This is a genomic window from Streptomyces sp. NPDC017936, from assembly GCF_044328485.1.
Lineage (GTDB): Bacteria > Actinomycetota > Actinomycetes > Streptomycetales > Streptomycetaceae > Streptomyces.
Genome location: NZ_JBIRHK010000018.1, coordinates 1 through 200,035 on the forward strand (window position 1 = coordinate 1; position 200,035 = coordinate 200,035).

The 200,035-nt window shown below is 73.0% G+C and carries 211 protein-coding genes and 1 pseudogene; 82 read left to right on the forward strand and 130 right to left on the reverse strand.

Annotated features, from left to right (window positions below; translation table 11 throughout):
* Together ACH4F6_RS31165 and ACH4F6_RS31170 are read left to right on the forward strand one after the other, a co-directional pair.
* A pseudogene (locus ACH4F6_RS31165) lies at positions 1–128 on the forward strand (esterase); the annotation flags it as partial.
* Between the two features lie 39 nt (positions 129–167).
* The gene (locus ACH4F6_RS31170) at positions 168–914 is read left to right on the forward strand and encodes a maleylpyruvate isomerase family mycothiol-dependent enzyme (RefSeq protein ID WP_397963708.1); all 747 of its coding nucleotides are present in this window, start codon (positions 168–170) and stop codon (positions 912–914) included.
* Between the two features lie 60 nt (positions 915–974).
* Here ACH4F6_RS31170 and ACH4F6_RS31175 read toward each other — a convergent pair whose 3' ends face one another.
* Positions 975–1,367 carry a MarR family winged helix-turn-helix transcriptional regulator gene (locus ACH4F6_RS31175; protein ID WP_397963709.1) on the reverse strand — a complete coding sequence of 131 codons (393 nt, stop codon included), beginning with the start codon at positions 1,365–1,367 and terminating at the stop codon, positions 975–977.
* Positions 1,368–1,468: 101 nt separating this feature from the next.
* Here ACH4F6_RS31175 and ACH4F6_RS31180 point away from each other — a divergent pair, with 101 nt between their 5' ends.
* The gene (locus tag ACH4F6_RS31180; protein ID WP_397963710.1) at positions 1,469–1,747 is read left to right on the forward strand and encodes a DUF6332 family protein; all 279 of its coding nucleotides are present in this window, start codon (positions 1,469–1,471) and stop codon (positions 1,745–1,747) included.
* 61 nt (positions 1,748–1,808) lie between these two features.
* On the opposite strand, the gene ACH4F6_RS31185 is transcribed toward ACH4F6_RS31180, so the two are convergent.
* The gene (locus ACH4F6_RS31185; protein ID WP_397963711.1) at positions 1,809–3,425 is read right to left on the reverse strand and encodes an alpha/beta hydrolase; all 1,617 of its coding nucleotides are present in this window, start codon (positions 3,423–3,425) and stop codon (positions 1,809–1,811) included.
* A 329-nt stretch (positions 3,426–3,754) separates the two neighbouring features.
* Entirely contained in the window at positions 3,755–4,468 is a 714-nt protein-coding gene (locus ACH4F6_RS31190; protein ID WP_397963712.1) for a TetR/AcrR family transcriptional regulator, read from the reverse strand.
* 151 nt (positions 4,469–4,619) lie between these two features.
* Here ACH4F6_RS31190 and ACH4F6_RS31195 point away from each other — a divergent pair, with 151 nt between their 5' ends.
* On the forward strand, positions 4,620–5,075 hold the full coding sequence (locus ACH4F6_RS31195; protein WP_397963713.1) for a nitroreductase family deazaflavin-dependent oxidoreductase: 456 nt from the start codon (positions 4,620–4,622) through the stop codon (positions 5,073–5,075).
* An 18-nt stretch (positions 5,076–5,093) separates the two neighbouring features.
* On the opposite strand, the gene ACH4F6_RS31200 is transcribed toward ACH4F6_RS31195, so the two are convergent.
* On the reverse strand, positions 5,094–6,332 hold the full coding sequence (locus ACH4F6_RS31200) for a geranylgeranyl reductase family protein (protein ID WP_397963714.1): 1,239 nt from the start codon (positions 6,330–6,332) through the stop codon (positions 5,094–5,096).
* A 134-nt stretch (positions 6,333–6,466) separates the two neighbouring features.
* Between ACH4F6_RS31200 and ACH4F6_RS31205 the strand changes: the two genes are divergently transcribed.
* Complete coding sequence (locus tag ACH4F6_RS31205; protein WP_397963715.1) at positions 6,467–7,822, forward strand: dipeptidase; 1,356 nt, start codon at positions 6,467–6,469, stop codon at positions 7,820–7,822.
* A 119-nt stretch (positions 7,823–7,941) separates the two neighbouring features.
* Here the strand turns inward: ACH4F6_RS31205 and ACH4F6_RS31210 are convergent, their stop codons facing one another.
* The 4 genes from ACH4F6_RS31210 to ACH4F6_RS31225 form a co-directional block, all read right to left on the reverse strand.
* The gene (locus tag ACH4F6_RS31210; RefSeq protein ID WP_397963716.1) at positions 7,942–8,985 is read right to left on the reverse strand and encodes an NUDIX domain-containing protein; all 1,044 of its coding nucleotides are present in this window, start codon (positions 8,983–8,985) and stop codon (positions 7,942–7,944) included.
* A gap of 140 nt (positions 8,986–9,125) precedes the next feature.
* Complete coding sequence (locus ACH4F6_RS31215) at positions 9,126–9,326, reverse strand: hypothetical protein (RefSeq protein WP_397963717.1); 201 nt, start codon at positions 9,324–9,326, stop codon at positions 9,126–9,128.
* A gap of 41 nt (positions 9,327–9,367) precedes the next feature.
* Positions 9,368–13,666, reverse strand: coding sequence for a TIR domain-containing protein (locus tag ACH4F6_RS31220; protein ID WP_397963718.1), 4,299 nt, complete (start codon positions 13,664–13,666; stop codon positions 9,368–9,370).
* A gap of 447 nt (positions 13,667–14,113) precedes the next feature.
* Positions 14,114–15,070, reverse strand: coding sequence for an ROK family protein (locus ACH4F6_RS31225; protein WP_397963719.1), 957 nt, complete (start codon positions 15,068–15,070; stop codon positions 14,114–14,116).
* A 192-nt stretch (positions 15,071–15,262) separates the two neighbouring features.
* Between ACH4F6_RS31225 and ACH4F6_RS31230 the strand changes: the two genes are divergently transcribed.
* Entirely contained in the window at positions 15,263–16,312 is a 1,050-nt protein-coding gene (locus ACH4F6_RS31230) for a LacI family DNA-binding transcriptional regulator (protein ID WP_397963720.1), read from the forward strand.
* Positions 16,313–16,660: 348 nt separating this feature from the next.
* A complete protein-coding gene (locus tag ACH4F6_RS31235; protein WP_397963721.1) occupies positions 16,661–17,050 on the forward strand; it encodes a VOC family protein in 390 nt (129 codons plus the stop codon).
* 174 nt (positions 17,051–17,224) lie between these two features.
* Here ACH4F6_RS31235 and ACH4F6_RS31240 read toward each other — a convergent pair whose 3' ends face one another.
* Positions 17,225–18,529 (reverse strand): DUF6986 family protein, encoded by a 1,305-nt coding sequence (locus ACH4F6_RS31240; RefSeq protein ID WP_397963722.1) that lies wholly within the window; start codon positions 18,527–18,529, stop codon positions 17,225–17,227.
* A 173-nt stretch (positions 18,530–18,702) separates the two neighbouring features.
* Here ACH4F6_RS31240 and ACH4F6_RS31245 point away from each other — a divergent pair, with 173 nt between their 5' ends.
* Complete coding sequence (locus ACH4F6_RS31245; RefSeq protein ID WP_397963723.1) at positions 18,703–19,638, forward strand: endonuclease/exonuclease/phosphatase family protein; 936 nt, start codon at positions 18,703–18,705, stop codon at positions 19,636–19,638.
* A gap of 71 nt (positions 19,639–19,709) precedes the next feature.
* Here the strand turns inward: ACH4F6_RS31245 and ACH4F6_RS31250 are convergent, their stop codons facing one another.
* The 4 genes from ACH4F6_RS31250 to ACH4F6_RS31265 form a co-directional block, all read right to left on the reverse strand.
* Positions 19,710–20,672, reverse strand: coding sequence for an electron transfer flavoprotein subunit alpha/FixB family protein (locus ACH4F6_RS31250; RefSeq protein WP_397963724.1), 963 nt, complete (start codon positions 20,670–20,672; stop codon positions 19,710–19,712).
* 51 nt (positions 20,673–20,723) lie between these two features.
* Positions 20,724–21,512: an electron transfer flavoprotein subunit beta/FixA family protein gene (locus ACH4F6_RS31255; protein ID WP_397963725.1), complete on the reverse strand. Its 789-nt coding sequence runs from the start codon at positions 21,510–21,512 to the stop codon at positions 20,724–20,726.
* A gap of 216 nt (positions 21,513–21,728) precedes the next feature.
* On the reverse strand, positions 21,729–22,238 hold the full coding sequence (locus ACH4F6_RS31260; RefSeq protein ID WP_397963726.1) for a flavin reductase family protein: 510 nt from the start codon (positions 22,236–22,238) through the stop codon (positions 21,729–21,731).
* Positions 22,239–22,445: 207 nt separating this feature from the next.
* Entirely contained in the window at positions 22,446–22,805 is a 360-nt protein-coding gene (locus tag ACH4F6_RS31265; RefSeq protein WP_397963906.1) for a thioredoxin family protein, read from the reverse strand.
* A 440-nt stretch (positions 22,806–23,245) separates the two neighbouring features.
* Here ACH4F6_RS31265 and ACH4F6_RS31270 point away from each other — a divergent pair, with 440 nt between their 5' ends.
* Entirely contained in the window at positions 23,246–23,974 is a 729-nt protein-coding gene (locus tag ACH4F6_RS31270) for a lysophospholipid acyltransferase family protein (protein ID WP_397963727.1), read from the forward strand.
* Between the two features lie 181 nt (positions 23,975–24,155).
* Here the strand turns inward: ACH4F6_RS31270 and ACH4F6_RS31275 are convergent, their stop codons facing one another.
* The 4 genes from ACH4F6_RS31275 to ACH4F6_RS31290 all read right to left on the reverse strand — a co-directional run bounded on the left by ACH4F6_RS31275 (position 24,156) and on the right by ACH4F6_RS31290 (position 28,092).
* Positions 24,156–24,728, reverse strand: coding sequence for a transglutaminase domain-containing protein (locus ACH4F6_RS31275; RefSeq protein ID WP_397963728.1), 573 nt, complete (start codon positions 24,726–24,728; stop codon positions 24,156–24,158).
* A 111-nt stretch (positions 24,729–24,839) separates the two neighbouring features.
* Positions 24,840–25,910, reverse strand: coding sequence for a threonine aldolase family protein (locus tag ACH4F6_RS31280; RefSeq protein ID WP_397963729.1), 1,071 nt, complete (start codon positions 25,908–25,910; stop codon positions 24,840–24,842).
* Positions 25,907–26,653: an SDR family NAD(P)-dependent oxidoreductase gene (locus ACH4F6_RS31285; RefSeq protein WP_397963907.1), complete on the reverse strand. Its 747-nt coding sequence runs from the start codon at positions 26,651–26,653 to the stop codon at positions 25,907–25,909. Before ACH4F6_RS31285 ends, ACH4F6_RS31280 begins: the two co-directional genes overlap by 4 nt.
* A 41-nt stretch (positions 26,654–26,694) precedes the next feature.
* Positions 26,695–28,092 carry a DUF6421 family protein gene (locus ACH4F6_RS31290; RefSeq protein ID WP_397963730.1) on the reverse strand — a complete coding sequence of 466 codons (1,398 nt, stop codon included), beginning with the start codon at positions 28,090–28,092 and terminating at the stop codon, positions 26,695–26,697.
* Between the two features lie 260 nt (positions 28,093–28,352).
* On the opposite strand from ACH4F6_RS31290, the gene ACH4F6_RS31295 reads away from it, so the two are divergent.
* Entirely contained in the window at positions 28,353–29,072 is a 720-nt protein-coding gene (locus tag ACH4F6_RS31295) for a glycerophosphodiester phosphodiesterase (RefSeq protein ID WP_397963731.1), read from the forward strand.
* 57 nt (positions 29,073–29,129) lie between these two features.
* Here ACH4F6_RS31295 and ACH4F6_RS31300 read toward each other — a convergent pair whose 3' ends face one another.
* A complete protein-coding gene (locus ACH4F6_RS31300; RefSeq protein ID WP_397963732.1) occupies positions 29,130–29,669 on the reverse strand; it encodes a GNAT family N-acetyltransferase in 540 nt (179 codons plus the stop codon).
* Between the two features lie 69 nt (positions 29,670–29,738).
* On the opposite strand from ACH4F6_RS31300, the gene ACH4F6_RS31305 reads away from it, so the two are divergent.
* Positions 29,739–30,131, forward strand: a complete 393-nt coding sequence (locus ACH4F6_RS31305) for a VOC family protein (protein ID WP_397963733.1) — start codon at positions 29,739–29,741, stop codon at positions 30,129–30,131.
* Positions 30,132–30,201: 70 nt separating this feature from the next.
* Positions 30,202–30,966, forward strand: coding sequence for a VOC family protein (locus ACH4F6_RS31310; protein ID WP_397963734.1), 765 nt, complete (start codon positions 30,202–30,204; stop codon positions 30,964–30,966).
* A gap of 83 nt (positions 30,967–31,049) precedes the next feature.
* Here ACH4F6_RS31310 and ACH4F6_RS31315 read toward each other — a convergent pair whose 3' ends face one another.
* A complete protein-coding gene (locus tag ACH4F6_RS31315) occupies positions 31,050–31,640 on the reverse strand; it encodes a MarR family winged helix-turn-helix transcriptional regulator (protein ID WP_397963735.1) in 591 nt (196 codons plus the stop codon).
* Positions 31,637–33,283 carry an FUSC family protein gene (locus ACH4F6_RS31320; protein WP_397963736.1) on the reverse strand — a complete coding sequence of 549 codons (1,647 nt, stop codon included), beginning with the start codon at positions 33,281–33,283 and terminating at the stop codon, positions 31,637–31,639. Before ACH4F6_RS31320 ends, ACH4F6_RS31315 begins: the two co-directional genes overlap by 4 nt.
* A gap of 209 nt (positions 33,284–33,492) precedes the next feature.
* Here ACH4F6_RS31320 and ACH4F6_RS31325 point away from each other — a divergent pair, with 209 nt between their 5' ends.
* Positions 33,493–34,035 carry a DUF5134 domain-containing protein gene (locus ACH4F6_RS31325; protein ID WP_397963737.1) on the forward strand — a complete coding sequence of 181 codons (543 nt, stop codon included), beginning with the start codon at positions 33,493–33,495 and terminating at the stop codon, positions 34,033–34,035.
* A 518-nt stretch (positions 34,036–34,553) separates the two neighbouring features.
* Positions 34,554–35,177 (forward strand): GntR family transcriptional regulator, encoded by a 624-nt coding sequence (locus ACH4F6_RS31330; protein ID WP_397963738.1) that lies wholly within the window; start codon positions 34,554–34,556, stop codon positions 35,175–35,177.
* Between the two features lie 179 nt (positions 35,178–35,356).
* Here ACH4F6_RS31330 and ACH4F6_RS31335 read toward each other — a convergent pair whose 3' ends face one another.
* A complete protein-coding gene (locus ACH4F6_RS31335) occupies positions 35,357–35,587 on the reverse strand; it encodes a hypothetical protein (protein ID WP_397963739.1) in 231 nt (76 codons plus the stop codon).
* Between the two features lie 139 nt (positions 35,588–35,726).
* On the opposite strand from ACH4F6_RS31335, the gene ACH4F6_RS31340 reads away from it, so the two are divergent.
* Both ACH4F6_RS31340 and ACH4F6_RS31345 read left to right on the forward strand, forming a co-directional pair.
* A complete protein-coding gene (locus tag ACH4F6_RS31340; protein ID WP_397963740.1) occupies positions 35,727–35,972 on the forward strand; it encodes a GntR family transcriptional regulator in 246 nt (81 codons plus the stop codon).
* Between the two features lie 33 nt (positions 35,973–36,005).
* Complete coding sequence (locus ACH4F6_RS31345; protein ID WP_397963741.1) at positions 36,006–36,182, forward strand: hypothetical protein; 177 nt, start codon at positions 36,006–36,008, stop codon at positions 36,180–36,182.
* Positions 36,183–36,261: 79 nt separating this feature from the next.
* Here ACH4F6_RS31345 and ACH4F6_RS31350 read toward each other — a convergent pair whose 3' ends face one another.
* The 19 genes from ACH4F6_RS31350 to ACH4F6_RS31440 form a co-directional block, all read right to left on the reverse strand.
* The gene (locus ACH4F6_RS31350) at positions 36,262–36,384 is read right to left on the reverse strand and encodes a hypothetical protein (RefSeq protein WP_397963742.1); all 123 of its coding nucleotides are present in this window, start codon (positions 36,382–36,384) and stop codon (positions 36,262–36,264) included.
* Between the two features lie 20 nt (positions 36,385–36,404).
* Entirely contained in the window at positions 36,405–36,602 is a 198-nt protein-coding gene (locus ACH4F6_RS31355; RefSeq protein WP_397963743.1) for a hypothetical protein, read from the reverse strand.
* A 430-nt stretch (positions 36,603–37,032) separates the two neighbouring features.
* Positions 37,033–37,515 (reverse strand): endonuclease domain-containing protein, encoded by a 483-nt coding sequence (locus ACH4F6_RS31360; protein ID WP_397963744.1) that lies wholly within the window; start codon positions 37,513–37,515, stop codon positions 37,033–37,035.
* The gene (locus ACH4F6_RS31365) at positions 37,512–38,120 is read right to left on the reverse strand and encodes a recombinase family protein (RefSeq protein ID WP_397963745.1); all 609 of its coding nucleotides are present in this window, start codon (positions 38,118–38,120) and stop codon (positions 37,512–37,514) included. Before ACH4F6_RS31365 ends, ACH4F6_RS31360 begins: the two co-directional genes overlap by 4 nt.
* 646 nt (positions 38,121–38,766) lie before the next feature.
* Positions 38,767–38,913, reverse strand: a complete 147-nt coding sequence (locus tag ACH4F6_RS31370; RefSeq protein WP_397963746.1) for a hypothetical protein — start codon at positions 38,911–38,913, stop codon at positions 38,767–38,769.
* A 4-nt stretch (positions 38,914–38,917) separates the two neighbouring features.
* Entirely contained in the window at positions 38,918–39,280 is a 363-nt protein-coding gene (locus ACH4F6_RS31375) for a hypothetical protein (RefSeq protein ID WP_397963747.1), read from the reverse strand.
* Positions 39,277–39,720 carry a hypothetical protein gene (locus tag ACH4F6_RS31380; RefSeq protein WP_397963748.1) on the reverse strand — a complete coding sequence of 148 codons (444 nt, stop codon included), beginning with the start codon at positions 39,718–39,720 and terminating at the stop codon, positions 39,277–39,279. The genes ACH4F6_RS31375 and ACH4F6_RS31380 overlap by 4 nt, the downstream gene beginning before the upstream one ends.
* On the reverse strand, positions 39,721–40,083 hold the full coding sequence (locus ACH4F6_RS31385) for a hypothetical protein (protein ID WP_397963749.1): 363 nt from the start codon (positions 40,081–40,083) through the stop codon (positions 39,721–39,723).
* Between the two features lie 29 nt (positions 40,084–40,112).
* The gene (locus ACH4F6_RS31390) at positions 40,113–41,201 is read right to left on the reverse strand and encodes a hypothetical protein (RefSeq protein ID WP_397963750.1); all 1,089 of its coding nucleotides are present in this window, start codon (positions 41,199–41,201) and stop codon (positions 40,113–40,115) included.
* Positions 41,202–41,255: 54 nt separating this feature from the next.
* Positions 41,256–42,674, reverse strand: coding sequence for a D-glucuronyl C5-epimerase family protein (locus ACH4F6_RS31395; RefSeq protein WP_397963751.1), 1,419 nt, complete (start codon positions 42,672–42,674; stop codon positions 41,256–41,258).
* Between the two features lie 61 nt (positions 42,675–42,735).
* Positions 42,736–43,431 (reverse strand): hypothetical protein, encoded by a 696-nt coding sequence (locus tag ACH4F6_RS31400; protein ID WP_397963752.1) that lies wholly within the window; start codon positions 43,429–43,431, stop codon positions 42,736–42,738.
* Positions 43,431–44,165 carry a hypothetical protein gene (locus ACH4F6_RS31405; RefSeq protein ID WP_397963753.1) on the reverse strand — a complete coding sequence of 245 codons (735 nt, stop codon included), beginning with the start codon at positions 44,163–44,165 and terminating at the stop codon, positions 43,431–43,433. Before ACH4F6_RS31405 ends, ACH4F6_RS31400 begins: the two co-directional genes overlap by 1 nt.
* Entirely contained in the window at positions 44,162–45,253 is a 1,092-nt protein-coding gene (locus tag ACH4F6_RS31410) for a DUF5047 domain-containing protein (RefSeq protein WP_397963754.1), read from the reverse strand. Before ACH4F6_RS31410 ends, ACH4F6_RS31405 begins: the two co-directional genes overlap by 4 nt.
* On the reverse strand, positions 45,253–47,487 hold the full coding sequence (locus ACH4F6_RS31415) for a hypothetical protein (RefSeq protein WP_397963755.1): 2,235 nt from the start codon (positions 47,485–47,487) through the stop codon (positions 45,253–45,255). The genes ACH4F6_RS31410 and ACH4F6_RS31415 overlap by 1 nt, the downstream gene beginning before the upstream one ends.
* Before the next feature lie 3 nt (positions 47,488–47,490).
* Complete coding sequence (locus ACH4F6_RS31420; protein WP_397963756.1) at positions 47,491–51,621, reverse strand: hypothetical protein; 4,131 nt, start codon at positions 51,619–51,621, stop codon at positions 47,491–47,493.
* A gap of 428 nt (positions 51,622–52,049) precedes the next feature.
* Positions 52,050–52,403, reverse strand: coding sequence for a hypothetical protein (locus ACH4F6_RS31425; protein ID WP_397963757.1), 354 nt, complete (start codon positions 52,401–52,403; stop codon positions 52,050–52,052).
* A 91-nt stretch (positions 52,404–52,494) separates the two neighbouring features.
* Positions 52,495–53,082: a phage tail protein gene (locus ACH4F6_RS31430; RefSeq protein WP_397963758.1), complete on the reverse strand. Its 588-nt coding sequence runs from the start codon at positions 53,080–53,082 to the stop codon at positions 52,495–52,497.
* Positions 53,083–53,155: 73 nt separating this feature from the next.
* A complete protein-coding gene (locus ACH4F6_RS31435; protein WP_397963759.1) occupies positions 53,156–53,554 on the reverse strand; it encodes a hypothetical protein in 399 nt (132 codons plus the stop codon).
* On the reverse strand, positions 53,554–53,880 hold the full coding sequence (locus ACH4F6_RS31440) for an HK97 gp10 family phage protein (RefSeq protein ID WP_397963760.1): 327 nt from the start codon (positions 53,878–53,880) through the stop codon (positions 53,554–53,556). Before ACH4F6_RS31440 ends, ACH4F6_RS31435 begins: the two co-directional genes overlap by 1 nt.
* A 29-nt stretch (positions 53,881–53,909) precedes the next feature.
* On the opposite strand from ACH4F6_RS31440, the gene ACH4F6_RS31445 reads away from it, so the two are divergent.
* Complete coding sequence (locus ACH4F6_RS31445) at positions 53,910–54,230, forward strand: DUF4429 domain-containing protein (protein ID WP_397963761.1); 321 nt, start codon at positions 53,910–53,912, stop codon at positions 54,228–54,230.
* On the opposite strand, the gene ACH4F6_RS31450 is transcribed toward ACH4F6_RS31445, so the two are convergent.
* The 30 genes from ACH4F6_RS31450 to ACH4F6_RS31595 form a co-directional block, all read right to left on the reverse strand.
* Positions 54,227–54,589, reverse strand: coding sequence for a hypothetical protein (locus tag ACH4F6_RS31450; protein ID WP_397963762.1), 363 nt, complete (start codon positions 54,587–54,589; stop codon positions 54,227–54,229). The genes ACH4F6_RS31445 and ACH4F6_RS31450 overlap by 4 nt on opposite strands.
* Positions 54,590–55,006, reverse strand: a complete 417-nt coding sequence (locus ACH4F6_RS31455; protein ID WP_397963763.1) for a hypothetical protein — start codon at positions 55,004–55,006, stop codon at positions 54,590–54,592.
* A gap of 9 nt (positions 55,007–55,015) precedes the next feature.
* Positions 55,016–56,047: a glycosyltransferase family 4 protein gene (locus ACH4F6_RS31460; RefSeq protein ID WP_397963764.1), complete on the reverse strand. Its 1,032-nt coding sequence runs from the start codon at positions 56,045–56,047 to the stop codon at positions 55,016–55,018.
* Positions 56,047–57,000, reverse strand: a complete 954-nt coding sequence (locus ACH4F6_RS31465; protein WP_397963765.1) for a phage major capsid protein — start codon at positions 56,998–57,000, stop codon at positions 56,047–56,049. The genes ACH4F6_RS31460 and ACH4F6_RS31465 overlap by 1 nt, the downstream gene beginning before the upstream one ends.
* Before the next feature lie 13 nt (positions 57,001–57,013).
* Complete coding sequence (locus ACH4F6_RS31470; RefSeq protein WP_397963766.1) at positions 57,014–57,604, reverse strand: hypothetical protein; 591 nt, start codon at positions 57,602–57,604, stop codon at positions 57,014–57,016.
* Positions 57,605–57,661: 57 nt separating this feature from the next.
* Positions 57,662–58,444, reverse strand: a complete 783-nt coding sequence (locus ACH4F6_RS31475) for a hypothetical protein (protein WP_397963767.1) — start codon at positions 58,442–58,444, stop codon at positions 57,662–57,664.
* Positions 58,422–59,849, reverse strand: a complete 1,428-nt coding sequence (locus ACH4F6_RS31480; RefSeq protein ID WP_397963768.1) for a phage portal protein — start codon at positions 59,847–59,849, stop codon at positions 58,422–58,424. Before ACH4F6_RS31480 ends, ACH4F6_RS31475 begins: the two co-directional genes overlap by 23 nt.
* A 2-nt stretch (positions 59,850–59,851) precedes the next feature.
* Positions 59,852–61,255 (reverse strand): terminase, encoded by a 1,404-nt coding sequence (locus ACH4F6_RS31485; RefSeq protein ID WP_397963769.1) that lies wholly within the window; start codon positions 61,253–61,255, stop codon positions 59,852–59,854.
* Positions 61,256–61,468: 213 nt separating this feature from the next.
* On the reverse strand, positions 61,469–61,948 hold the full coding sequence (locus ACH4F6_RS31490) for a hypothetical protein (protein WP_397963908.1): 480 nt from the start codon (positions 61,946–61,948) through the stop codon (positions 61,469–61,471).
* 109 nt (positions 61,949–62,057) lie between these two features.
* Positions 62,058–62,261: a hypothetical protein gene (locus ACH4F6_RS31495; RefSeq protein ID WP_397963770.1), complete on the reverse strand. Its 204-nt coding sequence runs from the start codon at positions 62,259–62,261 to the stop codon at positions 62,058–62,060.
* A 27-nt stretch (positions 62,262–62,288) separates the two neighbouring features.
* Positions 62,289–62,525: a hypothetical protein gene (locus ACH4F6_RS31500; RefSeq protein ID WP_397963771.1), complete on the reverse strand. Its 237-nt coding sequence runs from the start codon at positions 62,523–62,525 to the stop codon at positions 62,289–62,291.
* Between the two features lie 6 nt (positions 62,526–62,531).
* A complete protein-coding gene (locus tag ACH4F6_RS31505) occupies positions 62,532–62,735 on the reverse strand; it encodes a hypothetical protein (RefSeq protein ID WP_397963772.1) in 204 nt (67 codons plus the stop codon).
* A 2-nt stretch (positions 62,736–62,737) separates the two neighbouring features.
* The gene (locus tag ACH4F6_RS31510) at positions 62,738–63,031 is read right to left on the reverse strand and encodes an HNH endonuclease (protein WP_397963773.1); all 294 of its coding nucleotides are present in this window, start codon (positions 63,029–63,031) and stop codon (positions 62,738–62,740) included.
* Positions 63,028–63,201, reverse strand: coding sequence for a hypothetical protein (locus tag ACH4F6_RS31515; RefSeq protein ID WP_397963774.1), 174 nt, complete (start codon positions 63,199–63,201; stop codon positions 63,028–63,030). The genes ACH4F6_RS31510 and ACH4F6_RS31515 overlap by 4 nt, the downstream gene beginning before the upstream one ends.
* A 20-nt stretch (positions 63,202–63,221) precedes the next feature.
* The gene (locus ACH4F6_RS31520) at positions 63,222–63,446 is read right to left on the reverse strand and encodes a hypothetical protein (RefSeq protein WP_397963775.1); all 225 of its coding nucleotides are present in this window, start codon (positions 63,444–63,446) and stop codon (positions 63,222–63,224) included.
* On the reverse strand, positions 63,439–63,984 hold the full coding sequence (locus ACH4F6_RS31525) for a class I SAM-dependent methyltransferase (protein WP_397963776.1): 546 nt from the start codon (positions 63,982–63,984) through the stop codon (positions 63,439–63,441). The genes ACH4F6_RS31520 and ACH4F6_RS31525 overlap by 8 nt, the downstream gene beginning before the upstream one ends.
* A gap of 29 nt (positions 63,985–64,013) precedes the next feature.
* Positions 64,014–64,241, reverse strand: a complete 228-nt coding sequence (locus ACH4F6_RS31530; protein WP_397963777.1) for a helix-turn-helix domain-containing protein — start codon at positions 64,239–64,241, stop codon at positions 64,014–64,016.
* A gap of 137 nt (positions 64,242–64,378) precedes the next feature.
* Complete coding sequence (locus ACH4F6_RS31535) at positions 64,379–64,567, reverse strand: hypothetical protein (protein ID WP_397963778.1); 189 nt, start codon at positions 64,565–64,567, stop codon at positions 64,379–64,381.
* An 11-nt stretch (positions 64,568–64,578) separates the two neighbouring features.
* Positions 64,579–65,025, reverse strand: coding sequence for a hypothetical protein (locus ACH4F6_RS31540; protein WP_397963779.1), 447 nt, complete (start codon positions 65,023–65,025; stop codon positions 64,579–64,581).
* 8 nt (positions 65,026–65,033) lie between these two features.
* A complete protein-coding gene (locus ACH4F6_RS31545) occupies positions 65,034–67,061 on the reverse strand; it encodes a hypothetical protein (RefSeq protein WP_397963780.1) in 2,028 nt (675 codons plus the stop codon).
* 88 nt (positions 67,062–67,149) lie between these two features.
* Positions 67,150–67,986, reverse strand: a complete 837-nt coding sequence (locus ACH4F6_RS31550; RefSeq protein WP_397963781.1) for a hypothetical protein — start codon at positions 67,984–67,986, stop codon at positions 67,150–67,152.
* Position 67,987: 1 nt separating this feature from the next.
* Entirely contained in the window at positions 67,988–68,455 is a 468-nt protein-coding gene (locus tag ACH4F6_RS31555; protein WP_397963782.1) for a hypothetical protein, read from the reverse strand.
* Positions 68,456–68,585: 130 nt separating this feature from the next.
* Positions 68,586–68,819, reverse strand: a complete 234-nt coding sequence (locus ACH4F6_RS31560) for a hypothetical protein (protein WP_397963783.1) — start codon at positions 68,817–68,819, stop codon at positions 68,586–68,588.
* A gap of 180 nt (positions 68,820–68,999) precedes the next feature.
* A complete protein-coding gene (locus ACH4F6_RS31565; protein WP_397963784.1) occupies positions 69,000–70,067 on the reverse strand; it encodes a hypothetical protein in 1,068 nt (355 codons plus the stop codon).
* A gap of 70 nt (positions 70,068–70,137) precedes the next feature.
* Positions 70,138–70,323 (reverse strand): hypothetical protein, encoded by a 186-nt coding sequence (locus ACH4F6_RS31570; protein ID WP_397963785.1) that lies wholly within the window; start codon positions 70,321–70,323, stop codon positions 70,138–70,140.
* 15 nt (positions 70,324–70,338) lie between these two features.
* Complete coding sequence (locus tag ACH4F6_RS31575) at positions 70,339–70,545, reverse strand: hypothetical protein (RefSeq protein WP_397963786.1); 207 nt, start codon at positions 70,543–70,545, stop codon at positions 70,339–70,341.
* A 97-nt stretch (positions 70,546–70,642) separates the two neighbouring features.
* Positions 70,643–70,768, reverse strand: coding sequence for a hypothetical protein (locus tag ACH4F6_RS31580; protein WP_397963787.1), 126 nt, complete (start codon positions 70,766–70,768; stop codon positions 70,643–70,645).
* Positions 70,765–70,941, reverse strand: a complete 177-nt coding sequence (locus ACH4F6_RS31585; RefSeq protein ID WP_397963788.1) for a hypothetical protein — start codon at positions 70,939–70,941, stop codon at positions 70,765–70,767. Before ACH4F6_RS31585 ends, ACH4F6_RS31580 begins: the two co-directional genes overlap by 4 nt.
* Positions 70,941–71,165: a hypothetical protein gene (locus ACH4F6_RS31590; protein ID WP_397963916.1), complete on the reverse strand. Its 225-nt coding sequence runs from the start codon at positions 71,163–71,165 to the stop codon at positions 70,941–70,943. The genes ACH4F6_RS31585 and ACH4F6_RS31590 overlap by 1 nt, the downstream gene beginning before the upstream one ends.
* A complete protein-coding gene (locus ACH4F6_RS31595) occupies positions 71,162–71,584 on the reverse strand; it encodes a hypothetical protein (protein ID WP_397963789.1) in 423 nt (140 codons plus the stop codon). Before ACH4F6_RS31595 ends, ACH4F6_RS31590 begins: the two co-directional genes overlap by 4 nt.
* A 267-nt stretch (positions 71,585–71,851) precedes the next feature.
* On the opposite strand from ACH4F6_RS31595, the gene ACH4F6_RS31600 reads away from it, so the two are divergent.
* The 4 genes from ACH4F6_RS31600 to ACH4F6_RS31615 all read left to right on the forward strand — a co-directional run bounded on the left by ACH4F6_RS31600 (position 71,852) and on the right by ACH4F6_RS31615 (position 73,973).
* Positions 71,852–72,097, forward strand: coding sequence for a hypothetical protein (locus ACH4F6_RS31600; protein WP_397963790.1), 246 nt, complete (start codon positions 71,852–71,854; stop codon positions 72,095–72,097).
* Positions 72,098–72,229: 132 nt separating this feature from the next.
* Positions 72,230–72,856, forward strand: a complete 627-nt coding sequence (locus tag ACH4F6_RS31605; RefSeq protein WP_397963791.1) for an NUDIX domain-containing protein — start codon at positions 72,230–72,232, stop codon at positions 72,854–72,856.
* Positions 72,853–73,260 (forward strand): NUDIX hydrolase, encoded by a 408-nt coding sequence (locus tag ACH4F6_RS31610; RefSeq protein ID WP_397963792.1) that lies wholly within the window; start codon positions 72,853–72,855, stop codon positions 73,258–73,260. The genes ACH4F6_RS31605 and ACH4F6_RS31610 overlap by 4 nt, the downstream gene beginning before the upstream one ends.
* Positions 73,257–73,973 carry a GntR family transcriptional regulator gene (locus ACH4F6_RS31615; protein ID WP_397963793.1) on the forward strand — a complete coding sequence of 239 codons (717 nt, stop codon included), beginning with the start codon at positions 73,257–73,259 and terminating at the stop codon, positions 73,971–73,973. The genes ACH4F6_RS31610 and ACH4F6_RS31615 overlap by 4 nt, the downstream gene beginning before the upstream one ends.
* A gap of 63 nt (positions 73,974–74,036) precedes the next feature.
* On the opposite strand, the gene ACH4F6_RS31620 is transcribed toward ACH4F6_RS31615, so the two are convergent.
* The 28 genes from ACH4F6_RS31620 to ACH4F6_RS31755 all read right to left on the reverse strand — a co-directional run bounded on the left by ACH4F6_RS31620 (position 74,037) and on the right by ACH4F6_RS31755 (position 91,082).
* On the reverse strand, positions 74,037–74,567 hold the full coding sequence (locus ACH4F6_RS31620) for a hypothetical protein (protein ID WP_397963794.1): 531 nt from the start codon (positions 74,565–74,567) through the stop codon (positions 74,037–74,039).
* 67 nt (positions 74,568–74,634) lie between these two features.
* Positions 74,635–75,273, reverse strand: coding sequence for a hypothetical protein (locus tag ACH4F6_RS31625; protein ID WP_397963795.1), 639 nt, complete (start codon positions 75,271–75,273; stop codon positions 74,635–74,637).
* A 48-nt stretch (positions 75,274–75,321) separates the two neighbouring features.
* Positions 75,322–75,723 (reverse strand): hypothetical protein, encoded by a 402-nt coding sequence (locus ACH4F6_RS31630; protein WP_397963796.1) that lies wholly within the window; start codon positions 75,721–75,723, stop codon positions 75,322–75,324.
* A complete protein-coding gene (locus tag ACH4F6_RS31635) occupies positions 75,720–76,001 on the reverse strand; it encodes a hypothetical protein (RefSeq protein ID WP_397963797.1) in 282 nt (93 codons plus the stop codon). Before ACH4F6_RS31635 ends, ACH4F6_RS31630 begins: the two co-directional genes overlap by 4 nt.
* Positions 75,998–76,189: a hypothetical protein gene (locus tag ACH4F6_RS31640; protein WP_397963798.1), complete on the reverse strand. Its 192-nt coding sequence runs from the start codon at positions 76,187–76,189 to the stop codon at positions 75,998–76,000. Before ACH4F6_RS31640 ends, ACH4F6_RS31635 begins: the two co-directional genes overlap by 4 nt.
* On the reverse strand, positions 76,186–76,443 hold the full coding sequence (locus ACH4F6_RS31645; protein WP_397963799.1) for a sigma factor-like helix-turn-helix DNA-binding protein: 258 nt from the start codon (positions 76,441–76,443) through the stop codon (positions 76,186–76,188). Before ACH4F6_RS31645 ends, ACH4F6_RS31640 begins: the two co-directional genes overlap by 4 nt.
* The gene (locus tag ACH4F6_RS31650; protein WP_397963800.1) at positions 76,443–76,628 is read right to left on the reverse strand and encodes a hypothetical protein; all 186 of its coding nucleotides are present in this window, start codon (positions 76,626–76,628) and stop codon (positions 76,443–76,445) included. The genes ACH4F6_RS31645 and ACH4F6_RS31650 overlap by 1 nt, the downstream gene beginning before the upstream one ends.
* Positions 76,625–76,948, reverse strand: a complete 324-nt coding sequence (locus ACH4F6_RS31655; protein ID WP_397963801.1) for a hypothetical protein — start codon at positions 76,946–76,948, stop codon at positions 76,625–76,627. The genes ACH4F6_RS31650 and ACH4F6_RS31655 overlap by 4 nt, the downstream gene beginning before the upstream one ends.
* 241 nt (positions 76,949–77,189) lie before the next feature.
* Complete coding sequence (locus tag ACH4F6_RS31660; protein WP_397963802.1) at positions 77,190–77,900, reverse strand: hypothetical protein; 711 nt, start codon at positions 77,898–77,900, stop codon at positions 77,190–77,192.
* A 35-nt stretch (positions 77,901–77,935) separates the two neighbouring features.
* On the reverse strand, positions 77,936–78,121 hold the full coding sequence (locus tag ACH4F6_RS31665; RefSeq protein WP_397963803.1) for a hypothetical protein: 186 nt from the start codon (positions 78,119–78,121) through the stop codon (positions 77,936–77,938).
* 71 nt (positions 78,122–78,192) lie between these two features.
* Positions 78,193–78,966 (reverse strand): DNA-methyltransferase, encoded by a 774-nt coding sequence (locus tag ACH4F6_RS31670; RefSeq protein WP_397963804.1) that lies wholly within the window; start codon positions 78,964–78,966, stop codon positions 78,193–78,195.
* A gap of 249 nt (positions 78,967–79,215) precedes the next feature.
* Complete coding sequence (locus ACH4F6_RS31675; RefSeq protein WP_397963805.1) at positions 79,216–80,538, reverse strand: DnaB-like helicase N-terminal domain-containing protein; 1,323 nt, start codon at positions 80,536–80,538, stop codon at positions 79,216–79,218.
* Positions 80,539–80,805, reverse strand: a complete 267-nt coding sequence (locus ACH4F6_RS31680) for a hypothetical protein (protein ID WP_397963806.1) — start codon at positions 80,803–80,805, stop codon at positions 80,539–80,541. It abuts the gene before it with no gap.
* 691 nt (positions 80,806–81,496) lie between these two features.
* Positions 81,497–83,272 carry a DNA cytosine methyltransferase gene (locus tag ACH4F6_RS31685; protein WP_397963807.1) on the reverse strand — a complete coding sequence of 592 codons (1,776 nt, stop codon included), beginning with the start codon at positions 83,270–83,272 and terminating at the stop codon, positions 81,497–81,499.
* Positions 83,272–84,099, reverse strand: a complete 828-nt coding sequence (locus ACH4F6_RS31690; RefSeq protein ID WP_397963808.1) for a hypothetical protein — start codon at positions 84,097–84,099, stop codon at positions 83,272–83,274. Before ACH4F6_RS31690 ends, ACH4F6_RS31685 begins: the two co-directional genes overlap by 1 nt.
* Positions 84,096–84,290, reverse strand: coding sequence for a hypothetical protein (locus tag ACH4F6_RS31695; protein ID WP_397963809.1), 195 nt, complete (start codon positions 84,288–84,290; stop codon positions 84,096–84,098). The genes ACH4F6_RS31690 and ACH4F6_RS31695 overlap by 4 nt, the downstream gene beginning before the upstream one ends.
* Positions 84,290–85,114, reverse strand: coding sequence for a DNA adenine methylase (locus ACH4F6_RS31700; protein ID WP_397963810.1), 825 nt, complete (start codon positions 85,112–85,114; stop codon positions 84,290–84,292). Before ACH4F6_RS31700 ends, ACH4F6_RS31695 begins: the two co-directional genes overlap by 1 nt.
* Entirely contained in the window at positions 85,114–85,506 is a 393-nt protein-coding gene (locus ACH4F6_RS31705) for a hypothetical protein (protein WP_397963811.1), read from the reverse strand. Before ACH4F6_RS31705 ends, ACH4F6_RS31700 begins: the two co-directional genes overlap by 1 nt.
* 58 nt (positions 85,507–85,564) lie before the next feature.
* Entirely contained in the window at positions 85,565–86,371 is an 807-nt protein-coding gene (locus ACH4F6_RS31710; protein WP_397963812.1) for a hypothetical protein, read from the reverse strand.
* Positions 86,368–87,291: a PD-(D/E)XK nuclease-like domain-containing protein gene (locus ACH4F6_RS31715; protein ID WP_397963813.1), complete on the reverse strand. Its 924-nt coding sequence runs from the start codon at positions 87,289–87,291 to the stop codon at positions 86,368–86,370. The genes ACH4F6_RS31710 and ACH4F6_RS31715 overlap by 4 nt, the downstream gene beginning before the upstream one ends.
* Positions 87,291–87,569, reverse strand: coding sequence for a hypothetical protein (locus tag ACH4F6_RS31720; protein ID WP_397963814.1), 279 nt, complete (start codon positions 87,567–87,569; stop codon positions 87,291–87,293). Before ACH4F6_RS31720 ends, ACH4F6_RS31715 begins: the two co-directional genes overlap by 1 nt.
* A 171-nt stretch (positions 87,570–87,740) precedes the next feature.
* Complete coding sequence (locus tag ACH4F6_RS31725) at positions 87,741–88,157, reverse strand: hypothetical protein (protein ID WP_397963815.1); 417 nt, start codon at positions 88,155–88,157, stop codon at positions 87,741–87,743.
* A complete protein-coding gene (locus ACH4F6_RS31730) occupies positions 88,154–88,339 on the reverse strand; it encodes a hypothetical protein (RefSeq protein ID WP_397963816.1) in 186 nt (61 codons plus the stop codon). Before ACH4F6_RS31730 ends, ACH4F6_RS31725 begins: the two co-directional genes overlap by 4 nt.
* A complete protein-coding gene (locus ACH4F6_RS31735) occupies positions 88,336–89,370 on the reverse strand; it encodes a DUF5131 family protein (protein WP_397963817.1) in 1,035 nt (344 codons plus the stop codon). Before ACH4F6_RS31735 ends, ACH4F6_RS31730 begins: the two co-directional genes overlap by 4 nt.
* Positions 89,367–89,615 carry a hypothetical protein gene (locus ACH4F6_RS31740; RefSeq protein ID WP_397963818.1) on the reverse strand — a complete coding sequence of 83 codons (249 nt, stop codon included), beginning with the start codon at positions 89,613–89,615 and terminating at the stop codon, positions 89,367–89,369. The genes ACH4F6_RS31735 and ACH4F6_RS31740 overlap by 4 nt, the downstream gene beginning before the upstream one ends.
* Positions 89,612–90,460: a hypothetical protein gene (locus ACH4F6_RS31745; RefSeq protein WP_397963819.1), complete on the reverse strand. Its 849-nt coding sequence runs from the start codon at positions 90,458–90,460 to the stop codon at positions 89,612–89,614. The genes ACH4F6_RS31740 and ACH4F6_RS31745 overlap by 4 nt, the downstream gene beginning before the upstream one ends.
* An 85-nt stretch (positions 90,461–90,545) precedes the next feature.
* A complete protein-coding gene (locus tag ACH4F6_RS31750; protein WP_397963820.1) occupies positions 90,546–90,830 on the reverse strand; it encodes a helix-turn-helix domain-containing protein in 285 nt (94 codons plus the stop codon).
* 24 nt (positions 90,831–90,854) lie between these two features.
* Complete coding sequence (locus ACH4F6_RS31755) at positions 90,855–91,082, reverse strand: helix-turn-helix domain-containing protein (protein WP_397963821.1); 228 nt, start codon at positions 91,080–91,082, stop codon at positions 90,855–90,857.
* Positions 91,083–91,282: 200 nt separating this feature from the next.
* Between ACH4F6_RS31755 and ACH4F6_RS31760 the strand changes: the two genes are divergently transcribed.
* From ACH4F6_RS31760 to ACH4F6_RS31785, 6 genes are all read left to right on the forward strand, one after another.
* Positions 91,283–91,693: a hypothetical protein gene (locus ACH4F6_RS31760; RefSeq protein ID WP_397963822.1), complete on the forward strand. Its 411-nt coding sequence runs from the start codon at positions 91,283–91,285 to the stop codon at positions 91,691–91,693.
* 434 nt (positions 91,694–92,127) lie between these two features.
* On the forward strand, positions 92,128–93,450 hold the full coding sequence (locus ACH4F6_RS31765) for an integrase (protein ID WP_397963823.1): 1,323 nt from the start codon (positions 92,128–92,130) through the stop codon (positions 93,448–93,450).
* A 173-nt stretch (positions 93,451–93,623) separates the two neighbouring features.
* Positions 93,624–94,559: a M56 family metallopeptidase gene (locus tag ACH4F6_RS31770; RefSeq protein ID WP_397963824.1), complete on the forward strand. Its 936-nt coding sequence runs from the start codon at positions 93,624–93,626 to the stop codon at positions 94,557–94,559.
* A 65-nt stretch (positions 94,560–94,624) separates the two neighbouring features.
* Positions 94,625–95,296 (forward strand): phosphatase PAP2 family protein, encoded by a 672-nt coding sequence (locus ACH4F6_RS31775; protein WP_397963825.1) that lies wholly within the window; start codon positions 94,625–94,627, stop codon positions 95,294–95,296.
* A gap of 76 nt (positions 95,297–95,372) precedes the next feature.
* Complete coding sequence (locus ACH4F6_RS31780) at positions 95,373–95,807, forward strand: hypothetical protein (protein ID WP_397963826.1); 435 nt, start codon at positions 95,373–95,375, stop codon at positions 95,805–95,807.
* 10 nt (positions 95,808–95,817) lie between these two features.
* Positions 95,818–96,510: an HAD family hydrolase gene (locus ACH4F6_RS31785; protein ID WP_397963827.1), complete on the forward strand. Its 693-nt coding sequence runs from the start codon at positions 95,818–95,820 to the stop codon at positions 96,508–96,510.
* A 32-nt stretch (positions 96,511–96,542) separates the two neighbouring features.
* On the opposite strand, the gene ACH4F6_RS31790 is transcribed toward ACH4F6_RS31785, so the two are convergent.
* The gene (locus ACH4F6_RS31790) at positions 96,543–96,803 is read right to left on the reverse strand and encodes a DUF2630 family protein (RefSeq protein WP_397963828.1); all 261 of its coding nucleotides are present in this window, start codon (positions 96,801–96,803) and stop codon (positions 96,543–96,545) included.
* A gap of 302 nt (positions 96,804–97,105) precedes the next feature.
* Here ACH4F6_RS31790 and ACH4F6_RS31795 point away from each other — a divergent pair, with 302 nt between their 5' ends.
* The gene (locus tag ACH4F6_RS31795; protein WP_397963829.1) at positions 97,106–97,780 is read left to right on the forward strand and encodes a TetR/AcrR family transcriptional regulator; all 675 of its coding nucleotides are present in this window, start codon (positions 97,106–97,108) and stop codon (positions 97,778–97,780) included.
* Here ACH4F6_RS31795 and ACH4F6_RS31800 read toward each other — a convergent pair.
* Positions 97,768–99,270, reverse strand: coding sequence for an LVIVD repeat-containing protein (locus ACH4F6_RS31800; protein WP_397963830.1), 1,503 nt, complete (start codon positions 99,268–99,270; stop codon positions 97,768–97,770). The two genes, ACH4F6_RS31795 and ACH4F6_RS31800, sit on opposite strands and share 13 nt — an antisense overlap.
* 202 nt (positions 99,271–99,472) lie before the next feature.
* On the opposite strand from ACH4F6_RS31800, the gene ACH4F6_RS31805 reads away from it, so the two are divergent.
* The 3 genes from ACH4F6_RS31805 to ACH4F6_RS31815 all read left to right on the forward strand — a co-directional run bounded on the left by ACH4F6_RS31805 (position 99,473) and on the right by ACH4F6_RS31815 (position 103,243).
* Positions 99,473–100,144 (forward strand): DUF305 domain-containing protein, encoded by a 672-nt coding sequence (locus ACH4F6_RS31805; RefSeq protein ID WP_397963831.1) that lies wholly within the window; start codon positions 99,473–99,475, stop codon positions 100,142–100,144.
* Positions 100,145–100,329: 185 nt separating this feature from the next.
* Positions 100,330–101,703 (forward strand): FAD-dependent oxidoreductase, encoded by a 1,374-nt coding sequence (locus ACH4F6_RS31810; RefSeq protein ID WP_397963832.1) that lies wholly within the window; start codon positions 100,330–100,332, stop codon positions 101,701–101,703.
* Positions 101,704–101,854: 151 nt separating this feature from the next.
* Positions 101,855–103,243 (forward strand): nucleobase:cation symporter-2 family protein, encoded by a 1,389-nt coding sequence (locus tag ACH4F6_RS31815; protein WP_397963833.1) that lies wholly within the window; start codon positions 101,855–101,857, stop codon positions 103,241–103,243.
* On the opposite strand, the gene ACH4F6_RS31820 is transcribed toward ACH4F6_RS31815, so the two are convergent.
* Positions 103,163–103,516, reverse strand: coding sequence for an ArsR/SmtB family transcription factor (locus tag ACH4F6_RS31820; protein WP_397963834.1), 354 nt, complete (start codon positions 103,514–103,516; stop codon positions 103,163–103,165). The genes ACH4F6_RS31815 and ACH4F6_RS31820 overlap by 81 nt on opposite strands.
* Positions 103,517–103,652: 136 nt before the next feature.
* On the opposite strand from ACH4F6_RS31820, the gene ACH4F6_RS31825 reads away from it, so the two are divergent.
* The gene (locus tag ACH4F6_RS31825; RefSeq protein ID WP_397963835.1) at positions 103,653–104,732 is read left to right on the forward strand and encodes an NADH:flavin oxidoreductase/NADH oxidase; all 1,080 of its coding nucleotides are present in this window, start codon (positions 103,653–103,655) and stop codon (positions 104,730–104,732) included.
* 46 nt (positions 104,733–104,778) lie between these two features.
* Here the strand turns inward: ACH4F6_RS31825 and ACH4F6_RS31830 are convergent, their stop codons facing one another.
* A complete protein-coding gene (locus ACH4F6_RS31830; RefSeq protein WP_397963836.1) occupies positions 104,779–105,156 on the reverse strand; it encodes a DUF2087 domain-containing protein in 378 nt (125 codons plus the stop codon).
* Between the two features lie 313 nt (positions 105,157–105,469).
* A complete protein-coding gene (locus ACH4F6_RS31835) occupies positions 105,470–106,780 on the reverse strand; it encodes a PHB depolymerase family esterase (RefSeq protein WP_397963837.1) in 1,311 nt (436 codons plus the stop codon).
* A gap of 479 nt (positions 106,781–107,259) precedes the next feature.
* On the opposite strand from ACH4F6_RS31835, the gene ACH4F6_RS31840 reads away from it, so the two are divergent.
* Both ACH4F6_RS31840 and ACH4F6_RS31845 read left to right on the forward strand, forming a co-directional pair.
* On the forward strand, positions 107,260–107,451 hold the full coding sequence (locus ACH4F6_RS31840) for a hypothetical protein (RefSeq protein ID WP_397963917.1): 192 nt from the start codon (positions 107,260–107,262) through the stop codon (positions 107,449–107,451).
* 32 nt (positions 107,452–107,483) lie between these two features.
* Entirely contained in the window at positions 107,484–108,290 is an 807-nt protein-coding gene (locus ACH4F6_RS31845; protein WP_397963909.1) for a pectate lyase, read from the forward strand.
* 135 nt (positions 108,291–108,425) lie between these two features.
* On the opposite strand, the gene ACH4F6_RS31850 is transcribed toward ACH4F6_RS31845, so the two are convergent.
* Complete coding sequence (locus tag ACH4F6_RS31850; RefSeq protein WP_397963838.1) at positions 108,426–109,181, reverse strand: PaaX family transcriptional regulator C-terminal domain-containing protein; 756 nt, start codon at positions 109,179–109,181, stop codon at positions 108,426–108,428.
* Positions 109,182–109,252: 71 nt separating this feature from the next.
* Here ACH4F6_RS31850 and ACH4F6_RS31855 point away from each other — a divergent pair, with 71 nt between their 5' ends.
* On the forward strand, positions 109,253–110,929 hold the full coding sequence (locus tag ACH4F6_RS31855) for an acyl-CoA dehydrogenase family protein (protein WP_397963839.1): 1,677 nt from the start codon (positions 109,253–109,255) through the stop codon (positions 110,927–110,929).
* Positions 110,930–111,143: 214 nt separating this feature from the next.
* On the opposite strand, the gene ACH4F6_RS31860 is transcribed toward ACH4F6_RS31855, so the two are convergent.
* Positions 111,144–111,728 (reverse strand): hypothetical protein, encoded by a 585-nt coding sequence (locus ACH4F6_RS31860; protein ID WP_397963840.1) that lies wholly within the window; start codon positions 111,726–111,728, stop codon positions 111,144–111,146.
* A gap of 323 nt (positions 111,729–112,051) precedes the next feature.
* On the opposite strand from ACH4F6_RS31860, the gene ACH4F6_RS31865 reads away from it, so the two are divergent.
* From ACH4F6_RS31865 to ACH4F6_RS31880, 4 genes are all read left to right on the forward strand, one after another.
* Entirely contained in the window at positions 112,052–113,137 is a 1,086-nt protein-coding gene (locus ACH4F6_RS31865) for a WD40/YVTN/BNR-like repeat-containing protein (protein WP_397963841.1), read from the forward strand.
* 82 nt (positions 113,138–113,219) lie between these two features.
* Positions 113,220–113,897, forward strand: coding sequence for a uracil-DNA glycosylase (locus ACH4F6_RS31870; protein WP_397963842.1), 678 nt, complete (start codon positions 113,220–113,222; stop codon positions 113,895–113,897).
* Complete coding sequence (locus ACH4F6_RS31875; RefSeq protein WP_397963843.1) at positions 113,894–114,886, forward strand: N-acetylglucosamine kinase; 993 nt, start codon at positions 113,894–113,896, stop codon at positions 114,884–114,886. Before ACH4F6_RS31870 ends, ACH4F6_RS31875 begins: the two co-directional genes overlap by 4 nt.
* A 158-nt stretch (positions 114,887–115,044) precedes the next feature.
* Positions 115,045–115,968, forward strand: coding sequence for a sirohydrochlorin chelatase (locus ACH4F6_RS31880; protein ID WP_397963844.1), 924 nt, complete (start codon positions 115,045–115,047; stop codon positions 115,966–115,968).
* Between the two features lie 167 nt (positions 115,969–116,135).
* Here the strand turns inward: ACH4F6_RS31880 and ACH4F6_RS31885 are convergent, their stop codons facing one another.
* The 3 genes from ACH4F6_RS31885 to ACH4F6_RS31895 all read right to left on the reverse strand — a co-directional run bounded on the left by ACH4F6_RS31885 (position 116,136) and on the right by ACH4F6_RS31895 (position 119,789).
* Positions 116,136–117,176, reverse strand: coding sequence for a lactonase family protein (locus ACH4F6_RS31885; RefSeq protein ID WP_397963845.1), 1,041 nt, complete (start codon positions 117,174–117,176; stop codon positions 116,136–116,138).
* 253 nt (positions 117,177–117,429) lie between these two features.
* On the reverse strand, positions 117,430–118,947 hold the full coding sequence (locus ACH4F6_RS31890; RefSeq protein ID WP_397963846.1) for an FUSC family protein: 1,518 nt from the start codon (positions 118,945–118,947) through the stop codon (positions 117,430–117,432).
* 176 nt (positions 118,948–119,123) lie between these two features.
* On the reverse strand, positions 119,124–119,789 hold the full coding sequence (locus ACH4F6_RS31895) for a phosphoribosyltransferase (protein WP_397963847.1): 666 nt from the start codon (positions 119,787–119,789) through the stop codon (positions 119,124–119,126).
* A 253-nt stretch (positions 119,790–120,042) separates the two neighbouring features.
* On the opposite strand from ACH4F6_RS31895, the gene ACH4F6_RS31900 reads away from it, so the two are divergent.
* From ACH4F6_RS31900 to ACH4F6_RS31915, 4 genes are all read left to right on the forward strand, one after another.
* A complete protein-coding gene (locus ACH4F6_RS31900) occupies positions 120,043–120,498 on the forward strand; it encodes an archease (RefSeq protein WP_397963910.1) in 456 nt (151 codons plus the stop codon).
* 82 nt (positions 120,499–120,580) lie between these two features.
* A complete protein-coding gene (locus tag ACH4F6_RS31905) occupies positions 120,581–121,717 on the forward strand; it encodes a CapA family protein (RefSeq protein WP_397963848.1) in 1,137 nt (378 codons plus the stop codon).
* Between the two features lie 101 nt (positions 121,718–121,818).
* Positions 121,819–122,298 carry an Lrp/AsnC family transcriptional regulator gene (locus tag ACH4F6_RS31910; RefSeq protein WP_397963849.1) on the forward strand — a complete coding sequence of 160 codons (480 nt, stop codon included), beginning with the start codon at positions 121,819–121,821 and terminating at the stop codon, positions 122,296–122,298.
* Positions 122,299–122,451: 153 nt separating this feature from the next.
* Positions 122,452–125,238: a beta-L-arabinofuranosidase domain-containing protein gene (locus tag ACH4F6_RS31915; RefSeq protein WP_397963850.1), complete on the forward strand. Its 2,787-nt coding sequence runs from the start codon at positions 122,452–122,454 to the stop codon at positions 125,236–125,238.
* A gap of 21 nt (positions 125,239–125,259) precedes the next feature.
* Here ACH4F6_RS31915 and ACH4F6_RS31920 read toward each other — a convergent pair whose 3' ends face one another.
* Complete coding sequence (locus ACH4F6_RS31920; RefSeq protein ID WP_397963851.1) at positions 125,260–126,081, reverse strand: LysR family substrate-binding domain-containing protein; 822 nt, start codon at positions 126,079–126,081, stop codon at positions 125,260–125,262.
* A gap of 58 nt (positions 126,082–126,139) precedes the next feature.
* On the opposite strand from ACH4F6_RS31920, the gene ACH4F6_RS31925 reads away from it, so the two are divergent.
* Positions 126,140–126,535: a DUF5997 family protein gene (locus tag ACH4F6_RS31925; protein WP_397963852.1), complete on the forward strand. Its 396-nt coding sequence runs from the start codon at positions 126,140–126,142 to the stop codon at positions 126,533–126,535.
* Between the two features lie 6 nt (positions 126,536–126,541).
* On the opposite strand, the gene ACH4F6_RS31930 is transcribed toward ACH4F6_RS31925, so the two are convergent.
* Positions 126,542–127,459 carry an EamA family transporter gene (locus ACH4F6_RS31930; RefSeq protein ID WP_397963853.1) on the reverse strand — a complete coding sequence of 306 codons (918 nt, stop codon included), beginning with the start codon at positions 127,457–127,459 and terminating at the stop codon, positions 126,542–126,544.
* Positions 127,460–127,528: 69 nt separating this feature from the next.
* Between ACH4F6_RS31930 and ACH4F6_RS31935 the strand changes: the two genes are divergently transcribed.
* From ACH4F6_RS31935 to ACH4F6_RS31970, 8 genes are all read left to right on the forward strand, one after another.
* A complete protein-coding gene (locus ACH4F6_RS31935) occupies positions 127,529–128,407 on the forward strand; it encodes a LysR family transcriptional regulator (RefSeq protein WP_397963854.1) in 879 nt (292 codons plus the stop codon).
* Between the two features lie 89 nt (positions 128,408–128,496).
* Positions 128,497–128,886, forward strand: coding sequence for a cold-shock protein (locus ACH4F6_RS31940; RefSeq protein ID WP_397963855.1), 390 nt, complete (start codon positions 128,497–128,499; stop codon positions 128,884–128,886).
* Positions 128,887–129,517: 631 nt separating this feature from the next.
* Positions 129,518–130,372, forward strand: a complete 855-nt coding sequence (locus ACH4F6_RS31945; protein WP_397963856.1) for a DUF4132 domain-containing protein — start codon at positions 129,518–129,520, stop codon at positions 130,370–130,372.
* Positions 130,369–135,393, forward strand: a complete 5,025-nt coding sequence (locus tag ACH4F6_RS31950; protein WP_397963857.1) for a hypothetical protein — start codon at positions 130,369–130,371, stop codon at positions 135,391–135,393. The genes ACH4F6_RS31945 and ACH4F6_RS31950 overlap by 4 nt, the downstream gene beginning before the upstream one ends.
* A 35-nt stretch (positions 135,394–135,428) precedes the next feature.
* Entirely contained in the window at positions 135,429–136,616 is a 1,188-nt protein-coding gene (locus ACH4F6_RS31955; protein ID WP_397963911.1) for an AAA family ATPase, read from the forward strand.
* Between the two features lie 68 nt (positions 136,617–136,684).
* Positions 136,685–140,206 carry a DUF5682 family protein gene (locus ACH4F6_RS31960; protein ID WP_397963912.1) on the forward strand — a complete coding sequence of 1,174 codons (3,522 nt, stop codon included), beginning with the start codon at positions 136,685–136,687 and terminating at the stop codon, positions 140,204–140,206.
* Positions 140,203–142,107, forward strand: coding sequence for a hypothetical protein (locus ACH4F6_RS31965; protein ID WP_397963858.1), 1,905 nt, complete (start codon positions 140,203–140,205; stop codon positions 142,105–142,107). The genes ACH4F6_RS31960 and ACH4F6_RS31965 overlap by 4 nt, the downstream gene beginning before the upstream one ends.
* A gap of 108 nt (positions 142,108–142,215) precedes the next feature.
* A complete protein-coding gene (locus ACH4F6_RS31970) occupies positions 142,216–142,767 on the forward strand; it encodes a DinB family protein (protein ID WP_397963859.1) in 552 nt (183 codons plus the stop codon).
* A gap of 103 nt (positions 142,768–142,870) precedes the next feature.
* Here ACH4F6_RS31970 and ACH4F6_RS31975 read toward each other — a convergent pair whose 3' ends face one another.
* A complete protein-coding gene (locus tag ACH4F6_RS31975; RefSeq protein ID WP_397963860.1) occupies positions 142,871–143,293 on the reverse strand; it encodes a secondary thiamine-phosphate synthase enzyme YjbQ in 423 nt (140 codons plus the stop codon).
* Between the two features lie 263 nt (positions 143,294–143,556).
* Between ACH4F6_RS31975 and ACH4F6_RS31980 the strand changes: the two genes are divergently transcribed.
* Positions 143,557–144,669: an NAD(P)-binding domain-containing protein gene (locus ACH4F6_RS31980; RefSeq protein WP_397963861.1), complete on the forward strand. Its 1,113-nt coding sequence runs from the start codon at positions 143,557–143,559 to the stop codon at positions 144,667–144,669.
* A 37-nt stretch (positions 144,670–144,706) separates the two neighbouring features.
* On the opposite strand, the gene mltG is transcribed toward ACH4F6_RS31980, so the two are convergent.
* Together mltG and ACH4F6_RS31990 are read right to left on the reverse strand one after the other, a co-directional pair.
* Positions 144,707–145,564, reverse strand: a complete 858-nt coding sequence (gene mltG / locus ACH4F6_RS31985; protein WP_397963862.1) for an endolytic transglycosylase MltG — start codon at positions 145,562–145,564, stop codon at positions 144,707–144,709.
* 53 nt (positions 145,565–145,617) lie between these two features.
* A complete protein-coding gene (locus ACH4F6_RS31990) occupies positions 145,618–147,426 on the reverse strand; it encodes an ABC transporter ATP-binding protein (protein WP_397963863.1) in 1,809 nt (602 codons plus the stop codon).
* Between the two features lie 171 nt (positions 147,427–147,597).
* On the opposite strand from ACH4F6_RS31990, the gene ACH4F6_RS31995 reads away from it, so the two are divergent.
* From ACH4F6_RS31995 to ACH4F6_RS32015, 5 genes are all read left to right on the forward strand, one after another.
* Positions 147,598–148,047, forward strand: a complete 450-nt coding sequence (locus ACH4F6_RS31995) for a MarR family winged helix-turn-helix transcriptional regulator (protein WP_397963864.1) — start codon at positions 147,598–147,600, stop codon at positions 148,045–148,047.
* Between the two features lie 495 nt (positions 148,048–148,542).
* On the forward strand, positions 148,543–150,345 hold the full coding sequence (locus ACH4F6_RS32000) for an ABC transporter ATP-binding protein (RefSeq protein ID WP_397963865.1): 1,803 nt from the start codon (positions 148,543–148,545) through the stop codon (positions 150,343–150,345).
* Positions 150,342–152,159, forward strand: coding sequence for an ABC transporter ATP-binding protein (locus tag ACH4F6_RS32005; RefSeq protein ID WP_397963866.1), 1,818 nt, complete (start codon positions 150,342–150,344; stop codon positions 152,157–152,159). The genes ACH4F6_RS32000 and ACH4F6_RS32005 overlap by 4 nt, the downstream gene beginning before the upstream one ends.
* Positions 152,160–152,551: 392 nt before the next feature.
* Positions 152,552–153,031 (forward strand): DUF5709 domain-containing protein, encoded by a 480-nt coding sequence (locus ACH4F6_RS32010; protein WP_397963867.1) that lies wholly within the window; start codon positions 152,552–152,554, stop codon positions 153,029–153,031.
* 49 nt (positions 153,032–153,080) lie between these two features.
* On the forward strand, positions 153,081–153,335 hold the full coding sequence (locus tag ACH4F6_RS32015) for a type B 50S ribosomal protein L31 (protein WP_397963868.1): 255 nt from the start codon (positions 153,081–153,083) through the stop codon (positions 153,333–153,335).
* A gap of 27 nt (positions 153,336–153,362) precedes the next feature.
* Here ACH4F6_RS32015 and ACH4F6_RS32020 read toward each other — a convergent pair whose 3' ends face one another.
* Positions 153,363–154,157 (reverse strand): metal-dependent hydrolase, encoded by a 795-nt coding sequence (locus ACH4F6_RS32020; RefSeq protein ID WP_397963869.1) that lies wholly within the window; start codon positions 154,155–154,157, stop codon positions 153,363–153,365.
* Positions 154,158–154,302: 145 nt separating this feature from the next.
* Here ACH4F6_RS32020 and ACH4F6_RS32025 point away from each other — a divergent pair, with 145 nt between their 5' ends.
* Together ACH4F6_RS32025 and ACH4F6_RS32030 are read left to right on the forward strand one after the other, a co-directional pair.
* A complete protein-coding gene (locus ACH4F6_RS32025) occupies positions 154,303–156,816 on the forward strand; it encodes a DEAD/DEAH box helicase (RefSeq protein WP_397963870.1) in 2,514 nt (837 codons plus the stop codon).
* A 43-nt stretch (positions 156,817–156,859) separates the two neighbouring features.
* A complete protein-coding gene (locus ACH4F6_RS32030) occupies positions 156,860–157,726 on the forward strand; it encodes an acyl-CoA thioesterase (protein ID WP_397963871.1) in 867 nt (288 codons plus the stop codon).
* On the opposite strand, the gene ACH4F6_RS32035 is transcribed toward ACH4F6_RS32030, so the two are convergent.
* Entirely contained in the window at positions 157,663–158,730 is a 1,068-nt protein-coding gene (locus tag ACH4F6_RS32035; RefSeq protein WP_397963872.1) for a DUF6397 family protein, read from the reverse strand. The genes ACH4F6_RS32030 and ACH4F6_RS32035 overlap by 64 nt on opposite strands.
* Positions 158,731–158,856: 126 nt before the next feature.
* Positions 158,857–159,270, reverse strand: a complete 414-nt coding sequence (locus tag ACH4F6_RS32040; RefSeq protein ID WP_397963873.1) for a roadblock/LC7 domain-containing protein — start codon at positions 159,268–159,270, stop codon at positions 158,857–158,859.
* A 104-nt stretch (positions 159,271–159,374) separates the two neighbouring features.
* Here ACH4F6_RS32040 and ACH4F6_RS32045 point away from each other — a divergent pair, with 104 nt between their 5' ends.
* Both ACH4F6_RS32045 and ACH4F6_RS32050 read left to right on the forward strand, forming a co-directional pair.
* Positions 159,375–159,803: a PPOX class F420-dependent oxidoreductase gene (locus tag ACH4F6_RS32045; protein ID WP_397963874.1), complete on the forward strand. Its 429-nt coding sequence runs from the start codon at positions 159,375–159,377 to the stop codon at positions 159,801–159,803.
* A gap of 217 nt (positions 159,804–160,020) precedes the next feature.
* The gene (locus ACH4F6_RS32050) at positions 160,021–160,620 is read left to right on the forward strand and encodes a class I SAM-dependent methyltransferase (RefSeq protein WP_397963875.1); all 600 of its coding nucleotides are present in this window, start codon (positions 160,021–160,023) and stop codon (positions 160,618–160,620) included.
* 4 nt (positions 160,621–160,624) lie between these two features.
* Here the strand turns inward: ACH4F6_RS32050 and ACH4F6_RS32055 are convergent, their stop codons facing one another.
* The gene (locus ACH4F6_RS32055) at positions 160,625–161,383 is read right to left on the reverse strand and encodes an alpha/beta fold hydrolase (RefSeq protein ID WP_397963876.1); all 759 of its coding nucleotides are present in this window, start codon (positions 161,381–161,383) and stop codon (positions 160,625–160,627) included.
* Between the two features lie 121 nt (positions 161,384–161,504).
* Here ACH4F6_RS32055 and ACH4F6_RS32060 point away from each other — a divergent pair, with 121 nt between their 5' ends.
* The 3 genes from ACH4F6_RS32060 to ACH4F6_RS32070 all read left to right on the forward strand — a co-directional run bounded on the left by ACH4F6_RS32060 (position 161,505) and on the right by ACH4F6_RS32070 (position 163,499).
* Positions 161,505–162,029 carry a PadR family transcriptional regulator gene (locus ACH4F6_RS32060; protein ID WP_397963877.1) on the forward strand — a complete coding sequence of 175 codons (525 nt, stop codon included), beginning with the start codon at positions 161,505–161,507 and terminating at the stop codon, positions 162,027–162,029.
* 140 nt (positions 162,030–162,169) lie between these two features.
* On the forward strand, positions 162,170–162,529 hold the full coding sequence (locus ACH4F6_RS32065) for a hypothetical protein (RefSeq protein WP_397963878.1): 360 nt from the start codon (positions 162,170–162,172) through the stop codon (positions 162,527–162,529).
* Between the two features lie 121 nt (positions 162,530–162,650).
* Positions 162,651–163,499, forward strand: a complete 849-nt coding sequence (locus tag ACH4F6_RS32070; RefSeq protein ID WP_397963879.1) for a hypothetical protein — start codon at positions 162,651–162,653, stop codon at positions 163,497–163,499.
* A gap of 57 nt (positions 163,500–163,556) precedes the next feature.
* Here the strand turns inward: ACH4F6_RS32070 and ACH4F6_RS32075 are convergent, their stop codons facing one another.
* Complete coding sequence (locus ACH4F6_RS32075; protein WP_020137233.1) at positions 163,557–163,739, reverse strand: hypothetical protein; 183 nt, start codon at positions 163,737–163,739, stop codon at positions 163,557–163,559.
* Positions 163,740–163,990: 251 nt separating this feature from the next.
* Here ACH4F6_RS32075 and ACH4F6_RS32080 point away from each other — a divergent pair, with 251 nt between their 5' ends.
* Together ACH4F6_RS32080 and ACH4F6_RS32085 are read left to right on the forward strand one after the other, a co-directional pair.
* Complete coding sequence (locus tag ACH4F6_RS32080; RefSeq protein WP_397963913.1) at positions 163,991–166,930, forward strand: DEAD/DEAH box helicase; 2,940 nt, start codon at positions 163,991–163,993, stop codon at positions 166,928–166,930.
* Entirely contained in the window at positions 166,927–168,240 is a 1,314-nt protein-coding gene (locus ACH4F6_RS32085; protein ID WP_397963880.1) for an SWF or SNF family helicase, read from the forward strand. Before ACH4F6_RS32080 ends, ACH4F6_RS32085 begins: the two co-directional genes overlap by 4 nt.
* Before the next feature lie 501 nt (positions 168,241–168,741).
* Here the strand turns inward: ACH4F6_RS32085 and ACH4F6_RS32090 are convergent.
* A complete protein-coding gene (locus ACH4F6_RS32090) occupies positions 168,742–169,029 on the reverse strand; it encodes a hypothetical protein (protein WP_397963881.1) in 288 nt (95 codons plus the stop codon).
* A 479-nt stretch (positions 169,030–169,508) separates the two neighbouring features.
* A complete protein-coding gene (xylA, locus tag ACH4F6_RS32095; protein WP_397963882.1) occupies positions 169,509–170,675 on the reverse strand; it encodes a xylose isomerase in 1,167 nt (388 codons plus the stop codon).
* A gap of 129 nt (positions 170,676–170,804) precedes the next feature.
* Between xylA and xylB the strand changes: the two genes are divergently transcribed.
* From xylB to ACH4F6_RS32120, 5 genes are all read left to right on the forward strand, one after another.
* Entirely contained in the window at positions 170,805–172,250 is a 1,446-nt protein-coding gene (gene xylB / locus ACH4F6_RS32100) for a xylulokinase (RefSeq protein ID WP_397963883.1), read from the forward strand.
* A 14-nt stretch (positions 172,251–172,264) separates the two neighbouring features.
* A complete protein-coding gene (locus ACH4F6_RS32105; protein ID WP_397963884.1) occupies positions 172,265–173,473 on the forward strand; it encodes an ROK family protein in 1,209 nt (402 codons plus the stop codon).
* A gap of 578 nt (positions 173,474–174,051) precedes the next feature.
* The gene (locus ACH4F6_RS32110) at positions 174,052–174,651 is read left to right on the forward strand and encodes an N-acetylmuramoyl-L-alanine amidase (protein WP_397963885.1); all 600 of its coding nucleotides are present in this window, start codon (positions 174,052–174,054) and stop codon (positions 174,649–174,651) included.
* A 116-nt stretch (positions 174,652–174,767) separates the two neighbouring features.
* Positions 174,768–176,036: a GAF domain-containing protein gene (locus tag ACH4F6_RS32115; protein WP_397963886.1), complete on the forward strand. Its 1,269-nt coding sequence runs from the start codon at positions 174,768–174,770 to the stop codon at positions 176,034–176,036.
* A 182-nt stretch (positions 176,037–176,218) separates the two neighbouring features.
* The gene (locus tag ACH4F6_RS32120; RefSeq protein ID WP_397963887.1) at positions 176,219–177,742 is read left to right on the forward strand and encodes an aldehyde dehydrogenase family protein; all 1,524 of its coding nucleotides are present in this window, start codon (positions 176,219–176,221) and stop codon (positions 177,740–177,742) included.
* Between the two features lie 253 nt (positions 177,743–177,995).
* Here the strand turns inward: ACH4F6_RS32120 and ACH4F6_RS32125 are convergent, their stop codons facing one another.
* The 3 genes from ACH4F6_RS32125 to ACH4F6_RS32135 all read right to left on the reverse strand — a co-directional run bounded on the left by ACH4F6_RS32125 (position 177,996) and on the right by ACH4F6_RS32135 (position 180,803).
* Positions 177,996–179,270 carry a sulfite oxidase gene (locus ACH4F6_RS32125; protein ID WP_397963888.1) on the reverse strand — a complete coding sequence of 425 codons (1,275 nt, stop codon included), beginning with the start codon at positions 179,268–179,270 and terminating at the stop codon, positions 177,996–177,998.
* 140 nt (positions 179,271–179,410) lie between these two features.
* On the reverse strand, positions 179,411–179,494 hold the full coding sequence (locus tag ACH4F6_RS32130) for a putative leader peptide (protein WP_397963914.1): 84 nt from the start codon (positions 179,492–179,494) through the stop codon (positions 179,411–179,413).
* 148 nt (positions 179,495–179,642) lie between these two features.
* Positions 179,643–180,803, reverse strand: coding sequence for an MFS transporter (locus tag ACH4F6_RS32135; RefSeq protein ID WP_397963889.1), 1,161 nt, complete (start codon positions 180,801–180,803; stop codon positions 179,643–179,645).
* A 300-nt stretch (positions 180,804–181,103) separates the two neighbouring features.
* Between ACH4F6_RS32135 and ACH4F6_RS32140 the strand changes: the two genes are divergently transcribed.
* The 3 genes from ACH4F6_RS32140 to ACH4F6_RS32150 all read left to right on the forward strand — a co-directional run bounded on the left by ACH4F6_RS32140 (position 181,104) and on the right by ACH4F6_RS32150 (position 184,241).
* Positions 181,104–182,204 (forward strand): LLM class flavin-dependent oxidoreductase, encoded by a 1,101-nt coding sequence (locus ACH4F6_RS32140; RefSeq protein ID WP_397963890.1) that lies wholly within the window; start codon positions 181,104–181,106, stop codon positions 182,202–182,204.
* Complete coding sequence (locus tag ACH4F6_RS32145; RefSeq protein WP_397963891.1) at positions 182,201–183,601, forward strand: NtaA/DmoA family FMN-dependent monooxygenase; 1,401 nt, start codon at positions 182,201–182,203, stop codon at positions 183,599–183,601. The genes ACH4F6_RS32140 and ACH4F6_RS32145 overlap by 4 nt, the downstream gene beginning before the upstream one ends.
* 427 nt (positions 183,602–184,028) lie before the next feature.
* Positions 184,029–184,241, forward strand: a complete 213-nt coding sequence (locus tag ACH4F6_RS32150) for a hypothetical protein (protein WP_397963915.1) — start codon at positions 184,029–184,031, stop codon at positions 184,239–184,241.
* An 88-nt stretch (positions 184,242–184,329) separates the two neighbouring features.
* On the opposite strand, the gene ACH4F6_RS32155 is transcribed toward ACH4F6_RS32150, so the two are convergent.
* The 4 genes from ACH4F6_RS32155 to ACH4F6_RS32170 form a co-directional block, all read right to left on the reverse strand.
* Complete coding sequence (locus ACH4F6_RS32155) at positions 184,330–185,250, reverse strand: hypothetical protein (RefSeq protein ID WP_397963892.1); 921 nt, start codon at positions 185,248–185,250, stop codon at positions 184,330–184,332.
* Positions 185,251–185,588: 338 nt separating this feature from the next.
* Complete coding sequence (locus ACH4F6_RS32160) at positions 185,589–186,077, reverse strand: glutathione peroxidase (RefSeq protein WP_397963893.1); 489 nt, start codon at positions 186,075–186,077, stop codon at positions 185,589–185,591.
* Between the two features lie 36 nt (positions 186,078–186,113).
* Complete coding sequence (locus tag ACH4F6_RS32165) at positions 186,114–187,313, reverse strand: DegT/DnrJ/EryC1/StrS family aminotransferase (protein WP_397963894.1); 1,200 nt, start codon at positions 187,311–187,313, stop codon at positions 186,114–186,116.
* On the reverse strand, positions 187,310–189,016 hold the full coding sequence (locus ACH4F6_RS32170) for a carbamoyltransferase (protein WP_397963895.1): 1,707 nt from the start codon (positions 189,014–189,016) through the stop codon (positions 187,310–187,312). The genes ACH4F6_RS32165 and ACH4F6_RS32170 overlap by 4 nt, the downstream gene beginning before the upstream one ends.
* 271 nt (positions 189,017–189,287) lie before the next feature.
* Between ACH4F6_RS32170 and ACH4F6_RS32175 the strand changes: the two genes are divergently transcribed.
* Positions 189,288–190,406, forward strand: a complete 1,119-nt coding sequence (locus tag ACH4F6_RS32175) for a radical SAM protein (RefSeq protein ID WP_397963896.1) — start codon at positions 189,288–189,290, stop codon at positions 190,404–190,406.
* Between the two features lie 66 nt (positions 190,407–190,472).
* Complete coding sequence (locus ACH4F6_RS32180) at positions 190,473–191,543, forward strand: methyltransferase (protein ID WP_397963897.1); 1,071 nt, start codon at positions 190,473–190,475, stop codon at positions 191,541–191,543.
* Here ACH4F6_RS32180 and ACH4F6_RS32185 read toward each other — a convergent pair whose 3' ends face one another.
* From ACH4F6_RS32185 to ACH4F6_RS32195, 3 genes are read right to left on the reverse strand one after another with little or no spacing between them, the layout of a single operon-like run.
* On the reverse strand, positions 191,544–192,071 hold the full coding sequence (locus ACH4F6_RS32185) for a hypothetical protein (protein WP_397963898.1): 528 nt from the start codon (positions 192,069–192,071) through the stop codon (positions 191,544–191,546).
* Positions 192,071–192,706, reverse strand: coding sequence for a transcriptional regulator (locus tag ACH4F6_RS32190; protein WP_397963899.1), 636 nt, complete (start codon positions 192,704–192,706; stop codon positions 192,071–192,073). Before ACH4F6_RS32190 ends, ACH4F6_RS32185 begins: the two co-directional genes overlap by 1 nt.
* Positions 192,707–192,760: 54 nt before the next feature.
* Positions 192,761–193,786, reverse strand: a complete 1,026-nt coding sequence (locus ACH4F6_RS32195; protein WP_397963900.1) for a PIG-L deacetylase family protein — start codon at positions 193,784–193,786, stop codon at positions 192,761–192,763.
* 495 nt (positions 193,787–194,281) lie between these two features.
* Here ACH4F6_RS32195 and ACH4F6_RS32200 point away from each other — a divergent pair, with 495 nt between their 5' ends.
* The 5 genes from ACH4F6_RS32200 to ACH4F6_RS32220 form a co-directional block, all read left to right on the forward strand.
* Positions 194,282–196,183, forward strand: coding sequence for a KedN5 family methylcobalamin-dependent radical SAM C-methyltransferase (locus tag ACH4F6_RS32200; RefSeq protein WP_397963901.1), 1,902 nt, complete (start codon positions 194,282–194,284; stop codon positions 196,181–196,183).
* A 32-nt stretch (positions 196,184–196,215) separates the two neighbouring features.
* On the forward strand, positions 196,216–196,491 hold the full coding sequence (locus tag ACH4F6_RS32205) for an acyl carrier protein (RefSeq protein WP_397963902.1): 276 nt from the start codon (positions 196,216–196,218) through the stop codon (positions 196,489–196,491).
* Between the two features lie 5 nt (positions 196,492–196,496).
* On the forward strand, positions 196,497–197,453 hold the full coding sequence (locus ACH4F6_RS32210; RefSeq protein WP_397963903.1) for a glycosyltransferase family 2 protein: 957 nt from the start codon (positions 196,497–196,499) through the stop codon (positions 197,451–197,453).
* Complete coding sequence (locus ACH4F6_RS32215) at positions 197,450–199,186, forward strand: beta-ketoacyl synthase N-terminal-like domain-containing protein (RefSeq protein ID WP_397963904.1); 1,737 nt, start codon at positions 197,450–197,452, stop codon at positions 199,184–199,186. The genes ACH4F6_RS32210 and ACH4F6_RS32215 overlap by 4 nt, the downstream gene beginning before the upstream one ends.
* The coding region (locus tag ACH4F6_RS32220; RefSeq protein ID WP_397963905.1) for a B12-binding domain-containing radical SAM protein at positions 199,179–200,035 on the forward strand (857 nt) is incomplete at its 3' end. The genes ACH4F6_RS32215 and ACH4F6_RS32220, both read left to right, overlap by 8 nt.

Genomic DNA, 200,035 nt, shown 5'->3' on the forward strand with positions numbered 1-200,035 from the left:
CCGCCGTGCGCTACCAGGGCGTCATCCACGACTTCGTCATGCTCGACGCCCTGCGCGAGACGCACGCCGCCGAGGCCGCCATCCACCAGGCCGTCAGCGTGCTGCGCACGGCCTTCGCGACCGCCTGACGGCCTCCTGGAGCGCACTTCATCCGGCACAATCACCGCATGGAGACTGCCGAGTTCATCAGTGTTCTCGACCGTGAGGGCCGGTCGCTCGCCGCCGCGGCGACGGCGGCCGGTCCGGACGCCAAGGTCCCGACCTGTCCGGAGTGGCAGGTCCGGGACCTGCTGCGGCACACCGGGATGGTGCACCGCTGGGCCACGTCGTTCATCGCCGAGCGGCGCACCTCGCCCCGTCCCGGGGACGGGCTGCCGGACCTCGACGGCGCCGCGCTGCTGGACTGGTTCCGCGACGGGCACCGCCGGCTCGTCGACACCCTGGCCGCCGCCCCGGCCGACCTGGAGTGCTGGCACTTCCTGCCCGCCCCCTCGCCGCTCGCCTTCTGGGCCAGGCGGCAGGCGCACGAGACGGCCGTGCACCGTGTGGACGCGGAGTCGGCGCGCGGCGCGACACCGCAGGAGAGCGCCGCCTCCTTCTCCCACAACTTCGCGGTGGACGGCATCGACGAGTTGCTGCGCGCCTTCCACGCCCGCGACAAGAGCCGGGTGCGCACCGACACGCCCCGGGTGCTGCGGATCCGGGCGACCGACGCGGACGGCGCCGTGTGGACCGTACGCCTGTCGTCCGAGCCCCCCGTGGCGCGGCGGGACGACGCGGGGGACGCCGACTGCGAGGTGACGGGGACGGCGTCGCAGCTCTATCTGGCGGTGTGGAACCGGCTGCCCTTCCCCGCCGTCACGGGGGACGCCGCGCTCGCCGGCTTGTGGCGCGAGAAGTCCGCCGTGATCTGACCCTGACCCGCGGACCGCACCACCCGCTCCGCCCCCCGCGTCAGGACGCGAGCATCCGCGTCAGTCCGTGAGCATCCTCGTCAGGACCGCGCGCTGCACCGGCAGGACCGCGCCGTGCAGCGTGCGCCCCTTTCCCGTGAGCGCCACGCGGACGCCCCGGCGGTCCTCGGCGCACATCCCGCGCTCGACGAGACCGTCCTTCTCCAGCCGGGCGATCAGGCGTGACAGGGCGCTCTGGCTCAGATGGACCCGCTCGGCGATCTCCTGCACGCGGAAGCCGCACGAGCCGTCCGCGAACGGGTGGCCGGCGAGGACGTCGAGCACCTCGAAGTCGCTGCCGCACAAGCCGTGCCGGTGCAGCGCGCGGTCCAGTTCGCACTGGGTCCGCGCGTGCAGCGCCAGGATGCCCCGCCACTCCTCCACGAGGGCCTGTTCGGCCTTCTTCGCCGCCATGGCCGCACCGTAGCAGAGAGACGCATGCGGACGTCCTCGAAGTGCGGGCGCCCGGCGGGGGGTTGTTGCCCTGCCGGGCGCCCGCCTGTGAGACTCGGGGCATGAGCGGTCACGGGGGACGGCGCACGCAGGCACAACGGGACGCGATCACCGTCGAGATCGGTTACGCGCTCGCCAGCGCGGCCTTCGTCGCGGCGGTGCTCTTCGGGGCGGTCGCCGGGCCGGCGCTGCTGTTCGCGCTCCCGGAGACCGTCGGGACGTCGCTGCTGCGCGCGGGCGGCGTCCTCGCGTCCGTGGTGTTCGCGGTCCGGGTGGTGAGCGTGCTGCTGCGTTTCCGCGCCGAAGGGCCCCGGCCCGGCCGCACCGGCCCCGACTCGTAGGCCGGCACGGCCGGGGAGCCGGCACCGCGTGCGACGCGGTGCCGGCAGCTCCCGCCCTCGCTCACCGCGCCGGCGCCGTCCCGCCTCCGCCGGTGGCGACGCCGCCGCGCGGTGCGCGCGCCGCGAAGGGCGCGGTGTCCGGTTCGCACGACGTCCCCGGTGGCGGGAGGACGCCGTCGAGGACGTAGCGGCCCACGTGGTCGCTGACGCAGCTGCTGGGGTTGGCCAGCGTGGTGTGCCCGTAGCCGTGGTGGGTGAGGAGCCGGGCGTCGGCGAGCGCCCTGGACATCGCCTTCGCGCCCTCGTACGGGGTGGACGGGTCGTAGGTGGTGCCGACCAGCAGCACCGGGTGCGCCGTCGGCCTGTTCCACGGTCCGGCGTACCGGTCGGCGTGCCGCGCCGGCCAGGTCGAGCACGGCTCCGTGGCCCACGTCCAGTAGCGCCCCGCGTCACCGGAGCGGGCGGCGGCGGCCTCCTCGAGCACGTGGTAGGCGCCGGGGTCCCGCGGATTGGGGCTGTCGCCGCAGAGCACGCCGGCGCCCTGCTCCTCGCCCAGGTACGGGACCGGGACCGGGGGCGTCGTGGCGGGCGTGGCGGGCGCCGTCGGGGCGCGCCCCTGCCACAGCTCCTGGAGCCGGCCGGCCAGTTCCGTCCATCCCGGGTGGACGACGTACAGGCTGCTCACCACGTCGGCCACGGTCGCGGCATAGGTCCACGACGCCACCGGACGTTCCCTCAGGCGCCGGGTCAGCCTGTCGAACTTGTCGCGGGTGGCCTGCGGGCTGCCGGCCGAGAAGGCGCAGCGCTCGACGGTGGCGGCCCCGCACAGGGACAGGAACCGCTCCAGGGTCGCGGCCGCCGAGCGGTCCGACCCCATGCGCAGGAAGGTGGTGAGCCGTGCCCGCTGCGATCCGCCGTTCGTCCACGCGGCCGGGTCGACGTTGCTGTCGAGCACCATGGCACGGATCGTGTCCGGGTAGAGGTTGGCGTAGGTGGCGCCGAGGATCGTGCCGTAGGAGATCCCGAGGTAGGTCAGGCGCGGCTCGCCCACCGACCGGCGGAGCAGATCGAGGTCGCGCGCGGTGTCGGCCGTCGAGATGTGGCGCAGGAGCTGCGGGTCGCTCCGCTCGCAGGCCCGGCCCAGCTCCCGGTAGGAGGCGATCCAGTTCTCGCGCTCCCGTGCGCCGACCGGGAACCCGGCCGGACGGCTCGCGCTCGGGGCCCCGGCCTTCTCCGTGTTCTCGGAGCAGTTCACCGCCGTGCTGTTGCCGGTTCCCCGCGGGTCCCAGCTGACGATGTCGAAGCGTTCCCGCACCGCGCGCGGGAACGACTCGTACAGCTGCGGCATCTGGACGGTCCCGGGCCCGCCGGGGCCGCCCGGGTTGAAGAACAGGGTGCCGGCGCGCCGCCCGGGGCCGGTCGCCTTCCGCCTCACCACGGCCAGCCGGAGGGTGCGCCCGCCGGGGCGCGCGTGGTCGAGCGGCACCGTCGCCGTCGCGCAGTCGTACCGCCTGTCCTGGGCGCAGGGTTTCCAGCCGAGCTCGGGGGCGGGCGCCGTGGGGGCGGGACCTCCGCCCGCCGCGGCGAGGGGGGATCCGGTCAGCGCCGTCGAGCAGGCCAGTACCGCGGCGGCGACCGCGGCGCAGCTCTTCCGGCGGCCGGGTATCGGACCAGTCATGGGCATGCGACGTCCTTTCACGGCCGGGCGCCCGGCGCCGCCGGACAGCGGCCGCCGGCACGCATCCGTGACCACGAGACCCCGCCCGGCCGCCACCCGCGAGCCGGCCGCACCCGATCGAGCGGTTCCGCCCGTCCGGACCCGCACGGCCGGCCGACCCGGTCGATCCGGCGTCCCCCGCCCGGTCCGGCACCCCGACCGCCCGGCCCGGCACCCCGGGCGGCGCACACCCGAGCTCGCCGCCGTCCGGCCGTCCCGGTCCGCTCAGGCCCGGTCCGCTCAGGCCCGGTCCGCTCAGGCCCGGTCCGCTCGGGCCCGGTCCGGGTGGATCACTCCGCGGACGCGGCGCCCTGCACCAGCCCCACGCCGTGGGCGAGCCGGGTCACCGCGTGCCGGAAGAACGGCTCGCGCTCCTCCACCACCCGGTGGAACTGCCCGAACACCTCGAAGCCCACCAGCCCGTACAGCTGGGACCAGGCGGCCACCAGCACCGCGACCACCTCCGCGGGCAGGTCGGGCGCGAGGTCGGCCGCCATCCGCTCGGCCTCGGCGCGCAGGTCGGCGGGGAGCGGCGGCGGCACCGGCCGGGCCGGGCCCCGCTGCGCGTCGCGGGCGATGCCGATGAGGAGGACGCCGACGCGGGCGGCCGCCGGAACCGTCGTCGGGGGCGCGCTGTAGCCGGGCACCGGCGAGCCGTAGATCAGGGCGTACTCGTGCGGGTGGGACAGCGCCCAGCCGCGCACCCCCTCGCAGACCGCCACCCAGCGCCGGACCGGGTCGGCGTCCGCGACGGCGGCGTGGGCGGCCTCGGCGCTCTCGCCCAGGGAGTCGTAGGCGTCGATGATGAGCGCGGTGAGGAGGTCGTCGCGGCTCGGGAAGTACCGGTAGAGCGCCGAGGAGACCATGCCCAGCTCGCGCGCCACGGCCCGCAGGGAGAGCTTGGCGGCGCCCTCGGCCGCGAGCTGTCTGCGCGCCTCGTCCTTGATGGCGGCGGTGATCTCGGTCCGGGCGCGGGCGCGGGCCCCTCGGGCGGTGCTGCTCATGACGTCAGTGTCGCACGGGAACAGAGCAGTGCCCACAATCGAGAGCAGGGGAACAAAAAGAGAGCACCGCTCTTGCAAGGGACCACCGATCCGGTGCAGACTTCCGGCACGGCAAGCGAGAGCAGTGCTCACACTTCAGGAGGCAGCAGCCATGTCCACGCACGTCCTCAAGCCCGGCTGGTTCACCGTCAACGTCCTCAACCGTGCCGTGGCCTGGCTGACCCGCCGCGGCCTGAGCGTGTGGGGTTCCCGGGTGCTGGCGGTCCGCGGCCGCAAGAGCGGGCAGTGGCGGACGACGCCGGTGAACCTGCTCACCGTGGACGGGCAGCAGTACCTCGTCGCCCCGCGCGGGCACGTCCAGTGGACGCACAACATGCGCGCGGCCGGCGGCGGCGAACTCCACCTGGGCAGGAAGGTGGACGAGTTCACCGCGGTCGAGGTCGGCGACGACGAGAAGGTGCCGCTGCTGCGCGCCTACCTCAAGCGCTGGAAGGCCGAGGTCGGCGTCTTCTTCAAGGGCGTCGGCCCCGACTCGGCCGACGCCGACCTGCGCCGCATCGCTCCCGACCACCCGGTCTTCCGGGTCACCCTCACCGGCCGGCGGTGATCCGGTCCGTGCGTCCGCTCAGGAGGCGGGACCGGCGCCCTCGCCCGTCCGCCGCCGGTCCATGGCGGTCAGCGCGCGCTGGGCGAGCGGGTGCGTGCGGACGAGCTCGCCGAGCGAGGTCCGGCCGCGGGTGATGTCCGTGAACGCCCGCCAGGCCGGCCGCAGACCGGTGAGGGCCGCGTGGAACAGGCCCGGCCGCCGTTCGAAGAGGGCCAGCATCCGCTTGCCGACGCTCATCTCCACACCGAGTCCGGCCTTGATCGCGAACGCGTAGTTCAGCGCCTGACGGCGGGCGTCCACCGCGTCGTGCGCCTCCGCGATGCGGACCGCCCACTCGCCCGCGAGCCGGCCGGAGCGCAGCGCGAACGAGATGCCCTCCCGGGTCCACGGTTCCAGGAGCCCCGCCGCGTCGCCGCAGACGAGGACCCGCCCGCGCGAGAGCGGGGAGTCGTCGGCGCGGCAGCGGGTCAGGTGGCCGGAGGAGATGCTCGGCTCGAAGCCGGCGAGGCCGAGCCGCCCGACGAAGTCCTCCAGGTACCGCTTGGTGGCGGCGCCTTCCCCGCGCGCCGAGATCACCCCGACCGTGAGCGTGTCGCCCTTGGGGAACACCCAGCCGTAACTGCCCGGCATGGGGCCCCAGTCGATGAGCACCCGCCCCTTCCAGTCCTCGGCGACGGTCTCCGGCACGGGGATCTCCGCCTCCAGGCCGAGGTCCACCTGGTCGAGCTTCACCCCGACGTGCGCCCCTATGCGGCTGGCGCTGCCGTCGGCGCCCACGACCGCCCGCGCGAGCAGGGTCTCACCGCCCTGGAGGACCACCGCGACCGTGCGCCGGTCCGGCACCGCCGAGCCGTGCTGCTCGACGCGCTGCACGGTGACGCCCGTCCGCAGCTCGGCGCCGGCCTTCTGCGCGTGCTCGACGAGCTGCTGGTCGAACTCGGGCCGGTTGATCAGGCCGAACAGCATCTGCCGGGAGCGGCGGGTGCGGGCGAAGCGGCCGTTGTGCGAGAAGGTGACCGCGTGCACCCGGTCCTGGAAGGGCAGCTCGAAACCGGGGGGCAGCGCGTCGCGCGAGGGTCCGATGATGCCGCCGCCGCACGTCTTGTAGCGGGGCAGCTCCGCCTTCTCCAGCAACAGCACGCGCCGCCCCGCGACCGCCGCCGCATAGGCGGCCGAAGCCCCCGCGGGTCCCGCGCCCACCACGACGACGTCCCACACCTGCCGCACGTCGTCCGCCGAAGAGTTCTCGCTGCTCACGATGGTCTACTGCTCCCGATCAAGCCGCCTGCCGCTCCTGTCCTACGCATCCTACGACCGAGATCGCCACAGCCCGCTGTGGGAGGATCGACGGCACTCATCCGTACAACGTCGCACCCACAAGGAGCGTGCCCATGTCGTCGAATCCGGTCGCCGAGACCGTCGCCTCGCTCATGCCCCGGGCGAAGGCGGAGCTCACCGAACTGGTGGCCTTCAAGTCGGTGGCGGACTTCGACCAGTTCCCCCGGAGCGAGAGCGAGGCCGCGGCGAACTGGATCACGGCCGCCCTGCGCGCCGAGGGATTCCAGGACGTGGCCCTGCTCGACACCCCGGACGGGACCCAGTCCGTCTACGGCTGCCTGCCCGGTCCCGCGGGCGCCAGGACCGTCCTGCTCTACGCCCACTACGACGTGCAGCCGCCGCTGGACGAGGCCGGCTGGCTCACCCCGCCCTTCGAGCTGACCGAGCGCGACGGCCGCTGGTACGGGCGCGGCACCGCCGACTGCAAGGGCGGCTTCATCATGCACCTGCTGGCCCTGCGCGCCCTCAAGGCGAACGGCGGGGTCCCGGTCCACGTCAAGGTGATCGTCGAGGGCTCCGAGGAACAGGGCACGGGTGGCCTGGAGCGCTACGCCGAGCAGCACCCCGAGCTGCTCGCCGCCGACACCATCGTGATCGGCGACGCGGGCAACTTCCGCGTCGGCCTGCCCACCGTCACCTCCACCCTGCGCGGCATGACCATGGTCCGGGTGACGATCGACACGCTGGCGGGCAACCTGCACTCCGGCCAGTTCGGCGGCGCCGCCCCGGACGCGCTGGGCGCGCTGATCCGCGTCCTGGACTCGCTGCGCGCCGAGGACGGCTCGACGACCGTCGACGGACTGACCGACGGCTCCCCCTGGGAGGGCCTCCAGTACGACGAGGAGCAGTTCCGCAGCGACGCCAAGGTCCTCGACGGCGTCGAGCTGATCGGCTCCGGCACCGTCGCCGACCGCATCTGGGCGCGCCCGGCGGTCACCGTCCTCGGCATCGACTGCCCGCCGGTGGTCGGCGCCACCCCGTCCGTGCAGGCGAGCGCCCGCGCGCTGATCAGCCTGCGGGTGCCGCCGGGCGTGGACGCGGCCGAGGCGGCGAAGCTGCTCCAGGCCCACCTGGAGGCGCACACGCCGTGGGGCGCGCGGGTGCGGACCGAGCAGATCGGGCAGGGCCAGCCGTTCAGCGCCGACACCACGAGCCCGGCGTACGCGGCGATGGCCGAGGCGATGGCGGTGGCCTACCCCGGCCAGGAGATGAGTTACGCCGGCCAGGGCGGCTCCATCCCGCTGTGCAACACCCTCGCCGCCCTCTACCCGCGTGCGGAGATCCTCCTCATCGGCCTGAGCGAGCCGGAGGCGCAGATCCACGCGGTGAACGAGAGCGTGTCCCCGCAGGAGCTGGAGCGTCTGTCGGTGGCGGAGGCCCTGTTCCTGCGCACCTACGCGGCGAGCTGAGCCGTCGGCTCCGTCGCCGGCGGAGTGCCTCGCCCACCGGGCGGGGCCCTCTCCACGGTCGGCTCCGGCGACCACGCGGCGGAGCCGACAAGGGCGCCGCGCCGCCTCGGCCGCCTGACTCAGCCGACCGGGACGCCCGCCTCCAGGTACAGCGCCGCGCCCCGCTCGCGCGCCCGCAGCGCCCAGCGCAGCCGCTCGTAGCGGACCGGCGGCAGCAGGTCGGCCGCCTCCTCCTCGGTGACGAAGCGCCAGCCGCGCAGTTCGGGTCCGGGCAGCAGCAGCCCCTCGGCCGCCGCGGGGGCGAGCCGGCCGCCGTCGAAGAGGAGGCGCAGACCGCCGTACCGGGGAGGCGCCGGCCGTTCCCAGTCGACGACGAGCAGCCGGGGGACGTCGTCCAGCCGGATGCCGGTCTCCTCCTCGACCTCGCGGATGCCCGCGCGCGCGGGTGCCTCGCCGGGCTCCACGACACCGCCGGGGAACTCCCAGCCGGGCTTGTAGGTCGGATCGACGAGCAGGACCCGGTCCCGCTCGTCGAAGAGCAGCACCCCGGCGGCCAGCGTCTCGGCGGTGGGCTCGGGGGTCTGCACGATGTCACAGGCGGTCACGGCGTCCGTGGCCACGGCGTCGGCGATGCGCACGGCCGTCTCGTACGGGGTGAGGTCACTGGTGTCGACCGGGTGGGCGTCGGCGGTGAGCCAGGCGGCGAGGGCGGCGCGGTACGGCTCGATGTGGTCGTACGACCACTGCCGTACGCGCATCTCGCCGTCGGGGAGGTCGGGCGGGACCTCCCGCCCGGCTATCCGCTCGCGCAGGATCGTTTCCGCCGGGGCGAGGAGCACATGCCGGACGGGGATGCGCCGGGCCGCGAGGCCGCCGAAGATCTCGTCGCGGTACTCCTGGCGCAGCAGGGTCATGGGGACGACGAGCGTGCCGCCGAGCTCGCCGAGCAGCGCGGCCGCGGTGTCGATCACCAGCCGGCGCCAGATCGGCAGGTCCTGGAAGTCGCCGACCTCGGCGAGGCGCTTGGGCGGCAGCAGGTGCGGGAGCGCCGCGCCGACGACCTCGGGGTCGAAGAGCGTGCTGTTCGGAATCAGGTCGATCAGTTCCCGTGCGGTGGTCGTCTTCCCCGCACCGAACGCGCCGTTGATCCAAACGACGGTCACGTGTCCCCCTCTTCTGTTGGCCCCCTGTGGCTTGCCCGCTCCACCCTGCCACGGAAACCACCTCCCGTAGAGGGCGCCCGACGCCGTGGCGCCGGCCCCCTGACGGTGGGGACCGGCGCCACGCTCTCGTGCGGAATCCGTCAGTCCTCCTCGCCGCCCGGGGCGCCCTCCTCGAGGCCGGCCAGGCTGTCGCCGACGAGGGCCGGGTCGACCCGGCTGAGGGTGTCGCCCACGTTCAGCCCGTCGTGGTCCTGGCCGCCGAGGCCGTGCGAGGGGGTGATCGCCGCGACGACGAAGCCGGTGGCGAGGGAGGCGATGGCGAGCATGCTGCGCTTCTTCATGGCCGGTTCAACGCGACGGGGCGGCCACGGGTCACGCCCCCTCAGTACAGCGGCCGGTGGTCCAGCAGTTCCCGCCAGCCGCCGGCGCCGCCCTCGGCCCGCCCGTGCAGATAGTTGCTGCCCCGCATGCTCTCCCGCAGGGAGGCCGGCGTGCCCTCCTCGCGGAAGAGGACGTCCAGCCACGCCGGCTTGGGCTTCAGCTGGGCCGCCGCCGACACCACGGGAGCGCAGAAGGCCGGTTCGCACAGCATCCGGCGCACCCAGCGCTCCTGTGCGGCGGGGGTCAGCCGGGCGCACAGGTCGCCCAGGAAGACCGCCCAGAGCCGGGCGATGTCCCGTTTCCACTTGACGTCCCTCGGCTGGACCCGGTGCAGGGCCTCCACCACGGTCGCGGTGAGCCGGGCCGCCTCGCCGGGGTCCTCGGGCAGCAGCCGCTCCAGGAGGAAACCCAGCGAGCGGAAGATCTCGCTGACCGTGCCGCTGCCCAGCTCGGTCCGCACGTCGTAACCGGCGCGTTCGGCCAGGCACACCACGAACGCCACGCTGCGGTCGGCGCGGTCGAGCTCGCCGAGGTGGGCGTGGGCCTGCGCCAGCAGGATGCGGGCGTTGGACTCGTGGCTGATCACCTGCTCGGTGGCCCGCCTCGGCGGCTCGGCCCGGGCCTCCCGGCCGGCCGTGAGCAGCGGCCGCAGGAGGCGCAGCAGCGCCGCCGGGGCGGCGGCGTCCCACACCCGGCCGGGCACCGTCGCGCCCGCCAGCTCCAGCAGGGCGTTGCGCAGGTCCTGGGCGGCTGCGTCCCGCCAGGCCCGGACGATCTCGTCGACCGTCGGCCAGTCGTCGCAGCCGAGCCGGAGCAGGACCTTCCACAGGATGAAGCCGTGGCGGCGGATGTCCGGCCGGCGGTCGCCGACGAGTTCCCGCCGGTACGCCACGAGCGTGCGCCGGTGCGTCGGCGGAACCGGGTCCGGGGCCGGGCGGGCGCCCTTCTCCTGCGACCGCACGGCCTTGGCCAGGTCGCCCAGCGTCTGGTGGAGCACCTGCGGGTCCGCCGCGGTGCGGGCGTACGCGAGGAGACGGTCGAGCAGCTCCGGGTGGCCGGGCACGGCGTACTGCAACTGGCCGATCATGTTCTCCAGCGCGGCACGTCCCGCCTTGGTGCGGCGCAGCCGCTCCTGGACGTCCCGGTCGTCGACGAGCCTGTCCAGGACCCGCCGCGCCCGGGGGTGGCCGGCGATGGAGGCGGGGATCAGGAACGAGCTGAGGCCCGCGTTGCTCAGCCAGAGCGACTCGGCCGGCGCGTCGGGCAGCAGCGTCAGGAGGACCTCCGCGGGAAGCCTGGCCTCCTGGAGGGCGTTGCGCCACAGCCATCGCTCGTCCTTGCCGCCGGACGGCGCGTTCTCCTCGCACGGCAGGGACCGCAGCGCCAGGGCGCAGCGGCGCCGGGCCTCGACGGTGAGGGCGTTCTCCGTCGCGGGAGGCGCTTCCCGGTCGCCCGCGTCGCCGCGCGGGTCGTGGCGCAGCCGTGCGGCCCGGCCGATGAGCGCCTCCGAGAGGACGCCGTAGCAGACGGCGAGCTGCCGTGCCGGATGCCGGGTGGACAGGACCGTGTCCAGGAACTCGGCCGGGTCCAGGGCCAGCCCGTTCAGGACGGCGGCCGTGTGCATGCGCAGCCTCGTCCGCAGGGCCGGCACGCTCGAGGCGCCCCCCTTGCCCGTGGTGGCCGCCGTGTCCTCGCCGCCCAGCCAGGTGCGCAGCTCCCGCCGGACGTCTTCGGGCCGCGGCGCGCCGCCGAGGGCGAACCGGCCGAACGCCCGCTCGAAGGGGACGGTGTCCTGTTTGTCCGGGCGGATGCCCGCGAACTCCCGCAGGAACTCCGTGACCGCCCGGCGGACGAGACGGGGCGGGAGGTCCCAGTCCGCCATCCGCACCAGCAGGTCGGTCAGGAGCGTCAGGCGCCCCGTGCGGACGGCCGTCCCCCAGAAGCCGGTGGCGAGGTCCACGGCGCGCTCGGGGTCGGCTCCGGCCACGGCGTCCAGGAGACGGAAGGGCAGCCTTTCGTTGTGGTGCAGTTCGTTCGCGGGCAGCGACGTGAGCCAGTCGAAGCAGGCCTGCTCACGGGTGAACGCCTCGACGGCCGCGCGGTCCTGGGTGGCGAGCCGTACGAGCGCCTCGAGCACGCCCTTCCTGACCCGTTTGGCGTCCCGCGCCGACGCCCACAGCAGGGCCAGGTCGTCCAGCGGGCGGCGCAGGTCGTCGTGGGTCACGGACGGCACGAGCCGCAGGAACCGGTCGATCATCGGGGTGTCGGCCCGCAGCAGGGCGTGCGGGGCGCTCTCGCGCACCAGGGGGCCGGGCCGTTTGAGCTTGGCGTAGACGCGCAGGCCCATGCCCAGCAGTGCGGGGTCGTCGGAGGCCAGCCACCGCGCCAGTGCCGCGTCCGCCCGGTCCGTCGAGAAGGTCTCGCCGTCCGCCTCGGGCAGCCGGCCGGCCATCAGCAGCACCTCGCTGGCGACCTCGCCGAAGTAGAGGTCCCCGGGATCGCGGGCCACCCGCCGCATCAGGTCGTCGACGGCCTCGGGCCCGCAGGCGAGCACGCCCCGTGCCGCGGCGTGCTCGAAGAAGGTCTGGTGGAAGAACCAGAGGTACCCGGTCTGTTCACGGACGGACAGCACGCCCCGTGACCGCAGCGCCTCCACGGCCTCCGTGACCTCCGCCGTGCCGCTGCCCGCGGTGTGCCCGGGCGTCCGGGCCAGCTGGTACGCGATGCGGTCCTCGAGGTCGGCCCGCCGCGCGTCCAGCCGGCTGGAGGCGAGGATCAGCCGTGCGGCGGCGCGCGCGTGCGGGGACAGGTCGGGCGCGGCCGGCGTCGTGGACGCCCGCCAGGCCCGCTGGTCGCTCACCACGCGCCGCTGCCAGAACCGGTCGTACAGATGGGGCGTGTCCACGTCCTCGTCGGGTTCGGCGGGGGCGTACAGCTCGAACAGGAGCCGCAGCGCGAAGGGGTTGACGCACACCTCGCGCAGGGCCCGGCCGCGCGAGGCGGCGTTCATGACGCGTTCGACGACCGCGTCCGGGGACGGCGCCTCCCGCAGTCCCTCGTAGAAGCCGCGGGCGTAGCTGCGGACGGCCTCGGGCCACTCGTCGGCGTCGTAGGAGGCCAGGTTCTTCGTCCGGACGCCGACGCCGGCCCGCTCGGCGGAGTGCGTGAGGCGCTGGGCCTCCACCGGGCGGCAGGTCAGGAGCGTGGGCAGGCGCAGGCGGTCCGCCGCGCGCACCACGTCCACGACGAGGGCGCAGGCGTCGTCGCTGTGCATGAGGAGGTCGACGGTGTCGATCAGCAGCACGGTCGACGGGTCCCGCCGCGCCGCCTGTTCGACGCCGCGGAGGACCACTTCGGGAGTGAGCGAGCCCGTCCGGCGGGCCGAGGGGGCGGGCGTCGCCTCGTACAGGCCGGACAGCAGACTGCTCGCACGGATGAACAGGGGCCGTCGGCCCTGCTCGGCGAACCGCGTGTGGACGGCCCAGACGAGACTGGTCTTGCCGTACCCGGCCTCGCCCACCACGGCCGTGCACCCCGGGGACCCGAGGGCCGAGACGATGTCCTGCTCGACGGTGCGCCGGACGTACAGCCCCTCCGACAGCAGCAGTCGACGGCCCAGCGGATGCAGACCGACGATCTCCGCCTCGGCGGCGGAGGCCTGCGAACTCCGCCACAGCTCCGTCAGTTCGGCGGGGTCGCCCTCCGCCCGGCCGGCGGGCGCGGTGTCCGGCGGAGGCGGCACCGGGCGGGGGCCGGACGCGGTGTCCCGCGGGGGGAACACCGGCCGGGGGCCGAGCGCGGGCTCACGTTCGTACGGCTGCTCCAGCAGGTAGCGCAGAAGCTTCTCGGCGCCTTCGCGGGTGATCGGGTCGACCCTGAAGGGCGGTACGGCGGTGCTCAGGAGGTAGCCGGGCAGGTCGTCCCGCGAACCGCCGGGCAGCAGGACCGTGAGGATCCGCTCGTGCCAGTCCCACGGATGGGCGTAGACGTAGTCCTGCAGGTGCCCGGTCTCCCAGGCGACGCCCAGACCGGCCCCGGGCCTCTCGGTTCCCTCGGCCCGCCGCCGGTAGGCGGGCGACGCGATCACGAGGACGTGGTGCGCCGCACGGCTCTCGCCCGACATCCACCGGGCCCAGTTCGGACGGTGCTCGACGGCCACGCGATCGAGCTGCGCGTCCACGTGGTGGGCCCGTAACAGGTGGTACAGCTCCCGCACCCGGTCGGCATGGACGCCGCCGTCGTCCTCGTGCGCGTAGGAGATGAAGACCCGTGGCGCGTCGGGTGATGAGGCACGCGTCATGACGCGGCACCCTACCGTTCGCGGTCGGCCGGCGGGTCCCCGCGGGAGCCGCGGGAGCCGCGGGAGCCGGGGACGGACACGGGCGGGCCGCTGCGGGACGTCGCCGGAGCCCGGACCGGCCGGGGACGGGCCCCGGACCGGCCGGCACCGGGGCCCGGGCCGGCCCGCGGACGCGGACGCGGACGCGTGCCGGAGGCGAGCGCGGCCGGAGGCGGGCACGGCCGGGACGAGCACGGCCGGAGACGGGCACGGCCAGGGGCGGGCGCCTGTACGCGGGCGCGTGCGGGGCCGGAGTCGGGCGCGTGCCCGGAGCCAGGTGCACGGCCGGGTGCGCGCCCTCGGCCGGGTGCGCACCCTGGGCCGAGGGCGCCCGCGCAGACCGGCGCACGCCCGTGGCCGAGTCCGCGACCACGACCACGACCGCCTGAACGTTCCTTCAGCGGACGGTCAGACGCCCGCCGCCGTCACCCCGGGCCGGCGCGCCAGCGCCGCCGCGGCCGCGCCGACCAGCCCCGCGTCCGTGCCCGTCTGCGCGGGCACCACGGTCAGGCGGCGGACGAACGACAGGGTCGCGTAGTCGGCGAGGGAGCGCCGCAGGGGCGTGAGGAGGACGTCGCCCGCCTTGCCGACGCCTCCGCCGATCACCGCGACGTCGATCTCCACGAGGGTCGCGGTGGCGGCGATGCCGGCGGCCAGGGCCTGGGCGGCGCGAGCGAAGGAGGCGACGGCGACCGGGTCGCCCGCGCGGGCCGCGGCGGCCACCGCGGCCGCGGACGCGTCCCCGTCCGGACCGGGCCGCCAGCCGTTCTCCAGGGCGCGGCGGGCGATGTTCGGGCCGCTGGCGATCCGCTCCACGCACCCGCGTGCCCCGCACGGGCACGGGTCGCCGTCGAGGTCCACGCTGATGTGGCCGATGTGACCGGCGTTGCCGGTGGGACCGGGGTGCACCCGCCCGCCGAGGACCAGCCCGCCGCCCACTCCGGTGGAGACCACCATGCACAGGGCGTTGTCATGGCCGCGGGCGGCGCCCTGCCAGTGCTCGGCGGCCGTGATCGCCACGCCGTCGCCGATCAGCTCGACGGGCAGGCCCCCGGTCGCGGCGCGCACCCGTTCGACGAGCGGATAGTCGCGCCAGCCGGGCACGTTCACCGGGCTCACCGTGCCGGCGGAGGCGTCGACCGGTCCCGCGCTGCCGATGCCGACGGCGTGGGCGCGCCCCCACAGCGGTGACTCCGCCAGGTCTCCCAGTACCTCGTCGACGGCCCGCATCACGGTGTCGCCGTCCTCCTGCGCGGGTGTGGGCCGCTGGGCGCGGGCCAGGATCGTGCCGTCGCCGTCCACCAGCGCTCCGGCTATCTTGGTGCCGCCGATGTCCAGCGCGGCCACGAGGTCGGTGTGCGTCACAGTCTCGGTTCTCCCCGTCAACCGGTGAAAAGGGCTGGCCGGTCCAGCGGTGGGGGACGTGGGCCGGAGATTGCGGTCGTCAGTCTCCCCTGCATCTGACAACGTTGTCCAGGGCCTATGCTCGACGCCACATCCTCATACACCCCCGGGGACGCACGCATCCCCGCGGACGACAGGACAGGACACCGCATCGTGCCCGAGACGCCCCGCCGGCCAGTCGGCCTCTCCGGAACCCGCTACGGCAACCGTCCCACGATGAAGGACGTCGCGGCACGGGCGGGCGTCGGCCTGAAGACCGTCTCACGGGTGGTGAACGGCGAGTCGGGGGTCACCCCGGAGACGGAACGGCGGGTCCAGGAGGCCATCGACGCGCTCGGCTTCCGCCGCAACGACAGCGCGCGCGTCCTGCGCAAGGGCCGCACCGCGAGCATCGGCCTGGTCCTGGAGGACCTCGCCGACCCGTTCTACGGTCCGCTCAGCCGGGCGGTGGAGGAGGTGGCCCGGGCCCACGGCGCGCTGCTCATCAACGGTTCCAGCGCCGAGGACCCGGACCGTGAGCAGGAGTTGGCGCTGGCGCTGTGCGCGCGGCGGGTGGACGGCCTGGTGGTGATCCCGGCCGGGGACGACCACCGGTACCTGGAGCCCGAGATCAGGGCGGGGGTGGCCACGGTGTTCGTGGACCGGCCGGCCGGGCGGATCGACGCCGACTGCGTCCTGTCGGACAACTTCGGGGGCGCCCGCGAGGGCGTCGCCCACCTCGTCGCGCACGGGCACCGCCGGATCGGCTTCATCGGCGACATGCCGCGCATCCACACCGCGGCGGAGCGCCTGCGCGGCTACCGGGCGGCGATGGAGGACGCCGGCATACCGGTGGAGGACGCCTGGATGTCCCTGGGCGCCACCGACCCCGGGCGGGTGCGCCGGGCGGCCGAGGAGATGCTGTCCGGACCCGCCCCGGTCACGGCGGTCTTCTCGGGCAACAACCGGGTGACCGTCACCGTCATCCGGGTGCTCGCCGAGCTGGCCCGGCCGGTCGCCCTCGTCGCCTTCGACGACCTGGAGCTCGCCGACCTCCTCCAGCCGGGCGTCACCGTGGTCGCCCAGGACGCGGCGGCCCTCGGGCGCACCGCCGCCGAGCGCCTGTTCCGGCAGCTGGACGGCACCCTGATCGCCCCCGAACGCGTCCAGCTGCCCACCCGGCTCATCACCCGCGGCTCGGGCGAGCTGCCTCCGGCGGGCTGAGCCGCCCGCGGGGAACGCGGCGGACGACCGCGCCCCGGGACGCGCGCGTGCGGCGTCATCCCGCCGATGCGGATACCGGTACGGGTGCCGAGGGCCGAGAACGAGCCGGGATCCGGCCGGCCCGCCTGAGCGCACGCCGCCCCGCTCACCGAACTCCCCCGAGATCCCGCGCAGTCGAGGGGGCTGCGCGAGCGCGGCACCCGACCGTTCCCCCGGCGGGCACCGGTGACGCATTCCGGTCCGGCGCGCCTCCGCGCCCGTTAGGATCATCGGACGGCATCGCGTGTCGGTCACCGGCCGGGTGAGGCATGGAGGTGCCCGTGAGTGCCTTACGGAGGCATTCCGCACATGTCAGTCGAGCTGAATCACACCATCGTCCACTCCCGCGACAACCGGGAGTCCGCCGCGTTCCTCGCCCACGTCCTGGGTCTCGAAGTCGGGGCGGAGTGGGGGCCGTTCGTCCCCGTCGACGTCAGCAACGGAGTCACCCTGGACTTCGCCACCGTCCCGGCGGAGTCGATCGCCATGCAGCACTACGCGTTCCTCGTCTCCGACGAGGAGTTCGACGCGGCCTTCGACCGGATCGAACGGGCCGGGATCACGTACTACGCCGACCCGCACGGCAAGCACCCCGGTGAGATCAATCACCACCACGGCGGCCGTGGGCTGTACTTCATGGATCCGGCGGGGCACGGGATGGAGATCATCACGCGCCCGTACGGCTTCTCCGAGCAGTAGCGGGCGGCAGCCGGCCGCGCGGACCGGCCGACGGCCGGGGCGTCGCCGTCCCGGCCGTCGGCCGTCCAACGCCGGTCCTGAGCACGTCCGTTGCCGTCCGCCCCGGTCGTGACGCCGCCACCGCGGCCCCCCTGCCGCACTCGTGCGCCGCAGGGGGCCGCGTGCCGGTCGCGGCTACCGCGCGGAGGCCGTCGGACCGCCGCGGCGGGGTGCCGCGAAGCCCTCCAGGTCCGCCCGGGACAGACCGGTGGCCGCGGTCACCTCGGCGAGGTCCAGCGCACCGCAGTCCAGACCGCGCAGCAGATGGCCGCCGAGGGCCTTGGCGGTGGCCGGCTCGTCCATCACGTCGCCGCCGGCCCGGCGGGCGTACCGCGCCAGGCGCTCGGCGGCCTGCGCGAACCCCTCGCGGTAGAAGGCGAAGACGGCGGCGTACCGGGTGGGGAGGTGGCCGGGGTGCATGTCCCAGCCCTGGTAGTAGGCACGGGCGAGGGCGCGGCGGACGAGGCCGTAGTGCAGGCGCCAGGCGTCGTGCACCTGCTCGGTGGGGCCGACGGGCAGGACGTTCGTGGAGCCGTCCGAGAGCCGGACTCCGGTGCCGGCCGCCGCGACCTGCATGACCGCCTTGGCGTGGTCGGCGGCCGGGTGGTCGGCGGCCTGGTGGGCGGCGGAGACGCCGAGGCAGGCGCTGTAGTCGAAGGTGCCGTAGTGCAGGCCCGTGGCGCGGCCCCCGGCCGCCTGGATCATGCGGGCGACGGTGGCGGTGCCGTCGGTGGCGAGGACGGCCTGGCTGGTCTCGATCTGGATCTCGAAGCCGAGCCGGCCGGGCGCCAGTCCGCGCGCCTCCTCGAAGGCCTCCAGGAGCCGGACCATCGCGCCGACCTGCTCGGGGTAGGTCACCTTCGGCAGGGTCAGGACCAGGCCGTCCGGCAGACCTCCGGCTTCCATCAGGCCGGTGAGGAAGACGTCCAGGGTGCGGATGCCCCGGTCGCGGACGGCGGCCTCCATGCACTTCGTGCGGATGCCCGTGTACGGGGCCGCCGTTCCCTTCGCGTACGCCTCGGCGATCAGCCGGGCGGCCCGTGCCGCCGTCGCGTCCTCCTCGGCGTCGGGGCGGGAGCCGTAGCCGTCCTCGAAGTCGACCCGCAGGTCCTCCACCGGCTCGCGCTCCAGCTTGGCGCGCACGCGCGTGTACACCGGCTCGGCCAGTTCGTCGGGGAGGCCGAGGACGGCGGCGAAGGACGCGGGGTCCGGCGCGTGCTCGTCGAGGGCGGCCAGGGCCTGCCCGCCCCAGGAGCGGATCGTGCCGGCGGTGAAGGCGTCGCCGGGGACGTAGACGGTGTGGACGGGCTGGCGGGTGCCGGGGTCGCCGGGGTAGCGGCGCTCGAGTTCGGCGTCGACCGGGGCGAGGGAGGCGCTGATCTCCTCGGTGACGGCGCCCGCCAGACTCGTCGCCACGGTCTCCTGTCGGCCCTGCCCCATCCCGCACCCTCCGGCTTTCCGCTGTACGGAATCAGCAATCCGCACAACGAAGCTATCCGTGGATCTTCCGGCCGGTCAACACCCCGTCCGTGCCGTGGTCCCCCGTCCGCCTCCCGGAAACCCTTCCGTCCGCCGGTGCGCGCCTTCATCCTGGATCACGAGGGGAGGGACGGATGACCGACGACGCGGAGATGGCGCGGCGCGCCGGACTGAGGACCGTGGTGGCGGCCGCCCTCGCCGTTCCGCTGCTCGCGACGGTCCGGTCCTCCGGGGCCCACGACGGCCGCCGCCGCGGCGAGGAGCGCGCGGCCCCGGCGCGGCCGGCCCCCGTGCCGCCCCTGGAGGTCATGACGTTCAACCTGCGCTTCCCGAGCACGAAGGAGCCCCACAGCTGGGCGTCCCGCCGCCCGGTGATGCGCGACCTGTTACGGGCGGCGGCACCCCATGTCATCGGCACCCAGGAGGGCCAGCCGCCGCAGCTGCGGGACGTCGAGGCCGACCTCGGACCGCACTACGACTGGATCGGCAGGGGCCGCGGAGGCGGCGACGACGAGTCGATGGCCGTCTTCTACGACACCCGCCGGCTGACGCCGGTCGAGCACGCCCACTTCTGGCTCTCCGACACGCCGGAGGTGCCCGGTTCCAACACCTGGGGCGCGGGCTACCCCCGCATGGTCACCTGGGTCCGCTTCCGCGACGTACGGGCCGGGGGGCGGGAGTTCTGCCTCTTCAACACCCACCTCGACAACGAGAGCGGCTACGCGCGCGTGCGCGCCGCCTCGCTGATCACCGAGCGGCTCGCGACGTTCGACCCCGCCCTGCCGCTGCTGGTGACCGGCGACTTCAACGCCGTGGCCCACCGCGATCCGGTCTACGACACGCTCCTGGCCGCCGGTCTCGTCGACACCTGGGACACGGCACGGCGGCGCGGCACGGGGTACGGGACGTACCACGGGTACAAGGCGCTCGTCCCGGGCGGCGCCCGCATCGACTGGATCCTCGCGACGCCGGGCGTCACGGTCCACCGGACCCGGGTCGACACCTTCTCGCGGAACGGCCGGTACCCGAGCGACCACCTGCCGGTGCTGGCCTCCGTGAGCCCGGGATGAGCCGAGGCCCCCGTGACCTCGGCGGTCACGGGGGCCTCGTACGGTCTCGCGGCGTTCCGCCGGCCGGACGATCAGCCCTTGCGGGTCTTGATCTCCTCGGTGAGCTGCGGGACGACGTCGAACAGGTCGCCGACGACGCCGTAGTCGACCAGGTCGAAGATCGGGGCCTCGGCGTCCTTGTTGACGGCCACGATCGTCTTCGAGGTCTGCATGCCGGCGCGGTGCTGGATCGCACCGGAGATGCCGTTGGCGATGTACAGCTGCGGCGAGACCGACTTGCCGGTCTGGCCGACCTGGTTGGTGTGCGGGTACCAGCCGGCGTCGACGGCGGCACGCGAGGCGCCGACGGCCGCGCCGAGGGAGTCGGCGAGGGCCTCGATGATCGCGAAGTTCTCCGCGCCGTTGACGCCACGGCCGCCGGAGACCACGATCGCGGCCTCGGTCAGCTCGGGGCGGCCCGTCGACTCACGCGGCGTACGGCCGGTGACCTTGGTGCCCGTCGCCAGCTCGCCGAAGGTCACCGACAGGGCCTCGACCGCACCGGCGGCCGGAGCGGCCTCCACCGCGGCCGAGTTCGGCTTGACGGTGATGACCGGGGTGCCCTTGATCACGCGCGACTTGGTGGTGAAGGACGCGGCGAACACCGACTGGGTGGCCACCGGGCCCTCGTCGCCGGCCTCCAGGTCGACGGCGTCGGTGATGATGCCGGAACCGATGCGCAGCGCCAGACGGGCGGCGATCTCCTTGCCCTCCGCGGAGGACGACACCAGCACGGCGGCCGGGGAGACGGCCCCGACGGCGGCCTGGAGCGCGTCCACCTTCGGTACGACCAGGTAGTCGGCGTACTCGGACGCGTCGTGGGTGAGGACCTTCACCGCGCCGTGCTCGGCGAGCGTGGCGGCGGTGTCGCCGGCGCCGGCGCCGAGGGCGACGGCGACCGGCTCGCCGATGCGGCGGGCGAGCGTGAGCAGCTCGAGGGTGGGCTTGCGGACGGCACCGTCCACGTGGTCGACGTAGACGAGGACTTCAGCCATGGGAATGCTCTCCTGCGAAACGAAGTTGAGGGGCGGTCGGCGTGTCGAGCCTTAGATGAACTTCTGGCTCGCGAGGAACTCAGCGAGCTGCTTGCCGCCCTCGCCCTCGTCCTTGACGATCGTGCCGGCGGTGCGCGCCGGACGCTCGGCCGCGGACTCGACCTTGGTCCACGCGCCGTCGAGACCGACCTCCTCGGCCTCGATCTCGAGGTCCTCCAGGTCCCAGGACTCCACCGGCTTCTTCTTGGCGGCCATGATGCCCTTGAAGGACGGGTAGCGCGCCTCGCCGGACTGGTCGGTCACCGACACGACCGCCGGCAGGGAGGCCTCCAGCTGCTCCGAGGCGGTGTCGCCGTCGCGGCGGCCCTTGACCGTGCCGTCCTCGACGGAGACCTCGGACAGCAGGGTGACCTGCGGCACGCCCAGGCGCTCCGCGACCAGGGCCGGGACGACGCCCATGGTGCCGTCGGTGGAGGCCATGCCGGAGATGACCAGGTCGTAGCCGGCCTTCTCGATCGCCTTGGCCAGCACCAGGGAGGTGCCGATGGCGTCGGTGCCGTGCAGGTCGTCGTCCTCGACGTGGATCGCCTTGTCGGCGCCCATGGACAGGGCCTTGCGCAGGGCGTCCTTGGCGTCCTCGGGGCCCACCGTCAGGACGGTGATCTCCACGTCGTCGTCGGAGTTCTCGGAGATCTGCAGCGCCTGCTCGACGGCGTACTCGTCGAGTTCGGAGAGCAGACCGTCCACGTCGTCCCGGTCGACGGTCAGGTCATCGGCGAAGTGCCGGTCGCCAGTGGCGTCGGGCACGTACTTCACAGTGACAACGATCCTCAAGCTCACGCCGGCTCTCCTACTGCATCGTCAGTTCTCGGCTGCCTCTTGCAGGCAGCATAGGCGCCCCAAGCGGCCGATCCCGGTCGGGGCGGCCTGCGCTCCGACCGAAATATTACTCGTCAGTACATCCAGTTCCTGCCCGCTGAGCAAGCGCTTTGAACTGTGACCTCCGCAACGCAGCGTAATCGGAATCCGGCCGTCCCGCAGGGGTGGGGGCCGTGATCAATCACGCAGAGCGGTGAACCGGCCCTGGTGGTAGAGCAGCGGACGGCCCGCACCGGCGGGGTCCCCGGCGACGACCTCGGCCAGCACGAGGCGGTGGTCCCCCGCGGGCACCCGCGCGACGACCCGGCACGCCAGCCAGGCCAGTACGCCGTCGAGGACGGGCACGCCCTCGGGCCCCTCCCGCCACACCGTCGGGGGGCCGAACCGGTCGGCTCCGCTGCGCGCGAAGGTGGCGGCCAGCTCCCGCTGGTGCTCGCCGAGTATGTGCACGCCGACGTGGCCGGCCCGGGAGACCGCCGGCCAGCTCGAGGCGCCCGTGCCGATGCCGAACGACAGCATCGGGGGCTCGGCGGAGACCGAGGTGAGGGAGGTGGCGGTGAAGCCCACCGGGCCCGGCTCGCCGGGCGCTGTGATCACGGCCACGCCCGCCGCGTGCCGGCGGAAGACGGAGCGCAGCAGTTCGGGGGAGGCGAGCCGAGGGGTGCCGAGGCCGGGTGTGGCCGTCATGAGTCGTCCTTCTGCGGAGGGGGGCGTGGCGGTCGGTGGCTGCTCAGCAGCCAGGACAGCGCGCGCTCGCGGTACGGACCAGGTCGACGGGGACCCGCCCGTGGAGAAGGAGTTCCTCAGGCATGCTGTCAGGCTGACGATATAGGGCGTGCGCCGTCAAGTGCGTCCCGGCATCCGGGAGCCGCCTCACCCTCCGGTGACCTGCGTTCACACCGCCTCCCCGAGGGCCGCGACGACGTCGGCCTTGCGCGGCAGGCCGGCGGCGCGGCGCACGACGCGACCGCCGGCGTCGAGGACCAGCACCGTCGGGGTCCTGAGGACGCCGAGCTCGCGGACGAGGTCCAGCCGGGCCTCGGCGTCGATCTCCAGGTGGACGACGCCGGGGACCATGCCGGCCACCTCGCCGAGGATCCGGCGGGTCGCCCGGCAGGGGGCGCAGAAGGCGCTGGAGAACTGCACGAGCGTGGCGCGTTCGCCGAGTTCGCCGCCCAGCCGGCCCGCCTCGAGCCGCTGTCCTTCGTCACGCCCGCGCACGCGCGCCCTCCCGCTCCGCCGCCGGTACGGCACTCGGCGGACGCCCGCCGTCGCGGGCGCCCGCACACCAGAAGTCCGGTCCTCGTCTGCTCAAGCGTTCAGGGGACGGCGAAGATTCCCGCCGCTCCGGAGCCGTTCCGCCACGGGAGGGCCGACGCGCGGCGCGCGCGGACGGCCGGGACGCGCGGCGACCGCGGCCGCCCTCCTCGGCGCCGCCTCCGGACACCGCCCGGGACGCGGGATGTACCGGCTCGTACGGCGGGTGACGGTGCGTACGGAGCAAAGGTGATCTCGCAGGACGAGGTGGACCGCGGGGGTGACGTGACGAGGATCTCGCGGATCGCGGGCACGAGGACTGGCTACCCGGCCGTTCTTCGGGCACGATCTGCGACAAGCCGTAAACCTACGGCTGCGTAACTTTGCCGTCGGGGAGTCCGTTCCCGGGCAGAGAGTAGGAAGGGTTCGCCCCGCCCATGGCAGAGCTTGTCTACCGCCCCGTCGTCGGCCTCGCCCAGACGTTGTTCAAGGTCTGGGACCTCAAGATCGACTGCAAGGGGTCGGAGAACATCCCGCGCTCGGGCGGAGCCGTGCTGGTGAGCAACCACATCAGCTACCTCGACTTCATCTTCAACGGCCTGGCGGCGCTCCCGCAGAAACGTCTCGTGCGCTTCATGGCGAAGGAGTCGGTCTTCCGGCACCGCATCTCCGGTCCGCTGATGCGCGGGATGAAGCACATTCCCGTGGACCGCAAGCAGGGCGAGGCGGCGTACGCGCACGCCCTGGACTCGCTGCGCTCGGGCGAGGTCGTCGGGGTCTTCCCGGAGGCCACGATCTCCGAGTCGTTCACCCTGAAGAGCTTCAAGTCGGGCGCCGCGCGGCTGGCCCAGGAGGCGGGCGTGCCGCTCGTCCCGATGGCCGTGTGGGGCACGCAGCGGCTGTGGACCAAGGGGCACCCGCGCAACTTCAAGCGCAGCCACACCCCCATCACCATCCGGGTCGGCGAGGCGATCGAGGCCTCCCGCGACAAGTACGCGGGCGCCCTCACACGGCAGTTGCGCGAGCGGGTGCAGGAGCTCCTGGAGGCCGCCCAGCGCGCCTACCCGGTGCGCCCCAAGGACGCGAACGACACCTGGTGGATGCCGGCCCACCTGGGCGGCACCGCGCCGACGCCCGAGCAGGTGCGCCGGGCCGAGGCCCGCTGACGTTCCCTCAGGCCGGCCGCGGCGCCGGGTTCCCCCTGGGACCGGTTGCCGCGGCCGCCCGCCCGGCCGACGGCCCCGCGGCAGGCCCTCGCCCACGTCCGCGTCGGCCCCGTGGTCCCCTCCCCCGTCGCGCGCGCCGGGAGCCCGACGACCGCCGGCGGCCGGCTCCGCGCCGGGGCGCTCACAGAGCGGTGGGCAGCGTCTTCCAGAGGTACGGCCGGTCGGGGGCGGCCTTCAGCGCGCCGAGGACCGCCGGGTGCGGCGCGGCGTACAGGACGGGGTGGTCGGATTCGCCGGCCCCGGTGTCGGGGGTGAAGGCCAGCCGTTCGCCGTCCAGGGAGAACCGGGCGTCCACGCCCGGTTTGTTGCCCCGGGGGTCCTGGCGGTGCCAGGCGCCGTGGAAGCGGACGGCGACCAGTCCGTGCACCACGTCGAGCTTCTGATAGCACAGCGCCGTCGGGATGTCCTCCGCCCGCAGCAGCGCGGCCAGCGCGTGGGCCTTGGCGTAGCAGATGCCCGTCCTCGTCTCCAGGACGTCGGAGGCCCGCCAGGTGACGCGCAGGTCCCCGGAGTCCTGCGAGTGGGGAATGGTGTCGCGTACGAACTCGAAGGCCAGGCGCGCATAGGAATACGAGTCCTCCGCGTTCTCGGCGAGACGCGCGGCGGTCTCCCGCACCAGCGGGTGGTCATGGTCGATGACCTCGTCGGCGGCCAAGTAGGCGGAAAGGTCGGGGTTCTCCTGGATCAGCTGCATGCCTGGAGAGCATAGGAACGCGATCACCCGAGAGTCAATGACTTTTCAGGTGACCGCATATCTATGCATCGATTCCGTCGCCCGCGATGCCGTCCGTCAGCGCACCGTCCGTCAGCGCGCCATCTCCTCCTTGAGCGCCGCCACGAAGGCGTCCACGTCGTCCTCGGTCGTGTCGAAGGCGCACATCCAGCGCACCACGCCGGCCGCCTCGTCCCAGAAGTAGAACCGGAACCGCTTCTGCAGCCGCTCGCCCACGTCGTGCGGCAGTCTGGCGAAGACGCCGTTGGCCTGCACCGGGTGGAGGATCTCCACGCCGTGCACCGCCCGGACGCCCTCGGCCAGGCGCTGCGCCATCTCGTTGGCGTGGCGGGCGTTGCGCAGCCACAGGTCCTTGGCGAGCAGGGCCTCCAACTGCACCGAGACGAAGCGCATCTTGGACGCGAGCTGCATGGACAGTTTGCGCAGGTGCTTCATGCGGCGGACGGCGTCCTGGTTGATGACGACGACCGCCTCGCCGAACAGCGCGCCGTTCTTCGTGCCGCCCAGGGAGAGGATGTCGACGCCGACCGCGTTGGTGAACGCCCGCATCGGCACGTCCAGCGAGGCCGCCGCGTTCGCTATCCGGGAGCCGTCGAGGTGGACCTTCATGCCGTGGGCATGGGCGTGCTCGCAGATCGCCCGGATCTCGTCGGGCGTGTAGAGCGTGCCCAGCTCCGTGCTCTGGGTGATCGAGACGACCTGCGGCATCGCGCGGTGCTCGTCCTCCCAGCCCCAGGCCTGCCGGTCGATCAGCTCGGGGGTGAGCTTGCCGTCGGGAGCGGGGACGGTGAGCAGCTTCAGACCGCCCATGCGCTCGGGCGCGCCGCCCTCGTCGACGTTGATGTGGGCGCTCTCGGCGCAGATCACCGCGCCCCACCGGTCGGTGACCGCCTGGAGCGCGACGACGTTGGCGCCGGTTCCGTTGAAGACCGGGAAGGCCTCCGCCGTGGCCCCGAAGTGGCTGCGGACGATCTTCTGGAGGTTCTCGGTGTAGGCGTCCTCGCCGTACGCGACCTGATGGCCGCCGTTGGCCAGGGCCAGGGCGGCCATCACCTCCGGGTGGGCCCCGGCGTAGTTGTCGCTGGCGAAGCCCCGCACCCGCGGGTCGTGGTGGCGACGAGCGTCGGTCTTCGGTGGGTTCACGGCTTCTCGGTGAGCCACAGACGGTGTCCGTTCACTTCTGCGGCGGGCTTGGACCAGACGTCGGCGATGGCCTCGGCCAGGTCCCCGACGTCGGTGAAGCCCGCGAACTTCGCGTTGGGCCGGTCGGCGCGCATCGCCTCGTGCACCAGCGCCTTCACCACCAGGATCGCAGCCGCGGAGCTGGGGCCGCCGGTCCCCCCGGCCTTGCGGAAGTAGTCGGCCAGGGCCAGCGTCCACGCCTCGGCGGCGGCCTTGGCGGCGGCGTAGGCGGCGTTGCCCGCGCTGGGCTTGCCGGCGGCCGCGGCGCTGATCAGGACGTAGCGGCCGCGGTCGCTGCGCTGGAGCGCCTCGTGGAAGGCGAGGGAGGTGTGCTGGACCGTGCGGATGAGCAGCAGTTCCAGGAAGTCCCAGTCGTCGAGGCTGGTCTTGGTGAAGGTCTCGCTGCCCCGCCAGCCGCCGACGAGGTGGACCAGGCCGTCGATCCGGCCGAACTCCTTCTCGGTGCGCATGGCCCACTCCTGGGTGGACTGCAGGTCGAGCAGGTCGACCGGTTCGCCGATGACGGGAGCGCCGCCGGCCGCGTAGCGGGCCGCGTCGACGGCCTCGGCCAGGCGCTCGGGGTCGTTGTCCGCGCCGACGACGGTCGCGCCCGCCTCGGCGAGCCTGAGCAGCGTCGCCCGGCCGGCGGGTCCGCCCGCGCCGGCCACCGCGATCACCGCACCGCTGAGAGCCCCGTTCCCCATGTTCTTCGCCTCCTGAGCAGTGTTCTCGGTACGCAGGTCGCTCACGCGGCGATCCGCTCGGCGCCGTCCGCCGTGATGCCCCGGGTGGAGGCGATCACGTTCTTCAGCTTCCTGGACAGCGCCTCATAGAACATGCTCAGCGGAAACTCGTCCGGAAGCACGTCATCGACGAGCCTGCGCGGCGGCTGGGTCAGGTCCAGGGCGTCGGGGCCCTTGGCCCACTTGGAGCCCGGGTGCGGGGCGAGGTAGGTGGAGACGAGCTCGTAGCCGGCGAACCAGTGGACGAGCTTGGGGCGGTCGATGCCGTCGCGGTACAGCTTCTCGATCTCGGCGCACAGCTCGTTCGTGACCTGCGGGGCGCGCTGCCAGTCGATGAAGAGCTTGTTGTCGGTCCAGCGGACGACGTCGTGCCGGTGCAGGTAGGCGAAGAGGAGCTGGCCGCCGAGGCCGTCGTAGTTGCGCACCCGCTCGCCGGTGACCGGGAAGCGGAACATGCGGTCGAAGAGGACCGCGTACTGCACGTCGCGGGCCTGCGGGACGCCGTCCGCCTCCAGCTTCACGGCCTCCTTGAAGGCGGTGAGGTCGCAGCGCAGCTCCTCGAGGCCGTACATCCAGAACGGCTGGCGCTGCTTGATCATGAACGGGTCGAAGGGCAGGTCGCCGTGGCTGTGGGTGCGGTCGTGGACCATGTCCCACAGCACGAAGGCCTCCTCGCAGCGCTTCTGGTCGTGGACCATGGCGGCGATGTCCTCGGGCAGTTCCAGGCCCAGGATGTCGACGGCGGCCTCGGTGACGCGGCGGAAGCGCGCGGCCTCGCGGTCGCAGAAGATGCCGCCCCAGGAGAAGCGCTCCGGCGCCTCGCGGACGGCGATGGTCTCCGGGAAGAGGACGGCGGAGTTGGTGTCGTACCCGGCCGTGAAGTCCTCGAAGGTGATGCCGCAGAACAGCGGGTTGTCGTAGCGCGTGCGCTCCAGCTCGGCCAGCCAGTCGGGCCAGACCATGCGCAGCACGACCGCCTCGAGGTTGCGGTCCGGGTTGCCGTTCTGCGTGTACATCGGGAAGACGACCAGGTGCTGGAGGCCGTCCGCGCGGTTCGCGGCGGGCTGGAAGGCCAGCAGCGAGTCGAGGAAGTCCGGCACCTCGAAGCCGCCCTCGGCCCAGCGGCGCAGGTCCTCGACCAGGGCGCGGTGGTAGTCGGCGTCGTGCGGGAGCAGCGGGGAGAGCTCCTCGACGGCCCCGGTCACCCGCTGGACGGTCCGCTCGGCTTCGGCGCGCTCGGGAGCGCCCTCGGCCGTGAAGTCGATCGACCCGTCCTTCGACTGCCAGGGGCGGATCCGCTCCACGGCATCCTTGAGCACGGGCCACGCCGGGTGCTCCACCACCCTGGCCACGGGAGGAACCTGCTCCTCCGAACCCACCTGCACAAGAATTTCCGTCATGTCCCATCCTCCGCTGAAGAACCTCGCGTCAGGACACCGTATGCATACGGGGTTTGCTCCAGCAAGAGGATCATCAGGAAATTATCCTGCGCATCCCCATGGTCACCGCGCTTTTTCCTGTCGACCATGCGGCAGGCGGCGGCTTTCGCGAAGCGGTCCGGGGTAGGGGAACCGGCGGTGCACACACGTGTCCATGTCGGCCCGGGGCCACTAGGCTGCGGGCTCCTCCTGCGCCGCCGTCGACGGAAGGGACTCGAGCCTTGAACCTCCTCACCATCGGTCACCGCGGAGTCATGGGCGTCGAGCCCGAGAACACCCTCCGGTCGTTCGTCGCCGCCGAGCACGCCGGTCTCGACGTCGTCGAACTGGACCTGCATCTGAGCAAGGACGGCGCGCTCGTGGTCATGCACGACGCGGACGTGGACCGCACGACCGACGGGAGCGGGCCCGTCGCGGACCACACGCTCGCGGAGCTGCGCGCCCTGGACGCGGGGCGCGGGGAGCGGGTGCCGGTCTTCGAGGAGGTGCTGGAGACCGTGTCGCTGCCGCTGCAGGCCGAGATCAAGGACGTGCAGGCGGCACGGGCGCTCGCCGGGGTGCTGCGCGAGCGGGACCTGGTGGAGCGGGTGGAGGTGTCCTCGTTCCACGACGAGGCCGTCGCCGAGATCGCCCGGCTGGTGCCCGGGGTGCGCACGGCGCTCATCAGCAGCCTCCGCCCCTCCCGGACGAGCTCGGGCGAGGGGACCCCCGTCGGCCTCGACGTCGTGGAGCGGGCGGTGGCCGTCGGCGCCGCGACCGTGTGCCTGAACATCCGGCGGCTCACGCTGGAGACCGTCGAGCACGCCCGCGAGCGCGGCCTGCGGATCATCGGATGGGTGGTCAACACGCCGGACCACCTGCGGCTGGTGCGCGCCCTGGAGCTGGACGGCGTGACCACCGACCACCCCGGGATCAAACGCACCGGCCGCCTCACCGCGTGAGCCGCCCCGGACCCGGTCCGTGCGGGGCCGGGACCGGTCCGGGGACTCGGCCGGCGTCTAGTCCAGGGGCTTGACCAGCAGCTCGAACCGGAGGTCGTCCCGCTGCGGGACGCCGAAGCGCTCGTCGCCGTACGGGAAGGGGGTCATCCGTCCCGTACGGCGGTAGCCGCGGCGCTCGTACCAGGCGATGAGGTCGTCGCGCACCGAGATCACCGTCATGTGCATCTCGCCGACGCCCCAGTCCTCGCGGGCCTCGCGCTCGGCCTGCGCCAGCACCGCCTTGCCCAGGCCGCCGCCCTGCGCGGTCGGGGTGACCGCGAACATGCCGAAGTAGGCGTGGTCGCCGCGGTGTTCGAGCTGGCAGCAGGCGATGATCCGGCCGTCCCGCTCGGCGGTGAGCAGCCGCCCGTGGGGCGACTTGATGACGTCGAGGACGCCTTCGGGGTCGGTCCGCTGCCCCTCCAGGATGTCCGCCTCCGTGGTCCATCCGGCCCGGCTGGACTCCCCCCGGTAGGCCGACTCGACGAGGGCGACGAGCGCGTCCACGTCCTCCTCGGTGGCGTCGCGGAAGGTGAGGTCGGTCGTGGTGGCGTCCATGCGGGGATCTCCGGTCTCCGGCGCGGCTGGGGCACCGCTGAGCCTAACCCTCCCCTACGCTCCGGTTGCATGGTGCATGTACTCAGCGGCCGGATCCTTCTGCGCCCCACCGACCCCGAGCGTTCCCGCGTCTTCTACGGCGAGCAGCTGGGGCTCGCCGTGTACCGCGAGTTCGGCACGGGGACGGAGCGGGGCACCGTCTACTTCCTCGGCGGGGGTTTCCTGGAGGTCTCGGGACGCTCCCCGACGCCGCCGGACCCCGCCGTGCGGCTGTGGATGCAGGTCCCGGACGTCGCGGCGGCCCACGACGAGCTGCGCGCCCGGGGCGTCGGGATCGTCCGGCCGCCCGTGCGGGAGCCGTGGGGGCTGATCGAGATGTGGATCGCGGACCCGGACGGGACCCCGATCGTGCTGGTGGAGGTGCCGGCGGACCATCCGCTGCGGTACCGGCCGGGGATCTGAGCCCAGGGGATGCCGGGGCGCGGGGGCGGGCTTAGCGTGCTGGAGGGGGTGCTCCGGCGGAAGGAACGCCATGAAGCTCGACGCGCTCGTCCCCGGCGGACCCTGCTGGGTCGAGCTGGGGACCGGTGACCCGGCGGCGGCCCAGCGGTTCTACACGGAACTCTTCGGCTGGCGGTGCGAGACCGACCCGCGGCAGGAGGCGGGCGGTTACACCGTGGCGCACCTCGGCGACGCGCCGGTCGCCGCGCTCGGCCCCCTGTACCAGGAGGCGCAGCCCGTCGCCTGGAACGTGTCGTTCGCGGTGTCCGACGCCGACGTCACGGCACGGATGATCGACGAGGCCGGGGGCAAGGTGCTGGTCGGCCCGATGGACGTGTTCGACGCCGGCCGTTTCGTGGTCGCCCTCGACCCGGGCGGCGCCGCCTTCCAGCTGTGGCAGGCGCGGTCCTTCCCGGGCGCCGGGCTGTTCGACGCGCCCGGTTCGCTGGGCTGGGTGGAGCTCATGTCCCGCGATCCCGCGCGGGCGGAGGCCTTCTACACGACGGTGTTCGGCTGGACGGTGGGCACCTCCGAGCACTACACGCGGTGGGGTGTCGGCGGCCTGGACTTCGGCGGCATGGTCACCATGGACGACAAGTTCCCGCCCGAGGTGCCGCCGCACTGGCTGCCGTACTTCGCGGTGGCCGACGTCGACGCCACCGCGGCGACGGCGCGGCAGGCGGACGGCGCCGTCCTGATGGAACCGACCTCGCTGCCGGACGGCCCGCGGATCGCGGTGCTCCGGGACCCGCAGCACGCGGTGTTCGGCGTGTACCGCGCGGCCGACGCGGCCTGAGCCCCGGCGGGCCCGGCCGCGGCGCCCGGCGACCCGGCCGGACCGCGTGGCCGAGTGCGCCGGGACCGGTCCGCGCCCCGGAGTCAGGCCCGCACCGTCCGCATGTGGCCCTCCAGGCGGCTCAGCAGCTCGCCGAGCAGGTCCGCGAGTTCCGTCCGCCGTTCGGTGTCGAGGGCGGAGAGCACGGCGCCCTCGTAGGAGAGCTGTTCGGGCAGGATCCCGTCGACCAGGTCACGGCCCGCGTCGGTGAGGCGGAGGTGCACGACGCGGCGGTCGCGGGTGTCGCCCCGGCGTTCGACGAGGCCGCGTTCCGTCAGCTGCTTGAGGCGCTTGGTGACGGCGGCGCCCGAGGAGAAGGTCTCGCGGGCCAGCTCGCCCGGGGTCAGCTCGTGGCCGGTGCGGCGCAGCGCGCCGAGCAGGTCGAACTCCGGCCGGCTCAGGCCCGCCCGGCGCAGGGGGGCGTCCTCGGCCTGCTGGAGGAGGGCGGCACAGCGGTTGACGCGGCCGATGATCTCCATGGGGGCGGTGTCGAGGTCGGGGTGGACGGTCCGCCACTGCCGCACGACCGCGGCGACGGTGTCGCCCCCGGCCGCCTCCGCCGGCGCTTCGGACCGCCCCCGAGCCGCCCCGTTCCCGCCGCCCCCGCCGACCGGCCGTCCCTGCGTCCCCGTCATGGCCGTACGCCCTCCGTCCTCGCGCTCGTGTCCCGGGCCGGGAGAAGTCCCTGGCGCCGTACCGTCGCGGCGAGCGTACGGTGTCCGGACTGCTCGGCCGCGACGACCCGCTCCTCGGGCAGCGCCCGCTGCCACCACTCGCCGGACGCGGCGTCGGCGGTGGCGCGCAGTTCGACCAGGGCGGCGGCGAGGCCGCGCCGGGCGGCCTCCAGGGCGCCGGGCGCGGGGGACGGCTCGGCCAGCAGGCGCGCGGCGTGCTCGCGGGCGCGCTCGACGGCCGTCAGGGACTGTCCGAGGCGGTCGCCGGCCCGGCGGTTGGTGACGGCGACCGCGGCGGCGAAGCCGACCAGGGCGCCGACCAGGGTGTCCACCACGCGATCGGTGATCAGCTCGCCCGCGTCCTGGTAGTGGGCGAACTCGGTGATGAGCAGGGCCATCGGCGTCACGCACACGCTGCCGAGCCAGTAGTTGCGGCCGATCAGCGCCTCCGCGCCGAAGTTGAGGGCGAGGCAGACGAGCACCAGGGCGGCCTGGTGGAGGTGGGCGAGCGGGACGATCGCGGCGAACGCGAGGACGCCGACGAGGTTGCCGACGACCCGCTGGACGCCGCGGCTCCAGGTGAGGGTGACGTTCGCCTGGTAGAGGGAGGCCGCGGTGACCAGGGCCCAGTAGGGGCGGCCGACGCCGAGCGCGAGGGAGGCGTATCCGGCGAGGGCGCAGCCGAGGGCGGTGCGCACGGCGATCGGGGTGAGCGGCCCGAGCCGGCGCCACAGCGACGGTCCGCCGGCGGCGCGCTCGGCCTCGGCGCCGAGCAGTTCGTCGTCGTCCGCGAGGCCGTCGGGGCGGGGCACCCGACCCGTGCCGCGCAGGGCGCGGGCCAGGGTGCGCAGGTGCGCCGGGTCCGTGTCGGCGGGGGCGGCGAGGGCGACCTCCGCGCGGATGACGAGCCGTTCCAGGGCGCGGGTGGTGTCGCCGCCGCGGGCCGACATCAGCGTCTGCCAGGCGGCGTGCACGGCGGCGGCCGCGGCCGCGCGGGTGCGGGCGTGACCGTCGCCGGCGCCGCGGGTGGCGGCGCACGCGGCGGTCGCGTCCAGGGCCCGGGCGGTGGCCCGGCGTTCGGGGCCGTGCGGGCGCAGCAGTCCCGGCGCCATGCCGACGAGCCAGGACCAGGCGCCCGCGGCGAGGGCCAGCGCCAGGTGGCCGGGGACCTGGGCCGGGGTCTGGGGCGCGAACAGCGCGGCGGAGCTGATGAAGGTGAGGATGACGGGGCCGGGCGGTCCGACGCGGGTGGCGTCGCAGAGCACCTTCTGCGCGGCGGCGAGGAGGGCGCCGACGGTGACGAGGACGGCGGCGTTCGTGGTGAGGGAGGCCGCGAGCAGGGCGACGGCCAGGCCGCCCGTCATGCCGAGCACCACCCAGGCCAGCACCCGGGCGCGGGCGGCGTAGGGGCGGCTGTGGGCGTACAGGGCGCACAGGGAGCCGGCCATCGTGTACATCGCCAGGTCGAGCCGGCCCAGCGCCAGCAGGGTGAGGTTCGGCGGGGCGACGGCGGCGACCACGCTCAGGGCCGGCTTGAACCAGATGTCGGAGGGGCGGCCGAGGCGCAGCACGCCGGCGAGCGGAAGACGGGTCGCACTACTCATACCGGTCAATTTAGCATGTGTTTTACTCGTGAAATAGTTCGGGTGGCCGGGATCACCCCGGCGCCGACGCGTCGCGCGCCCCTCCCCGCGAGCACGCGTCACCTGCCGTGCTCCGCCGAGCGCGCCCTGTGTACCTCCTTGCGCTGGGGTGCGCTCCGCGTGTCCCGGGCATCGCATCCCTCGACCGACCGTCGAGCGGGGAGGTGCGCGTGCACGGACCGGCTTCGCCCGGCTGGCTGCTGGTCGCGCTGTGTGCGGCGACCGGCGCCTACTGCCTGCTGCGGATGCGCAGCGCGGACGAGCAGCAGCGCCGGGCCGCGGGCGGCGAGGCGCTCATGGGCTTCGGGATGGCGGTGATGGCCGTGCCCGCGACGGCGTTCACCGCGCCGCAGTGGGCCTGGCCGGCGTACGCGGCGGTCTTCGGCGCGGCCGCGCTGCGGGCCCTGTGGGCCACCCGGACGAGCGCCCATCACCTGCACCACCTGGTGGGCGCCTCGGCCATGGTCTACATGGCGGTGGTGACGGCCTCGTCGCCGGGCGCCGGACACGGCCACGGCGGCTCCGGCGTCCCGCTGCTGACCGGGGTGCTGCTGCTGTACTTCGCGGCGTACGTGCTCGTCTCCGGCGTCCGGCTGCTGCCGGTCGCCGGCGCGGGAGGGGGCACGGTCGCCTGGAGCGACCGGCCCGAACTGGCGCGGGTGTGCCGGTTGTCGATGGGGATCGGGATGCTGGCGATGCTGTTGACGATGTGACATTCAGCGCTGTGACCTGCGACCTGGTGTTTTGACCTACACAGAGGCGATGTCGACCTAGCTAATCCTTGCGGAAGTTAGCGGGAACTTGCGGCTGATCCCGAAGATCGTCTCCCAGACGTTTCCCATTTCCCAGCTTTGGTGAGTCCTGCAGCCGAGCGGTGCGTAATGGAAAGACCGGAGCCGGAGTCGTCTTGCACACCTTGGGGGTTGTGGATCGACTCCGGCTCCGGCCGCCTGCCCAACGAGCGATCCGCCTCCGAAGCACGCAGAATGGATCACTCGTTCGGGTGGATACCTGACCGAAGCTGTCGGGCACCCGAGCGGACTGCCCACTCACCGTCACGGGGGTACGCGGGAGGCGGCAGCCCTTCGGCATCCCGGGAACCTGAACCCCGCGATACCGAAACCTTCCCTCTGTTCAGTTACCAAGAGCCCATCCGGGGGCTGGATATATCCAGTAGCACCCCGCAGCCCTACCTTCAGACCTCACGTCATGATCGACGCCAGGGGTCTGGATGTCAGAAGCACGCCACCGGCGCATCGCCGCTGACATCCGCCGCCGCATCGCCGCCGGTGAATGGCGGGTGGGCGAGCCTCTCCCCTCGCGTGCCGAGCTAGCTGCCGAACTCGGCGTCCATCCTCAGACCGTGCGCCTCGCCTATGTCCTCCTACGCCAAGCCGGCGTCCTGGAGGGCGAGGAGCGCAGAGCCGTGTATGTAGCGCATCCTCCTGCTATGCGCACTCTTACCGATGCGGACGCTGACTGGCCCCACTCCAGGGAGACCATCGACACTCGCCCGCAGCCGGCCACGGTGGAGCTTGCCGACCGGCTCGGCGTTCCCGCGGGGGTGGTCCTGCAGCACGAGATGGTGGAGTGCCTGGATCCGGGGGGCCGGTCGGCGATGCTGGTGTCGTCGTGGTGGCGGGGCCAGCGTCGTCCGCATGCTTCCTATGCGGCGGAGCTGGGAGTGGTGTCGCTCACCGAGCGCCAGGCGCACGCGGTGGGCCTGCTGGTGGACATGCAGGCGTTCCGTGTGGTGCGCACTCGCTTCGACCGTCAAGGCCGCCCCCTGGAGACTGCTGACCTGATCCTGCCTATGGACCGCTGGCTGATTCGGCTTTCGCCTGCACGCCAGTAAGCACCTACAGGGGCATATGCGCCTGTGGTCCTGACCGATAGTCAAGCGGTAAACCGTCCGTAAGGGAAGTGTGGACCCTGCATTTATTCACGCGGATCCTGTACACCCCGTGTGAATCTGTAACCCACCGTTGAGGTTCTGGCCTGCACTTTTCCTGACAGGCAAGCGGCGGGCCGCTGTCATGCCTCGGAGGCAAGCCGCTCGCAGGCGTCGTCCCCGATCGCCCGGTACGCCCGCCACAGCGCCTCCGCCTCGGCGCAGGTGCGGTCGACGTCCCGGCAGGCGTCGCAGGAGACGGCGTGGTCGGTGTAGGCGGCGTAGGCCTGCTGCAGGGGGCTGAGGCGGGTCGCGGCGGCCAGTATCGGCCGACCGGGTTGGGGCGCGGGCGGTGGGTCTCTACGCTCGTCCATGTCGACGGCTCCTTCGTCGGCTGCTCCCGGGGCTGCATGCGCCGCGGCCTCGGGAGCTCGTGCAATTTCACGGTATACCGCGGTGGACTGCACTGTACTGCGGTCGCAGGGTAGACCTCGGTTACCTACGGTCGACCGTGTGAGCGTGGATCTTGACCGGACTCGGTCCGTCTGGCGGCAGGTAGCGGCGATCGTGGCCGCGCGGATCGCCGACGGCACCTACCCGGCCCGCTCGAAGCTTCCCTCGGTGGTGGAACTCTCGGCCGAGTTTTCGATCGCCTCGTCCACGGTGCAGAAGGTGTACAAGCACCTGCAGGCGGAGGGCCTGGCCCGCGGTGAGGTCGGCATCGGCACCTTCGTCGCCGACGACCCTCCGGTCTCGTAGCCCGTTGTCATAGCCCGCGGCTACGATCTCGGCATGTCCACCACTCCCCCGCCGGCGGTGCCGCGGTCTGCTGAGGCCGTGCAGGAGGAGATCCGTGCGCTGATGGCGGAGACGGGCGGCTGGCTGTGGGGGCCGACCCGGGACCGGTACGAGCGACTGCGGGATGAGTGGGTGGCGGCCGTGCAGGCGGAGGTCGTCGCGGCGGCGTGAAGCAGCCGGCCCCGGTGCATCACGCCGGGGCCGGGCTCAGCAGCAATCCCGACTTGCTCGCTGGGATGGTCGTATCAGGCTACGCCTCGCCACTGACAGTGCCGGGGCGCGTCGTCAGCTGGTGGTCGTCGACGGGGTAGTCGTCGGGGTCGCCGGTCACATCGTCGAAGTCGTCCGGCTCGGGCGGGGTGTCGTCGGTCATCGCGCCAGCATCCCAGACGGTCACGCCTCGCCCGGCCAGGCCGTCAACGTCGTGCCGGTCGCCTCGTCGGTGAGGGTGACGCGGGCGTCGGGCAGGCTGCCGTGCTCGCCGATCCAGCTCACGAACTTCGCCCGGGCGGTCGCCACGGACGCCCACCAGCCGTGCTGTACGGGGCGGCCGGCGGAGGCGAGGAGCAGGTGGTAGCGGCCGGGGTGCATACGGCCAGGCTACGCGCGGACAGCCGCGTGGCCTCCCGTGGGGAGCCGGGAGGTGCGGCGGGCCCTACCGGTTCGCAGCTCCCGGCAGGGCCCATGGGAGGTCCCCACCTGGGGAGTGGCGACCCCTCGCGCCCCACGATGCATCACGAACCAGCCACAGCGATAGATCGCGGCCGGAAATAGTTCCGGCAGCATGCGGGCGCCCGCTCTGCAGTAGCGGGCGCCCGGGGTGGGCCGTCGCGCCACGGTGGCAGCACCGAGACCACGACCACTGAGCACCGGCGTGGCGCGTCAGCGGGGCGGCGGCCGTCACCGCCAGGTGTCCGGGGCATCTCCCCGGGAGCATGCCGCCCACCCCAGGATGACAGAAGGCCCGTCGCGACGGGGGTGCGCGACGGGCCCACAGGCAGTGTGGCACGGGGGTGGGCGGTCAGAGACCGATGTCCTCGGATGCGGCGTCGGTCCACTTGTCGGCCCAGTCGACCGCTTGCGGATGTCGGGCTTCGGCGTAGGCGCCGGTCACCGGGTTCAGGTAGCGGGCGGTGACGCCGAGGATGGTGGCCGGCGGTCGCTCCCTGTAGCGCGCGAAGATCGTGTCCGGCTCCCAATGGGTTCCCTCGGCGGTGTTGCATGAGTGACAGAGCCAGCCACGCACAAGCCCAGTCTCGTGATCGTGGTCGCAAACCAGGTCTCGGACCTTCCCGCAGATTGCGCACCGCCCGTCCTGCCAACGGGCAAGCAGAGCGGCCCCATCGTTGACGACTGCGTCTGCCGCGCACTCCATGTCCCAGAGCACCTGCGCCTGCTCCGGAGTACACCCCAACCGTTCCGCCTGCTCAAGGAATCGCCGCCTGGTGTCGCCTCGGTCGGGCAGTTCGGTGGGCCAGTACCAGCACAGCGGGTTCGCGGTCATGCCGTCGCCCCCTGTCTGTCGTCGTGGGCCCGGAGCGCTTGGGAGATCGCGCCGATGCTCGGGTTCTTCCCCTTGTTCTTGCCCTCGGTGATTCGGAGGTGCGGCTGGATCTGTCGGAGAGTGAAGCCCTTCTCTCGAAGCGCCACGGCCTGAATCACCAGGGGTTCTGTCATCACCGGGCGTCGGCCGCCGACGCGTCCGCGAGCACGAGCCGCGGCGAGGCCGTCCTTCGTCTTCCGCACGATGTCGCGGCGCCGGTCTTCGGCGAGGGCCAGAGCGAGGTCGAGGATCAGAGAGCGTTCCCGATGCTCGCCAGCCGCGATGCCCTCCAGCACCTTGACGGCAATCCCGCGCTCGAAGAGGTCGTTGAGGACGATCAGTCCATCCAGGAGGTTGCGCCCGAGGCGGTCGACTTCCTGGACACAGAGCATGTCGCCGTCGCGGAGGTAGTCGAGGGCGGCGCTGAGGCCGGGGCGCTCTTCGACGGCGAGCTTGCCGGACACCTTCTCTTCGAAGACCTTGAGGCAGATCTGATCGAGCGCATCGTGCTGCCGCTCGGTGTTCTGCTTGTCGGTGCTGACTCGAACGAGGCCGATTAGGGCCATCCACCCTCCCATTGATCATCAAACGCCACCGCGACGTTCCTGAACGCTAGCATGTAGGTGAACTGATTGATGAACAACTCGGCAAGCTATGCAGCGAATTGAGACCTCTCGCGGTTCAGGTTCACGTCCTGACCGATTGATGAACAGCCCCCCAGGGAGAGATGGCCTGGTAGTGGGGCAGAGTCAGTGGAGCAGCTTGACGGCGTCGCTACCTTCGGGGCATGACCACGTACAAGGGCCCAGCCACCCTCCAGCTCATTGACGGCCGCACGTTCGCCGCAGCGGCAGACCTCACTAAGGACACATCTGGCAGCTGGAGCGGGACGTTGAGCTTCGACGGCGACGAGCACTTCCCCGTGCTGGTGAACGTCCGCGAGGGCGCACTGCACATCGACGGGGTCGACGGCAAGTTCGTCCGGCCGGACACCTCGGACTGGGCATCCTCCCCCAGAGGCCCGTTCCAGATGCGGATCCTGGGCAACGGCGAAGCGCCGTTCTGGTCTCGGACACAGCGAAGCGCCCCCTCCCGGAGGAGGGGGCGCTGTCATTCGTCGTCGGGTTGGGGTGGCGGCCAGGTGGGTTCGCGGAACGGCCAGGGCGACAGCCACAGCGGCGGCTCGGGTTCGGTGTCGTCGTCGGCCATGCCTCAGCCCTCCTCGGCCGGCGGGTCGGGCTCGGGTTCGGGCTGCTCGGGGACGACGCCCATGTCGACGAGCGTGCCCATGTCGGCGGCGGCCTCGTCGATCCGCCGTACCGCGGGCCGCTCCGCCGGAAGCTCCGGCACCTCGCTCATCGGATCACACTCCTGTCCGGTTGTACTCGTCGACCAGCGGGTGCGCCGGCTCCGGCTCGATGCCGGCCCGGTGCATCTGCCTGAGCCACCGGTCCGTCGTCCACGCGAACGCCCGCACGACCGCCTCCAGCCTGGACAGACTCCCCCGCAGCTGACCGTTCTCCTCGTCGACCCGCTGCACGGTGGCCTGCAGTACCGCGAACTCCTGGGCTTTGACCTGCGGTGCTGCCTGAATCGTGGCCGCAGCCTCGTTGGCCCTGGCTGTCGCCTGAGCCGCCCGCACCGTTGCGCGGGCTACGAACAGCCCGCCGCCGCCGAGGACGCTGCCAGCGGCGCCGATGACGGCCGCCCACTCGCCGACGTTCATGCGGCCTTGCCTCTCCGGGCAGACCGCGGCACTGGGGGAACCGAGTATTCGGGAACCGTGGCCGCCCACATGATGACCCCCACGTGGGAGGTGAGATACCAGACGGCGACGAAGCCGCCGCGGGAGTAGTCGCCGTTGATGACGGCGGCTGTGTAGGCGATGGCCCACACGGTGGGGGGAATGAGGGCGGCCGTGAAGCCGGCCCAGTCGCGGCCGACCCGGAGGAAGGCGGCGGCGCCGGTAATCAGTCCGCAGGTGATCCACAGCCAGGACCAGTGGCGGAGGCTGCACATGCTGGTGAGCAACTCCAGCCCCTGGTCGCCGGGCGGGTCGACGAGGAAGCTGATGCCCCAGCAGGTCTTTCCGGTGCCGAGGATGAGGAGGAAGACGCCGCGGCGGCCCAGGGCCTTGTACAGCCGCCGGGCCGCACGGCACCACATCTACACCGCCCGGGGCGGCTCGGCGCTGGCGGGCGTGGACGGGGCGGCCGGGGTGACCTGGCCGCGGGTGAGGAGTCCGAGGACGGCCAGGACGACCGCGTTGAGGGCACCGATCTTCTCGGGGGACAGCTCGAGGCCGTAGGCGGCGAGCAGCGCGGCGACGGCGGCGACGAGGCCGGTGAACGCGCTGGGCGCGATGGGCCGGGTGACGGCGGCGGTGGCCGCGGCGAACACGGCGCTGATGACGGCGACGATCGCGCCGGCCTGCTCGGCGGACAGGCCGAACTGGAACGTGACCAGCAGGGACAGAGCTGCGGAGATCACTGCGATGATCAGTGCGGGCTCGCGACCGAAGATTCTCATGGGGTTCTTCCTTCTCTGTCGGGCCGCGGTCAGGCGGTCCAGTAGGGGCCGGAGGCGACGCGGTGGAGGAGCTTGACCGGCTTGCCGTCGGGGGAGATGGCGCGTACCTCGAACCAGAGCTTCTTGCCTGCGGGGACCGGGACGGAGTGGGCGAACTGGTGGCCGCCGCCGCCCCGCTTGTCGATGACGAGGTAGCCGGAGGGGCTGCTGCCGTCGAGGCCGGTGAGGTAGAAGCGGCCCTGCACCTTCGTGTCGGGGCTGGTCGCCACGTCGACGTAGAGGGTGACGGTGATGTCCAGGGCGGGGACGGGTCCGGCGAGGACGGCGCCCTCGTCCTTGAAGGCGAGCGCCGTCCAGTCGCTGTCCAGGTCGACGTCGATTGGGTTGGACTCGTTGAGGGCGCTGGGCATGTCGGTCTCCTGCGCGGGCGTCGGGGCGGGGGTGGTCGGCTGGTCGCTGTCGCCCTTGGCGTGCTGGATGACGCGCGCGAAGTCCATGGAACCGGGGTCGCCGTGGTCGTTCTCGGGGACGTGCTGATGCCCGCACCAACCCTTGAAGGCCTGCCACTCGGCGAAGCTCATGCGGGCCGGGGAGGCGCCGTAGGAGGCGGGGGTGATGCCGGGCCGGCGGGAGTCCTTGCCGTAGGCGAGCCAGTCGCGCACGCAGGTCATGGGCACGCCGTGGTAGTCGTACAGCCAGCGCACCAGCCAGCCGACTTCGGCGAGCGCCCAGTCGGGGGCGGTGGGCCAGTGCAGGTAGTCGACGCCTGCCCGCTTGCCGTCCCAGGTCTTCGCCTTGGAGTCGTCGCAGGTCCCGACGAGTTCGATCTGGAAGGCGTTCGCCGTGTTGGTGGAGACGCCGCCGAGCTTGTTGGCGAGGGCGCGGGCGGACTCGTCGACGTCGTAGTGCTGGTACCACCTGATGCGCTTGGCCGCGATGTCGGGGACGCCGGTCACGGTCGGGGCGATGGAGCCGCCGTTGTACGACGGCAGCGTGCGGCCTTCGGTGGTGTGGATGACGCCGCAGTTGACCTCCATGTCGGAGCCGGAGTAGGAGCCGTCTCCGTAGAAGTACTTCTGTGAGGCGCCCGGGATCTTCTGCGGGCCCTGCTTGGCCATGAGCCCTCCTTGGGGCAAAGGGGCGCCGGCGGAGGGCGCGGCGCGGGCGGGTGGTCAGGCGGTGGCGGGTGCGGCGTCGATGGTGACGGCGGAGGCGGGGACCCAGTAGCCGGTGAGCCCGCCCGCGGTGATCTGGAACATGGGCCGGCCGTTGACGATGGCTCGCCTGTCCGTGGGTGCGTTCGAGGGGTTCGCGAAGCTGACGGTCTTCACACTGGTGACGGTGCCGTCGGCGGCGACCTTGTACGTGTCGACCGGTGTGCTGCCGCCGGGGAAGGTCACGGTGCGCGTCGGCCGGTACAGGGTCGGCAGGTAGATGCCGCGCAGGTACGCCTTCGACCAGGACTCCCCCACCCACCAGCCGGTGTAGGCGCCCGCGCTGATCAGGTAGTAGATGCCGCGGCCCTTGATGCGCCGCCGCATGGATGCGGGCGCGGCCGTGTCGCTGGAGAAGGTGACGGTCTTCTGCTCGATGAGGTCGTCGCCCGCGGCCGTCGACCACGCCCCGGACGCCGCGGTGTCGAACCGGCACAGGGTGTGGCTCCCGGATTCAAACTGGACCGTGCCGCTGACGCCGGCGGCCGGGTAGTCGTCGACGAGCCGGTCTACATAGTCGGCGAAGTCCGGCGAGCCGGTCTGCCAGTTCAGCTGGCGGAAGAGCTCGATGTGGTGCTGGTGGTAGGTGTACGCCTCGATGCGGTGCGTCTGGCAGTAGAAGCTGCACCACTTCGCGTTCCGCAGCAGCGAGAAGAAGGTCGCGATGGTGGTGGCGAACGCGTCGTACAGGTCGGCCGCGGTCTGGCTGCCGGTGGCCGCGTAGTAGTCCCACAGCCCGAACATCGCGTAGATCATGCCGTTGTACGTGTAGTCGCCGGAGTCCGGTGCTGCGCCCGGGTACTCCTGGATCCACCCGTATCCGGCCCGGTCGGTGTTGACGACCCACGGGTAGCCAGACTCGTCGACCTGCAGCGAGGCAAGCGCCCCGTCGGCGGCCTCCATGTACCGGGCCCGATCCTCGTCGCTGACCGCGTCCAGCGCGGCGAGCTGCACGAACAGGCTGATGGCTTCGCCCTGCGCCATCCCGGAGTACCAGGGGGCCGTGTAGTCGATGCCGGAGTGGACGGCGTGGGTGAAGTCGAAGCCGTAGCCGAACCACCATGCCCCGCGCGCCTCGACGTGCTTGGCAATGAGCCGCTCTGCCTGCGCCTTCGCGCGCGCGAGGAAGAGCGCCTTGCGGGCGGGGTCGGTTTCGGTGCGGTAGCTGGCGATGCAGCCGAGGCCGAACTGAATCTGGCCGACGGGGTGGTCGTAGCCGACGGTCCCGCCGTCCGGGTAGTACAGGTACTCGCCGGCGGAGTTGAGGTGGTAGCTGCCGGTGCTCGGAGACACGTTGGCCCAGGCGGTGGGGCGGTCGCGCCAGGGGCGCAGCGCCTCGGGCAGGTCGGCGACGAGCTTGTATCCGGCGCGGTTCATGAAGCCTCCGGGGCATAGGGAAAGCCCCGGCCGGCGGCTCGGGGCGTCAGGTCTGGGGCGGCTACATGCGGTCGAGCCGCAGCCACGAGTGGGTGCGCAGGACCGTGGCCGTCGCGTTGGAGGTGTTCTGTGCCCAGACCAGGGAGAACGTGCCGGGCGTCCCGGACGTGACGACGAGGCCCTTGGGCTCGGCGGCGAGGATCGTGCCTGCGCCGATGGTGCCGATGGCCATGGTGGAGCTGGTGACGTCGGTGAGGGCGCCCCACCTGGGGTAGGCCGCGAAGGCTGCGGCGCTGCTGCTGTCGGGTCCGCCCGGCCACCACGATCCGGTCGTCCCGGCCGGGGCGGTGAAGCCGATTTTGAGGTCGCCGCTGTCGTGCCCGTCGAAGATGAGCAGGCCGGACAGGGTGTAGACCGTGTTCGCCTCGACGGTGAACGTGAGGTGCGGGTCCGCGGTCGCGCTGGTCGTGGACGCCCGGGAGGTGTTGGACGGCTTGTAGGCGAACAGGCGGGAGTTGTACGGGAGCTCCTGCCAGGCCGAGCCGTCGTAGACGTACAGCCGGTTGACGTCCTGCAGCCAGGTGACCATGCCCTCGACCGGTGAGGTGAGGGTGGCGGCCCGGGCGGACGCAGAGGAGAAGCGCAGGATCCCGCGAGGGATGACTCCGTCCGCCAGGTTCTTGACGAGCGCCTCCAGGTTGGGGGCCTCGGTGTTCTGGTACAGGGTGATGCTCTGGCCGTAGGAGTCGGTGGCCATCAGGCGATCCTCCGCATCTGGAGCGTGGACTGGCCGCGCAGAATGGTCGGGGTGGCGGAGCCGCTGTTCTGGGCCCAGGCGAGAGCGAAGGCGCCGGCGGTCGTGATGATGACGGTTCCGACGGGACGGCAGGCCATGATGGTGCCCGCGCCGACCGCGCCCACGGGGATCGTCGACGTGGTGATGTCCGACAGGGCGCCCCAGCGTGGGGTGGAGGCGAGAGCGGCGACGCTGCTGTCCGCGCCGCCCGGCCACCAGGCGCCGGTCGTGCCCGCGGGGGCGATCCACCCGAGCTTGAGGTCGGCGGCCGCGTCGCCGTCGTACATCAGCAGAGCGTCCAGCAGGTATGTGCCCGGGGAGAGGGTCATCGTCAGGTGCGGGTCCGCGGACACGGTTGCCGTCGACGCCCGTGATGTGGAGGACGGCTTGCGGACGGCGACGACCTCCCCGATCGCCACCCCGCCCGTCGAGCCGCGCCCCCATGCCCACCACTGGCCGTTCGACGACTGAGAGATGACGATCAGATCGGCGGGGGCCGGGGAGATGTAGGACTCGTCACGGCGGGCGGTGACGCCGTCCGTGGTGACGATCGTGCCGTCCGCGTTGACCGTAGCGACGACGGCCATCCGCCAGTCCGAGCCGCGCACCGCCGGGGTGTCCGCGCCCGCCTGCATGGCCTGCTCCCGCACCGCCGCCGCGAGCGCCTCACCGATAGGGCGGGTGGAGACGTTCACGTGCCCTCCTTCGCCGAGATGGTCTGGATCGCCATGTCGCCGCCCACGAGGTCGACGGGGAAGGAGTGAACCTGGTGAAGCTCAGCGCTTCCGTCCATGTAGACGACGCGGAGTACGTCCCCGGGTTCGAGCGCGGGATTAGCCAGGGCCGTGAGGCTGGCTGTCGCGTTCGGGGCCTGCGCCGCCCGGAGTTTCAGGGTTGCCGCAGCCGTGCACTGGGCGGTGGTGATGAGCGTCGATGAGGAGTAGAACATGGGCCGGCGGCCGAACGGGCCGTCCCAGTAGGTGGGGCTGCCCGGGTCGCCGTCGACGACCAGCGACGACACCGGGGCCGTGTTCGACTCGGTGTTCTCTCCCCTCGCCAACACCCCGTTGTGGACGCCGTCGGAGTTCATGCCGCGGGCTGCGGAGATGTAGGCGCCGCCGTCGCCGACGGAGACGGTCCAGGCGGGCGGGGTGGTGAGCAGGTCGGGCAGGTCGGAGATGACGAAGGTTCCGTCGGCGTCGCAGTACACCTCTGCGCCGATCGCCGCCGCCAGCTCACGGACGGCTTCCCACGGGTCGCCCTCGACGTCGAAGGTGCGGGTGCCGATCGGCGCGTCGACGACCGTGGCCGCGGTGGTGACGGCGGCGTCGGGGATGCTGCGCTGGATGAGCGCGGTGATCGCGCCGACCGCCGTACCGGCCGACCGCCACGGCGCGGTGAACTTGTCGTCGGCGATCACGCACTCCAGGGACTTGCCCTGGATCGTGACCGGCCCCTCGTCGACGTCGCCCTCAACGGAGTCGATACGGAACACGCCGACCGGGACGAGCTCCTGGTACTCGCCGGCCTGCACGCCTCGGGCGATCCGCAGCCGCGCCCCGTACACGGACAGCTTGTCCGCCGGAGTCCGCGGGATCAGCGCGGGGTCGGCGACCGTGACGGTGCAGGTGCGGCGGCACTGCTGGCTGCGGTCCACCGACACCGACCCGTCGACCACGGACAAGGGTTCCACGCGCCCGTCCGTGAGGAACAGGGCCACCTCGCAGACGGGCGTGTGCGACTCGACGAGGGTGGCGAGGAACCGCGCGGAGACCGGGTACATCAGGCGCGCCTCCTGCCGAACAGGAAATCCTCCCCGGTCGTATACCTGGTGAGGACGTCGAGGCCAGTGGCGTTCTCGGCGAGCACGTCGTAGCCGGTCCGGCCGGCGGACGAGGCGACGCCGACCGTCACCGGCTGCGCGACCTGCGTCAGTGGCAGCGTCCACGTCCGCCACGGATCCGACGCCACCCCGCCGCCGCGCGCCTCGGTGACCTGCCCGACCGACACATACATGTCGTCGACGCCGTGCCCCGGAGCCGCTTGCCACAGCAGGATGCTGCCCGGGTCGAGGAGCCAGTGCAGCGCGGCCCGCTCGTCGTCGGACTGCGTGTAGACGGCGAGGTCGCCCTCCAGGCTGCCGCGCACGTCGGTGAGGACGACCGGCATCGTCGCCCCGCGGACCCGGTGCACGGTCTGGGTGATGGGCCGCTGCCAGTCCGGCGCCTGAGCGATCATCACGCGGACGTTGCGCTGCGGGTTGCCCGGATCCTTCAGCCAGCCGTACTGCACGTCGCCCGCATCCAGGGTGACCGTGCTGCTGACGCGAGTGGAGACGACGATGCCGGACGCGTTGCGGGCCTCCGCGTAGTAGGAGACCGGCTGCCCCAGCGGCGCCTCATGGTCCTCGACGACGAGGACGTCCGTGAGGACCGCCTCGCCCTCGATGAGCCCGTGGACGCCGCGCACCAGCGTGCGGGAGCCGTCCGCGCCGAGACGCCACACCGTGATCGTGCTGTCGACGGGGAGCTCCCGCAGCGTCAGCGTGATGTAGGCGCCGGTGTCGCTCTTGGTGACCTGCGTGATGGGCACGGACTGCCACAAGCTCACCTTGTCGACGCGCAGCACCGACGACGCGGCCGTGGCCGTCAGCGTCCACTCGATCGCCGCCCGGGCCGCACCCGCCGGAGCCGTGCCCTGCGCCGTCAGCAACCACCAGTTCGGCGACGGCACCGCCGCGGCCGAACTCGACGACGCGGACAGGAAGGTGCCGGCAGCGTCGTACCAGCGGAACGTCCGCGTCAGCGTCCAGCCGCCCGACATGATCTTCATCCCGTACTCGGCGGTGAACGCCAAATCCGCTGCGTCCCCGATCGGGAAAATCGCCGACCGGATGACACTGGTCGTCGCGGTCGCCGAGGAGACCGTCATCGCGTAGGAGCCGTCCAGGAAATCGGTGCCCCACGGGGTGAGCCGGGCGATCGTCGCCACCCCGGAAACCACGGTCCACCCGGCCGTGTCCCGCTCGAACGAGGCATCCGCGTAGGGGATGAGGGTGCCTTCGCGGAGCTTCGGGGCGGGCATGATGACCGCCCCGTCCACCCGCCACACCTGGCCCGCCGTGCCCGCGGTGATGCCGGCAGCCAGGACGGCGTAGGCCGTGCCCGCCGGCGCCACATCGGACACCCTCTGCCGGTACACGCCCGTCCCTGGCGCGGCCAGGTTCGCGCGAGTCGCCTGCAGCTGCACGTCCGACGCGCTGTAGAAGCGGAGCTCCACCCAGCACGTCGAAGCGGCCGTCGGCGGGCTGAGGTAGGCGTAGCCGACGTACTCCACGCCCGCCGTCGCCGGCGGCTTCTCCGCCGTCCGCACCGCGGCGTTCCCGGCCGCGGTCACCGTCGCGGCCAGCATGTGCCCGCCGCCCAGGTAGTAGTCCACCGCGAACTGCACCATCGGCGTCTGCCGGGCAATGCTGCAGTTGGCCTCGACCGCCCATCCCGACAGGTCCCGCTCGAGCGACTCCGTGTCGAAGCTGAGGAGGTTGCCCGTCGTCCGCAGCGGCAGGCCGAGGTAGACGTTCTCGAAGTGGCTGATCACTCCGGCCCCGGCCGGCGTCATCGCCGAGACGATGACCCGCGCCGACGCCGCACCCGCCGGCGCCAGATCGGCCACCGCGATCCGATGCCACGTCGACGACGCCGTCAACGTCGTCAGTGACCACGTGATGCTGATCTCCGTGTTCGAAGAGGTCAGCCACTGGATCCCGATCCGCTCCGGGACCGTCGCCCCGGAAGCGTCCGCGAACGCCTCATACTCGATCCCGGCGGTGACCGGGTACGAGGCGACCGTGCGGGCCTGCGCCTCCCCCGCCGCCAGCGACAACAACCGGACCGTGCCGTCCCCGTTCCGGCCACCCGTACTCCGGGAGACCGTACAGTTCAGCTTCGCCGTCCAGCCGCTGATGGTCGGGTCCGCCGACTCCGTCGTCGCCGACAGCATGTTGCCCGGAATCGGCATCGCTCACCTCCTACCCGCGATCTGAGCAGCCAGCGGCCGCAACGTTGCGTCGACGACCTGCGCGGCCTCACCCCGGACCTTGCCGAGGAACTCGCCAGAGTCGAGGTAGAGGTCGCCCTCGAAGCTCGCTGACCCGAACTGGGAGCGCGCGGCCATCGACGTGAGGGCATTGGCCTGCCTGGTGGTGAAGACCGGCTCCGGCCTTCCGGTGCCGTTGTAGGCGAGGTTCAGGCCCGGCTGCAGGTAGCCGCCCGAGTCGTAGGACCCCGGCTTGAAGCCGTACCAGGAGGTGAACAACTTGTCGTTGTAGCCGCGGGCCCTAGAGCCCACGACGACGCCGTCGCCGCCTCTCGACTCCACCTTGGTCTTGCCGAGGGTGCCCGCGGTGTGGCCGACACCAGCGTGGGTGATACCGACGCGGAAGGCGGAGTCGCCGTTCTTGACCCAGCCCGGCGGGGTGCCGCCGTTGAAGGCGTGCGTCGACCAGCGACGGTGCGGCTTCTCGCCCCGAATCACGGACTCGATCGCCGACATGAACCCGGAGCAGTCCCAGCTGGGGGTGCCGTTACCCGCCCACTGGTACGGCAATCCGTTCTGGGTCTTCGCCCAGCGCAGCGCTGCCTGGATCCTCGGGCCCCCGAGGCCGCCGCCCCCCTTCTCGTCGGCCGTCTTCGAGTAGCCGAACAGCGCGTCGATGATCCGGTCAGGAATCCTGCGCAGCATCTTGCCGAAGCCGGTGTCCATGCCAGGGAACGACTTCAGGAGTGGGTCGACGACGTTCTTGACGCCAGCCCGGGCGGACGCCTCGATCGTGTCCTTGAGCCAGCCTGCCGCATCCTTGATCTTGTTCCAGGCCGCGGAGCCGGCGCCGACGGCCGACGACGCAGCGGACTTGATCCAGCCGAAGATGCCGCCGTCAGCGAACCGCTGCACCATGCCGCCACTGGCGTAGCGCAGCGAGCGATCCGTGCTGGTGACGGGATTCCCGCCGAGTGCGGGCGCCAGGGCTGCCTTGATGCCCTGCGCCCCGCGCGACCTGGCGATCGTGTTCATGGTGTTCACGAACCCGGAGCCCACCGCCCGGGTGAACTCGGGCCGCATGATGGCCTCACCGCCGCTGAGTTCCAGGCGGCCGCCCGTCGGCGAGACGAAGCGGTGGACGTCCTTGCCCGGCGTGTAACCAGGCATGATGCCGCCGGAGGCGAATTTGAACGTCTTCAGCTTCGGAGCCCCGAATGCGTCGGCGACCATGTTCCACACGCCGACGATGCCTTTGTTGTAGACGGTGTCGACGATGAACTGGACCGGCTTTCGGGCGATGCCCTGAATCTGATCCCAGGCTGTTTTGATCCCGTCCTTGGCCAGGTTGAACGCCTCGACGGTTTTATCCTTCAGCGTCGTCGCCCAGCCGGGGATCGTCTTCGTGAAGAAGGTGCCGATCGGGTTGAGGACCCACTTCTTCAGCCAGTCCCAAGCAGCCTGGAACCCAGCCTTGATGTTATCCCAGTGCTTGATGATGGCGACCACTGCGAGGCCGATCGGCCCGGTCAGCGCGCCGAGGATCCACGGCCAGTTTCGCTTCACCCACGACAAGACCGCGTTGAAAATGCTCGGGATGGTCTTGGTGAAGAAGTTCGCGAACGGGCCCTTGAACCAATCGACGACCGCCATGACGGACGTCTTGATGACGGCCCACACCCACTGGATCGCGGCCCGGAACCAGTCGACCTTCTTATAGGCGATGATGATCCCGGCCACCAGCGCGGCAATCCCGATGATGAGCAGCGGAATGCCGGACGCCTGGAGGGCTGCGGACCATGCCCACTGGACGATGGTCCAGATCTTCATCGCGACGATGACGCCGTAGATGCCCTGGATGAGCCACGGCGTGGTGTCCGCGATGACCTGGATCGACTGGGCCACAAAGCCCAGCACCTGGAGGAGGGGCCCGGAGATCGGCGACAGCGCTGTCCCGATACTCAGGAACGCACCAGCGATCTTCTCCAGGGTGTCCGCGAGGATCGGCCCCTGCTCGGCCGAGTAGGACAAGAACCTCTCGAACTCGGGCGAACCCTTGAGGTTCTGCCCCCAATTCGCGAACCGGCCCGTGATCCGCTGCAGTCGGCCGGAAATCGAGTCCATGTGCGGCAGGAAGGCGTCAATGACACCGACGATGCCCTTGAACACATTCCCGAATGCGACCCCGAGCCCCTCAATGGCGGGCTTCACTGACCCGGCGAGATCCTTCTTGAACGTCTGCCACCACGGCGACTTGAAGCCCCGCGAAGCCCGGTCCTGCAGCCCCTTGATGGCTGCGGCCGCGTTCACCACGAACGGCGTGAGGCCCGGCAGGGCCCGCCTCATTCCGTCCAGCGCCCGCGTGAAGATCGGCATGACCTGCGGCTGCAGCGACTTCGACCACTCGCCGAACGCGGTCTTCAGATTTGTGTACGCGGTCATCGTCGCCCGGGCCGCCGGGCTGAGCTTCGCCAGCTCCTGCCGGTACTTGGCCTGCGCGATCGCCGCCTGATCCACCCCGCCGGCCGCCGACACCGACGCCGACTGGATTTGCCGCTGCGCGCTCGCCACCGCGTCCGCCGCGTTCTGCTGGGCGACAGCGACGCTTGCGGTCGCCTCGCTGACACGCTGCTGCGCGTCGGCGACCTGCCGGGCCATCTCCACCTGCGTGCGCGCCGCCTCCGCCTGCGCATCCCGCACCGCCTGCTGCCGGTCGGCCACATTGCGCTGCGCCTCGGCCAGCCGCTCCTGCGCGCCCCTGTAGGTGTCCGAGCCTTCGACGCCCGCCTTGTTCGCGGCCGCGGTCTCCGCCTTCAGACGGCTCGTCTCGGTCGTCTGGTCCTTGAGCCGCTGGACGGCCTGGTCGTAGGCGAGGATCGCGCGCTGCTTGTCCAGCTCCGTCGACGTCGCCGACGACAGGACCGCGTCCCGCTCCCGCGTCGCCTCCGTCAGCGACAGCTCGGCGTCCCGCTGGCTCAGGACCGAAGCGGCCAGCCGGCTGTTCAGGTCCTGGAGCTCCTGCGCCGCCGTGCGGCGGGCGTCCGTCAGATCTTCCTGGGCACGCCGGGCCTCCCGCTGAGCGTCCCCGAGGGACCGCTCAGCGTCCTGCACTCGACGAGCCGCCTCAGCGTTGCGCTGCGCAGCCTGGACCGCCGCGTCCGCCGCCGCGCGGCGGGCCTGCGTCACCTGCTGCTGCGCCTGCGCGATCTGCCGCGCACCATTGCGCTGCGCCGTCGCCAGCGACTGCTGAGCGGACTCCATCTGCAAGGCCCGCGAGGCCGCCTGCGAAGCGGCCTGCCCTCCCCGCAGCGTCGCGTCCGTCGCCGCGTCCTGAGCCGCCTTCTGCGCCTGCAGCGTCGACGCGATCCCCTTGAACGCCGGGATCGCCACCAGGCCCACGGCACCGATGCCGGCGGCCGCGGCAACTCCCGCCGCCGCGATGGCGCCCAGGCCTGCGGCCACCACGGGCAGGACAGGGATGATGGCCGGCCCGAATGCAAGGGCCGCCGTGGTCAGCATCTGCATGCCCGACACGGCCGACCGCGTATCCACATCGACGTTCGCAGTGCGGCCGTCCAGCCGAGTCACCTGCGCGTTGAAGGCGGCCAGCTGCGCCGAAGCCGCCGCCGCATCCACCCGCACCGCAACATCGGCGTCCGACGCCGACAGCCGGTCCAGACGAGCCTGCATCTGCGCCATCGCCGCCGCCGCGGTGGCTGTGTCGATGTCGATGCCGATGCGGGCGTCCCGCAGTGCCTGCATCTGTGCACGGATCTGATACAGCTCCCGCTCTGCGTCCGAGGAGTCGGCGCGCAGGCGAATCTCCGGCAAGCTCGCCATCGCGGCCTCAAGCCGGCTCTTGAACGAGCGGGCGAACGTGCTGCCCGTGGCCTGGCCCTGCCGTGCGGCGGGGGCCTGCGCCTGCCGGCCGCCGTTGGTGACGCCCTGCACCACCGCGGAGGCCAGGTGCCGGCTGACATAACGGCCGAGGACGCGCCCCAGCTCATCGCCCACAGAATCTGCGGCAGGCAAGATCTGCTGCTGCAGGCGCTGGCGGATGTTCCGCGCGTTGGGGACGACATCAACCTCGACGGAACCGACAGAGATGGCAGGCACTGGGCTCCCCCTCCCAGCGCCCTACGCGGCGCCTCCTTGCAGCAGTTGGAACAGGCGGTCGGCGCTGCTCTCGGTCAAGCGCGCCTTCCTCGTCGGCGGCTTGGCACCTGGGCGTCGCATCGGCTCAGGCGGATCAGGTCGCTTCGACTTCTCCGTGTTGACCACCCACAGGACCCACTCGACGCGGCGCAGCGCATCCACGGCGGAAGCGAGAAGCAGCTCCTGCTGGGACCAGCGGCCCTTCTCCGGCTCGCCCTTGTCCGCCTGCTCAGCCAGTTGTTCAGGCGTGAGCTGGTTACGCAGAGCCGTCCACGTCGCCGACTCGGGCGGCAGGTGCTCGATGAGGACCCGCAGGCGCCTCCATGACAGGCGGCCACGGTGCGCGTCGAGTAGGTCGACGCCCGGGTAGTACCTGGCCAGATCGGCTTCTACCGCCTCCGCGTGCTGCGTGAGGACCCCGAGGGTCCACTGGATTTCCCCAGGGCCTCACCGGAAGCGCGAGAAACTTCCTCGGCGAACTTGCCGATGCCGTCCGTTGTCGGGTCGAGATCCTCGTAGATCTCGTAGTCATCCTCGTGGAGCACGGTCTCCATGAAGCCGTCGATGTTGCCGCCGTTCAGCGCGCGGATTGCGGACGCCCGCCACTGGTTGGCGGGCAGCACGCGAACGTCCTTGGTGACGCCGTCGAACCCGGCGAGCGGCACGGTGAGGTAGCTGTCCTCCGTGTCGACTTCAGCTTCCTGGCCTCGGGCGGCTTCAATCTGTTCCTTGGTAGCGGCCATGGCGCGGGCCTCCTCAATTGCGTGGCGCGGGCAGGGTGGTGGTGGACGGGCCGGGCCCGCGCCGGCTGGCTATCGCAGCCCGCCCACCAGTTCAGGAGCCGGTGTACTCGGCGGTCGCCGGGAGGCGGTCGAAGTGGTACACGGTGTTGCCGGCGGCGTCCGGGTAGGCGGTGATCGTCCACTCGTAGCCCGCGATCTCGTCCTGCTTGTGCGTGACGTCGCTGCGCTCGGTGATCTCCCCCTCCGGCACGTAGAAGCCGCGCTGGAAGTTGTCGCCGTCCAGGACCACGAACCACCAGGCGCGTCGGTCCGGGGTGGGGCTCGCGGTCTCCGCGAACGTGGTCAGGCCGCCGGCCGGGGTGAGGTCGTCCGCGTCCAGCCGGTACTGCAGGGACTGCACGGTGGTCCGGCCGGTCTCCCACACCGTCAGCCCGAACGTGCGCAGCGAGCTGGTGATGGTGGTGCGGATCGGTGCCGTGTAGCCCCACGGGGTGAAGGACTGAGAGTCCTCCTCGAAGCCCTGGACAAGGCCGTCGTCGCTGATGGCGCCCAGCGGCAACCACGGCGCAACCGGCTGGATCGCCGGATCCCCAGGCGACGCCGTGCCCTTCGGGGCCGTCCAGCCGCCGCCGTTGGCGCCCACCTCGAGAAGGTCCGCGGCGCGGGTGATGTTGACCATGAGAAGTCTCCAGACATGGAAGAGCCCGCGCTCGGGCGGGTGGTGAGGGTCCGGCGCGGGCCCCGCCTCCCGGTCAGGCCGGGTGGCTGTAGATCTCGTAGGTGGCCCCGACGCGGCGCAGGGCCGTGTTCTCGTAGGGACGGGCGGCCGGTGGGCTGATCGTGCCTACCCGGCTGACCACGGCCGCGTCCGTCGCGGAGCCGCGCAGCTCGCCGAGGAGCAGACCGCGGATCGTCGCGGACAGAGCGATCGCGTCGGCCCGGCTGGCGGCGTACACGTCGACGTCGACCAGCGCCCGGTCGAGGCGGATGCCGTCGTCGCCGCCCGCCGGGACGCGCTGCACCTGCACCGTCGGCAGCTCCTCGAGGAGGTTGTTGTCGAGTTCGTCCCGCACGACGACGTCCGGCCCGAGGCGGGGCCGCAGCCACTTCATGACCTCGAGTTCGACGTCGACCGAGCCGACGGCGGTCATCAGCCGCCCCCTGCCGTAGCGGCCCGAAGGGCGATGTGGTGGGCAGGGACGCGCTCGGTGCCGTACTCCACCCAGCGGGCGTAGTAAGCGCCATTGCGGACCGTGGCGGTGGCCCGGTCCCGGCGGCGTCCGCCGCGCTTAGTGCTGGTCACACCCCAGCTGGACTTGTACTGGCCCGGGTGCGGATCCCCCGACCTGCCCACGGGTGACAGGGTGACCGCCAGCGCCTCGATCTCGTGGGCGCGGCGCACCATGTCCGCGCGGATCATCTCCGACCGCAGCAGCTGCCCCACGCCTTTCCGGGACATCTTGAACCGCGCTGCCATACCCTCAACTCCTCAACCTAGGGGAGAACATGGACGTCAAGGGCGTACTCGGCACCATCACCTTCGACGGGGAATGGGTCACCATCACCAAGTCGGCGCCCGGACAGCGGCCCGCACCGGTGCGGATCCGGGCCACCGACATCACCGGCACTCGCTTCAAGCCGGGCAACAGGCTCTTCCACGGCTACGTGCAGTTCGTGCTGCCCGGGAGCACCCCGGCCGCCGAAAGGCGGGGCCTGTTCCTGGGCGGCCGGCCGCCCTACGAGGACCCGCACAGCCTGTCCATCCGGCGCAAGCACAACGACGCCGCGCAGAAGCTGGTTGCCGCTGTCGAGCAGGCCCGCAGCTAGCCCGTCACCCGGTCGGCAGCGAACTGCACCGGCCCGCGAGTGCCGGTGAACGGGCTGCGGCCCCAGTCGCCGGGCTCGCCGGTGATCTCGCAGACGACGCCGCGCACCCGAGCCCGGTCCGTCGTCCGCAGCACGGTGCCCGCCGGGGCGTACACCGTCCAGCCGACGACGACCGTGTCCCGCGCCTGCTGATCTGATCCGCCGACCTGCGGGGACTGCTCGCGGGGTGTGACGACGCAGCCAGGGACGTCGAACGACTGATCGGGACCGGGCAGCGGCTGACCGCGGTCGTCCCGTCCGGGCGACGGGCCGGTGCGCAGGATCCGCACCGTCTCCCCGAACGGGTACGGGGCGGGCACCTACACCCACCCCCAGCCCGGCTCGTATTCCAGCGGCGGCCCGTAGTCGTCGTCGACCGGGTAAGTCGGCGACGGGTCCGCCGTGACCGGCGTCGGATCGACAGTGAAGGCGCCGCCACGGCCGGCCAGCGATTTGAGGGCACTTTTGTCGGACTTCGTCAGGTACAGACCGCCCGAGCCCTGCGGGCGCTGCACCGACATGGGGCCGATCGTCTCGTAGCTGACTTGCTGGGGATTGACGTAGGCCCGGCCCGCCACCGACAGGACCACCGCGGTCGCCTGATCGGGTAGCGGCTTGACGACCGTCTCACACAGAGCCACGGCCTGCGCGATCAGCAGATCAGCCCGGTCCCCGCGGATCTCCGGCAGATCCAAGTACAGGCCCAGGTCCTCGGCCGTCGGGGGAACGAACGCCATGGCAGCCTCCTATCGCAGGGCCTCCACCGCTTCGCACCAGGCGGCCAGATCGGCGGCCGGGTCGAGTTCAGCGCTGCGGGCCTTCGCCCGCTTCGACGCGAGCCGGTACTCCGCAGGCGTGAGCAGCTTGCGCAGCACCGCCTCGTAGCCGTCGACGTCGTTGCGGTCCACGAAGATCCCGGCCTCACCGAGCGACTCGCACAGGCCCGGGGTCGGGTGGGCGATGACGGGGATGCCGCTGGCGAGCGCCTCGACACCGGCGCGCCCCCACGACTCGTAGGACGACGGCATCAGCAGCACCCGCGTGCGGGCGTACACCTTCTGCCGCATGTCGGCGCCGTCGACGTGCTCGACGACCTCGACGTTCGGCAGGTCCGGGAGGATCTGTTCGCCGTAGGCGCCGCGCACCGCGAGGAACTGCTGCTCGGGCATGCGGCGCGCCAGATCCTCAAGGACCCGGCCGCCCTTCTCCGGATTGCAGTTGACCAGCGTGACCGCCCGGCCGGGCTTCGTCGCGTACTCGTCGGCGAAGACCGGCGGACGCACGATCAGGCTCGCGTCCGGGCGGACGGACTTCGGGTACTCGGCGAAGAACAGCTCCGCCTCCCGCTCCATCCACCGGCTGTTGTAGACCGCGAGCGCCGTCCCGCCCGAGGCCATGTCGCGGAAGCTGGGCCGGTGCGTGTTGTGGCAGACCACCACCAGCGGTATGCCGTATCCGCGCGCCAGCGCCGAGGCATGCGGCACGCACTCCAGGTGCGAGATCAGCACATCGGCCTTGCGAACCGCCGTGGGGAAGTCCAGGCGGGCCGCCAGCGGCACCACCTGGATGCCCCGGTACTCGTAGGGCTCCACCGCCTTGCCGTACCGGGACAGCCACACCTGCACGTGGTGCCCGCGCTCCACCAGCGGCCGCAGCATCGACACGAGCATGTGCTCCGCGCCCGCGTTGTGCTCCGGCGGCATGAGGTGGACCCGGGCCACGATGGTCAGCGCGGTGGCCGTCCCGCCCGGCGCGGTCACCGGGACAGCCCCCGCCATCAGCTGCCGCTCGGCGTGCCGGTGAACTTCACGAACGCCTCCGGGTCTCCCAGGACGAAACCGTAGTACGCCTCCGCGAGGAGGAGCACCAGGTTGTTCTGGAACGCCGAGACCGCGTTGCCCTCGTCGTCGATGTACGTCGCCTCGCGGGAGATGCGGACCGTGATGTCCATGCCCACGCCGTAGGCGGTCTGCGACCAGTCGCCGCCGATCGCCCGGAGCCCCGTGTCCACGCTGGTGGACTGACGGCGCAGCTTGCCGGACACGGACTTCGAGTACGCCAGCGGGTTGCCGATCAGCGAACCCGCCATCGCCATGCCGGTCCCCGGCGTCGTCGTCTCCACGAAGATGGGCCGACCGGTCGTGTCCGTGGCGCCCATCAGCTTCGGCTGGAGCCGGTAGTCGGCGACCGTCCCGGTGTAGTCCCAGTCGTCGTCGACGATCTCCTCCATGCCGTCGACGAAGTCCTTCCAGATGCCGCCCGTTCCCTGGGTAGCGGTACCCAGACTCACGGTCTTGTCGGTCTGCGCCAGGTAGTCCGGGAAGGGGCCCGTCGCACCCTTCATCGTCTTCCCGTGGATGGCGGCCATGTCGAAGGCCCGCGCGAACGCCGTCGGCAGGTCACGCTGCAACTGCGACCACAGGCCCGCCGCATTGGAGTCGACAACCTCCATCGCCACCGGGATCAGGACGGCGATCTTCTTGCCGGACATCGTCTTGACGCCGATGCCGCCCGAGCTCAGCGGCTTGCGTCCGGCCTGGTCCACCCAGTCCGCCGTCGGAACGTCCAGGGGCACCGGCACCGCCGTCTGAGCACTCATGCTCAGCGGGACCCGCTTCGCCAGCGCCATGACGGCCGACCCCTCGACGGACTTCTCGAAGATGGGGCCGGTCAGCTGGGGCGGCAGGAAGGTGGAGTTGATGTCACTGAGCTTGATCGGTTCTACAGCCATGGAGGGCTTCCTCTCAGCGGCCCTTCAGGGCCTTGTCCATGAGCCCGGCGAAGATCACGCCGGGGTCGGAAGATGAACGGGCGCCGTTGCCCGAGGAGCCCTGCGTGCGGTCCGGGACCGGCCGCCGCGGGGAGTTGTCGGCCGGCTTGGCCAGGTGCGGCTTGCGCTTGAGCAGGTCCGCGAGACTGTCGCGGATGCTGTCGCTGTCGATCTCGCCGTCGTCACCGACGAAGCCGTCCAGGTCGAGGAAGGCGTGCGCATCGTCCGGATCCGCGAACTCGGCCGCAGCCAAGGCCCGCACCTCCGCGCGCACCGCGCGCTGCTGCACGATCCGGATGCGCTGCTCGGCCTGCGTGAGCTGCTCGGCGAGCCGCTCCTGCTCCGACTTCTGGGCGTCCTCCAGCTCCTTCGCCTTGCGGGCGAGGGGCTCCAGCTCCTTGGCCTTCGTCCGGTAGCCGGCGGACTCCTTGCGCAACTTCTCGATCTCCTTGCGGGCGGTCTCAGGGTCCGCCCACGGGTCCGCCTTCGACTGCTCCGCCTCCGGGGCGGTAGCGGGGTCCTGCGGCTCCTTAACGACCTCGGGGGTCTCCTCGTTCTCGGGCATGGTGAAGTGGCCCTCCAGGGGCTGAATAGGCCGCCACCGGGGCAGCCAGGGGGTTGGTCAGTTCGAGCCCGGCAGCGGGTTGCTGTCGTGCTCGGCCAGCGCCAGACGGAACCGCCGGAGCTGATCGCCGGAGAAGGGCGCCGCGTGCTCGCGGTAGATCCGCTCCCACTCCCGCGCGTGCGGGGACAGCTCGAACCGCTGCCCCCTGAACACCGGGATCACGCCGCAGTGACAGCCGTCGTGCGCCCGGAAATCCGCCGTGGCCTGCTTGTACACCGCGCCGCGCGCGGCCAGCAGCTTGCAGAACGCGCACGCCCCGCGAGCCGCCGAACGCGCCCACGCCGTCGCCTGCCGGTCCTGCCGCACCGCCTCCTGGACAGTGCCGCGGCCCGTATCGGTGACCAGCTTCTGCGCCACCTGCTCGGCCTTCACCTCGGCCGCGGCCAGCCGGACCTCATCCGGCTGCCGCTGCGCGTCCGTGGTCTTCGGGTCCTCAGGGTCACGCGGCCACAGATCCTTCACCGCCCACCGCAGCGACGCCTCCGTCTGCTCCGGCGGAGGCGGATCCGCCACCGGCACCGTGAATACCCCCGGTGCCGCGGCCGCAGCCCGCTGGGCCTCGTAGAAGTCGGCGGCCAGCAGCGCGGAGGTGCGCGAGTACTGGTCGATCACCGCGTTCATGGCGGTGAGCCAGTCCGGCACCGACTCCCGCAGCCGCGACAGCAGGATCAGCCGCCGAAGCCCCCGGACGTCGCGCACCAGCAGCCGCGTCAGGCCGATCTGCGCGGCCCGGAAGCGGGCAGCGTCCTCACCGCCGTCAGAGACCGCCGTCGCCGCCACCGGTCACCTCCGCCGCCGCGGGCAGCTGGCCACTCTGGTCGCCCAGTGCGGCCAGGCGCTCCATCAGCCGCCCGCCGGCAGCCGCTCCGGCCATCCGGGACCGATCCGCGGTGACCCGCCGACGCTGCTCCTCCGTCAGGCCCGCCATCTCCAGCAGGACATCCGACTCCGCAGGGATGATCCCAGCCTGGGCCAGCTTCACCGCGGCGTCCGTCTGCGCGGCGATCGTCGGCGTCGCCGGGTTGCGCCACACGCACTCGATGCGCCGGGCCTTCTCCGGCGGCTCGCCATTGCGGAACCACAGCGCCAACCGCATCGCGTCCCGGTGCGTCGCCGAGAAGCGGCGGATCCTGCGCTCGGCCTTCTTCACCAGCGCGCCCTCGGCCGAGCGGATCGCGTCCGCCGATGCCGGGTTGTCGCTGGTGTAGCCGAGCATGTGAGGCGGCACCGACAACTGCGACGACATGATCCGCGCGTACAGGTCGATGATCTTCGTCTGCCCGGACGGGTCGTGCGCCGCGAACTGACCCACCGTCGGCGCGTTGCCGTCCTCATCCCGCTCCAGGGCCAGCACGCGCCCGATGTACGTCTCCCAGGCGCCCCTCGCATTCCCCTCGGCGTCCTGGAAGGCCGACTCGGCGGCCCCCAGGATGTAGCGCTGCGGCGCCTGGAAGAACTCGGCGCCCACCTCGATGCCCATCAGTCGGCGGCACGCCGCATCGGTGATCGACATGACCTCGGGGGTGATCTCCGACCGGCCGATCCGGTCCGCGGTCCGCTGGCGGTTCGCCATCCGCAGCACCGGCACCATGCCCAAGTTGTGCAGGTCCCGGTCGAAGACCTCCCAGCCGTCGGTGGTCTCAGCGGCGTACACCGTCTGGTCCTGCAGGTACAGGGTGACGATGCGGACGCCGTCCTCGACGGACTCCCGCAGCGCCGCCGTCGCCATCCGCAACCGCGCGTCCCAGAACATGGTCATGTCCAGCGGCGACTCGTAGGTAATGAGCGGCGGGTCGTCCCCCTCGCCCGAGCCGACCGCCACGTACTCCCGGCCGTAAGTGAGCGCGTCGAGGTGCGCGAGGCTCGCCTCGTCATACAGATCGTTCGACTCGGCGACCTCCTCCAGATCCGAGGAATCGGAACCGTCCGCCCAACGGAACGCCTCCAGGTCCAGGCGCTGCTCCAGCGCCTCCACCCCGATCCGCGGCCAGCCGATCACCGTATGCAGGCCCTTGAGCTGCGGCGGGATGCTGATCCCCAGGTCGCGGACGATCTGCTCACCGTTGAAGTAGGCGTCCAGCAGCTCCAGATCGAACCGGTGCGCCAGGAGGTCCGTGCGCAGCGCCGTCAGCAGCTGCAGCTCGTCGTCCGACAGGAACGTCAGCGGCAGTTCAGGGATGGTCATCGTCACCGCAGCACCACCACCCTGCCTGCTCGCGCTGTCTTCTTACGTCCGAGGCCCTTGGCCATCGCGTCCACCCGGCACTGCCAGGCCAGAACCGCCGCGAGCGCCGCGTCGATCTTTCGCGGGGACTCCGGGTGCTCCTTCATGATCTGGATGCCGCTTCGGGATGTCCGGCGGCGCGCGTTCAGCACATGCCGCGTAAGCGCACTCGCCCCATCGTGAGTCAGCTCGCCGTCCACCACGCTCGAGCGGAACTTCTCCAGCGCCCGCACAATCAGCCCCGCGCGGCCGCCGGTCATCCACCATTCGATCGGATGGTTGGCCGACGCCTTCACCTTCAGCCGGCGTCCGTACTTCGCCTCCCAGCCAGCCACGTGCGACTCCCAGAGCGCGGGGTCCGCGTACATGCCGACCACCTTGTAGTCCCGGAAGGCCTCCTCGACGGCCGCCAGAACCTCCACAGTGGGGACCTGCCAGTCCACCCCGAACGGACCGTCCGGCTGTTCCCAGCAACCCAGCAGGAACAGGTGACCGTCCGAGATCCGGCAACCCACCAGGGCGGTCGCATCCGTGACGCTGTGGCTCCGCTTACGGGAACCGTCGAATCCGAGCACAACTTCGTCTCTGCTGGACACCGTCTTGCTTGCATCCAGGGCGCTCGCCCACTCGGGCTGCGAGATCCACGAGTCCGACGCATGCGTGATCTGGTTCAGGTAGAACCGGCGAGCGTCCTGCGGATGCGTCGCCGGATCCCACACCTCGGCAGCGATCCGCTCCAAGTCCACCCAGCCGCCGGCCGCATCCGCCGAGTCGCCGTAGGTGTAGGCCAGGCCCGCCAAGAGCGACTCCCGGTCCGCCATGTCCGTCTCGGGCGGCGCCTCGCGGTGGTCGTACAGCAGGCCGTCGTCCTTCGCCCGGCCCTCGCAGATCCGCTTGTAGTACTCGGCCGACTCCTCGGCGACGCTGCCGTCACCGGGCAGGTACGCGTTCGGGGACTCGATCGAGCTGCCGTTGGTCTTGCCCAGGTTGCGGCGCAGCGTCGCGGCGAGCTTCACCCCGCCGTTGGAAGGCCGCCACTCCTCCGTCTGGTCCAGCACGCAGAACACCGGCCTGTTGCCCTCACGGCTCGTCGCCGCGCTGGTGACGAACTCGATGCGGCCCTTCGGCAAGTTGATGAAGGTGTCCAGCGGTTCGAGACCTGGATACTCATCCACCGCCGGCCCCTCGCGCAGCATCTCCAGCAGCGGCGCCCACGCGTTCCGGGTCTGGTCCTCGGACACCGCGGCCAGCTGCACCCACGGCGTGCGGACCTCTCCCCAGGGCTTCCCTACAGGCTCGCCGTCCGCATCCCAGCCATCCGGGATGACAGGGGCCAGCGCCTCAGCGCAGGCGATGGCGGCGAGCACCGGACTTTTCCCCAGCCCTTCGGCCGCGACAACACCCCGCGCCGGTACCGCCTCCTCCCCGTCCGCGGGTCGATCGCGTAGAAATTGAGGATGAACTGGGCCTGCTCGCGGGTCAGCGTCAGAGGCTCGTACTCTGTGCGGTCCGGGGCCGCGAGCATCTCGCCCATCCAGTCCAGCACCAGCCACCCGAGGGTGGGCATCTCCCCCTGGTAGCTAGGACCCCTCCACGGCATCGCCACCCCCAGGAAGCACCTTCAGATCCGCGTACCGCTTCCGCGATGAGCTCCCAGCCGGCCGCTTGCTGTCCGCCTCGTCGGCCTGGGCGAACTGCATTCGCAGCCTCGCCCGGTCCTCCGGCGTCGCGCCGAACTTCGCCACCCGCAGGCGCAGCTCAGCCGCCGCTGACATCTCACCCGACCACAGCCGGGCGTGGACCACGGCCGTGTCGAGCAGGAAGTCCCAGTCCGTTGACGAGAAGTGCTCCGCCTGCGGCGACGCCTTCCACATCTCCCACCAGTCCAGGGTGCGCTGCGGCCAGGGCACATCGATCATCTCGCCGCCGTCCCGCACCTGAAGGACCGGGAGATCTGGCGCCTCGGCCTGCTCGAAGCGCAGCAGCGTCTGAGGGTTCGGGTCCTTGTTGGCGCGCGCCCGGCGGGCGGGGTCCTTCGGCTGGGGGCCGCGGCCGGCCATGCGGACCACCACCCTTCATGATCCGAAGTCCCCAGACCCGTAGCCACAGACAGCGTGTATACGGCCCCGATCCGAAAAGATCATGATCATGGGGTATCCCCCCAGGTGATCATGAGCAGGCCCGCTCGAAGTCGATCTCTTGCGCAGCCAGGGCGGCGCCGGCGAGCGCCCTGGCGGTCGGGTCGGTCGAGCTGCGGACGATGCATGCGAGCACGTCGGCGAGAAGCTCGTCCTCCAGGCTGTGCTGCACCTCGAAGTCGGGCGCTGCGTCGGCTATGGCCTGCACGCGCTGCCGCACATGGGAGACGTCCACGTCAGCCTCCCTCCGCAGCCGGCTCGCCTACCTGCTGCGCCTACCGACGTTGGCCCTGCTGCCCGTGTACACGCCTGTCGCCCTGCGGTGCAGGAGCTGGCAGTAGCCCTTGGCCCTGGCTCCCATGTACTTGTGCAGCTGGCGGGTGCACCTGGTCCAGTCGCCGGGTGTACCCCATCGGATCTTGGCCGCGCCTGGTCCGCTGGTCCAGTACCTGCGCAGCGTGGCTGCGTTGCCTCGGTTGCTTCGTCCCTTGCTTGCCACAGTGGATCACTCCTCTTGCGGCGCGAGCTCCTGCTCCTCGTCTACCCGCTGGATGCTGGCCCCTTGCCCTGAGGGGATGGCGAGGCAGACGCCGCCCGCGTCGGAGAGGATGGCCCAGCCGGCTTCGAAGCGGAGGCTGAGGGATGGATCTTCGATGAGGACGTCGTCCCGCTTCTGGTCGCGGGGGTGGACGATGAGGTAGCGCGGCATGGTCACCTCAGCCCGGGGTGCTGCTCGGGCGGCCGCCTGCGTCCGGGCCGCGGGTTGGCGCGCTGGGCGGCATTGCCTTCCCTGCTGGACTTCTGGTCGTGGCAGGGGCCGCACACGCCCTGGAGAGCGGCCTCGCTGTGATCGTCAGTCTTGGCCTCGATGTGGTCGCAGAACTTGGACTCGCGCACGCTGCAGAGGACGCAGATGGGGTCGCGGGCGAGGATGCGGGCCCGAATCTTCTCCCAGCCGGACGGCAGTCGGGCCTTGCGGTCCGAGCCCCGCCAGCCGCCGCTCATTCCTCGCCGTCATCCTGGCGGACGATGCTGCGAACGTTTCCAGCAGGGATGTAGGCGACTGCCGATCCGTCTCCGGCCCAGCCGATGTACTGGCCGCCGGAGGGTTCGATGTTGTCGGCGTTGATCGTTTCGGTCTCGCCGTCCATGTAGGTGATCAGGTAGCGGGCCATGGGCGCGGGCCTTCCATGTGTCAGGCGTCTTCGGCTCGGATGGTGACGCTGCGTGCGAAGACGGTGAGAGTGACGGTGACGAGCTCTCCGTCCGTGATGTCGCCGATCTTGATGAGCGAGTCGGCCGGGATGGCGACGGATGTGCCGTTGATGCGGACCGTATTCGGCAGCACCACGTCAGCACCGCCGGTCAGTCCCTTGCGTTGCTCGACGATCTCGATGTCGGCTCCGCGCAGTTCAGCCACGGCGCGACCACCACCACACGCCGAGCGTCCCGCCGCGCATCTTCTCGACGCGGCCGCCGAGTTCGGCGAGGACGGAGTCCATGTCGTCGGCGTCCCAGTGGTGGACGTGCTCCTCGTGCGGGTTGCCGTCGACCTCGCCCTGCGGGGCTTCGACGATGGGCAGGCTGACGAGAATGTTCCAGCAGCCGGCCGCCTCCGCTTTGCGCAGCAGGGCGACTGCGTCCTCGCGGGGCATGTGCTCCAGCACGTCACCGAAGATGACGAGGTCCCGGAAGTACAGGTGCTCGGGCGCTTCACGCGCGTCGAGGTTGTGGACCTCGTCGTACATGTCCTTGCGCTTCGCGGTGTTCTTCAGCCCGTACTTACGGATGTACGGCTTGTGGATCTCGACCGCGGTCCACCACACGCCGTGGTGTACGGGCCGGAACAGCTTCGCGTAGGTCCCTTCGCCGGGGCCGACGTCGCAGACGGTGTCGGGCTGGTGGCGCTTGAACCGTTCGAGGGACCAGTCCTTGCCCTCAGCGATGCTCGTCGGCATGGCGGCCTCCTCCTCGGACGGCGGGACAATCAGGCGGCGCGGGCGCCGGCGGGCAGCGGCGGAGCCTGGCCGGGCGCGAGCAGTTCGCGCGTGTACTCGTCACGGCGGGCCTTCGGCAGGTCCCACACGCAGTACCGGGCTTGCTTGCCGCGGCCGGTCTTGGAGATGCGACCTTCGGAGGCCCACCGCCAGATGGTGCCGACGGGCACGCCCGCGTACCAGGCGGCATCGGCGGCGGTGACGTAGCCGGGAGGCATGTTGCACCTCCCCCCAGGAACACCGAAGGGCCACCGCGCGCGCGATGACCCTGGGGACACTTGTATCAGATTGAACAGAGTTTGCTTCGGTCCTGGTCAGCCTGTCAAGTGGCTGGTGGTGCGGGCGAGTCGTCGGCTCAGCGGTCGAGGCACCGCGTGACGACGGCTCCGCCAACGACGGCGATCGCGATGTACACCGCCAGCCCGATCAGCATGCGGCCGGTGCTCGGGTCTCCGGGCAGGGCGATCAGAGCGAGGGCGATTACGCCGAGGATGAGCGGGGCGAGGATCGTGTAGAGCCAGTACAGGGAGTGGTAGCGCTCCATCGGATTCTCCTTCACTGCGTGTTGTGGGTGCGGGCGATCAGCCCGCGGGTGCTGGTCTGCTGGGTGCGCTGGTCCTGGTAGACGGGCCCGCTGTAGTGGTGGTGATGCTGGTCGGGCGCCGCGTCTTTGGCCCGCTTCAGCACTCGGGCGATGGCGAGGGCGAAGATGGCGGGGGCGCCGAAGACGGTGGCGACGACGGCGGGGTCGGCGTGGCCGGAGGCCCACAGGATGGCGGTGGCGGATCCGCCGAGGGTGGCGGTGAGGACGCTGCCGGACAGCATGAGCGCGCTGGCGTCGGTGGCGCCCTGGCTCATGGGCGGCCGGCCGGGCTGCGGGACCGGCGGGGCGGCGCCGTGGCGCGGCAGGGGGCTGTCGTCGCGGAAGGCGGTGGCGAGAAGCCGGTCGGCGTGCTCCTTGGCGGCGACCTCCTCGCTGGCGGGGATGAGGGGCTCGTTCACGGGTTCTCCTAGGCGGCTGCGTCGAGTTCGGTGGGGTCGGCGGGGGTGTCGGCGTGGTCGGGGTGGGCCCAGATGCCGCGGTCGACGGCGACGGCCAGGCCCTTCGTCTTGAGGCGGGTGAGGGCGTTCTTTACGGCGCTGATGGTCAGCCCGGTCTCCTGCGCGATCGTGATGCGGCCGACGGGACGTCCACGCTCGGCGAGGAAGGCGAGCACCTTGTCGTCGGTGCCGGCGGGGGCTTCGGCTGCGATCGCCGCGGAGGCCTGCGCGATGGGGTCGCTGGACGGGACCACGCGGGCCGGGTCGGCGGGGCCGTCGCTGAAGGCGTCGTCGGGCAGCACTGGGGTTTCGCCGCGCAGGCGGGCCTCAAGCCGGTCGAGACGCTCGTGGTAGGCCTTGCCGCAGACCGCGGCGGCGGACGCTTCGACGGTGGGCGTGACGCCGGTGGTGGCCCAGTGGGCGGGGTCGCGGTCGAAGTAGGCGCGGAACTGGGCCTGCCGGTTGTCGGGGCCTTTGATGTAGCCGAGGCCGGCGGTGGACGTCTTGTCGGGCCAGTACATGGGCAGCTGGCTGGGGTTGACGTCCCAGCCGGGCAGGCCGATGGAGTCGGTGAGGCTGCTGGCGGTGCGGAACATGACCGTGTTGCCGGACTGGGCCTGCTCACGGATGTCGGTGGACTCCGGGGCGTTGCCGAACATGTTGGCCTTGGGGCCCTGGAACACCAGCCGGATCTTGATGCCGCACTTGCGGGCCATCTGGATGATCTCCAGGACCAGGGCGGGCGCGCCCTGCAGGTTCAGGACGCGGTGCGCCTCGTCAATGGTGACGGAGATCAGCGGGTCGGGGTCGCCGACGACGAAGTGGTCCCGGCCGCGCAGCTTGCGGCCCTTGTGGTCGACGAACTCCATCATCGAGTAGCGGGCGGACCGCTCGTACATGACGTTGCGGACGGCGTACAGCATGGCGAGGCCGCCCTGGGCGGTGTCCTCGTACCAGTCGACGGCCTCCCGCCAGCGTGGCAGGGACTGCCCGCCCTGCGGGTCGCACACCCACGAGACGATGCCGTTGTGGCGTTCGGTGCCGAGCAGCATGTCGAGGAAGCGGGACTTGCCGCCGTCGGTGGCGCCGTAGACGACGGTGTGGACCGGCCCGGACGGCTTCCAGAACGCGTAGTGGGCGGGCGCCCCGTCGTAAAAGAGGCCGACGGCGGCCTGCCCGGTCTTGGTGTTGAGGATCTGCGGGCCGGGGTGGTCGGTGGGCTTCTGCAGCGGGTTGCGGTCGAAGACGGCGATGATGGCCCGCTTCGCGGACTGGCCCGTCGCCTTCTCGATCTGCAGCATCTCCTCGGGCAGGTCAAGGGCGCCAGCGATGTCGGCGGCGGCAGCGTGAGCCTTTCGCCAGTTGCCCTTGCGGACGACGATGACGCCCGTCCAGCCGTAGTCGGTGGTGATCACGTTCTTGAGGTCGGAGCCGGGCAGCGGCCCGTCGGCGCAGGCGACCTCGTCCTGCCACAGCTGGATCTGCTCGGCGAGGAGGGGCGCGGGGGCGGCGGTCTTCTTGCCGCGACGCCACCAGTAGATGCCGTGGCCGATACCCCAGGCGGCGACGAGGGCCGGGTAGGGGCTGTGGCCGGGCTGGAGGCCTCCGGTGGCGGCCATGGCGGTGATGAGGCTGCCGCCGGTGGTGACGGCGGACGCGGCAGCGAGGTAGTCGGCGCGGGCGGGGAGCCGCTTGCGCAGCCGCTTCTTGCCGACGCGCATTTCCCAGCGACCCCATGCGGCGGTGGCGGCGGCGCCGGTGACGGTGGCGGCGAGGGCGGTCTTCCATCCGTCGTCGGGTACAGAGAGGGCGCTGCCGGCTATGGCCTGGGCGGCGGTGGCGTAGAGGGGGGCCATGCCGCGGCGGGTGCGGTAGGCGAGGCGCAGCGCGCGCCGGGCGGCCTTGGAGTTGCTGCTGCGGGAGGAGCCGGCCTTGCGCGTCTTCGTCGGACGGTCGTCGGTGCCGTCGGTCTTCTCGACGGTGATGGTCTTCGGCATGGCGGCTGCTACTCCTGCGGGCTGGAAAGTCTGAAGGGGGTGGGCGGCCCCGGCGCGGGTGGCCGGGGCCGCTGGGGTGGGGGTGGGGTCAGACGTCGGCGGTGTAGGCCTGCTTGGAGGCCATGCGCCCGCCGGTGGTGGCGACGGCTTCCTGGATGCCGCCGTGCCGGGTGTGGATGTTGCGGGAGGACTGGGCGGCGATGGCGGCCTTGTCGACCATGGCCTGCTGGAGCTTCTGCGCGGCTTCGAGGGCGGCGGCGCACATGTCGCGCAGGGCGGCGAGCTCCTGGAGGGTGCCGCCGTCGTCGCCGAATTCGAGGCCGGCGGCCTGCTCGATCATGGCTTCGATGGCGGCCATCTCGTCCTGGGCTCGCTGGGCCATGGCGCTGGCCTCTTCGGCGGTGGTGGTCGCTTCGGAGGCGGTGCGGGCGACGGCGGACTTGAGGGTGTTGACGCCGGTGATCTCGGGGATGGTGGCGATGGCCATGAGGACTCCTGTGTTGTGGGTGTGGGTGTCGTTCTTGATCAGGACGAGCTTTCGGGCCTCGGGGTCGGCCTGGGCCGGGATGGCCGGTGCGGCACTCTCCTCGCCGGCGGCGGTCTCGACGTCCGGGGCTGCCGGGGCGGGGGCGGGCTTGGGCTCCTCGACGGCGGCGGGTTCGGCCCGCCGGATCTTCTCGGCGGCCCGCTTCTTCGCCTTGGGCCACTCGCGCTTGAAGCCCTGCGCGAAGGCCTTGGCGAACGTGCCGGCGGCAGTGAGGGCGGTGGCCGCCCACGCCGCGGCCTTCGCGCCGAGACGGCGCCCCTTCTTCTTCGACGCCTTCGCGATGCGCTTCTTGTGCTTCTTCGACACCTCGGAGGTGGCGTTGTCGATGGCGCAGGCGCAGGCGTAGGCGATGGCCAGCAGGAGGATGAGGCCGAGCATGTCAGCCTCCCATCAGCCACATGGCGAGGGATCCGACCTGGGTGGCGATGAAGCCGAGCGTGCTGGCGGCGATCTCGCCGAGCGCCCCGGGGATCATCACGGCCAGGGGCGGGGTGAACGCGGCGAGCAGCAGGGTGCGCGGCTTGACGCCGGTCATGAAGTCGCTGATCAGCCACAGCAGGGATGCGGTGGCGAGCGCGAACATGATGCCGAAGCCGGTCCACTCCCCCGCCAGCGCGTCAACCTTGCCGTCGACGGCAGTGGTGGCCTGGTTGATGAGCCGGCCGACGGGGGTGGAGACGAGGCCGATGGATGCGGTGAGGACGAGCAGGACCTGGATCTGCGGCCCTTTGATCTTGGCGGCGAGCTGGTTGATCCAGGGGAGGCGGTCGGCGACGTACAGGACGCCGGCGGCTCCGAGGCAGGTTCCGCCGGTGGCGGCGGAGATCCCTGCGTCGATGGCGGGCATTTTCGGGGTTCCCCCTTGCGGTTACGGTGGGTTAGTGGTTTCCTCGCGCGCGCGGGCGCGAGCGGGCGCGTTGGGGTCCGCTGGCTCGGGCCGGGACGGCTTGAGCCATCCGTTGAGCCATTACGGACCGTTAGCTGTCGGTGAGGGTTTGGCGGAGCTGGTCGATGAGTTGGGTGGCCCGAGCAGCTGCGTCGGGCCGGCTGTTCTCGGGGAGCTGAGAGATCGCCGACCGAAGCTGGTCCATGGCGACCGCCAGTACCGCGGACGGTCCTCGTGTCTCGGCCTCCTTGCGTCGGTCGCCCAGGAACTGGGCGGACCGCGCCTGTCGCAGGGCCTTACGGGACGGGCGGCGGGCGGTCGCCACGACGTTTCCTCCTTCTGCTGGTCGGGATCTGGGTTCCGGGTCTGCTTGCCGGGTCTGCGATGGTTCCGCTCACCGGGTCACTCACCGGGGTTGAGCTGGGGTTTTGCTTCTTCGACTGCTTCCGGCAGTCTCGGCAGCAGCCGCCCCGGGCGGGATGGCTGCCACCGGGAACACCGGGGGCTATCGGGTGGGGGTACTGGCCTCGCGGGTCTCGATCTCGCCCCAGATGCGGCGCACGCGATGCTCGCCACCCTGGAAGCCGTGCTTACGGAATTCGGACTGCGCCTGCCGGTAGGAGCGAGGCGGGTGCAAGTCGTAGCGCAGCCACCGAAGGACGACTTCGAGCTGCTCGTCGGTGAGCGTCACACCCGGCTGCGGAAGGTCGACCCCAGCGACGGCGGCCAGGTCCTCGAGCGTCATACCGCCCTCGGCGGGCGCCGTCTCATCCCCCTCGACCCTGTCCGTTTCGTCCGGGGTCACGGGGGGTGGTGTCACGGCCGCGATTTCCGCCTTGGCCTGTGTGACACCCGTGACACGCCTAGGTGTCACAGTGGGGCGTGACGCCGTCAGCGCCAGGTCGCGGCCGGCGAACGCCATCGCGGCCACGCCGTGCTTCTTCTCGGACTCGGCGAGGCGCCCCTCGGCCTTCGCGCGGGCTTCGTTGATCTGCGCCTGGGCCTTGGTGAGCACCTCGGCCCGGGCGGTCTGTCGCTCCATCTCGGCGAGGTGCCCGGCGGTCTCCGTGAGCACGTCGGTGGCGGCCTCCGACCGCAGATGCCGGGCCTCGGCGGCAGCCAGCGCCCGGGCATTGCGGTCGGCCGCCGACTGCTCCGCGATTACCGCGGCGGTGCCGGCGTCCGCCAGGACGTTCCCGGCGAACAGCCGCAGCCCCATGAAGAGGGCCGCAGCCACCGGCACGCCGGCGAACACCTGGGCGTGACCGAGGACCAGCAGCGTCGCCGTCGACACGCCGACCGCCACAGCGGACAGGCCCAGCATCACGGCCATGCCGACACGGGACCGCTGCCGGATCGCGATCTCCGACATGCGCAGCGCCCCGATCCACAGGGCGTCATAGACGAGGGCGATCGACCAGGCGACGACCGTGCCGAACGTGTCGTCCAGGCCGACCATGTGGCCCAGCTGCCCGCCGACCGTCACGGCGACCAGGACGAGGGAAGCGAGCGTGAGCAGCTTCTCGACGACGGCGAACGCGTCCACGCGGCCGAGACGACTGAGGTGCTTCATGGCCCCTCCTTTCAGGGGTGGGGTGCCGGGCGGCAGGCGGGGGAAGTGGCCGTCCGGCGGCTTGGGAAGGTCAGTCCTGCGCTCGGAGGCTCCGCATGGTGCGGATGTAGTTGATCTCGTCGAGGGTGGAGTCGATCTCGTCGCCGGCCTTCCGGGCCGCCTCCTCGCTCCCCCTGGCCTGCGTGGCCTTCTGGTGATTGCGGAGATCCGTCACACGCATCTCCAGCGGTTCGATCTCGTGGTCGTAGCCGGGCATCTCATTCCTCTCGGGTCAGGCGGCGGCGAGGGTGTTGCGGAGGGCGGTGATCTCGTCGGCGAGGGCCGGGTCGTACTGCTCGGCCTCCCACTCGATGCGGGCCGCGGCGATGCGGTCGCCGCGGGAGTCGGCGGCGAGCCAGTCCGCGATCAGCCGGGCGCGGGCCGCGGAGTCCGCGGCGTCCGGGTCGAACGGCGGCGAGGTGACGAGGGTCAGGGACATGACGGTGCCTTTCTGGATCAAACGGGTGGGAGGTGGGATGGCCGCGGGCGGGACGGGGGGATTGGACGTGCCGCCCGCGGCCGGTCTAGGGGTGGGGCTAGCGCTGCTGCTCGGCGGCCAGGCGGGCGGCCTCAGCGCGGGCAGCCTCGGCGGCCTCGGCGGCAAGCCGAGCGGCTTCGATTCGCTGCTGCGCGAGAAGGTCGGCGGCCTGCTGCTCCGTCACGGCGTCGCCTCCTCGTCGAGGAGGTAGACCAGCGACTTCACGGTCTGCTCCATCCGACCGAGCATCCAGGCGATGGCCCAGCGGTTGGAGAAGTCGAGCTGCTCGGCGTCGGCCAGGACCTCGCGGGCCCTGGCGACCTCACGGTCACGGCGGGAGTCGTCGATGTTCACCATCACGCCACCTCCTCGACGATCACGAGGAAGGAGTCCGAGGCGAGGTCCATGACGACGTCGGCCTCGCGGCCCTCGCTGCGGCGGGCGGCGGCGAACTCTTCCGCCGGCCACGACCCGCGCGGGCCCCCGGCGGGGAACCGCTCCAGGACGGTGCGCGGCTTACGGACGTAGGACGCGGCCTCATGCGCGGCGACATCCGCCGCGGACATGGTCGAGGCGGTCACGCCGCACCTCCCTGCATGTCCTCGATGAGGTCGCGGACGGCGGCGAGGCGGGCGATGGGGTCCTGGCCGGTGGGGACGACGACGAGGCGCAGGCCGTCCTCGCGGACCATCGCGAAGGCGACGAACTCGCGGCGCAGCTTCGGGTCGAGGGTCTCGGTGTCCCACTCCTCCATCTGGACGTCGCGCTCGGCGAGGAGGGTGGCCAGCGTGTCGCGGGCGTCCTGCTCGTCGGCGAGGCGCTCGAACTCGGCGAGCTGGGTGCGCGCGGTGGCGACCATCTCGCGGAGGCGGGCCGGCGTGACGTCGCCGAGGTCGGCGAGCTGCGGGTCGGTGGACGCGACCAGCGACAGGCTGCCGGTGTCGATGTCCGCCATGACCTCGGCCTCGAGGGTCAGGCTCAGAGCCCGCGCAGCGGGCAAGCCCTGGGTAGGGCTAGACTTTCGCAGTGCCATGAGGGGGTCCCTTCAGACAATCCTCGTGGTAGGGCCGGCCTGCGAGGTGAGAGTCGCGGTGTCCGGCCCGTCTTCTGTTGTGGCGCCGTTCGCAGGCCGAAGCCCGGTGAGAGTGAACGACTTACCCGACTTCAAGGGGGGCCTTGGAGTCGTTGAGCTACATCCTGTCCTCGCCCCGCCCGCACTGTCAAGAGGAGTCTTGAAGTCGCGCTGAATGGCCCATACGCTACGTCCATGACAGAAGCGCTCACCTCCGCAATCGAGTCCGAGACGGGACGGATCACGGGCATCGAAGACCTCCTCGAGCGCTTCCGTGCGGTCCGGGAGTTCCGCGAAGCGATGGCCACTGGCGATCGAATCGGCAGAGAGATGGAAAAGACCATCGTTGCCGAACTGAAGGAGGGCCGACCGTGGCGCGAGGTCGGCGAACTGCTTGGCGTTTCTGGCTCCCGAGCAGAGCAAATCGCCAAGGGCAGATGACCGGGCGATGTTCATGCCCTTGAGTCAAGCCGTGCCGTAGCCGGGTCGCCATGACCGGCCGGTGCAGTGCCGATGCAGCAGGGATGCAGTCGTAGTGCAGAACGCCCGAGACGATCAGGCAAGGGGCGCAGAGTGGACGTCGTGACGTGGACCGGCCGCACCGCTTGCGCCCTGCAGCAGGCCCTCCGCATGACGAACGACGACTTCGCCGACCACCTCGGCGTCGCGGTCCGCACGGTGGCGAACTGGCACGCCACCCCCGCCACCGTGCCGCGCACCGAGATCCAGTCCGCCCTCGACACCGCCTACGAGAGGTCTTCGCCCTCGGTGCAACGACGCTTCAGCATCCTCACCCGCCCCGCCTCAGCCGCCGTCGAGGCCCAAGCCCTCCGCGTGGCAATCGCCATCGTCCTCAAGGGCGACGACGTCCTCCTCGTATGCCGCCGCGGAGAAGGCGAGATCCGCTGGCAATTCCCGGCCGGCATGGTGAAGCCCGGCGCCGACCCGGCCGCCGTCGCGGCCCAGGAAACGCACGGCGAGACCGGAGTGCACTGCCGGATCCGCGAGCAGCTGGGCGAGCGCGTGCACCCGGTGACCGGAGTAGTGGCCTCATACTTCCTGGCCGATCACCTCGCCGGTGAGGCGTCCAACCGGGATCCGCTGGAGAACGCGGACGTGGTGTGGGCGCCCCGCACCGCCTTGACTCGCTTCATCCCTGAGCAGTCCATCTACCCGCCGATCTTGGAGGCGCTCGCATGACCGACACCACCGACCAGCCCGCGCTCTCCATGGCCGTCGTGGTCGCGGACGGCAAGCTCCTGATGATCCGTCGACGCCAGCGCGAGGGCGACCTCCTGTGGGCCCTGCCCGGCGGGGCCATCGAGGACGGCGAGAGCGTCGAGGAGGCGGCCGTGCGGGAGACGGTGGAGGAGGTCGGCCTGGTCGTGGCCGCAGTGAAGGTGCTCGGCGAGCGCGTCCACCCGAAGACGGGCCGCGCGATGTCGTACACGGCCTGCGAGGTGCTGCAGGGTGAGGCGAAGGTCGCGGACGAGGACGAGCTCGACGCGGTCGCCTGGGTAGCCCTCGACGAGATCCCCCAGTACGTGCCCTACGGGCTGTACGAGCCCGTGCAGGAGTACCTGGAGGGGGTGCTCGGCGCATGACAAGGACGGCCCTGTACCGCCTCTTCGATGCCGATGACGTACTGCTCTACGTCGGCATCGCCAAGGACCCCGAACTTCGCTGGCAAGGGCATGCGCACTCGCCGACGTCGCAGTGGTGGCCGCAGGTGGCCCGCAAGGAGGTCGAATGGTTCGCCACCCGCGAGGCGGCGGATGCGGCGGAAACGGCCGCCATCGAATCCGAACACCCTGCACATAATCGGGCCAAGATGTCTCGCCGGAATAGCTCCTGGGGCCAATGGGGTATCAAATCGCCCGAGATCAACCGGGCGGTCACGCACAGGGATCCGCTGTCCCATCAGGTCGCACGCGCTCTCCGCTCCGACATCACCAGTGGCAGGATTCGCCCAGGTGACCGTATGCCAACGGCGCGGGAACTGTTCCAGCGCTTCGGCGTCACCGATAACACTTGCAACCTCGCACTTAGGCGGCTGGCCGACGAAGGGCTCTGCTACCAGCCGCGTCCGCACAGCCGCTACGTATGCAGCAGTGCGGACTCGGATTCACCGGCTTCGACGCACGCGCCATCTCCGGTTCCATTGGAGGACAGCGACCTCGTATACCGCACGTTTCGATTCGCGCCCAGTAGGCCGGAGAAAGGCGCGGCGCAGATCAGGGCGAAAATGACAGACGAGCAGTGGACGGCGTTCGTGGCTGCAGTCGTCGCAGAGGACGCCCGCCGTAACGCCGCATAGCCGACCCCAGACGCACGGATGCCCCCCGCACCGGTTGGGTGCGGGGGGCTCCGTCGTGTCGGGCTACCGGCGTCGGCGCGGCGGGCCGTAGGGGCTCTGCCAGGCGGGCCGGCCGTCGCGGCGGCCGGGGGCGTTCGGGGTTCCGACGTCGCGCTGGAGGGCTTCCTGCAGTGCGGCGAGGGCGCGGGCGGCCGATTCGGCGGCCGGCTTCACGGCCTCGATGTAGGCGCGGCCGAAGGCTTCGATGACTGCCCGAGCTCGACGGATCCGTTCGGCCTCGACGCGGGCTACGTGCTCCCGGAACTCCTGCCAGGTGCGCTGGAATTCGGGGTCGATCTGGGGCGGCTGGATGTGGAAGTCGATGCTCCTGACGCCGCCGAGCTCCTGCCACTCCCCTGCCTCGTCCATGACCATCACTGAGGCGCTGGCTCCGTCGAGGCTGATCGTCCCGGCCTCGGGCTGGCTGCGCATCTCGACCACGGGCACGCGCCCGGGCAACGGCAGGGGCTCGGGTGCGGACCGCATGGCGTCGTCGCTGACGGTCCAGTCGTGGAGGGCGCTGTCGATCTGGTCGAGGATGTCGTCGCTGCGCACGGTCAGGGCTCCTTGGGCGGGTTGGCGGGTCTCAGTCTGGCGGAAGCGGCACGGGGCCGGGCCCTCTTCACGCGGCCCGCCTTTCGGCGAGCGGCAGCTTGAGCGCTTCACCGTGCCCGTACTCCCTCTCGCAGCTGCGACATTCGAAGCCGTCGGTGTCGAGGGTGACGGTGGTGGCGGTGCCGCAGGGGCATTGGACGGCGACGCGGCGGGGGGACCGTTCGCCGCTGATGATCGCCTCTGCTTGGCGGGCGGCCTGAAATATCTCTCTGGCACATTCGTCCAGCGCCGGGTGCCGGGACGCAGCCCGGGTGAGGTTGCGGCGGAGGGTGTCGACGGCCTGGTCGACGCGGTGCTGAAGCCGGCCGCCGGTGCCGTGGACGGCGAGCCCGTAGGTAGCCCAGTCCTCCACCCAGGTCTCCAGCATGGAGACGATGCCACCGTTCGCGGTGAGGGAGAGGATCTCCAGGTTGGCGGGGGTGCCGCGGCCGGGGGTGCCGGATACGGCGGGCCCGTCGCCGCCGCGCCGCCCAGGCTGGATGCGCAGGCACAGGCGGGCGTACAGGCCGGCGGGCCCGGCGAATTTGCGCAGGTCGGCGTCGATGCGATGCTCGCAGGGGATGCAGATGTACCGGCCCGTCTCGTGGTGGAGGAGCTGGCGGGGGCAGATCACGCAGCGGGGCGACGGGGCGTCGTCGTCGAACATCGGCGGGGCTCCTTGCTGTGGTGCGGGCGGGGCGGCGGGTCAGGCTGGCTAGCGCTGGGGCTGGAAGGTCCACCAGCCGTCGTAGCCGTCGGGGATCGCCGGGTAGTTGGCGAGCATGGGGCGGAGGATCGCGAGGTTTTGCTCCTGGTCGGCGAGGGTGCCGGTGCCCCAGTAGGAGTCGCCGTCCCATCGGCCGTGGCAGTCACCGCCGTAGCGGCCGTCGGTGAACCGGCGCAGGAATTCCTCGGCGGTCGTCGGTGTGGGGTCGTCGATGATGTCGCGCAAGTTGCCGATGCAGGCGACGGTCTCGCTGCGGCGGCGCCGGAACCAGACGGCATCGATCGAGTACCAGGCCCAGCTCTTGTCGGGGTCGCGCTCGGATCGACGGAACGAGGCAAGGTCGACGGCGTAGGGCTTGCGGCTGATCAAGAAGCGGTCTTCACGGATCACGGCGTCTCCCGGTTGCGGGGTTTCTTGGTGCGCAGGAGTCGGACGGGCCGGGCGTCGCGGCTGCCGTCGGCCCGTTCGACGAGGACATTCCGCGGCGCGGCCGGTGCGGTGGTGACGTGCGGGAACAGACCGGGCGGCGGGCCGGGCACGGCGTAGCGGGTGCGGACGATCACCGGCTCCCACCGGTTGGGCCCGCGGTTCTCCCAGTAGGTGCGCGGGGCAGGCTCCGGGTCGGCGGGCTCGGGGAGGACGAGATCGAGGGCGAGCTGCTCGGTCACCGTTCCCCCGTCTTTTCGCCGTCCCACCAGCGGCGGTCGTCGGCGGCGGCCTCGCGGACGGACGGGCCGGCGTCGTGGGCGTCTCCGCCGGGGCAGTGGACGGGTGCCGCGTCGGGGTCGGGGCTCCACTCGTGGGGGGCGTGCAGCGGGCCGAGAAGGCGGGCCGCGTCGCAGCGGGGGTCGGTCATGCCGTCTCCTTGCTGGCGTTCGGGGCGGGGATGAGCCCGCGCCGGCGGGCTATGCGGACGGCTGCGGCGCGGCGTTGGTCGCGGGGCAGGTAGGTGACGTCGAGCCGCCGGTAGGCGTTCGACAGGAGCATCGAGACGTGCTCGCGGGTGATCCCCATCTCGTCGGCGACCTGGCGGAGGGTGGCGCCGGTAGCGGCGGTGGTGAGGGCTTCGGCCTGTCTGGGCGTGAGGGGCATTCCGGGCTGGTTGCGCATCAGGCCCTCCTCCCGGGTCCGGGCCGGCGCACCTGTCCGCGGGTGTCCAGCAGTCCGTCGGCGCGGGCGAGGAGGAGCAGGGCGCGGCGGATGACGGATCCGAGGCGGTCGCCGCGGCGGGCGTAGGCGGCGAGGATCGCGGCGGAGCCGTCGTCGGGCTGCCAGCGCAGCGGCGGCCGGGTCACGGCTTCTTCTCCGCAGTGGGCCGGACGGGCACGACGGGGGCGAGAGCGTCTCGCAGGTCGGCGAGGAGCTGGTCGCGTTCGAGCGGGTCCATGTCGGGCCGGACGGTGAGGTGGAGGCGGGCGTCGAGGATGCCGTTGGTCCAGCCGATGTCGACGGGTTCGCCGTGCGCGACGAGACCGTTGGCGGGCGCTTGGGGCTTGTGCAGGTCGCGGGGGGTCGGGATGTCGGACACGGGGGCTCCGATCGGGTAGGCGGGCTTGCGGTCGAGGGCGGTACGGAGGCGCTGGCCGAGGGCGCGGTACAGCTGGTCGGCGGTCACGGTTTCTCCTTGGCGGGTTGGCGGGGCGCTCAGCGCCTCTGTGAGGGCTTGGGGGCGGGTCCGGCGTCGCGAGAGCCGCGCGAGGGGCTCTCAGGCGCCCCTGCGGGCGTCTGTGGCCTTTCTCGGGCGCCCGGAGGGCTGACCCGGTCGGCCACCGCCGACACCACCGCCCCGACCGCACACACCACGGCGGCGGCGAGGCAGGCGGCGATGACGGCTGGCAACCAGACAGGCAGGGTGGTCACTCGGGTCCCCGGCAGGTGACCTCGTCCGGGTCGCGGGTCACGCGCTCCCCGACGAACTCGCAGGGCGGTCGTCCGCAGCAGGAGCTGATGCCGTTGGAGCCGGGCAGTGGGATGGCGTGGACGGTAGCGGTCGTCTCCTGCGTCTCGGGCTGCTCCCCGACGGCGGGCGGCTTGGGCATCCACTCGCAGCCGCATCCGTCGGCGCAGCCGTACACGCTGTGCTCGTCGGCCGGGTGGTCACAGACGCAGCGGCCCGCGGTGGCCATACGGCGCAGCTCGGTGGTTGCGTCCTTCCAACCGAGGACCCAGGGGGAGTTCTTCGGCTCCTCTGGCCAGTCCTTGAAGAACCGCTCCAGGCCCTTGTCCAGCGCGGCAATCGCTTCGGTGAGGACGGCGGCCCGGTCTGTGGGCGGCGGGACAGGCGAGACGGCGGGCTCCCACACCGCGCGGAACGTCGCGTCGGCCTTGGCCACGAAGTAGCCCTCGTACTTCACCACCCAGTCGGTGGGCTTGATCCCCACCCAGTGACTGGCTTCGACGAGGAGCTGGGCGTCCTGGTCGGGGTCCTCGATGCGGTCCTCGGGGTCGATGGTGTCGAAGTCGCTGCCCGCGAAGGCGCGGAGGGCGTCGGCGTTGGTGCCGGTCCACTGGACGGCTTCGATCTCAGCGGGGGTGCGGCGGTAGCGGGCTGGCTGGTCGGTGGTCATGGTCATCCGTTCGTGAGGCGGGGCGGGCAGGGTGGTCACGGCTGCGGTTCGGTGTGGTCGGGGCAGTAGTCGCGGCCCTCGACGTCGCTCCAGCCCTCCGCGGTGAGCTGGGCGCGGTGGTCGGCGGCGAGCTGCTGGCGGGTGACGGGCTGCAGGCTGGAGGTGATGGACCACTCGGGGCAGTCCTCGCCGGCACACGTGATCTGGTGAGTGACAGGCACGGGGATCTCCTCGGTACGGTGGGGGCACGGCCGCTCCGGATTCCGCCCGGAGCGGCCGGCGTGCTGGGTGGTCATGCGGCGGGCAGCGTGAGCGCGGACAGACGGCGAACAATCTCCTCGCAGGACTTCTCGTCCCGCTCGATGGCCACAGCGCGGACCCCGAGAAGCGCGGCGGCTTCGAGCACCGTCCCGGAGCCAGCCATCGGATCGACGACCAGGCCGCCGGGCGGCGTGCACTCGCGGACCAGAGGCATCACCACGGCGAGCGGCTTCTCGTCCTGGTGCCGCTTACGGAGCCGCACGGACGGCGCCTCAACCACGTAGGTCACCGAGCGGGGCTGACGGGTGCCGTCGTCCTGCCATGTCGTAGCGCGCCCGTCCCGCTGGTGGGCTGCAGCCCGCGACGCTTTACGGACGGTGCCCTTGTTCGCGGTGGTCCGTTCCCGCTCCCATACGTGGTGCAGCTCGGTCCACCGGCCGCGGTACCAGTGGTAGGCCCACTCGTGGACCTTGATGAGCCGGTCGCGGGAGCCGGGACCGGAGCCGTTGCGCTTGACCCACAGGGCTTCTTGGGCGAGGCGCCAGCCGGTGAAGTCAGCGGCGTGCTCCAGGAACATGCGGGCGGAGCCGAAGCACCACAGCGACGCAGACGGGGGCAGTACGGCACCGACGGCGTCGACCCAGCCGTCGGGCCAGCGGTCCCAGTCGGCTGCGGTCTCGCCGTAGGGCGGATCGGTGACGCAAGCGGTGGGCTGTTCGGGCAGGTTGGGGAGCACGTCGCGGCAGTCGCCGAGGTACAGGGTGAGGCCGCGGTCCGGGTCTTTCCAGTACGGCGGGTTGTTCATGTCTCCTCCTGGTGGTGTGCGGGTGGTCGGGGCTGGTGCGGGCACGGCCGTGGTGTCGGGCCGGACGCGGCGGTACCGCACGGCCAGGCACCCGGACGGGTCACGCGGCGGGGTACGCGCTGCGGAGTCGACTGGTGATCCAGGCGTGGCCGCAGCGGGGGCACCGGTAGGCGGAACGGATCTGGGAGCCGTCGGCGCGCTCGGATCGAGGGCGTATGCCGCGGGCGCAGCAGTTCGGGCAGGTGTCGGTCACCAGATCGCTCCTGTCGGCGAGTAGCCGGTGTACGGGTCGGCGTCGATGGGCTTGTAGGAGATCCAGGGCCAGTTCTCGCCCTGCTTGATGTAGCGGGGCCATTCGCGTTCGTCGCGGCTTCCGCGCCAGGGCACGACCTGCCGGCCGCGGGCGCCTTCGACGTTCTGCGCGGACTTCTCGTCCTCGACGGGGCGCAGGCCGAAGCCGAACTCAGGCCAGCGCATCCACAGCGAGGAGCCGAGGGGGCGCAGGGAGCGGGGTCCCATGCCGTTGCCATGGGGGGCGTGGGCTTCCATCAGGACGGTGCAGCCAGCGGTGGCACGTGCTTCGTCGATGACGACGGACACCTTGCGGGCGAGTTCTTCGTCGTTGGGGTTGCCGGCGTGGAGCCGGTAGACGGGCCCGATGATCAGGACGTCGGGCTTGACCTTCTCGACGCGGCGCATCACCCACGCCCGGTCGGACGGGCGGGTGAGGTCGAGGCCTTCGGGGCGGCACTCGATGTGGAACTGGCCGCGGCGCACCGGCTGCTCGAGGGCGTCGGCGGCGGCGAGGAGGGGGCGGAACTTGCGGCGGGAGGCGGCCTCTCCGTTCTCGCAGTCGAGGGTGAGGACGCGGACGGGGTCGATCGTCTTCCACGTGTCGAAGGGGTGGATGCCGGCGGCGAGGGTGACGGACAGCTGCCGCAGCAGCGTGGACTTGCCGCCGCCTTCGGACGCGGTGAGGATCAGCCGGTCCTGGCGTTCGAGGAGGCCGGGGACGACCCAGTCGTAGGTGTCTTCGTGCTGGACGAAGTCGAGGATGTCTTCGACGGGGAGGTCTTCGGAGGCCATGCCGCGGTCGCGCAGCTCGCGGGCTTCGGCGACGAACTTCTCGATGAGGTCGCTGGTCTCCCCGGTGGTGCTGTAGCCGGCCTGTGCCATGCGGGTGGCGAGTTCGATGAGGGCGCGGCGCAGGCCGCGGTCCTGGACGATCTCGGCGTAGTACTCGCCGTTGGCGGCGGTGGGGACGGCGCGGACGAGTTCGTACAGGTACTGGCTGCCGCCGGCGCGGACGAGGTCGCCGGTGTCGGCGAGGTACTTGGCGAGGGTGATCTGGTCGACGGACAGGCCGCGGTCGTCCATGTGGAGGATCGCAGCGAAGATGAGCTGGTGTCGCGGCTGGTAGAAGGCCGCGATGTCGACGGTGTCGCGGACTTCGCGGAGTGCGGTGCGGGTGAGGAGGCAGGCGCCGAGTGCGGACTGCTCGGCGTCGAAGTCCTGGGGCGGGACGCGCTCGAGCGGGATGTCCGCGTAGTTGGGCTCGAGGTCGGTGGTCACTTAGAAGATCCCCCTGTCTTCGGGGCTCTGGCCCACGGCGCGCAGGTGCGGGCGGGGCGTGTGGACGGGGCTGCCGGCGGCGGGCTTGGGCGGGAGTTCGCTCCAGCCGCGCATGAAGTAGCGGGCGGAGTCGACGTGGGTGCGGTCGGCGGTGCGGCGGGCGTAGGCGACGAGGGCGGGGACGCCGCATTTGTTGATCAGTGCGATGAGGGGGAACCACTGGTTGCCGGTGAAGGGCCAGCGGACGACGACGCCGCTTGCGGTCATGCTGTCGACGAGGGGGCGAACGGCGTCGGGGATGCCGTAGTCGTCCTGCTGCTGCCGTCCCTCGGGCTCGCCCTTTGCTTGCTTGCTGGGAGTAGATGGGTAGTGGGGGCCGGATTCTGACCCTCTAGCACCCCCTAGAGGGCCGGATTCTGACCCTCTAGCGTTTTCACCTTGATCCCGTAGTGGGCCGGATTCTGACCCCCCTTGATCCCGTAGTGGGTCAGATTTCGGCCCTCTAGGGTTCATTCCTTGATCCCGTAGTGGGCCGGATTCCGGCCCACTAGTGGTGACCGCCCTCACGTAGCCGACGGCCTTCGGGAGTCGGTACAGCGCCGCCCGGGTGCCCTTGCCGGGCTCGGCGATCTCCAGCTCCCCTGAGTCGACGGCCGCCTTCACGGCAGCCTTGACGGTGGAGCGGGGAGCGTTGAGCGCCCCCACAAAATCCGGATAGCTGAGCCGGACTTCGCACGCGAGGTCGCGCACCTGGTCGGCCACGTAGAGCATGGCGAGCCGGGCGTTCCCCTTCGACTGGGAGTGGTTCCACACCCAGTGCATGGCGTCCAAGGTCACGGCTTTGTCCTTCGGCTGGTGATGACTTCGGTTCAGGGTTCGGCACGAAACTGACAAGTGAGGGATGGGAGTCCGGTTCGTGCCGGGGTTCAGGGCCGGTCGCGCGGCCGGCGGGCCGCGGTCACGCGGCGAGCGCCGTCTCGGGCTCGGCGTGCCGCTCGATGTCCTCGCCGGTGATCGCCTCGACCAACGCCGAGACGATGACTTCGGCGCAGTTGGGGGTGACGGCGTTGCCGTACTGGCGGACGCGCTCCCGCTTGTTGCCGAGGACGATGTACTGGTCGGCGAAGCTCATGGCCCGGCCGATCTCGTGGGGCTCGAGCATCCGGAACAGCACGTCCTCGATGGCCACGTCACCCCGGACGAGGGCGTACCGGTCGCGGGTGGACAGGGTGCCGACGGGCTCCCGGACCGTGCGCGCGGTGCCGTTGCCGTAGTAGGGGACGAGGAGGTGGTCCCAGGTGACGAGGGACTGGTGGCCAGCAGCCGTCAGCGTGCGGACGGGTTCGTCGACCCCAGTGCAGAGCTGGGCCGGGTTGCCCCGCGGGGTGTTGTTCCGCATCAGGAAGGCGGGCGGGGCGACGAGTCCGTGGTGGTTGCCGGACGCGGTGACGGTGGCCAGGGACTCGCCGACGGAGCGGGCCACGCTGCCGCCGCCGCGGAGTTCGGCGATGAACGGCAGCCAGGCGAGACCGGTCTCGTTCCGCGCGGTCTGGGTGCGCAGCGGCGCGTTGGCGGAGGCCGGCTCCTTGCCGTCGCGGCCCTCGACGGGGATCAGCAGGGGCGGGATCGCAAGGCCGTGGTGGCCGCCCGACGTCGCCACGGTGGCGAGCGGGTCGACGACAGATCGGACGTTGCTGCCTCCTCGCAGCTCGGTGATGAACGGCGGCACGGCGAGGCCGTCGTTCTCGCGGGTGGTGCGGGTCGGCATGGCGTCGGCGACGGCGGTGGCGTCGTTGCGCCAGGTCCCGCCGGCGGGGACGACGAGAGGCTGAGCGAACTTCTTCAGCCCGGCCTGGATCCGCGCGAGGGTCTTCTCGGCGAGCGGCTTGGCCCGGTCCCCGATGCGCTGCCCGGGCAGCGACCAGTCGATGGCGACGGCGGCCGGGAGCGTCTCGGGTTCGACGACCTGGCTGCGGCACGCCGTGTTGGGGCACCGGTAGACGTACTGCTGCCGGTAGCGGCCCATGTCGCGGCCGGGGTCCTTGAACCGCTGCACGGCCTGCACCCACTGCTCGCAGCCGGGGCACCAGGCGCGCGGCCGCAGCCACTTGTCCCAGTCGGGGGTGCGGCCGAGGGTCTCGTGCCAGTAGGCGACGTACAGGCGGTCGCGGGACTGCGGCGCCTTGTGGACGGTGCGTGGGTCGGCGTGCATCGAGTTCAGGGCGATGACGCGGGTGCGGTATCCGAGCTTGCGGATCTCGCCGAGCCAGCGGTCCCACTGGTCCCAGGCGCGGACGTCGACGACGTTCTCGACGACGCCGGCCTTGACGAGGCCGCCGCGGGCGATGACCCCGCGCAGGTACATGGGGACCTCTTCCATGAGGGCGCGGGAGCGTTCGACCTCCTCGGAGGGGCCGAAGCCGTCGAAGAGGTCGCCCTGCATGGAGAGGTCGAAGTCGCGCTTCTTGCCGCGGGCGTTGGACCACTGCGGGCATTCAGGGGACGCCCAGAAGATGTCGGTGACGGGCCACTTCTCGACGGGGGCCTCGCGGATGTCGCCGCGGTAGTGGTCGACGTCGGGGAAGTTCGCGGCGTGCGATTCGATCGCCCGCTCCCAGTGGTTTGCCGCGCGCTCCATGCGGACGCCGGGGATGGAGTGCATGCCCTGGCTGGAGCCGCCGGCGCCGCAGAACCAGTCCATGACGGTGAGCGCGTCGTTGTCGTTGCGGTACATCAGGCGGCCTTCTCCAGGTCGTTGCGGATGCTGCGGGCGATGTCGCGGACGTAGCCGGGGGCCATGCCGAGACGGGTGGCGATCTCTTCGTGGGAGAGGTTGAAGTCGATGAGGTGGGCGATCTCGGCGCGGCGGATCGCGGCCAGCTCGTCGCGGTTGGACTCCAGTGGGGCGGCCGTCTCGACGTCGGGCTGTTCGGCGGGGTTGTCGATGTCGTCCCAGGCAGTGGGCCCGTGCCAGCCTTCGGCGGCGGCGCGGCGTTCGTTCTTCCAGTTGGTGCCGCGCCGGTGGGCGAGCTGCCGGTAGGCGGCAGCCAGGGCTGTGGCGGCCTGGTTGTCGATGGTCTTCCAGCGGCCGTCGGCGAGGAGGCTGATGCTGGCGACGCTGAGGCCGCTGAGGGCGGCGATGTCGGCGCGGCTGTGACCGAGGTTGTACAGGGCGCGGATGCGGCGGGTGGAGCCGGTGGCGGGGCGTTCGGTGTTGCCGTCGAAGCGGTGGGGCTGGACGGCGAGGATGCGGCGCGCTTTGTCGGTCTGACAGGTCTTGTTGCGGCCGGTGACGATGTAGCTGATGACGGCCTGGGAGACGCCGGCTTCGCGGGCGATCATCGTCTGGCTCATGCCGCTGGCGCGGAGCATGTCGATGTGGGGGCGGAGTTCCTCGATGGGGATGAGGTTGCGTTCGCCCTGCCGTCGGCGGAGTTCGCGCTGGATGTCGGCGTGCCGGTGGGCGCGGGTGCAGCGGGTGCAGCGGCAGGGCGGGCAGGATGCGCTGCCGTGGTAGCGGGCGTCGGTTCCGTGGGGGGCGCGCGGGCGGCGGGCGTTCACGGGGTGTCCTCCCTTCGGGTGTCGGGGTTGGCGATGTGCTGGCAGGCGGCGAGGAGTCGCGCGTCGGTGCCGGGCTGGTTGTCGGGTGCGGCGGGGATGCTGCGGCGGGCGGCCCGGCGGAAGTGCCAGTGCTGGATGGCGACGGGCACGATCAGGACGGCCATGACGGCGAGGAAGGTGAGGGCGCGCATCACGCGGCGCCTCCGTCGGCGAAGAGGTCGAGCTGGTCGCCGAGCCGCACGTTGGACCACAGGACTTCGGTGCGGCCCTTGTCCGTGGTGGCGTTGCCGGTCATGGTCTGCTGCTCGTATCGGTGCCAGCCGTCGTACAGGTCGGCGTACAGCGGGCTGTCGTAGCCGGAGAGGACGACCGCGGCGCGGCAGTCGGCGAGGGCGGCCGCCAGCGCGCGGTGTTCGGCGTCGGTCTTCATCTCGTGCCGGTAGTTGCGGCCCCAGCCGCGGGTGGATCCGAGGTAGGGCGGGTCGACGTAGAGCAGCACCTTGGGCTGCTTGCCGTACTTGGCGATGAGGTCGAGAGCGGGCAGGGCCTCGAGGGACACGTCGCGCAGGCGCTCGGCGGCAGACGCGAGGCGGAGGACGTAGGCCTCGAGGTAGCCGGGCATCGACATGGACGAGCCGGCCGGGTCGATGTAGTGCCGCCAGCCCGTGTTGCGCAGGGTGCCGGAGCGGCCTTGGGCGAGGCGGCACCAGATGCGGCGGGCCAGCTCGAGGTCGTCGTCCGTCGGGTCCCAGGTGGCTTCGAGTTCGGCGCGGGAGTGCGGGGTGAGGAGGCAGGCGCGCAGCAGCTCGTCGGGGCGGTCGCGGAGGATCCGCCAGAACGTCATCAGTTCGCCGTCGAGATCGTTGACGGTTTCCATCGGGGACCGCCGCTTGGCGAGGAGGACGGACAGGCCGCCGCAGTAGGGCTCGACGTAGTGGTCGTGGTCGGGCAGCAGCGACACGATCCACGGCGCGATGCGCTGCTTGCTGCCGAAGTACGGGACGGGGCTCTTCATCACGCGGCCTCCGGCCGCTGCTGGATCCGCTGCTGGATGCGGGCGGCGGCCCGTCGGGCGGCGGCTATGCCGCGGCCCCTGGCGGTGAGCCGCCATACGGCGATGACGTGGCCGTGGGTGTTGGCCTGGGTGGACGGCACGTACTGGCCGGTCCGCTCGATGACGCCGCCGGAGCGCAGGGCGTTGATGGCGGCGCCGAGGAAGCCGTGTCCGAGCTCGGGGAGGACGTCGCGGAGGTCGTTGCAGGAGAACTCGGCGCGCTGGCCGCCGAAGTGGAGGACGGCCTGCTCGACGAGGAACAGGGACCACTCGTCGGTCTTCACGATGTCGTCGAGGAGGAGGTTCTTCTCGTCGGCGGCGAGACGCTCGGCGAGAGACAAACGCTTCGTCATCTGGTGTCCTTAGGGAGTGGCCGCCCCGATACCCGCGGGGCGGCCTCGGGTTTGCGGGCTACTGCTGGTCGGGCTCGGCCTGCCAGTCGACGGAGTCGTCGATGGCGTCCTGGTCCCAGGTGCCGGGCTCCGGCTGGTCGCTGCCGATCTCGACGCTGTACGCGGTGTCAGCGTCCGGGGTGGTGGGGGCCGGCGTCTGGCCGGTGAGGGCGGCGACGGACAGCGGCGCCTTGGTCCGGAACTCGGTGCCTCCGACCGTTACGACCTCGGCGTGGGTGATGCCCTCGAGCTCCTCGGACACGTAGGCCATGCCGTGGAGGGCGTCGGAGGCGATCAGCCTGGACAGCTCCCCGGTGGCGCGGGCGACGAGCATGCCCTTCGGGTTCTTCTTCCACTGGTCCTTGCCGAGGAGGCCCATGAGCCGCGCGCGGTCGATGGTCCACTCGACTTCCTGCCACGCCTCGGAGCCCTTGCGGCGGCCTCGCATGACGCAGCGGGTGTCGGTGGACTCGACGAGTTCGATGTCGTGGCCCTGCTGCTGGACGATGGCGCGCATCGCGTGCGCGCGGAGGGCGGGGGTGCCCTGGATGACGTCGATGGACTTCAGCGTCGCCATCGGCTTCAGCCCGAGCTCGCTGCCAGCGAGGATCGCGGCGGCGATGTCGCCGGGCTTTCCGCGCAGGGACTGGGGGACGAAGGAGGTGGCGGCGAGCTTCTGCGCCATGTCGTAGGCGAGGCTCGCTTCCTGCGCCCACGCCATGAGGGCGGTGGTGCCCGCGGTCGGCGCCGGGGCGGGCAGGCTGTTCGCCTGCTGCTCGGCGACGGTCTGCTGGCCGTCGCGCTGGGCGATCTCGTTGCTGGTCACTTCAGGTACTCCTCGGTCTGGCGGATGGCAGCCCAGGTGGGCAGGTTGATGAAGGGGATGTCGTCGGTGGGCCCGGTCCAGTCGGGCCACATGCCGGCGCGCTCGCAGTCGGCGTAGATCCGCAGGGCGCGCTCGTTGCGGGCGCGGCCTATCTCGCGGTCTCCGTCGGTCAGTTCGCGGACGGTGACCAGGTAGGGCGGGGCCTTCTGCTGGAACACGAACAGGAAGCGGACCCCATGGGGGGCGAGCCCGGCAGCGTGGATGCCGTCGCAGTAGAGGGCGTCCTGCTGGTGGTAGGAGTACTTCTCGATGGCCTTCTGCACGACGGCCGGGCTCGCGTCGGTCGTGGTCTTGTAGTCGACGCAGAGGGTCAACGCGGGCAGGAGCTTCAGCCAGTCGGGGCGGACGCGGCAGCGGATGCCGGTGGCCGGGTCGGTCCAGTAGATCGACCGTTCGGCGATGCCCTTCCCGGCGAACAGCGGCCCGGCCTGCGGGTGCTGGCGGACCGCGGCCACCATCGCCTGCACCTGCTCCCATTCCTTCGCCAGGAGCGGAACCTGGCCGGCTTCGTAGGCGGCGTCGCGCTTCTCGCGGGCCTCCGCCTTCTTCCAGTCCGGGTAGTCGAGGACGACGATCGTGTGGCCTTCCCCCAGCAGCTCGGCGTGGACGGCGTTGCCGAGGTCGAACTCCCGCTTCGGTGCGGCCGGGTGTTCGCGGTCGTAGTGGTACTGGGCGGGGCAGCCGGGCGGGAGAAGTGCGCGGAGCCCGGTGGAGGAGATCGTGGTGCGGTCGGCGTGGTAGTCGTCGGCCGACAGGCCGTCGACCCAGCCCGGGGCGCCGCCCTCGCAGTCCTCGCAGAGGCCGTCCCGGGTGAAGGGTCCGTCGGTGTTGCCGCACTGGCGGCAGGCGAGCGGGCTCATCAGAACGGGACGTTCAGGTCGGAGGCGACGGCAACCGTCTCGCCCTGGGCGATGCGCTGGAGGGTCGCGACGCCTTCCTCGTCGTACTTGGCGATCAGGACCGCGCGCCCGTAGTCGGGGAAGGCGGCCATCAGCTTGGCCCGGTTGGTCATGTCGGCCCGGTCGATGAGACTGATGAGGGACTCGGTCCAGTCGCCGGCCGGGTAGCCGCCGCGGCCGAAGTGGGACAGGACGTGCGCCGCGACCTCGCGGCTGACGCTGGGGCTGTTGGTGCTCATGGGACCTGCTTTCGGGTGTGCTGGGTGGAGGGCCCGCCGCTGCGGAGGGGGGTGCCGCGAGCGGCGGGCCCTGGGGGCCGCGGTCGCGTTGGGGGTGTCGCGTCGCGGCGTATGGGGTTGTGGTCTGGGCGCCGGTCTGGCGGGGGTGGTGGGCACCGCCAGACCGGCGGGTCAGGCGGCCGGGTCCGGCGGGGCGGCCTGCGGCGAGTGGTGCAGGGAGCGGACGGGCCCGTCACGGAACCGGTCGAGGAGGCCGCGCATGTCGATCTCCTGCGTCTCCGTGATCACGTTCTCGGCTTGGGCGCGGATGCCGGCGGTGCGCTTCAGGCCGTCGATCTCCTCTTCGCGGAGCCGGATCACCGCCTCCGCCCGGGCGAGGGCCTTCTCGGCGAGCTTGCGGGCCTTGCGCTCGTCGGCGAGCTCGCGCTCGAGGGCGGTCATGTTGCGGTCCTGCTGCTCGAAGAAGTCGTCAGCCGCGGCCTGCCAGTCGGTGAGCCTGGCCACCTCGCCCTTCAGCTCCCGGACCTGGTCCTGAACCCGCCGGCGGCCGTGGGCCTTGAGCGCGGGTATGAAGTCGACGATCGTCACTGGTCGCCTCCGAGTTCGGCGGGGATGTCGACGAGTCCGAGGGCGATCGACTCGATGACGTCGGGGTCGGTGATCCAGGCGGTCACGCGGCGGCGGGTGATACCGAGGCCGGACAGCAGGCCCGGGACGATGACCGGGTCCGCGGTCGTCGGCATCGACGGCAGATCCAGCGAGGCGGTCACGAGACGGCCGCCTTCGGGAACTCGTCCCACGTGCGGCCGTCGAGCTCCCGGCCGGCCTTGCCCTTGCCGACGCGGCGCATCTCCCAGCGGTGGCCGAGGTCGTCGATCGGATCACCGACGAGGACGTTGCGCTTGTCTGCCGGGCGGCCGATGACCTTCCAATCGGTGGGCTGGTACTCCCCCCACTGCTTGAACAGGTAGGGCACACTGGCCGCCTCGCACTGGTCGCGCAGGGAGCGGGCCCAGTCGGGGCTCATCGGGCGGGCGCCGTGGCCGGACTCGCCGCCGACAATGACCCATCCGATGGGCTGTCCGCCCGGGCGGCCGTTGCCGGTGTGGCTGCCGGACCAGTGGCCCTCGCGCCCGCAGTCGGGGCAGTGCTGCTGGAGCGGCCCGGTGTAGAAGCGGCGGCAGTCCTGGCCCTGGCAACGCCAGGAGGCGTGACCGGCCGGCATCCACGTGCTGAGGTCGACGGGGCCGAGGAGCGGCTCGCAGGACAGAAACCGGACGGCGGCGGTCGTGTCGACGAGGGCGGGGATGCGGATGTCCGCCCACTTCTGGTTCTCGACCGACACGCCCAGCCACACGTTCGGCAGCGGCCACGCGAAGTCGCCGCAGCCGGGCTGCAGCTGCTCCCGGCGCTCGTCCACCAGGGTCAGGAACTCGCGGTTGCCCATCAGCGACCGCAGCCGACGCGGCCGCTTCGTCAGCACCTGATAGGTGTGCTGCGGCGTCAGCGCCATCACCGCGAACACATGGGCGATGAACTCGCCCGGGACGTCGGCGTGGAACAGGTCGGACATTGAGTTGACGAAGACCTTGCGGGGCTTGCGCCACTTCAGTGGGAGCGTCAGCCGCTCGGGGCGGAGGGTGAGGTCGAAGCCGTTCTCGAAGTGGTGGCCCGGGGTGCCGCGCCACCGCTCGGCGAACGTCTCGGCGTAGCAGCGGTCGCAGCCGGGCGACACCTTGGTGCAGCCGGTGACGACGTTCCAAGTGGCATCCGTCCACTCGATCTTGGATGTGTCGCTCACGACGTCGTCTCCTGCGGGGTGCTGGTGTGGGCGGCTTTGATGGCGGCGAGCTGGGCGGGCCAGTCGGGGTACTGGTCGGCGGTCGCGCAGGCCTCGGGGTGGGTGACGAGCCAGGCGTCGAGGTGGTAGGCGATCTGCTCCGACGGGGAGTGGGTGCGGGCGGCGGCCTGCTCGAACTGGGCGGCGGCGAGGCGCTGCTCCAGCACCGGCAGCGGCACGTCCAGGCGGGAGATGTCGACGCTCACCGGTCGGCCTCCGTCCACTCGCCGTAGACCACCGACCGCTGCACCAGCCGGGCGGCGGGGAAGTCGTCCACGTAGCGGGCGAGCCGGCTCTCCTGGTCGGGGCGGCTCGTCGGGTCGCCGACGCGCAGCACGTTCCCGGACGGGAGACGCACCGCGAACTCGGTGAGGGACGGGCGGTCGGCCTCGGCGACGCGGGCGCGGGCGACGTCCCACCCGGCGTTGACCGCCCGCAGGTTCTCCTTCAGCTCGGCGACGTGGGCCAGCGTCCTGGCCAGCGACTTGCCGTCCTCGTCGTGCCAGCGGACCAGCTTCTCCCGCTCGGCCTCCACGTCGGCGAGCTCGGCCTGTGCCTGGTCGCGTTCGGCGCGGACCGCGGTCAGCTCGTCACGGAGACGGGCGTTCTCGGACCTCAGCTCGGCCAGCTCCGCCTGCTGCTTCCTGCGGGCGGTGTCCGCGTCGTGCAGCGGGGAGAAGACCTTCGTGCCCTGCTCGGTGGCGGTCGCGCACGGCCAGCCCGTGACGACACCGTCCTCCCAGCAGACTGCGCAGTGCCAGGCATTCGGCACGCCGAGGTCGTCGAAGACGGGGACGTGGAAGCGGGCGGGGAGCTTCGCGTTCTCCTCCAGCGAGAAGCCGGCCAGGAGCTCGTAGTCGGGGTGGTCCGGGGCGTGAAGGATCGTGGCCCGCTGCTGGCACTCGTCGTGCTCCACCGGCTGGCCCGCCTCGGCGTTGCGGCGGCAGGTGCCGCACGCGGACGGGTCGGCGCTGGTGCTCTTCTTGGCGAGGAACTGTTCGCGCTGATCGACCCAGAACGGGTCGAGATCGGATGAGATACTGGGAGCCACGCGGCTCCCTCCTTTCGCTCTGGTGGGAGGGGTGTTCGCGTCGAGGTCGTCCCGGGCCAACGGGGCGGCCTCTTCGTTTGCCGCCTCAGGCGGCGACGGGGGCCTTGCGGCGGGAGCGGCGGCGGGCGCCCTGCGTGGGGGCGTTGCGGTGCATTGCGGCGATCTCGGCGAGGTCGGTGTCGCTGAACATCAGCCGACGGCCGAGCCGGTGGTGGGGGAAGGGGTTCTTGTCGCGGTTGACACCGTCGCGGAGCCAGCGGACGCCGGCCTCGTCGTCGGGGTTGTCGGGGTCGCTGAGACCCAGCCGCTTGGCGGCTTCCTTGACCGTGTAGAAGTACTCGAGCGTGGGGGTGCTCTTACGGGTGGGCATGTCACCTCAATTCGGGAAGTTCCTCTAACGGGCGAGGAGTCGATCGGAGTCGGCCGGCAGGCCGAGCGCGGTCCGGAGCCGGGTGTAGGTCCCGGGTCTCATGCGGGTGCGGTAGCCGTTTTCGAGGTGGTTCAGGTAGCGCTCGCTTATGTGCGCTCTCTGGGCCAGCTCTGCGGTGCTCAGCCCTGCCTTCATGCGGAGCTTTCGGATTTCCGCCCCGTTCACCTGGAAGGTGGTTGGGGTTGCTTCCATGCCAAGAAGCTAGCGGAAGTTCGCAGAGGCTGTCTAGCGAAAGCTCGCAGAAGTTAGCGGAAGATAGTTACCGGCCGGTCACCCTGTCCGAACGGGTGTCGCAGGACGAATCCGGTCACTCTGCGGTTTCGAGCCACCACGTTCCGGACTCCTTTGGCCCAGTCCTAGCTGGTCCTAGCGGGTCCTGCGAAGATGACGCCATGACCACCCCCGCCCTCGAGCGCCTGGCGACGCTCGTACAGAAGCGACGGACCGAGCTACGGCTCGGCATCGAGCCTGCCGCCAAACTCGGCGGCATCTCCAAGGACACCTGGAAGCGAGTCGAGGAAGGCAAGAAAGTCTGGGACCGCTCCTATGCCGGCATCGACAGCGCCCTCCAATGGGCCGTCGGCAGCTGTCTTCGGGTCCTCCGGGGGGACGACCCGGTTACCAGCGAGCCGGCCCACGACGGCGTGAAGGTCGCCGACGTCCCCAAGACGGACCTCGAACGCCTCGTTGGCAACGCTGTCCAGCACGCCGCTATCGCGACCAAGGGGTCACTGACCGGCGACGAGATCCTGGAGCTGAACCGGCGCGTGATCGAAGAACTTCGCAAAGAGGGCGTGCTCTGATTCAAACTCGTCCGATGGTCGTACAACTCTGCGGCATCATCCGACGATCAAGCATTTTCCCTGCGTAACTTTGGTCTCTGCTAGTCCCAACCGGTCCTGTTCGTGGCAAAGTCATGACCACACCTTGGGGGTTCCCCGAAGTACCGATGAAGGGGGACCAGGTATGCGGAGCACTCTGTCCATAGTCGATGTCGGCCCGAAGTTCGCAGGCTGGGCCGGCCTCGCCGATGGGAGAATGATCTGTGTAGCGCCGCACGAGATCGCCACGAGCGAAGAAGCACGTCGCTCGATGCGCGAGATCGTGAAGCGTGTCGGAGGAGATTGCGAAGGCTGCCGAGGATGCTCGCTCGGCACCTGAGCACGAGGCCGCGGAGTCCAGGCGGTAGGGGTACCTGCCGGACTACCGCGACCAACACCCACCCGGGGGGAGAACCATGCCTTACGTGGAGGTACGCGGCGGCAGCATCCGCGTGAAGTGGTGGGGCGGCGAGTACCGCCTCGACGCCGACGGCAAAGCCACCCGCCGCAAGAAGTACGAGTCCGCGAGCGGGCCCGAGCCGGGCGTTCCCTTCGACGACGAGGACGAGGCCTACAACTACGGGCTCGACCGGGAGCACGAAGTCCGGCACGGAACCCACATCCCGAGAGCCAACTCCAAGACCGTGATGCGGGACTACTGCTGGATGTGGCTCGACGCCCAGGACCTCCGCGACACATCCACCACCCGCTACCGAAGCCGGCTGCGCGCCAGGATCGTCCCCTACTGGGGAGAGCGGTCGGTCGGCGAGATCACCACGTGGGAGTACGAGGCATGGAAGAAGGGGCTGCAGGCTTCAGCGGCCCGCGGTGAGCTGTCCCACTATTACGTCGACCAGCTGATCAGTCTCTTCGGCATGCTGATGACGGACGCTGTGGTCAAGTACAAGCTGCGCAGCGAGTCTCCGGTCATCCGACAGCGCAACCGCGGCCGGTACCGCAAGAAGCAGCGTGAGACGAAGCAGCCCATGCAGATGGCGGTGCTGCACGCCCTGGCCACCAACGCGTACCGCGTATGGGGCTTCGCCGGCTGGACCTACATCTGGACGCTCGCCTTCACGGGCATGCGGCCACCCGGGGAGATGTGGGGGCTGCGCCGCGAGTTCGCCTCCCCCACCTGGCCGGCGAGCGATCCCGACCCGGAGCGGCGTGAGAGCATGATGCAGCGCTACGGGCCCAACACCATGCCAGCGATACGCGTCCAGTACCAGTCGCAGTACGAGCGCGGGCAGCGCAAGCAGGTCGGGCCGAAGTACGACTCGCACAGGACGCTGGTTGTGCCGCCGTTCTTGCATGAGATGCACGCCGCTCTGCTGGCCTCACACGACTCCCCCTGGGTGTTCCCTGCCCTGGGCGGCGGCCAGATGGGTACACAGTGGGGAAAAACCTACTGGCCGTACATCCGAGGCGGGGCGCCGGAGCGGTCCGCGCGGCGGGACCGGATCCGGCAGGAGATCCACCCCGTTCCGGAGATGGTCGGCAAGCGGATCTACCTTCTGCGGCACGGGCACCGGGAGTGGCTGGAGGAGGACGGGCATCCGCGCATCGCCATGGAGACGCGGATGGGTCACGAGGTTGCCGGCGTGGAGGGCCTGTACTCGAACCTGACGCCTCCGATGGAGCGGCGGATCGCCGAGACCTTGCAGGAGCGGTGGGAGGCGTTCTGGGGGATGGGGGTCTGGTGGTCTCCGCCGTTTCCCACTCTTCTCCCAGAGGGGTGATGTGGTGCATGCTTTCCCCAGGTGAACGGTATGATCAGGGGTGTTACACCAGCATGCTGGCGATGCTGTTGACGATGTGACGCCGGGGACCGCTCCGGAGGCCGTCGTGGTCTGCGTCACTTGCCGTGACAACCCGTACCGGTGAGCGGCGCGTCGCTCATAGGGTGCTGCCCATGATGGTCTCCGCGGTCCTGCTGCTGCTCGGCGCCCTGACCGCCGTCGTCGCTCCCCGGCTGCTCGCGCGGGCCGACTGGCCGGACCGGGAACCGGTGGTCGCGCTGTGGGCCTGGCAGTGCGTGGTGGCGGCGGTGCTGCTGTGCTGCGCGCTGTCGATGACGCTCAGCGCGGCGGCGGCGTGGCACGCGGTGCGCGGACACGTCTTCGCGCCGGCCCCGCGCGCGGTCGTGGAGGCGTACGCCCCGGGCGCGTCGGGTCCCTGGGCGGCGGCCACCGCGGTGGCGCTCGCGACCGCGGGGCTGTGGAGCGGGGCGATGCTGGTGCGGGAGGTCGCCCGGGCGCGGGCGGGGCGCCGGCACCACCGGGCGGAACTGCGGCTGCGGGCCCCTCTGTTGCCGGGCGAGGAGCCCGCGGGCGAACGGCTCGTGGTGCTGGAGGGCGAGCGCCCCGACGCCTGGTGGCTGCCGGGCGGGACGCCCCGACTGGTGGTCACCACGGCCGCGTTGCGCCGTCTGAAGGGGCGGCAGCTGGACGCGGTCCTGGCCCACGAGCAGGGACACGCCCGGGCCCGGCACGACTGGCTGCTGCACTGCTCGTCCGCGCTCGCCAACGGGTTCCCGCAGGTGCCGGTGTTCGCCGCGTTCCGCGGCGAGATGCACCGGCTCGTCGAGCTCGCCGCCGACGACATGGCCTCCCGCCGCTTCGGCCGGCTGACGACCGCGCTCGCGCTGGTCGAACTCAACGAGGACCGGGGAGTGTTCGGCCCCTCCCCCGCTCCGCAGGCGCACGTGCCGCAGCGGGTGCACCGGCTGCTCACGCCCGCGGACCGGCTCACGGCGGCCCGCAGACTGCGGCTGACGGCCGCCGCCGCGCTGGTGCCGGCGGTCCCGGTGCTGGTGACCCTGGTGCCGGGGCTGCGGGCGCTCGGCTGAGCCGCCCGGCCGGAAAGCCGGTGCCGGGCCGGCTTGGAACGCCGCCGTTCGGCAAGGATCACTGCATGCGCAACCCGTCCGTCGACGCCCCGCCCACCCGGTCGCCCTACCGCACGGCCGTCCGTGCCGGCCTCTGGACGGGGTTGTGCTCCGTCCTGCTGCTGGTCCTGGTGTGGGCCGAGTGGCGCCCCCTGCTCTCCGTCGACGGCGACGTCTCCCGCACCACGCACCGCTGGGCCGTCGCCGACTCCGGCGCGACCCGCGCGTCCCGCGTGCTCACCGACTGGGTCTGGGACCCGTTGACGATGCGGCTGCTGTGCGCGGCCGTCGCCGGCTGGCTGGTGTGGCGGCGCTCGGCCTGGTGGACCGCGGCGTGGCTGGTCACCGTGTCGGCCGTGGGCACGCTGCTCCAGCAGGGCCTCAAGGCCGCGGTCGGCCGCGCGCGCCCCGTCTGGCCGGACCCGGTCGACTCCGCGCACTACGCGTCCTACCCCTCCGGCCACGCCCTCACGGCCACGGTGGTCCTCGGCCTGCTCCTGTGGCTGCTGCACCGCCGCGGAGCGCGCCCCGCGGTGTGGCGTACGGCGGTGGCGGTGGCCGTCGTGTCCGTGGTGGGGGTCGGACTGACCCGGGTGTGGCTGGGCGTCCACTGGCTGTCGGACGTGCTCGGCGGCTGGCTCATGGGGGCGATGCTGGTGGCGCTGGCGATCGCGGCGCACCTGCGGTGGCGACCGTGAGCGTGCCGGGCCGGCGGTACCGCTGCGCGGGTCCGCCGGAGCCGCGGCGGACGGTCGCGCCGGGCGCCGGCGGGCGGTGATCCGCGGTGCCGCCGATCTCGACGCCCGGGCGGCGGAACAGGGGACGGAGGAGGCGTTCGCCCACGTCGTCGGGCCGGACGGGCCGCTGCGGCTCGCGCCCCGCCGCAGCGAGCACGGGGCCTGCGCGGGCGGCGGCGACGTCCTCGGCGCGGGCGAGATCACGGTGCGCCGCGCCGACCGCGGCCGGCGGGTGGAGGAGGTCGGCACCCGGTCGACCGGGTGCCGTCCCGACCCCGGCTCCTGGCCGGCGGTCGCCGCCGCCCCGGACCGCGCCGGTGTCCGCCGCCCCGACGGTTCCCCCCACGCCCTGGTCTTCCGGCGCTGCGAGCGCCGCGGGGAGCACGACGTGGTCCGCGGGTCCGTCTTCGTCCGCGTGTTCCGCGACGCCGGGCTCCCCCGCTCGTGGAACGTGGACGTGTCGCGTCCGTAGGATCGGCCGCATGACCGCCGCCGTGCTGTTCGACTTCTCCGGGACCCTCTTCCGCATCGAGTCCGCCGAGTCCTGGCTGCGCGCCGTGCTCGACGCGGCGGGTGCGGCGCTGCCGGAGGCGGAGCTGGTGCGGACCGCGCGGGCGCTGGAATCGGCCGGCGCGCTGCCCGGCGGGGCGCACCCCGTGCGGGTGCCGGAGGACGTGGCCGGCCTGTGGCGGGTGCGGGACGAGAGCGCCGAACTGCACCGGGCCGCGTACACCGGGCTCTCCCGTCAGGTGCCGCTGCCGGATCCGGGCCTGCACGACGCGCTGTACGAGCGGCACATGACGCCGGCCGCCTGGTCCCCGTACCCGGACGCCCCGCACGTGCTGGGCGCGCTGCGGGAGCGCGGGATCAAGGTGGCGGTGGTGAGCAACATCGGCTGGGACCTGCGGCCGGTGTTCCGCGAGCACGGCCTCGACCCGTTCGTCGACGCGTACGTGCTGTCGTACGAGCACGGTGTCGCGAAGCCTGATCCGCGGCTGTTCGCGGCGGCGTGCGCGGCGCTCGGGGCCGAGCCGGGGTCGACGCTGATGGTGGGCGACGACCGGGGGGCGGACGGCGGGGCGGCGGCGCTCGGCTGCAGGGTGCACTTCGTGGAGCACCTGCCGGCGGCCGAACGGCCGGACGGGCTGCGGCCGGTGCTGGATCTGGCCGGCTGAACCCCGCCGCGCCCCCACCCGCCTCGGCCGGTTCAGCCCCGGTACCCCTCCACCTGCGAGGACGACCGCACCCGCGCCTCGCCCGGATCCTCCCCGAACTCGGCCTTGGCGCGCCGCTGGCGCAGCAGGTCCCAGCACTGGTCGAGCGCGCGCTCCAGGTCGTCGAGCCGCTCGCGTTCGGTGACGTCGTCGATGCGGCCGGCCGCCAGGTCCTCCCGGAGCCTGTGCTCGTCCTCGACCATCCGCGTGATCCGCGCGAGGATCTCCCGGTCCTGTCCGCTGTCGGCTGCCATCGCGGTCCGCCTCCTCGGCTCGGCGCTCCCCCTGGCCACTGTAGGGACGACGGCGGCCCGGTGCGACGGCTGAGGAGGCGCGGTGCGCCCGGGGAACGGCACGCGCGCCGGGGCCCGCCCCGGAAGCGGAACCGGAATCCGCGGATAGGAGCCTCAGGCCACCATCGGGGGAGAAGCACGCCCACTCTGGACGATCCCCCGCGTCGCCCAGAGCAGGCGGCCTTCCGGCGCGGTTCGGAGGGAACCCGCCGGGATGCGCTGAGTATAGTTGGCTCTCAGCCAGTCAACGCAGGAGTTACATGATGTCCCCGCGCAGCGCCTCGGTCAATGAAGAAATGAGGCGGCGTTCCCGGGAGCGACTCCTGCAGGCCGCGGTCGAGTTGGTGGGCGAGCGCGGCTACGAGGCGACGACGCTCGGCGACATCGCGGACCGGGCGGGCTCGGCGCGCGGTCTGGTGTCGTACTACTTCCCGGGCAAGCGGCAGTTGGTGCAGTCGGCCGTGCACCGGCTGATGCACCGCACGCTGGAGGAGGCCCTGGAGCGCGAGCCGCGCACCGAGGACGGCCGGGAGCGCATGGCGCGGGCCGTCGACGCGATCCTGGGCCTGGCCCGGGACCGGACGGTGCTGATGCGCCAGCACATGGCGGGGCTGCTCCAGGCGGAGGGCTTCGTGCAGTGCCCCGAGCAGCGGCGGCTGGCGGAGCTGCTGCGGGACACGGTGAGCCGGCACGGATCGCGGGACGTGGACGCCGACTACCCGGTGCTGCGGGCGCTGCTCATGGGCTCGGTCTACGCGATGGTCCTGCCGAACGCGGGGATGCCGCTCGCGTCCGTGCGCGCCGAGCTGTTCTCGCGCTACCGGCTCGACTGGGACCTGGGGGTCCCGCCGGACGCCGAGGCGTCCGGCGGGAGGTGCGACACGGACCTGTCGCGGTTCTTCGCGACGGGCTCCGCGGCCGGCGATCAGTCGAAGTAGTCCGGCTGCGTCTGGACGTTGAGCTCACCCAGCCGTACGTGCCCGGCCGGATCCGTGCGCCGGTCGGCGATCTTCAGCACGTCCAGGCCCTTGGCGATGTCGTTCGAGTAGATGTGGCCGTTGTAGTAGTACGCCGACCAGGGGCCGGCGGTGGTGAGCCGCTCGGTGGTGACCGGGCCGCGCTCGAAGTAGGCGATCTCCTTCGGGTGGGCGGAGTCGGTGAAGTCCCAGACGGAGACACCGCCCTGGTACCAGGCCTGGACCATGATGTCCTTGCCCTTGACCGGGATCAGCGAGCCGTTGTGGGCCACGCAGACCTCGACGTCCGCCTGGTGGCGGGGAATCTTGAAGTAGCTGCGGAAGACGAGCTTGCGGTGGTCGCCCTTGCCGACGATGTCGTAGATGCCGTCGGCGCCCCGGTTCGGACCGGTGGCCTCGTTGCAGGTGGCCGTGCCGCCGCCGCCCAGCTCGTCGGTGAAGACGACCTTGTCCGCCTTCTGGTTGAAGGTCGCCGAGTGCCAGAACGCGAAGTTCACGTTGTCCTGGACCTGGTCGATGATCTTCGGGCGCTCCGGGTCCTTGATCGAGAACAGGATGCCGTCGCCCATGCAGGCGCCGGCCGCCAGGTCCTTGTCCGGGAGCACGGTGATGTCGTGGCAGCCGGTCGTCTTGGACACGCCCGGGTTGGTGGGCGAGCCCGGGTTGCCACCGCCGTCCGGCCCCTCACCGGGGAAGAGGACGGGGAAGCTCACGATCGCCGCCTTCTCGGGGGCCTTGCGCGGCACCTTGATGATCGAGATGCCGTCGTGCGGGGGCTGGCAGTCCGGATAGGCGGCGTTGGGCGAGTACGAGGAGACGTAGACGTAGACGTTCTTGCGCTCGGGCACCAGCGTGTGGGTGTGGGAGCCGCAGGCGGTCTCCACGGCGGCGACGTACCGGGGGTTCGCCTTGTCGCTGATGTCGAAGATCTTCATGCCCTCCCAGGAGGACTTCTCGGTCGCGGGCTGCGTGGTGCTGTTGCAACTGCTGTCGCTGCGCGAGGAGTCGGTGGAGAGGAAGAGCAGGTCGCCGGAGACGGAGATGTCGTTCTGCGAGCCGGGGCAGAGCACCTGGGCGACGGTCTTCGGGGCCTTCGGGTTGCTGATGTCGAAGACGCGGAAGCCGTCGTAGTTGCCCGCGAAGGCGTACTTGCCCTGGAAGGCGAGGTCCGTGTTGGTGCCGGCGAGCGCGTCCTTGGGGACGTTGACGAGGTGCTGGATGTTGGCGGAGTGGACGATCTCGTCCTGCCCGGGTATCTCGCCCTCGGCGATCGCCCGGGCCACGTCGGCCCGCACGCCTTGGGAGACCTTCTGCTGCTCGGCGGGGCCGTCCCCCGGGTCGGGGGTCGCGGCCGCCGGCACCGCTGTGAGCAGCGCGGCCAGCAGCCCGGCACAGGCCGCGGTCACGCCCAACCGTCTGCGCCGCGTTCGGGGATCGTTCGACAGGGTCACTGCGTCCTCCCTTGGTGCCGTTCTCAGGGAACGGTTCACGGTCCTCCGAAGTATCGTCTTCATCATGCACAGATCAATAGACGGCAACGCACTCGTCATGAATGTTTTCGATCAGTGAGGCAATGCATTGCGCCAGGGCGGCCCCTGCCGCCGCCCGTCAGCCGCTCACGGAGCGTCAGTCCGCTTACGCCTGGAGGTCGTCGTGCCCTTCCGCCGCGCACCGCTCGTCACCGTCTCGCTGCTGGCGCTCGCCCTCGCGGGCTGTGACTCGGGGCCGGACGGCGAGCCGGGGGCGGCGAACGGGCCCTCGGTGATCGCGCCCGGTCTGCCGGGAGAGGGGAACCGGACGCTGTCCGCCGAGGAGGCCGCACGGCAGCGCGCCGAGGACGACACCCCGAACTCGGCGGACGTCTCCTTCGCCCGCATGATGATCGAGCACCACCGGCAGGCCCTGGAGATGACCGGACTCGCCCCCGGGCAGGCGCAGTCGGCGAAGGTCAAGGCGCTCGCCTCCCGGATCGCCGCCGCGCAGGGACCCGAGATCGAGGCCATGGAGAGCTGGCTGACGACGCACGACAAGGGCGGCGGGAGCGCAACGGGCGGCGGGCACGACCACGCCGGGACGCCCGGCACGGCCACCGGCGCCGCGATGCCCGGCATGGCCACCGACGCGCAGATGGAGAACCTGCGGGCGGCCCGCGGGAAGGCCTTCGACCGGTTGTTCCTCACCCTGATGATCACCCACCACGAGGGGGCCGTCACCATGGCCGCGGACGTCAAGGCGCAGGGGAACAACATCCGCATCGAGGAGATGGCGGACGACGTGGTGGCGGAGCAGACCACGGAGATCACCCGGATGCGGGCCATGCTGTGAAGGACCCCGCCGCGGACCGGGAGGGCGGCGCGCCCGACACGCCCGCGACATGATCACACGATCATTCTTGTGCGGAGCGACACGTACACGTCCTTCACGCACAGCACCCCGCCGGAGCGGCGGTGACGGTGCGATGCTGGAAGCACCAGCGCCCTCCCGGGCCCGCCGGGGTGAGGAGTTCGACCGTGCTGCGTGTCGCCGTCGTCGGCTCCGGGCCGAGTGGGGTCTACACCGCCCAGAGCCTCGTCCAGCAGGACTCCGAGGTGCTCGTCGACGTCCTGGACCGCCTGCCCTGCCCCTACGGCCTGGTGCGGTACGGCGTCGCCCCCGACCACGAGAAGATCAAGTCGCTCCAGCAGAACCTGCGGACCGTGCTGGAGCACGAGCGGGTGCGTTTCCTCGGCGGGGTGCGGGTCGGCGCGGACGGGGTGCCCGTCGAGCGGCTGCGGGAGCTGTACCACGCGGTCGTGTACTGCGTGGGCGCCGCGACGGACCGGCGGCTGGGGATCCCGGGCGAGGACCTGCCGGGCAGCTGGTCGGCGACGGAGTTCGTGGCCTGGTACAGCGCCCATCCGGACGCGGTCGCCGACGGCTGGCTCTCCGGCGCCCGCGCCGCCGTGGTGATCGGCGTGGGCAACGTCGCGGTGGACGTCACCCGCATCCTGGCGCGCGGCGCGGCGGAACTGAGCCCCACCGACATGCCGCAGGCGGCGCTCAGCGCGCTGTCCGCGAGCGAGGTGACCGACATCCACATGGTGGGCCGCCGGGGCCCCTCCCAGGCCCGCTTCACCACCAAGGAGCTGCGCGAGCTGGGCGGACTGCCGGACACCGACCTGGTGGTGGACGAGGCGGAGCTGGCCCTGGACCCGGCGTACGCCGACCCGTCCGCGCTGCCGGCGGCGCAGCGCCGGAACATCGAGGTGCTGCGCGGCTGGGCGGCCGCGCCGCCGCGGGGCCTGCGGCGGCGGATCCGCCCGCGGTTCTTCCTGCGCCCGGTCGAGCTCCTCGCCGACGGCGGCCGGGTGTGCGCGGTGCGCTTCGAGCGGACCGCTCCCGACGGGCACGGGCAGGTGACGGGGACCGGCCGGTACGAGGAGGTGGAGGCGCAGCTGGTGCTGCGGTCGGTGGGCTACCGCGGGGTGCCGCTGGAGGGCCTGCCGTTCGACGCGGAGCGGGGCACGGTGCCGCACCTGGCCGGGCGCGTGCTGCGCCGGGGCGCCGTGGCGCCGGGCGAGTACGTGGCCGGCTGGATCAAGCGGGGGCCGACCGGGGTGATCGGCACCAATCGGCCCTGCGCCAAGGAGACCGTGACGTCCCTGCTCGAGGACGCCCCCGCCCTCGTGCGGCCGGAGCCGGCCGGGGATCCGCTGCCGTGGCTGCGGGCCGCGGGGGCCGAGCCGGTCGGGTGGGCGGGGTGGCTGGCGATCGAGCGCGCCGAGGCGGAGCTGGGGGCCTCGCTGGGGCGGAGCGTGGTGAAGCTGCCGGACTGGGCGTCGCTGCGGGCGGCGGCGGGACCGGCGGAGATCGGTGCACAGGACACGCAGTCGCAACGTCCGTGAAATCAACAAATTGTTCAATCCCCGTACGGTCTCGTGACGTCGGGGTGCCGGCACCGGCTGCCGTCGCCCCCGGTCACCGTCCCCGTCGTTTCGCCCCGCACCGCTCCCGCCCCGAAGGCCCCGATCCGCCCTCCGCCGCTCTGGAGTCCCCATGGCCGCCACCGCCCCCGTTCATCCCGTCGACGAAGTGCCTCCCCTGCGGCAGCTGGCCGCTTTCGGCCTCCAGCACGTGCTCGCGATGTACGCCGGCGCGGTGGCCGTGCCGCTGATCGTGGGCGGCGCGATGAAGCTGTCGCCCGCCGACCTGGCGTACCTGATCACCGCGGACCTGCTGGTCTGCGGCGTCGCCACGCTCATCCAGTGCGTGGGGTTCTGGCGCTTCGGCGTACGGCTGCCGATCATGCAGGGCTGCACCTTCGCGGCCGTGTCGCCGATGGTGCTGATCGGGACGACGGGCGGCGGACTGCCCGCGATCTACGGTTCGGTGATCGTCGCGGGGCTGGCGATCGTGCTGCTGGCGCCGGTGTTCGGCCGGCTCCTGCGGTTCTTCCCGCCGCTCGTCACGGGCACGGTGATCCTGGTCATCGGCGTCTCGTTGCTGCCGGTGGCGGGCAACTGGGCCGCCGGCGGCGCCGGTTCGGAGGACTTCGGGGAGCCGAGGAACCTCGCGCTCGCCGCGTTCGTGCTGGCGGTGGTGCTCGGTGTGCAGCGGTTCGCGCCGGCGTTCCTGAGCCGGACGGCGGTGCTGGTCGGCATCGCCGTGGGCCTCGCGGTCGCCGTCCCGTTCGGCTTCACCGACTTCGGCGGGGTCGCGGACGCCGACTGGGTCGGGGTCAGCACGCCGTTCCACTTCGGGGCGCCCGCCTTCGAGACCTCGGCGATCGTCTCGATGCTGGTCGTGGCCCTGGTGACGATGACCGAGACGACCGGTGACCTGATCGCCGTCGGTGAGATGACCGGACGCAGGGCCCGGCCGCGCTCCCTCGCGGACGGACTGCGCGCCGACGGCCTGTCGACCGTCCTCGGCGGCGTCTTCAACACCTTCCCGTACACGGCGTACGCGCAGAACGTCGGCCTGGTCGGCATGACCCGGGTGCGCAGCCGCTGGGTCGTCGCCGCCGCCGGCGGCATCCTCGTCCTGCTCGGCCTGCTGCCCAAGCTGGGCGCGGTGGTGGCGGCCGTGCCGGCGCCGGTCCTCGGCGGTGCGGGTCTGGTGATGTTCGGCACGGTCGCCGCGAGCGGTCTGCGGACCCTGGCCGAGGTCGACTTCCGGGGCAACCACAACCTGACGGTGGTGGCCGTCTCGGTGGCGATGGGCGTGCTGCCGGTCGGCGTGCCGGCGGTCTACGAGAAGTTCCCCGACTGGTTCCGGACGGTGATGAACAGCGGGATCAGCGCGGGCTACGTGACCGCCATCGTGCTGAACCTGCTGTTCAACCACCTCCCGGGCAGGGGCCGTTCAGACGTCGGCGAGACGGGCCGACTGGCGGGCGGCGGCGTCGAGGAGGGCGTCGAGAAGCCCCGGGAAGAGGTCGTCTAGGTCGTCCCGGCGCAGGCCGTTCATCTTGGCCGTGCCCCGGTAGGCCTGACGGAGCACCCCGGCCTCGCGCAGCACCTTGAAGTGGTGCGTGGTGGTCGACTTGGTGACCGGCAGGTCGAAGTGCGAGCAGGAGAGCTCGTCGCCGTCGGCGGCGAGCTCTCGCACGATCCGCAGCCGCATCGGATCGGAGAGCGCGTGCAGCACGGCTTCGAGGCGGATCTCCTCGCGTGCCGGATGCGGCAGGTCACGGCTGCTGACGGCGGGGGCGCTCACGACGGCTCCACTCCTTCGGGGGGAGCTTCATTGTACGAGAAGCATCGTAGTTTGACATCCAACGTACTACGATGCCTATCGTACGAACCGACCGCCGGACCGTGCGGCCGCCGCCGAGCGACGATTGGAGTCCGCCGTGAGCGCGCTCTTCGAGCCCTACACCCTGCGTGACGTGACCATCCCCAACCGGGCGTGGATGCCTCCGATGTGCCAGTACTCGGCCGCGCCCGACGGCCCGCTGACCGGCGCTCCGACCGACTGGCACTTCACCCACTACGCCGCCCGCGCGACCGGCGGCGCGGGGCTGGTCATCGTCGAGGCGACCGCCGTGTCGCCCGAGGGCCGGATCTCCCCGTACGACCTCGGCATCTGGAACGACACCCAGGTCGAGGCCTTCCGGCGGATCACCCGCTTCCTCGCGGAGCAGGGCTCGGTGCCGGCGGTCCAGCTCGCCCACGCGGGACGCAAGGCGTCCACCGACCGTCCCTGGGCGGGAGGCGCGCCCGTGGGCCCGGAGGCCCACGGATGGCAGCCGGTGGCGCCGAGCGCGGTCCCGTTCGACGCGGACCACCCGGTGCCGGCCGAGCTGACGAAGGACGGCATCCGCGAGGTCGTCGGGCAGTTCGCGGACGCGGCCCGCCGCGCCCTCGCCGCCGGCTTCGAGATCGCCGAGATCCACGGCGCCCACGGCTACCTGATCGGCAACTTCCTCTCCCCGCACTCCAACCACCGCACCGACGAGTACGGCGGCAGCCACGAGAACCGCACCCGCTTCGCCCTCGAGGTCGTCGACGCGGTGCGCGAGGTGTGGCCGGACGACAAGCCGCTGTTCTTCCGCATCTCCGCGACCGACTGGCTGGAGCGGGACGGCTGGACGGCGGACGACACGGTCCGCTTCGCCCGTGAACTGCACGCGCACGGAGTCGACCTGCTCGACGTCTCCACCGGCGGCAACGCCTCCGGCGTCCGCATCCCCGTCGGCCCCGGCTACCAGGTCCCCTTCGCCGCCCGGGTGAAGGCCGAGACGCCGATGCCGGTCGCGGCCGTGGGCCTGATCACCGAGGCCGAGCAGGCCGAGAAGATCCTCGCCAACGGCGAGGCGGACGCGGTGCTGGTCGGCCGGGAGCTGCTGCGCAACCCGTCCTGGGCGCGCCAGGCGGCGCGGGCGCTGGGCGGCGAGGTGCGGGTGCCGGAGCAGTACCACCGGTCCGTGTGAGCGCCGGCCGGCGCCGCACGGCGGCCGGGCGAGCGCCGGAGGAGCGTCAGTCGAGCAGCGCGGTGTCCTCGGGCGAGCGCCGGTAGACGCCGTCCTGCCGGTCCAGACGGTGCAGGTCGACCAGGTACCGGCGCAGCGTCACATGGTCGGTCGCGCCCCCCTCGCACCGGGCGCGCGGTCTGTCGTCGACCTCCCGCTCGGAGTACTCCCGGCCCGGTTCGAAGCAGTGTTCCGCGAGGTGGCGCAGGACAGCCTTCCTGCGCTCCCACCGGGCCGGCAGACGGACCAGCCGTCCGTCGCGCAGGAACGTCCGCGGCGGCGTCCCGGCCCGTTCGTCCCCGGCCCCGTGGTCCCGCCGCGCCCCGGGGGGCGGCGGCCGCGCGCGCCGGACCGCGGAAGCGGTCGTACGACACCGTGGGGCCACCGCCGTCCGACACGACGACCCCGCGGTCCTCGAGGCGGCGCAGCGCGCCGAGTGCGTCCCGGAACGACAGCCCGGTGCGCTCGACGACCTCGGCCGCGCTCCTCGCCCCCAGCGCGACGGCCGCGAAGGCGCGGACCCGGGTCTCGTCGGCGAACAGCCTCGTCACGTCGTCGGCCGTCATGCTCATCCGTCCCTCCCGGGAGCAGGGGTTCCCGATCCGGCCGACGCTGTCTCCGTCCGTGTCCGGCCGCCCGGGATTTTCCCGCGGGGGCCCGCGGCCGGGCGGCCGCGGGCCCCCGTCGCCGGCGGGGTGTCATCCGGTGGTGCAAGCGGTTCCGTCGAGCGTGAAGGAGCCGGGCGGGGCGCTGTCGCCGGTGTGGTTCGCCTGGTAGCCGACGGTGACGCTCGCGTTCGGGGCGAGCGTGCCGTTGTAGGGCGCGTTGGTCGCGGTCACCGTGCCGGAGGCCGGCGCGTAGGTGGCGCCCCAGCCGTTGGTGATGGTCTGTCCGGCGGGCAGGATGAATCCGAGCCGCCAGCCGTTCAGGGTGGAGGCGCCGGTGTTGGTGAGGGTCACCGACGCGGTCAGGCCGGTGTTCCACGCGGTGGTGGACACGGTCACCCTGCAGGCCCCCGCGGGCGGCTCGGGCGCGGGGCCGCCGTCGGCGTCCAGGCCGAAGAACGTCAGGACGCGGGAGGCCATGCCCCAGGCGTACAGATCGTGTCCGACGCCCTGGAGGCTGATGGCCTCCACCGGGGCCCGGTCACCGGTGCCGCCGTAGCGGGTGCGGGTCCAGCCGGACTGCGGCGAGTCGGTGGCGGCCGGGGACTGGCCGGTCCCCCGCACGTCGGTCCACTGCTTGATCTCCTCGCCGAAGTTCGGGTAGCGCAGCACGCCGTCCTCGGTGCCGTGCCACAGCTGCACGCGCGGCCGGGGACCGGTGTAGCCGGGATGGGCGCCGCGCACCAGGTCGCCCCACTGCTGCGGGGTGCGGATCACGGTGCCGCCGGAGCAGGCGCTGTTCCACTCCGAGCCGTCGGTGGTGGCGAAGCAGCCGAACGGCACCCCGGCGAAGGCGGCGCCCGCGGCGAACACGTCGGGGTAGTCGGCGAGCAGGACGTTGGTCATCATCGCCCCGGACGAGATGCCGGTGACGAACACCCGCGAGGTGTCGGCGGAGTACGCCGCGGCCACCCAGTCGATCATCGACTTGACGCCGACGGGATCACTGCCGCCGCCGCGCCTGAGCGCCTGCGGCGAGGAGACGTCGAAGCACTTGCTGCTGCGGGTCACGGAGGGGTAGACGATCACGAATCCGTGGCGGTCGGCGAGCTGGGCGTACTCGGTGCCGGAGTGCATCGCGGGGCCGGAGCCGCCGCACCAGTGCGCGGCGACGAGGACCGCCGGGTGCGCGGTGACGCCGGCCGGCGCGTAGACGTACATCCGGAGGTTGCTGGGGTTGGCGCCGAAGCCGGTGACCTCGGTGAGGGTGGCGGCGGGGACCGCCGCGGTCGCTCCGGCGCGGGCGGAGGCGGTGGGGACGGTGAGCAGGGCGCCGGTGAGCAGGAGCACCAGCACCGCGAGTACCGAACGCAGCGCTCTCCTGGGGGAGTGGGGGGTGGTCACGCTGGTCCCTTCCGATCGCGGCTCGTCGTGCGGGGAGGGCGGGCTCAGGAGGTGGCCCCCGGCCGGGTGAACAGGCCGGGGGCGAGGCCCCACGGGGCCCGGGCCCAGGGGGTTCAAGGCCCGCGCGGGGGGCGCCCGCTCCGCATGGTGGCATGCACACGCCTTCCATGGAAGCGCTCCCACACCACTTCCCGGAAGCTCCCGCCGGTCGGCCGGGGTGGCCGAATGTCGTCTGCGCAAAGCGTTGACTAGAAAGCGCTTACCCCCTACGTTCCGTTCAGCAGTGTGACTGAGTCGCTCATTCCGGTCCGCACATCACCACACTGCTCGCATTCCGCGTTCAGCAAGGTGCACGTCATTCACATACCTGATCTCACAGTTCTTTCGAAGGGAGGCATCCTCGTGCGCACGGCTCCCCCACACGCCCCGCACGGAGGTCCGCCCTGACGGCGCCGGCCGCCGCCCTCGCCGCGGTCGCGGTGACGACCGACCGCGGCGGCGACGGCGACGTGGACGGTCACGCCGGCCCGACCGGCGACGGCCTCGGCGGAGCCGCCACCGGGGCGTCACGGGTCGGGGCGTGCGCGAAGCCGCCGTACGGCCGCACCGCCGGACCCGCCCCGTCCGTCGTCGCCCCGGCGACGTCCGGCACGGGCACCGGAAAGACCTGACCACCCCTCACCTGGAAGAAGGCATCTGGGACATGACTTCACCAGCACCGACGCGCTCCCGCAGGCGCGCGCTCACGGGCTCACTCGCCGCCACCGCTCTCACGGTTGGCATGATCATGACTAGCGGGGCGCTGACCCCGGCCAGCGCCGCCACCTGGCCCACCGCCAACGGCAGCGAGGGCGTCTCCTCCACCATCTCCGTGTCCGGCACCAAGGACTACGGGATGAAGCGCCTCTACGGCACCGGCGACCTGGGCAGCGGCAGCCAGGACGAGGACCAGGGACCGATCCTGGAACTGGCCAACGGCGCCGTCCTGAAGAACGTCATCATCGGCGCCCCCGCCGCGGACGGCATCCACTGCAAGGGCACCTGCACGCTGCAGAACGTCTGGTGGGAGGACGTCGGCGAGGACGCGGCCACCTTCAAGGGGACCTCGTCGTCCAGCGTCTACACCATCTCCGGCGGCGGCGCGAAGGAAGCCAGCGACAAGGTGTTCCAGTTCAACGGCGCGGGGACGCTCAACATCTCCAACTTCGCCGTGAAGAACTTCGGCACCTTCGTGCGCAGCTGCGGCAACTGCAAGACCCAGTACAAGCGGACGATCAACCTCAACACCATCGAGGTGAGCTGGAAGGGCAGCAAGATCGTCGGCATCAACACCAACTACGGCGACAGCGCGACCCTGCGCGGCATCACGATCGTCGGGGACAGCAGCAAGAAGATCGTCCCGTGCCAGAAGTACGTCGGCAACAACACGGGGGCGGAGCCGTCGACCAACGGCTCCGGACCCGACAGCACGTACTGCAAGTACGCGACCTCGGACATCACCTACAAGTAGGCGACCGTCGCCCGGCGGGCGGGCGACGCACGCCCGCGGACCGGTGAGATCCATCCCCCCACGGACGGCCGGGGGAAGCGGCCCGCATCCGCTTCCCCCGGCCGTCAGGCGTGGGCCCGCGCGACGCCTCGGGTCTCAGGCGGGCGCCCGCCCGTGCACCGCGTCCGCCACCTCGCGCTGGTAGCCGGTGCAGGCGGCGCGCAGGGCGGCGCCGGGCCAGTCCGCGGGCAGCAGTTCGGGGGGCAGGACGGGGTCGGCGAGGAGATGCCGTACGACCGCCGCGAAGGCGGTGAAGCGGTCGGCGGGCCGCCGGGCCCGCGCGACGTGCCCGAGCAGCGCCCGGGCGGTGGCGGCCCACTCCCCCAACGGCCACAGCGCCGCCGCCAGTTCGCGCGAGGAGGTCTCGGGGCGGGCCGTGAAGGAGCGGGTGACGCCGGCGAGTCCGTCCGGCCAGGGGCGGAGCAGGGTGGCGGGGCGCAGCCACACCCCCTCGCGCAGTTCGGCGAGGCGGAGCCGGGTGAGCTCGGTGCGCAGCCCCGCGCGTTCCGCAGGGCCGCGGCCGGTCGCCGTCACCACGGCCATCTCCCAGTCGCCGGTCCAGGGCCGGGTCTCCGGGTGGACGGCGTCGTCCTGGCGGCGCTGGCGCTCCAGCAGGCGGTCGCTGAGACCGTAGACGGCGCCGGCCCGCCACAGGTCGCCGGCCGCCACCATCCGGCTGAGGGCCGCCCGCAGGGTGGACTGGCCGACGCCGAAGGGCTCCACGAGCCGGACGAGGTCCCTCACCGGCAGCTCCGGCGGATGGGTGCCGAGCAGCAGACTCAGCACCACCGAGCGGGCCGACAGCGGCCGCAGCTCCACCTCGCCCGGCTCCGCCGGCTCCTTCCCGCACATGGGGACGTACTCTACGTCGGCCTCGATGTTGCGCCATTGCTGCGACTGTAGGGATCATGCAACATGAGCGCATGACCGTCATCCCCGCGCAGTCGCCCGCCCCGGCCCCCGCCGCCCACGACCTCACCCACGACGTCACCAACCAGCCCCCTCCGCTGACCCCGTACGACGCCTCCGACGACCCCGCCCTGCTGGAAGGGCTGCGGCGCGAGGGCGCCGCGTGGGCGGAGCGGGACGTCCGGCGGCTGGGGCTGCGGGCCGGCGGCGCCGAGGCGCAGGAGTGGGGCGAGCTGGCCAACCGGCACGAACCCGTGCTGCGCACGCACGACCGGTACGGGCACCGCGTCGACGAGGTGGACTTCCACCCGAGCTGGCACGCGCTGATGCGGGTGGCGGTGGCGGAGGGGCTGGCCGGGGCGCCCTGGGCGGACGACCGGCCCGGGGCCCATGTCGCCCGGACGGCGGGCGGCCTGGTGTGGGGCCACACCGAGGCCGGCCACGGCTGCCCGACGTCGATGACGTACGCGGCCGTCCCCGCCCTGCGCCGCCGGCCCGAGCTCGCCGAGGTGTACGAGCCCCTGCTCACCGCGCGGGAGTACGACCCGGGGCTGCGGGTGCCCACGGAGAAGCGCGGGCTGCTCGCGGGCATGGGCATGACCGAGAAGCAGGGCGGTTCGGACGTCCGGACCAACACCACGACGGCCACGCCCACGGCCGAGCCCGGGATGTACACCCTGCGCGGGCACAAGTGGTTCACGTCGGCGCCGATGTGCGACGTCTTCCTGGTGCTCGCGCAGGCTCCCGGGGGCCTGTCCTGCTTCCTCGTGCCGCGCGTGCTGCCCGACGGCACCCGCAACGCGTTCCGCGTCCAGCGGCTGAAGGACAAGCTGGGCAACCGCTCCAACGCCTCCTCCGAACCGGAGTTCGACGGGACGGTGGCCTGGCTGGTCGGGCCCGAGGGCCAGGGCGTGAAGACCATCATCGAGATGGTCAACTGCACCCGCCTGGACTGCGTGATGTCGTCCGCGACGCTGATGCGCAAGACGCTCGTCGAGGCCGGTCATCACGTACGGCACCGCAGCGCGTTCGGCGCGCGGCTGCTGGACCAGCCGCTGATGCGCAACGTGCTGGCCGACCTGGCGCTGGAGTCGGAGGCGGCGACCACGCTCACGCTGCGGCTGGCCGGGGCGGCCGACCGGGCCGTGCGCGGGGACGCGGGCGAGCAGGCCTTCCGGCGCATCGCCACCGCCGTCGGCAAGTACTGGGTGACCAAGCGGGGTCCGGCCTTCACCGCCGAGGCCCTGGAGTGCCTGGGCGGCAACGGTTACGTCGAGGACTCCGGCATGCCCCGGCACTACCGCGAGGCCCCTCTCCTGTCGATCTGGGAGGGCTCCGGCAACGTCAACGCCCTCGACGTCCTGCGGGCCCTCGGCCGCGAGCCCGCCACCGCGGACGCCCTCTTCGGCGAACTCGCCCTGGCGCGGGGGGCGGACGCCCGGCTGGACGCGGCCGTGACGCGGCTGAAGTCGCGGCTGGCCGGGGCGACGCCGGCCGGGGCCCGCCGTCTGGTGGAGCAGATGGCCCTCGCCCTCCAGGCCTCCCTCCTGGTCCGGCACGCTCCGGCCGCCGTCGCGGACGCCTTCTGCGCGACCCGGCTCGGCGGCGACTGGGGGTACGCCTTCGGCACGCTCCCCGACGGCGCGGACCTCGACGGGATCCTCGGACGCGCGCTGCCCGGCGAGGACTGACCGTCGCGCTCCTTGCGCACGTGCGCGTCACCGTCCGGCCGGCGGCGGGAGCGACGGCGGAAGGGGGCGCCCCGCGGCCGCCGGCGGGCGGGGACGCGCCGTGCGGAGCGGCCGCCCGCGAGCGATCCGCGCGGGCGCCTCCCGCGGGCGCCTCCCGCGGGCGCCTCCCGAACCGCGCGGATGCCCGTCCGGGACGCCTCACCTCACCCGGCCCTCACCCCGCCGGTCTCCCCCACAGGGCGTCGAAGCGGGCCCACTCCGCGTCCCACCGGTCGACGCGTCGGCGTTCCATGCGGTCCCGCAGCACGCGGCCGCCCGCGAAGGGCACGGTCGCGGCGGCCACGCCCGCCAGGCCGCCGACCAGGCAGGCGTGGACGCGGGCCTGGCCGGCGGTGGCGGGCTCGGTGACCAGGCGGCCCCGGCGGTCCGTCCAGACGGTGACCGGGGTCCCGGCGGCGCTGCCGGGACTCACCCGGACCTGGCCGGTGCGGGCGGAGCCGTCCGGGCCCGTCCAGCCGGCCTTCGCCCACACCCGCTCCCCGCTCGACGCTCCCGAGCGCGCGGGAGGCCTCCCCGGCGCCTGTTCGACGAGCAGCCCGGTGACGGGGCGCCACTCGACGCGTTCCCGGGCCAGTCCTTCCTCGACGGACCGGGCGGCCGCCCAGCCGGCCACGGCTCCGACGAGGACGGTAAGCGCCCAGGCGCCGAGCAGGACCCAGGCCTCCACCGTGTCGGCGCGGCGCTTGAGCGGGTTGCGCCGCCAGCGCCACAGCCACGCCTTCGGACCACGGAACGCCATCGGGGGCTTCCTCCTCACGAGCACACGGACATGCCGGCCGCCCTCCCATACGCGGCAGGCGGTCCGGACGCTCAGGACGAGTCCTCGTGCCGACGGCCGCGCGCGCCCCGCCGCCCTCGCGCGCACCCCGCGCCATCGCGGCGAGCACGCCCCGCCGCCCGCTCGGACACCCCCTGTGCCGCCCGGCCGCGGTCGGCGAAACGCCGGGGCTGTCCCGCGCTCGCCGTGATGACCTGGAGCGATGCGCTTTCCGCGGGTGACTGTCAGTGGTGGGGTGCAGACTGGCCGGTGTCCGGGACGAAGGCGTCGTGGAGGTGACCGCAATGACCGAGGTGCTGCTCGCCGTGGGCACGCGCAAAGGCCTGTTCATCGCGCGTGGGCGCGGTGGCACGTGGGAGTTCGACGAATCCCCCTGTTTCAACGCTCAGGCGGTCTATTCGGTCGCCATCGACACCCGCGGCGACCGCCCGCGGCTGCTCGCCGGCGGTGACAGCGCCCACTGGGGCCCGTCGGTGTTCCACTCCGACGACCTCGGCCGGACCTGGACCGAACCGGCGAAGCCGGCCGTCAAGTTCCCGCAGGACACGCAGGCCTCGCTGGAGCGGGTGTGGCAGCTGCATCCGGCGGCCGCCGAGCCGGACGTGGTGTACGCGGGCACGGAACCGGCCGCGCTGTACCGCTCCGAGGACCGCGGGGAGAGCTTCGAGCTGGTCCGCCCGCTGTGGGAGCACCCGACGCGCGGGCGGTGGGTGCCGGGCGGCGGCGGTGAGGGGCTGCACACCGTCCTCACCGACCGGCGCGACCCGCTGGCGGTGACGGTGGCGGTGTCGACGGCGGGCGTGTTCCGGACCACCGACGGCGGCGCGAACTGGGCACCGTCCAACTCCGGGGTCTCCGCGGTGTTCCTGCCGGACCCGAACCCGGAGTTCGGGCAGTGCGTGCACAAGGTCACGCGGGACGCGGCGAACCCCGACCGCCTGTACCTCCAGAACCACTGGGGCGTGTACCGCAGCGACGACTCGGGCGCGCACTGGACCGACATCGGCGAGGGCCTGCCCTCCACCTTCGGCTTCGCCGCCGCCGCGCACCCCCACCGCGGCGACACGGCGTACGTCTTCCCGATCAACGCCGACGCGGACCGGGTGCCCGCCGGCCGCCGCTGCCGCGTCTTCCGCACGGCGGACGCGGGCAAGAGCTGGGAGCCGCTGTCCGCGGGCCTGCCGCAGGAGGACCACTACGGCACCGTGCTGCGGGACGCGCTCTGCACGGACGACGCCGACCCGGCGGGCGTCTACTTCGGCAATCGCAACGGCGAGGTGTTCGCGTCGGCCGACGACGGCGACAGCTGGCGGCAGCTGGCCTCGCACCTGCCGGACGTGCTGTGCGTGCGCGCCGCGGTGGTCGGATGACCCGGACCGTCGGCGGGGGGCGGCCGTCGGGCCCCGGCCACCGTGTGATCCCCGTTGCCCGTACGGCAGTAGGGTGACGCCCGTGGCACCACGACCCTTGCATGAAATCGTCGAACCGGGCTGGGCGAAGGCCCTGGAACCGGTGGCCGGACGGATCGCCGAGATGGGCGACTTCCTGCGCGCGGAGATCGCCGCGGGACGCACCTACCTCCCCGCCGGGCCGAACGTCCTACGGGCCTTCCAGCAGCCCTTCGACGAAGTCCGCGTCCTGATCGTCGGACAGGACCCCTACCCGACACCGGGTCACGCGGTGGGCCTGTCGTTCTCGGTCGCGCCGGACGTGCGGCCGCTGCCCGGCAGCCTGATCAACATCTACCGGGAGCTCACCGGCGACCTGGGCCTGCCCCAGCCGTCCAGCGGAGATCTGACGCCCTGGACGCGGCAGGGCGTGCTGCTGCTCAACAGGGCGCTGACCACGGCCCCGCGCAAGCCGGGCGCGCACCGCGGCAAGGGCTGGGAGGAGGTCACCGAACAGGCGATACGGGCGCTGGCGGCGCGCGGCAAGCCGCTGGTGTCCATCCTGTGGGGCCGTGACGCCCGCAACCTGCGCCCGCTGCTGGGCGATCTGCCCTCGGTGGAGTCGGCGCACCCGTCCCCCATGTCGGCGGACCGCGGCTTCTTCGGCTCGCGACCCTTCAGCCGGGCCAACGACCTGTTGATCCGTCAGGGCGGTCAGCCCGTGGACTGGCGCCTGCCGTGACCGCCCCCGCCGGCCCGGAGCCCTCCCCCGGCGTCCTCGCCGTGGACTCGGGCGGCTCCGGACTGCGGGCCGTCCTCGGCACCGCCGGGCGGGGCCCGTCGGCCCGCCGCTCCTCCCGGGTGCCCGTGCGCACCGGCGAGCGAGGGGTCGACCCGGGCCATCTGATGGAGCAACTGACGCCGATGGTCAGGGCGTTGACGGCCGAGACCGGCATCGGCCGTCCCGTCGCCGCGGTCGTCGGCGCCGCCGGGTTCAGCAGCCTGGGAGAGGCGCTGCGCGCCGAACTCCCGGCCGCCCTGGCACGCGCGTTCGGGGTCCGCTCGATCGCTCTCGCCGCCGACGCCGTCACCGCCTACACCGGCGCCCTCGGGTCCCGGCCGGGCGTCGTGGTCGCCGCCGGCACCGGTCTCGTCGCGGTCGGCACGGACCTGAGCGCCTGGCGCCGGGCGGACGGCTGGGGCCACCTGCTGGGCGACTGCGGCGGCGGCGCCTGGATCGGACGGGCCGGACTGGAGGCGGCCCTGCGCGCCCACGACGGCCGGCCGGGCGGCTCCTTCCCCCTCCTCACCCGCGCCGAGGAGCGGTTCGGGCCGATGCCCGGCCTGCCCGGCCGCCTCTACCCACGTCCCGACCGTCCGGCCGTCCTCGCCTCCTTCGCGCCCCAGGTCGCCGCCTGCGCGCAGGACGACCCGGTCGCCGCCGGCATCCTGCGGGCGGCGGCCCGCCACATGGCCGACTCGGCCGCCGCCGTCTGCCCGGCCGGCGGGGAGCCCCGAGTCGCCCTCACCGGAGGCCTGTCCCGGCTGGGAGACCCCCTCCTCGTGCCCTGGGAGGAGGAGCTGGCGCGGCGGCTGCCGCACGCGCGACGGGTCGCGGCCGCCGGCGATCCGCTGGACGGCGCGTTCCGCATCGCCCTCGAGCTGGCGGCGGACACGCTCGCCCTGCCGGGCGACGAGACGATGCTGCACGTGGTGAAGGGCACCTCGTGACCCATCAGGCGGATCGCTCCTTTCACGGTCAAGTCGACCGGAAAACACGCTGATCACTTCTGATCCGTACGTAACTCATCAGACAAAAGCGGACGGATACCGCTCACCTGCACCCTCCCCGAACAGGGGAGCCCAAGAAGCCAGTAACATGCGGCGCCATGAGCTCCCCCACTGGGCCCGCGTCCGGCCTGCCTGTACGAATGCCGCGCCCCCGCCAGCCCGGGCGGCACCGCCGACCCGAGCCCCTGGCGGCTCCCGAGGGCGCGCCCGCGCTCGTCCTCGCGGTGCCGGGCACGCCGAGTGCCGCCACCCGCGGCATCGCCGAGGAGATCGTGAGCATCGCCCGCTCCGAGCTCCCCGGCCTCGACGCGCGCATCGGGTACCTCGACGGGGACGACACCGAGCACCCGACCCTCCAGTCCGTGCTGGCGTACGCCGCCGAGGAGCGCACCACGCGCTATGAGCAGGCCCGCGCCGCCGGGATGGACGTCAAGGAGCCCGACGGCCCCGTCGGGGTCGTCGTGCCGCTGCTGGCCGGCCCGGACAGCGCGCTGCTGCGCCAGGTCCGCCAGGCCCTCATGGACAGCCGCGTCGCCGCCGAGCTGACCGACGTCCTGGGCCCGCACCCGCTGCTCGCGGAGGCGCTGCACGTGCGCCTGTCCGAGGCGGGTCTGGCCCGCGCGGACCGCGCCCGCCTGTTCACGGTGGCCACGGCCGCGGACGGCATCATCCTGGCCTCCGTGGGCGGCGAGGAGGCCGTGCAGGCCGCCGGCATCACCGGCATGCTGCTCGCCGCGCGGCTCGCCGTGCCGGTCATGGCCGCGGCGCTCGACCAGGAGGGTTCCATCGCCTCCGTCGCCGAGCAGCTGCGCTCCTCCGGCTCCCAGCAGCTGGCGCTGGCGCCGTACCTCATCGGTCCGGAGATCGACGCCTCGCTGATCGAGGAGGCGGCCAAGGAGGCGGACTGCGCCGCGGCCGAGGCCCTCGGCGCGTACCCGGCCATCGGCAAGCTCGCCCTGGCCAAGTACACGACGGCCCTCGGCATCGTCCCGCCGCAGCCGCAGGGGGCGCCGGTCCGGTGACGGCCGGTCCGGCCGGCCGTACGCGTACGAGCCCGCGGCACGACGAAAGGGCCCGCTCCGCCGAGGAGCGGGCCCTTCGTCGTGCCCGGCGGGGAACGGGCCCTTCGCCGTGCGCGCCGGGTGGGGTGTACCGGCCGGCCCTCACCGGGGGGCCGGCCGGGGGCCCCTCAGCCGAGCACCACGCAGGACGCCGCCGCCACGTCGAGGGAGCCGGCCCTGCGGGGCAGGCCGGTGGACGGATCGAGGGCGAACCAGGTGACGTCACCGGAGCGCTCGTTCGCGACGTACAGGAAGCCGCCGGACACCGCGAGCGCCCGGGGCCAGCGCCCCCCGCAGGGCACCGTGGCGGTCAGCCGCAGCGCCTCTCCCCCGCCCTCGACGGCGTACACGGACAGCACGTCCTCGCCGCGGGTGGCCGTCCACACGAACCGGCCGTCGGGCGAGACGACGATGCCCGACGGGTAGGCGTCCCCGTCGGGCGCGCCCGGCAGCACCGGGACCTCCGCCAGCGGCTTCAGCGCGCCGTCGGGTGCGTCCCAGCGGCAGACGGTGACGGACGGGGTGAGCTCGTTGACGACGTAGGCGTGCGAGCCGCCCGGGTGGAAGGCCAGGTGACGGGGGCCGGAGCCGGGGCGCAGGGCGCACTCCCGGTGCAGGACGGGGCTGCCGTCGCGCAGGTCGCACACCCGCACCGAGTCCGTTCCGAGGTCCACGCTCACCACCCAGCGGCCACTGGGGTCGGGCCCCACGTGATGGGCGTGCGGTCCCTGCTGGCGGGGCGCGTGCGGTCCGGATCCGCTGTGCCACAGGACGCCCGAGGCGGCCGGGGCCAGGGTGCCGTCGGCCCGGACGGGGACGGCGGTGATGCTTCCGGACCCGTAGTTGGCGGTCAGGACGTGGCCGTCGAAGACGCTGAGGTGGGTGGGACCGCTGCCGTCGACCGGCACCGGCGCCCCCAAGGGCTCCGGCACGTCCCCCGCCAGGCCGTACGCCGCCACCGCGCCCTCGGCGGTCTCGCTCACCGCGTACAGGGCCTCCCCCGTCGGCGACAGGGCCAGGTACGACGGATCCGGGACGCCGTTCAGGCTGCTCAGGAAGGTCAGCCGGCCGTCGGCCGGATCCACCGCCGCCGCCACGATCCCGGGGCCCCCGGCCGCCGTGAACGACCCGATGAACGCCCGCTTGCGCCGTCTGCCGACGTCTGCCACCGCTGTCCCCTCTCGCGTCGCCGCTGTCCGGGGTGACGGTAGCAGTCGGCCGCACGCGGTCTAGACCAAAAGAGGTACCGGTGCCGGCCCGTCACGGCAGGTCCGCACGGGTCGGCCGGCGCCGGGACGCCGGGGCACGGCGGCGCCGGTCCGGGCGTGGCGCGGGCCGTCACGACGCAGGAGGCGGGCTGCCGCGCCCCGAGAGCCCCGTCGGCCTCGGCGCCACGCGAACCGCACGGCGCTCCCCGCCCTCTCAGGCGCCCACCAGCGGTGACCCGGACGGCGCCCGCAACGGCTGCGCCAGTTCCGCCAGCGCGCGCTCCAGCCCGTGCAGGTGGTTCAGGGCGGGCTCGACGACGGACTGCGGACGCTCGCCGTGGGCCGCCGGGCCCGCGGCGCGCACGGCCGGCCGCGTCCCGCCCTCCGTCAGCGCCTCCACCGCTTCCTGCACGCGCCAGCAGGCGGCGGCCAGCCGGGCGTCGTGCGAGGCCTCGGGGTCGGCGGCGACGGCGACCAGGCCGCGGATCTCGCGGGCGCAGTCGTCGAGCAGGGCGAGGACCCGGCGGGCCCGCCGCTTGCGTCCGAGCGCGGGGTTCAGCGGGTGCACGAGCGGGGCGACGGAGAGCCGGACCCGGCCGAGGAGCTGCTCGAGTTCGGCGACGCGGGCGGCGGGATCGGCGGCCGGGTCCCCCGCGAGGCGTGCCGCCGCCTGCGCGGTGCAGGCGTGGACGCAGCGCAGCGCACGCTGGATCCAGGCGTCGGTGACGGTGTGGGTGGTGACGGGCAGCACGAACAGCACCGCCAGGACGGCTCCGAGCGCCCCCACGCCGGTCTCCGCGACCCGCAGCGCCAGCAGCCCGGGGTCGAGGACGCCGAGGAGCCCGTAGAGCAGCTCGGCGAGCAGGGTGACCCAGAGCATCATCCAGGTGTACGAGACCGCGGCCGTGTAGAAGATGCCGAAGACGCAGACGGCGACGAGCGCGGCCGTGGGCAGGCCGGCGCCGTGCACGGGGACGGCGACGAGCAGGCCGAGTCCGACGCCGAGGACCGTGCCGAGGACCCGGCGGAAGCCGCGCACCAGGGTCTCGCCGCGCGAGGTGGTGTTGACGAAGACCCACCAGGTGGCGCCGACGGCCCAGTACCAGCGCTGCCCCGACACCAGCTGGCCCACGACGAGCGCGAAGCCCGCGCCGGCCGTGGCCTGGACCGCCTGGCGGGTGGTGGCGCGGGCGAGACCGCGGCCGCCCGGCGGGGCGGGCACCGGGGCCGGGGGCAGCCGGCGCTCGTAGCACCAGGCGCCGAAGCGGACCGCCGCCGCGCTCGACACGGACAGCACGACGGCCGCGCCCAGCTCGGGCAGCTGTCCCCCGGTCGCGTGCAGGAACTGCGCGACGAAGAACATCATGAACGCGAAGACGCCCAGGCTGTGGCCGCGCGGACCCCAGCGGCGCGCGTACACGCCCGCGCCGACGACGGCGAGGAAGGCCAGGTCGCGGGCGACGGGACGGTCGTGCAGGACGGCCGCGGCCGCGAGCACGGGCAGGCCGGCGACGGGCAGCAGCGCGGTGGTGACCGCCTGGCCGCGCACGGTGGCGTCGGCGACGGTGAACAGGGCGAGCAGCGCGGCGAGTCCCCCGGTGACGACACCGGTCAGGGAGTGTCCGGCGAGGCCGCAGACCACGACGGCCGCCCCGATGCCGAGGACGGCCCGCGCGGCGAACCGCAGCCGCGTCCGCCCCGGGTCCGCGGCCGTGAACACCCTCTTCAGCACTGATTCCCGCCCCTCTGCGCGCACCGGCATGAAAAAGGCGCCGCGGAGTCCGCAGCGCCATCGATGCGACTATGACAGCATCCGGACGGACACTGGTTCAACAGGTGCGGAAAAACCTGGGCCAATGGTCCAGTCGGAGCCGGACTCGCGCCGCCACCCGGCGGCCAACGGACCACTCATGTCCGGGTGGGGCGCCGCTCGGCGGCCGCGCGCAGGGTTTCCAGCACGTCGGCGTCCGACACCTGCTCGAAGTCCTCGTACCAGAGTCCGACGGCCATGAACGCCGCCGGCTGGTGCAGACAGACCACGTCGTCGGCCTCCGGACGCAGCAGGTCCACCGCCTCCGGCGAACCGACCGGCACGGCCAGCACGACCCGGCGGGGCGCCAGGTTCCGTACCGCGCGCAGCGCGGCACGGGCCGTGCCGCCGGTCGCCAGGCCGTCGTCGACCACGATCGCGGTCCGTCCGCGCAGCTCGGGCGCGGGACGGTCCTGCCGGTAGAGCCGCTCGCGGCGGCGCAGTTCCCTGCGCTCCCGCTCGACGACGGGGGTGAGCTCGCTCTCCCGCAGGCCGAGCCTGTCGAGGGCGTCCTCGTCGAAGAGCGCGTCGTGGTCGCCGGCGATCGCGCCGACGCCGAGTTCCTGCTGGAACGGGGCGCCGATCTTGCGCACGACGAGCACGTCGAGCGGGGCGTCGAGCACCCGGGCGACCTCGTCGGCGACGGTGACGCCGCCGCGGGGCAGGGCGAGGACGACGGGGTCGGGCAGGACGCCGTCCTCCTGCTGGGTCCGCAGCACGTCGGCCAGTTTCCGCCCGGCCTGCCTGCGATCACGGAACTGCATGGCGGCTGCCGCTCCTTCCTCATCATGTCCTCGCCCCGCCGTCCGCGCCGGCCTCCGGGCCGCGGTGCGCCGGACGGGCGCTGCGGGTCGTCTCTCCTCGGTGCGCGGGTGGCGGGCGGCGGACCGTCCGGCGGTCACCGCCCACACCTTCTTCTCCGGTTCACCGGCTTTCCTTCGCCGTCGGCCGGTTTCGCCTCATGGGCGCCTTGGGACCCGGGTACCCGTATCGGCGAAGGGGACCTGGGTGATGAGCATGGTCGGCGACACCGACGACGACAGGCAGGCACGGCGACTGGGCTCGAGCGGACACCGGACGGTGCCGCACGACGCCGACATCCGGATCGACGCGTGGGGGACGAGCCGCGAGCGCTGTCTGGTGGAGGCGGCGCTCGGGATGGTGGAGTGCTTCGCCGACGTCACGGCGGTGCGGCCCACCGCCGTCGAACGGCTCCAGCTCTCCGAGGGCACCGACGACGACCTGCTGGCCGCGCTGCTGGACGAGGTCCTCCACCGGCTGGAGGCGTACGGCCAGGTGCCCGTCGACATGGAGGCGGAGATCACGGACGACGGGATGGCGGTGCGGCTGGCGGTCGCCGGGCTGGCGGACGTGGGGATCGTCGGCGCCGTGCCCGAGACGGTCGCGTGGCACGAGCTGCGCATCGGGCCGGACCCGTACGGCTGGTCGTGCGCGGTGACCGTCGACGTGTGACCCACCGGGCAGGGCCCCGGCGGCCACCGCACGGCGGGCGGCGCCGGGCCGGCGCGGAACGGCGGAGGGTTACCGTGGGGGCATGGGTGGCGGCGCGGTGACGCTGTTCCTGTGCGGCGACGTGATGCTCGGGCGCGGCGTCGACCAGGTCCTCGCGCGTCCCGGCAGTCCGGAACTGCGGGAGGACCACGTCGAGGACGCCCGGGTCTACGTCCGGCTGGCGGAGTCGGTCCACGGGCCCGTGCCCGCCCCCGTGGACCCGGGGTGGCCGTGGGGCGAGGCCCTGCGGTGGCTGGAGGAGTCCGCCCCGGACGTGCGGATCGTGAACCTGGAGACGGCCGTGACGCGCGGCCGCGCCTTCGCGCCCGACAAGGTGATCCACTACCGGATGCACCCGGACAACCTGCCGGCCCTCACGGTGGCCCGTCCCGACGTGTGCGTCCTGGCCAACAACCACGTGCTCGACTTCGGCCGTCCCGGCCTGGAGGAGACGCTCGACCGCCTGAGCCGCGCGGGTCTGCGGGCGGCGGGGGCGGGACGGAGCCGTGCCGAGGCGTACGCGCCCGTCGCGGTGCCCGTCGCCGCCGGCGGACGGGTGCTGGTGTTCGCCCTCGGGGCGCGGTCCTCCGGGATACCGCCCGGATGGGCGGCCACCCGGGGCACGCCCGGCGTCGCCTACCTCCCCGAGCTGTCGGCGGACACGGCCGCCGCGGTGGTCCGCCACGTGCGGCGGGCGAGGCTCCCGGGCGACGTCGCGGTCGTGTCCGTGCACTGGGGCTCGAACTGGGGGCACCACGTCCCCCGCGAGCAGATCCGCTTCGCCCGTCTCCTGGTCGACGGCGGTGTCGACCTCGTCCACGGCCACTCCTCGCACCATCCCCGCCGCCTCGAGGTGTACCGCGGCCGGCTCGTCCTGTACGGCTGCGGCGACTTCGTCGACGACTACGAGGGCATCTCGGGGTACGAGGAGTTCCGCGACGACCTCCGGATCGCGTACCTGGTCACACTGGAGGCGGGCACGGGCCGGCTGACCGCGCTGCGCATGCTGCCGCTGCGGGCCCGGCGCCTGCGGCTCGATCCGGCGCCGGAGGCGGACCGCGCCTGGCTGCGCGCGCTGCTCGAGCGGGTCAGCGACGGCGTCCGCCTCGCCCCGGCCGCGGACGGCACGCTCGCCCTGGTGCACCCCGCCGCCGCGCACCGGACCGGGGGCGGCCCGTGACCGGCCGCGCCGCCCGGCCGGCGGGCGACTGAGCCATTGGTACAGTCGGCGGCGATCACTCGCGGACGCGGGCACACCACCAGGGCAGGAGGCCGGGCACCATGGCCGTGGACGAGCTCGACACCCGCATCCTGCGGCTGCTGCTCGAGCAGCCCCGCACCAGCGTGCGCGAGTACGCCCGCATCCTGGGCATCGCCCGCGGCACCCTCCAGGCCCGTCTCGACCGGCTGGAGCGCGACGGCGTGATCACCGGCACGGGACCGTCCCTGTCGCCCGCCGCGCTCGGGCATCCGGTGCTGGCGTTCGTGCACATCGAGGTCACGCAGGGCCACCTCGACGACGTGGGGGACGCGCTGGCCGCCGTACCGGAGATCGTCGAGGCGTTCTCGATCACCGGCGGCGGCGATCTGCTCACCCGGGTGGTGGCGCGGGACAACGCCCACCTGGAGGACGTGATCCAGAAGCTGATCAGCCTTCCCGGCGTGGTCCGCACCCGCACGGAGGTCGCCCTGCGCGAGCGCGTGCCGTACCGGCTGCTGCCGCTGGTGGAGTCGATCGGGCGGGCGGCCGCCGGGCGGTGACCGCCCGCGCCCCCGGCCGCCCCCGAAGACGCCCGACTCCCGGCCGATCACGTCCGCACCGTTGACGCCCTCCCGCACCTCTCTCTACCGTCTGCTCGACCATCCGCACATTGTCCGTGATATCGAACATGAGTGGACCCGGAGGAGCAGCACATGGCACCGCCCCTCAGCAGACGGACCCTTCTCCAGAGCGCGGTCCTCGCGGCCGCCGTCCCCGGGATCGGCGGCGGAGCGGCCGCCGCGGCCTCGGCCGCGACGCTTCCGCCACCGCCCGCCTGGACCCTCCAGCCCTTCCCGCTCGACACCGTGGCACTCGGCCCCGGCGTCTTCGCCGACAAGCGCCGGCTGATGCTGGACCACGCGCGCGGCTACGACGTGAACCGGCTGCTCCAGGTCTTCCGCGCCAACGCCGGCCTGTCCACGCGGGGCGCGGTCGCCCCCGGCGGCTGGGAGGGGCTCGACGGCGAGGCCAACGGCAACCTGCGCGGCCACTACACCGGCCACTTCCTGACGATGCTGGCCCAGGCCTGTGCGAGCACCGGCGAGCAGGTGTTCGCGGACCGGATCCGGACCGTGGTCGGCGCGCTGACCGAGGTGCGCGAGGCGCTGCGCCGCGATCCGGCCGTGCTGAGCGTCGAGGGCAGGTTCGGCACCGCCGTGGAGAACGTCCGCGGCTCCCACCAGTACGTCGACCTGCCCGCGGGGGTCCTCGGCGGCGCCTCGGAGATCACGCTGGCCGCCTGGGTGAAGCCCACCCACGACGGCGCCTGGGCCCGCGTGCTCGACTGCGGCGACGACACGACCCGCTACCTGTACCTGACGACCCGCAACGCGAGCGGGGTGCCCCGGTTCGCCGTCACGACCGGCGGCCCGGGCGCCGAGCAGGGCCTGAACGGCACCGCCGCGCTGCCCCTGGACCGGTGGAGCCACCTCGCGGTCACCCTCGGCGGAGGCACCGGGACGCTGTACGTCGACGGCACGGCCGTCGCGCGGAACACGGCGATGTCCCTCACCCCGGCCGCCCTCGGCACCCTCGCCCACCACTGGCTCGGCCGCTCCTCCTTCGCCTCCGACCCCGTCCTCGCGGGCGCCCTCGGCGGATTCGACGTCTGGTCGCGCGTCCTGGACGCCGACGAGATCACCGGACTGCAGAGCACCCGCGGCCACGGCGACCTCGCGTCGTACGCCCTCGACGAGACCACGGGCTCCGCCTTCGCCGACGCCTCCGGGCGCGGCCTCACCGCCACCCTGCGCCGCACCTGGGGCGGTCCCGGCCACCCCGGTTTCCTCGCGGCCTACCCGGAGACCCAGTTCATCCTGCTGGAGTCGATGACCGGCAGCGACTACACCCGGGTGTGGGCGCCCTACTACACCGCCCACAAGATCCTGCGGGGCCTGCTGGACGCGTACCTCGCCACCGACGACGCCCGCGCCCTCGACCTGGCCTCGGGGATGGGCGACTGGATGCACTCCCGGCTGTCGAAACTGCCCGGGGCCACGCTCCAGCGCATGTGGGGGCTGTTCTCCAGCGGTGAGTTCGGCGGCGTCGTCGAGGCGGTCTGCGACCTGCACGCGCTCACCGGCAAGCCCGAACACCTCGCGCTGGCCGGGTTGTTCGACCTCGACCGGCTCATCGACGCGTGCGCGGCGGGCACCGACGTCCTGGACGGCCTCCACGCCAACCAGCACATCCCGATCTTCACCGGGTACGTCCGGCTGTACGACGCGACGGGCGAGGAGCGCTACCTCACCGCCGCGAAGAACTTCTGGGACATGGTCGTACCGCACCGCATGTACGGCATCGGCGGCACCAGCACGGGCGAGTTCTGGAAGGCGCGGGACGTCATCGCGGGGACGATCGGCGCCACGACCGCCGAGACCTGCTGCGCGTACAACCTGCTGAAGCTCAGCCGGATGCTGTTCCTCCACGAGCAGGACCCGAAGTACATGGACTACTACGAGCGGGCCCTGCTCAACCAGGTCCTCGGCTCCAAACAGGACACCCCGGACGCGGAGAAGCCGCTGGTCACGTACTTCATCGGGCTCACCCCGGGCCATGTGCGCGACTACACGCCCAAGCAGGGCACCACCTGCTGCGAGGGCACCGGCATGGAGAGCGCCACCAAGTACCAGGACTCGGTGTACTTCAAGGCCGCCGACGGCGGCGCGCTCTACGTCAACCTGTACAGCCCGTCCACGCTGACCTGGGCCGAGAAGGGCGTCACCGTCACGCAGAGCACCGACTTCCCGCGCGAGCAGGGCACCACGCTCACCGTCCGCGGCCGCACCGCGTCCTTCGCGCTGCGGCTGCGCGTGCCGTCCTGGGCGACGGCCGGGTTCCGGGTCACGGTCAACGGCCGCGAGGCCGGCGGCACCCCGAGACCCGGCAGCTACTTCACGCTGTCCCGGACCTGGCGCGACGGCGACACGGTCCGCGTCACGGCCCCGTTCCGGCTGCGGGTCGAGAAGGCCCCGGACGACCCGTCGTTGCAGACCCTCTTCCACGGCCCGGTCAACCTCGTCGCCCGCGATCCGTCGACGAGCTACCTGGAGGTCGGCCTCTACCGCAACGCGGCCCTCTCCGGCGACCTGCTGCCCTCCCTCACGCCGGTGAGCGGGAAACCGCTGCACCACACGCTGGACGGCATCGAGTTCGCCCCCTTCTTCGAGGGCACCGAGGACCCGACCCACGCGTACGTGCGGCGGGCGGAGCCCCGGGTGGTGTTCGGGAACAGCGACTCCGGCGTGGCCAACCCCGCGAGGGCGGACGGCACCACCCTGCTCGACGAGGTGTGGGCGGCCGCGCCGTTCGGCGGGAAGGGCGCGCTGGTGGCGCGGGTGCGGAGCGTGGTGGACGCCTGGGTGGCCGGCGGGCTGCTGGGGCGGGCCGACGGCGACACGGTGGTGAGCACGGCGCGCGGGGCGAAGTTCGTGCCGTGAGTCCGGTACCGATCCGCAGCGCTACGACCGGCGGCGCGGCTTGCCGCCGGTGCCGCGCCGGCCGCCGCCCTTGGCGCCGCCGGCGCGGCCCCGCGTCCCGCCGCCGGCCGCGGCCTTGCGTGGGGTGCCGCCGCCGGCCGCGGCCTTGCGCGGAGCGCCGTCGGTCCGCGGTGTGCGGCGCTCGCCCTTCCGCTCGCCGCCGCGCTCGCTCGTCTTCTCCGCCGGCGGCTGCCGGCGGCCGCGCGTGCTGTTGACCGTGCGGCCGCGGACGATGCCGATGAGGTCCTCGACCAGGTCGGTGGTGGCGTCCTCGGGCCACGCCAGGGCCACTCCCGACCGGGGGGCGTCCACGAGCGTGCGGTAGGTGAGGTCGCGGCGGTGGTGCAGCCGGGCCAGCGACTGGGGCACGACCAGGACGCCGATGTCCGCCGCGACCAGCTCGACGGCGTCGGCCGTGGTGGCGGGGCGCTCGAAGGCGGCCTCGCCCGGCGGCCGGTCCCAGCCGAGGACGTCGTCGAGGGGGTGCAGGACCACCTCGTCCGCGAGGTCGTCGAGGGTGATCTCGTCGGCGGTGGTGATCACGTGGTCCTTGGGCACCACGACGACGGTCGTCTCGGTGTAGAGGGGGATCGCGCTGAACACCGTGCGGTCGACCGGCAGCCGTACGAACGCCGCGTCGGCGGTGCCGTCGCGCAGGACGCCGGCGGCCTCGTCGGCCGTCACCTGGAGCAGGGTGAGGGGGACGTCCGGCAGGCGCTCCTGCCAGATCCGCACCCACTTGGCGGGCGTCACTCCGGGGACGTACGCGAGCCGGAACGAGGGGGAATCCGCCGAGTCGGTCATCCCGCCAGGTTACCGGCTGTGGTCGGAGGTCTCTCCGGCGGCCGATAGTCTGGACGGCATGAAGTCGCACCAGAGCGCCCAGACGATGAAGCCCGCGACCGCGGCGAAGAAGCTGGGTGTGTACCTCCCCGCCACCCCCGCCGAGTTCCGGGAGGGCGTCGTCTCGCGCGCCGAGCTGAACGAGCTCCAGGCGAACCCGCCGAAGTGGCTGCGCGCGCTGCGGGAGAGCGGTCCGCACCCCCGTCCGGTGGTCGCGGCGAAGCTGGGCGTGTCGATCTCGGGCCTGACCCGCGGCGGCGTCACCGAGGCGCTGACCACCGAGCAGATCGAGGCCCTCAAGGACGCCCGGCCCGAGTGGCTGGTGAAGGAGCGCGCCACCCAGGCCGAGGTCCGCCGCGAGACGGCCCGCATCAAGAAGCGCGACGCCGAGCGGGCCGAGCGCACGGAGTCCTGACGGGCCTCACGCGCGGCGCGGCGCGAGGATGCTGAGGGCGTTGGCCAGCACGACGGCGGTGACGGCCGCCCAGTCGACCGGGCCGAGGCCCTGCCCGAGCCCGACCCAGCCGACCAGCGCCGCGAGCACCGGGTTGACGCTCATGAACAGCCCGAACGCGGCCGGGGGCACGTGCCGCAGCGTGAACAGGTCGGCGAGGTACGGCACGGCCGAGGACAGCACGCCGGCGACGACGGCGTAGCCGAGGGCCGCCGCGGTCGGCGGCCGGTGCAGCGCCAGGACGACACCGACCGGCAGGAACACCAGCGCGGAGACGGCGGCCGCCGCGGCGGCCCCCTGCGCGCCCGGGACGCGCCGCCCCACCGTCCGGTTGAGCAGGATGTACGACGCCCAGCAGACCGCGGCCAGCAGCCCCAGTCCCAGCCCGAGGTGGTCGGTGGAGGGCCGGGGACGCATCAGCGTCACCGCGCCCGCCGCGGCGATCACCGCGCAGCAGGCGTCGACGCGGCGGCGCGCGGAGGCCAGGGCCAGGGCCAGCGGGCCGAGGAACTCCAACGTCACCGCGAGCCCGAGACCGATCCGGTCGATCGCGGTGTAGAGGGAGAGGTTCATCGTCCCGAACACCAGGGCCAGCAGCAGCACCGGCCCCCACTGGCGCCGGGTGAACGAGAGCGGGCGGGGGCGGGCGACGGCCAGCAGGACGAACGCCGCGACGTACTGGCGCACCGCCACCACCCCGGCCGGGCCGAGCACGGGGAAGGCGAGGGAGCCGATGGCGGCGCCGGTCTGGTTGGACAGACCGCTGCCGACCATGGTGGCCACACCGCCCAGGCGCCGGCGATCCGGCCGGGCGGCGGACGGCGTCACGGGCACGGGCGGGACGGACGTCGGGGGGACCTCTGCGGGCGATGATGCGGCGGGCATGCCCGGGATGGTGCCTCCGCGCGGCTGTTGCGCAAAATGCATGAGCCGCCGGATCCATACGCTGAAGTCATGGATGACGGGACGACGGCCGGGACCGGCGTGGAGCTGCGGCAGCTGCGCTGTCTCGTGGCGATCCTCGACGAGGGCGGCTTCACCGATGCGGCGGCCGTCCTGGGCGTCTCCCAGGCAGCCGTCTCCCGCACGCTCGCCTCCCTCGAACGCGCCCTGGGCGCGCGGCTGTTGCGGCGCACCTCACGGGTCGTGACGCCGACGGCGACCGGACTGCGCGTGGCGGCGCACGCGCGGCGGGTGCTCGGCGAGGTGGACGCGCTGGTACGGGAGGCCACCTCGGGCCGCACCCGGCTGCGGATCGGCTACGCCTGGTCGGCGCTCGGCCGCCACACCCTGGCCTTCCAGCGCCGGTGGGCGGAGCAGCACGCCGGCACGGATCTCCAGCTGGTGCGCGCCAACTCCGCGAGTGCCGGGCTGGCGGAGGGCGTCTGCGACATGGCGGTGGTGCGCAGGGCGCTGGACGACCGGCGGTTCGACTCCGCCCTCGTGGGCCTGGAGCGGCGCCTGTGCGGCCTGGCCGCCGACGATCCGCTGGCCCGGCGCCGTTCGGTGCGGCTCGCCGACCTCAGCGGCCGGACCCTGCTGATCGACCGGCGCACCGGCACCACCACGCCCGAGCTGTGGCCGCCCGACGTCCGGCCGGCCACGGAGGAGATCCACGACGTCGACGACTGGCTCACCGTGATCGCCACCGGCCGCGGTGTCGGCATGACCGCCGAGGCGACCGCCGACCAGTACCCGCGGCCCGGGATCGTCTACCGGCCCGTCCGCGACGCCGAGCCGGTCGCCGTGCGCCTGATGTGGTGGCGCGACGACCCCCACCCGGCGACCCAGGCGGTGAGGGAGCTGCTCACCGCGCTGTACCGTGCGCAGTGAGCTCCCGGGAATCGCTCGGGGGCCGTCGGGGTGACTACGATCTGGTCAAGTTCACCGACGTGGGTGTTTCGAGGTTGCTGGGGGTCGGGATGGTTGCTGGTCGTGTGGTGCGCTTCGACAGCCAGCGCGGTTACGGGTTCATCGCGCCCGACGACGGCGGGGAGGACGTCTTCCTGCACGTCAACGACATGCTGATGCCCGAGTCGCAGGTGCGGCGCGGTGTCGTCGTGGAGTTCGAGATCGAGGACGGCGAACGCGGTCCCAAGGCGTCCGGGGTGCGGCTCGCGCGGGGCGCGGACGGCAAGCCGCTGGCGGCCGACGACGACGTCCTGTGCGACGTGCTCAGCACGGAGGAGTTCACCCGGGACGTCACCGAGGTCCTGCTGACGGCGGCGCCCTCGCTGACCGCGGAGCAGATCCTCCAGGTCCGCGGCACGCTGGCGCAGTTCGCGAAGAACCACGGCTGGGTCGAGGGCTGACCCGGCCGGGCACACCGTGTCCTCCGGGGGCGGCGCCGGCCCGGCCGTGCGCCGGTTCTCGTTCCGTACGACGGACGGGGACGAGGCGCGCGCGACGGTCGGCGCCACGTACTACGCCACCGCCATCGACCTGCTCGACCCCGCCGTGGAGCCCGACGCCCCGGCGGTGACGGTCCCGGCCGCCGACGACGCCCCGGGATTCGTCGGTGCGGGGAGGCGCGCGTGCTGTCCGCGCCCGGGTCCCCTCCCCGTGTTCCGGGTACGGACAGCCCCGTGTCACGGTGGACGGACCACCTCGTGTGCCGGATGACGGACTCCCCGTGTGCCGGATGACGGACTCCCCGTGTGCCGAAGGCCGGGCTCCCCGTGTGCCGAAGGCCGGACAACCTCGTGTCACGGTGGACGGACAGCTCCGTTCGCCGAAGGCCGGGACGGCTCCCCGGTGGCGCGAACGCCTCCTCCCGCGGTCGGCTGCCGGACCGCACGCCGTGGTCCCGCGCACGGCCTGTGACCTGCGCACGCTTCGGCCCGACCCGGGGTCACCGCCCGCCGGGCGGGCGCCCGGAGTCCGTTGTCAGTGGCCTGTTCTAGAGTTCCCGTCACTTGATCACAGCGGGTGCGGGAGGCACGCATGGGGTGGGTGTCGGCCGGCGACTACGAGGTCGCCCTCGACGACGGCAGGGTGGTGTGCCGCAACGCGGCGGGACGGCGGCTGAAGTCCGTACCGCCCAAGATCGCCGACGATCCGGCCGTGGTGGGCCTGCGTCAGCTCGTCGAGTGGCTGGAGCGGCACGAGCGCCGGTGCCTGGCCGACGTGGAGCGGTGGATGGTGCGCTCGCTGCCGGTGCCGTTCGCGGTCCTCGCGCGGGTGTGGCCCGACCCGGCCTGGCAGTCCGCCCTGCGGGACCTCGTCGTCACCGGCGCCGACGGCGAGGTGGCCGGGTTCCTGCGGGACGCCGACCCCGAACGCGGCCTCGGCCTGGTCGACCTCGACGGCGACACCGTCCGTGTCACGACGGACCTCGTCCGCCTGCCGCACCCGGTGCTCCTGGCCGACCTGGAGGAGCTGCGGGAGTTCGCCGTCGAGCTCGGTGTGGAGCAGCGCGCCCAGCAGCTCTTCCGCGAGGTGTGGCGGCGGCCCGCCGCGCTCGACGCGTCGGCCGGCTCGGTCGAGGAGTACGCGGGCGGGGTCTTCAAGCAGCTGCGGTTCCTGCTCGGCCGGGCCGCCCAGCTCGGCTACCGCGTGCGCGGCGGACACGCGGTGTGCTCCGTGCTGGAGGACGGCCGCGGCGTCGAGGCCCGCGTGTGGGTCGGCGACTACGACGGCTACGAGGAGACGGAGACCGGCCCGCTGGTGTTCACCGACACCGCCGGCCGGGCGCTGAAGCTCGGTCAGGTCGGGCCGGTGGCCTGGTCGGAGGGCATGCGCATGGCGGCCGCGCTGTACGCCGGACGCGACATCGAGGACGAGGAGCAGGCGGCATGACCCCGTACGACGCGACCACCGCGGGCGCGCTGCTCGACGCCGGCGCCGTCCTGCCCCCGGGCACCACGGACCGCGAGGACGCCGACGTCCTCACCGTCCGCACGTACACCCACCCCGCGCTGGGCGACCGGCGGGTCGTGCGGCTCGTGCCGGGCACGCTCGGGGAGGCCGAGGACCTCGCCCTGGACTTCCTGGGGCTGGCCCGGGAGCCGGAGGCGCCCGAGGTCGGCCAGGTGCGCCGGGAGACACTCGGCTTCCCCGCCTGGGCGCTGGTCAACGACCCGGCGAACGGGCACCACGCGCTGGCCCTGGTCAAGGACGTCGAGCGGCTCGCCCGGCAGGCCAAGTCCCGCCCGGGCGCCGCGAAGGAGGGCTTCGAGGCGCTGGGAGCGCGGCTCGGCCGGGCCGTGCCGCACTTCCTGCCCACCTTCTACGAGCAGGCCGCCCGCGTCTTCCTCCAGCACGAGAACACCACCTACGCCGCCGCGTTCTTCGGCAAGGCCCGCGAGGCCGAGCGGGTGCACGCGCTGGAGGTGGACGAGGAGCGGCAGCGGGCCGTGTTCCTGGAGTTCGCGTTCGCCGGGGCGCTCACCGTCAAGGCGCTCAAGGAGCACGTGAGGGACCTCGGGGCGCGGCTGAGTCCGGCCGAGGCCTGGGCGCAGTTCCGGCAGCTGACCGTGGAGCGCTGCGCGGCGGGCATGCCGCCGTACGCCTCGCTGCCGCAGGACGCGCGCGGGCTGATCAAGGCCGCGAGGCTGGACCGGGGCACCGAGGAGTGCGCCCTGGTCGCCGACCTGCTCGCCTCGCCGGCCGCGGTCCGCGCCCCGGCGTCGTTCTGGAACTCCTACCGGGCGACGCTCGCCGTCCTCGCCGGGGAGCGGCCGGAGGTGCGGGTCCGGCTGCTGGAGATCATGCCGGCCGGGCTGGGCCGGTCCGTCGAGGACGACGAGTTCTGGCTGGCGCTGCTGACCGAGTGCGGCGCCGACCGGCTCCTCACCGGTGAGGCGGCCGACGCCGAGGTCGACGCGGCGGACTGGCTGACCCGCTGGGCCCTGCACCGCAAGCACGGCGGGCAGGTGAGCACCCGTTCCGCGGGCACCCTCGCGCTCGTGGAGCGGATGGCTCCCCGGCTGCGGGCGCAGGGCCGCCCGGTCGACCTGGTCTCCGGCCGCTGGCACCCCGGCGCCGAACTCGACCTGCTGGACCTGTGCGTGGCGCTGGACGTACCGCTGACGCTGCCCGGCCCCGACCAGGTCGTGTACCTCTGCATCGACCGCTGGCTGCGCGAGACCCGGCCCGGGCGGCGCGACCTGGCGGCCCTCGGCGCGGACCCCCGGTGCCGGCGACTGCTGTACGCCGGGATCGGCACCCTGAGCGCGTCCCGCCCCGGGACCGAGGTGCTGGAGGGGCTGGCCGCCCATCCGGTCCTCGGTGAGGTGCTGCGCGAGTGGCTGGAGGAAGCGGCCGGCGAGCTGTCCACCGCGGCCGGGCTGCCCCCGGCGCGCGCCGCGCTGGAGCGGCTGCGGCCCTTCCGACCGGTGGCCGCGCGGGTCGCCCCCGCGGCCGTCGCCGAGGTCGCCGCCCACGAGGCCGCGCCGCTGCTCGGCCACACCCTGCGCGCCGGCGTCCCGGACGAACTGGGCTGGCCCGCGCTCGACGAGGTGATGCGCCGCATCGACGCCGAGACCGCCCCCGGCCGTGACCGCGACAACCCGCTGACCGTCACCGAGGCCTGGCCCGCGCTGATCGTCTCCCGGGCGCACAAGGTGTTCGTGGTCGGACCGGACGGCGTCCTGCTGGAGCACGACCTGCGGCTGCCGGTCCGGCCGGACCGCTGGCAGCGGCCGTCGTTCCGCTTCACCGACGGCGAGCTGCTGGTGATGTGGCGGCAGGACGGCAAGCAGTTCGGCTACTGGTCCGCCCGCCCGGACGAGGTCTTCACGCTGGGCGGCGAACAGATCCCCCAGTACTGGTACGGCAGCGGCGACGCGGGCGACCCGTCGATCCCGCTGCCCGGCGGCGGCCGCGCCACCGGCGGGCGCACCCTGCACACCGGCGACACCGTCCTGCCGCCGCGCCGCCGCGTCCTCGGCGACGGCACCTCGTACTGGCGCCAGGGCCGGCAGGGCCGGCAGCACGTGTGGCTCGAGTACGACCCGGCGACCGGCGCGCACGGACGCGCCTCACTGCCCGCGTTCCTGCGGTCCGGCATCCGGGAGGACACGACCCTGCTCCCGCACCACTGCGAGGTGCTGCCGCTCCAGCCCGGCCTGGAGCACAGCCCGTTCGGCACGGACGGCACGGTCCTCGGCCGCTGGGTGCGCACCGAGGGCGAGGGCGCGGAGGCCCGCAGCGTCGCCGGGACCCCGGACGGCCGCACCGTCGTCCTGCCGGCGGTCGACGGACGGGTGCCGGGCGTCCCGCTGGGCGCGCTGCGGCTGCCCGGGGGCGCCGAACCCGTGGCCGTCCGGGTGCACCGGCAGATCGCCCTGTACGCGGCGGACGACACCTCCGCCGCCGGGGAGCTGGGCCGGGTGACGCCGATGGAGCGGGGCGGCGAGTTCGCGGCCGGCACGCGGTTCGTCCCGCCGGCCGACTTCTGGCACGCGCTGCGACCGCGTGACGAGGCGGCGTCGGCCGTCCTGCGCGCGCTGACCGACGAGACCGCGGCCGAGGTGCTGCGCGCCGGGGCCGAGGCCCTGGCGGACCGGCAGGCGAAGATCGTGGCCGCGGGGAGGACCGACGGCACGCCGGCGGCCGGGGCCGTCGTGCCGAGCGCCGACGAGGTGATCCGGGAGGTCGTGTCCCGTCATCTGCCCGCCGTCGGCGACGAGCGGCTGCTGACCGGTGTCGCCGCGCTCGTCCGCGCGGTGCTGCGGCTGGCGGAGTCGACCGCCGCGTTCGTGGCCCCGCCGGCCGAGCGGCCGCAGGCCGACCTCCGGCGCACGGAGGGCATGTTCGCCGACTACAAGCCCGAGCACGGCGACGACCAGACGCTGCGTGAGGCCATCGCGGGATTCGGGGACGCCGGCTCCGGCTGGTACGGGGGCAGCGGGCGCTGGAGCGTGCTGCGGCAGATCCGCGCCGTCAACCACGTGCTGACGGGACAGCCCGCCGACGGCAGACCGCTGGAGCGGCGGTCCCGTGACACGGGCGCCGCCGAGGGCTGGCGCAGCGACGAGTTCACGGTCCCCGGGGTCACCTCGGTCTGGCCGTCCGTCCTGGACGCGCTGCGGCCGCTGGCCTACCGCGCCGCGTCGCCGACGGTGACCGCGGCGCACCGCGAGGCGCTGCTCCTGCTGTTCGAGGCGGTCGCCGAAGGGCCGCTGGCCGCGCCCGGGAGCACGCTGCGGGAGGTCGTGCTGAGCGAGCCGTTCGACCGGAACGGCAGGCCGGAGCGGATCGGCCAGGTACTGCGCCGCGAGGGCCGCACGGTCGTCGTCCTCAACTGCCGGCGCATCGACAGCGACCGTCTGCGCGTGCACTGGCTCGCCCTGGACCACGATCCGGCCGGGACCTTCGGTGCGGTCGCCCACTTCGCCCTGGAGGAGGAGACGGCGCACCCGGCGGTGTTCCCCGCCGAGGCGCTGACCGGTCTCACCGAGCGGGTCCGGGACAAGGGCGCGGCTCCCTGGCAGCCGGAGGCGCCCGCCGCCCTCACCGCCGCCACCGGCGGAGGTCTGGGGCCCGTGCAGGCCGCCCTGCTGCTCGCCGGCCGGCCGGAGCAGCTCACCGCCGAGGTGATCGCGGCCACCGGACTGAAGCCGCGCCAGAAGGACCTCGGCGACAGCCTGCTGCGCTCGATCACGGCGGCCGACCTGGCGGCGCTCGTCGGCGCGCTGCTGCCCGCGGACACCGGCGAGCTGTGGACGGCCGGCCCGGACACGGCGGCCGCCGGACGGGTGTGGGCCGAGCGGCTCGCCGGAGTCGTCCGGCTGCCCGAGGACCTCGCCGCGGAGCCGTCCCTCGGCGGCCTGCCGACCGGCTCCGTCGAGGAGGTCCTCAACCCGGGGCGCACCCCCTGGATCAGCCGCACCACGGTCCAGCGGCCCGACAAGGACGGCAACCTGGTCGCGCAGGACCCGAAGGCGCTGCCGGGGCGGTACGACCTGACGCGCGCCGTGGCCGCCCTGGCCGGGCTCGCCTACGCGCTGCCGTACGGGCACGCGCTGCGCGGCCTGCTGCCGGAGAGCCTCGCCGCGCTGCGCCGCCGGGTCGCCGACCCGGGACTGCTGGTCGACCTCGACATCGACTGGACGGAGAAGGGCTCCTCGTCCGCGGCCGAGCTGCGCAAGGCGTTCGGGATGCCCGCCACCGGCGGTGCCGGTCCGGACGGTCTGACGCGCCTGGGCGAGGCACTGGTGCTGCGGCCCTGGTACGGCGACCAGGAAGCCGTCCTGGTCCGCCCGGCCGGGCTCGAGGGCCCCGACGACCCGCTGTTCGGGCTGGTCGAGGGACTCGTCGGAGCAGGGCGCGGCCATGGCATGCGGGCCCTGCGGACGGTCCTCGGCGAGGAACTCGCCCGCGCGCTCGCCGCCGGCACCGATCCCGCGGGGCTCACCGGACACGCCCAGGACCCCACCGTGAGCGTGCCCTCGCTGGTCACCGAGGTCGCGGAGCGGCACGGTCTGGGCGAGGACGCGGCGGCGCTCTACCTGCAGCTGCTCGCCCTGCCCGACCCCACGGACCGCAACTGCGCCCGCTGGACCGGCTGGAGGCCCGCCCGCATGAAGAAGGCCCGCGCCGAGCTCGCGGCGACCGGCCTGGTCGTGGAGGCCAAGCGGCCGCGCGCCGGGCGCACCCTCTTCCTGCCGTGCGGCTGGCTCGACCTGAAGTCGCCCGCCCTGCCCGTGGAGATCTGGAAGCAGGGCCTCTACCCGGTCCGCGACCACGTCCGGGCGGCGCCGCGGGTGCCGGTGCCGGAGCTGTTCGCGCGCGCGTGGGACCGGGTCCGCGCCGGTGACGCCCCGGCCTACGAGGAGCTCACCACCCGGGCCACCCGCAAGGGCCGCCGCCGATGACCACCGTCCCGCCGCACCTGGGAGAACACGCGCCGATGACCACCACCGTCCCCGCCGCCCCGGCCCCGTCCCCCGGCCCGGGCCGCCAGATCGTGCCGCCCGAGGACCGGTACGCCGACGAGCTGGCCTTCCTCGCCGCGTACGACGACGGACCGCGCCCGCCCGCCTGGCGGCTCACCCCGCGCGCGGTCGTCACGTTCGTCATGGGCAGCGACGGCCGGCCGCTGAAGCTGCCCGACGGCGCCGTGGTGCCCGACGGGGTGCCGCGCCGTATGACGGTCGAGGGCAAGTTCGTCGGCGACCGGGCGCTGGTCGAGCGGTGTGTGGTGACCCTCGCGGGCGAGCGCGGTCTGCTGCTCGTCGGCGAGCCCGGCACCGCCAAGTCCATGCTGTCGGAGCTGCTGTCGGCCGCGGTGTGCGGCACCAGCGGTCTGGTCGTGCAGGGCACCGCGGGCACGACCGAGGACCAGCTCAAGTACGGCTGGAACTACGCCCTGCTGCTGGCGCAGGGCCCCAGCCGGCAGGCGCTCGTGCCCTCGCCGGTGCTGACCGCCATGCGCCGGGGCGCCGTCGCCCGGGTCGAGGAGGTCACGCGCTGTCTGCCCGAGGTGCAGGACTCGCTGGTGTCGTTGCTCTCGGAGCGGCGCATCGCCGTGCCCGAGCTGGCGGGCACCGAGGACGCCCTCGCCCACGCCGCGCCCGGTTTCACCCTCATCGCCACGGCCAACCTGCGGGACAAGGGCGTCTCCGAGATGTCCGCGGCCCTCAAGCGCCGCTTCAACTTCGAGACGGTGGGCCCGATCCCGGACCTCGACGCGGAGACCGCGCTGGTGCGCGGCCAGGCCCGGGCGTCGGTGGAGCGGGCCGGGGCGCCGTTCCAGGTGGACGACGCCGTGCTGGAGGCCCTGGTCACCGCCTTCCGGGATCTGCGCGAGGGGCGGTCCGCGGAGGGCTGGGAGGTGGAGCGGCCGTCCACGGTGATGAGCACCGCGGAGGCCGTGTCCGTGGCGGGCGCGCTGGCTCTCGCGGCGGCGTACTTCCCGGGGGACCGTGACGTGCTCGGCCTGCTGCCGGGGCACCTGCTGGGCGTGGTCCGCAAGGACGACCCCGCCGACGCGGCCCGTCTGCGCGGCTACTGGGACGGCCCGGTGCGCCGCCGCGCCGAACAGGGGTCGGCCACCTGGCGCACCCTGTGGGACCTGCGTACGGTCCTGGAGGGCTGACGGCCGTGTCCCTCTCCCCCCGCTCCGGGTCGCCCTCCGCCGACGGCGCGTCCCCGCCGGCCGGCGCCGTGCCTCCGTCCGCCGGTCCCGGGCCGCGCACGCCCGACGAGGCCCTCGCCGCCCTCACCGGTCCGGCGGCCCCCTACCTCGTCGGCGTGCGGCACCACGCGCCCTCCCTGGCCGCCGCCGTGCCGGCGCTGCTCGACGAGGCGAAGCCGGACGTGCTGCTCGTCGAGCTGCCGGCCGAGATGCAGCCGTGGCTGCCCTGGCTCGGGCACGAGGAGACACGGGCCCCGGTCGCGCTCGCCGCGGCCCCCGGTGACGGGGGCGGAAACGGGGGACCCGCGTTCTACCCGTTCGCCGACTTCTCGCCCGAACTGGCGGCCGTGCGGTGGGCGTTGCGGCAGGACGTGCCGGTGGTCGCCTGCGACCTGCCGCTGGCCGACCGGGCGTGGGACGAGGGGCGGCGCGCCCCGGCGCGCGGCGCCGGGGGCCCCGGGCTCGCCGCGGCCCTGCGGGCCGGACTGACGGGGCGCCCCGGGGACGATCTGTGGGACCGGCTGGTCGAGGCCACCGCGCCGGGTTCCCCGCCCGAGGCGCTGCGCCGGGCGGCGCTGCTGACGGGATGGGCGCTGCGCGAGGACGCGGCGGCCTCGGGCGGGGTGCCCGAGCTGGATCTGCGGCGGGAGCGCTGGATGCGGGCCCGGCTGGCCGATGCCACCGCGCACGGGCAGCGCGCGGCCGTGGTGGTCGGCGCGTTCCACGCCCCGGCGCTGGTGGAAGGACCGGCGGAGGAGGACGCCGAAGCCGCGCCCGCCCCCGCCACCGCGAGCGGCCCCGGGTGGACGACCTCGCTGATCCCTTACTCCTACACCCTCCTCGACGAGCGCTCCGGCTATCCGGCGGGCATCCGGGACCCGGAGTGGCAGGACCGGGTCCTGCGCGCGGCGGGCGATCCGGGGGCGCTGGAGGAGGCGCTGACGCGGGCGGCCGTGCGCATCTGCGCGGAGCTGCGCGGCCTCGGGCATCCGTCGGGGCCCGCCGACGCGCGCGAGATCACCCGGCTCGCCTCCGACCTCGCCCGGCTGCGCGGGCTGCCCGCGGCGGGCCGGGGGGAACTGGTCGAGGCCGTGCAGACGGTGCTGGCGCAGGGCGAGCCGTACGGGCGGGGCCGGGCCGTGGCGCGGGCGATGGAGCGGGTGCTCGTCGGCACGCGCACCGGGCGGCCCGCCCCGGGCGCGCCGCGCAGTGGTCTCGTCCCGGCGGTCGAGGCCGAGGTCGCGGAGCTGGGCCTGCCCGGCCCGGCGGCGGACGGCCCGGCCACCGCTCGTGACCTGCGGCTCGATCCGCTGCGCTCCGACCTCGACCGGCGCCGCGAGCTGCTGCTGCGCCGGCTGACGGTGTGCGGGGTGCCGTACGCGCAGGCCCGGGAGGTCGTCGGCGCGGGCGGCGCCGAGGCCCTCACCTCGCGCTGGGAGGTGCGCTGGACGCCCGCGACGGCCGCCATGCTGACCGCGGCCGGCGTCCGCGGCGTCACTCCCGCGCAGGCCGCCGAGGGAGTGCTGCGCGAGCGGTGGCGCCTCCAGCGGGACGAGGGGGGCCCGACGGCCGCGCAGTGCCTGGAGGGGCTCGCGCAGGCGGCGGAGTGCGGTCTTGCGGCCCTCACGGACGAGCGGCTCGCCGAAGTCGCCGAGGTGCTGCCGCCGGCCGGCTCCCTCCCCGAGCTCCTCGCCGGTCTCGCCCTGTCGGACCGGCTGCGCGCCGGGCACGTCCCCGGGCTCGGCGCCGACGAGGACCGTACGGCCCGTGCGGCAGCCGTCGCCGACCTGCTCACCTCGGCCGCGGTGCGGCAGGTGGACGGCCTGACCGGCTCCGAGGATCCCGCCGACGCCCACGCCCTGCTCGAACTCGCCCACCGGGCCGACCTGTCGGGCGGTGTCCGGCTCACCGACGCGCTCGCCCGGCTGGCCGTCGACGGCTCGCCGTCGATGCGCGGTGCCGCCGGGGCCGTCCGGGTGCTGCTCGGCCAGGAGGACGCCCGGGTCTTCGGCGAGCGCGTCGCGTCCTGGGTCGACGGCGCCGTCGACGCCGACTCCCGCGCGGCGCTCACCGCCCGGCTCAGCGGGCTGCTGACCGCCGCGGCCCCGCTGCTGGAGTCGGCGGCGCCCGCGCTGGAGCCGCTGATCGGCCGCGTCTCGGAGCTGCCCGACCGCGACTTCCTCGACCGGCTCCCGGCGCTGCGGGGCGGCTTCGACACCCTCAGCCCCGCGGCCCGCGACCGTCTCCTGGCGGCCGTCGAGGAACGTCTGGGCACCGCGCACGTGGCCGACACCGACGGCGTCGATCCGGCCGCGCTCGCCGTGTGGACCGGGGCGGACCTGGCCGCCCGGGACACCCTGCGGGCGCTGGGCCTGCTGCCCGCGCCGGGCGGCGTCCGGGCCGACGTCGCCCCGGAGACCGCCGCTCCCGCGGCCGAGGACCGTCTGCCGGCCCCCGCCGACCGGTGGCGCCTCGTGCTGGGCCGCCGCCCGGACCGGCTGCCGCCGTCCGCCCTCCCGCTGGCGGCCGCGCTGGACGAGCTGTACGGCAGCGGCCGCGGCGAGGGCAGCAGAGGCGACCTCACCGGCGCGGGACCCGGGGGCGGCCGGGAGGCGCCGTATCCCGGCGTGCGGGAGTGGTCGCAGGAGCTGGCCGCCCTGTTCGGGCCGGGCATCCGGGAGGAGGTGCTGGCGGCGGCGGCCGCGTCGGGCCGCAGGGACGTCCTCACCGAGCTGGACGCGGACAGCGTGCGGCCCTCGGTCGACCTGCTGCGGACCGTGCTGCGGCACGCCGGCGGGCTGCCCGAGGCCCGGCTGGCCGCGCTGCGCCCGCTCGTCCGGCGGCTGGTCGACGCGCTGACCCGGCAGCTGACCACCCGGCTGCGCCCCGCCCTGCACGGCACGGCCCTGCCGCGCCCCGGCCGGCGGCCCGGCGGCGGTCTCGATCTGCCCCGCACCCTGCGGGCCAATCTGGCGACCGCGCGCCGCGGCCCGGACGGCGCCGTCCGGGTGATCCCCGAGTACCCCGTCTTCCGGACGCGGGCGCGGCGGGCCGCCGACTGGCGGCTGATCCTGGTGACGGACGTGTCGGGATCCATGGAGGCGTCCACCGTCTGGGCGGCGCTGACCGCCTCCGTGCTGGCCGGGGTGCCGACCCTGTCGACCCACTTCCTGGCCTTCTCCACGGAGGTCATCGACCTCACCGGGCACGTCGAGGACCCCTTGTCGCTGCTGCTGGAGGTCAGCGTGGGCGGCGGCACGCACATCGCGGCGGGGCTGCGGCACGCCCGTGAGCTGGTCACCGTGCCGTCGCGGACCCTCGTCGTGGTCGTCAGCGACTTCGAGGAGGGCTACCCGCTGGGCGGTCTGCTCGCCGAGGTCCGCGCGCTGGTCGGGTCGGGCTGTCACGTCCTGGGCTGCGCGAGCCTCGACGACACCGGCCGGCCCCGGTACTCCACGGGCGTCGCCGGTCAGCTCGTCGCCGCCGGCATGCCCGTCGCCGCCCTCAGTCCACTCGAACTCGCCCGCTGGGTAGGGGAGAAGATCGCATGAGCCCGGACCCGAGCACGGACCTGACCCCGGACCGGACGGCCCCGGACCCGACCAGGGATGCGCCCTCGGACCGTCCGGCCCCGGATGCGCCCCCGGACCGTCCGGCCCCGGGCCCGGCTCCGGACGGGACGGACGCGGGCCTGCCGGGCACGGGCCTGCCTCCGGTCGCCCCGTCCGTCACCGCCGAACTGGTGGAGGCGCTCTCGCCCCGTCTGCGCAAGCGGCTGGACTCGGGGATCGCCAAGCTCGCGTCACGCCCGGCCGTCCGTGACGGCGACACCGTACGGATCGCCGTCGACGACGCCACCGACCTCGAACTGCACGCCCCGGGCGGGGCCGTGACCAGCGCCGACGCGATCCGCTGCGGCTGCCTGCTCGCCCCGGACTGTCTGCACCGCGCGGCGGCGGCCTCCGCCGCGCCGGTCGCGCGGGACACGGCGGACGCGTCGGGAGCGGTGCGGGGGGAAGCACCGGACGGGGAAGGACCGGGCGAGGAGGCACCGGAGGCGGAGACCGCCGACCAGGGCCTGCGCACCGCCGCACGAGCCGTGTTCGACGCGGCGGCCGCCGTCCTCGAGGCCGGGTCGGACGGCGCCGGCGCCGTGCTCCAGGCCGAGCTGCTGCGCGCCGCGCACACCGCGCGCCTCGCCGGTCTGCCCCGCGCCTCCGCCGCGGCGGTCTCCGTGGTCACCGGGGTGCGTGCGGCCCGCTCCGCCGACCCCGCGTACCGCCTCGCCGATCTCGCCGGCGCCGTGCGTGACGTCCTGGGCGTCGCCCACCGCCTGCCCCGTGCCACCGGCCAGGACCTCGCCGACCTGCGGGGCACGGTACGGCAGCCCTACCGCCCGGACGGCTCCCTGCGGCTGTACGGGCTGTTCTCGGAACCCGTCCTGACGGCGACCGGGTACGCGGGCGCGGTCACCTGGACCGCGGACGCCGACGGCCGTCTCCACACGGTCTCCGACGTGGCGCCGGGCGGCCCGGGCCGGGCCGTCGGCGCCGCCGGCCGGGCCGTCCGGATCGGCGACACCGCCCTGACCCACCGTGAGCTGTCGCGTGCGGGCCTCGCCGTGTCCGGGGCCACGGTCTCCCCCACGGGCCGGCTCGGCGCCGGAGCGGGCGTGCGGGCGGTCCGCGCCTCCGGTGCCGCGTGGAACGCGGAGCCGCTGGACCGGCTGTGGACGGTGCCGGTGGCCGAACAGGTCACCCGTGCCCTGGCCGACGACGGTCATGACCTGCTGTTCCTCGACGTCACCCTGGCGGGCACGGTCCGGGAGGCGAGCGGGGACAGTCTGCTGGCCGACTGCGGCGGCGTCGCCGTGCGGCTGGCCGCGGCCCACGACGACCCGGCGCTCCCCTACCGGGACAACCTCCGGCTGCTGGCCGCCGCGCGGGGCTGCGCGCTGCGGATCGTCGCCCGCCTCGTCCCGGGGCCGCTGCCGCGCGCCCTGCTGCTCGCCGCCGAGCACCCCACGCAGCCCGGCATCCGGCTGGACCTCGGTCTGGACCGTCTCCGGCGCGCGGACCTGCCCCCGGTGACGGAGGCCCCCCTGGCCGTCTCCCCGCCCGCGGCGGACGAGGCCCCGCTGCACCTGTTGCGCCGCCGTGTCCACCAGGCGGTGTCCGGTGGCCGCCGGGTGCTGGCGTTCCCCGGTGGCGGGACGGGCGACGCCGCCCGGCTGCGCCGTGCCGGGCTCGGCACGGCCGGTGACCTCCTGGACGACCTGCACGCCGCCGCGGCGGACCGCTCGCGCGACGCCTTCGGCCGGCTGCTCCCGGCCGACACGCACCGCTTCGCCCGCGCCTGGCTGGCCGCCGCCGTCTACACCGGCGAGGTCGAGCGGAGGCTGTGCGCGGCGGCCTGGGGAGCGGGCGCCGAGGCGGTGACGGCCCCCCTGTGACGACGTACCGACGGTCCTCGCGCTTTTAGGTCAGGATCTGACCTCGATGGCTCCTAACGTGGTCTCACCGACGGAACGCCTCCCTCGACCTCACGGAAGAAGGCCACCATGAACGAGTCGCCCGCCCTCGAGCAGACCGCCGCCCCGACCCTCACCGGTGAGCGCGCGGACCTGCTGGCGCAGCTGGCCCACGCCCGGCACTTCCTGCGGTTCACCACCCGGGACCTCACCGACGAGCAGGCCGGGCGGCGGACCACCGCCAGCGAGCTGTGTCTCGGCGGCCTGGTCAAGCACGTCACCTCGGTCGAACGGAACTGGGTGAACTTCATCCTCGAGGGCCCGTCGGCGATGGGCGACTTCGACCAGATGACCGAGGAGGACTTCGCCCGGCGGGCCGACGAGTTCCGGATGCTGCCCGGGGAGACGCTGGACGGGGTGCTGAAGGACTACGCCGAGACGGCCCGCCGCACCGACGAACTGGTCGCCACGCTGCCCAGCCTGGACGCGGACCACCCGCTGCCCACGGCGCCGTGGTTCGAGCCGGGCGTCCGCTGGTCGGCGCGCCGGACGCTGATGCACATCGTCGCCGAGACCGCCCAGCACGCGGGCCACGCCGACATCATCCGCGAGTCCCTGGACGGGGCGAAGAGCATGGGGTGACCCGCGGGCGGGCACGTGCCCTCGACTCAGCTCCGGGTGGACGGTCCCTCCTCGGGGGAGGGCGCCCCCGGCGACCGCGGCCGGATCCGGCCGCGGTCGCCGCCTAGCCGAGGAAGCTCAGCCGCACCTGACGGTTCGGATTGTCCCGGTTCGTGTCCACCAGGCACACCGACTGCCAGGTTCCGAGCTCCAGTCGGCCGCTCACGACGGGCAGCGTCGCGTGGGGCGGGACGAGGGCCGGCAGGACGTGGTCGCGGCCGTGGCCGGGGCTGCCGTGCCGGTGCTGCCAGCGGTCGTCGGCGGGGAGGAGGGTGTGCAGGGCGGCGAGCAGGTCGTCGTCGCTGCCGGCGCCCGTCTCGATGACCGCGATGCCGGCCGTGGCGTGCGGAACGAAGACGTTCAGCAGGCCGTCGCGGCCGGCCGCGGCCTCCCGCAGGAAGGACTCGCAGTCACGGGTGAGGTCGACGACCGCCTCCTGCGATCCGGAGGCGACGTGCAGTACTCGTGTGGTGAACGCATCTGACATGCCCCCCATCCTGACCCGTACGCCGGATTCCACACCTGCCCGGCCGTCCGCCCCTCCGCGCGAGGACTCCTTCCGCGAGACGCCGTCGACCGTTCCGCGAGACGCCCGTCGGCCACGGCCGCGCCGCTGACCGGTTTCGGCGGCCTGCCGCGTCCGGCCCGGTCACCACGCGCGCTCCCCCGGCCTGCCGCGAGGGCGGCGGTGCCGCACGGCCGAGGCGCACGCCGGGGAAGGTCCACGGCCTCGGCGGTGTTGGTGGAAACGTGAACAACACACGTGAGGTCGAGGTGGTCGTCATAGGCGCCGGCCAGGCGGGTCTGGCCGGCGCCTATCACCTGCGGCGCACCGGCTTCGTGCCGGAGCGCGACTTCGTGGTGCTGGACCACTCTCCCGGGCCGGGCGGCGCCTGGCAGTTCCGGTGGCCCTCACTGACGTACGGCAAGGTGCACGGCATGCACGCCCTGCCCGGCATGGAGCTGGTCGGCGCGGACCCGGCGCGGCCGTCGTCGGAGGTCGTCGCCGCGTACTTCGACCGCTACGAGCGCGCCTTCGGCCTGCGCGTGCGGCGGCCGGTGGACGTGCGGGCGGTGCGCGAGGGGACGGGCGGGCGGCTGCTCGTCGAGACCCCGGACGGCACGTGGGCGACGAGGGCGCTGATCAACGCCACCGGCACCTGGGACCGGCCGTTCTGGCCGCGCTATCCGGGCCAGGAGACCTTCCGCGGCCGGCAACTGCACACCGCGCAGTACCCGGGTCCGGAGGCGTTCACCGGGCAGCGGGTGGTCGTGGTGGGCGGTGGGGCGTCCGCCACCCAGCACCTGCTGGAGCTCGCCCCGTTCGCGGCCGCCACCACCTGGGTGACGCGCCGTCCGCCCGTCTTCCGGGAGGGGCCCTTCGACGAGGAAGCGGGCCGCGCCGCGGTCGCCCTCGTGGAGGAGCGCGTCCGGCAGGGGCTGCCGCCGAGGAGCGTGGTCTCCGTGACGGGACTGCCGCTGAACGACGCGGTCCGGCAGGGGCTGGCGGACGGGGTGCTCGACCGGCTGCCCGTGTTCGACCGGATCACGCCGGAGGGCGTGGAGTGGCGGGACGGGCGGCGGGTGGCCGCCGACGTCCTTCTGTGGGCGACCGGCTTCCGGGCCGCCGTGGACCACCTGGCGCCGCTGCGGCTGCGCGAGCCGGGCGGCGGGATCCGCGTCGAGGGCACGCGCGCGGTCGCCGACCCCCGCGTCCACCTGGTCGGCTACGGTCCGTCCGCGAGCACCGTCGGCGCCAACCGGGCCGGACGCGCGGCGGTGCGGGACATCAGGCGGCTGCTCGCCGAGCCCGCCGGGACCGCGGACGCCACCGGGCCCGCCGGGGAGCCGGTCGCCGCCTGAGGTCCCGTCGGGCTCCGGGACCCGGCGGGCCGTGCGGTCAGCGGGTCTTCGACGGGCTGGGCGAGGTCTTGGCGCGCTGCTGGTTCTTGTTGAACTCGGCGACATTGCGCTGGTGTTCCGCGTAATCCGCCGTGAAGCGCGTGTCGCCCGGCTTCACCGTGACGAAGTACAGCCAGTCGCCCGGGGCCGGATTGATCGCCGCCTGCATCGCGGCCTCGCCGGGGTTGTCGATCGGCGTCGGCGGCAGCCCCATGCGCTGGTAGGAGTTGTAGGGGCTCTCGACACGGGTGTCCTCCACCGTCGTCCGCACGGCGGCGCGGTTCAGCGCGTAGTTGACGGTGGAGTCCATCTGCAACGGCATGCCGCGCTCCAGCCGGTTGAAGACGACCCTGGCCACCTTGCCCATGTCCGCCTTGGTCGCGGCCTCCGCCTGGACGATGCTGGCGATGGTCACCGCCTGGTAGACGTTCATCGCGTTGCGCTGGGCCCCGGCGGCGATCGGCGCTCCGTTGAACTTCCTGTTCGCCCTGTCGACCATCTGCGCCAGCAGCGCCTCGGGCGTCGGCTTCTTGTCCAGCGGATACGTCGCCGGGTAGAGGTAGCCCTCAGGGTTGCCCTCGGCGTCGGCCGGCAGCTTCAGGCCGGCGGTCGGCAGCGCCTTCTTCGTGGTGCCGACGGGCAGGGCGAGGGCCTTGTCGACGGCCGCGTAGACCTGGCTCGCGCGCCAGCCCTCCGGGACCACCAGGGTCGCCGGTCTCTTCTCCTCATGGCTGTCCATGCTCAGCAGCGGCACCGCCACGGCGGTACCGGCCACGACGGCTCCGGTCGCGATGAGGGCGAGACGTCCCCGACGCGTCAGTCGAATCGTGCTCCGTGGCGGAGTGTTCATCTGCATGCGGGCACGGTAACCCCCACACCTCTATAAAACCGACATCCTCTGACGTATGGTCATCTTGTCGGCGTCAGTCGGGCGTCCTGCCGCACCAGGGCCGCGTATCGTCCGTCCCGCGCCAGCAGCTCCTCGTGGGTGCCCCGTTCGGCCACCCGGCCGGCGTCGAGGACGACGATCTGGCCGGCACCGCGCACGGTGGACAGCCGGTGGGCGATGGTCAGCGTGGTGCGGTCGGCCGAGAGCGCGTCGATGGCCTCCTGGACGGCGTGCTCGGTGCGCGTGTCGAGGGCGCTGGTCGCCTCGTCGAGGATGAGCACCGGCGGGTCGCGCAGGATGGTGCGGGCGATCGCCAGACGCTGCTTCTCACCGCCGGAGAAGCGGTGCCCGCGCTCGCCGACGACCGTGTCGTACCCGTCGGGCAGGGCGGCGATGTGGTCGTGGATCTGGGCCGCCCGCGCGGCCGCGTACAGCTCCTCGTCGGTGGCGTCCGGTTTGGCGAAGCGCAGGTTCTCCGCGACCGAGGCGTGGAAGAGGTACGTCTCCTGCGAGACGACGCCGACCGCCCGCGCGAGGGTGTCGAAGTCCAGGTCGCGGACGTCGACGCCGTCGAGGGTGACCCGGCCGCCCGTCACGTCGTACAGGCGCGGCACCAGGTAGCCCAGGGTGGACTTGCCGGCGCCGGTCGGGCCGACGATCGCGAGACTGCCGCCCGCGGGCACGGTGACGTCGACGCCGTCGAGGACCGGACCGGCCGTGTCGTCGTCGCCGTAGCGGAACGCGACGTCCTCGAACCGGACCTCGCCCTTGACCTGGTCCAGGTGGACCGGATCGGCGCGTTCGGTGATGTCGACGGGGAGATCGAGGTACTCGAAGATGCGCTGGAAGAGGGCGAGCGAGGTCTGGATCTGCACCCCCGTCGACAGGAGGCTGACGGCCGGCCGGAACAGACCCTGCTGGAGCGAGACGAAGGCGACGATCGTGCCGAGGGAGACGTCCGGGCCGCCGAGCTGGAGGGTGACGCCCGCCGCCCAGTAGATGACGGCCGGGAGGGCGGACATGACGATCCCGATCACGGCCATGCGCCAGCGCCCGGCCATGTTCGACCGCACCTCGAGGTCGACCAGCTGCTCGGACTCCTCGGCGAAGGACCGGGTGAGGGAGTCGGCGCGGCCCATGGTGCGGCCGAGCAGGATGCCGCTGACGGAGAGCGACTCGGTCACGGTGGCGGCCATGGCGGCCATCTGTTTCTGGCGCTGGGTGGTGATCTTCCTGCGTTCGTCGCCGACCCGGCGGCTGATCCACACGAAGACCGGCAGCAGGAGCAGCGAGACCACGGTCAGTCGCCAGTCGAGGGCGACCATGGCGACGACCGTGGCGACGACGCTGGTGAAGTTGGAGACCAGGGAGGTGGCGGTGGAGGTGACGGTGGCCTGCATGCCGCCGATGTCGTTGGCGATGCGGGACTGCACCTCGCCGGTACGCGTGCGCGTGAAGAACGCGAGCGACATGCGCTGGAGGCGGCCGTACACGGCGGTGCGCAGGTCGTGCATGACGCGCTGGCCGACCGTGGTGGAGATCAGGGTCTGCAGGACGCCGAAGACGCCGGCGAGGACGGCGCTGAGGATCATGCCGAGGGCGAGCAGGCCCAGCAGGCCCGTCCGCCCCTCGGGGATGGCGACGTCGAGGATCTCCTTGAGGAGGAACGGCGTGGCGACGGAGACCAGGGACGAGGCGGCGACCAGCAGGCCGACGACCGCCAGCCGGCCGCGGTAGGGGCGGAAGAGTCTGAGGATGCGGCGCACCTGGCGGGGCTGCTGTTCGGCGTCGGCGGGCGGGGTCCAGGGGGCTGGCCGGTCGGGATGCATGGGCTCCTACGGGGGTGGGACGGCGTCGGCGGGCCCGGCCCGGACGGATCGCCGGGGAACCGGACGGAGGGCGGCCGCGGCGACGGCGGCAGCCGCGCCGACGGTACTTGACGGATCGTAGCTCATTGTTACCTATACTCACAATGCACAAGGTCCTGATATTGTTCCCGCATGACCAGCCCCGATCCCGACGGCGCGCTCGCCGAGCAGTTGCTGCGGTTCACCCGCCGGGTGCACCGCATCCAGAAGCGCCATCTGGAGCTGTCCGACCTGGGTGTCACCCCGGCCCAGTCACGCCTGCTGCGCACCCTCGCCCACTTCGGCACGCCGCCGCGCATGGCGGACCTCGCCGAGCGCCTGGAGGTCGTCCCGCGTGCGGTGACCACGCTCGTCGACGGGCTGGAGGCGAGCGGCAAGGTGCGCCGGGTGCCGGATCCGACGAATCGCCGGGTGATCCGGATCGAACTGACGGACGCGGGCCACGAGGCCCTCGGCGAACTGCGCCGGGCGCGCCGGGCGGCCGCGCGGGAGATCCTGGCGCCGCTGACCGAGGTGGAGCGGGCGGTGCTCGGGGAACTGCTGGACACGCTGATCGACGGGACGGCCGTCCGGCAGCGCTGAGGCAGGGTGCGCCCGGCGCCGGACGGCCGGCCCCCGTCGGCGACCGCCGCGGCCCTCGGCAGCCGTCCCCTGAAGGACGTCGACACGCGGTCGCGGCATCCCGGGGAGCCGTACGGACGGTGGTGGCCGCTCGTCGCGCCGGCCGCGCGGCACCTTCGGACCGTCCACCGTCCACCGTCCACCGCCTCGCCGCCGGTCCGGCGGTGCGCCGAGGCGGCGGCCGGCGTACGGGGACGGCTGCCCGTGCGCGGCGCCTCCCCGGCCGGACCCGCGACGGGACGTTCACCGGTGCACGAGCGCTCGCGTCCCGTTCCGGCAGGCAGCCGGATTCCCGCGCCGCCGCGAAAAACGGGTTGATTCCCACCACCCCGCAGGGCGAACCTGTCACGGTCCGTCACCACCTCCTCTCCTTGTGTGTCCTCCACCGCGTCCGCCTCCCCCTGTCCGGACTCCTCCCCTTCCGCCCTCACCCCTGACACGAGCCACTGGGACGCCATGCAGATCCAAGACCTTCCGTATCCCGACCCGGGTGTGCCGGACGCACGCTCGGGTCCCCGCTTCCTGTGGTGGCTCGGCCGCAACCAGTGGGGCGGTCAGCTCACGTCGCTCGCCTGGGGACTGCTGCATTTCGTGGCCGTCTCGGCGCAGCCGTTCTGCGTCGGGTTCGCCGTCGAGGCCGTCGTCGAACGCTCCGGTGAGCGGCTCGCGCTCGCCGGCGGGCTGATGGCCCTGTGCGGCGCGGCCACCGCCGTCGGGGACACGTTCCTGCACCGCGCCGCCGTCACCAACTGGATCACCGCGGCCGCCCGGGTCCAGCAACTCCTCGCCCGCAAGGCGTCGCAGTTGGGCTCCGCGCTCAGCCGGCGGGTCGCCGCCGGCGAGGTCGTCGCCGTCTCCACGGGGGACGTCGAGAAGATCGGCTGGTTCGTGGAGGCCGTGTCACGGTTCACCGCCGCGGCCCTGACCGTCGTGCTGGTCTGCGTCGGCCTGGTGATCTACCAGCCGGCTCTCGGCGTGGTCGTCGCCGTGGGACTGCCCGTCCTCGCGATCGCGGTCCTGCCCCTGCTGCCCCGCGCCACCCGCCGGGCCGACTTCCAGCGCGAGAAGGCCGGACGCGCCACCGAACTGGCCTCGGACACCGTGGCCGGTCTGCGGGTGCTGCGCGGTATCGGCGGCGAGGAGCTGTTCCTCGACCGCTACCGCCGCGCCTCCCAGGAGGTCCGGCACGCGGCCGTGCGCAGCGCCCGCATGTGGTCCCTGATCAGCGCCATCCAGGTGCTGCTGCCGGGCCTGCTGCTGATCGCGGTCGTGTGGTACGGCGTCCGCCTGGCCCGCGAGGGCCGGATCTCCGTCGGTGAACTCGTCACCGTCTACAGCTCCGTCATGGTCCTGACCTATCCCCTCAGGCACTTCGAGGAGATCGCGATGGCCTACTCCTTCTCCCGGCCGTCGGCGAAACGCGCCGCGCGGGTGCTGTCCCTGGAACGCGTCACGGACGCCGGCGGATCGCGCCCGGCGGACCTCCCCTCCGGCGACCTGTACGACCCTGCCACCGGCCTGCTCGCACCGGCCGCCCGCCTCACCGCCGTGGTGTGCGGCGACCCGGACGCGGCCGGACGGCTCGCGGAACGCCTGGGCGGGCACTCCGCGCAGGACGGCCCGTCGGTGCTGCTCGGCGGGGTCCCGCTGGACGAGCTGCCGCTGGACAGCGCGCGCACCGCCGTCCTCGTCCAGGACAAGGATCCGGTGCTGCTGTCCGGTTCGCTGCGCGACCTGCTCGACGTGCCCGCCTCGGGCGGTGTCGACGCGGCGGCGGCACTGGCTGCGGCCCGGTGCGAGGACGTGCTCGAGGCCCTCGTCCAGGGCTCGCTGGACGCCGACGACCCGATGGACGCGCGCGTCACCGAACGTGGCCGCTCCCTGTCCGGCGGCCAGCGCCAGCGGCTGGCCCTGGCCCGGTCGCTGTTCACCGACCCGGAGGTCCTCGTCCTGGACGAACCCACCTCCGCCGTCGACTCGCACACCGAGGCGCGGATCGCCGAGGGCCTGCGCGCACTGCGGGCCGGGCGCACCACGGTGGTCTTCACCTCCTCCCCGCTGCTCCTGGACCGCGCCGACCGGGTCGTCCTCGTGCACGAGGGTCGGGCCGCGGCCGTCGGCGTCCACCGCGACCTGCTGCACACCGAGCCCCGGTACCGCGCCGTGGTGACCCGGGAGACCGACGAGGAGACCGTCCTGGACGGCGTCTTCACGGACCTGGAGAAGAACGGACTGCAAGAGATCGAGGAGACCGCATGATCGGCGTGGCGCCACCGGCGTACGACCCCGCGGCACCGACCACGACGAGCACGCTGCCGGTCGGCGCCCCCGCCACCGTCCGCGCCTACGTGGCGGAACTGCTGCGCCGGCACCGGCGTGCCTTCCTGGTCCTCGTCGTCGTCAACACCGTCGCCACGGTCGCCTCCATGGTGGGCCCGTGGCTCCTGGGCGACCTCGTGGCACGGCTGTCGGACGGAACGCGCGAACTCCACCTGGAGCGCACCGCCGCCCTCTTCGTCCTCGCCCTGGTCGTCCAGGCCGCCTTCGTACGGCAGGTGCGGCTGCGGGGCGCGACGCTCGGCGAGCGGATGCTGGCCGACCTGCGCGAGGACTTCCTCGTCCGGTCGGTCCGGCTGCCGCCGGGCGTGCTCGAGCGGGCCGGGACCGGTGACCTGCTGTCCCGCATCACCACGGACATCGACCGGCTGGCCAACGCCATGCGCGAAGCCGTGCCCCAGCTGACGATCGGCGTGATGTGGGCGGCGCTGCTGCTCGGCGGGCTCGTCGTGACCGCGCCCCCGCTGGCGCCCGCCGTGCTGATCGCGGTGCCGCTGCTGGTGGCCGGCTGCCGCTGGTACTTCAGGCGGGCGCCCTCCGCCTACCGCTCGGAGTCCGCCGGGTACGCCTCCGTGGCCGCCGCCCTCGCCGAGACCGTGGACGCCGGGCGCACCGTGGAGGCCCACCGCCTCGGCGACCGCCGGATCGCGCTGTCGGAGCTGCGGATCAAGCAGTGGACCGCCTGGGAGCGGTACACGCTGTGGCTGCGTTCGGTGCTCTTCCCCGTCCTCAGCGTCGTGCACGTCACCGTCCTCGGCTCCGTCCTCGTGCTCGGCGGGGTGTTCGTCCTGCACGGCTGGATCGACGTCGGCCGGCTCACCACGGGGGCGCTCCTGGCCCAGATGCTCGTCGAACCGGTGAACCTCGTCCTGCGCTGGTACGACGAGCTCCAGGTGGCGCAGGTCTCGCTGGCCCGCCTCGTCGGGGTGCGCGACATCGAGCCGGACGCCGGGGACCGCGCACTGGAGCCCGACGGGCGTGACGTGCTCGCCGACCGGGTCCGCTTCGGCTACCGCGACGGGGTCGACGTGCTCCGCGAGGTGTCCCTGGAGGTCGCCCCCGGTACCCGGCTGGCCCTGGTCGGGCCCTCCGGCGCGGGCAAGTCCACCCTGGGCCGGCTCCTCGCCGGCGTCTACGCGCCCCGCGAGGGCCGCGTCGCCCTCGGCGGGGCGGAGCTGTCCCGCATGACCGCCGAACGCGTGCGCTCGCACGTGGCCCTGGTCAACCAGGAACACCACGTCTTCGTCGGTTCCCTGCGCGACAACCTGCGGCTCGCCCTGCCGCACGCCCGGCTCCGGGCCGACGACGGCTCCCCGGACGGCGACGCCGACGCCGAGCTGTGGGCCGCGCTGGCCGCCGTCGACGCGGACGGCTGGGCGCGCGCCCTGGACGACGGCCTCGGCACCGAGGTCGGCTCCGGCGGGCTCGCGCTCACCCCGGCCCAGGCGCAGCAGATCGCGCTGGCCCGGCTGGTGCTGGCCGACCCGCACACGCTGGTCCTCGACGAGGCGACCTCGCTGCTCGACCCGCGTGCGGCCCGTCACCTGGAGCGGTCCCTCGCCGGTGTCCTGGACGGCCGCACCGTCATCGCCATCGCCCACCGGCTCCACACCGCCCACGACGCCGACGTCATCGCCGTCGTCGAGAACGGCCGCATCAGCGAGCTGGGAAGCCACACGGAGCTGGTCGCGGCGGACGGAGCCTACGCGGCGCTCTGGCGATCCTGGCACGGCTGAGGCAAGGAGGTGCGCGGCCGGGGCGGGGTCCGTGATCGGCGGGGCGGCCGGCACCGGTCCCGGTGAGAGCGGCGGGGGTCCGGGCAGGGGCCGGGGCTGAGCCCGTGCCCGCCCGGTCCCCGGTTCGGGCCCGTGTCCGAGTCCGCCGCGCAGGTTCCGGGTCCGGGGCCGGGAGCCGCGGCCGAGCCGGTCCCGGCGCCCCTCTCCGGCCCGGCCGCCGCCGCTGCCGTTGCGCGTCCCCGATGCGGGGTGGAACGCTGGGAAGCGGCACCCGCGCGGCCGGCAGCCGGGCCGGTCCGCCCGGACCGTGCCGCGTTCGGCCGGCGCCCCGTGCGCCGGTGTCCCGCCGTCGACCATGGTGAGGACGGGCCTGTCATCCCCAGGAGGAACCCGTGAACAGCGCCGAAGGATGGGGGGACGACGTCTACCAGCCCGACGCGTCCGAGATCCAGGACGACGCGGGCCTGCTCGACGCGGAGGACACGCTCGAGAACGACGGTGTCGCCGACCCCCTGGACCGGGGCTGGTCGCCTCCCGAGAGGCCGTGGGCCGTGGAACACGACGGTGTGACGGCCGCGGAACGCCGACAGGGCGAGACCCTCGACCAGCGGCTCGCCGAGGAGCTGCCCGAGCTCGTCGCCCCCGACGGCGACGGTCTCGGCGACACGGACGGCACCGACGGGGAACTCCTGGACAACGAGGTCGGCTCCGCCCGCTCCGGCCGGCTCGTGGCGCCGGACGAGGGAGCCCACGAGGACGAGGAGAGCGCCCTGATCGCCACGGACGTCGGCATCGACGGCGCGGCCGCCTCCGCCGAGGAGGCCGCGGTGCACATCGTCGACGAGGAGTCCCTGCCCGGCCGGCCGGGCTGAGACCGCCGTCCCCGGTCCGTCGCTCTCCCCCACCGCGCGAGGAGCACCCATGCAGCAGGACAAGCACCCCGACTACCACCCGGTCGTCTTCCGGGACCGTGCCGCCGGTTACGCGTTCCTGACCCGGTCCACCGCCGGCAGCGACCAGACGATCGAGTGGGACGACGGCGAGACCTACCCGGTCGTCGACGTGGAGATCTCCTCCGAGAGCCACCCCTTCTACACGGGCAAGGCCCGCACGGTGGACACGGAGGGCCGCATCGCCCGCTTCGAGCGCCGCTACGGCGAGGACACCGGGTCCTGAGCCGCCCCCGCCGTCGGCGGCGGGGGCTCAGATGACGTTGAGCGCGGCGGCGCCGCCCACTCCCCCGAGCACCATGAACACCGGCATCAGCACCCTCAGTTCGACCCAGCTGCCCGCCCGGAACCGCATGGCCTTGGGCGGGCCCACCGGGTACCAGCGCTTGCGCCCGATCGGGATGGGCCACAGGATCGGGCAGCCCGAGACGGTCAGCGCGTCCCCGATGTCGTGCACCAGGGCGCCCAGGAGGATCGGCAGCCCCAGCCACAGGTACTCCTGGCCGGGCTCCGTGAACAGCCAGTCCGCGCCGTTGCCGGGCTTGTCCAGGACCCCGGCCACGATCCACGCGCTGGTCGCCGCCAGCAGCCACACGAGCACATCGCTGCTGGAGCCGCGCGCCGCCCGCCACAGCAGGCCCTCGATCGCCAGCACCATGTGCACGAAGAGGATCGCCAGCACCGCCCACCGGCCGCCGGTGATCGCCAGCGCCGAGGCGCCCGCACCGATCATGACCGCCCACAGCCAGGTGTGCGTCAGCGTGCGGTGCCCGCCGGAGCGACGCGGGTCGCCCTGCTTCTTCGTGGCCTTGTAGACGGCGTAGGAGAGCTTGTCCACTATCTCGCACAGCCAGCGCGAGACGGGTCCGAAGGACCGGGAGATCGTCGCGGCCTTGTGGTCGAGGTCCGGGGCGAGCGCGGCACCGGCACAGATCAGCGCCCCGGTCAGCAGGACCGGCCAGGGCATCGAGTGCCCCGCCGCGGCGGCCGCGGCGCCGACGCCGAGCCAGGCGGCGGCGCCCGACAGTGAGTGTGCTGGTCCCATCATGGCCGTTGCCCGCCCTGTTCCTCGTGTGCCGCTGTCCAGTTGACCGGGTGCGATGACGCTCCGTCGGCGAGACAGCGTAGCGGCCGTGATCTTCGGCCCGGCAGCCGATTCCCCCCTCGGACGCCGGGGCAGGCAAGATGGGGTCGTGACCCTCATCGATCAGTTGCCGCCGACCGCAGACCCCGACGCCCTCTACGACGCCTTCGAGTCCTGGGCGCAGGAGCGTGGTCTCACGCTCTACCCGCATCAGGAGGAGGCCCTGATCGAGGCGGTCTCCGGCGCGAACGTGATCGTGTCGACCCCCACCGGCTCGGGCAAGAGCATGATCGCGGCGGGTGCCCACTTCGCGGCCCTCGCCCGTGACGAGGTCACCTTCTACACCGCGCCGATCAAGGCGCTGGTGTCGGAGAAGTTCTTCGAGCTGTGCAAGCTGTTCGGCACGGAGAACGTCGGCATGCTGACCGGCGACGCCTCCGTCAATGCCGACGCCCCGGTGATCTGCTGCACCGCCGAGGTGCTGGCCTCGATCGCCCTGCGCGACGGCAAGGACGCGGACGTCGGCCAGGTCGTCATGGACGAGTTCCACTTCTACGCGGAGGGCGACCGCGGCTGGGCCTGGCAGATCCCCCTGCTGGAGCTGCCCCAGGCGCAGTTCGTCCTCATGTCGGCCACGCTCGGCGACGTGTCCTTCTTCGAGAAGGACCTCACCCGCCGCACCGGCCGCCCCACCGCGGTGGTCCGCTCGGCGACCCGACCCGTGCCGCTGTCCTACGAGTACCGGTACACGCCTCTCACCGAGACGCTCACCGATCTGCTGGAGACGAAGCAGGCTCCCGTCTACATCGTCCACTTCACCCAGGCGCAGGCCGTGGAGCGGGCGCAGGCGCTGATGAGCATCAACATGTGCTCGCGTGAGGAGAAGGAGCAGATCGCCGAGCTGATCGGCAACTTCCGCTTCACCACCAAGTTCGGCCGCAACCTCTCGCGCTACGTGCGGCACGGCATCGGCGTGCACCACGCGGGCATGCTGCCCAAGTACCGGCGCCTGGTGGAGAAGCTCGCCCAGGCCGGTCTGCTGAAGGTCATCTGCGGTACGGACACGCTCGGCGTCGGCGTCAACGTGCCCATCCGGACCGTCCTGTTCACCGCCCTGACCAAGTACGACGGGAACCGGGTCCGTACGCTGCGGGCCCGGGAGTTCCACCAGATCGCGGGCCGGGCCGGCCGGGCCGGCTTCGACACGGCGGGTTTCGTGGTGGCGCAGGCGCCCGAGCACGTGATCGAGAACGAGAAGGCGCTCGCGAAGGCCGGCGACGACCCGAAGAAGCGCCGCAAGGTGGTGCGCAAGAAGGCCCCGGAGGGCTTCGTCGGGTGGACGGAGAACACCTTCGAGAAGCTCATCGACTCCGAGCCGGAGCCGCTGACCTCCCGGTTCCGGGTCACGCACACGATGCTGCTGTCGGTGATCGCCCGTCCCGGCAACGCCTTCGAGGCGATGCGGCGTCTGCTGGAGGACAACCACGAGCCGCGCCGGCAGCAGCTGCGGCACATCCGGCGCGCGATCGCGATCTACCGTTCGCTGCTGGACGGCGGAATCGTCGAGAAGCTCGACGAACCGGACGCCACGGGCCGCATCGTGCGCCTCACCGTGGACCTCCAGCAGGACTTCGCGCTCAACCAGCCGCTGTCCACGTTCGCCCTGGCCGCGTTCGAGCTGCTCGACCCGGAGTCGCCGTCCTACGCGCTCGACATGGTCTCCGTCGTGGAGTCCACGCTCGACGACCCGCGCCAGATCCTCGCCGCCCAGCAGAACAAGGCGCGCGGCGAGGCGGTCGCCGCGATGAAGGCGGACGGCGTCGAGTACGAGGAGCGCATGGAGCGCCTCCAGGACATCACCTACCCCAAGCCCCTGGAGGAGCTGCTCTTCCACGCGTACGGCACGTACCGCAAGAGCCACCCGTGGGTCGGTGACCATCCGCTGTCGCCGAAGTCGGTGATCCGGGACATGTACGAGCGGGCGCTGACCTTCACGGAGCTGGTGTCCCACTACGAGCTGGCCCGGACCGAGGGCATCGTGCTGCGCTACCTGGCCAGTGCCTACAAGGCGCTCGACCACACCGTCCCGGACGACCTCAAGTCCGAGGACCTCCAGGACCTGATCGAGTGGCTGGGCGAGATGGTGCGCCAGGTCGACTCCAGTCTGCTGGACGAGTGGGAGCAGCTGGCCAACCCGGAGGAGATGACCGCCGAGCAGGCGCAGGAGAAGGCCGACGAGGTCAAGCCGGTCACCGCCAACGCGCGTGCCTTCCGCGTCCTCGTGCGCAACGCGATGTTCCGGCGCGTCGAGCTCGCCGCCCTCGACCAGGTCGACGAGCTCGGCGAGATGGACGCCGACTCCGGCTGGGACGCCGACGCGTGGGGCGAGGCGATGGACAAGTACTGGGACGAGTACGACGACCTCGGTACCGGCCCGGACGCCCGCGGTCCCAAGCTGCTCGTCATCCAGGAGGAGCCGCAGAACGGTCTGTGGCGGGTCCGCCAGATCTTCGACGACCCGAACGACGATCACGACTGGGGCATCAGCGCGGAGGTCGACCTCACGGCCTCCGACGCGGAGGGACGCGCGGTCGTCCGCGTCACCGAGGTCGGGCAGCTGTGAGGACAGGACGAGGCACCGAAGCAGGCACAGGAGAAGCACACCGATGACGAATCCGGCCGAAAGGCTCGTGGACCTGCTCGACCTGGAGCAGATCGAGGTCAACATCTTCCGCGGTCGCAGCCCGCACGAGTCGCTGCAGCGGGTCTTCGGCGGCCAGGTGGCCGGCCAGGCGCTGGTCGCGGCCGGCCGGACCACGGAGGGCGACCGGCCGGTGCACTCGCTGCACGCGTACTTCCTGCGCCCGGGCCGGCCGGGGGTGCCGATCGTGTACCAGGTCGAGCGGGTGCGGGACGGGCGGTCGTTCACCACGCGCCGGGTCACCGCCGTGCAGCAGGGCCGCACGATCTTCAATCTCACCGCCTCCTTCCACCAGCCCGAGGAGGGTCCCTTCGAGCACCAGTTGCCGCCGGCCCGTGAGGTCCCGGACCCGGAGTCTCTGCCGACGGTCACGGAGGAGGTCCGGGAGCATCTGGGCGCGCTGCCCGAGCAGTTGGAGCGGATGGCACGCCGTCAGCCCTTCGACATCCGGTACGCGGACGGGCTGCGCTGGACGCCCGAGGAGATCAAGGACGCCGAGCCGCGCAGCGCGGTGTGGATGCGCGCGGTCGGTCCGCTCGGTGACGATCCGCTCGTGCACACCTGCGCGCTGACGTACGCCAGTGACATGACTCTTCTGGACGCCGTCCGCCTTCCTGTCGAGCCGCTGTGGGGCCCGCGGAACTTCGACATGGCGTCGCTGGACCACGCCATGTGGTTCCACCGGCCGTTCCGCGCCGACGAGTGGTTCCTGTACGACCAGGAGTCGCCCATCGCGACCGGCGGGCGCGGTCTGGCCCGGGGGCGGATCTACGACCTCCAGGGCCGTCTGCTGGTGTCGGTCGTCCAGGAGGGGCTTTTCCGGGCGCTGTAGGACGGCGCCCGGTCCGGCCCCCGCCGGGAGGGGGCCGGACCGGTCCCCCGGCGCGAACGCCGCAGGACCCGGCGCCACACGTTTCCGCGGCGCAGCCGGCCCAGCAGGCCGCTCCCGGCTCGCTCCGGCCGGTCAGACGGCCGCGGTTTCGCCGCCGGGCGCGCTGGTACGCGGTCCGGGGGCGGCTCGGGCACCGGAGCGGGCCCCCGCTGGGGCTTCGGTGCGGGGCGTGGCGCGGGCTGGTGGGCGCGGGCCTCGTCCAGTGCCTGGAGCAGGTCGGAGCGCAGCCGGGCGATCTCGTCGGCGTCGGCCGCCGTCGTGATCTCCTCGACGAGACGAGCCGCCGGTGAGCCGGGGACCCCGGGGACCGGAGGGCCGGCGCGGAAGCGGTTCAGGTGCGAGCGCTCGTACGGGTCCTGGACGAGCTCCGCCACCTGGAGGGGGTCGAGGAACGAGGCCAGGGCTCCGGCGCGCTGCCAGGGGCCGTCGGCCTGCCGCAGCAGGAAACCGAGGTGGCGTCCCCGCCAGTTGCGGGAACGCAGGTCCAGTCCCTCGGCCAACTGCTCCCGCATCGCCGTGGGGGTCCGGCCCGTGAGCAACGGTGCGTTGTCCTCGCCGGCGGCGAACTGCCGTAGCTCCTCGGCGAGATACAGCCAGACGACGGCCCGGTAGCGGTTCACGTGGAACTTCACCGGCACCACCAGCCCCAGCCGTGCCAGGCGCGTGAACCGGGTGGGCGGCACCCCCACCAGTGCCGCGCCGTCGACGGTGCCGACGGTCTCGACGCTGTCGCGCAGTGCCTCGGGGAAGTCGCGTGCCGCGCGCAGCCGGTCGAGTTCGAGGCGGGCCACACGGCGTCCCCCGCCGCCCTCGTCGGGCACGGTCCTGATCCGTCCGAGGTTCACTGCGAGATCGAACTCGCTGCGTTTCAGACCCAGTTCCTTCGCGGCTCGGCTGAACGTGCAGACCGGGCTCCGCGGTGGGGCGGTGGTGTCGCGTGACATGGTCGGTCTCCCCCGTGGAGTGAAGCGGCCACGCCGTCCGCGGTGGCCTCGGGAAAAACCGTAGCCGGATCCGCGCCTCTCGTGGCGAGCCTGTGGATAACTCCAGGAGAGAGGTGAAGACGCAGGTCAGAGATCTGTCGCGGGGCCGTGCTCGGGGTGGCGGGGGTCCACCGCCAGATGTTCGCCGACCCGGTTGACGAGCAGCGCCATCTCATAGGCGATCTGGCCCATGTCGGCCTCCGCCCCGCTGAGGACGCACAGACAGCTGCCGGCGCCGGCCGCGGTGACGAACAGCACCGCCCCGTCGAACTCGATCATCGTCTGACGCACCTGGCCGGCGCCGAAGTGGCGTCCCGAGCCCTTGGCCAGGCTGTGCAGTCCGGCGGAGACGGCGGCGAGGTGCTCCGCGTCCTCCCGGCGCAGCCCCGTGCTCGCGCCCGCCACCAGCCCGTCGTTGGACAGGACCAGCGCGTGCCGCACGTGGTCGACCCGCTCGGTCAGGTCGTCCAGCAACCAGCCCAGCCCCTGCTTCTGCGCCATGTCCCGTCGCTCCCCGTGTGACGTTCCCCGTGTGATGGCCCCGTCCGGCGGACGGCTCTGCCAGCCTTCCCCACCACCGGCCACCGGGCAAGGAGGATGGGGGCATGGCACACAAGATGACCGATGAGGAATGGCGGGCGTTCGTCTCCCACGGCACCCGCACCGGAAAGCTGTCGACGGTGCGGGCCGACGGCCGTCCGCACGTGGCACCGATCTGGTTCCTGCTCGACGGGGACGAGGTGGTCTTCAACACGGGCAAGAACACGGTGAAGGGGCGCAATCTGGCCCGCGACGGCCGGGTCGCCCTCTGCGTGGACGACGACCGGCCGCCGTTCGGCTTCGTGGTGCTGCAGGGCGCCGCCCGCCTCTCGGAGGACCTCGACGAGGTGCGGCACTGGGCGACCCGGATCGCGGCCAGGTACATGGGCGAGGACCGCGCCGAGGAGTTCGGTGCCCGCAACGGCGTCCCCGGCGAGCTGCTGGTCCGCGTCGCGGTCGACAAGGTGCTCGCGGAGCAGGCCGTCGCCGGCTGACCGGCGGCACGGACCCCTCAGCTCACGGAGCCGAGCAGCCGGGCGGCGCGCGTCCGCCCGGCGTACTCGGCGAGCCGGACGGGAAACGCTCGGTGCGGGTGCGGGTGCGGGGACCGGGGGCCGCGGTGAGGCGCGGAGACGCGCCCGACCGATCTCCTCGCGTTCGCCCCCCCGTGCACAGGGGCGCCCTCCGTGCCGGTGCGGGATCATGCCGCACATGAGCGACGACCACACACACGTCCAGGAGTTCTTCACCGCGCGTGCGGCGGGCTGGGACAGCCGGTTCCCCGACGACGGTCCCGCCTACGCGGCCGCGGTCGCCGCGCTCGGTCTGCGCGAGGGCGACCGCGTGCTGGACGCCGGCTGCGGCACCGGACGGGCCCTGACACCCCTGCGTGCGGCCGTGGGGCCCTCCGGGGTCGTCGTGGGGGTGGATCTGACCCCGGCCATGCTGGAGGAGGCCGCACGGGCGGGACGGGACCGCGACGGGCGGTTGGTGCTCGCCGATGTCGCCGCGATGCCCCTGCGCTCCCGATCGCTCGACGCCGTGTTCGCGGCGGGACTCGTGTCGCACCTGCCCCGCCCGGCGCGAAACCTGCGGGAGCTGGCCCGCGTCGTGCGCCCGGGCGGCGCACTGGCGCTGTTCCACCCGATCGGCAGGGCGGCTCTCGCGGCCCGCCAGGGCCGGCGGATCACCCCGGACGACCTGCGCGCCGAGCCGAACCTCCGCCCGCTGCTGGCAGGTTCCGGATGGCGTCTGACCTCGTACGTCGACGAGGACGCCCGTTACCTGGCCCTGGCGGTCCGCGAGGACTGATGCCTCACGGCGTCCCGGCGACCGCGGTGACGAATGCGTCGGGGTTGTCGAACATCACGTTGTGACCGGCGGCGGGCACCGTCACCACGCGCACGCCCGCCGCCTCCAGGTCGTCGGCTCCCACGAGTTCACCGCTGAGCTCGCCCTGCAAGTAGACGCGCTCGACCGTGCCGAGCCCGGTCACGAGCTCACGCATGACCGGGTCGGAGCCCCGTCGCAGTCCGACGGCGCTGCGGTGCAGGGCGCGGGGATCGGCCAGCCGCATGGTCGCCGCCCACAGGGGACCGACCTGCTCCAGCACACGCGCGTGGCCGCCGTCGACGAAGTCGTCCTCCGTGTACGAGCCGATGGTGCTGCTGCCGGCGGCCTCCGGCGGGAAGGCGTCGAGGTTGGCCTCCGTGAGGACGAGCCGGGACACCAGGTCGGGCCGGCGGTGGGCGAGGACGATGGCCACGGAGCCGCCCATGCTGTGCGCGATCAGCTCGGCGCCCGTCACGCCGGCCGCGTCCAGCGCGGCCGCCAGCGCGTCCGCGTGCTCCTCGAGCGTGTAGCCGAAGTCCTCGGGCCGGTCGCTGATGCCGTGCCCCGGGAGGTCGACGAACAGGCTGCGGCGGCCCGCGAGTTCCGGCCGGGCCGCCACGTGCGCGTGGTAGGCCGCCGAAGCGGCCCCCAGTCCGTGCACGTACACGCGCGCGGGTTCCGCACCCGGCGTCTCCGTCCAGCGGATCCGGCCGCTCCCACCACCGAACTCGGCCTGTCGCATCGCTGTCTCCTCAGGTCATCACGGTCCATGCGCGCGCCGACAAGATACATCGGTACCGATGTATTGCGTCAACGCAATATCGCGGCTCCGGAATACACCACCTCTGCGGCAGAATGCAGGCATGCTGGAGCTCGCCATCCTCGGCTTCCTGTACGACGCCCCGCTGCACGGCTACGAGCTGCGCAAACGCATCTCGGCGCTGACGGGGCACGTGCGGCCCGTGGCCGAGAGCACCCTGTACCCGGCGATCAAGCGGCTGGAGAAGTCGGGCCTTCTGGTGCGCGCGACGGAACCCGGCGCCGTGGCCGCCCCGCGGCACGTCCTCAGCCTCACCGAGCAGGGCAGGAGCGAGCTGCGCCGACGGCTCGCCGAACCCGCGGAGCGGGACGTCACCGACGAGAACCGCTGGTTCACGGTGCTCGCCTTCCTGCGGCACCTGGAGGACTCCGCGGCCCAGGCCGCCGTGCTGCGGCGCCGGCTGGCCTTCCTGGAGGAACCGACGAGCTTCTTCTACGCCGGTGACCGGCCGTTGCCCGCCGAGGAGCTGGACGATCCCTTCCGGCGCGGAGTGCTCACCGTCGCCCGGGCGACGTCCCGTGCCGAGAAAGGATGGCTGCGGGACACACTGGACACGCTGGGCGGCTGAGCGCGGAAGCCACCGGCCTGCCGGAGACCCTGCCGCCCCAGCGTCGCCTCTCCCCCGTCGGCACCTGCAACTCCGCCTCACGCACTGCGAGTTGTACGTCCCGTTGAGGGGAATCCCCCAGGAGGAAGGTGGTGGTCATCATGCTCGACGGGCTCCGCAGGAGCTGGGGCAGAGTGCTCGACACCGCACGCGGGGGGTCGCGTTCGCGCGGGGAGCGGTCCGCCGACGCGGATCGGCGCGTCGGCGGCAAGGAGCACACGGGCGCGAAGCGCCCGCACAACCTGTTCGAGGCGGCCGCCGTGTACGTCTCGGCCCGCGCGGAGGACGACCAGGACCGGCTGGAGGAGGCGGCGGACTGGGTGTCGCCGGAGGCGCTGTCCTTCGGGGTCAACGAGCTGGCCTGCCGCGCGGTCGTCGCGCTCGCGCGGGAGCGTGACGAGTCTCCGCAGACCGTGGCCCGGGCCCTCCTCGGGCTGCCGGCCGCCGGACACGGCCACTGAGGGGTGATTCGCCCCCGTCCGGTCGGAAAACTGCAGCTCCGGGTGTGTCGGGGAGTCGTGACAAGCGCCTTCCCGCCGCACTAGGGTGCGCGCCGTTGGACGAACCGATGGGGAGGCTGGGATGGCCGGGACGGACGAGAACGCCGTCGCCGCCGCGGACGACGCGCTCTATGTGCTCACGGCGGTGCTGCTGACGCCGGCGAAGTTCCCGAGTGTGCTGGGCGACGACTATCCGGAGGCCTGCGCGGCGCTCGGCCTGGCGCCGCTCGCCGACGGGTACGGCCTGGTGCTGGGCCAGGACGGCGAGGGCGCCCGGTGGACGGTCGTCATCGACGACGTGTCGTTGGTGGCCGTCGCCATCGCGTCGTGGGACTGCGGCATGGAGTACGACCTCTCGCCCGACGAGCGTACGGTGGTCGCCGCCCTGCCGGGCTGGCCCCTGGAGGTGGCCGTCGCGGCGCCCGGTGTGCCCGCCCCGCACGATCCCGACCCCGACGTCGCGGACGGTCCCGCCCTGTGCCCGCCGGACACCAGCACCTGGGGCCCCGCCCAGCGACGGCTGGGCGCCGACGAGATAGCGCTCCAGTGGGCCGTGTGGCGTGAGCAGATCGACGACGCCGAGTTCACGCCGCCCCAGGACGGCTCCGAGGCCGACGACGCGGCCGATGCCGGGGCCAAGGCCGACGAGGACGACCCGAAGGGGCGCAGTGGCGTCCGGCGCGTCCTCGCGGAGGCGCGCGCCTATGTGGACTCGCCGCCCCCACCGGGCCGCGTGCGCTCGTCGTTCGCACCCGGCGACGCGCGCACCCTGCGGGCCGACGGTCCCGGCTGGTCGCTGGTGGCCAGGACCGACGACATCGCGTTCGTCCTGCTCGACGACGAGCCGGGCGAGGTGCTGCCGGTCGGCCGGGGACCGGAACTGCCGGGATTGCTGGAAGCACTGGACAAGATGGCGGTCCGGCCCAGCTGAGCCGCCGTGCCGGGTCCGCGCCGGACGCCGGGGGCCGCGCGGCGGCCCCCGGTCCCGTCAGCGGCCGAGTTCCTTGCGGGTGACGCGGCGCAGCCTGCGCCGCTGCGAGGGGTCCAGCGTGAGGTACGCGGCGGCGGGTACCCCCAGCACGATCAGCAGAGCCGCCCACCAGGGCAGCCAGATCAGCAGCAGAAGCCCGACCGCCACCCCTCCCGCGGCGATTTTCGCGTTCTTCGACATGTGCGTCGCCTCCTTCGCGGCCGGTGCCGCTCTCTGCTCTGAAAACGGGTCAGCGCGACATGCGGTTCCCCTCGCGTCCCTGAGGCGTCCCTGACGTACACCCCTCAGATGCCCCCGATGCGTCCCCGCTCCCCCGTTCCGGGGAGCTCGCCGGGACCCGCTCGGACAGCTCGTGAAAAAGGACGCGTGCGCGCCCCGGAAGTGCTGTACCCTCGGCGGCCGACTCATTAGTCAAATTTGAGGAGTAGGTCATCTCCGCGCAGAGGGTTTCCTCGGGAACACCGTCCGAGATCTCCGCACTGGCCCGCTGTCCGGCCGTGTTCCTACCCGGCACGCCCGCGCGTGCCGGGAGGGTCGCCTTCTGGCGGTCCGACGGCGAGGCTCCTCCCCTACCCGCGCCGGGGTCCGGGTCCGGGTCCGCTTCAGGATCCGGGTCCGTCGAGGACCTGTCCGTCGTCCGGTCCGCCGGAGCCGGTGTGGAACTCGTCCGCCTGCCCGCCGTCCTGCTGCCGGTGTCCGACGCCCTGTCCGTCCTCACCCGCGCGCGTGCCGTCGACGGCGCGCACCGGGCCGTGGCCTTCTGGGGTGCGGCGGCCCTGACCGCGCTGGAGTTCGTCGCGCGCGGCCTGCTGCTGCCGGGCCTGACCCCCGACGACCACGACGCCTGGCGCGTCGGTCCGCTCGGTCCGGACGACGCCGACCGCGTCCGCCGGCTGGCCGCCTCGATGCCGCCGGAGGCGCACGCCGTGCCGCTGGACGACGGCCCGGCCCTGCGGCTGCCCCAACCGGAACGCCTGCTGCGGGACTTCCTGGACGCGGTCGCCGACGCACTGCCCCGCTCCCCCGCCGCGCCGCTCCTGACGGGCCACCCGGCGTACGCGGCACGACGGCCCGTGCACGTGCCGCGACTGCGTCCCTGGGCCGCCGATGTCGCCGCGGGACACGACGCGGGCGTGCGGATCTCGCTGCGGGTCGAGGTGACGGGACTCCCCGCCCCGGCCCCCGCCTCCGTCTCCGCACCGGCGACTGCGTCCGCGTCCGCGTCCGCGGGGACGGTCGGGCCGTTCCGCGCCGTGCCGCAGGTGCACAGCGTGAGCGATCCCGCGCTGGTCGCGGACGCCGCCGGCGTGTGGCAGGAGTCGGGGTCCGCGGGGCGGGCCTTCGGGCCCCGCGCGCGGATGGACGCGTTGCTGGCGCTGCGCCGCGCGGCCCGCGCCTGGCCTCCGCTCACGCCCCTGCTGTCGGCGGCCGTCCCCGACGCCGTCGACCTGCTCGACGAGGAGGTCACGGAGCTTCTCGGGGAGGGCGGACGGGCCCTGGCGGGCGCGGGGGTCGAGGTGCACTGGCCGAGGGAGCTGGTCCGTACCCTGACCGCCCGCGCGGTGGTGGGAGCACCGGAGGACGGGACGGCGCCGGTCCGGGCCGGCCCGGACACCCCGTCGTTCCTGGGCACGGACGCGCTGCTGTCGTTCACCTGGTCGTTCGCCCTGGGCGACCAGCAGCTCACGCGCGAGGAACTGGACCGTCTCGCCGAGGCCACCCGCCCCCTCGTACGGCTCCGCGACCAGTGGGTGCTGATCGATCCCCGGGAACTGCGCCGGGCCCGCGCGCAGCAGGACCGCAAGGTGACGCCGATCGACGCCCTGAGCGCGGCCCTGACGGGCTCCGCCGAGGTCGACGGCCGCCGGGTCGAGGTGCGGCCCACCGGCCGGCTCGCGGCCCTGCGGGAGCGTCTGACCCACCCGCCGCAGGAACCGCTGGTCCCGCCCGCCGCGCTCGACGCGACCCTGCGCGACTACCAGCGGCGCGGCCTCGACTGGCTGGCCCGCACCACGGCCCTGGGGCTCGGCTGCTGCCTCGCCGACGACATGGGGCTCGGCAAGACCGTCACGCTGATCGCCCTGCACCTGCACCGCCAGGAGGATCCCGCGGCGGCCGGTCCGACCCTCGTGGTCTGTCCGACGTCCCTGACGGGCAACTGGCAGCGCGAGATCGAACGGTTCGCGCCGGGCACCCCCGTCCGCCGCTTCCACGGGCCGCGACGCACCCTGGACGCCCTGGCCGACGGGGAGTTCGTGCTCACCACCTACGGCACCCTCCGGCTGGACGCGAGCCGGCTCGGCGACGTGCCGTGGGGCCTGGTCGTGGCGGACGAGGCACAGCACGTGAAGAACCCGTACGCACAGACCGCGCGGGCCCTGCGCACGATCGGCGCACGCGCGCGCGTGGCGCTCACGGGGACGCCGGTGGAGAACAACCTGTCGGAGCTGTGGGCGATCCTGGACTGGACGACGCCGGGCCTGCTGGGCCGGCTGGGCGCCTTCCGCACCCGGTACGCCCGGGCCGTCGAGGGCGGCGGTGATCCCGCCGCGGCGGAGCGGCTCGCCCGGCTCGTGGGGCCGTTCCTGCTGCGCCGCCGCAAGTCGGACCCGGGGATCGCGCCCGAGCTGCCGCCCAAGACGGAGACCGACCGCCCCGTCTCCCTCACCGGGGAGCAGGCCGGCCTGTACGAGGCGGTGGTGCGCGAGACGCTCGCGGCGATCGCCGAGGCCGACGACATGGCGCGGCGCGGGCTGGTCGTGAAGCTCCTGACCGGTCTCAAGCAGATCTGCAACCACCCGGCCCAGTACCTGAAGGAGGAGCGGCCGAGGACGACGGGACGGTCCGGGAAGCTGGAGCTGCTGGACGAACTGCTCGACACCGTCCTCGCCGAGGAGACCGGTGTCCTGGTGTTCACCCAGTACGTGCGCATGGCCCGGATCCTCGAACGGCACCTGGCCGGGCGGGGCGTGGCCACGCAGTTCCTCCACGGCGGGACGCCCGTCCCCGAGCGGGAGGCGATGGTCCGGCGCTTCCAGGACGGCGAGGCACCCGTCTTCCTGCTGTCGTTGAAGGCCGCGGGCACCGGGCTCAACCTCACGCGCGCGGAGCACGTCGTGCACTACGACCGCTGGTGGAACCCGGCGGTCGAGGCCCAGGCCACCGACCGGGCCCACCGCATCGGCCAGACGCGGCCGGTGCAGGTGCACCGGCTGATCGCCGAGGGCACGATCGAGGACCGCATCGCGGACATGCTGCGCCGCAAGCGCGATCTCGCGGAAGCCGTCCTCGGCTCCGGCGAGGCCGGGTTCACGGAGCTGACGGACGCCGAACTGGCCGAGCTGGTGGAACTGCGAGGGAGCGCGCGATGAGCCGGTACGACGACGCCACGGAACGCACCTTCGCGGCGCTGCCTCCCGCGCGTGGGAGGGGGTTCGCGCAGACCTGGTGGGGCCGGGCGTGGCTGACGGCCCTCGAGGACGGGGCGCTGGACGGCGAACAGGTGCGGGCGGGCCGCGGGCTCGCGCGCGCGGGCGGTGTGGGCGCGGTGTCCGTGCGTCCGGGGCGCCTCACGGCCGTCGTCCAGGACCGCGACCGCACGCCGCACCGGGCGGACGTGCTGCTCGACGTGCTGACGGACGCGCAGTGGGACAGGTTCCTGGACCTGACCGTGGAGCGGGCCGGACACGTCGCCGCGCTGCTCGACCGCGAGATGCCGCCGCATCTCGTCGAGGACGCGGAGACCGCCGGGATCGGCCTGCTGCCGGGCCCGGGCGATCTGGAGGCGCGGTGCGACTGCGGCGCCTGGGACCACTGCGCGCACACGGCCGCGCTGTGCTACCAGGTGGCGCGGCTGCTCGACCAGGACCCGTTCGTCCTGCTCCTCCTGCGGGGGCGGGCCGAACGGGCACTGCTGGACGACCTCCAGGCGCGCGGCGGCACCGGGACCGCCGGGACGGCGCCGCCCCTCCCGCCGGACGGCGTGGACGCGGCCGAGGCGTACCTGACCGGGCACTTCCTGCCTCCGCTGCCCGCCGAACCGGGGCTCCCGCCGGAGCCGGGCGTGCCGCCCTCGCTGGACACGGACGACCCGCCGCCCCCGGACGTGGAGCCGGAGGCGCTGTCGGCCCTGGCCGCGCTGGCGGCCGCGGACGCCCACGCCCTGCTCGGGGAGGCGCTGCGTCCCGGAGCGGAACGAAGAGCGCCCACGGAACGATCGACGGTCGCCGAGGACGCGGTCCGGTTGGCGGCCGGCCGCGCCGGAGGCCCGGAGCCGGCACCGCACGTCAGGGACCGGCTCGCGGCCGGATCGGGGCGCAGCCGGGAGCAACTGGCCCTGGCCGTGCGGGCCTGGCGGATCGGGGGTGCGGCCGCGCTGTCCGTGCTCGAGGAGGAGTGGACCGTCGAGGCGGAGCCTCTCGCACGCGCGCGTACCGCCCTGGACTCGGCCTGGGAGCAGGACGAGCGGCCGGTGCTGCGGGCGAGGGGCAACCGGTGGACGGTGGCCGCGTCGGACGCTCAGCTGCGGCTGGGGCGGGACGGGCGCTGGTGGCCGTACCGCAAGCGGCGCGGCCGGTGGGTTCCGGCGGGCGACGCGGCGCCGGACCCGGCGACCGCTCTCGCCTCGATCCGCGCCGACGGCGAGGGAGCGCTTTCCCGGGACGACCCCGGGCCGGCCTAGGGTCCGCCCGGGCTGCTCGTGGTGCCGGACCGGGTCGGGGGCGGGTCCGTCGAACGGCGGGCGTCCCGCGTTCACCGGGCGTCGCACGACATTCGGGGGGCGCCCCGGCTCCGGCGCGCCGTCCTGCCGGCGGGAGGGCCCGGGGTCCCGGCCTGCCACCGGCCGACCCGGCGGCCACCGTTCCGTCGCGTCCGGCGTACCGCTCGCCGTGCCGGCCGCCCCCGTCACCGCCAGGGCGTCGCCGTCACCGCCGGGGCCTCGCCGTCGTGCGTGTGCCCGGGGAGGCGCACGTCTCCGGTCGGCGACGACATGACGGACGGCGCCGGGGCGTTCGGCGCACAGGGCCGCCGGGGCGACGGCGGTGTCGGGACGACGGTGGCGCAGGTGCGGCCGCCGCACGGCCTGCGGCGCGGGCGAACCGGTGTGGGCCCCGCACTCGGCACACGCGTGCGGGGGGGGGAGGGAGAAGACCTCACGCGCGCGTGCCGCACGGCGGTCCGGTTACGGCAGCAGTGCGCTCAAGGACGGCAGCAGCGACTCCAGGTCGCTCGGCAACTCGCTGGGCAGTTCCGTCGGCAGTTCGGTGGGGAGCCGGGAGGGCAGTTCGCTCGGGAAGCCGCTGGGCAGTTCGGTCGGGAAGCCACTGGGCAGCTCGGTCGGAAGGCTGACGGAGGGGGCCGGCGAGGACGTGGCGCCCGACGGCGACTTCTCGTCCGGCGAGTCGTCGCTCCCCGAGGCCATCAGCACCACGGCGACGACGGCCACTGCGGCGACCAGCAGGGCCAGCACGGCGAAGAGGGGACTCCTGCGCCTCCTCGGACCACCGGGCGGCTCCGTCGGAGGGAAGGGCGGAGGCGACGGCGGCCCGCCGTCGCCTCCCGCGCCGTGGCCGGGGCCGAAGCCCGGAGGAGGCGGTCTGAAGCCGCCCGGGGGCGGCGTGTCACCCGGCTGACCGGGCGGCTGGGGCGGTACGGGCGGCATGACCATGCCGTCCAGCGTCCCCGTGGAGCGGCCGGGACGCGAGCCCCGCACGGAACTTGATACGACCTCATGTCATGGACGGCATGATTCCGGCGTATTCGATGCGGAGGCCCACGCAACGGCGTGTGCGTGACGGCACGCGGAGTCCCGCAACGGCACGCGGAGCACCGGCGCACACGCGCGTGCCGCTCAGCGGCGGACGTGCGCGCCCCGAGCACGCACCCGAGCGACGCCCCGCGACCGTGCCCCGTCCCTGAGGACGGCGGCACGGTCGCGCGCGGGCGCGGTCAGCCGCGGGCGCCGAGCAGGTGGTCCATGGCCAGCTGGTCCAGGCGCTCGAAGGCCATGCCGCGGGCGGCGGCCGCCTCGACGTCGAAGTCCTCGAAGGCGGTGCTGTCGGCCAGGAGGGACTGGAGGCCGTCGGCGGCGGTGGGCTGGGCCAGCTGGTCCAGGCGGGCGTCGCGCAGGGCCTGCTGGACCTCGGGGTCGCCGCGGAAGGCGGCGGCGCGCTCCTTGAGGATCAGGTAGTTGCGCATGCAGCCCGCGGCCGACGCCCACACGCCGTCCAGGTCCTCGGTGCGCGGCGGCTTGAAGTCGAAGTGCTTGGGACCCTCGTAGCCGGCGCTCTCCAGCAGGTCGACCAGCCAGAACGCCGAGCGCAGGTCACCGGCGCCGAAACGCAGGTCCTGGTCGTACTTGATGCCGGACTGGCCGTTGAGGTCGATGTGGAAGAGCTTGCCCGCCCACAGCGCCTGAGCGATGCCGTGCGGGAAGTTCAGGCCCGCCATCTGCTCGTGGCCGACCTCCGGGTTGACGCCGTACAGCTCCGGGCGCTCCAGGCGCTCGATGAACGCGAGCGCGTGGCCGACGGTGGGCAGCAGGATGTCGCCGCGCGGCTCGTTCGGCTTGGGCTCGATGGCGAAGCGCAGGTCGTAGCCCTGCGAGGTGACGTACTCGCCGAGGAGGTCGAAGGCCTCCTTCATGCGGTCCAGGGCCACGCGGACGTCCTTGGCGGCACCCGACTCGGCACCCTCACGGCCGCCCCAGGCGACGTAGGTCTTCGCGCCGAGCTCGGCGGCCAGGTCGATGTTGCGGATCGTCTTGCGCAGGGCGTAGCGCCGCACGTCGCGGTCGTTCGCGGTGAAGGCGCCGTCCTTGAAGACGGGGTGGGTGAACAGGTTGGTGGTGGCCATCGGCACCGTCATGCCGGTGGCGTCCAGGGCCTGCCGGAAGCGCTTGATGTGCGCCTCGCGCTCGGTGTCGGAGGACCCGAAGGGGATCAGGTCGTCGTCGTGGAAGGTCACGCCGTAGGCGCCCAGCTCGGCCAGGCGCTGCACCGTCACGACCGGGTCGAGGGCGTCCCGCGTGGCGTCGCCGAACGGGTCCCGTCCCTGCCAGCCGACGGTCCACAGGCCGAAGGTGAACCTGTCGTCGGGGGTGGGCTGGTAGCTCATGCCGCGGCTCCTTGCTTGAAGATCGGTCTCGCTGACTATTTCGTCATCGCCGTTTACAAATTAGTATGCCAACGCATCTCAGGGAAGACAGATCCCGCAGAGCCGCGGAAAAACTTGAGGGAGAGCCCGATGTCAGCAGCCGAGGGTCCGCTCGTCGTCGGCGTGGACACATCCACCCAGTCCACCAAGGCGCTCGTCGTCGACGCGGCCACCGGCCGGGTCGTCGCGAGCGGCCAGGCGCCGCACACGGTGTCCTCCGGCGCCGGACGGGAGAGCGACCCGCGCCAGTGGTGGGACGCCCTGTGCGAGGCGCTGCGCCAGTGCGGTGACGCGGCGCACGAGGCCGCCGCGGTGTCGATCGGCGGACAGCAGCACGGGCTCGTGACGCTGGACGCTCAAGGGGAGCCGGTGCGTCCCGCGCTGCTGTGGAACGACGTGCGCTCGGCCCCGCAGGCCCGCCGGCTGACCGAGGAACTCGGCGGCGCGAAGTTCTGGGCGGAGCGCACCGGGTCCGTGCCGGCCGCTTCCTTCACGGTCACGAAGTGGGCCTGGCTGGCCGAGAACGAACCGGAGGCCCTGCGCGCCACCCGGGCCGTCCGCCTCCCCCACGACTACCTCACCGAGCGCCTCACGGGCGAGGGCACGACCGACCGCGGCGACGCCTCCGGCACCGGCTGGTGGGCGTCCGGGACCGAGGCGTACGACGCGGAGATCCTCGCCCACGTGGGCCTCGACCCGGCGCTGCTGCCGCGCGTGGTGCGCCCCGGCGAGGTGGCCGGCACCGTGCGGGACAGTCATGACCTGCCGTTCTCCAAGGGCACCCTGGTCGCCCCGGGCACCGGTGACAACGCCGCCGCCGCGCTGGGCCTCGGGCTGCGCCCCGGCACCCCGGTGCTGAGCCTCGGCACCTCCGGCACGGTGTACGCGGTGTCGAGGCGGCGCCCCGCCGACCCGACCGGCACGGTGGCCGGCTTCGCCGACGCGCACGGCGACTGGCTGCCGCTGGCCTGCACCCTCAACTGCACGCTCGCCGTCGACCGCGTCGCGGCCCTGCTGGGCCTGGACCGCGAGGCCGTGGAACCCACCGCGGACCTCACGCTCCTGCCCTACCTGGACGGCGAGCGCACCCCGAACCTGCCGAACGCCTCCGGCCTCCTGCACGGCCTGCGCCACGACACCACCGCCGGCCAGCTCCTCCAGGCCGCCTACGACGGTGCCGTCCACTCCCTGCTCGGCGCGCTCGACCTCGTCCTCGACGAGGACGCGGACCGCTCGGCCCCCCTGCTGCTGATCGGCGGCGGCGCCCGCGGCACGGCCTGGCAGCAGACCGTGCGCCGGCTGTCCGGCCGGCCGGTGCAGATCCCGGAGGCCAAGGAACTCGTCGCGCTGGGCGCCGCGGCGCAGGCGGCGGGCCTGCTGACCGGCGAGGACCCGGCCGCCGTCGCCCGGCGCTGGAACACCACGCGGGGCCCGGTGCTCGACGCCGTCGAGCGGGACGAGGCGACCCTGTCCAGGATCGCCGGGGTACTCTCCGACGCGGCCCCCCTGCTGCAGCGGGCCACCGACGCCCACTGAGAATCGACGGAGGCATGACCGCACCCCCGCACGAGGCTCGCCCGACCGGCCCCGGACGAACGCTGCCCGACACCCAGCAGGGCATGCGCCGCCGCAACCTGGCCCGGGTGATGCACGCCGTCAGCGCCGAGGGACCGCTGTCACGGGCGGCGGTCGCCTCCCGCATCGGCCTGACGCGTGCGGCGGTCTCGACGCTCGTCGACGAGCTCATACGCACCGGTCTGCTGGAGGAGCTGGGACCCGAGCGGCCGGGCCGGGTCGGCCGGCCCGGTTCGGCGCTCGCCGTCAGCGGACGCGGCCCGGCCGGGATCGGCGCCGAGGTCGGCGTCGACCACCTCGCGGTCTGCGCCGTCGACCTGCGCGGCGAGGTGCGGGCGCGCGCCGAGCGCCACGGCACGAACCGGGGCCGCTCCCCCGGCCCGGTGGTCGAGGAGCTCACCCGGCTGGTGCGCGAGGTCGTCGCGGCGGCGCAGGACGAGGGGCTGTGGCCGGCCGGACTCGCCGTCGCCGTCCCCGGTCTCGTGGCCCGCGACGCCCGCACCGTCGTCCGCGCCCCGAACCTCGACTGGCACGAGGTCGACCTGGGCGCGCTGCTGCCCACGGAGTTCCCGCTGACCGTGGACAACGAGGCCAACTTCGGCGGACTGGCCGAACTGTGGCTCGGAGCCGGCGCCCCCCGGGACTTCCTGCACGTGTCGGCCGAGATCGGCATCGGCGCCGCGCTGGTCGTCGACGGCAGCCTGCTGCGCGGCACCCGCGGCTTCGCGGGCGAACTGGGCCATGTGCCGGTCCGCCCCGACGGCCCCCGGTGCGGGTGCGGCGGGCGCGGCTGTCTGGAGCAGTACGCCGGCGAGGAGGCGGTCCTGCGCGCGGCCGGCCTGGAACCCGGCGAGGACCGCGTGGGCCTGCTCGCGGGCCGCGCGGCGGACGGCGACGAGGACGTACGGCGCGCCCTGAGCGAGGCGGGCACGGCGCTCGGCATCGCCCTGACCGGGGCGCTCAACCTGCTGGACCCCGAGGGTGTCGTCCTCGGCGGCGCCCTGGCCGGTCTCGCGCCCTGGCTGCTGCCCGCGCTCGAGGCCGAGCTCGCCCGGCGCACCGCGGGTCCGCCCTGCCCGGTGTCGGTGTCGCGGCTGGGCCCCGCGGGGCCGCTGCTCGGGGCGGCGCACTCCGTGGTGCGGGCCGTGCTGGACGATCCGGCGGCGGTGGCGGGGCGCGGCTGAGCCCTGCCGGCTCTCTCCCGAAGCGGCGTCGCCCCCTCCTCGGCGGCCGGGTCCCGCCGGCCGGTCGCCGTCGCACCGCCGACCGGCCGCGGCCGCGTTCGGCCCGCCGCGGCCGGGGCCCACTGGCCGTAGCCCTTTCCTGAGGGCGGGCCGGTGCCCGGCCGCTGCGGAGGCGGCGGACCGGCGCCTGCCTCCGGCCGGGGTGCCCGGCCGGACACCCCGGCCGGGCCGTTCCGTTCGCCGCAACCGGAACTCCCCGTTCGGGGGAGCGAGTTGTCCACAGTTCCGCGGTGGTCCACCGATCCGAGCCGCCGCCTCCTGACCCGCCCGCGAGCGCCGTAGCGTGATCCCCGCGGGCGCAGCCCGGCCGGCGGAGGACGCGTTCCGCACGTTCCAGCCGGACCCGGTGCGGCGGCCGGCGCGCGACGGCGGATTCACCGGGTCGGACGCGTACCGGTCCGCAACCCGGGCGATCGGACAGCCGTTGGCCCCTGTGTGCGGCACCGACCGCCGCCGAGCCGGGCCCCGGCGGCGGGACGGCGCCGGACGCGGCAGGCTCCACTCCGAAAGGCACCCCCATGGAACGAGCAAGACCCCTCCCGGGCAGGCGGCGGATGCTGAAGGGCGCGGCCCTCGCGGCGGTCCCCCACGCGTTGCTCCCGGACGCCCCGGCCGGCGCACGGACCGCGCCCGTCGACCACCCCCTCGCCGCATGGCACCCCGCCGCCCCCTCCAACTACACCGCGTCGGACCGCCCGGCGGCCCATACCGTGGACCGGATCGTCATCCATGTCACGCAGACCACCTACTCGACGGCCCTGTCCGTCTTCCAGAACCCCCGGAAGAAGGTGTCCGCGCACTACGTCGTGCGCTCCGCCGACGGCCGGGTGGCGCAGTGCGTGCGCGAGGCCGACGTCGCCTGGCACGCGGGGAACTGGGAGTACAACACGCGCAGCGTCGGCATCGAGCACGAGGGGTGGGTGGACCGGCCGGACTACTTCACCGACGCCCTGTACGAGCGGTCCGCCCGGCTGACGGCGTCCGTCTGCGACCGGTACGGCATCCCCAGGGACCGCGCCCACATCATCGGTCACCACGAGGTCCCGGGCTCGGACCACACCGATCCCGGGCCGAACTGGGACTGGGCCCGTTACCTGGGACTCGTCGGTTCCGCCTGAACGGACCGGCCGGGCCGAACGGTCTCCCGCCTTTCGGCCGAGCCCGTCCGAACGGTTGTCGGCGCGCGCACCCGGAGTGACGATGTCCCCACCGCATCGCCTTCCGGGAGGCCGAGTTGACCGATCCCTGGGTGGCCCTGGAGCCGGGGGCCGACCCCGCCGAGCGCGTGCGGGTGCTGCGGCGGGCGCACGAGACCTTCACCGCGGCGGGCACGGTGCCGCGGCCGGTGCGGACCGTGGTGGCCGACTCGTGGCGGCGTTCGGCGCGGGCGGGCGTCGGGCCGGACGGCACCGCGAGCGTGGAACTGACCGACGGCGACCTCGGCGCCTACCGGGCCGAGCATCCGCTGGCGCGGGTGATGCCGCTGATCCGCGAGCTCATGGGGACGTTCGCCGCCGACGGCCGGCACCTCCTGGCGGTGTGCGACGCGCACGGCAGGCTGCTGTGGGTCGAAGGCCACCCGGGTACACGGCGCGAGGCGGGGCGGATGAACTTCGTTCCGGGTGCGCGGTGGGCGGAGAGCGCGGTCGGGACGAACGCGCCGGGCACGGCGGTCGCCGTGGACCGGCCGGTGCAGGTGTTCGCGGCCGAGCACTTCATCCGGCGGGTCCAGCCGTGGACGTGCGCGGCGGCCCCGGTGCACGATCCGCGGACCGGGCGGGTGCTGGGCGCGGTCGACATCACCGGCGGCGACGGGCTGGCGCATCCGCACAGCCTGGGCTTCGTCCAGGCGGTCGCGCGGGCCGCGGAGTCGCACCTCGCGCTGCTCGCCCCGGAGCGGCCGGCGACCGGCCGGCCCGAGCTGACCGTGCTGGGGCGCGACGAGGCGTACCTCGCCGTGGGCGGACGGCGGATCAGGCTGAGCCGACGGCACAGCGAGATCCTCGTCCTGCTGGCCCGCCGTCCGGAGGGCCTGACCGGGGACGAGCTGCTGTGCGCGCTGTACGAGGACGAGTCGGTGACCCCGGTGACGCTGCGGGCCGAACTCGCCCGGCTGCGCGGGGTGCTGGGGCCGGGGCTGCTGGCCTCGCGGCCGTACCGGCTCACCGTTCCCGTCGAGTCGGACGCCGCCGTGGTCGAGCGGCGTCTGGCGGCCGGGGCGGTCACGGCCGCGGTCACGGCCTACGCCGGGCCGCCGCTGCCGGCGTCGCGGGCACCGGCGGTGGTACGGCTGCGGAACCGCCTGGCCGACGGCCTGCGCGCCGCTCTGCTGGCCGGCCGGGACCCCGACCTGCTCGCCGACTGGGCGCACGCGCCGTGGGGCGAGGACGACATCGACGTGTGGCGGGCGCTGGCATCGGCACGGCCGACGGCCGCGGTACGGGCCCGGCTGGCCGCGCTGGAGTCGGAGCTGGCGGCGCCGCAGTCGTGGACGCGCCGCTGATCACCGGCCGCCCGGTCCGGCCCGGTCGGCGCGCCGCTGATCACCGGCCGACCGGGTGTCCCGCTCCGGACGGCTCCGGTCACCGCCTCGCCCCGCGCAACGTGCATGCAACGTCGGCCTGCCTAGCCTCGCGCGCAGAGCTGCCCAACGGCGGGCAGCGCTGCTGAGGGAGGCCATCCACCATGACCCGTTACGCGGCGCCCGGGACCGAGGGCGCGATCGTCTCCTACCAGGCGCGGTACGACCACTTCATCGGCGGCGAGTACGTTCCTCCGGCCCGCGGCCGGTACTTCGAGAACCCGTCCCCGGTGAACGGGCAGCCGTTCGCCGAGGTGGCCCGCGGCACGGCGGAGGACGTGGAGCGGGCGCTCGACGCGGCGCACGCGGCCGCGCCGGGCTGGGGCCGGACGTCGGCGAGCGAGCGTTCCGACATCCTGCTGAGGATCGCGGACCGCATGGAGGCCCATCTGGAGCCGCTCGCGGTCGCGGAGAGCTGGGAGAACGGCAAGCCGGTCCGCGAGACGCTGGCGGCGGACATCCCGCTGGCCATCGACCACTTCCGCTACTTCGCGGGTGCGGTCCGCGGGCAGGAGGGTTCGCTCAGCGAGCTCGACGAGGACACGGTGGCGTACCACTTCCACGAGCCGCTCGGGGTGGTCGCGCAGATCATCCCGTGGAACTTCCCCATCCTGATGGCGACCTGGAAGCTCGCGCCGGCCCTCGCCGCCGGCAACGCGGTGGTGATCAAGCCCGCCGAGCAGACACCGGTCTCGCTGCACTACTGGATGAGTCTGGTCGCGGACCTGTTGCCGCCGGGCGTGGTGAACATCGTCAACGGTTTCGGCGAGGAGGCGGGCAAGCCGCTCGCGTCCAGCCCGCGGGTGGCGAAGGTCGCGTTCACCGGTGAGACGTCGACCGGACGGCTGATCATGCAGTACGCCGCGGAGAACCTGAAGCCGGTCACGCTGGAACTGGGCGGCAAGTCGCCGAACATCTTCTTCGACGACGTCTGGGAGAAGGACGACGACCTGCGCGACAAGGCCCTGGAGGGCTTCACGATGTTCGCGCTGAACCAGGGCGAGGTGTGCACCTGCCCGTCGCGCGGACTGGTCCAGCGCGGCAACTACTCCGAGTTCATGGCGGCCGCCGTCGCCCGTACCGAACTGATCAGGCCCGGGCATCCCCTGGACACCGACACCATGATCGGCGCCCAGGCGTCCGGCGACCAGCTCAACAAGATCCTCTCGTACATCGACATCGGCCGGCAGGAGGGCGCCAAGATCCTCACCGGCGGCGAACGAGCGGATCACGACGGCGAGTTGAAGGGCGGCTACTACGTCCAGCCGACCATCTTCGAGGGCGACAACCGCATGCGGATCTTCCAGGAGGAGATCTTCGGCCCGGTCGTCTCGGTGGCCTCGTTCGACGACTTCGAGGACGCCGTCAAGATCGCCAACGACACGTCTTACGGCCTCGGCGCCGGGGTGTGGACGCGGGACGTCAACACGGCGTACCGCGCGGGACGGGCCATCCAGGCGGGCCGCGTCTGGACCAACTGCTACCACGCCTACCCGGCCCACGCGGCGTTCGGCGGCTACAAGCAGTCGGGGATCGGCCGCGAGACGCACAAGATGATGCTGGAGCACTACCAGCAGACGAAGAACCTGCTGGTGTCCTACTCGCCGAAGAAGCTCGGGTTCTTCTAGAACCATCGCCTCGGTCGCAGTCGCGGCGGCACGCGCGCCGCGACTGCGCCGCGTGACCGCCGGGACGCCGGGACGCCGGTCGCCGGTCGCCGGTCGCCGGAGTGAGTTCGGACCGCCTGTGTCCCCTCACCCGGCAGGCGGAGCCGGCCGCCGGGATCCGCACGGCCGATCATGTCCGAGCGACCGGACCCCCTACGGTCACGACGGCTTCCTCCGGCTACGGCCGTCGCGGTCCGGCCGGGGCGGCCGTCCGTCACACCACGCTCACCGGATGCCGCACCACGGCGTCGAACAGGTACCCCTGTGCGTTGGGTACGGCGGTGTCCGGCTGAGTACGGCCGGCCGTGTCCGTGGCGCGGGCCAGCAGGTGGGTGGCGCCGGGTACGTCGGGTCGCCAACCGAGGGACCAGCGGGTCCAGGTACCGGCGCGGGGCCGGTCGTGCAGGCGGGCGGGCCGCCAGTTCGCCCCGCCGTCGGTGCTGACGTCGACCCGGGCGACGGCGCCCGCGCCCGACCACGACCGTCCGTGCAGCTCGTACCTCCGCCCCGCCGTGAACGTGGCCCCGCTCGCCAGCTCGAAGGCGCTCTTCGTGGCCTGCCGGGTGAGCGGCGCACTGCCGCCCTCCGGGTGGGAGGGGCCGAACAGCCGGTAGAAGGTGGTGTTCCAGGGCGAGTAGAGCGGCTGCGCGGACACCTCGATGTCGCCGACCCACTTGATCGACGCGATCCCCACCCAGGAGGGCACCAGCACCCGCACCGGATACCCGTGGTCGTACGGAAGCCGCTCGCCGTTCATCTCGTACGCGAGCACCACGTCGTCCAGCGCCTTGGCCAGCGGCAGCGGACGGCGTACCCGGCCCAGGCTCTCACCGCCGCTGACGTACTCGGCGTCCAGGCCACGCGGCTGCACGTCCACGGCGTACGGGGAGAGCCCGGCCCTGCGCAGCACGTCGGCCAGGCGCACCCCGCGCCAGCGTGCGACGCCGATCGCCCCCAGGGTCCAGGCGGTGCCGGTGACCGTCTCGCCCTGCTGTGTCGTGTAGGAGGAGCGGCCGTTCCCGGCGCACTCGACGAAAGCGGTACGGGTGACGGCCGGCAGGGCTCGCAGATCGTCGTACCCGAACTCCACGGGCCGGTCCTCGCCGGGGGTGCCGCGCAGCCCGCTCCCCCAGAGCCGCAGCCGCCAGTCGTCGGCTTCCAGGACGGGGGTGGCGGTGTGGTTGCGCACGAAGAACAGTTCGTTGGGGGTGTGGTGGCCGGTTCCTCGCAGCGCCTCCCAGCGGGTCTCGGCGTTGGTGCCGCGCTCGATGAACCACTCGGGCGGCAGGGGCTTGACGATCGTGCCGGCGGCGGCACGGGCGGGCCGTGGGGCGCCGAACGCGGTCCCGGCGGCGGTGGCGGCGAGCAGGGTGAGCAGCCGACGGCGGGTGACCCCGTCGGCCTTGGCCTCACCGCTGAGCCACTGGCGCAGCCTTCGGCGGTCGTAGTCGGTCTCGTAGCGGTCACCGGCGGGGTGGGGAGAAAGCATGGCGGTCCTCGTCATGAGGGGCGAAAGAGCACGACAGGGGGCCGGCGCGGGTCAGGGCACGGACATCCGTCGGTACGGTGGCAGCCCGGACGGCCGGCCTGCCGGCACGGCTGTTGGCAAAGAGAGCGGGAAGCGCGCGATCAGCCGGTGGGCCGACACAGCGCGGCGGCCACGCGGACCAGGTCCACGGCGCGGCGGCGGGTCAGAGGCTCCGGCGACGGCATGACGGGATGCAAGCACGTGGGACGGAAGGTGTCAACGGAGGGTCCGTGTCCGCACGACACGCCGCGGCACGGGATGAACGCACCGCGTCCGTGAAGGAGTCGTCCCCGGTCTCACGTGCCCTCGACGGGCTTTCGCTCGCCGTGCGCGTCAGGGGCCGGCGTCTGCGCGCCGGCCGCCGGTCGCCCCGGCCCGGGAGATCGGCGGCGCGGCCGGGGCGGGCGCCGAGAACGACGTCCGCGCCGGCCACAGCGCCACGCCGACCGCCGCCAGGACGGCGGCCGCAGCGCCCGTGGCCAGCCCCCGGCGCGCCCCCGCGTGCTGGGAGACCCAGCCGACGGCGGGGGCGCCGACCGGGCTGCCGCCCGTGGAGATCACCGTGCGGACCGCCATCACCCGGCCGCGCACGGCGTCGCTGACCTCCGACTGGACGAAGGCGCTCACTGCCGTGTTCAGCGTCATCGACGTGAAACCGGCGGGCGGCAACAAGGCGAGGAAGGCGGCGTACGGGGGCATGACCGCCGCCAGTGCTTCGCAACCGCCGAACAGCAGTGCGCCGACCACGACCGCCCGCACCCGGGGTGAGACACCGCGCGTGGCGGCGATCGTCCCGGCGACGGTACCGACGGCCAGGGCCGTGTTCATCAGGCCGAGTTCCCGGGAGCCGACGTCGAAGACCCGGTCGGCGAACAGGGCCAGCGTGGTCGGGAAGTCGACCGCGAAGGTGGCGGCCAGGCCGAAGATCGTGAAGACGCCGACGAGTTCGGGCCGCGCGGCCACATGGCGCAGTCCTTCCGCCCCCGCTCCCGTCCACGCAGGCCGGGAGCGGGCGCGTGTCTCCCGCGCCCGTGGGCGGATCGACAGCAGACCGACGAGGACGACGGTGAAGGACACGGCGTTGAGGGCGAACACCCACCCGGTGCCGATCGCCCCGATCAGCACACCGGCGATCGCCGGGCCGGTCAGGCGGGCGGCGTTGAGGGACAGGAGGTTCAGGCCCGCCGCCTTCGGGATCAGCGCCCGCCCGACCAGTTCGGTGACGAACGCCGGACGGGCGGGGTTCTCCACCGTGAACACGCAGCCCAGGGCGAAGGACAGGACGTACAGCAGCCACAGCGGTGCACGGCCGGAGAGCACCGTCGTCGTCAGCAGCAGGGCCTGCACCGCGTACAGCGTCTGTGTCCACAGCAGCAGGGTCCACCACGCGTCCCGGCACGAGAGACGACCCGCCTGCTCGAACAGGACGTCCGGTTCCGGGAAGCGGGTGTCGGGTGAAAGCCCGGCGGGATCACCGGCGATCGCCGCGAGCACAGCTCCACGGGAACGCGCGGTCGGCCGCGTCCCTCCGCCCTTGACACCCGCAGGGCCGGACGACGTACTTTGAGCCCGCGGTTTTCGACGGGTGGAGGCCTTTCATGCACGTACCTGGCGCGGCCCCGCAGGGCGCGTGCACCGGTGCGCGGCTGATCACCCGGCGGCACGTCGACTACTGCCGTACCTCCTCCGCCGTCTGTCCTTCCGTACACGTCTGACCTCTGCCGGCCCGTCCCGTCGGCCGTCTCGTCGTGGCCCTGAGGCCCCGAGCTCTCGTGTTTCCCGGAAGGAATCCCCATGTCCGGTCCCGCCCTGCACCTCGCCGTGGAGATCGACGGCGACGGCGCCCACCCCGCGGCCTGGCGCCGCGCCGCCCACTCGCCCGACCAGTTGCTCACCCCGCGCCGCGTCGCCCGGGTCGCCGCCGCGGCCGAGAACGCCGGGTTCACCCTGATCACCCTGGACGACGGCGTACTGCCGCCCGGAGCCGCACCGGATCCCGTGGGCCGTATCGGCGCGGTGGAGCGTGCGGCCTTCGTCGCGGCGTCCACGAGCACGATCGGGATCGCGCCCGCCGTACCGGTCACGTATGCCGAACCCTTCCATGTCTCCAGCCAGTCGGCCTCCCTGGACCACGTCTCCGGCGGCCGTGCCGGGTGGGTGGTGACGGAGGAGGAACGTCCTGAGGCGGCCCGTGCCTGGGGGCGTCCCCCGGTCGCCGACGCCGCCGCGAGGGCCCGGGAGTCCCGGGACGGGGTGGAGGTGGCCCGGGCCCTGTGGGACTCCTGGGAGGACGACGCGGTCATCCGGTCCGTGGCCACGAGCCGCTACCTCGACCGCGAACGGCTCCACTACGTCGACTTCACCGGAGAGACGTACGCCGTCAAGGGCCCGGCGATCGTGCCGCGCCCGCCCCAGGGGCAGCTCGTCGTCCTGGGCAGGCCGGACCGGGTGCCCGCCGCGCAGCTCGACGTCGCCCTCGTCGAGGGCCGTGACCTCGCGTCGATCGCCACGGCCTCCGCTGCCGCCGGCACGCCCCGCGTCTTCGCCGAGGTCGAGGTGGCGCTGGACACGCCGGACAGCACGGCCGCCGAGCGCGTCGCCGATCTGGAGCGGCACACGCCGTGGACCGACCGGGGGCGGCTGCGGCACATCGGCTCCGCGGAGCGACTGGCCTCGCTCCTGGCCGAGTTGAGTCGTCATGTCGACGGCGTACGGCTGCATCCGCTGGTGCTGGACGAGGACCTGTCCGTCCTCTCCCGCCTCGTCCTGCCGGCACTGTCCGAGCGGCGCCTCGTCGCCCGCCCCCTGCCGGGCACGTCCCTGCGCTCGACCCTGGGTCTGGAGCGCCCCGCCAACCGCTTCGCCGCCTCGGCCGTCCAGGAGGAAGCCCGATGACCCGCACCGATCCCCTCGACGTCCCCCGGCCGCACGCTCGGCTCCACTTCGGGGTGTTCTTCCAGGGCGTCAACCACTGGACCATCTGGTCCGCCCCCGACAGCGGCTCCCAGATCGACCCCGCCTCCTTCCGCCGGGTCGCCCGGACCGCCGAACGAGGCCTGTTCGACGCGTTCTTCCTCGGCGAGGGGCTGCGGCTGCGCGAGATCGACGGCAAGATCCACGATCTCGACGTGGCCGGACGGCCGGACGCCATCACCCAGCTCGCGGCGCTCGCCGCGGTCACCCGCCGGATCGGTCTGGTCAGCACCTCCAACTCCACGTTCAACGAGCCCGCCGATCTCGCCCGCCGTCTGTCCGGCCTCGACCTGCTCTCCGAAGGCCGCGCCGGCTGGAACGTGGTGACCACGGACAACGCCTGGACCGGCGCCAACTTCCGCCGCGGCGGCTATCTCGACCACGCCGACCGTTACCGGCGCGCCGAGGAGTTCCTCACCGTGGCCCGCGCGCTCTGGGACGGTTGGGAGGACGGAGCCGTCGCCGACTCCGCGGACGCACCCGCCTGGTCGACACCCGGTGCCGTACACCGAGTACGCCACCGCGGACCGCAGTTCGACGTCGACCTCGCCCCGACCCTGCCGCGCAGCGCCCAGGGTCACCCCGTCATCTTCCAGGCCGGTGACTCCGGCGAGGGACGCGACTTCGCGGCCCGCAACGCCGACGTCATCTTCTCCGCGCACGGCAACGACTTCGACGACGCGCTGGCCTTCGCCGAGGACATCCGCAACCGCCTGCGGGCCGTCGGCCGGCCCGACGACGACCTGCGGATCCTGCCCGGCACCGAGATCATCCTCGGCGCCACCGAGGAGGAGGCCCGGGAGAAGAAGCGCTGGGTCCGGTTCCAGCAGGTCACCCCCGCGACGGCCTTGGGGATCGCCGGGTTGCTGTGGGGCATCGACCTGTCCGACCGTGACGCCGACGGTCCGCTGCCCGAGGAGGATCCCGTGGTCACCGGGAACGACGGCTCCTTCGGCGCCCGGCGCACCGCCGACCCGCGCGGGGTCGTGGCCGAATGGCGGGCGAAGGCGGAGGCGCACGGTTGGTCGCTGCGCGAGACCGTCATCGCGCTCGGTCCGCAGCGCGGCCACGTCGGTACTCCGTCCGCCCTCGCCGACAAGTTCGCCCACTTCGTGCGGCACGGCGCGATCGACGGCTTCAACGTCACGCCCTACCTCATCCCCGACGGCCTCGACGACATCGTCGACCTGCTCGTCCCGGAACTCCAGGAACGCGGGGTCTACCGCACCGAGTACACCGGCACCACGCTCCGCGACCACCTCGGTCTGCGGGAACCCCTCACCCACCGGTCCGCGCCCACCCGTCGGCAGGCGGGCTGACCGCCTGCTTCCCGCACGGCTTCCGTGCACATGACCGACAAGAAGCCGTCACGCGCGGACCGGGATCCGGGTCGGGCCGGCTCCCGCGCCGACCGGCATGACCGTGGGAGCAGTGCTCGACGCGTCCGACGCACAGAACCAGGTCGACACCACCGTGCGGTCGGCCCAGGGGGCCGCGGCCGCCGGTCTGTGGGGCCTGGTGCGGCCAGACCTTCGGCGCGGGCTCACCCCCGCTCGCGGCGATCGTCGGGCGCGGTGCCCGGCCTGCACGCGGGCACCTCCGCGAAGAAGCTCGGGTTCTTCCAGGAGCGTCAAGCCGGCTGCCGGGAGAGGAGGTCGTCCCTCCGGGCGCCCGGAGGGGCGGCCACGGAACGTTTTCCGACCTCACGCCGACGCGTGGTGAAGGACGGGGGCGGCCTTCACTACGATCGAAGCCGCTCAGGAAGCAGGCCGTGTCCGCGCCGACATCCCGGCCACAGAGCTCATGGCCATGGTGATCGCGCTGGTGATCAGCTGGGACACCGCCTCCTGGTCACTGAAGGCGCTGCGACCGGAGACCGACCGCGCGTCCTCCGCCGGCCGCAGAGCCGCGGTGACGGCCGCCGTCACCGCACTCGCCCGACCGCCCCACCGGGAGTGAAAGACCTCCGGCTCCTCCGTCCCGGAGGCCGGCCCGCCGGTGTCCCGAGGCGATCGGCCTCCGGCGGGGAGGGCAGCCGTGCGAGGACTCAGTCGTCGTTCCTGGTGTTCTCGCTCGGCAGGAACCTCTGACGGGCCCAGAGACTCAGCAGTGCCGTTCCGCCGACCACCAGCGGTACCGGGTCCCGGGCGAGCGGGGCCAGCACGTATCCCAGCGCCGTGGCCGTGCACACCGTCAGGGGAATGAACGCCGCCGCACCCTCCATCCCCCATCGCAGCGCGGGCCGGGCGATGCCCAGGACGCTCGCTCCGCCGGGCACCCAGGGGCCGACGGCGACCACCAGCAGTCCCGCGGTGACGCAGGCGTCGACCAGGTGACGGGACATCGGCTCGAGACCGTGCGGGCCGGCCGCCCACAGGCGCAGGGTGTCGCCGAGCAGCACGAGGGACAACCCGGCGATCCCGACCCACAGGGTGGCTCTTCGATCGCTCCGCACGAGACGGCACAGGGCGAACAGAAAACTGAGGAACACGACTTCCGCGATCCACAGGACGCCGACCATCCCCGTCCCCACCCGCCAGCCGTCACCGGCCCCCCGCAGCAGCACCCATCCCGTCATGAGCACGACCCCGGCGGTGACGACCCCGTCGAGCACGCGCCGCAGCAGCGTGTGCCGACCTGTGCCGGCGTCGGCCGCGACCACCAGACCGGCCGTCCCCAGGCCGACCGTCAACGTCACTCCGGTGATCACCACCAACCCCGGCACCGAACGCGCGTCCCATCCCGAAGCCGGAGGCTGAGCCGACAGCACGGTGACCGCTCCCCGGTACATGCCCGCGGCCACCGCGGAACCCCCCAGCAACAGCAGACGCGTCCGCACCCGTCTGCTCGTCCCCCGCGCGCGGAGCATCAGGGAGGCCGCCAGTCCCCAGCAGCCGGTGGGCGGCCCGAGGACCACCATCCGCGCCTCCCCGCCACCGGCGGCCCACGACCCGCCGAACGTCAGCACCGTTCCCACGAGACACGCCACGCCGACCGCGCCCCCGGTCCGACGGCGGCGGCCCGCCCGGAGCCTGAGCACGTCCGGCGCCTTCCCCAACCCCGACATCAGGTGCGCCTTTCCACCGGTCTCCCGCCCGCGGGGCCTCCCCCGCGGCCCCGGATCCTCTCAGCAACCGTAGGGACCCGCCCCCGGCCCCGACCGAAACCGTCGGTTCATTCACTCGTACTGCTTAAGGACGGCGCGGTCACCGGCCGCACCCCGTGGGGCCCCGACGCGCCCCACGGGCACAGCTCCGGGACGGCGCCGTGCGCACCGGTCGACGGCGAGGGGAGGAAGGGCCGCCATCAGGTCGGCAGCAGTGCTTCGATCCGGTCGACGACGTCGGGGGCGTCCGGCTTGACGCGTGAACCGATGCGGTGCGCGACCCGGCCGTCGGGCGAGACGAGGAACTTCTCGAAGTTCCACTCGACGTCCCGGACCACCCCGTGCTCGTCGGGGGCGGCGGTGAGGATCTCGTAGATCGGGTGTCGCCGCGCGCCGTTGACGTCCACCTTCTCGAAGAGGGGGAAGGTGACGTCGTAGGCGGCCGAGCAGAACTCCCGGATCTCCTCGGGGGTGCCCGGTTCCTGTCCCCCGAACTGGTTGCAGGGGAAGCCCAGAACGGCGAACCCGCGGGGCCCGTAGCGCCGGTGCAGTTCTTCCAGCGCCGCGTACTGCGGTGTCCGCCCGCACCGCGAGGCGACGTTGACCACGAGCAGTGCCTTTCCCCGGTAGGGGCTCAGGTCGCCGGGCTCCCCGGCGAGCGTGCGGACGGGAATGTCGTACAGGGTCATGTCGGGGTGTCGCTCCGCTCCTGTCGGGGTGCCCGTTCAGTCGGCCCGGGTGATGTCCGTGTAGGACTTGCGGAAGGCGGTGACGACGGCGTCGACATCCTCGTCGGTCATGGCGGCGCCCAGACCGATGGTGACGGAGCGGCCGAGGAGGCCCTCGCTGATCCGGTAGCGCGGGGGGCGGTCCCACTCCACGCCCCAGGGCGTACGCCCTTCGCGTACCGCGCGGTTGGCCGTGACCGGCTGCCCCTGGTACAGGGTGTGCGCCGGGATGCCGGCGGCGTTCAGGTCGGCGACGAAGGCGCGCGCCTGAAGGCGCGAGTCCAGGAACAGGGTGAGGTCGCCGCCCGATCCGTCCTCGTCCGGCAGCCGCCGCCAGCGCACCGGCAGGTCGGCCGTCTCGCGGCGCACGTGGCGGGCCACGTCGCGCAGGCGCCGGCACATGGGGACCAGCCGGGGGAGCTGCGCCGAGAGGATGGCCGCGGTCAGCTCGGTCATGCGCTGGTTGGCGCCGATGAACGGCGGGCTGTCGGCGGTTCCCCGCGTCGCGCCCTTGGAGGTGGTGAACTGGCCGCCCTGGTCCTGGTACCGGGCCACCCGGTCGTACACGTCGGCATCGGTCACGGTGACCGCGCCGCCCTCGCCGGCGGTGATGTTCTTGTCGAGCTGGAAGCTGAAGGCGCCCGCGTCGCCGAGGCTGCCGACGGGCCGCCCCGCGTAGCTGACGCCGGCGGCCTGGGCCGCGTCCTCGATCACCCGCAGTCCGTGCCGGCGCGCGACCTCCGTGATCGGCCCCATGTCGGCCGCGGCGTTGTTGAGGTGGACCGGCATCACTCCCCAGGTGCGCTCGGTGATCTGCTCCTCCAGCTTCGCGGGGTCCAGGGTCAGCGAGTCGTCGACCTCGGCGAAGACGGGGATGCCGCGGGCGGCGACGACGGCGCCGACACTGCCGACGAAGGTCACGGCGGGCACGATCACCTCCGCCCGGGGCGGGATCGCGAGGCCGATCATCGCGGCGGTGAGCGCAGCGGTGCCGGAGGACACGGCGACGGTGTGCGGGACCCCCGCCACCTCGGAGAACGCGGCCTCGAACGCGTCGGTCCGGTGGCGCAGGTCCGGTCCGTAATAGCGGAACAGCGACCGGGACCGGATCACCTCCATGGCGGCGGCCGCCTCCTCCTCCCCCCACAGCGCGAGGGCCCGCCAGGTCTCGTACCGCGTCCCCGGGCCGTCGGTCACGCGGCCGCCTCCGTCACCGTGTCGAGGTCCGTCGCGCTGTGGGCCACCACGAAGTCCTCCAGGAAGAGATAGTCGAGCTGGCTCGGCCCGAAGAAGGCCAGCGCCTGTTCGGGGGTCTCCACGATCGGCTCACCGCGGTCGTTGAAGGAGGTGTTGAGCACGACGGGTACGGAGGTGAGCTCGCCGAACCGTTCCACCAGTTCGTAGAAGGAGCCGTTCGCCTCCGGGGTCAGCGTCTGGACCCGCGCCGTCCCGTCGACGTGGGTGATGGCCGGCACCTCCTGGCGCTTGTCCTCCCGCACCGGCGCGACGAGCAGCATGTACGGGGACTCGATGTCGAGTTCGAAGTACTCGGAGGCCCGGTGGGCGAGGACGGCGGGGGCGAACGGCCGGAACGTCTCGCGGTGCTTGACCTTGCGGTTGAGGATGTCCTTCATCTCCGCGCGGCGCGGGTCGGCGAGGATGCTGCGGTGGCCGAGGGCGCGCGGCCCGAACTCGGAGCCACCGGTGAACCAGCCTATGAGCGCGCCCCGCGGGAGGAGTCCGGCCGCCAGCCGGGCCGGCCGCGCCACGCGCCGGTAGGGCAGGCCGGAGGCGTCGAGCGCGGTCCGGATCTCCTCGGCGCCGTACGAGCGGCCGAGGTAGGTGTGGTGCTGGGGCCGCGGGGCCGACTTCTGCGCCTTCGGGCCGCGCGGCCGCGGCCGCTCGCCGAGGACGTGGTGGCCGTAGTACGCGCAGCCGACCGCGCAGCCGTTGTCGCCCGCGGCGGGCTGGGCGAAGACGTCGGTGAACGGTGTGTTGCGCAGGATCTTGCCGTTGGCCACCGAGTTGAGGACCACGCCGCCGGCCAGGCAGAGGCGGGAGAGCCCGGTCTCCCGGTGCAGCCAGTCGGCGGCGTGCAGGACCGCGGTCTCCAGCAGGTCCTGGGCGGCCCAGGCGAGGTCGGCGCCCCGTGCGAAGCGCTCGTCCCCGTCGAGTCCGTCCAGGGCGTGCTCGACGAAGTGCAGCAGTCCGCCGTCCTTCAGGTGCAGGGCGAACCGGCCCTCCGGCAGGAGGTCGAGGTGGCGGCGGAACTCCGTCCGGTAGCGGTCGGTCCCGTAGGGCGCGAGGCCCATGGTCTTGCCGTCCTCGGTCAGGTACCAGCTGCCCTCCTCGTAGAGGGTGAAGCCGATGGCCCGGCTGACCGCCTTGTACATGAAGCCCAGCGAGTGGTCGCTGTCACCGGCCTGGTAGACCTTGGCCTCCCGCAGGCCGTCGGTGCTCCAGTTGGTCCCGTACACCTTGGAGATCTCGGTGATCTCCGTACCGTTGCCGACCGACATGGTCATGGTCTCGACGCCGTGCCCCTCGAACAGGCTGCCGGCGCCGTCGACCACGAGGATCGCGGCCTCGGGGAAGGGCGAGGGATGGAAGGCGCTGGCGGCATGGGCCAGGTGATGCCGGATCAGCGTCGTCCGGCTGCGGAACGGGAAGTAGCAGCTGGGCAGGAGGGTGTCGTCCGCGACGATCGCCTCCACCTCGCCGAGCCGGACTCCCCGGGTCGTCAGGCAGTACCGCCAGCACTGGTTGGCCAGGGAATTCACATTGACGGCGTATTTGCGGCGCGTCAGTCGCTCTTCTTCAATACCGACGACGATCTCACCGTTCTCGACGAGACAGGCCGAGAAGTCATGGTTGGAACCACCGAGCCCGAGAGCCAGCATACTGCCGTCCTTACTGCCAGTTCGGCCTACTGATTTGGCGAGCACGTGGACGTAACGCTACCTTGCCCCAACTGGTGAGCAGTTAGGCGAATATGAGCCATCCTCCAGCCAGATCGCGTCGCGTTCCAGCCGGAAGACAGCGCCGCCGGTTGCGCGCATTGACCCTGTGTTTAGGGTGAACTTAGACTCGTCGGCCAACGGAGCGTCATGCGCAAAAACGACCCGGGTTCGGTGATAAGGCATGGCCCTGAAAAGCGATTTCCGTGAAGCGATGTTCGCACGTCGCGACGGGCAGAACCGTCTCAAGCTCCTCATGAACGACATGGTCATCGAGGAGCAGTTGTGCCAGATGCGATGCTCCTACTGCCTCACCGAGGACTTCAACCTCCTCATGCAGGTCCCGGACGCGCGGCTGCGCCTGACCACCGACCGGCGCGCGGACTGGCACGAGATCCTCGACGCCTATCACCGTCACGTGGACAGCCCCATCATGCGCCTCAGCGGCGGCGAGTTCTTCTGGCTGAAGGGCTCCACCGAGTTCGTCGCGGAGTGCAGCGAGAAGTACGAGGTCGTGCAGGTCATCACCAACGGCGCCTTCCTGACGCCGCACCGGCTGGAGACCCTCGCCGAGCTGGGCAACGTCCAGCTGTGCCTCTCCCTGGACGGCCACACGCTGGAGCTGAACGGCCACCGGCTGCCGCCGAAGCAGCACCGGCTCTTCGACGTCATCATGCGGCACCTGGACCACGCGGTGGAGCTGGGCATCCCCATCGAGATCCAGTCGGTGCTCAGCGACCTGAACGCCGGCAGCCAGGCGGACTTCGCCGAGTTCCTGCTCGAACGCTACGGGCGTGGCGTGATGCTCTACTTCTTCCCCGTGCGGGGGGAGACCAGGACCACCCACGCGCCGCCGCTGGGCGACCATTTCGCGCCACTCCTGGCTCGCTACGACGAACTGTCCGCGGTCCTCCCGCCGCGCGCCTTCGTGGAGCATATAGGGAATCAGCTCAGGACCGGCGTCCGCACCCTGAGGTGCTACGCGACGGCCACCATGGTGCAGCTCTTCGGCCAGGGGGACGTCTCCTGCTGCCCGTACGCCTGGCTCAAGCCCATGGGAAACATAAAGGAGAGCCCCGAACTGATCCACGAACAGTTCGGAAAGCACCAGCACTACGACATGTTCATGCAGCCGCGGCCCCGCTTTCCGTATTGCAAGAGCTGCACCGGACCGATCGACGTGGTCAACCTCTATCTGTTCGGCGGCATCTCCGAAGAGGAAATCGCGCGCTGTGCACCGTACGCCGGACCCCGCGCTCTGGAACGGCTACGGGAACTGAAGTCGGCGTTCACGCCGATCTTCGAGCCGGCCGGGGAACCGTCCGCCCACTGATCCCGGGGGTGGCGGAATGCCGGAGAACCAGAGCATACCGAGGCCTCGAGGAGAGCAATGATTTCCGTGGATGGGATTTCCGGCGACGATTTCGCGGGTGCCGGCCTGGAGAGGCTTCTCGGGCTTCCGCAGCACGATCTGCTCACGCTCGCCGGGGACTGGCTCGGCGAACTGGCACCGTGGCGGAACACCGAGACCCTGGCGGCGATCTCCACCAGCATGGGCGCCGGGTCCGTCCTCTCCTCCCTGTTCGTCTTCGGGGAACAGGTGGCGGAGTCCGACGTCCGCTCGGAGGTCCCCGGTCCGCTGCTCGATCTCCTGCTCCGCGCCCGGGTGCTCTCCGAGGATTCCGGGAAGGTGTCGGCCGACTACTGCCTGGTCCGCGGTGACGGCATGTCGCTGCTGGCCGCCTGGCGGGCGGCCGGACGGGACACCGGATCGTACGCGCCCTGGATCGGCACCGACTCGATGACGCTCTCCCGCCTGGTGGCGGCGCGCCGCGGCGCGCGGTCGGCCCTGGACCTCGGGTGCGGCACCGGCGTCCTCGGCCTGTCGGCGGCCAGGAACGGCGCCGAGGTGCTGTCGGTCGACGTCAACCCGGAGTGTACGGCGGCCGCGACGGTCAACGCCCACGTCAACGGGCTGGGCGACCGGCTGACCGCCGCCGAGGGGGACATCATGTCCCTCTCCCTGGACTCCCGGTTCGACCTCGTCGTCTCCAACCCCCCCTGTCTCCCGCTGCGCCGGGGCTCGCTCGGCTGGCTGGCCGGCGAGGCCGGGCTGGACGGCCTGGAGTTCTTCTGGGAACTCCTGCGCCGGGTCCCCGGGCTGCTCACCGGGGACGGCGAGGCACTGCTCCAGGCCGCGGCCTACGGGGACGGGCGGGGGCCGTTCTTCGTCTCGGAACTGGAGGCCGAACTGCGGCGCCTGAAGGTCTCCGGACGCCTGCTGCTGCGGCCCTCGACGCCCCCGCGCTGGCCGGCCTTCGCACCGCGCGACGAGCAGCAGCAGCTCACGGGCCCGCTCGGCGACGAGGTGCGGGAGTACGTCACTCGGATCGGTGCCACGCACTACTACGGATTCGTCCTCTCCGTGCGACTCGGCGGCGAGGGCCTGGAGGTGGGCCGCTTCCGGTGATCACCCGGACGCGCCGAGCCACTTCGGCCCCAGCTCGGCGCGTTCCAGGGCGGCGACCGCGTCGGTCGCCTCGACCAGGGACAGGCGCGTGGTGTCGACCAGCCGGACGCCGGGCACGTCGGGCACCTCCGCATCGAGGTGACGCTCGGCCAGCCGGCCCTCGACGAAGTGCCGGCCGGCCGGGTCGTTCTCGATCCGGGCGGCCAGCGCCTCCGCGTCGGCCCGCAGCCCGTAGTGGACCGGCTCCGCGCCGAGTTCCTCGAACACCTTCTGGAAGCGTTCGTAGACACGGCCCACGAGGACCACTCCGGTGACGATCACGACGCGCGCCCCCCACGCCCGGTAGACGGGCAGGGCGGCGCGCACGGTCGCGGCCATCAGGTCGTACACCTCCTCGCCGCCGTTCCAGGGATGGACGACGGGATCGCAGTCCATCGCGGCGGCCGGGACGCCGTACCGGGTCACCAGCCGGCGGCCCAGTGCGGTCTTGCCCACGCCCGGAGCGCCGGTGATCACCACCGCGCGCATCAGTTCGCCCCCTCGCGGACGGTGCCGACCAGGCGGAAGCCCAGGTGAGGGACCTTGAGGAGCTTCGCACCGGACTCGATGTCCCGGAACTTCTGCTTCAGGACCGAGATCACCTTGTTCACGTCCTCCCCTCCCGTGGCCTCGGTGAGTTCCTCACGGGAGACGATCTGGCCCGACCGGTGGGACAGCAGGCGCAGCAGTTCCGCCTCGGCGTCGGTCACGGGCAGCGACTTCGTGGCGGAGCACAGCGAGCCCTTCCCGTCGAGGGTGAGCACCTGGGTGTTCTCGGACGGCGTGACGTTCTTGAGGTAGTTGAGGGTCTCCACGAGCCGGGGCCGGCGCAGGGGACTGGCCAGCGTGAAGCCGAAGCCGCGGGAGACCGCGGCCAGGACCTCGGTGGCGGAGACGCCGTCCAGCACGGCCACGGCGTAACCGCCCCGGCTCTTCAGCTCCTCCATGGACGGGTCGTCCGGCGGGACGGCGGCGAACCGGTGGAAGGAGACCAGCAGCGCGCCGGGCGGCGGGGCCTGGCCCGCTTCGGGGTGCGCCACGTGCAGGGTGAGGCCCACCTCGGCGCAGGCCTCCGCGAGGACCTCCGTGTCCGCCGGGACCAGGGACTGAGCCAGTGCATACATGGGAAACCCTTCGCAGTGCGGCGGGGCCGCGGTTGCCGGTCGGGGGACGGACGGTCAGCTGCGCATCAGCCAGACCCGTTCGGCGGACGGGGGCGCCGGGACCGCCGAGGACGCCGTGTCCTGCGCGTCCTGCGCCAGGCGCATGTCATGCCGGCGGATGCGCCGGATGACGCCCTTGCGCACCTGGATGCGGTAGGCGCCCAGCGCCTCGGACTTGGTGAGCGCCGCCGTCTCGTCCACGGGCCGCAGCTGCGGGCGCAGTTCTCCGAGTCCCGCTTCGGCCAGGCGCGCACCGAGTTGCTTCGCGGTCTCCTCCGCGGAGGAGAACAGCGAGTACGGCTGGTCCTCGTAGAAGGCGACCCGCGCGGCGTCGAGCCGGCCGCGGCGGACCAGTTCCAGCACCGCTTCCCGGCAGGCGAGGTGGTCGACGTGGCCGCCGACGCCCAGGGGCACGTGGACGAGGCCGGTGTCGTCCAGCAGGGCGGCCAGCCGTTCGGTGACGGCGTCGAAGAGCTCCGGCTCCTCCCGTGCGAACCCGTCGGACCAGGCGGGGGCGGCGAAGAAGCGGTCCCGTCTGAGGTCGCGGTCGGCGGCGTCGACGAATCCCAGCAGCTCGACCCGGGCGCCCAGCACGCGGGCGGCGACCGCCTCCTCGGCCAACAGGAGGCGCCGGGTCGTCTCCGGGCGCCGGCCGTAGTACGGATCCTTGGTCCAGGTCTCGACGCTGAAGACGTCGAGGAACCGGCCTCCCCGCCGGGCCACCGTCCCGCCGAGGGCCAGGGCGGCGTCGTCCGGGTGCGGGGACACGATCACGAGCGGTTCCGCGACCGCGCGGCCGGCGGTGACCGGGGGTGCCATGAGCAGCAGCCCGTGCTGCCGCCAACGGCCGATGGTCTCGCGGTCCGCCGCGGTGAACCCGTCGAGGGGCCGGCTGCCGTCGCAGCGGAGCAGCAGGTCGGCGTGACCGTCCGGCACGGGGCCGGGCCCGTCGACCTCACGTCCCATGAAGCGGAGCCGGCCGTCGGCCGTCTCCACGTGCGGCAGGGCGGTCGGGCACCATGTGTCAGGAATCTCTGTCATGTAACTCCCGAGCCCGGGCGGCGACGATTGACAGACGTAATGTGGCCGGAGCATACCGACCACCACCGCGCGCGCACAGAGCAGGTTCCAGAGCGGCAGAAAATGAGGGACGGGTGGCCGAAAATACCCTTCCGAGGCTGCTCTCGTCTTTCTTCGCGGACCACCGTGAGACGGAATGGTTTCCGGTCATTCATTTCGCCCCGGAGGCCGCTCCCGGTGACGTCTCCCCTCCCGCGCCGGCCGCCGGGAACGCGCCGCGCGGCCTCACTCGGATTCGCACGTCAGCCGCCCTTCGCCGGAGAAGTCACGGGCCGCTCGCCCGAGCCCGGACGATGATCGCCGTCCGGGCGCCGGCACGACGGAACACGTGCCGGACGCAGGGAATTGGCCACGCCTATGCCCCGGTTTCGGCGGCCCCATTGCGCCGGGGATCTTCTGCTGTAGCCTCAAAGTTGCGATTTTGCCTGTCGGAGCGATTAGAGGACGAGGCAGCGAATGGAGACTCGCGTACTGCTTGTTCAGCAAGGAGTCTGGGGGAATTCTGCGGCCTCCATGCCGCTGGCCATCGGCTATCTGAAGGCCTACGCCGACGCCGACGAGCGCATTCGGCGGCGCATGGACATCTCCATCCGGAACTATTCCGGCGACGTCGCCCTGAACGCCATGGCCCGGGACCTCATCCGGGACGGGTGTCCCGACATCCTCTGCTTCTCCGTCCTGGGGTGGAACTACCGCGCGTTCGGCAGCCTCGCGGAGACGTTCAAGCAGACGAACCCGCAGGGCTGGGTCATCTTCGGCGGCAACCACGTCGCCCACCAGGCCGAACGGGTCTTCCGCATGTTCCCCCAGGTCGACGTGGTGGTGAACGGTGAGGGAGAGCTGATCTTCCGGGACCTGATGAACGGCTACCTCGACGGCGCCCGCCGCACCGAACTCCACGAGATCAGCGGCATCTCGTTCCGGGAGGCCGACGGGAACCTGGTCACGACTCCCGAGCGCGAACGCATCGAGGATCTCGAGATCCTGCCGTCCCCCATCCTGACCGGAGCCGTACCGCTCACCGGCAAAAAGGGCCGTTTCCTCTACGACTACGCGCTCATGGAGACGAACCGCGGCTGCCCGTACAAGTGCGCCTTCTGTTATTGGGGAGGCGCCACCGGGCAGAAGATACGGGCGTTCTCCCGGGAGCGGCTGCGCGAGGAGCTCGAGGTGCTGGGGCGGCACGGCGCGGAAATCCTCATGCTCGCCGATTCGAATTTCGGGCTCCTGCGCCAGGACGAGGAATTCCTGGACGATCTGCTCCGGGTGCGCAGTACATACGGGTTCCCGAGGAGACTGGAAACCTCCTGGGCCAAGAACAAGTCTCCCGGCTTCTACCGCATCATGGAAAAGATGAAGCAGTCCGGGATGCACAGCGCCTTCATCCTCGCCCTGCAGACGATGGATGATTCCGTGCTGGATCTCATGCGCCGGCGGAACATGAAGCTGAACGACTGGGAAAGCCTCGTCGCCTGGCTGATCGAACACGGCATCACGCCGTATCTGGAACTGATCTGGGGAGCGCCGGGCGAGACGATCGCCTCATTCCTGGACGGTTACGACCGGGCGGCGCGGCACACGCCGTTCATCGCCGTCCATCCGCTGATGCTGCTGCCGAACACCGAGTACCACGACAAGCGGGAACAGCACGGACTGGTGACCGTGCGCGGTGAGCAGGACGACTTCGACTACGTGCTCGCCCACAAGACCATGACGCTCGCGGACAACGAGCGCATGCTCCGCTTCATCTGCTGGAACCGGGTACTGGCCCGGAGCCTGCTGCTGCACAACATCTGGGTCGCCCTGCGCGAGCTCGCCGGCGTCCCCCAGTCACGCGTCATCCTCAGCTTCTCCGACTGGATCGAGAAGAGCGACGACCCCGAGGCCCGGCAGCTGCACGCGGTCGCCAAGCCGGCGAGTTCCGCCAGCGAACTCGTCGGCCCCGACGTCTGGCGCCTGCTCACCAAGCGGCTGCTGCGGCAGTGGTGGGAGGAGGCCATGCGCCCCGACGTGCCCGAGCACCTGCTGCCGGTCCTGGACGAGGTGTTCCGGTACGACCTGCTGTGCCAGCCCGTCCGCTCGCTGCCCGACGGTTCGGGTCCCGAGGAGGACCTGCCGGTCGTCACGAAGTACGGGGAACGCTGGTACCTGCGCCGTGACGCGGAGTTCACCCACCCCGTGCCCCTTCTGATCGCCGCGCTCCGGCGCGGCGAGACGGTGAGCACGGAGCCGGAGCGCCACACCGAGGACTTCTACTACCGCGTCGAGTTCGGCGGCGACCTCCAGCACTACTTCCGCATGGACCGCTTCCGCGGGCTCACCGAGCAGCAGCTCGACGAACAGTTCACGAAGGTTTGACCGGGATTCCTCACCACGGGAGACGAGAGACGATGGACCGCGCCGGACTCATTCGAGAACTCCACGAGATCGCAGCGGGCATGAACAAGGGCGAACACCGGCAGGCGCCCGAGGAGGGCGACGCCAGCCTCGTGGAGCAGTACGGATTCAGCTCCCTCGACGCCCTGGAGTACCTGCTGATCCTCGAGGAGAAGTTCGATGTCGTCTTCGAGGACGAGGACCTGACGGAGGAGACGCTCTTCTCCATCGAGGGCCTCGCCACCTACATCATCGAGCAGAGGGCCGGCGAGAGCCGCTCCCTGACGTGACGGCCATGACGCGGACGGCCGCGCGGCCGGGTGGAGCGGCCGGCGAGGTGTCGGTCAGCGTGGTCGTTCCCACCCGTGACCGGACCACGCGGTTGCTGCTCACCCTGACGGCCCTGGCACACCAGACCATGGACCGTGAGCGGTTCGAGGTCGTGCTCGTCGACGACGCGCCCGCCCGCGGTGCCGTGGAGCAGGTGCTGTCGGCCGGACCGCAGGGCCTGCCGATCCGGACGGCCGCCACGGGCGGGCGCGGCGCGGCCCGCGCGCGCAACAGCGGGGCACGACTGGCCCGCGGGGAGGTCCTGCTCTTCCTCGACGACGACACGCTGGCCACGCCGGGGCTGCTGGAGGCGCACGCCGCGGCCCACGAGGGCGCCGGTGCCGCCGTGGTGCACGGCGGCGTCACCGACCTGTCCGCGTTCGCGCTGACGCCCGATCCGCAGCCGCTGCAGCCGGCCCTGACCGGCGCCCGCGGGCGGAGGATCGAGCCCGGCACCGTCACCGACCTCGGTTCCCGTGTCCCCCTCCTCGGACCGCGCCTGTCGTTCATCGAGAGAACCGCCCGCAAGGTGGCCCAGTCACCCGACTACGCCGCGCTGCGCTGGCTGACCTGCATCGGGACGAACACCAGCGTCCGGCGCACGGTGTTCGAACAGGTGGGCGGCTTCGACGAGCACTACGGGGAGCTGTGGGGCGGCGAGGACCTCGAACTCGGGCTGCGGCTCTCCGCCTCGGGCGCCACGTTCGCACTGCTCGACGCGACCGCGTACCACCTGCCGACGGCGCGCCGGGACACCGGCGACCTGCTGCCGAGGTTCTGGCGGCGGGTCGCCGACCGGCACGGCGACCCGCGTCTCGCGGACGTGGGCGCGTTCCTCGCCGGCCGGCTCCCCCTCGACGAGCTGGCCGGTCGGCTCGTCCGCGCGGCCGGCGCCGTGGCGCCCGGGACGGCGGTGTCATGACGGCCCCGAAGGCAGCCACCGTGATCGTGGGCGGTACGGCCCCGCGGATGCTGGAAGACCTCCGCTCCCGGCGGGACCTGTCCGTCCGCGCCACCGGCGAGACCCTGGGCGCCGCCTTCGTCGACGTGCTGTCCGCGGCGCTGGACCGCCTGCCCGTCCCCTTGCGGACCGGCGCCCCCGTGGTCATGGCGGCCACGGACTACTGCGTCTCGGCCACCACCCGGTACGTCAGCCGGTGCGCGGAGGCGGAGGCCGGGGGCCGCAGGCTGCGGCCGTCCGAGGCCATGACCCCGGAGCCGGCGCAGCTGATCCAGGAGCTGGCGGAGGCCGGCGACTGGGACGGACCGGGTTACGTGCTGATCAGCCCGCGCGCGGCCACCCTGCAGGCGGTGCGCTGGGCATGGGGCGCGATCTCCGCGGGGCTGCACGCGGCGATGGTCGTGTGCGAGCTCGTGCGCGACCCGCACGGCGACGGCTACCGGGTCGCGGCCGTCCCCGTGACCGCCGGCGACGGCGCTCCCTCCTCACCCGCCGGCGGCACCGGTGGCGCCGGCCGGACGGCGGCGCGGCGGCCGGCGGGATCGTCGGTGGTCCTCTCGGGCACCGGCCTGGTCACCGCCTTCGGCGACGGAGGGACCGCGTTCTGGCGGAGCCTGCTGGACGGCAGGCGGGGACTGTGCGAGCTGACCCGGTTCGACGCGTCCCGCTTCCGCAGCAGGACCGTGTGCCAGACGGAGGTGGAGGCGGAGCACGGACAGCCGACGCGGCGCGCCCTGGTCGACCGTGCGCGCTCCGAGGCGCTGCGGGAGGCCGGACTCGCGGAGCTGCCGGACCGGACCCTGCTGGTGTACGCCGGGGTGGTTCCGCACCTCCCGCAGGTCAGCGACGCTCCTCGGATCGACGAGATAGCGCTGGAGCCCGGCTGGGACGGGGACGGACCGGGCGTCGCCCCACGGGACGCGGTGCTGATGGCGCACGCCTGCGCGTCGGGCGCCTTCGGGCTGGCCATGGCGCGCGAGTGGCTGCTGTGCGGGCTGGCCGACACGGCGGTCGTCACCGGGGTGTCGGCCCTCAACGCGTACGACTACGCCTGCCTCGACGTGCTGCGCGCGACGAGCACGACCGCCGCCCGCCCGTTCGACGAGGGCCGCTCCGGCGTCACCGTCGGGGAAGGCGCCGGGGTGATCGTGCTGGAGACCGCCGAGCGCGCGGCGGCCCGCGGGCACGCCCCCCTGGCGACGCTCAGCGGGATCTCCTGCCGGGTGGCGGGTCAGGGCATCAGCCGGCTCAACGCGCACACCGGCGCCGCGTGCATGCGGGAGGCGCTGGCCATGGCCGGACTCACCACCGTCGACTACGTCCACGGCCACGCCCCCGGCACCCGGCAGGGCGACGAGGCGGAACTGCTGGCGCTGGACCAGATCGGCGCCGAGCACGACTGGCGGGGCGTCCCGGTCAGTTCGTACAAGGGGGCGGCCGGCCATCTGCTGCACGCCTCGGTGTTCCCCGGTGTCGTGGCCGCGGTGCGGGCCCTGCGCGACGAGGTCCTCCCGGGCACGCCCGGGCTGCGCAAGCCCCTCGACGCGCGGCACGTGCGGGTGCTGCGCGATCCGGAGCCCTGTGACGGGATCCGTTCCGTGCTGGTCAACAACTTCGGGTTCGGCGGCAACAACGCCGCGTTCCTCCTCACGGGGGCCGCGGCCGGGCGCAGGGAGTGGAGCAGGGATGGCTGACGCGGTGCTGATGACACCCCGGGAGATCCTCACCGGATTCTCCAGTGTCAACAACCAGAACGTCCTGATCAACGACGAGGAGTACCTCCGCCTGGACCCGGCGATGCGGCTGTTCTACGAGAAGGTCCGGGAGAACCTGGGGGTGGCCTGCATCGCGGGCCACCTGCGGTCCTGCGGGTACTCGGTCCGGGCGCTGAACCTGCACGGACGCAACCCCAGCGACGAGGTGATCACCGAGCTGATCCGGCGCGAGCGCCCCCGGTTCGTCGGCATCAGCATCATGTACGACCTGCACATCATCGACGCGGTCCGGCTGCTGCGCTGCGTCCGCAAGGCCGACCCCTCCGTCTTCGTCGCGATCGGCGGGGCGTTCTGCACCTACAACGCCAAACTCATCGCCGAACGCATCCCGGAGGCCGACTGCGTCGCCTTCGGCGAGGGCGAACTCACCGTCGAGGGCCTCATGGAGTGCCTGGCCGCGGGCCGGGACTGGCACGGCGTGCCCGGACTGTGGTTCTGGCAGGACGGCCGCGTCCGCAGCAGCGGCCCGCCGAAACTCCCCCACCTCGCCGACGAACCGTGGCCCGCCCGCGACCTGCTCGTCCACCACCGCAGGAACGGCATCCCCACGCCCGTGGCGTCGACGTACACCAGCCGCGGCTGCCACGCCAAGTGCACCTTCTGCTACGTGCCGCGGGCGCCGGGCGTCGTGGCGGGCGAGGCCTGGCGGGTCCGCTCGCCGGTCGATGTCGTGGACGAGATCGAGTTCCTCCAGCGGGAGTTCGGCACCCGGTTCCTCTGGTTCAACGACGACAACTTCGGCGGCGCCTTCCAGGACGGCTACCAGCA

Coding starts and splice junctions, on each gene's coding strand:
- ACH4F6_RS31170 (WP_397963708.1), top strand. CDS start 168: ATGGAGACTGCCGAGTTCATCAGTGTTCTCGACCGTGAGGGCCGGTCG.
- ACH4F6_RS31175 (WP_397963709.1), bottom strand. CDS start 1,367: ATGGCGGCGAAGAAGGCCGAACAGGCCCTCGTGGAGGAGTGGCGGGGC.
- ACH4F6_RS31180 (WP_397963710.1), top strand. CDS start 1,469: ATGAGCGGTCACGGGGGACGGCGCACGCAGGCACAACGGGACGCGATC.
- ACH4F6_RS31185 (WP_397963711.1), bottom strand. CDS start 3,425: ATGACTGGTCCGATACCCGGCCGCCGGAAGAGCTGCGCCGCGGTCGCC.
- ACH4F6_RS31190 (WP_397963712.1), bottom strand. CDS start 4,468: ATGAGCAGCACCGCCCGAGGGGCCCGCGCCCGCGCCCGGACCGAGATC.
- ACH4F6_RS31195 (WP_397963713.1), top strand. CDS start 4,620: ATGTCCACGCACGTCCTCAAGCCCGGCTGGTTCACCGTCAACGTCCTC.
- ACH4F6_RS31205 (WP_397963715.1), top strand. CDS start 6,467: ATGTCGTCGAATCCGGTCGCCGAGACCGTCGCCTCGCTCATGCCCCGG.
- ACH4F6_RS31215 (WP_397963717.1), bottom strand. CDS start 9,326: ATGAAGAAGCGCAGCATGCTCGCCATCGCCTCCCTCGCCACCGGCTTC.
- ACH4F6_RS31220 (WP_397963718.1), bottom strand. CDS start 13,666: ATGACGCGTGCCTCATCACCCGACGCGCCACGGGTCTTCATCTCCTAC.
- ACH4F6_RS31235 (WP_397963721.1), top strand. CDS start 16,661: ATGTCAGTCGAGCTGAATCACACCATCGTCCACTCCCGCGACAACCGG.
- ACH4F6_RS31240 (WP_397963722.1), bottom strand. CDS start 18,529: ATGGGGCAGGGCCGACAGGAGACCGTGGCGACGAGTCTGGCGGGCGCC.
- ACH4F6_RS31245 (WP_397963723.1), top strand. CDS start 18,703: ATGACCGACGACGCGGAGATGGCGCGGCGCGCCGGACTGAGGACCGTG.
- ACH4F6_RS31250 (WP_397963724.1), bottom strand. CDS start 20,672: ATGGCTGAAGTCCTCGTCTACGTCGACCACGTGGACGGTGCCGTCCGC.
- ACH4F6_RS31260 (WP_397963726.1), bottom strand. CDS start 22,238: ATGACGGCCACACCCGGCCTCGGCACCCCTCGGCTCGCCTCCCCCGAA.
- ACH4F6_RS31270 (WP_397963727.1), top strand. CDS start 23,246: ATGGCAGAGCTTGTCTACCGCCCCGTCGTCGGCCTCGCCCAGACGTTG.
- ACH4F6_RS31275 (WP_397963728.1), bottom strand. CDS start 24,728: ATGCAGCTGATCCAGGAGAACCCCGACCTTTCCGCCTACTTGGCCGCC.
- ACH4F6_RS31285 (WP_397963907.1), bottom strand. CDS start 26,653: ATGGGGAACGGGGCTCTCAGCGGTGCGGTGATCGCGGTGGCCGGCGCG.
- ACH4F6_RS31290 (WP_397963730.1), bottom strand. CDS start 28,092: ATGACGGAAATTCTTGTGCAGGTGGGTTCGGAGGAGCAGGTTCCTCCC.
- ACH4F6_RS31300 (WP_397963732.1), bottom strand. CDS start 29,669: ATGGACGCCACCACGACCGACCTCACCTTCCGCGACGCCACCGAGGAG.
- ACH4F6_RS31305 (WP_397963733.1), top strand. CDS start 29,739: ATGGTGCATGTACTCAGCGGCCGGATCCTTCTGCGCCCCACCGACCCC.
- ACH4F6_RS31310 (WP_397963734.1), top strand. CDS start 30,202: ATGAAGCTCGACGCGCTCGTCCCCGGCGGACCCTGCTGGGTCGAGCTG.
- ACH4F6_RS31315 (WP_397963735.1), bottom strand. CDS start 31,640: ATGACGGGGACGCAGGGACGGCCGGTCGGCGGGGGCGGCGGGAACGGG.
- ACH4F6_RS31320 (WP_397963736.1), bottom strand. CDS start 33,283: ATGAGTAGTGCGACCCGTCTTCCGCTCGCCGGCGTGCTGCGCCTCGGC.
- ACH4F6_RS31330 (WP_397963738.1), top strand. CDS start 34,554: ATGTCAGAAGCACGCCACCGGCGCATCGCCGCTGACATCCGCCGCCGC.
- ACH4F6_RS31335 (WP_397963739.1), bottom strand. CDS start 35,587: ATGGACGAGCGTAGAGACCCACCGCCCGCGCCCCAACCCGGTCGGCCG.
- ACH4F6_RS31345 (WP_397963741.1), top strand. CDS start 36,006: ATGTCCACCACTCCCCCGCCGGCGGTGCCGCGGTCTGCTGAGGCCGTG.
- ACH4F6_RS31350 (WP_397963742.1), bottom strand. CDS start 36,384: ATGACCGACGACACCCCGCCCGAGCCGGACGACTTCGACGATGTGACC.
- ACH4F6_RS31355 (WP_397963743.1), bottom strand. CDS start 36,602: ATGCACCCCGGCCGCTACCACCTGCTCCTCGCCTCCGCCGGCCGCCCC.
- ACH4F6_RS31360 (WP_397963744.1), bottom strand. CDS start 37,515: ATGACCGCGAACCCGCTGTGCTGGTACTGGCCCACCGAACTGCCCGAC.
- ACH4F6_RS31365 (WP_397963745.1), bottom strand. CDS start 38,120: ATGGCCCTAATCGGCCTCGTTCGAGTCAGCACCGACAAGCAGAACACC.
- ACH4F6_RS31370 (WP_397963746.1), bottom strand. CDS start 38,913: ATGAGCGAGGTGCCGGAGCTTCCGGCGGAGCGGCCCGCGGTACGGCGG.
- ACH4F6_RS31375 (WP_397963747.1), bottom strand. CDS start 39,280: ATGAACGTCGGCGAGTGGGCGGCCGTCATCGGCGCCGCTGGCAGCGTC.
- ACH4F6_RS31380 (WP_397963748.1), bottom strand. CDS start 39,720: ATGTGGTGCCGTGCGGCCCGGCGGCTGTACAAGGCCCTGGGCCGCCGC.
- ACH4F6_RS31385 (WP_397963749.1), bottom strand. CDS start 40,083: ATGAGAATCTTCGGTCGCGAGCCCGCACTGATCATCGCAGTGATCTCC.
- ACH4F6_RS31390 (WP_397963750.1), bottom strand. CDS start 41,201: ATGGCCAAGCAGGGCCCGCAGAAGATCCCGGGCGCCTCACAGAAGTAC.
- ACH4F6_RS31395 (WP_397963751.1), bottom strand. CDS start 42,674: ATGAACCGCGCCGGATACAAGCTCGTCGCCGACCTGCCCGAGGCGCTG.
- ACH4F6_RS31400 (WP_397963752.1), bottom strand. CDS start 43,431: ATGGCCACCGACTCCTACGGCCAGAGCATCACCCTGTACCAGAACACC.
- ACH4F6_RS31410 (WP_397963754.1), bottom strand. CDS start 45,253: ATGTACCCGGTCTCCGCGCGGTTCCTCGCCACCCTCGTCGAGTCGCAC.
- ACH4F6_RS31415 (WP_397963755.1), bottom strand. CDS start 47,487: ATGCCGATTCCGGGCAACATGCTGTCGGCGACGACGGAGTCGGCGGAC.
- ACH4F6_RS31425 (WP_397963757.1), bottom strand. CDS start 52,403: ATGGCCGCTACCAAGGAACAGATTGAAGCCGCCCGAGGCCAGGAAGCT.
- ACH4F6_RS31430 (WP_397963758.1), bottom strand. CDS start 53,082: ATGGTCAACATCACCCGCGCCGCGGACCTTCTCGAGGTGGGCGCCAAC.
- ACH4F6_RS31435 (WP_397963759.1), bottom strand. CDS start 53,554: ATGACCGCCGTCGGCTCGGTCGACGTCGAACTCGAGGTCATGAAGTGG.
- ACH4F6_RS31440 (WP_397963760.1), bottom strand. CDS start 53,880: ATGGCAGCGCGGTTCAAGATGTCCCGGAAAGGCGTGGGGCAGCTGCTG.
- ACH4F6_RS31445 (WP_397963761.1), top strand. CDS start 53,910: ATGGACGTCAAGGGCGTACTCGGCACCATCACCTTCGACGGGGAATGG.
- ACH4F6_RS31455 (WP_397963763.1), bottom strand. CDS start 55,006: ATGGCGTTCGTTCCCCCGACGGCCGAGGACCTGGGCCTGTACTTGGAT.
- ACH4F6_RS31460 (WP_397963764.1), bottom strand. CDS start 56,047: ATGGCGGGGGCTGTCCCGGTGACCGCGCCGGGCGGGACGGCCACCGCG.
- ACH4F6_RS31465 (WP_397963765.1), bottom strand. CDS start 57,000: ATGGCTGTAGAACCGATCAAGCTCAGTGACATCAACTCCACCTTCCTG.
- ACH4F6_RS31470 (WP_397963766.1), bottom strand. CDS start 57,604: ATGCCCGAGAACGAGGAGACCCCCGAGGTCGTTAAGGAGCCGCAGGAC.
- ACH4F6_RS31480 (WP_397963768.1), bottom strand. CDS start 59,849: ATGACCATCCCTGAACTGCCGCTGACGTTCCTGTCGGACGACGAGCTG.
- ACH4F6_RS31490 (WP_397963908.1), bottom strand. CDS start 61,948: ATGGCCGGCCGCGGCCCCCAGCCGAAGGACCCCGCCCGCCGGGCGCGC.
- ACH4F6_RS31505 (WP_397963772.1), bottom strand. CDS start 62,735: ATGCCGCGCTACCTCATCGTCCACCCCCGCGACCAGAAGCGGGACGAC.
- ACH4F6_RS31510 (WP_397963773.1), bottom strand. CDS start 63,031: ATGAGCGGCGGCTGGCGGGGCTCGGACCGCAAGGCCCGACTGCCGTCC.
- ACH4F6_RS31515 (WP_397963774.1), bottom strand. CDS start 63,201: ATGGCCCGCTACCTGATCACCTACATGGACGGCGAGACCGAAACGATC.
- ACH4F6_RS31525 (WP_397963776.1), bottom strand. CDS start 63,984: ATGCCGACGAGCATCGCTGAGGGCAAGGACTGGTCCCTCGAACGGTTC.
- ACH4F6_RS31530 (WP_397963777.1), bottom strand. CDS start 64,241: ATGCCTCCCGGCTACGTCACCGCCGCCGATGCCGCCTGGTACGCGGGC.
- ACH4F6_RS31535 (WP_397963778.1), bottom strand. CDS start 64,567: ATGGAGCGCTACCACTCCCTGTACTGGCTCTACACGATCCTCGCCCCG.
- ACH4F6_RS31545 (WP_397963780.1), bottom strand. CDS start 67,061: ATGCCGAAGACCATCACCGTCGAGAAGACCGACGGCACCGACGACCGT.
- ACH4F6_RS31550 (WP_397963781.1), bottom strand. CDS start 67,986: ATGCTCGGCCTCATCCTCCTGCTGGCCATCGCCTACGCCTGCGCCTGC.
- ACH4F6_RS31555 (WP_397963782.1), bottom strand. CDS start 68,455: ATGCCCGCCATCGACGCAGGGATCTCCGCCGCCACCGGCGGAACCTGC.
- ACH4F6_RS31565 (WP_397963784.1), bottom strand. CDS start 70,067: ATGAAGCACCTCAGTCGTCTCGGCCGCGTGGACGCGTTCGCCGTCGTC.
- ACH4F6_RS31570 (WP_397963785.1), bottom strand. CDS start 70,323: ATGCCCGGCTACGACCACGAGATCGAACCGCTGGAGATGCGTGTGACG.
- ACH4F6_RS31575 (WP_397963786.1), bottom strand. CDS start 70,545: ATGTCCCTGACCCTCGTCACCTCGCCGCCGTTCGACCCGGACGCCGCG.
- ACH4F6_RS31585 (WP_397963788.1), bottom strand. CDS start 70,941: ATGGTGAACATCGACGACTCCCGCCGTGACCGTGAGGTCGCCAGGGCC.
- ACH4F6_RS31600 (WP_397963790.1), top strand. CDS start 71,852: ATGACAGAAGCGCTCACCTCCGCAATCGAGTCCGAGACGGGACGGATC.
- ACH4F6_RS31610 (WP_397963792.1), top strand. CDS start 72,853: ATGACCGACACCACCGACCAGCCCGCGCTCTCCATGGCCGTCGTGGTC.
- ACH4F6_RS31615 (WP_397963793.1), top strand. CDS start 73,257: ATGACAAGGACGGCCCTGTACCGCCTCTTCGATGCCGATGACGTACTG.
- ACH4F6_RS31625 (WP_397963795.1), bottom strand. CDS start 75,273: ATGTTCGACGACGACGCCCCGTCGCCCCGCTGCGTGATCTGCCCCCGC.
- ACH4F6_RS31640 (WP_397963798.1), bottom strand. CDS start 76,189: ATGACCGACCCCCGCTGCGACGCGGCCCGCCTTCTCGGCCCGCTGCAC.
- ACH4F6_RS31645 (WP_397963799.1), bottom strand. CDS start 76,443: ATGCGCAACCAGCCCGGAATGCCCCTCACGCCCAGACAGGCCGAAGCC.
- ACH4F6_RS31660 (WP_397963802.1), bottom strand. CDS start 77,900: ATGACCACCGACCAGCCAGCCCGCTACCGCCGCACCCCCGCTGAGATC.
- ACH4F6_RS31670 (WP_397963804.1), bottom strand. CDS start 78,966: ATGAACAACCCGCCGTACTGGAAAGACCCGGACCGCGGCCTCACCCTG.
- ACH4F6_RS31680 (WP_397963806.1), bottom strand. CDS start 80,805: ATGACCGCAAGCGGCGTCGTCGTCCGCTGGCCCTTCACCGGCAACCAG.
- ACH4F6_RS31685 (WP_397963807.1), bottom strand. CDS start 83,272: ATGTACCGCAACGACAACGACGCGCTCACCGTCATGGACTGGTTCTGC.
- ACH4F6_RS31695 (WP_397963809.1), bottom strand. CDS start 84,290: ATGCGCGCCCTCACCTTCCTCGCCGTCATGGCCGTCCTGATCGTGCCC.
- ACH4F6_RS31700 (WP_397963810.1), bottom strand. CDS start 85,114: ATGAAGAGCCCCGTCCCGTACTTCGGCAGCAAGCAGCGCATCGCGCCG.
- ACH4F6_RS31705 (WP_397963811.1), bottom strand. CDS start 85,506: ATGACGAAGCGTTTGTCTCTCGCCGAGCGTCTCGCCGCCGACGAGAAG.
- ACH4F6_RS31715 (WP_397963813.1), bottom strand. CDS start 87,291: ATGAGCCCGCTCGCCTGCCGCCAGTGCGGCAACACCGACGGACCCTTC.
- ACH4F6_RS31720 (WP_397963814.1), bottom strand. CDS start 87,569: ATGAGCACCAACAGCCCCAGCGTCAGCCGCGAGGTCGCGGCGCACGTC.
- ACH4F6_RS31750 (WP_397963820.1), bottom strand. CDS start 90,830: ATGCCCACCCGTAAGAGCACCCCCACGCTCGAGTACTTCTACACGGTC.
- ACH4F6_RS31755 (WP_397963821.1), bottom strand. CDS start 91,082: ATGGAAGCAACCCCAACCACCTTCCAGGTGAACGGGGCGGAAATCCGA.
- ACH4F6_RS31760 (WP_397963822.1), top strand. CDS start 91,283: ATGACCACCCCCGCCCTCGAGCGCCTGGCGACGCTCGTACAGAAGCGA.
- ACH4F6_RS31765 (WP_397963823.1), top strand. CDS start 92,128: ATGCCTTACGTGGAGGTACGCGGCGGCAGCATCCGCGTGAAGTGGTGG.
- ACH4F6_RS31770 (WP_397963824.1), top strand. CDS start 93,624: ATGATGGTCTCCGCGGTCCTGCTGCTGCTCGGCGCCCTGACCGCCGTC.
- ACH4F6_RS31775 (WP_397963825.1), top strand. CDS start 94,625: ATGCGCAACCCGTCCGTCGACGCCCCGCCCACCCGGTCGCCCTACCGC.
- ACH4F6_RS31785 (WP_397963827.1), top strand. CDS start 95,818: ATGACCGCCGCCGTGCTGTTCGACTTCTCCGGGACCCTCTTCCGCATC.
- ACH4F6_RS31790 (WP_397963828.1), bottom strand. CDS start 96,803: ATGGCAGCCGACAGCGGACAGGACCGGGAGATCCTCGCGCGGATCACG.
- ACH4F6_RS31795 (WP_397963829.1), top strand. CDS start 97,106: ATGTCCCCGCGCAGCGCCTCGGTCAATGAAGAAATGAGGCGGCGTTCC.
- ACH4F6_RS31815 (WP_397963833.1), top strand. CDS start 101,855: ATGGCCGCCACCGCCCCCGTTCATCCCGTCGACGAAGTGCCTCCCCTG.
- ACH4F6_RS31845 (WP_397963909.1), top strand. CDS start 107,484: ATGACTTCACCAGCACCGACGCGCTCCCGCAGGCGCGCGCTCACGGGC.
- ACH4F6_RS31850 (WP_397963838.1), bottom strand. CDS start 109,181: ATGTGCGGGAAGGAGCCGGCGGAGCCGGGCGAGGTGGAGCTGCGGCCG.
- ACH4F6_RS31855 (WP_397963839.1), top strand. CDS start 109,253: ATGACCGTCATCCCCGCGCAGTCGCCCGCCCCGGCCCCCGCCGCCCAC.
- ACH4F6_RS31860 (WP_397963840.1), bottom strand. CDS start 111,728: ATGGCGTTCCGTGGTCCGAAGGCGTGGCTGTGGCGCTGGCGGCGCAAC.
- ACH4F6_RS31865 (WP_397963841.1), top strand. CDS start 112,052: ATGACCGAGGTGCTGCTCGCCGTGGGCACGCGCAAAGGCCTGTTCATC.
- ACH4F6_RS31880 (WP_397963844.1), top strand. CDS start 115,045: ATGAGCTCCCCCACTGGGCCCGCGTCCGGCCTGCCTGTACGAATGCCG.
- ACH4F6_RS31895 (WP_397963847.1), bottom strand. CDS start 119,789: ATGCAGTTCCGTGATCGCAGGCAGGCCGGGCGGAAACTGGCCGACGTG.
- ACH4F6_RS31900 (WP_397963910.1), top strand. CDS start 120,043: ATGGTCGGCGACACCGACGACGACAGGCAGGCACGGCGACTGGGCTCG.
- ACH4F6_RS31905 (WP_397963848.1), top strand. CDS start 120,581: ATGGGTGGCGGCGCGGTGACGCTGTTCCTGTGCGGCGACGTGATGCTC.
- ACH4F6_RS31910 (WP_397963849.1), top strand. CDS start 121,819: ATGGCCGTGGACGAGCTCGACACCCGCATCCTGCGGCTGCTGCTCGAG.
- ACH4F6_RS31915 (WP_397963850.1), top strand. CDS start 122,452: ATGGCACCGCCCCTCAGCAGACGGACCCTTCTCCAGAGCGCGGTCCTC.
- ACH4F6_RS31920 (WP_397963851.1), bottom strand. CDS start 126,081: ATGACCGACTCGGCGGATTCCCCCTCGTTCCGGCTCGCGTACGTCCCC.
- ACH4F6_RS31925 (WP_397963852.1), top strand. CDS start 126,140: ATGAAGTCGCACCAGAGCGCCCAGACGATGAAGCCCGCGACCGCGGCG.
- ACH4F6_RS31930 (WP_397963853.1), bottom strand. CDS start 127,459: ATGCCCGCCGCATCATCGCCCGCAGAGGTCCCCCCGACGTCCGTCCCG.
- ACH4F6_RS31935 (WP_397963854.1), top strand. CDS start 127,529: ATGGATGACGGGACGACGGCCGGGACCGGCGTGGAGCTGCGGCAGCTG.
- ACH4F6_RS31940 (WP_397963855.1), top strand. CDS start 128,497: ATGGTTGCTGGTCGTGTGGTGCGCTTCGACAGCCAGCGCGGTTACGGG.
- ACH4F6_RS31945 (WP_397963856.1), top strand. CDS start 129,518: ATGGGGTGGGTGTCGGCCGGCGACTACGAGGTCGCCCTCGACGACGGC.
- ACH4F6_RS31950 (WP_397963857.1), top strand. CDS start 130,369: ATGACCCCGTACGACGCGACCACCGCGGGCGCGCTGCTCGACGCCGGC.
- ACH4F6_RS31955 (WP_397963911.1), top strand. CDS start 135,429: ATGACCACCACCGTCCCCGCCGCCCCGGCCCCGTCCCCCGGCCCGGGC.
- ACH4F6_RS31965 (WP_397963858.1), top strand. CDS start 140,203: ATGAGCCCGGACCCGAGCACGGACCTGACCCCGGACCGGACGGCCCCG.
- ACH4F6_RS31970 (WP_397963859.1), top strand. CDS start 142,216: ATGAACGAGTCGCCCGCCCTCGAGCAGACCGCCGCCCCGACCCTCACC.
- ACH4F6_RS31975 (WP_397963860.1), bottom strand. CDS start 143,293: ATGTCAGATGCGTTCACCACACGAGTACTGCACGTCGCCTCCGGATCG.
- mltG (WP_397963862.1), bottom strand. CDS start 145,564: ATGCAGATGAACACTCCGCCACGGAGCACGATTCGACTGACGCGTCGG.
- ACH4F6_RS31990 (WP_397963863.1), bottom strand. CDS start 147,426: ATGCATCCCGACCGGCCAGCCCCCTGGACCCCGCCCGCCGACGCCGAA.
- ACH4F6_RS31995 (WP_397963864.1), top strand. CDS start 147,598: ATGACCAGCCCCGATCCCGACGGCGCGCTCGCCGAGCAGTTGCTGCGG.
- ACH4F6_RS32000 (WP_397963865.1), top strand. CDS start 148,543: ATGCAGATCCAAGACCTTCCGTATCCCGACCCGGGTGTGCCGGACGCA.
- ACH4F6_RS32005 (WP_397963866.1), top strand. CDS start 150,342: ATGATCGGCGTGGCGCCACCGGCGTACGACCCCGCGGCACCGACCACG.
- ACH4F6_RS32015 (WP_397963868.1), top strand. CDS start 153,081: ATGCAGCAGGACAAGCACCCCGACTACCACCCGGTCGTCTTCCGGGAC.
- ACH4F6_RS32020 (WP_397963869.1), bottom strand. CDS start 154,157: ATGATGGGACCAGCACACTCACTGTCGGGCGCCGCCGCCTGGCTCGGC.
- ACH4F6_RS32030 (WP_397963871.1), top strand. CDS start 156,860: ATGACGAATCCGGCCGAAAGGCTCGTGGACCTGCTCGACCTGGAGCAG.
- ACH4F6_RS32035 (WP_397963872.1), bottom strand. CDS start 158,730: ATGTCACGCGACACCACCGCCCCACCGCGGAGCCCGGTCTGCACGTTC.
- ACH4F6_RS32040 (WP_397963873.1), bottom strand. CDS start 159,270: ATGGCGCAGAAGCAGGGGCTGGGCTGGTTGCTGGACGACCTGACCGAG.
- ACH4F6_RS32045 (WP_397963874.1), top strand. CDS start 159,375: ATGGCACACAAGATGACCGATGAGGAATGGCGGGCGTTCGTCTCCCAC.
- ACH4F6_RS32050 (WP_397963875.1), top strand. CDS start 160,021: ATGAGCGACGACCACACACACGTCCAGGAGTTCTTCACCGCGCGTGCG.
- ACH4F6_RS32055 (WP_397963876.1), bottom strand. CDS start 161,383: ATGCGACAGGCCGAGTTCGGTGGTGGGAGCGGCCGGATCCGCTGGACG.
- ACH4F6_RS32060 (WP_397963877.1), top strand. CDS start 161,505: ATGCTGGAGCTCGCCATCCTCGGCTTCCTGTACGACGCCCCGCTGCAC.
- ACH4F6_RS32065 (WP_397963878.1), top strand. CDS start 162,170: ATGCTCGACGGGCTCCGCAGGAGCTGGGGCAGAGTGCTCGACACCGCA.
- ACH4F6_RS32070 (WP_397963879.1), top strand. CDS start 162,651: ATGGCCGGGACGGACGAGAACGCCGTCGCCGCCGCGGACGACGCGCTC.
- ACH4F6_RS32075 (WP_020137233.1), bottom strand. CDS start 163,739: ATGTCGAAGAACGCGAAAATCGCCGCGGGAGGGGTGGCGGTCGGGCTT.
- ACH4F6_RS32085 (WP_397963880.1), top strand. CDS start 166,927: ATGAGCCGGTACGACGACGCCACGGAACGCACCTTCGCGGCGCTGCCT.
- xylA (WP_397963882.1), bottom strand. CDS start 170,675: ATGAGCTACCAGCCCACCCCCGACGACAGGTTCACCTTCGGCCTGTGG.
- xylB (WP_397963883.1), top strand. CDS start 170,805: ATGTCAGCAGCCGAGGGTCCGCTCGTCGTCGGCGTGGACACATCCACC.
- ACH4F6_RS32105 (WP_397963884.1), top strand. CDS start 172,265: ATGACCGCACCCCCGCACGAGGCTCGCCCGACCGGCCCCGGACGAACG.
- ACH4F6_RS32110 (WP_397963885.1), top strand. CDS start 174,052: ATGGAACGAGCAAGACCCCTCCCGGGCAGGCGGCGGATGCTGAAGGGC.
- ACH4F6_RS32120 (WP_397963887.1), top strand. CDS start 176,219: ATGACCCGTTACGCGGCGCCCGGGACCGAGGGCGCGATCGTCTCCTAC.
- ACH4F6_RS32125 (WP_397963888.1), bottom strand. CDS start 179,270: ATGCTTTCTCCCCACCCCGCCGGTGACCGCTACGAGACCGACTACGAC.
- ACH4F6_RS32130 (WP_397963914.1), bottom strand. CDS start 179,494: ATGCCGTCGCCGGAGCCTCTGACCCGCCGCCGCGCCGTGGACCTGGTC.
- ACH4F6_RS32140 (WP_397963890.1), top strand. CDS start 181,104: ATGTCCGGTCCCGCCCTGCACCTCGCCGTGGAGATCGACGGCGACGGC.
- ACH4F6_RS32145 (WP_397963891.1), top strand. CDS start 182,201: ATGACCCGCACCGATCCCCTCGACGTCCCCCGGCCGCACGCTCGGCTC.
- ACH4F6_RS32160 (WP_397963893.1), bottom strand. CDS start 186,077: ATGACCCTGTACGACATTCCCGTCCGCACGCTCGCCGGGGAGCCCGGC.
- ACH4F6_RS32170 (WP_397963895.1), bottom strand. CDS start 189,016: ATGCTGGCTCTCGGGCTCGGTGGTTCCAACCATGACTTCTCGGCCTGT.
- ACH4F6_RS32175 (WP_397963896.1), top strand. CDS start 189,288: ATGTTCGCACGTCGCGACGGGCAGAACCGTCTCAAGCTCCTCATGAAC.
- ACH4F6_RS32185 (WP_397963898.1), bottom strand. CDS start 192,071: ATGCGCGCGGTGGTGATCACCGGCGCTCCGGGCGTGGGCAAGACCGCA.
- ACH4F6_RS32190 (WP_397963899.1), bottom strand. CDS start 192,706: ATGTATGCACTGGCTCAGTCCCTGGTCCCGGCGGACACGGAGGTCCTC.
- ACH4F6_RS32195 (WP_397963900.1), bottom strand. CDS start 193,786: ATGACAGAGATTCCTGACACATGGTGCCCGACCGCCCTGCCGCACGTG.
- ACH4F6_RS32200 (WP_397963901.1), top strand. CDS start 194,282: ATGGAGACTCGCGTACTGCTTGTTCAGCAAGGAGTCTGGGGGAATTCT.
- ACH4F6_RS32205 (WP_397963902.1), top strand. CDS start 196,216: ATGGACCGCGCCGGACTCATTCGAGAACTCCACGAGATCGCAGCGGGC.
- ACH4F6_RS32210 (WP_397963903.1), top strand. CDS start 196,497: ATGACGCGGACGGCCGCGCGGCCGGGTGGAGCGGCCGGCGAGGTGTCG.
- ACH4F6_RS32215 (WP_397963904.1), top strand. CDS start 197,450: ATGACGGCCCCGAAGGCAGCCACCGTGATCGTGGGCGGTACGGCCCCG.